This window comes from Aminobacter sp. UC22_36 (assembly GCF_044056035.1).
GTDB lineage: Bacteria > Pseudomonadota > Alphaproteobacteria > Rhizobiales > Rhizobiaceae > Aminobacter.
Map to the genome: position 1 here is coordinate 1,623,126 of NZ_CP171996.1, position 225,616 is coordinate 1,848,741.

Annotated in this window: 214 protein-coding genes, 1 tRNA gene, 7 pseudogenes and 2 riboswitches (1 of these 224 running past the window's edge); of the genes and pseudogenes, 91 read left to right on the forward strand and 131 right to left on the reverse strand. The window is 63.3% G+C overall.

The features are described 5' to 3' along the window. On the reverse strand, positions 1-456 hold the 5' portion of the coding sequence (locus ACHMW7_RS11105) for an amidase (protein ID WP_395450293.1). Its footprint begins 735 nt before the window's first position; 456 of the gene's 1,191 nt are visible here — the first part of the coding sequence; its start codon is at positions 454-456; its stop codon lies off the left edge, out of view. Between the two features lie 547 nt (positions 457-1,003). On the opposite strand from ACHMW7_RS11105, the gene odc2 reads away from it, so the two are divergent. The 3 genes from odc2 to ACHMW7_RS11120 all read left to right on the forward strand — a co-directional run bounded on the left by odc2 (position 1,004) and on the right by ACHMW7_RS11120 (position 3,144). Beyond that, the gene (gene odc2, locus ACHMW7_RS11110) at positions 1,004-2,137 is read left to right on the forward strand and encodes an ornithine/lysine decarboxylase (RefSeq protein ID WP_395450294.1); all 1,134 of its coding nucleotides are present in this window, start codon (positions 1,004-1,006) and stop codon (positions 2,135-2,137) included. Between the two features lie 154 nt (positions 2,138-2,291). Beyond that, entirely contained in the window at positions 2,292-2,858 is a 567-nt protein-coding gene (locus ACHMW7_RS11115; RefSeq protein WP_395450295.1) for a GNAT family N-acetyltransferase, read from the forward strand. Positions 2,859-2,952: 94 nt separating this feature from the next. Beyond that, a complete protein-coding gene (locus ACHMW7_RS11120) occupies positions 2,953-3,144 on the forward strand; it encodes a hypothetical protein (RefSeq protein ID WP_395450296.1) in 192 nt (63 codons plus the stop codon). A 965-nt stretch (positions 3,145-4,109) separates the two neighbouring features. Here the strand turns inward: ACHMW7_RS11120 and ACHMW7_RS11125 are convergent. From ACHMW7_RS11125 to ACHMW7_RS11320, 40 genes are all read right to left on the reverse strand, one after another. Further along, positions 4,110-4,391, reverse strand: coding sequence for an SCP2 sterol-binding domain-containing protein (locus ACHMW7_RS11125; RefSeq protein WP_214392633.1), 282 nt, complete (start codon positions 4,389-4,391; stop codon positions 4,110-4,112). 189 nt (positions 4,392-4,580) lie between these two features. Next, the gene (locus tag ACHMW7_RS11130; protein WP_395450297.1) at positions 4,581-5,120 is read right to left on the reverse strand and encodes a hypothetical protein; all 540 of its coding nucleotides are present in this window, start codon (positions 5,118-5,120) and stop codon (positions 4,581-4,583) included. Continuing rightward, a complete protein-coding gene (locus ACHMW7_RS11135; RefSeq protein WP_395450298.1) occupies positions 5,117-5,530 on the reverse strand; it encodes a hypothetical protein in 414 nt (137 codons plus the stop codon). Before ACHMW7_RS11135 ends, ACHMW7_RS11130 begins: the two co-directional genes overlap by 4 nt. A 10-nt stretch (positions 5,531-5,540) precedes the next feature. Continuing rightward, positions 5,541-6,095 carry a rod-binding protein gene (locus ACHMW7_RS11140; protein WP_395450299.1) on the reverse strand — a complete coding sequence of 185 codons (555 nt, stop codon included), beginning with the start codon at positions 6,093-6,095 and terminating at the stop codon, positions 5,541-5,543. 63 nt (positions 6,096-6,158) lie between these two features. After that, a complete protein-coding gene (locus ACHMW7_RS11145) occupies positions 6,159-6,545 on the reverse strand; it encodes a hypothetical protein (protein ID WP_395450300.1) in 387 nt (128 codons plus the stop codon). A 1-nt stretch (position 6,546) separates the two neighbouring features. Continuing rightward, positions 6,547-7,299 (reverse strand): flagellar biosynthetic protein FliR, encoded by a 753-nt coding sequence (gene fliR / locus ACHMW7_RS11150; protein WP_395450301.1) that lies wholly within the window; start codon positions 7,297-7,299, stop codon positions 6,547-6,549. Next, positions 7,296-9,386 carry a flagellar biosynthesis protein FlhA gene (gene flhA, locus ACHMW7_RS11155; protein ID WP_395450302.1) on the reverse strand — a complete coding sequence of 697 codons (2,091 nt, stop codon included), beginning with the start codon at positions 9,384-9,386 and terminating at the stop codon, positions 7,296-7,298. Before flhA ends, fliR begins: the two co-directional genes overlap by 4 nt. 182 nt (positions 9,387-9,568) lie before the next feature. Beyond that, positions 9,569-11,212, reverse strand: a complete 1,644-nt coding sequence (locus tag ACHMW7_RS11160) for an MFS transporter (RefSeq protein ID WP_395450303.1) — start codon at positions 11,210-11,212, stop codon at positions 9,569-9,571. 188 nt (positions 11,213-11,400) lie between these two features. Continuing rightward, positions 11,401-11,667 (reverse strand): flagellar biosynthesis protein FliQ, encoded by a 267-nt coding sequence (gene fliQ, locus ACHMW7_RS11165; RefSeq protein WP_184769661.1) that lies wholly within the window; start codon positions 11,665-11,667, stop codon positions 11,401-11,403. Continuing rightward, positions 11,664-12,077 carry a flagellar hook assembly protein FlgD gene (gene flgD / locus ACHMW7_RS11170; protein WP_395450304.1) on the reverse strand — a complete coding sequence of 138 codons (414 nt, stop codon included), beginning with the start codon at positions 12,075-12,077 and terminating at the stop codon, positions 11,664-11,666. Before flgD ends, fliQ begins: the two co-directional genes overlap by 4 nt. Further along, positions 12,077-12,517 carry a flagellar biosynthesis repressor FlbT gene (gene flbT, locus ACHMW7_RS11175; RefSeq protein WP_395450305.1) on the reverse strand — a complete coding sequence of 147 codons (441 nt, stop codon included), beginning with the start codon at positions 12,515-12,517 and terminating at the stop codon, positions 12,077-12,079. The genes flgD and flbT overlap by 1 nt, the downstream gene beginning before the upstream one ends. After that, positions 12,514-12,861, reverse strand: a complete 348-nt coding sequence (gene flaF / locus ACHMW7_RS11180; RefSeq protein WP_395450306.1) for a flagellar biosynthesis regulator FlaF — start codon at positions 12,859-12,861, stop codon at positions 12,514-12,516. The genes flbT and flaF overlap by 4 nt, the downstream gene beginning before the upstream one ends. Positions 12,862-12,887: 26 nt before the next feature. Beyond that, positions 12,888-13,931, reverse strand: coding sequence for a flagellar hook-associated family protein (locus ACHMW7_RS11185; protein ID WP_395450307.1), 1,044 nt, complete (start codon positions 13,929-13,931; stop codon positions 12,888-12,890). Between the two features lie 4 nt (positions 13,932-13,935). Next, complete coding sequence (gene flgK / locus ACHMW7_RS11190) at positions 13,936-15,390, reverse strand: flagellar hook-associated protein FlgK (protein ID WP_395450308.1); 1,455 nt, start codon at positions 15,388-15,390, stop codon at positions 13,936-13,938. 36 nt (positions 15,391-15,426) lie between these two features. After that, a complete protein-coding gene (locus ACHMW7_RS11195) occupies positions 15,427-16,686 on the reverse strand; it encodes a flagellar hook protein FlgE (protein WP_395450309.1) in 1,260 nt (419 codons plus the stop codon). Between the two features lie 65 nt (positions 16,687-16,751). After that, entirely contained in the window at positions 16,752-17,420 is a 669-nt protein-coding gene (locus ACHMW7_RS11200) for a winged helix-turn-helix domain-containing protein (protein ID WP_395450310.1), read from the reverse strand. Between the two features lie 213 nt (positions 17,421-17,633). Next, on the reverse strand, positions 17,634-18,224 hold the full coding sequence (locus ACHMW7_RS11205; protein ID WP_395450311.1) for a transglycosylase SLT domain-containing protein: 591 nt from the start codon (positions 18,222-18,224) through the stop codon (positions 17,634-17,636). After that, complete coding sequence (locus ACHMW7_RS11210) at positions 18,154-19,437, reverse strand: flagellar hook-length control protein FliK (RefSeq protein WP_395450312.1); 1,284 nt, start codon at positions 19,435-19,437, stop codon at positions 18,154-18,156. The genes ACHMW7_RS11205 and ACHMW7_RS11210 overlap by 71 nt, the downstream gene beginning before the upstream one ends. Beyond that, positions 19,434-20,798: a chemotaxis protein MotC gene (locus ACHMW7_RS11215; protein ID WP_395450313.1), complete on the reverse strand. Its 1,365-nt coding sequence runs from the start codon at positions 20,796-20,798 to the stop codon at positions 19,434-19,436. The genes ACHMW7_RS11210 and ACHMW7_RS11215 overlap by 4 nt, the downstream gene beginning before the upstream one ends. Continuing rightward, positions 20,795-22,147 (reverse strand): MotB family protein, encoded by a 1,353-nt coding sequence (locus tag ACHMW7_RS11220; protein ID WP_395450314.1) that lies wholly within the window; start codon positions 22,145-22,147, stop codon positions 20,795-20,797. The genes ACHMW7_RS11215 and ACHMW7_RS11220 overlap by 4 nt, the downstream gene beginning before the upstream one ends. Further along, the gene (locus ACHMW7_RS11225) at positions 22,144-22,764 is read right to left on the reverse strand and encodes a hypothetical protein (RefSeq protein ID WP_395450315.1); all 621 of its coding nucleotides are present in this window, start codon (positions 22,762-22,764) and stop codon (positions 22,144-22,146) included. The genes ACHMW7_RS11220 and ACHMW7_RS11225 overlap by 4 nt, the downstream gene beginning before the upstream one ends. Further along, on the reverse strand, positions 22,764-24,413 hold the full coding sequence (gene fliF / locus ACHMW7_RS11230) for a flagellar basal-body MS-ring/collar protein FliF (protein WP_395450316.1): 1,650 nt from the start codon (positions 24,411-24,413) through the stop codon (positions 22,764-22,766). Before fliF ends, ACHMW7_RS11225 begins: the two co-directional genes overlap by 1 nt. Positions 24,414-24,596: 183 nt before the next feature. Continuing rightward, positions 24,597-25,469, reverse strand: a complete 873-nt coding sequence (locus ACHMW7_RS11235) for a flagellin (protein WP_395450317.1) — start codon at positions 25,467-25,469, stop codon at positions 24,597-24,599. Between the two features lie 364 nt (positions 25,470-25,833). Further along, complete coding sequence (locus tag ACHMW7_RS11240; protein WP_395450318.1) at positions 25,834-26,619, reverse strand: flagellin; 786 nt, start codon at positions 26,617-26,619, stop codon at positions 25,834-25,836. Between the two features lie 385 nt (positions 26,620-27,004). Then, on the reverse strand, positions 27,005-27,790 hold the full coding sequence (locus ACHMW7_RS11245; RefSeq protein WP_395450319.1) for a flagellin: 786 nt from the start codon (positions 27,788-27,790) through the stop codon (positions 27,005-27,007). A gap of 375 nt (positions 27,791-28,165) precedes the next feature. Then, positions 28,166-28,948 carry a flagellin gene (locus tag ACHMW7_RS11250; protein ID WP_395450320.1) on the reverse strand — a complete coding sequence of 261 codons (783 nt, stop codon included), beginning with the start codon at positions 28,946-28,948 and terminating at the stop codon, positions 28,166-28,168. Between the two features lie 268 nt (positions 28,949-29,216). Continuing rightward, entirely contained in the window at positions 29,217-29,948 is a 732-nt protein-coding gene (gene fliP, locus ACHMW7_RS11255; RefSeq protein WP_395450321.1) for a flagellar type III secretion system pore protein FliP, read from the reverse strand. Further along, positions 29,945-30,451, reverse strand: coding sequence for a flagellar basal body-associated FliL family protein (locus tag ACHMW7_RS11260; protein ID WP_395450322.1), 507 nt, complete (start codon positions 30,449-30,451; stop codon positions 29,945-29,947). The genes fliP and ACHMW7_RS11260 overlap by 4 nt, the downstream gene beginning before the upstream one ends. Positions 30,452-30,460: 9 nt before the next feature. Beyond that, positions 30,461-31,165 (reverse strand): flagellar basal body L-ring protein FlgH, encoded by a 705-nt coding sequence (flgH, locus tag ACHMW7_RS11265; RefSeq protein WP_395450323.1) that lies wholly within the window; start codon positions 31,163-31,165, stop codon positions 30,461-30,463. Continuing rightward, positions 31,162-31,758, reverse strand: coding sequence for a MotE family protein (locus tag ACHMW7_RS11270; protein WP_395450324.1), 597 nt, complete (start codon positions 31,756-31,758; stop codon positions 31,162-31,164). The genes flgH and ACHMW7_RS11270 overlap by 4 nt, the downstream gene beginning before the upstream one ends. 3 nt (positions 31,759-31,761) lie before the next feature. Continuing rightward, positions 31,762-33,030 carry a flagellar basal body P-ring protein FlgI gene (locus ACHMW7_RS11275; protein WP_395450325.1) on the reverse strand — a complete coding sequence of 423 codons (1,269 nt, stop codon included), beginning with the start codon at positions 33,028-33,030 and terminating at the stop codon, positions 31,762-31,764. Next, complete coding sequence (flgA, locus tag ACHMW7_RS11280; RefSeq protein WP_395450326.1) at positions 33,027-33,500, reverse strand: flagellar basal body P-ring formation chaperone FlgA; 474 nt, start codon at positions 33,498-33,500, stop codon at positions 33,027-33,029. Before flgA ends, ACHMW7_RS11275 begins: the two co-directional genes overlap by 4 nt. A gap of 5 nt (positions 33,501-33,505) precedes the next feature. Further along, positions 33,506-34,294, reverse strand: coding sequence for a flagellar basal-body rod protein FlgG (flgG, locus tag ACHMW7_RS11285; RefSeq protein ID WP_395450327.1), 789 nt, complete (start codon positions 34,292-34,294; stop codon positions 33,506-33,508). Positions 34,295-34,305: 11 nt separating this feature from the next. Further along, complete coding sequence (locus ACHMW7_RS11290) at positions 34,306-34,620, reverse strand: flagellar hook-basal body complex protein FliE (RefSeq protein WP_395450328.1); 315 nt, start codon at positions 34,618-34,620, stop codon at positions 34,306-34,308. Then, positions 34,620-35,036, reverse strand: a complete 417-nt coding sequence (gene flgC / locus ACHMW7_RS11295) for a flagellar basal body rod protein FlgC (RefSeq protein WP_184769683.1) — start codon at positions 35,034-35,036, stop codon at positions 34,620-34,622. Before flgC ends, ACHMW7_RS11290 begins: the two co-directional genes overlap by 1 nt. A 5-nt stretch (positions 35,037-35,041) precedes the next feature. After that, a complete protein-coding gene (gene flgB, locus ACHMW7_RS11300; protein ID WP_395450329.1) occupies positions 35,042-35,422 on the reverse strand; it encodes a flagellar basal body rod protein FlgB in 381 nt (126 codons plus the stop codon). A gap of 150 nt (positions 35,423-35,572) precedes the next feature. Further along, positions 35,573-36,202, reverse strand: a complete 630-nt coding sequence (locus tag ACHMW7_RS11305) for a hypothetical protein (protein ID WP_395450330.1) — start codon at positions 36,200-36,202, stop codon at positions 35,573-35,575. Continuing rightward, on the reverse strand, positions 36,186-37,586 hold the full coding sequence (gene fliI / locus ACHMW7_RS11310; protein WP_395450331.1) for a flagellar protein export ATPase FliI: 1,401 nt from the start codon (positions 37,584-37,586) through the stop codon (positions 36,186-36,188). Before fliI ends, ACHMW7_RS11305 begins: the two co-directional genes overlap by 17 nt. Next, entirely contained in the window at positions 37,587-38,309 is a 723-nt protein-coding gene (gene flgF, locus ACHMW7_RS11315) for a flagellar basal-body rod protein FlgF (protein ID WP_395450332.1), read from the reverse strand. A gap of 6 nt (positions 38,310-38,315) precedes the next feature. Then, positions 38,316-39,437 (reverse strand): DUF1217 domain-containing protein, encoded by a 1,122-nt coding sequence (locus ACHMW7_RS11320; RefSeq protein ID WP_395450333.1) that lies wholly within the window; start codon positions 39,435-39,437, stop codon positions 38,316-38,318. Positions 39,438-39,589: 152 nt separating this feature from the next. Here ACHMW7_RS11320 and motA point away from each other — a divergent pair, with 152 nt between their 5' ends. Genes motA through ACHMW7_RS11350 form a run of 6 tightly spaced genes read left to right on the forward strand, consistent with a single transcriptional unit; the run spans position 39,590 to position 44,470 of the window. Continuing rightward, entirely contained in the window at positions 39,590-40,465 is an 876-nt protein-coding gene (gene motA, locus ACHMW7_RS11325; RefSeq protein WP_395450334.1) for a flagellar motor stator protein MotA, read from the forward strand. Between the two features lie 36 nt (positions 40,466-40,501). Then, complete coding sequence (locus ACHMW7_RS11330) at positions 40,502-41,434, forward strand: FliM/FliN family flagellar motor switch protein (protein WP_395450335.1); 933 nt, start codon at positions 40,502-40,504, stop codon at positions 41,432-41,434. Between the two features lie 52 nt (positions 41,435-41,486). After that, positions 41,487-41,885, forward strand: a complete 399-nt coding sequence (gene fliN / locus ACHMW7_RS11335; protein ID WP_395450336.1) for a flagellar motor switch protein FliN — start codon at positions 41,487-41,489, stop codon at positions 41,883-41,885. A 43-nt stretch (positions 41,886-41,928) separates the two neighbouring features. Continuing rightward, on the forward strand, positions 41,929-42,936 hold the full coding sequence (locus ACHMW7_RS11340) for a flagellar motor switch protein FliG (RefSeq protein WP_395450337.1): 1,008 nt from the start codon (positions 41,929-41,931) through the stop codon (positions 42,934-42,936). A 26-nt stretch (positions 42,937-42,962) separates the two neighbouring features. Further along, complete coding sequence (gene flhB, locus ACHMW7_RS11345) at positions 42,963-44,039, forward strand: flagellar biosynthesis protein FlhB (protein ID WP_395450338.1); 1,077 nt, start codon at positions 42,963-42,965, stop codon at positions 44,037-44,039. Continuing rightward, entirely contained in the window at positions 44,036-44,470 is a 435-nt protein-coding gene (locus ACHMW7_RS11350; protein WP_395450339.1) for a hypothetical protein, read from the forward strand. Before flhB ends, ACHMW7_RS11350 begins: the two co-directional genes overlap by 4 nt. Here ACHMW7_RS11350 and ACHMW7_RS11355 read toward each other — a convergent pair. Together ACHMW7_RS11355 and ACHMW7_RS11360 are read right to left on the reverse strand one after the other, a co-directional pair. Next, on the reverse strand, positions 44,467-45,228 hold the full coding sequence (locus ACHMW7_RS11355; RefSeq protein WP_395450340.1) for a LuxR C-terminal-related transcriptional regulator: 762 nt from the start codon (positions 45,226-45,228) through the stop codon (positions 44,467-44,469). The two genes, ACHMW7_RS11350 and ACHMW7_RS11355, sit on opposite strands and share 4 nt — an antisense overlap. Beyond that, entirely contained in the window at positions 45,225-45,926 is a 702-nt protein-coding gene (locus ACHMW7_RS11360; protein ID WP_395450341.1) for a LuxR C-terminal-related transcriptional regulator, read from the reverse strand. Before ACHMW7_RS11360 ends, ACHMW7_RS11355 begins: the two co-directional genes overlap by 4 nt. Positions 45,927-46,438: 512 nt before the next feature. Between ACHMW7_RS11360 and ACHMW7_RS11365 the strand changes: the two genes are divergently transcribed. Continuing rightward, the gene (locus tag ACHMW7_RS11365) at positions 46,439-47,626 is read left to right on the forward strand and encodes a TMEM43 family protein (RefSeq protein ID WP_395450342.1); all 1,188 of its coding nucleotides are present in this window, start codon (positions 46,439-46,441) and stop codon (positions 47,624-47,626) included. A 102-nt stretch (positions 47,627-47,728) separates the two neighbouring features. Here ACHMW7_RS11365 and ACHMW7_RS11370 read toward each other — a convergent pair whose 3' ends face one another. Next, positions 47,729-48,760 (reverse strand): histone deacetylase family protein, encoded by a 1,032-nt coding sequence (locus ACHMW7_RS11370; protein ID WP_395450343.1) that lies wholly within the window; start codon positions 48,758-48,760, stop codon positions 47,729-47,731. Between the two features lie 17 nt (positions 48,761-48,777). Next, a complete protein-coding gene (locus ACHMW7_RS11375; RefSeq protein WP_395450344.1) occupies positions 48,778-49,431 on the reverse strand; it encodes a TetR/AcrR family transcriptional regulator in 654 nt (217 codons plus the stop codon). A 258-nt stretch (positions 49,432-49,689) separates the two neighbouring features. Here ACHMW7_RS11375 and ACHMW7_RS11380 point away from each other — a divergent pair, with 258 nt between their 5' ends. The 8 genes from ACHMW7_RS11380 to ACHMW7_RS11415 all read left to right on the forward strand — a co-directional run bounded on the left by ACHMW7_RS11380 (position 49,690) and on the right by ACHMW7_RS11415 (position 59,041). Further along, positions 49,690-51,372, forward strand: coding sequence for an amidohydrolase (locus ACHMW7_RS11380; protein ID WP_395450345.1), 1,683 nt, complete (start codon positions 49,690-49,692; stop codon positions 51,370-51,372). 120 nt (positions 51,373-51,492) lie between these two features. Further along, positions 51,493-52,587 (forward strand): ABC transporter ATP-binding protein, encoded by a 1,095-nt coding sequence (locus ACHMW7_RS11385; RefSeq protein WP_395450346.1) that lies wholly within the window; start codon positions 51,493-51,495, stop codon positions 52,585-52,587. 3 nt (positions 52,588-52,590) lie between these two features. Beyond that, entirely contained in the window at positions 52,591-53,511 is a 921-nt protein-coding gene (locus ACHMW7_RS11390) for an ABC transporter permease (protein ID WP_395450347.1), read from the forward strand. After that, the gene (locus ACHMW7_RS11395) at positions 53,504-54,304 is read left to right on the forward strand and encodes an ABC transporter permease (RefSeq protein WP_395450348.1); all 801 of its coding nucleotides are present in this window, start codon (positions 53,504-53,506) and stop codon (positions 54,302-54,304) included. Before ACHMW7_RS11390 ends, ACHMW7_RS11395 begins: the two co-directional genes overlap by 8 nt. Positions 54,305-54,322: 18 nt before the next feature. Further along, positions 54,323-55,357, forward strand: coding sequence for an extracellular solute-binding protein (locus tag ACHMW7_RS11400; RefSeq protein ID WP_395450349.1), 1,035 nt, complete (start codon positions 54,323-54,325; stop codon positions 55,355-55,357). Between the two features lie 110 nt (positions 55,358-55,467). Further along, positions 55,468-56,502: an extracellular solute-binding protein gene (locus ACHMW7_RS11405; RefSeq protein WP_395450350.1), complete on the forward strand. Its 1,035-nt coding sequence runs from the start codon at positions 55,468-55,470 to the stop codon at positions 56,500-56,502. Positions 56,503-56,637: 135 nt separating this feature from the next. Then, positions 56,638-57,834: a serine hydrolase domain-containing protein gene (locus tag ACHMW7_RS11410; RefSeq protein ID WP_395450351.1), complete on the forward strand. Its 1,197-nt coding sequence runs from the start codon at positions 56,638-56,640 to the stop codon at positions 57,832-57,834. Between the two features lie 28 nt (positions 57,835-57,862). Then, the gene (locus ACHMW7_RS11415; protein ID WP_395450352.1) at positions 57,863-59,041 is read left to right on the forward strand and encodes a serine hydrolase domain-containing protein; all 1,179 of its coding nucleotides are present in this window, start codon (positions 57,863-57,865) and stop codon (positions 59,039-59,041) included. Between the two features lie 65 nt (positions 59,042-59,106). Here the strand turns inward: ACHMW7_RS11415 and ACHMW7_RS11420 are convergent, their stop codons facing one another. Continuing rightward, positions 59,107-60,093, reverse strand: coding sequence for a LysR family transcriptional regulator (locus ACHMW7_RS11420; RefSeq protein ID WP_395450353.1), 987 nt, complete (start codon positions 60,091-60,093; stop codon positions 59,107-59,109). A gap of 277 nt (positions 60,094-60,370) precedes the next feature. On the opposite strand from ACHMW7_RS11420, the gene chvE reads away from it, so the two are divergent. The 5 genes from chvE (at position 60,371) to ACHMW7_RS11445 (ending at position 66,414) form a co-directional block, all read left to right on the forward strand. Next, positions 60,371-61,438 carry a multiple monosaccharide ABC transporter substrate-binding protein gene (gene chvE, locus ACHMW7_RS11425; protein WP_395450354.1) on the forward strand — a complete coding sequence of 356 codons (1,068 nt, stop codon included), beginning with the start codon at positions 60,371-60,373 and terminating at the stop codon, positions 61,436-61,438. A 241-nt stretch (positions 61,439-61,679) separates the two neighbouring features. Next, entirely contained in the window at positions 61,680-63,221 is a 1,542-nt protein-coding gene (gene mmsA, locus ACHMW7_RS11430) for a multiple monosaccharide ABC transporter ATP-binding protein (RefSeq protein ID WP_395450355.1), read from the forward strand. Next, positions 63,218-64,474 (forward strand): multiple monosaccharide ABC transporter permease, encoded by a 1,257-nt coding sequence (gene mmsB / locus ACHMW7_RS11435; protein WP_395450356.1) that lies wholly within the window; start codon positions 63,218-63,220, stop codon positions 64,472-64,474. The genes mmsA and mmsB overlap by 4 nt, the downstream gene beginning before the upstream one ends. A gap of 162 nt (positions 64,475-64,636) precedes the next feature. After that, positions 64,637-65,632, forward strand: a complete 996-nt coding sequence (gene araD1, locus ACHMW7_RS11440) for an AraD1 family protein (protein ID WP_395450357.1) — start codon at positions 64,637-64,639, stop codon at positions 65,630-65,632. An 11-nt stretch (positions 65,633-65,643) separates the two neighbouring features. Further along, the gene (locus ACHMW7_RS11445) at positions 65,644-66,414 is read left to right on the forward strand and encodes an SDR family NAD(P)-dependent oxidoreductase (protein WP_395450358.1); all 771 of its coding nucleotides are present in this window, start codon (positions 65,644-65,646) and stop codon (positions 66,412-66,414) included. A 3-nt stretch (positions 66,415-66,417) separates the two neighbouring features. On the opposite strand, the gene ACHMW7_RS11450 is transcribed toward ACHMW7_RS11445, so the two are convergent. From ACHMW7_RS11450 to ACHMW7_RS11465, 4 genes are all read right to left on the reverse strand, one after another. After that, entirely contained in the window at positions 66,418-67,413 is a 996-nt protein-coding gene (locus ACHMW7_RS11450) for an aldose epimerase family protein (RefSeq protein ID WP_395450359.1), read from the reverse strand. Positions 67,414-67,512: 99 nt separating this feature from the next. Beyond that, positions 67,513-68,733 carry an NAD(P)/FAD-dependent oxidoreductase gene (locus ACHMW7_RS11455; protein WP_395450360.1) on the reverse strand — a complete coding sequence of 407 codons (1,221 nt, stop codon included), beginning with the start codon at positions 68,731-68,733 and terminating at the stop codon, positions 67,513-67,515. A 13-nt stretch (positions 68,734-68,746) separates the two neighbouring features. After that, complete coding sequence (locus tag ACHMW7_RS11460) at positions 68,747-69,064, reverse strand: MocE family 2Fe-2S type ferredoxin (protein ID WP_395450361.1); 318 nt, start codon at positions 69,062-69,064, stop codon at positions 68,747-68,749. Positions 69,065-69,133: 69 nt separating this feature from the next. Further along, a complete protein-coding gene (locus ACHMW7_RS11465) occupies positions 69,134-70,222 on the reverse strand; it encodes a fatty acid desaturase family protein (RefSeq protein ID WP_395450362.1) in 1,089 nt (362 codons plus the stop codon). Positions 70,223-70,383: 161 nt separating this feature from the next. Between ACHMW7_RS11465 and ACHMW7_RS11470 the strand changes: the two are divergent. The 12 genes and pseudogenes from ACHMW7_RS11470 to ACHMW7_RS11525 all read left to right on the forward strand — a co-directional run bounded on the left by ACHMW7_RS11470 (position 70,384) and on the right by ACHMW7_RS11525 (position 84,593). Next, positions 70,384-71,416: pseudogene (locus ACHMW7_RS11470) on the forward strand (LacI family DNA-binding transcriptional regulator). Between the two features lie 147 nt (positions 71,417-71,563). Further along, the gene (locus tag ACHMW7_RS11475) at positions 71,564-72,379 is read left to right on the forward strand and encodes a TIM barrel protein (protein ID WP_395450363.1); all 816 of its coding nucleotides are present in this window, start codon (positions 71,564-71,566) and stop codon (positions 72,377-72,379) included. 310 nt (positions 72,380-72,689) lie between these two features. Beyond that, positions 72,690-73,628, forward strand: coding sequence for a substrate-binding domain-containing protein (locus ACHMW7_RS11480; protein WP_395450364.1), 939 nt, complete (start codon positions 72,690-72,692; stop codon positions 73,626-73,628). Positions 73,629-73,724: 96 nt separating this feature from the next. Further along, entirely contained in the window at positions 73,725-75,263 is a 1,539-nt protein-coding gene (locus ACHMW7_RS11485) for a sugar ABC transporter ATP-binding protein (protein WP_395450365.1), read from the forward strand. Positions 75,264-75,294: 31 nt separating this feature from the next. Continuing rightward, positions 75,295-76,338: an ABC transporter permease gene (locus ACHMW7_RS11490; RefSeq protein WP_395450366.1), complete on the forward strand. Its 1,044-nt coding sequence runs from the start codon at positions 75,295-75,297 to the stop codon at positions 76,336-76,338. A 150-nt stretch (positions 76,339-76,488) separates the two neighbouring features. Next, entirely contained in the window at positions 76,489-77,484 is a 996-nt protein-coding gene (gene iolG / locus ACHMW7_RS11495) for an inositol 2-dehydrogenase (RefSeq protein ID WP_395450367.1), read from the forward strand. Positions 77,485-77,650: 166 nt separating this feature from the next. Beyond that, a complete protein-coding gene (gene iolC, locus ACHMW7_RS11500) occupies positions 77,651-79,585 on the forward strand; it encodes a 5-dehydro-2-deoxygluconokinase (RefSeq protein WP_395450368.1) in 1,935 nt (644 codons plus the stop codon). Between the two features lie 64 nt (positions 79,586-79,649). Beyond that, a complete protein-coding gene (iolD, locus tag ACHMW7_RS11505; protein WP_395450369.1) occupies positions 79,650-81,500 on the forward strand; it encodes a 3D-(3,5/4)-trihydroxycyclohexane-1,2-dione acylhydrolase (decyclizing) in 1,851 nt (616 codons plus the stop codon). Positions 81,501-81,643: 143 nt separating this feature from the next. Continuing rightward, positions 81,644-82,562, forward strand: a pseudogene (gene iolE, locus ACHMW7_RS11510) (myo-inosose-2 dehydratase). A gap of 157 nt (positions 82,563-82,719) precedes the next feature. Further along, positions 82,720-82,926, forward strand: coding sequence for a DUF3329 domain-containing protein (locus tag ACHMW7_RS11515; RefSeq protein ID WP_395450370.1), 207 nt, complete (start codon positions 82,720-82,722; stop codon positions 82,924-82,926). A 4-nt stretch (positions 82,927-82,930) separates the two neighbouring features. Further along, positions 82,931-83,743, forward strand: coding sequence for a 5-deoxy-glucuronate isomerase (iolB, locus tag ACHMW7_RS11520; RefSeq protein ID WP_395450371.1), 813 nt, complete (start codon positions 82,931-82,933; stop codon positions 83,741-83,743). A 43-nt stretch (positions 83,744-83,786) separates the two neighbouring features. After that, the gene (locus ACHMW7_RS11525) at positions 83,787-84,593 is read left to right on the forward strand and encodes a 3-methyl-2-oxobutanoate hydroxymethyltransferase (RefSeq protein ID WP_395450372.1); all 807 of its coding nucleotides are present in this window, start codon (positions 83,787-83,789) and stop codon (positions 84,591-84,593) included. Between the two features lie 37 nt (positions 84,594-84,630). Here ACHMW7_RS11525 and ACHMW7_RS11530 read toward each other — a convergent pair whose 3' ends face one another. From ACHMW7_RS11530 to ACHMW7_RS11550, 5 genes are all read right to left on the reverse strand, one after another. Continuing rightward, positions 84,631-86,274, reverse strand: coding sequence for a GNAT family N-acetyltransferase (locus ACHMW7_RS11530; protein ID WP_395450373.1), 1,644 nt, complete (start codon positions 86,272-86,274; stop codon positions 84,631-84,633). 14 nt (positions 86,275-86,288) lie between these two features. Next, positions 86,289-87,632, reverse strand: coding sequence for an HlyD family type I secretion periplasmic adaptor subunit (locus tag ACHMW7_RS11535; protein ID WP_395450374.1), 1,344 nt, complete (start codon positions 87,630-87,632; stop codon positions 86,289-86,291). A 12-nt stretch (positions 87,633-87,644) separates the two neighbouring features. Continuing rightward, positions 87,645-89,531, reverse strand: coding sequence for a type I secretion system permease/ATPase (locus tag ACHMW7_RS11540; protein ID WP_395450375.1), 1,887 nt, complete (start codon positions 89,529-89,531; stop codon positions 87,645-87,647). Positions 89,532-90,151: 620 nt separating this feature from the next. Then, positions 90,152-92,191, reverse strand: coding sequence for a type I secretion protein (locus ACHMW7_RS11545; RefSeq protein ID WP_395450376.1), 2,040 nt, complete (start codon positions 92,189-92,191; stop codon positions 90,152-90,154). A 130-nt stretch (positions 92,192-92,321) separates the two neighbouring features. Then, positions 92,322-94,133: a hypothetical protein gene (locus ACHMW7_RS11550; RefSeq protein ID WP_395450377.1), complete on the reverse strand. Its 1,812-nt coding sequence runs from the start codon at positions 94,131-94,133 to the stop codon at positions 92,322-92,324. Between the two features lie 668 nt (positions 94,134-94,801). Here ACHMW7_RS11550 and ACHMW7_RS11555 point away from each other — a divergent pair. Both ACHMW7_RS11555 and ACHMW7_RS11560 read left to right on the forward strand, forming a co-directional pair. Next, positions 94,802-95,668, forward strand: a complete 867-nt coding sequence (locus tag ACHMW7_RS11555; RefSeq protein ID WP_395450378.1) for a LuxR C-terminal-related transcriptional regulator — start codon at positions 94,802-94,804, stop codon at positions 95,666-95,668. A gap of 7 nt (positions 95,669-95,675) precedes the next feature. Continuing rightward, positions 95,676-96,158 carry a hypothetical protein gene (locus tag ACHMW7_RS11560; RefSeq protein ID WP_115731024.1) on the forward strand — a complete coding sequence of 161 codons (483 nt, stop codon included), beginning with the start codon at positions 95,676-95,678 and terminating at the stop codon, positions 96,156-96,158. A gap of 16 nt (positions 96,159-96,174) precedes the next feature. Here ACHMW7_RS11560 and ACHMW7_RS11565 read toward each other — a convergent pair whose 3' ends face one another. Next, positions 96,175-96,732: a transglutaminase-like cysteine peptidase gene (locus ACHMW7_RS11565; RefSeq protein WP_395450379.1), complete on the reverse strand. Its 558-nt coding sequence runs from the start codon at positions 96,730-96,732 to the stop codon at positions 96,175-96,177. A gap of 186 nt (positions 96,733-96,918) precedes the next feature. Between ACHMW7_RS11565 and ACHMW7_RS11570 the strand changes: the two genes are divergently transcribed. After that, entirely contained in the window at positions 96,919-97,554 is a 636-nt protein-coding gene (locus tag ACHMW7_RS11570) for a hypothetical protein (RefSeq protein ID WP_395450380.1), read from the forward strand. A gap of 106 nt (positions 97,555-97,660) precedes the next feature. On the opposite strand, the gene ACHMW7_RS11575 is transcribed toward ACHMW7_RS11570, so the two are convergent. Continuing rightward, positions 97,661-99,247 carry an ABC transporter substrate-binding protein gene (locus tag ACHMW7_RS11575; RefSeq protein ID WP_395450381.1) on the reverse strand — a complete coding sequence of 529 codons (1,587 nt, stop codon included), beginning with the start codon at positions 99,245-99,247 and terminating at the stop codon, positions 97,661-97,663. Between the two features lie 287 nt (positions 99,248-99,534). Here ACHMW7_RS11575 and ACHMW7_RS11580 point away from each other — a divergent pair, with 287 nt between their 5' ends. Further along, the gene (locus tag ACHMW7_RS11580; RefSeq protein ID WP_395450382.1) at positions 99,535-100,458 is read left to right on the forward strand and encodes a sulfurtransferase; all 924 of its coding nucleotides are present in this window, start codon (positions 99,535-99,537) and stop codon (positions 100,456-100,458) included. 104 nt (positions 100,459-100,562) lie between these two features. Next, on the forward strand, positions 100,563-101,774 hold the full coding sequence (locus ACHMW7_RS11585; protein WP_395450383.1) for a YeeE/YedE family protein: 1,212 nt from the start codon (positions 100,563-100,565) through the stop codon (positions 101,772-101,774). Here the strand turns inward: ACHMW7_RS11585 and ACHMW7_RS11590 are convergent. Next, positions 101,764-102,186, reverse strand: a complete 423-nt coding sequence (locus ACHMW7_RS11590) for a hypothetical protein (protein ID WP_395450384.1) — start codon at positions 102,184-102,186, stop codon at positions 101,764-101,766. The genes ACHMW7_RS11585 and ACHMW7_RS11590 overlap by 11 nt on opposite strands. A gap of 18 nt (positions 102,187-102,204) precedes the next feature. On the opposite strand from ACHMW7_RS11590, the gene ACHMW7_RS11595 reads away from it, so the two are divergent. Continuing rightward, the gene (locus ACHMW7_RS11595; RefSeq protein WP_395450385.1) at positions 102,205-102,816 is read left to right on the forward strand and encodes a DUF6969 family protein; all 612 of its coding nucleotides are present in this window, start codon (positions 102,205-102,207) and stop codon (positions 102,814-102,816) included. Between the two features lie 104 nt (positions 102,817-102,920). Here ACHMW7_RS11595 and ACHMW7_RS11600 read toward each other — a convergent pair whose 3' ends face one another. The 3 genes from ACHMW7_RS11600 to ACHMW7_RS11610 all read right to left on the reverse strand — a co-directional run bounded on the left by ACHMW7_RS11600 (position 102,921) and on the right by ACHMW7_RS11610 (position 106,887). Continuing rightward, complete coding sequence (locus ACHMW7_RS11600) at positions 102,921-104,024, reverse strand: serine hydrolase domain-containing protein (protein WP_395450386.1); 1,104 nt, start codon at positions 104,022-104,024, stop codon at positions 102,921-102,923. Between the two features lie 26 nt (positions 104,025-104,050). Continuing rightward, entirely contained in the window at positions 104,051-105,649 is a 1,599-nt protein-coding gene (locus tag ACHMW7_RS11605; protein WP_395450387.1) for an ABC transporter substrate-binding protein, read from the reverse strand. Between the two features lie 83 nt (positions 105,650-105,732). Next, positions 105,733-106,887: an NAD(P)/FAD-dependent oxidoreductase gene (locus ACHMW7_RS11610; protein WP_395450388.1), complete on the reverse strand. Its 1,155-nt coding sequence runs from the start codon at positions 106,885-106,887 to the stop codon at positions 105,733-105,735. Between the two features lie 110 nt (positions 106,888-106,997). Between ACHMW7_RS11610 and ACHMW7_RS11615 the strand changes: the two genes are divergently transcribed. Then, entirely contained in the window at positions 106,998-107,621 is a 624-nt protein-coding gene (locus ACHMW7_RS11615) for a helix-turn-helix domain-containing protein (RefSeq protein WP_395450389.1), read from the forward strand. Here the strand turns inward: ACHMW7_RS11615 and ACHMW7_RS11620 are convergent. The 6 genes from ACHMW7_RS11620 to phnC form a co-directional block, all read right to left on the reverse strand. Then, complete coding sequence (locus ACHMW7_RS11620; protein WP_395450390.1) at positions 107,618-108,754, reverse strand: alpha-D-ribose 1-methylphosphonate 5-triphosphate diphosphatase; 1,137 nt, start codon at positions 108,752-108,754, stop codon at positions 107,618-107,620. The genes ACHMW7_RS11615 and ACHMW7_RS11620 overlap by 4 nt on opposite strands. Before the next feature lies 1 nt (position 108,755). After that, complete coding sequence (locus ACHMW7_RS11625; protein WP_395450391.1) at positions 108,756-109,463, reverse strand: DUF1045 domain-containing protein; 708 nt, start codon at positions 109,461-109,463, stop codon at positions 108,756-108,758. A 99-nt stretch (positions 109,464-109,562) separates the two neighbouring features. Further along, positions 109,563-110,954 (reverse strand): phosphonate ABC transporter, permease protein PhnE, encoded by a 1,392-nt coding sequence (phnE, locus tag ACHMW7_RS11630; protein ID WP_395450392.1) that lies wholly within the window; start codon positions 110,952-110,954, stop codon positions 109,563-109,565. Between the two features lie 4 nt (positions 110,955-110,958). Continuing rightward, entirely contained in the window at positions 110,959-111,912 is a 954-nt protein-coding gene (gene phnE / locus ACHMW7_RS11635) for a phosphonate ABC transporter, permease protein PhnE (RefSeq protein ID WP_395450393.1), read from the reverse strand. Between the two features lie 76 nt (positions 111,913-111,988). After that, complete coding sequence (gene phnD, locus ACHMW7_RS11640; RefSeq protein WP_395450394.1) at positions 111,989-112,900, reverse strand: phosphonate ABC transporter substrate-binding protein; 912 nt, start codon at positions 112,898-112,900, stop codon at positions 111,989-111,991. A 91-nt stretch (positions 112,901-112,991) separates the two neighbouring features. After that, complete coding sequence (gene phnC, locus ACHMW7_RS11645; protein ID WP_395450395.1) at positions 112,992-113,834, reverse strand: phosphonate ABC transporter ATP-binding protein; 843 nt, start codon at positions 113,832-113,834, stop codon at positions 112,992-112,994. A gap of 298 nt (positions 113,835-114,132) precedes the next feature. Here phnC and ACHMW7_RS11650 point away from each other — a divergent pair, with 298 nt between their 5' ends. The 3 genes and pseudogenes from ACHMW7_RS11650 (at position 114,133) to gltS (ending at position 117,085) form a co-directional block, all read left to right on the forward strand. Further along, entirely contained in the window at positions 114,133-114,477 is a 345-nt protein-coding gene (locus ACHMW7_RS11650) for a GFA family protein (protein WP_395450396.1), read from the forward strand. Between the two features lie 171 nt (positions 114,478-114,648). Further along, a pseudogene (locus tag ACHMW7_RS11655) lies at positions 114,649-115,672 on the forward strand (Tim44 domain-containing protein). 201 nt (positions 115,673-115,873) lie between these two features. Next, positions 115,874-117,085, forward strand: a complete 1,212-nt coding sequence (gene gltS / locus ACHMW7_RS11660; protein ID WP_395450397.1) for a sodium/glutamate symporter — start codon at positions 115,874-115,876, stop codon at positions 117,083-117,085. A gap of 7 nt (positions 117,086-117,092) precedes the next feature. Here gltS and ACHMW7_RS11665 read toward each other — a convergent pair whose 3' ends face one another. The 7 genes from ACHMW7_RS11665 to phnG form a co-directional block, all read right to left on the reverse strand. Continuing rightward, positions 117,093-117,710 carry a DapH/DapD/GlmU-related protein gene (locus ACHMW7_RS11665; protein ID WP_395450398.1) on the reverse strand — a complete coding sequence of 206 codons (618 nt, stop codon included), beginning with the start codon at positions 117,708-117,710 and terminating at the stop codon, positions 117,093-117,095. After that, complete coding sequence (phnL, locus tag ACHMW7_RS11670; RefSeq protein WP_395450399.1) at positions 117,707-118,414, reverse strand: phosphonate C-P lyase system protein PhnL; 708 nt, start codon at positions 118,412-118,414, stop codon at positions 117,707-117,709. The genes ACHMW7_RS11665 and phnL overlap by 4 nt, the downstream gene beginning before the upstream one ends. Positions 118,415-118,481: 67 nt before the next feature. Then, the gene (phnK, locus tag ACHMW7_RS11675; RefSeq protein WP_184769756.1) at positions 118,482-119,258 is read right to left on the reverse strand and encodes a phosphonate C-P lyase system protein PhnK; all 777 of its coding nucleotides are present in this window, start codon (positions 119,256-119,258) and stop codon (positions 118,482-118,484) included. Further along, on the reverse strand, positions 119,255-120,148 hold the full coding sequence (locus ACHMW7_RS11680; RefSeq protein WP_395450400.1) for an alpha-D-ribose 1-methylphosphonate 5-phosphate C-P-lyase PhnJ: 894 nt from the start codon (positions 120,146-120,148) through the stop codon (positions 119,255-119,257). Before ACHMW7_RS11680 ends, phnK begins: the two co-directional genes overlap by 4 nt. Beyond that, a complete protein-coding gene (locus tag ACHMW7_RS11685) occupies positions 120,145-121,254 on the reverse strand; it encodes a carbon-phosphorus lyase complex subunit PhnI (RefSeq protein ID WP_395450401.1) in 1,110 nt (369 codons plus the stop codon). Before ACHMW7_RS11685 ends, ACHMW7_RS11680 begins: the two co-directional genes overlap by 4 nt. 1 nt (position 121,255) lies before the next feature. Further along, complete coding sequence (gene phnH / locus ACHMW7_RS11690; RefSeq protein ID WP_395450402.1) at positions 121,256-121,861, reverse strand: phosphonate C-P lyase system protein PhnH; 606 nt, start codon at positions 121,859-121,861, stop codon at positions 121,256-121,258. Continuing rightward, complete coding sequence (gene phnG / locus ACHMW7_RS11695; protein ID WP_395450403.1) at positions 121,861-122,331, reverse strand: phosphonate C-P lyase system protein PhnG; 471 nt, start codon at positions 122,329-122,331, stop codon at positions 121,861-121,863. Before phnG ends, phnH begins: the two co-directional genes overlap by 1 nt. Before the next feature lie 124 nt (positions 122,332-122,455). Between phnG and phnF the strand changes: the two genes are divergently transcribed. The 10 genes from phnF to ACHMW7_RS11745 all read left to right on the forward strand — a co-directional run bounded on the left by phnF (position 122,456) and on the right by ACHMW7_RS11745 (position 132,339). Beyond that, positions 122,456-123,181, forward strand: a complete 726-nt coding sequence (gene phnF / locus ACHMW7_RS11700) for a phosphonate metabolism transcriptional regulator PhnF (RefSeq protein WP_395450404.1) — start codon at positions 122,456-122,458, stop codon at positions 123,179-123,181. A 422-nt stretch (positions 123,182-123,603) separates the two neighbouring features. Then, complete coding sequence (locus tag ACHMW7_RS11705; protein WP_395450405.1) at positions 123,604-124,713, forward strand: extracellular solute-binding protein; 1,110 nt, start codon at positions 123,604-123,606, stop codon at positions 124,711-124,713. Positions 124,714-124,974: 261 nt separating this feature from the next. Next, positions 124,975-125,961 (forward strand): ABC transporter permease, encoded by a 987-nt coding sequence (locus tag ACHMW7_RS11710; protein WP_395450406.1) that lies wholly within the window; start codon positions 124,975-124,977, stop codon positions 125,959-125,961. Continuing rightward, a complete protein-coding gene (locus ACHMW7_RS11715) occupies positions 125,961-126,755 on the forward strand; it encodes an ABC transporter permease (protein WP_395450407.1) in 795 nt (264 codons plus the stop codon). The genes ACHMW7_RS11710 and ACHMW7_RS11715 overlap by 1 nt, the downstream gene beginning before the upstream one ends. After that, entirely contained in the window at positions 126,755-127,840 is a 1,086-nt protein-coding gene (locus tag ACHMW7_RS11720) for an ABC transporter ATP-binding protein (protein WP_395450408.1), read from the forward strand. The genes ACHMW7_RS11715 and ACHMW7_RS11720 overlap by 1 nt, the downstream gene beginning before the upstream one ends. A gap of 110 nt (positions 127,841-127,950) precedes the next feature. After that, the gene (locus ACHMW7_RS11725) at positions 127,951-129,450 is read left to right on the forward strand and encodes an NAD(P)-binding domain-containing protein (protein ID WP_395450409.1); all 1,500 of its coding nucleotides are present in this window, start codon (positions 127,951-127,953) and stop codon (positions 129,448-129,450) included. 9 nt (positions 129,451-129,459) lie between these two features. Next, the gene (locus ACHMW7_RS11730) at positions 129,460-129,960 is read left to right on the forward strand and encodes a CMD domain-containing protein (protein ID WP_395450410.1); all 501 of its coding nucleotides are present in this window, start codon (positions 129,460-129,462) and stop codon (positions 129,958-129,960) included. Further along, positions 129,957-130,532 carry a peroxidase-related enzyme gene (locus ACHMW7_RS11735; RefSeq protein WP_395450411.1) on the forward strand — a complete coding sequence of 192 codons (576 nt, stop codon included), beginning with the start codon at positions 129,957-129,959 and terminating at the stop codon, positions 130,530-130,532. Before ACHMW7_RS11730 ends, ACHMW7_RS11735 begins: the two co-directional genes overlap by 4 nt. Before the next feature lie 131 nt (positions 130,533-130,663). Beyond that, complete coding sequence (locus ACHMW7_RS11740; RefSeq protein ID WP_395450412.1) at positions 130,664-131,188, forward strand: helix-turn-helix domain-containing protein; 525 nt, start codon at positions 130,664-130,666, stop codon at positions 131,186-131,188. Between the two features lie 71 nt (positions 131,189-131,259). Continuing rightward, entirely contained in the window at positions 131,260-132,339 is a 1,080-nt protein-coding gene (locus ACHMW7_RS11745) for an NAD/NADP octopine/nopaline dehydrogenase family protein (RefSeq protein WP_395450413.1), read from the forward strand. A 100-nt stretch (positions 132,340-132,439) separates the two neighbouring features. Here ACHMW7_RS11745 and ACHMW7_RS11750 read toward each other — a convergent pair whose 3' ends face one another. Further along, complete coding sequence (locus ACHMW7_RS11750) at positions 132,440-133,321, reverse strand: LysR family transcriptional regulator (protein WP_395450414.1); 882 nt, start codon at positions 133,319-133,321, stop codon at positions 132,440-132,442. Positions 133,322-133,533: 212 nt separating this feature from the next. Here ACHMW7_RS11750 and ACHMW7_RS11755 point away from each other — a divergent pair, with 212 nt between their 5' ends. From ACHMW7_RS11755 to ACHMW7_RS11770, 4 genes are all read left to right on the forward strand, one after another. Continuing rightward, positions 133,534-135,981 (forward strand): penicillin-binding protein 1A, encoded by a 2,448-nt coding sequence (locus ACHMW7_RS11755; protein ID WP_395450415.1) that lies wholly within the window; start codon positions 133,534-133,536, stop codon positions 135,979-135,981. Between the two features lies 1 nt (position 135,982). Further along, positions 135,983-137,653 carry a peptidoglycan D,D-transpeptidase FtsI family protein gene (locus ACHMW7_RS11760; RefSeq protein ID WP_395450416.1) on the forward strand — a complete coding sequence of 557 codons (1,671 nt, stop codon included), beginning with the start codon at positions 135,983-135,985 and terminating at the stop codon, positions 137,651-137,653. A 145-nt stretch (positions 137,654-137,798) separates the two neighbouring features. Continuing rightward, positions 137,799-139,376 carry a pilus assembly protein TadG-related protein gene (locus ACHMW7_RS11765; protein WP_395450417.1) on the forward strand — a complete coding sequence of 526 codons (1,578 nt, stop codon included), beginning with the start codon at positions 137,799-137,801 and terminating at the stop codon, positions 139,374-139,376. Positions 139,377-139,693: 317 nt separating this feature from the next. Then, complete coding sequence (locus ACHMW7_RS11770; protein ID WP_395450418.1) at positions 139,694-140,620, forward strand: LysR family transcriptional regulator; 927 nt, start codon at positions 139,694-139,696, stop codon at positions 140,618-140,620. Between the two features lie 36 nt (positions 140,621-140,656). Here the strand turns inward: ACHMW7_RS11770 and ACHMW7_RS11775 are convergent. Next, positions 140,657-140,733, reverse strand: a tRNA-Met gene (locus ACHMW7_RS11775). A gap of 342 nt (positions 140,734-141,075) precedes the next feature. Here ACHMW7_RS11775 and ACHMW7_RS11780 point away from each other — a divergent pair. Next, entirely contained in the window at positions 141,076-142,029 is a 954-nt protein-coding gene (locus ACHMW7_RS11780; protein WP_395450419.1) for a Gfo/Idh/MocA family protein, read from the forward strand. Between the two features lie 65 nt (positions 142,030-142,094). On the opposite strand, the gene mnmA is transcribed toward ACHMW7_RS11780, so the two are convergent. Continuing rightward, the gene (gene mnmA / locus ACHMW7_RS11785; protein WP_395450420.1) at positions 142,095-143,285 is read right to left on the reverse strand and encodes a tRNA 2-thiouridine(34) synthase MnmA; all 1,191 of its coding nucleotides are present in this window, start codon (positions 143,283-143,285) and stop codon (positions 142,095-142,097) included. A 268-nt stretch (positions 143,286-143,553) separates the two neighbouring features. On the opposite strand from mnmA, the gene ACHMW7_RS11790 reads away from it, so the two are divergent. Further along, positions 143,554-143,829: a DUF1153 domain-containing protein gene (locus ACHMW7_RS11790; protein ID WP_013529904.1), complete on the forward strand. Its 276-nt coding sequence runs from the start codon at positions 143,554-143,556 to the stop codon at positions 143,827-143,829. An 81-nt stretch (positions 143,830-143,910) separates the two neighbouring features. Here ACHMW7_RS11790 and ACHMW7_RS11795 read toward each other — a convergent pair whose 3' ends face one another. Continuing rightward, complete coding sequence (locus ACHMW7_RS11795) at positions 143,911-144,837, reverse strand: NADP-dependent oxidoreductase (protein WP_395450421.1); 927 nt, start codon at positions 144,835-144,837, stop codon at positions 143,911-143,913. A gap of 156 nt (positions 144,838-144,993) precedes the next feature. Between ACHMW7_RS11795 and ACHMW7_RS11800 the strand changes: the two are divergent. Next, positions 144,994-145,343, forward strand: a pseudogene (locus ACHMW7_RS11800) (winged helix-turn-helix transcriptional regulator). An 88-nt stretch (positions 145,344-145,431) separates the two neighbouring features. Here the strand turns inward: ACHMW7_RS11800 and ACHMW7_RS11805 are convergent. Continuing rightward, complete coding sequence (locus tag ACHMW7_RS11805) at positions 145,432-145,809, reverse strand: flagellar export protein FliJ (protein ID WP_395450422.1); 378 nt, start codon at positions 145,807-145,809, stop codon at positions 145,432-145,434. Positions 145,810-146,262: 453 nt separating this feature from the next. Between ACHMW7_RS11805 and ctrA the strand changes: the two genes are divergently transcribed. After that, positions 146,263-146,958: a response regulator transcription factor CtrA gene (gene ctrA / locus ACHMW7_RS11810; protein WP_067959158.1), complete on the forward strand. Its 696-nt coding sequence runs from the start codon at positions 146,263-146,265 to the stop codon at positions 146,956-146,958. Between the two features lie 119 nt (positions 146,959-147,077). Here ctrA and ACHMW7_RS11815 read toward each other — a convergent pair whose 3' ends face one another. Together ACHMW7_RS11815 and chpT are read right to left on the reverse strand one after the other, a co-directional pair. Further along, entirely contained in the window at positions 147,078-147,446 is a 369-nt protein-coding gene (locus ACHMW7_RS11815) for a response regulator (RefSeq protein ID WP_395450423.1), read from the reverse strand. A 323-nt stretch (positions 147,447-147,769) separates the two neighbouring features. Next, positions 147,770-148,399, reverse strand: a complete 630-nt coding sequence (gene chpT, locus ACHMW7_RS11820; RefSeq protein WP_395450424.1) for a histidine phosphotransferase ChpT — start codon at positions 148,397-148,399, stop codon at positions 147,770-147,772. Positions 148,400-148,743: 344 nt separating this feature from the next. Here chpT and ACHMW7_RS11825 point away from each other — a divergent pair, with 344 nt between their 5' ends. Next, positions 148,744-149,325 (forward strand): DUF1134 domain-containing protein, encoded by a 582-nt coding sequence (locus tag ACHMW7_RS11825; RefSeq protein WP_067959164.1) that lies wholly within the window; start codon positions 148,744-148,746, stop codon positions 149,323-149,325. A 96-nt stretch (positions 149,326-149,421) separates the two neighbouring features. Further along, on the forward strand, positions 149,422-150,570 hold the full coding sequence (locus ACHMW7_RS11830; protein WP_395450425.1) for a hypothetical protein: 1,149 nt from the start codon (positions 149,422-149,424) through the stop codon (positions 150,568-150,570). Positions 150,571-150,572: 2 nt separating this feature from the next. Here ACHMW7_RS11830 and ACHMW7_RS11835 read toward each other — a convergent pair whose 3' ends face one another. From ACHMW7_RS11835 to ACHMW7_RS11855, 5 genes are all read right to left on the reverse strand, one after another. Continuing rightward, positions 150,573-151,376, reverse strand: a complete 804-nt coding sequence (locus tag ACHMW7_RS11835; RefSeq protein ID WP_395450426.1) for a TrmH family RNA methyltransferase — start codon at positions 151,374-151,376, stop codon at positions 150,573-150,575. Positions 151,377-151,441: 65 nt separating this feature from the next. Beyond that, complete coding sequence (locus tag ACHMW7_RS11840) at positions 151,442-151,738, reverse strand: helix-turn-helix transcriptional regulator (RefSeq protein ID WP_109575469.1); 297 nt, start codon at positions 151,736-151,738, stop codon at positions 151,442-151,444. 130 nt (positions 151,739-151,868) lie between these two features. Then, positions 151,869-152,633 carry a HugZ family protein gene (locus ACHMW7_RS11845; RefSeq protein WP_395450427.1) on the reverse strand — a complete coding sequence of 255 codons (765 nt, stop codon included), beginning with the start codon at positions 152,631-152,633 and terminating at the stop codon, positions 151,869-151,871. 146 nt (positions 152,634-152,779) lie between these two features. Then, positions 152,780-153,541, reverse strand: coding sequence for a 3-hydroxyacyl-CoA dehydrogenase (locus ACHMW7_RS11850; protein WP_310321833.1), 762 nt, complete (start codon positions 153,539-153,541; stop codon positions 152,780-152,782). Between the two features lie 66 nt (positions 153,542-153,607). Continuing rightward, positions 153,608-154,144 carry a GNAT family N-acetyltransferase gene (locus tag ACHMW7_RS11855; RefSeq protein ID WP_395450428.1) on the reverse strand — a complete coding sequence of 179 codons (537 nt, stop codon included), beginning with the start codon at positions 154,142-154,144 and terminating at the stop codon, positions 153,608-153,610. 272 nt (positions 154,145-154,416) lie between these two features. On the opposite strand from ACHMW7_RS11855, the gene ACHMW7_RS11860 reads away from it, so the two are divergent. Next, on the forward strand, positions 154,417-155,406 hold the full coding sequence (locus tag ACHMW7_RS11860) for a glutathione S-transferase family protein (protein WP_395450429.1): 990 nt from the start codon (positions 154,417-154,419) through the stop codon (positions 155,404-155,406). Between the two features lie 29 nt (positions 155,407-155,435). Here the strand turns inward: ACHMW7_RS11860 and ACHMW7_RS11865 are convergent, their stop codons facing one another. Then, on the reverse strand, positions 155,436-155,930 hold the full coding sequence (locus ACHMW7_RS11865) for an NUDIX domain-containing protein (RefSeq protein ID WP_395450430.1): 495 nt from the start codon (positions 155,928-155,930) through the stop codon (positions 155,436-155,438). A gap of 53 nt (positions 155,931-155,983) precedes the next feature. Here ACHMW7_RS11865 and ACHMW7_RS11870 point away from each other — a divergent pair, with 53 nt between their 5' ends. Further along, entirely contained in the window at positions 155,984-156,919 is a 936-nt protein-coding gene (locus ACHMW7_RS11870; RefSeq protein WP_395450431.1) for a metallophosphoesterase family protein, read from the forward strand. Here ACHMW7_RS11870 and ACHMW7_RS11875 read toward each other — a convergent pair. The 8 genes from ACHMW7_RS11875 to ACHMW7_RS11910 form a co-directional block, all read right to left on the reverse strand. Further along, on the reverse strand, positions 156,909-157,517 hold the full coding sequence (locus ACHMW7_RS11875) for a hypothetical protein (RefSeq protein ID WP_395450432.1): 609 nt from the start codon (positions 157,515-157,517) through the stop codon (positions 156,909-156,911). The two genes, ACHMW7_RS11870 and ACHMW7_RS11875, sit on opposite strands and share 11 nt — an antisense overlap. 153 nt (positions 157,518-157,670) lie before the next feature. Continuing rightward, positions 157,671-158,471: an alpha/beta fold hydrolase gene (locus tag ACHMW7_RS11880; protein WP_395450433.1), complete on the reverse strand. Its 801-nt coding sequence runs from the start codon at positions 158,469-158,471 to the stop codon at positions 157,671-157,673. Positions 158,472-158,603: 132 nt separating this feature from the next. Then, on the reverse strand, positions 158,604-160,373 hold the full coding sequence (locus ACHMW7_RS11885; RefSeq protein WP_395450434.1) for a tetratricopeptide repeat protein: 1,770 nt from the start codon (positions 160,371-160,373) through the stop codon (positions 158,604-158,606). 136 nt (positions 160,374-160,509) lie between these two features. Beyond that, entirely contained in the window at positions 160,510-162,177 is a 1,668-nt protein-coding gene (leuA, locus tag ACHMW7_RS11890; RefSeq protein WP_395451311.1) for a 2-isopropylmalate synthase, read from the reverse strand. 376 nt (positions 162,178-162,553) lie between these two features. After that, on the reverse strand, positions 162,554-162,766 hold the full coding sequence (locus ACHMW7_RS11895; protein ID WP_395450435.1) for a DUF6958 family protein: 213 nt from the start codon (positions 162,764-162,766) through the stop codon (positions 162,554-162,556). 154 nt (positions 162,767-162,920) lie between these two features. Next, the gene (locus tag ACHMW7_RS11900; protein ID WP_395450436.1) at positions 162,921-164,003 is read right to left on the reverse strand and encodes an AbrB family transcriptional regulator; all 1,083 of its coding nucleotides are present in this window, start codon (positions 164,001-164,003) and stop codon (positions 162,921-162,923) included. 54 nt (positions 164,004-164,057) lie between these two features. Then, positions 164,058-164,945 carry a hypothetical protein gene (locus tag ACHMW7_RS11905; protein WP_395450437.1) on the reverse strand — a complete coding sequence of 296 codons (888 nt, stop codon included), beginning with the start codon at positions 164,943-164,945 and terminating at the stop codon, positions 164,058-164,060. A gap of 58 nt (positions 164,946-165,003) precedes the next feature. Next, positions 165,004-165,129, reverse strand: a complete 126-nt coding sequence (locus tag ACHMW7_RS11910) for a hypothetical protein (protein ID WP_395450438.1) — start codon at positions 165,127-165,129, stop codon at positions 165,004-165,006. A 101-nt stretch (positions 165,130-165,230) separates the two neighbouring features. On the opposite strand from ACHMW7_RS11910, the gene ACHMW7_RS11915 reads away from it, so the two are divergent. The 4 genes from ACHMW7_RS11915 to ACHMW7_RS11930 all read left to right on the forward strand — a co-directional run bounded on the left by ACHMW7_RS11915 (position 165,231) and on the right by ACHMW7_RS11930 (position 169,869). Beyond that, entirely contained in the window at positions 165,231-165,950 is a 720-nt protein-coding gene (locus ACHMW7_RS11915) for a hypothetical protein (protein ID WP_395450439.1), read from the forward strand. 130 nt (positions 165,951-166,080) lie between these two features. Further along, on the forward strand, positions 166,081-167,067 hold the full coding sequence (locus tag ACHMW7_RS11920) for a Bug family tripartite tricarboxylate transporter substrate binding protein (RefSeq protein WP_395450440.1): 987 nt from the start codon (positions 166,081-166,083) through the stop codon (positions 167,065-167,067). Between the two features lie 466 nt (positions 167,068-167,533). Next, positions 167,534-168,667 (forward strand): multicopper oxidase domain-containing protein, encoded by a 1,134-nt coding sequence (locus ACHMW7_RS11925; protein WP_395451312.1) that lies wholly within the window; start codon positions 167,534-167,536, stop codon positions 168,665-168,667. Then, a complete protein-coding gene (locus tag ACHMW7_RS11930; protein ID WP_395450441.1) occupies positions 168,664-169,869 on the forward strand; it encodes a ZIP family metal transporter in 1,206 nt (401 codons plus the stop codon). Before ACHMW7_RS11925 ends, ACHMW7_RS11930 begins: the two co-directional genes overlap by 4 nt. Before the next feature lie 11 nt (positions 169,870-169,880). On the opposite strand, the gene ACHMW7_RS11935 is transcribed toward ACHMW7_RS11930, so the two are convergent. The 8 genes from ACHMW7_RS11935 to ACHMW7_RS11970 form a co-directional block, all read right to left on the reverse strand. After that, positions 169,881-170,180, reverse strand: coding sequence for a putative quinol monooxygenase (locus ACHMW7_RS11935; RefSeq protein ID WP_395450442.1), 300 nt, complete (start codon positions 170,178-170,180; stop codon positions 169,881-169,883). A 131-nt stretch (positions 170,181-170,311) separates the two neighbouring features. Beyond that, positions 170,312-171,268, reverse strand: a complete 957-nt coding sequence (locus ACHMW7_RS11940; protein WP_395450443.1) for a cation diffusion facilitator family transporter — start codon at positions 171,266-171,268, stop codon at positions 170,312-170,314. A 64-nt stretch (positions 171,269-171,332) separates the two neighbouring features. Then, positions 171,333-173,522: an anthranilate synthase gene (locus ACHMW7_RS11945; RefSeq protein ID WP_395450444.1), complete on the reverse strand. Its 2,190-nt coding sequence runs from the start codon at positions 173,520-173,522 to the stop codon at positions 171,333-171,335. 242 nt (positions 173,523-173,764) lie between these two features. After that, complete coding sequence (locus tag ACHMW7_RS11950) at positions 173,765-174,772, reverse strand: FecCD family ABC transporter permease (RefSeq protein WP_395451313.1); 1,008 nt, start codon at positions 174,770-174,772, stop codon at positions 173,765-173,767. Between the two features lie 53 nt (positions 174,773-174,825). Further along, entirely contained in the window at positions 174,826-175,644 is an 819-nt protein-coding gene (locus tag ACHMW7_RS11955; RefSeq protein ID WP_395450445.1) for an ABC transporter substrate-binding protein, read from the reverse strand. Then, positions 175,592-176,605 carry an ABC transporter ATP-binding protein gene (locus tag ACHMW7_RS11960; protein ID WP_395450446.1) on the reverse strand — a complete coding sequence of 338 codons (1,014 nt, stop codon included), beginning with the start codon at positions 176,603-176,605 and terminating at the stop codon, positions 175,592-175,594. The genes ACHMW7_RS11955 and ACHMW7_RS11960 overlap by 53 nt, the downstream gene beginning before the upstream one ends. Positions 176,606-176,712: 107 nt before the next feature. Then, a riboswitch (cobalamin riboswitch) is annotated at positions 176,713-176,923 on the reverse strand. A gap of 32 nt (positions 176,924-176,955) precedes the next feature. Then, complete coding sequence (locus ACHMW7_RS11965) at positions 176,956-178,122, reverse strand: MFS transporter (protein WP_395450447.1); 1,167 nt, start codon at positions 178,120-178,122, stop codon at positions 176,956-176,958. A 134-nt stretch (positions 178,123-178,256) separates the two neighbouring features. Further along, on the reverse strand, positions 178,257-179,114 hold the full coding sequence (locus ACHMW7_RS11970) for a LysR substrate-binding domain-containing protein (protein ID WP_395450448.1): 858 nt from the start codon (positions 179,112-179,114) through the stop codon (positions 178,257-178,259). Positions 179,115-179,210: 96 nt separating this feature from the next. Here ACHMW7_RS11970 and ACHMW7_RS11975 point away from each other — a divergent pair, with 96 nt between their 5' ends. Beyond that, on the forward strand, positions 179,211-180,116 hold the full coding sequence (locus tag ACHMW7_RS11975; protein ID WP_395450449.1) for a DMT family transporter: 906 nt from the start codon (positions 179,211-179,213) through the stop codon (positions 180,114-180,116). A 48-nt stretch (positions 180,117-180,164) separates the two neighbouring features. Here ACHMW7_RS11975 and ACHMW7_RS11980 read toward each other — a convergent pair whose 3' ends face one another. After that, positions 180,165-182,597 (reverse strand): membrane-bound PQQ-dependent dehydrogenase, glucose/quinate/shikimate family, encoded by a 2,433-nt coding sequence (locus ACHMW7_RS11980; RefSeq protein ID WP_395450450.1) that lies wholly within the window; start codon positions 182,595-182,597, stop codon positions 180,165-180,167. A gap of 230 nt (positions 182,598-182,827) precedes the next feature. Between ACHMW7_RS11980 and ACHMW7_RS11985 the strand changes: the two genes are divergently transcribed. After that, positions 182,828-183,232 carry a MarR family winged helix-turn-helix transcriptional regulator gene (locus ACHMW7_RS11985; protein ID WP_395450451.1) on the forward strand — a complete coding sequence of 135 codons (405 nt, stop codon included), beginning with the start codon at positions 182,828-182,830 and terminating at the stop codon, positions 183,230-183,232. Between the two features lie 254 nt (positions 183,233-183,486). Then, complete coding sequence (locus tag ACHMW7_RS11990) at positions 183,487-184,254, forward strand: isocitrate lyase/phosphoenolpyruvate mutase family protein (RefSeq protein WP_395450452.1); 768 nt, start codon at positions 183,487-183,489, stop codon at positions 184,252-184,254. 39 nt (positions 184,255-184,293) lie between these two features. Here ACHMW7_RS11990 and ACHMW7_RS11995 read toward each other — a convergent pair. After that, positions 184,294-185,677 (reverse strand): annotated as a pseudogene (locus ACHMW7_RS11995) (FAD-containing oxidoreductase). Next, positions 185,674-186,135 carry a DUF4126 domain-containing protein gene (locus ACHMW7_RS12000; RefSeq protein ID WP_395450453.1) on the reverse strand — a complete coding sequence of 154 codons (462 nt, stop codon included), beginning with the start codon at positions 186,133-186,135 and terminating at the stop codon, positions 185,674-185,676. The pseudogene ACHMW7_RS11995 and the gene ACHMW7_RS12000 overlap by 4 nt, the downstream one beginning before the upstream one ends. Positions 186,136-186,285: 150 nt before the next feature. On the opposite strand from ACHMW7_RS12000, the gene ACHMW7_RS12005 reads away from it, so the two are divergent. From ACHMW7_RS12005 to ACHMW7_RS12015, 3 genes are all read left to right on the forward strand, one after another. After that, entirely contained in the window at positions 186,286-186,840 is a 555-nt protein-coding gene (locus ACHMW7_RS12005) for a sugar O-acetyltransferase (protein ID WP_395450454.1), read from the forward strand. Between the two features lie 57 nt (positions 186,841-186,897). Continuing rightward, positions 186,898-187,044: riboswitch (FMN riboswitch) on the forward strand. Between the two features lie 76 nt (positions 187,045-187,120). Continuing rightward, complete coding sequence (locus ACHMW7_RS12010) at positions 187,121-187,594, forward strand: 6,7-dimethyl-8-ribityllumazine synthase (RefSeq protein WP_395450455.1); 474 nt, start codon at positions 187,121-187,123, stop codon at positions 187,592-187,594. A 144-nt stretch (positions 187,595-187,738) separates the two neighbouring features. Beyond that, a complete protein-coding gene (locus tag ACHMW7_RS12015; protein ID WP_395450456.1) occupies positions 187,739-188,209 on the forward strand; it encodes a GFA family protein in 471 nt (156 codons plus the stop codon). Here the strand turns inward: ACHMW7_RS12015 and ACHMW7_RS12020 are convergent. Beyond that, positions 188,206-188,898, reverse strand: a complete 693-nt coding sequence (locus tag ACHMW7_RS12020; protein WP_395450457.1) for a winged helix-turn-helix transcriptional regulator — start codon at positions 188,896-188,898, stop codon at positions 188,206-188,208. The genes ACHMW7_RS12015 and ACHMW7_RS12020 overlap by 4 nt on opposite strands. 167 nt (positions 188,899-189,065) lie before the next feature. Between ACHMW7_RS12020 and ACHMW7_RS12025 the strand changes: the two genes are divergently transcribed. The 4 genes from ACHMW7_RS12025 (at position 189,066) to ACHMW7_RS12040 (ending at position 192,928) form a co-directional block, all read left to right on the forward strand. Beyond that, complete coding sequence (locus tag ACHMW7_RS12025) at positions 189,066-190,238, forward strand: acyl-CoA dehydrogenase family protein (protein ID WP_395450458.1); 1,173 nt, start codon at positions 189,066-189,068, stop codon at positions 190,236-190,238. 175 nt (positions 190,239-190,413) lie between these two features. Continuing rightward, on the forward strand, positions 190,414-190,626 hold the full coding sequence (locus ACHMW7_RS12030; protein WP_395450459.1) for a hypothetical protein: 213 nt from the start codon (positions 190,414-190,416) through the stop codon (positions 190,624-190,626). A gap of 51 nt (positions 190,627-190,677) precedes the next feature. Beyond that, on the forward strand, positions 190,678-192,105 hold the full coding sequence (locus ACHMW7_RS12035) for a hypothetical protein (protein ID WP_395450460.1): 1,428 nt from the start codon (positions 190,678-190,680) through the stop codon (positions 192,103-192,105). A 67-nt stretch (positions 192,106-192,172) separates the two neighbouring features. Continuing rightward, positions 192,173-192,928, forward strand: a complete 756-nt coding sequence (locus ACHMW7_RS12040; RefSeq protein ID WP_395450461.1) for a MerR family transcriptional regulator — start codon at positions 192,173-192,175, stop codon at positions 192,926-192,928. A 63-nt stretch (positions 192,929-192,991) separates the two neighbouring features. On the opposite strand, the gene ACHMW7_RS12045 is transcribed toward ACHMW7_RS12040, so the two are convergent. The 7 genes from ACHMW7_RS12045 to ACHMW7_RS12075 all read right to left on the reverse strand — a co-directional run bounded on the left by ACHMW7_RS12045 (position 192,992) and on the right by ACHMW7_RS12075 (position 202,563). Then, a complete protein-coding gene (locus tag ACHMW7_RS12045; protein WP_395450462.1) occupies positions 192,992-194,671 on the reverse strand; it encodes a formate--tetrahydrofolate ligase in 1,680 nt (559 codons plus the stop codon). A 243-nt stretch (positions 194,672-194,914) separates the two neighbouring features. Beyond that, positions 194,915-196,039, reverse strand: a complete 1,125-nt coding sequence (locus ACHMW7_RS12050) for a DUF2333 family protein (protein WP_395450463.1) — start codon at positions 196,037-196,039, stop codon at positions 194,915-194,917. Positions 196,040-196,051: 12 nt separating this feature from the next. Next, complete coding sequence (locus tag ACHMW7_RS12055) at positions 196,052-197,338, reverse strand: DUF6638 family protein (RefSeq protein ID WP_395450464.1); 1,287 nt, start codon at positions 197,336-197,338, stop codon at positions 196,052-196,054. A gap of 96 nt (positions 197,339-197,434) precedes the next feature. Beyond that, positions 197,435-199,345 (reverse strand): AAA family ATPase, encoded by a 1,911-nt coding sequence (locus tag ACHMW7_RS12060; protein WP_395450465.1) that lies wholly within the window; start codon positions 199,343-199,345, stop codon positions 197,435-197,437. A gap of 35 nt (positions 199,346-199,380) precedes the next feature. Next, a complete protein-coding gene (locus ACHMW7_RS12065) occupies positions 199,381-200,529 on the reverse strand; it encodes a hypothetical protein (RefSeq protein WP_395450466.1) in 1,149 nt (382 codons plus the stop codon). Positions 200,530-200,754: 225 nt separating this feature from the next. Continuing rightward, positions 200,755-201,843, reverse strand: a complete 1,089-nt coding sequence (locus ACHMW7_RS12070; protein WP_395450467.1) for a hypothetical protein — start codon at positions 201,841-201,843, stop codon at positions 200,755-200,757. Between the two features lie 105 nt (positions 201,844-201,948). Further along, a complete protein-coding gene (locus tag ACHMW7_RS12075; RefSeq protein WP_395450468.1) occupies positions 201,949-202,563 on the reverse strand; it encodes a thymidine kinase in 615 nt (204 codons plus the stop codon). A gap of 214 nt (positions 202,564-202,777) precedes the next feature. On the opposite strand from ACHMW7_RS12075, the pseudogene choX reads away from it, so the two are divergent. From choX to choV, 3 genes and pseudogenes are all read left to right on the forward strand, one after another. After that, positions 202,778-203,711: pseudogene (gene choX, locus ACHMW7_RS12080) on the forward strand (choline ABC transporter substrate-binding protein). 115 nt (positions 203,712-203,826) lie between these two features. After that, positions 203,827-204,681: a choline ABC transporter permease subunit gene (gene choW / locus ACHMW7_RS12085; RefSeq protein WP_395450469.1), complete on the forward strand. Its 855-nt coding sequence runs from the start codon at positions 203,827-203,829 to the stop codon at positions 204,679-204,681. After that, entirely contained in the window at positions 204,678-205,859 is a 1,182-nt protein-coding gene (gene choV / locus ACHMW7_RS12090; RefSeq protein ID WP_395450470.1) for a choline ABC transporter ATP-binding protein, read from the forward strand. The genes choW and choV overlap by 4 nt, the downstream gene beginning before the upstream one ends. A gap of 203 nt (positions 205,860-206,062) precedes the next feature. Here the strand turns inward: choV and ACHMW7_RS12095 are convergent, their stop codons facing one another. The 4 genes from ACHMW7_RS12095 to ACHMW7_RS12110 all read right to left on the reverse strand — a co-directional run bounded on the left by ACHMW7_RS12095 (position 206,063) and on the right by ACHMW7_RS12110 (position 208,620). Then, positions 206,063-206,569 (reverse strand): hypothetical protein, encoded by a 507-nt coding sequence (locus ACHMW7_RS12095; RefSeq protein ID WP_395450471.1) that lies wholly within the window; start codon positions 206,567-206,569, stop codon positions 206,063-206,065. Next, entirely contained in the window at positions 206,566-206,919 is a 354-nt protein-coding gene (locus tag ACHMW7_RS12100) for a hypothetical protein (RefSeq protein ID WP_395450472.1), read from the reverse strand. Before ACHMW7_RS12100 ends, ACHMW7_RS12095 begins: the two co-directional genes overlap by 4 nt. A gap of 231 nt (positions 206,920-207,150) precedes the next feature. Continuing rightward, positions 207,151-208,104 (reverse strand): helix-turn-helix transcriptional regulator, encoded by a 954-nt coding sequence (locus ACHMW7_RS12105; protein ID WP_395450473.1) that lies wholly within the window; start codon positions 208,102-208,104, stop codon positions 207,151-207,153. A 162-nt stretch (positions 208,105-208,266) separates the two neighbouring features. Beyond that, positions 208,267-208,620 carry a DUF1428 domain-containing protein gene (locus ACHMW7_RS12110; RefSeq protein ID WP_395450474.1) on the reverse strand — a complete coding sequence of 118 codons (354 nt, stop codon included), beginning with the start codon at positions 208,618-208,620 and terminating at the stop codon, positions 208,267-208,269. Between the two features lie 190 nt (positions 208,621-208,810). Between ACHMW7_RS12110 and clpS the strand changes: the two genes are divergently transcribed. Then, the gene (gene clpS, locus ACHMW7_RS12115) at positions 208,811-209,116 is read left to right on the forward strand and encodes an ATP-dependent Clp protease adapter ClpS (protein ID WP_395450475.1); all 306 of its coding nucleotides are present in this window, start codon (positions 208,811-208,813) and stop codon (positions 209,114-209,116) included. A gap of 96 nt (positions 209,117-209,212) precedes the next feature. Here the strand turns inward: clpS and ACHMW7_RS12120 are convergent, their stop codons facing one another. The 5 genes from ACHMW7_RS12120 to ACHMW7_RS12140 form a co-directional block, all read right to left on the reverse strand. Further along, on the reverse strand, positions 209,213-209,440 hold the full coding sequence (locus ACHMW7_RS12120) for a hypothetical protein (RefSeq protein ID WP_395450476.1): 228 nt from the start codon (positions 209,438-209,440) through the stop codon (positions 209,213-209,215). A 29-nt stretch (positions 209,441-209,469) separates the two neighbouring features. After that, entirely contained in the window at positions 209,470-209,610 is a 141-nt protein-coding gene (locus ACHMW7_RS12125; RefSeq protein ID WP_214389915.1) for a hypothetical protein, read from the reverse strand. A gap of 30 nt (positions 209,611-209,640) precedes the next feature. After that, entirely contained in the window at positions 209,641-209,895 is a 255-nt protein-coding gene (locus tag ACHMW7_RS12130; protein WP_395450477.1) for a hypothetical protein, read from the reverse strand. Then, positions 209,892-210,158: a hypothetical protein gene (locus ACHMW7_RS12135; protein ID WP_395450478.1), complete on the reverse strand. Its 267-nt coding sequence runs from the start codon at positions 210,156-210,158 to the stop codon at positions 209,892-209,894. The genes ACHMW7_RS12130 and ACHMW7_RS12135 overlap by 4 nt, the downstream gene beginning before the upstream one ends. Positions 210,159-210,387: 229 nt before the next feature. Then, positions 210,388-210,594: a cold-shock protein gene (locus ACHMW7_RS12140; protein WP_067959320.1), complete on the reverse strand. Its 207-nt coding sequence runs from the start codon at positions 210,592-210,594 to the stop codon at positions 210,388-210,390. Positions 210,595-210,893: 299 nt separating this feature from the next. Here ACHMW7_RS12140 and ACHMW7_RS12145 point away from each other — a divergent pair, with 299 nt between their 5' ends. Next, complete coding sequence (locus ACHMW7_RS12145; protein WP_395450479.1) at positions 210,894-211,109, forward strand: hypothetical protein; 216 nt, start codon at positions 210,894-210,896, stop codon at positions 211,107-211,109. 16 nt (positions 211,110-211,125) lie between these two features. Here ACHMW7_RS12145 and ACHMW7_RS12150 read toward each other — a convergent pair whose 3' ends face one another. Genes ACHMW7_RS12150 through ACHMW7_RS12165 form a run of 4 tightly spaced genes read right to left on the reverse strand, consistent with a single transcriptional unit; the run spans position 211,126 to position 217,949 of the window. Further along, entirely contained in the window at positions 211,126-213,207 is a 2,082-nt protein-coding gene (locus ACHMW7_RS12150; RefSeq protein ID WP_395450480.1) for a hypothetical protein, read from the reverse strand. A 1-nt stretch (position 213,208) separates the two neighbouring features. Beyond that, the gene (locus ACHMW7_RS12155; protein WP_395450481.1) at positions 213,209-216,034 is read right to left on the reverse strand and encodes a DUF4159 domain-containing protein; all 2,826 of its coding nucleotides are present in this window, start codon (positions 216,032-216,034) and stop codon (positions 213,209-213,211) included. Next, complete coding sequence (locus ACHMW7_RS12160; protein ID WP_395450482.1) at positions 216,031-216,945, reverse strand: DUF58 domain-containing protein; 915 nt, start codon at positions 216,943-216,945, stop codon at positions 216,031-216,033. Before ACHMW7_RS12160 ends, ACHMW7_RS12155 begins: the two co-directional genes overlap by 4 nt. Beyond that, complete coding sequence (locus ACHMW7_RS12165) at positions 216,945-217,949, reverse strand: MoxR family ATPase (RefSeq protein ID WP_184766805.1); 1,005 nt, start codon at positions 217,947-217,949, stop codon at positions 216,945-216,947. The genes ACHMW7_RS12160 and ACHMW7_RS12165 overlap by 1 nt, the downstream gene beginning before the upstream one ends. A gap of 323 nt (positions 217,950-218,272) precedes the next feature. Here ACHMW7_RS12165 and ACHMW7_RS12170 point away from each other — a divergent pair, with 323 nt between their 5' ends. The 3 genes from ACHMW7_RS12170 to ACHMW7_RS12180 are packed head-to-tail and all read left to right on the forward strand — an operon-like array spanning position 218,273 to position 220,802. Then, complete coding sequence (locus tag ACHMW7_RS12170; protein ID WP_395450483.1) at positions 218,273-218,917, forward strand: DUF1285 domain-containing protein; 645 nt, start codon at positions 218,273-218,275, stop codon at positions 218,915-218,917. Continuing rightward, a complete protein-coding gene (locus ACHMW7_RS12175; protein ID WP_395451314.1) occupies positions 218,917-219,549 on the forward strand; it encodes a CoA pyrophosphatase in 633 nt (210 codons plus the stop codon). Before ACHMW7_RS12170 ends, ACHMW7_RS12175 begins: the two co-directional genes overlap by 1 nt. Continuing rightward, on the forward strand, positions 219,546-220,802 hold the full coding sequence (locus tag ACHMW7_RS12180) for a CCA tRNA nucleotidyltransferase (RefSeq protein WP_395450484.1): 1,257 nt from the start codon (positions 219,546-219,548) through the stop codon (positions 220,800-220,802). The genes ACHMW7_RS12175 and ACHMW7_RS12180 overlap by 4 nt, the downstream gene beginning before the upstream one ends. 1 nt (position 220,803) lies before the next feature. On the opposite strand, the gene ACHMW7_RS12185 is transcribed toward ACHMW7_RS12180, so the two are convergent. The 4 genes and pseudogenes from ACHMW7_RS12185 to hemF form a co-directional block, all read right to left on the reverse strand. Further along, positions 220,804-220,989, reverse strand: coding sequence for a DUF1059 domain-containing protein (locus tag ACHMW7_RS12185; protein WP_395450485.1), 186 nt, complete (start codon positions 220,987-220,989; stop codon positions 220,804-220,806). A 248-nt stretch (positions 220,990-221,237) separates the two neighbouring features. Next, the gene (locus tag ACHMW7_RS12190; RefSeq protein WP_395450486.1) at positions 221,238-221,498 is read right to left on the reverse strand and encodes a DUF1344 domain-containing protein; all 261 of its coding nucleotides are present in this window, start codon (positions 221,496-221,498) and stop codon (positions 221,238-221,240) included. 275 nt (positions 221,499-221,773) lie between these two features. Next, complete coding sequence (locus tag ACHMW7_RS12195) at positions 221,774-223,624, reverse strand: DEAD/DEAH box helicase (protein ID WP_395450487.1); 1,851 nt, start codon at positions 223,622-223,624, stop codon at positions 221,774-221,776. A gap of 122 nt (positions 223,625-223,746) precedes the next feature. Beyond that, positions 223,747-224,662: pseudogene (hemF, locus tag ACHMW7_RS12200) on the reverse strand (oxygen-dependent coproporphyrinogen oxidase). Positions 224,663-224,740: 78 nt separating this feature from the next. Between hemF and ACHMW7_RS12205 the strand changes: the two are divergent. Together ACHMW7_RS12205 and ACHMW7_RS12210 are read left to right on the forward strand one after the other, a co-directional pair. After that, positions 224,741-224,998 carry a hypothetical protein gene (locus ACHMW7_RS12205; RefSeq protein ID WP_395450488.1) on the forward strand — a complete coding sequence of 86 codons (258 nt, stop codon included), beginning with the start codon at positions 224,741-224,743 and terminating at the stop codon, positions 224,996-224,998. Between the two features lie 32 nt (positions 224,999-225,030). Beyond that, positions 225,031-225,615, forward strand: a complete 585-nt coding sequence (locus ACHMW7_RS12210) for a peroxidase-related enzyme (protein ID WP_395450489.1) — start codon at positions 225,031-225,033, stop codon at positions 225,613-225,615. The last annotated feature ends 1 nt before the right edge of the window (position 225,616 follow it).

The following is a 225,616-nucleotide window of genomic DNA, read 5'->3' on the forward strand; positions in this document are numbered from 1 at the left end:
GGTCGTGCGCAGGCCGATCAGGCCGCAAAAGCTCGCCGGCGCGCGGATCGAACCGCCGGTGTCGGAGCCTATCGCGATGTCGGCAAGCTTTCCAGCCACCGCTGCCGCCGAACCCGATGACGAGCCGCCAGTGACGCGGTCAGGTGCGGCGGGATTTATCGGGTGGGGAAAATGCGCGTTTTGCCCCATCAGCGAGAAAGCGAGTTCGTCGGTCTGGGTCTTGCCGACGAATCGCACGCCGGCATCGAGCAGGACTTGTATCGAGGTGGCTGTTTTGGCGGCCGGAAGGGCGCTGGCCGCCTTTTGCAGGTTGCCGCAGCCGGTGGGGTAGCCGGCGACATCGTAGATGTCCTTGACCGCCAGCCCAAGCCCCGCCAAGGGGCCGGTTTCCGCATTGAAAACAGGTATTTGCGGCAGGTCGAGAAATGCGTTGAAGGGGCCGGACGTGCCAGTCATCGTTCGAAACCTGTTACGATATCTCCAGCATTGTTCGACGTTTGAATTTTTTCAACCCGCTATGAGATTTTAATTGATTGTGACGGTCGCGAGCCATATATCCGCCCTTGCCCAAAGTCGCACGTGCCTGTGGGTGTCCGCCGATCCCTCGAATGGCGAGGAAATCGGTAAGGTAACTGGAGCTAACCCCTCCAGTCGATTTAGCGGCCAACCGCAAAATCGAGGACACCTTGAAGCAACGACGGTGCGGGCCTTTCTGGTTCTCTTCCGGCTGTCCAAAAGCCGGGGTTACTGAAGAGGCACACCTTCATTGCCGGCAGTGCGGAACGGGTCTTCCCATTTCCAAGCCAAGGCAGACAAAGCGAACCGAAGCCGGGCTGGCTTAGGTTCATCGCCGCGTGAAGCGCATTTATGGTTCCAGGGTCTCCACAGGCTGGTTCCATCAAATAGCGGTCATGTCTTTGTCCACCGCGGGATTCTGCGGCCGGGAACGGCCGTCCCGCAGCTTGATGATTTTGCGCGGCAGGACCGCGCGATGGAGAGACCTATGGCCACTCAGCGCATCCTCGACTTCCTCGCCACCCGACGTCCGTCCGGCCCTTGCCTCGTCGTCGACCTCGATGTCGTGCGCGACAATTTCCGCGCCTTCGAAAAGGCTCTGCCGGAGTCCAAGGTCTACTACGCCGTGAAGGCAAACCCGGCACCGGAGATCCTGCGCCTGCTTGCTGGCATGGGCTCGTCCTTCGACACCGCTTCGGTTGCCGAAATCGAGATGGCCATGGATGCCGGCGCGCCGGCCGAGCGCATCTCCTTCGGCAACACCATCAAGAAGGAGCGCGACATCGCGCGCGCCTTCGAACTCGGCATTCGCCTGTTTGCCGTCGACAGCGTCGAAGAGGTCGAGAAGGTCGCGCGTGCCGCCCCTGGCGCTCGCGTGTTCTGCCGTGTCCTGACCGATGGCGAAGGTGCCGAGTGGCCGCTGTCGCGCAAGTTCGGCTGCGTGCCTGACATGGCCGTCGACGTGCTGCGCCTGGCCAAGTCGCTTGGCCTCGACGCCTATGGCGTGTCGTTCCACGTCGGCTCGCAGCAGACCGATCTCACGGCCTGGGACCGCGCGCTGGCCGACGCCAAGAAGGTGTTCGCCAAGCTCGCCGAAGAAGGCATCACGCTTGGCATGGTCAACATGGGCGGTGGTTTCCCGACGCGCTACCTGCGTGACGTGCCGGCAGCCCAGGCCTATGGCCAGGCGATCTTCGACGCGCTGTCCAAGCACTTCGGCAACAACATCCCGGAGACGATCATCGAGCCGGGCCGGGGCATGGTCGGCAACGCCGGTGTCATCAAGTCGGAAGTCGTGCTGATCTCCAAGAAGGCCGACAACGACAATGTGCGCTGGGTGTTCCTCGACATCGGCAAGTTCGGCGGTCTCGCCGAGACGATGGACGAGGCGATCCGCTACCCGATCGTGACCGCGCGTGACGCAGACGAGAAGTCGCCTTGCGTGCTCGCCGGCCCGACCTGCGACTCGGCCGACGTCATGTACGAAAAGACGCCGTACCCGCTGCCCCTGTCGCTGACCATCGGCGACGAGGTGCTGATCGAGGGCACCGGCGCCTACACGACGACCTATTCTTCGGTCGCCTTCAACGGCTTTGAGCCTCTCCGATCCTACGTGATCTGACGGCGCTCATTTCGGCGCATTTTCGAACGGCGAACCGGTATCCACTTCGCCTGAAAATGCGCTGAGAGCCGATCAGATCATCCCGGCGCGGGCGCATCGGCGCCCGCACGGGCTCGCTTGTGGAACAGTTATCCGCTCGTGAAGGATCGCGGACATGCATATCGAAAAAGAAACCACCACCTCGCCCGACGTCATCATTGTGGCTGAAACTTTCGCCGACGCTGCGGCGCGCGAGATGCTGCTTGATCGTGCCATGGGGCCGAAGCGGCGCAAGAAGTCGTCGGAGAAGCTGCGGCGCGGCCGTCGCCCGTCCGAGGGCCTGGCGCTGATCGCGCGCGATGCCGAGGGCGCGGTCGTCGGCACCGTGCGGCTGTGGGATGTGCGCCTGGGGGAGGGCGGTCCGGCGGCATTGCTGCTCGGCCCGCTGGCCGTCGACCCATCGTTGAAGAGCGCAGGCATCGGCTCGGCGTTGATGCGCCAGGCAATCGCCGAGGCTGGCCGGCTCGGCCATCGCGTCGTGCTCCTTGTCGGCGATGCGCCCTATTACGCGCGGTTCGGCTTCTCGGCCGCGAAGACGGGTTCGCTGTCGATGCCCGGACCCTACGAGCGCGACCGTTTCCTTGCGCTTGAACTGGTGGCGGGTGCGCTTGACGGCGCCAAGGGCGTACTCAAGGCCGCGGGTCGCAGGCTTAGGACTGAGCGGGCCCGTCTGGCAGCCTGATCGGCTGCCAGAGGCGGTCCCCAACACCACTTATTTCCAAGCCGACATGCGGCTTGGAGCGGCCGGAAAACAGGTTGGTGATGGCGTCCGGTCCTTGACGCAAGCGATCGAGGGTTGCTGCGCCAGTGGCAACCTCGAAGGCCGCTGCTGTTCGGTGGCCTGCGAGGCATCCAATCCGAGCGTCGATACCAGCATGCCGCAGCCAGACAGCATGGCCGCGCAGGCGAATATCGTCACCGCTGCTGCGAGGCGGTTTCTTCTCACCTTCAACTCCACATTGGCCTGAGGGATTGCGACCTGAGGGATTGCCGCGAAGGCGCCATGCCCCTGAAGAGGCATGGCGCCTTCGATCACTGTCCGGTGCTGTAATATCTGTCCTCGCCATGACGTGGCCGCCGCCGGTCGTAACAATCGGGATGCCGCGGTCGGCCATAATCCTGGGTGCAGAAGACCGGTTCGGAAAAAGGCGGTCGCGGCGCACGGGGTGGACGCGGTGGCATGGGCGGCACCGGCGGACGCGGATGATAGCGCGGATAGTCCCCGCCATGGCGCGGTGGATAGCGTGTGTCGTCCCAACGCGGTGGGCCGTAACGATCATCCACGCAGCCGGCGAGGATGACCGCACACAGGGCCGCTGCCAAGGCAATCAGTCGATTTCGCTTCACATGACACTCCGGGTCGAATCATTGACCGGGACGATTTGGGCTCCAAATGTTGTGGCGGCATTACGCGGCAGAGGCCGACCCGCTGCGGCGGCCGGCGAAGCCGACATGAAAAAGGCCGGGTGAACCCGGCCTTCTCGTTCAGTCGTCGGCGAAGTGGCGTGGTCTCGGACGATCGATGCAATCGGGCGACGGCGTCGTTGCCGGTCCACCCCTGCAATCGAGCGGTTCGCCGCGCGGACGTGGCGGCGGACCATGGCGGGGATAGTCGCGCGGCCCATCCCAATTGCGTGGTCCGTTTCGCGGGCCATCCCAACTGCGCGGCCCATGCCTGGGACCATCCCATTCGCGAGGTCCATATCGGTCGTCGACGCAGCCGGCGAGGATGACCACGCACAGGGTCGCAGCCAAGGCGGCCAATCGGGTTCGGTTCATATGAAGCTCCACATCGCGAAACGTCCCTGTGGGGGATGTGGACCCCGACCATTGCCGCTGCATTGCGCTTTCAACCAAGGCGAGCAGAATTCGCATGCAAAAAGGCCCGGTTGTGACGCCGGGCCCTTCTTTTGGATGATTTTGCGTCGGGGGCTTAGAGCAGCTGGCTCAGGCTCATCGCCACCGACATGTCGCCCTCGACCTTGATCTTGCCGGTCATGAACGCCATCGTCGGGTTGAGGTCGCCGGCGATCAGCGACTCGAGATCGTCGAGCGACAGCTTGATGGTGCAGTCGGCCGGTCCGTCGGTGGTCGAAAGGGTTGCGCCGTCGATGACGATGACGCCGTCGCCGCCTGTGTCGAACTTGATCGAGCGGTCGAAGCCGGCGCTCTCCACCTTTGCCTTGATCTTGTCTGCGATTGCCTGAATGCTCATGGCTCTCTCCTGGTCTGTTCCTGAAAGGCGCTTTGCGCCCGGCCTCCCCGGACCAATCCGGTCGAGCCGGCCAATGTCACAGGACTGTATTGCCTATAACCGGCATCTTACGTTTACGTCAACGTTGAATTGGCGAGCGCTTGTCGCTTGAACTGGCGACCGAGGCAGCCGGGCTGGCTGGCTGCCGTCTCAGTGGGCCTTGGCCGGGGATGCTTCCGCTGGCTTTGCGGCTTCCGCCGCCGCTGCGGTGGCGGCCGATTCACGCTGGCGCACCGCGTTGTCACGGACGTCATCAGGGGTCAGGAAGTCGATCTGTTCGACCATCACTTCGTGGATCAGCTTCGAACCGACGCGGCCGTTGATGCTGTCGCGAATGCCGTTGCGAAAGCCGTCGAGATCGAGCTTCTCGTATTCGGTGAAGTCGATCTGCGGATTGCCGTAGAGATATGAATAGACCTGGTCGACGAGCAGGGAGTCCATCGGCACCGACATCTTGGCGACTTCCTTGGGCTCGACCGTGTAGACCAGGCGCACGAGGAAATAGCCGTGCACGCGCTCGCCCTTGAGCAGCGGCACCGAAATGACGTCGGTCTTGACGTAATCGAGACCGCCGAGCAGCGGCTTCTGCTCCTCGGATGCCGGCAGGTTGGCGGCGGCCTGGAATGAATAGAACACCGCGCCGAGGGTCACGGCGACAATCCACAGCGCCGCCGCGATGAACTTGATCACCGCGCCCACCCGAATTCGTTGGCCGAATATGTGCCGTCCGCCTCGGAGCGCTGGATGGCGTCCCTGAGCAAGGAGGCGACTTCGCTGACGGCGCTGAGATGGGCGAGGATCGCGCGCTCATTGGCGACGAGCTTGTCGCGCAGGCGTTCGACGCCGACCTTGAGCTCTGCGGGGAATTCGCCTTCGACCAACCCCTTGGTGGCGCGGGTCAGTTCATAGAGATAACGGCTCTTGCGCGCGTTCGACGCCTTGATGTCGAAATGGATGTCGGTGCGGATCGCGGCGGTTTCTTCTTCGACCGCGTCTTCGATGCGGCTGATGATGGCCGCGACGTTGCCCGGACGGGCCGCAGTGTCGATGAAATCGGCCGGCGCTGGAAGGTTCAGCCTGTATTCGGAGAGATCCGACATATCTTATCCTCTAGGATTTTGTGTCAGTGACGGAGGCGGCATCGTCACTTCCAAGCGACTTCACCATCTTCCGCTGCAATTCCTGGATGAGCGCAGTCGCCTGGCTCATTTGTTCGTCGAGTGCAGCCTTTTCGGGGCCGCCGGAGACGCCGCTTACCGGCACCGCCTTATCGTCCTTGATGTAGTGGTCGCGCATCACGGTCCTGGCGATGCCGATGCCGCCGGCTTCAGCCGTCTGGTTGGCGAGATGCTCGGCCATCATCGACTTCCACATGTCGCCGGCCATGCCCTTGCCGTACACGCTCTCAGTGTTCTTCGGCATCATGTTGCCGATGAAGGTCTGCAGCACCATCGCCTCGAACTTCTTCATCGAGGCGTCGGGTGCCGTCTTGTCGGGCTGGCGCGCGATGCCGCCGGTAACCTCGGCCTCGGTCAGGGAGAAGGCGCCTGCCGTACCTGTGTTGGCCGTCCGGTTGGCGAGTGCCGTGCGCGCAGCCTGGATACCGGCCGGCTCGACGGCCTTGGCAACGTCCAGAATGATGTCGCTGGGTGGGGAGATGGCCAAATCTGGCTCGCCTTTCCGGGGTTACGATACTGCTGATTGTGGCGGGTCAAGCTTGCGGCAACCTTACTTGTCGTCAGCCGACTTTCTTTCGATGATTTCGAGACGTTCGCGGTCGGCGCTGTCGCGCTCGTCCTGGCGGCGGACGTCGCGGTAGGCGCGCTCGACCATGTTGGTGCGGGCGGTGGCGGTGGCGATCTTGCCGACCTCGACATTGGCCAGCCCGAGATTGAGCTGCTTCTTGTCGATCGCCGCCTTGATGCGGCGATGGTAGAGTTCGGGGAACAGCTGCGAGATGCCGTCGTTGCTGTCGAAGCTGTCCGACAACTCTTGCGCCTCGGCTTCAGCGGCAATGGCATTGGCGACAAAGCCGGCATGGCGGGTTTCGTGCAGCGCCTTGAGCTGTTCCTGCACGACCACCAGTTTTTTCAGACGATCCCTGCGTGAAGCCATCTTATCTCCCCACGGTGATGTCGACGAAGCCGTCGGCGAACAGGCTGAGCATGGTGGCGATGCCGAAATAGATCAGGATCAGCCCGCCGGCGACGACGAAGGGCAGCGAGATGAAGTAGACCGGGATCTGCGGCGTCAGCTTGTTGACGAAGCCGATCGTCAGGTTGATCAGGATGGCATAGGCGACGAACGGACTGCCAAGCCTGAGCACGACCATGAAGCTCTCCGACAAGGTGTCGGTGACGTCGACAAGGGCCGCCTGCGGATTGAAGAACATGTTGACCGGCGCGACCTGGTAGGAGGCGACAAGAGCGCGGACGATCTCATGGTGAAAATTGAAGGTGAACAGCAAAATCAGCGCCGAGATCGAGATGATCGAAGCAAGGGCTGCCTGCGGCTCATTTTCTTCGATGGCATGGCCACCGACGCCGCCGAAGCCGATCAGCATGGCGATCGCCGAGCCCATGAACATCAACGCCAGAATGTAGAGCCTGGCCATCAGACCGATCAGGCCGCCAATCAAGAGTTCGGACGCGATCATCGGCATCAGCACACCGGGGCGGGCGTCGACGAAGGGAAAGATCTGGTCCCAGAGATGGACCAACAGGCCGCCGGTGGCGGCGACCGCGACGAACAGCCTGACATGCATGGGCACGCGCACGCTCGAGATGCCGGGCATCAGCATGAAGCAGCTGCCGATACGACAGAAGGCGAGGAACGCCGCAAGGACCATGCCTTGCGCGGCGGCATTCATGAGACGGTACCGAGCACGCGCAGTTCGACGCCCTTGGCGATCTCGACATGGCTGAGCACCGGCAGCGTCGGGAACAGCCTTTCGATGATCATGCGGACATAAGGCCGCGCGTCGGGCGCGGTGACGATGACGAAACGCTCGCCGGTTTCAAGATGGGTGCGGATCGCCTTCGAGGCGTCCTGGCCGAACTCCTCGAGCTGGCGCGGATCGATGTCGAACTCGCGCACTTCGCCCTTGGCGTCGCGCTTGAGGCTCTGGTGGAAGGCGAGGTCCCACCGATTGCCGAGACGCAGCACCTTGAGCACGCCGCCTTCGCTCAGATCGCCGCAAATCTGCTGCGCCATGCGGATGCGGACATGCTCGACGATCTGTTCGGTGCGGCGGACATGCGGCGAGATCTCGGCGATGGCCTCGATGATGAGGTGGAGATTGCGGATCGACACGCGCTCGGCGAGCAACAGCTTGAGCACCGCCTGCAGGCCAGGATAGGTGATGTGCGAGGTGCAGATCTCGTCGGCGAGCTTGCGGTATTCGGGATCCTGGCGTTCGAGCAGCGCCTTCATGTCCTTGTAGGACAAAAGCTGCGGCAGGTTGTTGCGGATCACTTCGGAGAGGTGGGTGAGCAGCACCGACATGTTGTCGGCGAAGGTGAATTGCTCGCGCTTCAGATCTTCGGCGAAGGAATCGAGCACCGAGAACGCGCGCATGCCGAAGGCCGGCTCGCGCACTTCCTCGCCCGGAATGTCGGGTAGCTCGCGCGCGCCGAGCAGCACCATGATCTCGCCGACGCGCATCTGGTATTCGGCGACGACGGTGCCGTGGACCTTGATCTGGTAGCTCTTGGGCGGGATCGAGAAGTCGTCGGTCATCCGCACTTCCGGCACGACGAAGCCGTACTGGGTGGCGAACTTCTTGCGCATCTTCGACATGCGGAAGGCGAGTTCCTGATGCGTGGCGAGCAGGCGCGTCGACAGCTGCTTGCCGATCAGCAGTTCGATCTCGGCGGTAGCGAGCGACGCCTTGACCGAGTTCTTCTCCTCTTCGACCTTGTCGGCTTCGGCCTGTTGCTTTTCGGCGTCGGCTTCGGCGACGCGGCGGTTGTGGCGCAAGGGGATGACATAACCCAGCGCTGCCATGGCAGCGGCAAGCGTGATGAACGGGAACATCGGCAGGCCGGGCAGCAACGAGAGCAGCAGCAGCAGGCCGGCCGCAACGTAGAGCGCACGTGGATAGGCGCCAAGCTGGCCGAACACCGCCTGGTTGGTCGAACCGCGGGTGCCGCCCTTGGAGACCAGCAAGCCGGCGGCGAGCGAGACGATAAGGGCGGGGATCTGGGTGACCAGGCCGTCGCCGACCGACAGCTTGATGAACACGTCGGCGGCTTCGCCCATGCCCATGTCGTGGCGGAAATAGCCGATGGCGATGCCGCCGATGATGTTGATGGCGGTGATGATGAGGCCGGCGATGGCGTCGCCGCGGACAAATTTCGAGGCACCGTCCATCGAGCCGAAGAAGGAGCTTTCCTCCTCCAGTTCGCGGCGGCGCAGTTGCGCGGTCTTGTCGTCGATCATGCCGGCCGACAGATCGGCGTCGATCGACATCTGCTTGCCGGGAATGGCGTCGAGGGCAAAACGCGCACCGACTTCGGCGATACGCGTCGCACCCTTGGTGATGACGATAAAATTGACCACGATCAGGATCAGGAACACGATCAGGCCGATGACGAAGTCGCCGGACATGACTAGGTTCGAGAAGCCGGAGATGACGTAGCCGGCGGCGTGGGTACCCTCGTTGCCATGCGACAGGATCATGCGCGTGGTGGCGATGTTGAGCGAAAGGCGCAGCATCGTGGCGATCAGCAGGATCGTCGGGAACGACGAGAAATCGAGCGGGCGCTGGATCCACAGCGCGACCATCAGGATCAGCACCGAAACGGCGATGGAGAAGGCGAGGCCGACGTCGATCAGGAAGGCCGGGATCGGCAGGAACAGCACCGCCAGGATGATGACGATGCCGATGGCAAAGAAGACGTCGCGTCCGCTGTTGTTCGCCGTGCCTTCGCCTGAAATGGTTTCGCTGATCGCCATTGATGCTTCCGATCGAATCCCGCCGCGAGCCTATGCCACGACGCGCCGACCCTATTGCGCCAAGCTTGCGCGAGGGTGGGAGGGAGCGCGACTGGGAAGGTTGGCGGATATGCGCACCCGTGGAAAACCTCTCCACGGCCAAAAGCACAAGTCCTACGGTTGCCGGCGTAAAGGCGCCGCCTTCAGTGCAGTTCGATGTGGCCCTTGTGGGTGCCAAGCGCTGCGGCGAGGCTGGTCGGGCGTTCGATCAGGCGATGGACGCGCGGCGGCTGGGCGCCGCTGTGCAGGGCGCGCAGCTTGTCGCCAATGACGGCGTCGGCATGGGTGGCGCGCTGGTTGTGGCGGATATATTCGAGCCAGGTCGGGGTGTGATAGGTCTCGACCCAGATTTCCGGGTTCTCGAGATCGCGCGCCAGCACCCAGTTGCGGGCGCCGTCGCGGCGGCGCACCCGGCGGCGTTCGGTCATGGCATCGAGGAAGGCCGGCACGTCTTCCTCGCGGATGATGAACTCGATCGAGATGACGATGGGGCCTGAGCGCGGCCTGACGTCGAGCGCCAGATGCGGCTCGCGAAAACGGTTGAGCGGGTCGAGGTTGAGCGCGGTGTGCTCGGGCAGCGGCAACAGCAGGCCGATGGCAGCGCCGACCAGCATGACGATGCCGGCGACGACAAGTGCTGTGGCGGGGCCGTTGCTTTCGGCGACAAGACCCCAGATCCAGCTGCCCAGCGCCATGCCGCCGAAGGTCGCCATCTGGTAGATCGACAACGCCCGGCCGACGACCCAGCGCGGCGTCGACATCTGCACCGTGATGTTGAAATGCGACAGCGCCAGCACCCAGCAGGCGCCGCCGATGAGCAGGCCGCCGCTGGTGAGCCAGGGGTTGGAACTCCAGGCAGCGATCCAACTGCACAGGGCGAAGCCGAAGAAGGCCGAGCGCACGATGGATTCGCTCGACATGCTGCTGCGGATGCGGCCGCTGATCAGAGCGCCGCCGACCGCGCCGATGCCGAAGGCGCCGAGCATGATGCCATAGGTGAGCGGGCCGCCAGCGACAAGATCGCGGGCGACCAGCGGCAGCAGCGCCTGGATGACGACGGCGGTGAAGCCGAAGGCGAAGCTGCGCAACAACACCTTGCCGATGTTGGGTGACATGGCGACATAGCGCAGGCCGGCCCCCATGGCCTGGCCGAGCGTTTCGCGCGGCAGCGGGTTTGCCGGATATTCGGGGCGCCAGCGGAACAGCACGAAGATGATGGCGAAGTAGCTCAGCGTGTTGACCGCGAATGCGGCCGCGGCACCAGCGGTGGCGACGATGATGCCGCCGATGGCCGGGCCGACGCTGCGCGTCATGTTGAAGCCCATGGAGTTGAGCGCGACGGCCGCCGGCATGACCGTGCGCGGCACCATGTCGCCGACCGAGGCCTGCCAGGACGGATTGTTGAGGGCGGTGCCGCAGCCGATGAGGAAGGTGAAGGCGAGCAACAACCACGGTGTGATCAGGCCGAGATAGGCAAACAGTGTCAGCATCGCCGACACCGCGAACATGAAACACTGAGCGGTCAGCATGACGCGGCGGCGGTCGTAGCTGTCGGCAAGCGCGCCCGAGGCAAGCGAAAACAGCATGATCGGCAGCGATATCGAGGCCTGGACCAGTGCCACCATATCCGACGAGGTGGCGATCGAGGTCATCAGCCAGGCAGCGCCGACCGACTGGATCAGGCTGCCGAAGTTCGATGCCAGGCTGGCGAACCAGACGGAACGGAAGATGCCGTGCTTGAATGGCGCGAGTGCCGAACCGTGCTCGTACTGGTGGTCGTCGTCCATGCGCCAAGCCGGCCGAGCCGGGTGCCCTTCGAGTGAATCGCTGTTTGCCGACTAGACCATGATCGCGCGGCGGGGTGAACCCATTTGTCTGGAACCGGCATGGTCCAGCGGCGGTTCGGCAGCAGTCCACAGACCGGGATTCAGGTGAAGCCCGGGTCGAGGTGGCAACAAGCTCGCCGCGCTGCCGGTCAGAAACCGTTTTCGATGCGCTGGAAGATGACGTTGGTGAAGCTGGAAATCTGGGCGCCGATGAATGGGGCGGTCAGAGCCACCACCAGGAAGATGGCGACGATCTTGGGAACGAAGGTAAGCGTGATTTCCTGGATCTGGGTCAGTGCCTGGATCAGGGCGATAACGACGCCGACCAGCATGGCTGCCGCCACCGCGGGTGCGGAGGCGGTCAGCACGGTCCAGATGGCATACTGGACCAGGTCGAGGGCATCGGCTTCGTTCACGCAGCCGCCTTGACCTTGACGCCGGCGACGACCGCGACCGTCTTGCCGTCGGCCAGCACAGCGGTGACGCCGTCCTTGGCGAGGCGGACCTCGGTGACGGTGCCCGAGGTCTTGCCGTCGGCCGAGGTGATGTTGCGCCCGATCAGCGCGTCGGCCTGGGCGAGCGCCGAGGACTGCAGGATCTGGTCGAGGCGCGCGTTCATCTGCACCGATTGCTCGACCTGCGAGAAGGTGGCGAGCTGGGCCACATACTCGGTCGATTCCATCGGCTTGGTCGGGTCCTGGTTCTTCATCTGCGCCATCAGCAGCTTGAGAAAGGACTGGTAGTCGACCTGGGTCTTGGAGCCGGTCGACTTGTTGGCGCCGGTATTGGCGCCGACCGGCGGGGTGGTGCTGAAATCGATGGGCATCAGAATTTGCCTCCGGCTGCGCGAGCGCGTTCGACGGGCTGGGAATCGTTGCCGGCGATGATGCGCTGCTCGAGTGGGTAGAGAGAACGAATCGTCTTCAATGCTTCGTAGACGTGGTCTTCGGCGACGAGGCGGTCGACATGCTTGAGGCTCGACAGGATTTCGGCATTGTCGAAGGTGGCGAGCAACAGCGGCAGCGAGCGGCGGAACATGTCGCGTGCCTCGACCGCGCCGATCGGGTCGACCAGCATCACCTGCAGGATGAAGTAGAGCTGGCGCAGTGGGGTCGAGGCCTGCTCGGGCTGCAGCACGTGGCTTTCGAGCAGGAACTGCACATCGTTGAGCAGTTCGAGCGAGACCTTGCGGTCGGCGCGCACAACGGCACCGTTGATGTAGATCTTCTCGTTGGCCTTCAGCGAGATCTTCAGCGTGTTTTTCATTGGATGCCGTCGCGAATGATCTGCGAGACCTCGATCATGCCTTCGAAGCTGTCGGTGCGGCCCTGGCGCAGGTCCTCGCCCTCGCGCAGGATCCACAAGCCGATCGAGATGAGGTTGGCGCGCAGTTCCTTGGGAAGCGCGTTCTCAGGGTTGCCGAGGTCGTCGAGCAGCGAGGTCCAGACCCGGTTGGTGAAGTTCAGTGCCGCGATTGCTTCACTGGAATTGGCTCCGGCTTCGCCAGCCTTGACCAGCATGTCGATCGATCGGCTGAGAAGCTGACGTTCGCGATCCCGCGCGTCGGCGACGGAGTCGGTCTGAATGTCGGCATAGGAGAATTGATACATATGCGTCCCGTTTGTTGCCGTTCACGTCAGAGGTAGTTCATCAGGCTGAGCTTCTGGATGCGTGCCGTCAGTGCGTATGATTTTTCGATCAGCGAGATGAGATCGGTGACACGGGTCGCCGCCTTCTCGGGGTTGACGCCCTCGGTGTTGATGATGTGGCGCTCGAACAGGTCCATCTGCATCTTGATGCGGTCGGTGGCGTTGGTCACACGCTGCTCGATGATGCCGGTCTGTGCTTCGAGCTGACCGATGTCGCTGATCGCCGCGCCGATGGTCGAGACTGCACGCGTCACCAGCGCGCCGCGCGCAGCCTGGCCGACATTCGAGGCGAGCAGGTCACTGATCACGGCGGCGGCCATGGCAACCTTGCGGAGGCCGATGTTGTTGGCACTGACAGAAGCTTCAGTGGTTTCGTTGAGTGTGATGCGGCTGGTGATGCCCTGGTCGGTAGCGTTCGAGAAATTGGCCTGCCAGCCGCCGCCGAGGAACATCGGCTCGACGACCGTGGTCATGAAGCCATCCATCTGGGCGGCAGTGATGGTCTGCGCGCCCGGATCGTTCTGGGTGAAGCCGAAATGTGTCTGGAAGGCGGCGTCGAAGGCCGCCTTGGCCGGCGAGCCGGCCTTGAATTCGTTGATCGGCTTGACGTCGGTGTTGGTGCCGGCAAACAGATATTCGCCGTTGAGGCTGGTGTTGAGCACCGAGGTCAAGGTGTCGAGCGTGCCGCGCGCGCTCTTCTGGGTCAGCGCGTAACCGGCGTCGCCTGAAGCGCTGCTGGTCAGACTGGCCAGGAAGGTCTGCGCGGCCTTTCCAACCTCGTTGAGTGACTTCTGCGTCGCCGCCAGGCGCGACGACACCAGGCCGTTGGAATCGACGATGCCGTCGAGGCGTTCATGATCGCGGTGGAGCGTCAACGACTGGGCCGTGCGGGCGCCAAGCGCGAGCCCGACATCGGCGGCGAAGCCTGAGGTGGCTTCCTTCTGCGCCTTGATCAGTTCGGACTGCTGGCGCAGCATCGAATAGCGTAGCGCGTTGGTAACAGCGGAAGAGGAGACGAAGGTCGCTTTCATCGCGCTACCTCACTGCTGCCAGAAGTGCGGCCAGCATGTCATCGACGGCCTTCATGAGCCGCGCCGACGCCTGGTAGGCATGCTCGAGGTCGAGCATCAGCGACATCTCGACATCGACATTGACCGCGGTTTCATTGGAAAGAGCTTCACCGGTGCGGACGGCCAGCGCTTCCTTGGTCTCGGCTGCTGCCGAAGCCTGCTTGCGCATGCCCTCGAACCAGCCGATCGAATTGGTGCTGAAGGTGCTGAGGCTCGAACTGGCGGCGATGCCGGCGGCCGGATCGAAGGCCATCGTCTGGTCTATGCGATTGCCGTAGGAGATCAGCAGGTCGGCATAAGAGGCGTTGCCGGCCGGGTTCTTGACGTAGGCCACGCCGTTGATGCCGCCGTCACGCAACAGCTTCGGGTTGCCGCCAACGTTCGGGTCGACCGCGGGATTGATCTTGATCGAGCGCGCAAGACCGTTGACCAGCACGCCGGCGGGCGGAACAGCCGGGCCGCCCGACCAGGTGAACAGGCCCGCCTGGTCGGCAAGCGCAGGCGCGGTTTCGGAGAAGGCGGTGATCAGACCGCGCGCCATCTCGTCGAGTTGCGCCTGCATCGTGGTGGTGACGCTGTCGCGCAGCTGGATCATGCCGGCCAGTTTGCCGCCGGCGTCGGTATTGGCGCCGGTGCCGGGCTGGAGCGGCACGCCGTCGATGAGGATTTTGTTGCCGGTCATGCCGGCCGAGTAGCCGGGCGAGGGGGTGAAGGTGACCGAGCGCGGGATCGTCTCGAACAAGGTCGTGCCATCACCCGTGGTGATGACCATGTCGTTGTCGCTGCGCTTGAAGGTCGAGATCGGCACGATCTCGGCAATCTTCTTCAGGATGGCATCGCGCTGGTCAAGGGAATCGTTGACGTCGCGCCCGGCGCGGGTGCCCTGGATGATCGCCTTGTTGGCCTGCTCGAAATCGGCCAGCAGCCTGTTGAGGTCGTCGACAGTGGTGGCGATCTCGCCGTCGGTTTCGGTCCGGATACGCTGGATGGCATCGCTGCCGTCGTTGAGCGAACGCACCACCTGGCGGGCGGCGTCGATCGCCGCCGTGCCGAGGTTCTGGTTGGAGGGCGCTGCCGCATAAAGCTGCAGCGCCTGCTGGAACTTGCCGAGATTGGTCGCGACCGAGCCCTTGTTCTCAGAGCCGTTGACGTCGAGCGACAGCTTCTGCAGGCCTTCGAGAAGGGTGTTCTGGCCGGTGAAGTCGGCCAGCGCAGACAGGTTCTGGCGGAACAGCAGCTCGTTTGTCGCCCGCTGGATTTCGACCACGCGCGCGCCGGGGCCGGTGCTGGCAAGCACCGCTGTGCGGCGCACGTAGTCAGGGTTTGATGCATCCGCGACGTTGCGGGAAACAGTGCTTGTCTGGCGCGAGGTGTTGCGAAGCGCAGATTGGGCGATGCTAATGGCGGACGACAGCGACATGCGTTGTTTTTCCAGCGGGCGATAAGCCCGTCAGTCCTATCTCTTCAGGTTGACGAGGATATCCATCAGGTCCGCTCCGGTTTGGAAGACCTTGGAATTGGCAGTGTAGTTGCGCTGGGACTCGATCATTGCGGTGAGTTCCTCGGCGATGTCGACATTCGAGTTCTCGAGAGCGCCCGAGATCATCTTGCCGCGCCCGCCTGAATCGGCGAAGCCGATCTGAACCGGACCGGAGTCAGCACTTTCGCGGAACACGTTGCCCGACAGGCTGTTCAGCCGATCCGGGCTCGCGACGTCGGCCAGCGGGATCTTGAACAGCGGCTTCATCGAGCCATCAGCGTACTGGGCGTACATGGTGCCGTCGGTGTCGATCTCGACACGCTCGATGGTGCTGGGGCCGTTGCCGTCAGCGACAGCCTTGGTCACCGTGTAGGGCGACGCAAGCTGGCTGAGCTTGGAGATATCCAGGTTCATCGACGCGCCATTGGGCACCGTGAAGGTGAGGCTGGTCGGGCTGGTGCCGGTGAGCTTGCCGGTTGTGCCGTCGAAGGTCAGGGTGGCGTTGCTGAGCAGACCGCCGGCAGCGTAGGGGAATGACGTTCCCGGAGCTGCCTTGGACTGGTCGAATACTGCGACGTCCCAGGTGTTGGCACCGGTCTTGGTGTAGTAGATGTCGACGATCTTCTTGCCGCCGAGATTGTCGTACACCACCATCGACGATTTCGAGGTGTAGGTCGCACCTGCGGCGTTGCCACTTGGTATCGCACCGGTCACCGCTGTCGCGTCGCTGGGCAGGTTGGCGGTGAAGGTGGCATTCTTGGTCGGAAGTGCGGTGAGTTCGGAGCTCGAAATCTGCACCGGCACCAGGCCGTCGAAACCGTTGGCGGTGGCTGCCGGCACGCCGTTGGCGTAGCTGTAGCCCATCAGCTGGTAACCGGCGGCGTTGATCAGGCGCCCCTGGCCATCAGGAACGAATGAGCCGGCGCGGGTGAGAAAGGGAGAGCCGGAGGCATCCTTGACGACGAAGAAGCCGTTGCCTTCGACCGCGAGATCGGTGCCCGAGGTGGTGTACTGAAGCGTGCCGTCCTTGGCGATGGCGTTCAGCACCTTGGTGGTGACGCCGCCGGAATTGTAGGCGCCGGGCGTGCTGGGCAGGACCAGCGACGAGAACTCGGTGTAGGCGCGCTTGTAGCCGGTCGTGCTCGAATTGGCGATGTTGTCGGCGACCGTCGACAGCCGGTTCGCCTGGGCGTTCATGCCCGAAACGCCGGTTCGCATCATTCCGTAAAGGCTCATCGGTGGTCTCCTCAAATCTCATGCCACGCTAGTGAAGTTACGTGGCATGTCTTGCGCGAGGCTGATCAGACGATCAGCCGGTAGCCGAGGAAACGCTTTGAATCGATGGGGTCGTGGCCAAGACGTTCGCGCAGCTTCTTGCGCAGCTTGGAGATGTGGCTTTCAACTACGTTTTCTTCGACTTCTTCATCGAAGACACCGTAGATTGCATTGAAGACCTGGGTCTTGGTGACACGGCGGCCGCTGTTGCTTGCCAAATATTCGAGGATGCGGCGTTCGCGGCGGGGCAATGGCATTGCCTCGCCGTCGATTTCGGGGTCGCGTCCATCCATGAAGATGCGCATCGCACCAATCTGGGTGAAGCCGGTGTCTTCCTGGGCACGGCGACGGATCGCCGAGATACGGGCGAGGATTTCACGGATGTGGACAGGCTTGCGAATGACGTCGTCGACGCCTGATTCAAAAAGCTTGAGCGTGTTTTCGAGATTGTTCTGTTCGCTGAGCGCGATGACGGGCGCCTTGGAGCGATCGCGCAGCTGGCGAGGCGAGATCGAACCCTCGTTGCAGTCGCCGATGAGGAAGGCGCGAACCGAGCGCAGATCCTCGTCAGGTGCACTGGTGACCCATTCGCCGAATTCGGTCGAACGGAAGCCCGCGCACGCCACACCTTCCCGGTCGAAGAGTGAATTATATCCGTTGGTGACGAGCTCTCGCTCGTCGACGATTACGATCATGATCCCGCCCCCGAATCAGTAAAAATGCCCTGTTAACCAATCGGTAATGGGTCGGGACCAAGGCGACCAATCGTGAATTCTTGCCGCTATTTTTTAGGGAGTCTGGAATCGCGTGGGTTGAACAGGTTGCACGACATGCGTGCATCCAGTTTCAAGCTTGCGATGAGGGGCGGGATAGCGGCCCGTATCCGATTCAATTCGGCGTAAAAACGCCTATGGGTTGCAGAAGGTCCGGGCGTTTTCGGTCCAGCGACCGAAGCCGGTGGCGACCATGTTGGCAATGACGCGACAGACGTAACGCTTCTGCGCGGGGTCGTTGTTGGGACCGGCATGATAGCGGGCAACGGCCATCGACCAGGACTCGTGACGGGAATGCAGGCTGACGAGGAAACGCGCGGCATAGTCGACATTAAGGCGGGGATCGAGCATGTCGCGCACGGAGCGGAACTCGGCGGCGTGGTAGCGGTGGTTGATCTGCATGCAGCCGAGATCGATCAGCGTCTTGCCTTCGCCACGGGCTGCCTCAAAGGCCGCGACTGCCTCGGCCTCACTCTTGGGAAAAACTGCTTTTCCTTCTATATTCAAAGCGTTGGGCTGCAAGCTGCCCTTCTTTCCGGTCTCTGTCAGGCCAACGGCATAGAGAATGCCGACCGGCACGCCGTAGCGATCGGCGGCGCGCAGGATCTCCGGCTCGCATGGGTTCGCAGCGGCGGCAGCCGCGGCGATGGTAGCACTAGATATAGCGGCTGCTGTCAGGGCGATCAGCGCGAGACGACGAGATGTTGCGTGCACTGCCTTCGTCATTTGCCGCTCTCCCACCTGGACGTCCATTGCCTGAATTGCCACCTTCGCTACCTGTCCCACCCGACTGGAAGGACGGTTGGTCACGGCCCCCCGAACCAGGGGCGGTGGCGCCGCCGTCGTTGCGTGGCTGCGCCGAATTCGCCTGCTGAGGCTGCAAGATGGTGACGCGGTCGACGTCGAAGCCGAGGCCGCGCAAGGCGGTGTTGATCGCCTCGCGGTCGGCTGAAAGCCTGACATAGGCCTCGGCGTTCTCAACTTCGATTTCAATCGAAAGTTGCTCTCCGGCCAGGCGCAGATTGGCGGTGACCATGCCCAGTTCGACGGGGCGCAACTGGATCTTGAGAACCTGCGTGCCCGGCGTGTTTGTGGTGCTGGCCTGGAGCTGCTGGACAGCAGTTGCGGCAGCGGTGTGGCGTGGCGCGGCCGAGGCGATATCGAGGGCGAGCGCACCTGCGGTGCTGTTGGCGCCGGAGCTTGCAGGGGCGGGGATCGCCTGCTCCGATATGATGGTGACGCTGTTGCCGGCGGAGGGCTGATCGCCCTGCCTGGCGAGCGTCGGGCGCACCGGCTTGTCGGCGCCAGCGTCGTTGGCGGCTGCCGTCTCCTTGGTGGCGGGCTGCGCCGCCGGCTGTGTCTGCGGCGTGGGCGCCATGCCGGGTGGCAAGGCGGTGCCGGCGGCAGCCGGACGGGGGGACTTGCCGCCCACCACGAGTGCCGAAAGTTCTGCTTCGTCGCCGGATATGTCGGGCTGTGCGTTCACATCGCTGGCTTCGACGTCGGGTGCGTCGACGGAAGCTGCATTCGCCGGCTGACCGCCCGCCTTGCGCAGCTCGCTCAAGGCCAGCAGCAGCGGCAATGGAGCCTCGTCTACCTGGTCGGGCTTGACTTCCTTGGCAGCCGCATCGGGCAGCAGTGGCTCGGATACGTCAAGCTGCTCGCCCTTCGAAGTCGGTTCGGTCTTGAGCGTGTCGCCCTCGGGTTCGGTGACGCGGGCATCACGTGCGGCAAGCCGCTCGGCGAGCTTGTGCAAGCCCTTCTTGCGAGGGGCGTCCGGGTCGGATGGCTGTCCCTTCGATTTCGGTTCGTCTTTCTGGGGCGAGGCCAATGCCTGACCAAAATCGGGCTGGTCGTCGTTGCCGACAAGGGCGCTGCGTTCGGTGGCCGATGGGTGGCGGGCGAGTGGGCTCACCAGCGCCGAAAGGGCGTCGGTCATTTGGGGGAGCCTCCTAGAAGTTCGTCAATGGATTCAAGCGTGCGGCGCGCTTCGATGATTTTTGGGTCTTCCGGTTCCGCCGGCGCAGGCTGTTGCTGGGTCAGCGGCACGACCCGCGGTGCAGCGGCGACCGTCGGCTGCTCAGCCGTCACCGCGGCGGGTTCCGCCGACTGGGCGGGAAGGGACGGGGCAGTGGCTGGAGCTTCGGCTGCGTCGGGAATCATCGGATCCGTCACGGGCGCAGTGATATCGAGCGGCGCAGGCGGCAGGTCCTCGATGTCGACAGGCTTCGGCTTGCTCGCGGGTGTTGCGGGCAGCGCCGATGTGAGCTCGGAGGCGACCGCCTCGACGGCGTCAAGCAAGGCGCGGTCGCCCTTGGACAGCTTGTCGCGATCGATGCCGCCAAGCTTGCCGAGCATGTCGGCGGCAGTGCCCGAGGTGACCGACGACAGGCCGGAATAGAGCTGAGCGCGCGGGTCGGCGCTGTCAGTGAGGCCGTCGCGGCCCTTTTCGGCCCTGGTGGAGGCGAAGGCGGAGAGTTCGGTCAGGCCGTCAATGGCGGCGCGGCGGGCAATGCGGAGATAGATGACCTTTTCCTGCTCGGCATCCATCATCGCGGTGATTTCGCCAAGCGTGTCGAGATTGATCGAGCTGTGCAGGGCAACGACACCGCCGACGAAGGCGTCGGCGAACTGGCTGGCATAGGGCGAGCGCAGGTAGCTGCGGACATACTGCGCCGAATTGCGCAGGAAACGGCCGCCGTCTTCAAGCCTGCTGGCAAGCGCCACGGAACGGCGCAAGGCCGCCTCCTCGACGAGCGTGCCGGGGCTGAGCAAGCGAGCCTGGTCCAGGAGCTTCATCGCCTGCTCGGGCTGTTCGGCGATGCTGACCGAACCCTTGACCAGTGCCAGGAAGGCACCCAGCTCGGAGATCTGCGTCAGCGGGTCGATCGAAGCGAGGGCCTCGACGGTGCCCTTGGGCTTGCCCCGGAGATAATCGATGATGCCTTGTGCCAGCTTGAGGTCGGCCTCCTCGAGGGTTAGCCGCGAAACGACCTGCTCGATGGTCAGCGGGTTGCCACCGCTCATCGCGTAGATCAGCAGGGCACGAAAATTCTTGGGTTCCTTGAACGCGGCGGGATCGGCGGTGCGCATGCGCTCGTCGGTCATTTCGAGCAGGCGGCGCTGCAGCGGCAGCGACGCCTGGTCGCCGGATGCGATGCGGTCCTGCAGCAGCTGGAGGCAACGCACGAGCTGATAGGGCTCGAGCGCCGGTGCTTCGCTGGCCGTGGCGCGTCCCGGCACGCCCGCGACCAGCAGGGCGATGAGGGCTGCGCCTGACAGGGTCGCTGCGAGCCTCATTCGGACCGCTCCAGCAGGATTTCGATGCGTCGGTTGGTGGCCGAGAATGGCTCCGCAGCGTCCTTCAGCTTGCGGTCGGCGAAACCCGCGACTTCGACGATACGCTTTTCGTCGAGGCCGGCGCGCGCCAGCATGTAGTAGGCCGAATGGGCACGTGCGGTGGACAGGCGCCAGTTGTCATAGCCGCCGCTGCGGAACGGACGAGCGTCGGTGTGGCCGTTGATCGAGACGTTGCCCTCATGAGCCGCGATGGTCTTGGCGATTTTTTCCATGGCCAGCACGAGTTGCTTGCGTGGCACAGCCGAGCCGATCTCGAACATGCCGAAGTCGAATTGCTCGGTGACGGAGATGACGACGCCCTTGTCGGTGGCAACGACCGAGAGACCGTCGGGCAGGGCGCCGCCCGACTTGATCGCCTCGGCGAGCTCGCGCCGGATGGCATCGGCATCGTTGATGGTTTCGCGCGTCGGCGCCTCATCCTTGGGTTTTGGCTTTTCGACCATCGCCTCGGCTTCGGTGGCTTCGCTCTTGGGCGCGTCGCCCGGCTTGGCGGCGGTTTCGCGTGCCACCGGGGTCGGAACGGGCTGTGTCGGAGGTGTCTGCTCGGCGAGCTCTGCCTGGGTTTCCGGGGCCTGGGCTTCCGGGGCCTGCGGTTCCTGCGCCTTCACCGGGTCGGATTTTTTGGAGCGCTCGGTCTTGTCGCCGGGCTTTGCCGGTTCGCCTTCGATCGCGGCGCGCTCGGCTGAGGCTTCGGCAGCCGGGGTGGCGACCTGCTCGGTCCAGAAATCAGGTGCGAATGGATCGCGATAAGCTTCACCGCCGGAAGCGCCGTTGGCCGGGCCGGCGTTCTGCGCACCACCTTCGCCGCGCTCCGAGACATTGGCCTTGGTGCCGGTGTCCTGGGCGATTTCGGCGAGCACGGCATAGGGGTCGGCAAACAGGTGTTCGTCGGAGCGGTTGACGGCTTCGCTGGCTTCGGCCGAGTTCTTCTCGGTCGACGGGCCGGCATTGCCGCGGCCGTCGGAGCCGGCCTTGGCGCTGGCTTCCTGCGGATTCTCGGCGGTCAGGCCAACCGAATTGGGGCCGTCGCCGAGCTCTTCGAGGCCCTTGCGGGAGGCGTTGCGGTCGACCAGCTTGACGGGGTTGAAATAACTCGCGACAGCCGCCTTGGTCTGCTCGTTGGCGGCGCTGATCAGCCACATGACGAGGAAGAAGCACATCATCGCCGTCATGAAGTCGGCGAAAGCGATCTTCCAGGCACCGCCATGGTGGCCCTCGTCGTGATCGGAATGGGCACGCCTGACAATGACGATCTCGTGGCGTGGCTCGGGGCCGTCAGGGCCGTTCATGGCAAGGTCTCGGAAAGTGCCGAAGACCATTCGCCGAGGCGGGTCTCGAACAGGTTGTCGTCGATCGAGACGCTGAGATCAAAGCCGACGGCTTCGACGAAGTCGACGTTGTCGATGCGTTTGCCGATGGCGGCTGCCAGCGCGTCGAACAGGAACTGCGGGCCACTGACCTTGATGCGCACCGCTTCGCGATCGGCGCAGGCAGCGAGGATGGCCGTGGACAGCGCGTCGATGGAACGCTTGCGGATGTCATCGCTGACCAGCGTTGCGACGACGCGGGCGGCGGCATCGGTGGTGAGGTGGACGACACGCGTTTCCATCTCGGCGATACGGGTTGCGATCGCCGCGCCGGCATCGGCGCCGAAGCGGGCACCAAGTTCGGCGATCTCCTTGGCATGACGCTGGCGCTCGGCCTCGAGTGCGGCTTCATGCTCTTCGGTCAGGCGAGCGGCCAAATCAGCCTCCGCCTGGGCGACGGCTTCAGCGACGATGGCTGGGATATCCGGATCGGGAACGGCCTTGGGATAGGTTGCGGCGGCCGGCGTTTCGGGCTCGATGCCGTGCGGGGCGAGTGGCGCGAAATCGGTCAGACGTTCGAAAAGCGCTGCGATCGACATCAGGCGGCGACCTCCTGGCCGGCCCATTTGCGCAGGATCAGCGCGGTGCGCTCTTCATTGATGTCGACCATGCGCGCCAGGCGGTCCTGCGGGGCGGGACGCAGCTTGTTGCGCAGATCGTCCATGGCGTGCGGTCGCTGGTCGGAAAGGGCGGCAGGCTCCTCTTCAAAGGAGGCCATTCCCTCCGCGTTCGGCAAGGCGCGCTGCATCTCTTCGAAGCTCGGGCCGGCGAAAGCGGGCAAGGAAGGCGTGGCAGACGAGCCCGACAGCGCCGCCGCCATCGGCCTCAGGCCGAAGAAGGCGACCAGGAAGACGACGACGATGAAGGCGGCGGCGTTGATCAGCGTCCCGGCATGCTGGCCAACCGAGGCAAGCAAGCCGGGGCTTTCGATGACTTCGCCATCGAGGCCGTCGATGAACTCGACCGCCGAGACATTGATCAGGTCGCCGCGCTTTTCGTCGAAGCCGGTGGCCGAGGTCACCATCTTCTGGATGTCGGCGACGCGGGCTGCAATGGCTTCGGGTGTTGCGTCCTTGCCGAGGATAGTGGCGAGGCGCTGCTGGTTGACGACGACGGCGATCGACATCTTGGTCACCGAATAGCCATTCGAGACAGTGGCGATGCGCTTGGAATTCATCTCGTAGTTGGTGATCTCCTCCTTGCGGTCGCTTTCCGAGGTCGACTGCGGGCCGTCGGTGGCGGTGGCTTCGGCATCGGGCAGGTTCTGCTCGACGGTGGCCGGCGTGGACGACTGCTTCTGGTTGGAATTCTCGTTGGCACGCACGACCTGGACGGAACGTTCGACGCGCGATTCCGGATCGAAGATCGTCTCTTCGGTCTGGCGCGAGTCAGTGTTGACGTCGGCCTTGACGCTGGCGCGGAAATTGTCGGGCCCGAGATAGGCGGCGAGCGCGCGACGGATGTTGTCCTCGATCTGGGTTTCGACTGTGCGCTCGACGCCGATGGAGCGGGCGGCACTCGAATTGTTGGGATCGTCGCCGGCGGCCAGCAGGTTGCCGCTCGAATCAAGCACCGTCACGCGTTCGGCATCGAGGCCAGGCACGGCGGCGGCGACGAGATGGCGGATCGACATCGCGCTCTTGTCGGCGTCCATGCCGGCGGCACGGATGACCACCGAAGCAGAAGGCTTCTGTTCGTCGCGGCGGAAATTGGCACGCTCGGACATGACGATGTGAACGCGGGCGGCCTTGATGCCTGATATCGACTGGATGGTACGGGCGATCTCGCCTTCCAGGGCGCGGACGCGGGTGACCTGCTGCATGAAGGAGGTGAGGCCGAGCGAACCGACATTGTCGAAAAGCTCGTAGCCGGCATTGGCGCTGGTCGGCAGGCCCTTTTCGGCGAGCAGCATGCGCGCTTGGGCAGTGCTGCCAGCGGGGACCAGCACAGTGGTGCCGTCGGAGGCGACGTCGAAGCCGATGCCGGCTTCGCCCAGCACCATGCCGATCTGGTTCACGTCGGAGCGTTCGAGCCCGACATAAAGCGTCTCGTAGGCCGGCCGGTTGAGATAGACGGAGGCCACGCCGACGATGGCGATCACCAGCGCTGCGATACCGCCCAACATGGCGAGACGGCGTGGGCCGAAACTCCTGAGATTGGCGACGATGCTCTGTAGCTGTTCGGGCACGTGCGTAGGTTCCCCGCAATACTTTCCGGGCAGACCCTAGACCGCGAAGCTTGTGCGAAAATGTTATGGGCCGCGCAAGATGCGCGGCCCATGGCATTTCGTCGGGATTAGTGGCTGCGGACGTGTCGCTTGGCCCCAGGCATCGTGCTTGCGAAAATCGAAATCGATTTTCGCGCCGAGGCGTCAGCTCTTGAACAACGCCAGGATCGATTGCGAGTTCGAATTGGCGATCGACAGTGCCTGGATGCCGAGCTGCTGCTGGACCTGGAGGGCCTGCAGACGCGTCGATTCCTTGTTCATGTCGGCATCGACGAGCTGGCCGACGCCACGGTCGATGGAGTCCATGAGCTTCGAGACGAAATCCTTCTGCAGGTCGATATGCGACTTGGCAGCGCCGAGTTCGGAAGCAGCCAGCGTGAAGCCGGTCAGCGCAGCTTCGATGTCGGTCAGGAAGCCATCGATATCTGCGTCGGTACCATTGGTCTCGACATTGATCGCCATGATATCGGCGGTGATCGGCTTGGCCGTGCCGTTGGCGGCGAACAACGTGACGTTTGCCAGGTCGATGGAGATCTTGCCCAAGGTCACGGTGCCGTTGGCGGCGCGATTGTAGGAGGAAACGATCTCGACGGGGCCGGCGTCGTCAGTGGCCAGCATGTTGGAACCGGCATAGCTGGCGCCAATGGCTGCGCTCCTGAGGTGAACCTGCAAAGTGGCAATTTCACCCTGGATCTGCTTGCGGGTGTCGAGACCCTGCCCGCGTGCGGTGATCAGCTTCTGCTTGATGTCGTCGACGACGCCGATGACGTCCTTGAGTGCCGTATAGGCAGTGTCGACCTTGCCGGCGCCAAGGCCGAGCGCATCCTGCACCGAAGAGTTAGCGCCATTGTCCGAACGCATCGTCGTGGCGATCGACCAGTATGCGGCGTTGTCGGAGGCTTCAGCGACGCGGTAGCCGGTCGAGATGCGCCCCTGCGCTACCTGAAGGGACTTGTTGGTAGCGCTCAGGCTCTGCAGCGCAGTCAAAGCCGCAGCGTTGGTCATGATGCTGGACATCGGATAGGTCCCCACTGTAATTCGCGCGACCCTGGATCGCGCTTTGCTGCGTTCGCCGCTGGTTAACCACTGCTAAACAAGTATGGTTAATGGCAGATTAATATTGCCCGGACAGGTGAACGGGCACGAACACAGCAACATGATCAGTGGCCAAGCTTGCGCGAGGCTCACCAGCTGTCGGCGGCAGGGCCGTTTGATACCAGAATAATGCCAGATCATTCAGCGGATTAGGCTGTTCGACCCGTCTAGGTAGAATGTCACGGCGATGCCGTCTTGCGCTTGCATTAGACAAAACGAAACTGGGCCGTACCTTGCGGTGCGGCCCAGCCTGCAATCCTGATGCCTGAGACGGCTCGGATCGATGCTAGTTGCGGAACAGCGTCAGGAGCGACTGCGAGCTCGAGTTGGCGATCGAGAGCGCCTGGATGCCGAGCTGCTGCTGGGTCTGCAGGGCGGCGAGACGAGCCGACTCCTTGTTCATGTCGGCGTCGACCAGCTGGCCGATACCGCGGTCGATCGAGTCAACCAGCTTGGAGGTGAACGACTTCTGCGAGTCGACGCGCGTCTTGGCCGCACCGATCGTGGCGGCGGTGGTCTTCATCGCGGTGAGCGCGGTGTTGACTGTGATGGTGTCGGTTGCAGCGGTCAGGGCAGCTTCGAGGTCGTAGGCGGCAACCGTCATCGTCGTCGGGGCAGCACCCGGCTGGTAGCCGGTCACGATGTTGGCCGCTGAACCGCCGGTGCTCTTGAGCATGTTGACGCCCTGGAAATCGGCGTTCTGGGCGATCGACACGACCTGGGCCTTGAGCTGGGTGATTTCAGCGTCGATGGCGGCGGTGTCGGTGCCGGGCGTTGCGCGGGCAACGTACTTCTTGACGATTTCTTCGGTCTTTTTGATGGCCTCTTCCAGCGCCGAAGAAGCGGTGTCGAGGATGGCGGCGCCGAGGCCGAGAGCATCCTGAACGGCGCCGAGGGCGCCCGACTGGGTGCGCATGCCGGTGGCGATCGACCAGTAAGCGGCGTTGTCGGAAGCGGTCGAGACGCGCTCGCCGGTGGCGATGCGGTTCTGGGTGACGGCCAGGTTCTTGTTGGTGCTCGACAGGGTCTGCAGAGCGGTCATTGCAGACGCGTTGGTGAGAAGGCTGGTCATAGCCCTGTTCCTTGTATTCGAATTTTTTGAGGAACATGCCGGCGACGGGCCGACTCAGGCGAAGCGGCATCATGCCTATGGCCAACTGTTTCGGGCCAACTCGCGCTGTACCGCGATCTAACCGGGAACACCCTGCCAAACGGCTAAGTTTTATGGTTAATGAAATATAAATACGTAAATTTTTACGAATTTTACTTGATGCGCTTTAGGAATTTCTGATGTTGAGGCCGGGTGTTTTGCATGTGTCGAGTTGAGTGGCGAGTGCGTGAAGTATTTTCGAAGCGAAACCGGGTCGTACCTTGCGGTACGACCCGGTTTGCAACCCGATGCCTGAGACGGCTCGGATCTGTTCGGGGCGCGGTGAACCGCGCCCCGTCCAACAGGGTTAGCCGCGGAACAGCGACAGCAGCGACTGCGAGCTCGAATTGGCGATCGAAAGCGCCTGGATGCCGAGCTGCTGCTGGGTCTGCAGGGCGGCGAGACGAGCCGACTCCTTGTTCATGTCGGCGTCGACCAGCTGGCCGATACCGCGGTCGATCGAGTCGACCAGCTTGGACGTGAACGACTTCTGCGAGTCGACACGGGTCTTGGCCGCGCCGATGGTGGCGGCTGCCGACTGCATCGCCTTGAGCGCGGTGTCCACCGCAACTGTCGTGGTAGCGCCAGTCAGAGCAGCTTCGAGATCGTAGGCGGCAACCGACATCGTCGTCGGGGCAGCACCCGGCTGGTAGCCGGTCACGATGTTGGCCGCTGAACCGCCGGTGCTCTTGAGCATGTTGACGCCCTGGAAATCGGCGTTTTGGGCGATCGACACGACCTGGGCCTTGAGCTGGGTGATTTCAGCGTCGATGGCGGCGGTGTCGGTGCCGGGCGTTGCACGGGCAACATACTTGTTGACGATTTCCTTGGTCTTGTTGATGGCCTCTTCCAGCGCCGAAGAAGCGGTGTCGAGGATGGCGGCGCCGAGGCCGAGAGCATCCTGAACGGCGCCGAGGGCGCCCGACTGGGTGCGCATGCTGGTGGCGATCGACCAGTAAGCGGCGTTGTCGGAAGCGGTCGAGACGCGTTCGCCGGTGGCGATACGGTTCTGGGTGACGCCGAGGTTCTTGTTGGTGCTCGACAGGGTCTGCAGAGCGGTCATTGCGGACGCGTTGGTGAGAAGGCTGGTCATAAGCCCTGTTCCTTGTATTCGAATTTTTTGAGGAACATGCCGGTGAACATTCCGGCTCAGGCGAAGCGGCATCATGCCTATGGCCAACTGTTTCGGGCCAACTCGCGCTGTACCGCGATCTAACCGGGAACACCCTGCCAAACGGCTAAGTAATGTGGTTAAGCAACGGTAAACTGTTGATTTTTATCTAACTTTCACTTGGCGACGCGGGCTCCAAGGCTAACTGCCATGCCGCTGCCTGGTCGAGACAAGAGCGGCAATCACCTTCAAAACGAAACCGGGCCGTACCTTGCGGTACGACCCGGTTTGCAACCCGATGCCTGAGACGGCTCGGATCTGTTCGGGGCGCGGTGAACCGCGCCCCGTCCAACAGGGTTAGCCGCGGAACAGCGACAGCAGCGACTGCGAGCTCGAATTGGCGATCGAAAGCGCCTGGATGCCGAGCTGCTGCTGGGTCTGCAGGGCGGCGAGACGAGCCGACTCCTTGTTCATGTCGGCGTCGACCAGCTGGCCGATACCGCGGTCGATCGAGTCGACCAGCTTGGAGGTGAACGACTTCTGCGAGTCGACGCGGGTCTTGGCCGCACCGATCGTGGCGGCTGCCGACTGCATCGCCTTGAGCGCGGTGTCTACCGCCGTTGCGTCGGCTGCAGCGCCGAGGGCAGCCTGGAGGTCGTAGGCGGCAACCGACATCGTCGTCGGGGCAGCACCTGGCTGGTAGCCGGTCACGATGGCAGCGGCCGTACCGCCGGTCTTGAGCATGTTGACGCCCTGGAAATCGGCGTTCGTGGCGATCGACACGACCTGGGCCTTGAGCTGGGTGATTTCAGCGTCGATGGCGGCGGTGTCGGTGCCGGGCGTTGCACGGGCAACATACTTGTTGACGATTTCCTTGGTCTTGTTGATGGCCTCTTCCAGCGCCGAAGAAGCGGTGTCGAGGATGGCGGCGCCGAGGCCGAGAGCATCCTGAACGGCGCCGAGGGCGCCCGACTGGGTGCGCATGCTGGTGGCGATCGACCAGTAAGCGGCGTTGTCGGAAGCGGTCGAGACGCGTTCGCCGGTGGCGATACGGTTCTGGGTGACGCCGAGGTTCTTGTTGGTGCTCGACAGGGTCTGCAGAGCGGTCATTGCGGACGCGTTGGTGAGAAGGCTGGTCATAAGCCCTGTTCCTTGTATTCGAATTTTTTGAGGAACATGCCGGCGAACATTCCGGCTCAGGCGAAGCGGCATCATGCCTATGGCCAACTGTTTCGGGCCAACTCGCGCTGTACCGCGATCTAACCGGGAACACCCTGCCAAACGGCTAAGCAATGTGGTTAATCAACTGTAAATAGCTGATTTTTCTTTGTTTTGTTGAAAAATGCGAAAAGCTCCCGGTGGTCAACCGAGAGCTTCTTTGGACGTCAGCCGTGCTCCAGAAGGCCCGCTAGGTGAATGATCGCACGAGCGAGCCGACAAGCAGGTTCCAGCCGTCGATGAGGACGAAGAACAATATCTTGAAGGGCAGCGACACGACTGTCGGCGGCAGCATCATCATGCCCATGGCCATGGTGATGGTGGCAACGATCAGGTCGATGACGAGGAAGGGCAGCACGATCAGGAAGCCGATCTCGAAGCCGCGGCGGATTTCGGAGATCATGAAGGCGGGAACCAGGATGCGCAGGTCGACCTTGTCTTCCGACACCGTCTGGCCGCGTTCGCGGGCGAGGTCGGCGAACAGGTTGAAATCCTTGTCGCGGACGTTGCGCATCATGAAGGTGCGGAACGGGTCGGAAATACGGTCGACGGCTTGCGCCTGGGTGATCTGGTTGTCCATCAGCGGCTTGACGCCGTTTTGCCAGGCCTGATCGAAGGTCGGTGACATGACGTAGAATGTCATGAACAAGGACAGCGAGATGAGGATCAGGTTGGCCGGCGTCGACTGCAGGCCGATACCGGTACGCAGGATCGAAAAGGCGATGACGAAGCGGGTGAAGCTCGTCACCATGATCAGCAGGCCAGGCGCCACCGAAAGCACGGTGAGCAGCCCGAACATCTGGATGATGTAGCCGATGGTAGCGCCGTCGGTGTTGCCGAGCGCGCTCAGGTCGAGCTGCTGCGCGCTCGCAGGCACGATAACGCCAGCGAGGATGGCTGCGGTGGCCAGGAACTTTTTCATTCGAAAAGCAACGTTCTGATCAGCACTTCCTTGACGTGGCCGTCGCTGCGGATCGCGGCGCGTTCGTCAAGGTCGGTCTTGAGATGACGGAAAGCGCTGGCGCCCTGGACCTGATGGATCCGGAGCGTGCGCACGAAGGCGAGCAGGTCCTGGTGGACACGCTCGGCGAGATCTGCGGATTGCGGCGCGTCGAGCACCAGCGAGACCTCGAGGCGGATCCACATGGTGTCGGGCGCCGCGAGATTGGCGGTGATGGCGGGAAGCTGGACCAGCGTACCGGCGGCTTCGGTCGCCGGACCATGTTCGGCGGCCGTCTCCTTGGCAGCATGCGGCTTGGGAGCTACGACAGCCGCCTGTTCGACCGGGGTGCTTTCACCCTTGAGGTAACTGCCCGACAGCCAGCCCATGCCGACGGCCGCCGAGGTCATCAGCAGCAGGATACCGAGCTGAACAACCAGCGAGGGGCCGGGCTTCTGGGGGAGGAATTGATCGATGTCTGACATGTCCCGGACCTAGAAGGGGAGGACCTGGTCGAGGAACTGCTGGCCGTAGGGCGGCTGCTGGACCTCGGTGATGCGGCCGCGGCCGCCATAAGAGATGCGGGCTTCGGCTATACGCTCGTAAGGAATGGTGTTTTCCGGACCGATGTCGGACGGCCGTACGATGCCGGCGATGGTCAGCACGCGCAACTCGGCATTGACGCGCACTTCCTGCGAGCCCCTGATCATCATGTTGCCGTTGGGCAGCACGTCGGTGACGACGGCGGCGAGCAGCAAATTGAGCTTTTCGGAACGCGTGGTGGCGCCGTCGCCGGAATAGATCGACTTGGAGCCGGCACTGCCGTCGCCCTTGCCGCCGGTCTTTGCACCATCCCATTCCACGTTGAGGCCGGCGGCGATGGTCCGGTTGGTGACACGATTGCGCTCGGACTCGTTCTGGAAGCGGGCCCTGTCATCGATCTCGATCTTGACCGTCAGGATGTCGCCCGGCTGCAGCGCGCGCGGGTCGGTGAACATGCGGCTCTGCTTGTCCTGCCACAGCGAAAAACGCTTGGGCGGGGCAGCAGGCGATTCAGGATAGCGGTACATCGACGAGCTGCCGTCCTCGATGCCGGAACCGACGGCCGACATCGTCGGCTCCTTGCCGATCTCCTTGAGGTTGGCGCCGCAACCGGCAAGGCTGGCAAGCGTGGCGGCAAAGAGGGCTTTTCTGATCATGTGGGGTCTTCCCGGCGTGCAGCGCTCGCGATGATGCGGGTCAGTTCCGCCGCCGCCTTGCTTTCCATTTCGTTCAGGATGACGCTGGACTTGCGCGCGTCGAGCTTCATCAGGATGGCGGCGGCAAGGTCGACATTCATCACCGCCAGACGCTCGGCGGCGGCATCGGGCTTCATGCGTGAATAGATCTGGACCACACCTTCTTCGGCGCGGGCCAGAAAGACCTCGCGGCGCTTCAGCCATGTCTCGTATTCGGTCTTGCGCTCCTCGAGCAGCGCGATGCGCTTGTCGACCTCGGCCTGCAGCTTCTTCAGCTCCTCGGCCTGCAACTGATAGCGACGGTCGCGGGCGGCATCTGCGATGTTGGAGCAGAAGCGCTCGACCTCGCTCTGCTCGACCGGAGGCGCAACTGGCGCGACCTCGGCGGGGGCAGCTGGAACCTCACGCTCGATGACCCGGGTCGGGGTGCCCTGAACCAGCGGTGTCTTCGGCGCGGCCTGCTCGGCATAAGCCGTACCGGCCAGCACCACGGCAAGCGCTGCCGTGGCAAGCGCCCGGAGGCGGAAGTGGGAACGCGCGGTGGTCATGGCCATGGCTTACTGGACCACCAGATCGGCTTGCAGTGCGCCTGCCGACTTGATGCCCTGGAGGATTGCGATGATGCCGTCCGGCTTGACGCCGAGGCGATTGAGCCCGGCGACCAGCGTCTGCAGGTCGGGGCCGTCGAGCATGGCGAGTTTGGAGTCCGCGCGCTCTGTCTCGATGACCGTGTAGTCCTCGACCGCGGTCTCGCCGCGCGAGAACGGTTCGGGCTGGACGACGCGCGGCTGCTCGGTGATGCGCACCGTCAGCGTGCCGTGACTGATGGCGACGCGCGAGATCTTGACCTCGTTGCCGATGACGATGGTGCCGGTGCGCTCGTCGACGACGACCCGTGCCGGGGTGTCCGACAAGATCATCAGGTTTTCGAGCTCGGCGTAGAAACGTGCCGTCGAAACGCCCTCGGGCTTGCGGATGACGACGACGCGCGAATCCTGCTCGCCAGCGACACGCTTGCCGAACCGATGGCGGGCATAGTCATTGATGGCGTCGGCGATGCGCACCGAGGTCGAGAAGTCGGGATTGAAGAGCTGCAGCGTCAGCACGTTCTCATCGGCAAAGCGCGCCTTGACCTCGCGCTCGACGATCGCGCCATTGGGCACGCGGCCAGAGGTGGGCACGCCTTGCGTGACCTGCTCGGCCTTGCCTTGCGCGCTGAAGCCGGAGACCAGCACCGACCCTTGGGCAACGGCGTAGATCTCGCCGTCGGGCGCCTTGAGCGGGGTCATCACCAGCGTGCCGCCGGCAAGCGACGAGGCATCGCCGAGCGACGAGACGTTGATGTCGATGCGGGCGCCGGCCTGGACGAAGGCCGGCAGGTTGGCGGTGACGATGACGGCGGCGACGTTGCGGACACGCGCCCGGCCGTCTTCGGACGCGATGCCGAGGTTTTCCAGCATGGCGCGAATCGACTGCTCGGTGAAAGGCGCGTTGCGCAGGCTGTCGCCCGAGCCGTTCAGGCCGATGACGAGGCCATAGCCGACAACCTGGTTGTCGCGCGCTTCCTGAAGCGAGGCGACATCCTTGATGCGGACATTGACCAGATTGGTGCCGGTGCCCGAATTGAGGGTCGTCTGGCGGCCGCCGTCGCCTGAGGTCGCAATGAAGTTGCCGTCGCCGCCACCGAGTTCAGCCACGGCGTTGCCGCCGGCAATGGCGTTGCCGCCGGCCTTCAACTGGCCGGCCGGAACGCCGTCAGGGCCGTCGGCGTAAGCGGTTTGCAGGCCGAATACGGCGATTGCGGCGAGCAACAGTCTGCGGATCATATGGCACCCACGCGGATCGAGCCGTCGGCCATCACCGTGCCGGTGAAGACCTTGCCGCTGTCGAGGTTGCGGACCTTGACGACGTCGCCGGCAGCGCCCGGTTCAAGCGTCACGGCCGCAGCCGAGATCATCAGCGGGCCGGCGGCGAAGACGACCTGGACGGAGGCGCCACGGTCGACCAGCCAGGCCTCGCGCAGCGCGGTGATTGGAACATAGCGGCCGGGCAGCAGCGTGCGCTTGGCGATGCGGCCGTCGAGCTCGTCGGCCAGAGTGGCGACGGCATCGGGCCGCACCTTGCCCGGCTTGAGGGTGATTTCCTTGAGCGAGGACAAGGCGATCGTCTCGCCGGGATAGATGACGCGGTTGGGAACGAGCACGACCTCCTGGTCGGCAGCCTGCGCTGCGCCACCAAGCATGGCGAACGCGAGGATCGCCGTGCGGATATGGAGGAGGGCGTTCCGTCGCCGCATGATCTTCACCTGATGTTCTTGGAGACGACGGCAGCCATTTCGTCGGCCGCCTGAATGACCTTGGAATTCATCTCGTAGGCGCGCTGCGCCGAGATCAGCTCGGTGATTTCCTTGACCGGATCGACGTTGGAGCTTTCGAGGTAGCCTTGGCGGACCGTGGCGTAACCGGGATCGCCGGGGATGCCGACATTGGCAGCACCGGAGGCTTCGGTTTCGGCGAAGAGATTGTCGCCGAGCGGCGCGAGGCCTGCCTCGTTGGCGAAGTTGGCGAGCGTCAGCTGACCGAGCGGCTGGAGCGCTGTCTGGTTGTCGAGCCGGGCGAAGACCTGGCCGGAATTGTTGATGATGACCTCGACGGCATCCTGCGGCACGGTGATCGCCGGGATGACGTTGAAGCCATCGACGGTGACCAGCTGGCCGGTGGCGTTCTTGTTGAAGGAGCCGGCGCGGGTATAGAGCGTCTGGCCGTCGGCGCCCTCGATCTGGAACCAGCCCTTGCCGGTCAGCGAGAGGTCGTATTCGTTGCCGGTGTTGGTGGGCACGCCCTGGATGTGGACGTTGCGCACGGCAGCCGTCTTGACGCCGAGACCGATGCTGACGCCTTCGGGCACGATCGCCGCGTTGGCCCGGTTGGGTACGCCCTGGGTGCGGTCGACCTGATAGAGCAGGTCGGAGAATTCGGCGCGGGCGCGCTTGTAGCCGGTGGTGTTGATGTTCGCGATGTTGTTCGCGATCACCTCGAGATTGGTCTGTTGGGCATTCATGCCCGTGGCGGCGATGGCAAGTGCTTTCATCGGGATGTTCCTCAGATGCCCATGCGGCTGACTTCGAGATAGGCCGTGACGATCTTGTCGCGGATGGCGACGGCGGCCTGCAGCGCCTGCTCGGCGCTCATCACCGCGTCGACGACTTCACGCGTGTCGGCCTTGCCCTGCAGGCCGGCAAGCGACAGCTGCTCGGCCTGGCGCAAGGTGGCCTGGGTCTGAGCGGCAGCGTCGGCAAGGGCAGCGGCGAATGACGAGGCGACCCCGCCGCCGGCAGCGGCCGCGCCTGCTTCCGGCACAATGCTCGTCGGCTTGGACAGTAGCTGCGTGCCGAGTGGGCTGATGCTGCCGATCATTACTGGTTCCTCATAAGATCAATGGTCATGGAAATAAGCTCGCGCGCCTGCTTGATGACCTGCAGGTTGGCTTCATAGGAACGGTTCGCCTCGGTCATGTCGGCCATTTCGATGATGACATTGACGTTGGGCATCTTGACGAAGCCAGCGGCGTCCGCAGCCTCGTTGCCGGGCTGGAATTCCAGCGGAAACGCGGTCTGGTCGTGGCCGATCGAGGCGATCTCGACTGTCGAGGCGCCGGTGGCGCGGTCGAGTTCGGCGGCAAAGCTGACGGTCTTGCGGCGATAGGGGTCGGCACCGGGCGTGTTGCCGGTCGACTGGGCGTTGGCGAGGTTTTCCGAAACGATGCGAAGGCGTTCGGACTGGGCTCCGAGACCGGAGCCGGCGACCTTGAGGGCGGCGACGAGCGGATCCATCCCGGTCAGGCCTTCGAGCCAAGCATGATCATGCGGTGGAAGGCCTTGACGATGGCCGTGTTGAGCTCGAACGAGCGCCGAACCTCGCCGGCTTTCATGAGCTCGTCTTCGACGGCCACCGTGTTGTCGGAGGGCAGGACCGCGTGCTTGGGTTCCTCGGCCTTGACGGCGTAGCCGGCTTCGGTGGCACCTCCAGAGAGGTGCCCCGCCTGGGTCGAGGTCATGGCGACCCGCGACCGGTCGAGCACCTTGTCGAACGGTTCGATGTCGTTGGTCCGGTAGCCGGGCGTGTTGGCGTTGGCGACGTTACCGGCGATGGCGCTTTGGCGCACTGAGAGCCAGCGTGCCTGCTGGGCGGCCAGATCGAACAGGTTGACGGGGTCCATGGAAATCTCCGAGCAGATTTCCAAACACTATTGCCTCAGTCTTGCGCGGGCCTTGCGCGGGGCCCTTCCAGCGCCGTGCACCGGAACGGACGCACCAGGATCCACGCATCGTGCTTTCCGAAAGTCGTTTCCGATTTTCGGACCGATGCGCTAGCGCGTGACCTGGAAGACTTCTTCACGCGAGGTGACGAGCACCCATTTGCCATCGCGCTGTTCGATCGATGCGACACGGCTGGAATCGGGCAGGACCGAACCGCGCTGGACGATCCAGACGCCGGCGTCGTCTTCGATCATGGCGCGGCCATTGGTGACATGGACGAGCTTGAACTCGATCTTGGGTCCGGGGAAGGGCTGTTCGGCGATACCGGCAACGCCAGCTTCGCTGTCGTTGTTGGGGCGCAGCGAGCCGGTGGCGAACAGGTCGAGCTTCATCGGCGGAATGTCTTCGACAGACATTGGCGCGCCGACGCGCTCGACCGGCTGGCCCATCACCAGCGGAACCGCCTGGTCGTTCTGGCCGCCGCCGGAGAATTTCATCGCGCGAATGCCGAACTTGTCCTGGTTGAAGAAGATGTACCAGGGAAACAGCGCGCAGGTGAGCCCAAGCGCGATGCCGAGGCCGGCGATGATGAAGTCGCTGCGGTGATTGCGCTTTTCGCGTCTTGGGGCGATGGTCAGCGGTGAGCGCTTCAGGCCAAGGCGCTGCAGAAGCGTGCGCGGCTTGTCCTTGGACCCGATCATCTCAAGGAACTCGCTTGCCGGGTCATTCCGCCTGAACATGGGCTCTATCCTTGGATTTCAGATGGCGTGCGAGATCGGAGAACGGATCGAGCGAAAGCCGGTCGACGGGCGACTGGCCCAGGGCTTCGTAGATCACCGGGACCTGGCGCACGGCGAGATCGAGGTCGGGATCGGCACCGGGCTGGTAGGCGCCGAGCAGGCGGATGTCGCGGGTGTCTTCGAAACGCGAAATCAGCGCCTTGAGCTTGCTGACGAGCTGGCGCTGCTCAGGTGTCCAGGCCTTGCCGGCGAGACGCGAGATCGAGGCCAGCGGATTGACCGGCGGATAGCGACCCTGCTCGGCGATCGAGCGGTCGAGCACGATATGGCCGTCAAGGATGCCGCGGACGGAATCGGCGACCGGATCGTTGTGGTCGTCGCCGTCGATGAGCACCGAGATGATCGCGGTGATCGAGCCGGTGCCCTCCATGCCGGGCCCGGCACGTTCGAGCAGCTTGGGCAGCTCGGTGAAGACGGATGCGGGGTAGCCGCGCGCCACTGGCGGTTCGCCGGCACCGATGGCGACCTCACGCAATGCGTGGGCAAAGCGGGTGATCGAATCGAGCACCAGCAGCACGCGGTCGCCCCGGTCGCGGAAATGCTCGGCGACGCGCATCGCGGTATCTGGGGCGCGGCGGCGCATCATCGCGCTCTCGTCGGAGGTGGCAACGACGGCGACGGTCTTGGCCATGGAGGCCACGCCGATGGTGTCTTCGAGGAATTCGCGCACTTCGCGGCCGCGTTCGCCGATCAAGGCGACGACAACGGTGTCGAAAGCATCGGCGCCGGCGAGCATGGCAAGCAGCGTCGACTTGCCGACGCCGGAGCCGGCGAAGATGCCCATGCGCTGGCCGAAGCAGAGCGGCGTGAAGATGTCGATGACGCGGACGCCGGTCATGAAACCGGTTTCGACGCGCTGGCGCGCCAGCGCTGCCGGCGGGACGGCTTCGGTGGCGTCCTGCTTGGCGCTGCGGATCAGGGGCGCTCCGGCGTCGATCGGCCTTCCAAGGGCGTCGATGGCACGACCGCGCCAGCTTGGATGCGGCGTGATGGCGATCGGCCCACGGGTGAAGACGGCGTCGCCGACGCCAACCTCGCCGCTGCTCTCATAAGGTGCGACCAGAACCTCATCTCGGCCGATCTGGACGATCTCGCCGCGGCGGTTGCGGCCATGGCCGCGATGCTCGACGATATCGCCAAGGCGGGCGCTCGAGGACAGGCCGCCGACCTTGTAATGGGTCGGTGCGATTTCCGTGACTTGTCCACCACGCCTGACCAGCAGGCGATCGTCGGCGAAGCGGTGCTGGATGCGTTCGAGCGCTTCAAGCCGGTTGTCGTGGACCGCCTGAGGCTCGGTGCGGATGCTGGTCAGCGACGTGCTCACTTACTTCGAGCCGAGGGTCTTGATGGCGTCGGAGAACGAGGCTTCGGTCTGGCGCATCAGGGCAGCGGTGTTTTCGAAGGCCCGCTGCACCATGATGAGCTTGGTCATCTCCTTGATCGGATTGACGTTGGAATCCTCGACAAAACCCTGGATGATGCCGGCGTCCATGCGGTCGACGACCGGTTCGGGTGCTGACGGCGGGATGACGCCCGAATTGCCATAGCGAACGAAATTGGTGCCCGGATTGAACTCATAGAGGCCAATTGCGCCGACCAGCTTGCCGTCCTGGCGCAGCGAGCCGTCGGTGCCTGCTGTCGGCGGGCCGGCACGCGGGTCGAGCTGCATCGGCGCGCCGCCGGCGTCGAGAACCGGGTGTCCCTCGACGGTGACCAGTTGGCCGTCGCTGGTCATGGAGAAGCGGCCGTCGCGCGTCATCACGACGCCGGCCGGCGTTTCGATGCCGAACCAGGCATCGCCGCGGACTGCGAAGTCGAACGGGTTACCGGTTTCGCGCATCGCGCCGTGCTGGGTCGAAAGGTAGGTGTTACCCGGCGAGGTGAAGGACACCGATTGTGGTCCAAGGCCGGAAACGACGTCCTCGAACTTCACGCCGGTGGCGCGGAAGCCGACCGTCGAGGCGTTGGCGACATTGTCGGCGATGGTGTTGAGACGCTTTTCGAGTGCGACCTGGGCGGAGAGGGCGACGTAGAGACCATTCTGCATGATGTCTCAGAACCTCATTTTATGCATGGCAAACAGCAGGTCGGCTGAAATGCCATAGGAAGGTGACTTGCCGAAGAGCACGCCGACCGACTGCTGTACCGGCGATGAAGGGTTGTTGATTTCCCAAAGGCTGGTGAAGCGCTTGAGGAAGTCGCCGAGCTTCTTGGGATTTGAAAAAGTCTCGATCTTGAGTTTGCTCTCGAACAGCTTGACCTGCTTGTCGATGTCGGCTTGGGCAAAGGCCTCGGGCAAGGCGAGCGCTGTGCGCACGACCTTGGACAGGGCGGGATCGGCAAGGATTTCGTAAAAGCTGGTGACTGTCTTGGCCTTGCGCTCGAAATAGAGGGCGAGGCGCACGCCCTCATTGCTCTTGCCGGCGTCTTCCTCGAGCGTCTGGCGCACATATTTGTCAACCGCGGGCCTCTGGGCCAGATTGTAGGTGGTCGCGCTCTCGCCGAAGGCCTCGAAGTTGTAGGTGCTGGCGAAAGCGGCGTAGCGCTTGTCCGTCATCTGGTTGGCGAAGCTTTTCGGATCGCGAACGCCGCCGGCCAGAACCTTCTCCATCATCTCCTTGTTGGGGATCGAAGCTTCGATGGCGAAGGCTTTCATCGCGAAGGTGTAGAGCCTGGTATCGGCCATCAGATCCTTGGCCGACTTCACCTTGACGATGTTGTCGAGGTAGTACTTCACCTCTTGCTGAACGGCGGGCGACTTGGGATCGACCCCACCCAGCTTGACCTGGGCGAGGTACTTGTCGACTGCGCCTTGCTGCGCCTTGTTGAAGACGGTGGCTTTGTCGCCGAGTTCGGCGAAGTTGAAGCTCTTGACGAATTCGGCGTATCGCTTGTCGCTCAGCTTGTTGGCGAAGCTGTCTTTGTTGGCCACGCCTTCCTTCAGGGCCTTGGCTATGAACGCCTTGGCGTAGGTCATGTTCTCCAGGCCATGGGCCTTCATGGCGTATCTGAACAGGCGCTCGTTCTTGACGAACTCGTCGACGCTTTTCACCTTGGTGATGTTCTTGAGGTAGTATTCGGTGTCGCGCTCGACAGTGGGTTGGTCCTCGACACGACCAAGAGCCTTGCCGAGATCCCGCGCGATCAGGTGGTAGCTTGTATAGGTATTGATCACGACAACAGCCCTTCCGCCGCAGCATAGACGGGGAAGGCTACGCTCAAATGCTTGCGCGAGGCTGAATCGGATCGCGACGGTCCTTCAAGCCTCACACAAGGCACGGCAGCTATCTGTGCCTGCATGTTGCTTTGAATGCGGAAGGACCTGCTGTGGGCATTCTGATTGGACTCGTCGTGACGCTGGGCTGTGTGCTCGGCGGTTTCATGGCGATGGGTGGACACCTAGAAGTCCTGATGCAGCCTTGGGAGCTCGTCATTATCGGCGGCGCCGCCCTCGGCACCTTCCTGGTCGCCAACCCGATGGCCACCGTGAAGGATACCGGCAAGGCGATTGTCGAAGCGCTCAAGCAGGCGGTGCCGAAAGAGCAGGATTATCTCGAAACACTCGGCGTGCTGCATTCGCTGATGCGCGAGCTGCGCACCAAGACGCGCTCCGAGGTTGAAGCCCACATCGACAACCCCGACGACTCGCCGATCTTCCAGGCCTACCCTTCGGTGCTGAAGAACTACGACCTGACGCATTTCATCTGCGACTATTGCCGCATCATCATCATCGGCAATGCCCGCTCGCACGAGATCGAAGCGCTGATGGACGAGGAAATCCAGACCATCCGCGCCGACAAGCTCAAGTCCTATCATGCATTGATCGCGGTTGGTGACGGCCTGCCGGCGCTCGGCATCGTCGCCGCCGTGCTCGGCGTGGTCAAGGCGATGGGCGCGCTCGATCAGTCGCCCGAGATCCTCGGCGGCCTGATCGGTGCCGCACTGGTCGGCACCTTCCTCGGTATCTTTTTGTCTTATGCGGTGGTCGGCCCGATCGCCACCAAGATCAAGACGGTGCGTGAGAAGAAGAACCGTCTCTACATCGTCGTCAAGCAGACGCTGCTGGCCTACATGAACGGTTCGCTGCCGCAGGTGGCGATCGAGTTCGGCCGCAAGACGATCTCGTCTTATGATCGCCCGTCGATCGACTCGGTGGAGCAGAGCACGCTGAACACGGCCATTATCGAGAAGAAGGCGGCCTGAGCCAATGCGGGACGCTGACAAAGGGCATCGCAAGTCATGAATACCACCGCAAGCCCGGCGGAATCGCGGGACGTCGTCATCGAGCGCTTGTTGGGCGATACGGGCGAACCGGAGAAAGTGCATGCCGCTGCGCGCCGTCTGGCGGAACGCGCGGCAACCGCAGTTGCCGAAGCCATCAACGATGTGCTGCCGTCGCCGGTGTTCATCGAGGTTGGCGAGGTCAAGCTTGGCCGCATGACCGATGCCAAGGCCGGCAAGAACAACCAGGCGATGACCGTCGCTCCGACCCGTGCGTCGCCTGATGGCCTGGTGATGACGTTCGATCCGCAGGCGATCGCCATCCTGGTCAACCTGATGTTCGGTGGCGAGCCGACGCGCGACGTCGCGCCGATCGATCGCGATCTTTCTTCGATCGAGCTCGGCGTTGTCTCGCTGCTGATCCAGGATGTGGCGCGTGCGATGAATGCCCAGGGCCCGGACGGTGGGCTCGGCGTCAAGTTGCCGGCGCCGGAAGCGATGACCGGCCAGACGATGAAGAAGCATGTCTTCCGCGATGGGCCTTCGGCGCGCATCGTGTTGACGATTTCGACGACCGCGTCGCGCGGGACGCTGACGCTGACGCTGCCGCAGCGCGTGCTGGTGACGGATCGCCGCCAGGTCGAGGCGGAGACAAATGCCGCGCCAACTACCGAATGGCGCTCGCGTTTCTCCGACGAGTTGATGCGCTCGACAGTGAAGCTCGAAGCCTCGATGCCGATCGGTCGCATGACGCTTGGCGAATTGACCGGGCTCGAGGTCGGCCAGGTCATCGAACTGGCCGAGAATACCCAGTCCAACGCGGTCATCGCCGCCCGCGGCAAGACGTTGTTTGCCTGCGAGTTCGGCAAGCTCGGCCAGAATTACACCGTACGCATCCGGCGTCCGTTCGACTCTACCGAAGAAACAATTGAAGGGATCGTCGCGGGTTGAAGCGCTGCCAAGCAGCGCCCGGCATAGCGAACGACAGAACTGGAGAACACCGATGAGCAAGGCGCAGTCCAAGCCCGAAGTCGAGAAGCCCGAAATCGAAGTCGAGGACGATCAGCTCAACCGTGCCATCGAGGAATTGCGCGGCGTTCTGAGCGAAGAGGAAAAACGCCCAAGCGCGGCGAACACCACCGCTGCAGGCAACAACAGCGTGATCTTCGGCATTCCGGTCGAAGTGCAGATCGTGCTCGGCAGCACCGAAATGCCGGTGTCCGAGCTGATGACGCTGCAGAAGGGCTCGACCGTGGCGCTCGACCGCCGCATCGGCGAACCGGTCGACGTGGTGGTCAACGGCCGTCGCATCGCGCGCGGCGAGATCACGGTACTTGAAAGCGACCCGTCGCGCTTCGGCATCCGCCTGACCGAAATCGTTGCGGCGACGAAGAGCGCCTGAGGACTTTGACCGTGCTTACCCATGCTTCTAGAAAGGCTTCCGCATGACGACGCTGGCGACGCTGACGCGGCCGCAGAAGGCGGCGGCCATACTGGTGGCGATGGGCAAGCCCTCGGCAAGCCGGCTGCTCAAGTTCTTCAAGCAGGATGAGCTCAAGGCGCTGATCGAAGGTGCGCGGCTTCTGCGCACCATCCCGCAGGCCGATCTTGAACGGATCGTCGCCGAATTCGAGGCCGAGTTCACCGAAGGTGCCGGCCTGCTCGACTCGGCCGACAAGATGGACACGATCCTCAACGAGTCGCTGTCGCCTGAAGAGATGAACGCCCTGATGGGCGGCGCGCCCTTGGCGATCAAGGACAACTTGCCGCCGGTGTGGCCGCAGGTCGAAAGGCTCGAAGCAGCCCAGATCGGTGCCTTCCTGGCCAATGAGCATCCGCAGACCGCGGCAATGATCCTGTCCAACCTCGCGCCGACCTACGCGGCAAGGGTGGTGCTGTCGCTGGAAAAGCCGGCGCGCAGCGAAATCATCAAGCGCATGATGGAACTGGCGAGCGTGCCGGAGGCCGCAACCAAGCTGGTCGAACAGCAGATCCGCAGCCGCGTCCTGACCGAAAGCGCCCAAAAGGACACTTCGGTTGGGCAGACGCGTGTCGCCAGCGTGCTCAACGAACTCGACAAGTCGCAACTCGAAGAAGTCATGAGCGACCTCAGGGAAGTCGGCATGGCCGATCTCGACGCCATTCGCGCCCGGCTGTTTTCCTTCGAAGACGTTTCTTCCATGTCGCAGAAGGCGCGTGTGGCGCTGTTCGACGGGCTGTCGAGCGAACTCATCACACTCGCCTTGCGCGGCACGGCACTGCCGCTTGCCGAAGCCGTGTTGTCGTCGATCGGCGCACGCACGCGCCGCATGATCGAATCCGAACTCAGCCAGGGATCGGAAGGCGTTCAGCCGGCTGATATCCTGCGCGCCCGCAAGACCATTGCCTCGACGGCATTGCGCATGGCGAACGAGGGTCTCCTCGAATTGCCATCGGCGCAGAACGCCGCCTGACGCCGTCGGCCGCGGTCTGCTGAGCGATGTCGGACGAGGATAAAGACTCCAAAACAGAAGAGCCGACAGAAAAGAAAATCCGCGACACGATGGAGAAAGGCAAGTTGCCTGTCTCCAAGGAAGTCGCGATCTTCACCTCGTTTCTGGCGATCATGGTCTACACCGTGTTCTTCGTCAGCACGGCGGTGGCCGATCTCGGCGTCTTCCTGGCGAACTTCCTCGAAAAACCGGAAGCATGGCCGCTTGGCACCGAGCGCGACGTCATCGAACTCTACCAGGCGGTGGCGGTTGAAGTCGGCCGCGCCGTCGCCAGCCTGTTCCTGATGCTGATCGTCGCCGGCGTCGGTTCCTCGCTGATCCAGAACGTGCCGCAATTCGTTGGCGAGCGGATCCGCCCGCAAGCCGAGCGCATCTCGCTGACCAAGGGATGGAAGCGGATGTTCGGGGCGCAGGGCCTCGTCGAGTTCCTGAAGTCGCTGGGCAAGCTCGGCTTCGTCATGATTGTGCTCTACTTCGTCCTGTCGGACGATCATCGCCGGCTGCTCGCCGGCATGATCACCAATCCGGTTGCCTTCGGCGATGTCATTCGCGGCATCACCGTCGACATCCTGGTGGCGATCGTCTTCGTCATGGGGGCGATCGGCGTCGCGGACATCTTGTGGTCGCGTTTCCACTGGTTCCAGGAACAGCGGATGACCAAGCAAGAGGTCAAGGACGAGATGAAGCAGTCGGAAGGCGATCCGATCATCAAGGCGCGCCTGCGTTCGATCGCGCGCGACCGTGCCCGCCAACGCATGCTGACGGCGGTGCCCAAGGCGACGCTGGTGATCGCCAACCCGACCCACTTCGCCATCGCGCTGCGTTATGTCCGCAACGAGGATGCAGCCCCTGTCGTGCTCGCCAAGGGGCAGGACCTGGTGGCGCTGAAGATCCGCGAGATCGCCGAGCAGAACGGCGTTCCAGTGTTCGAGGACGTTGCTCTCGCTCGCTCCATGTACAAGCAAGTTTCGGTGGATAGTGTCATTCCATCGCAGTTCTATCAGGCCGTCGCCGAACTGGTGCGGATCGTTTACGGAAACAGGGCTCAGCGCAATCCGTCATGAAAAATCAGCAGTACGCTTCGTCCCGTGAAGTACTTGTTGCAACGGCTATCCAGCCGGTGGTGCGCGAATTGCGCCTCGTCGACCTGGCCGACTACATAGCCTTCATCCGGCTCGAGCATTTCGCCAATGTCGCCGACCTCGTCGACTCTGCGGCGGAGCTGTATTTCATGCCGGGCGCACTGCGCATGGGGTTGGGCGGCGAAGCGCATGTCAGCTGGACCGGCAATCCGCGCATCGTGCTCGATCTCGAGCTCCGGCCGGAAGGTGCCGTGGTCTATTTCCAGCTTTCGATGACGGCCAACAATGCGTCGATCGAAGTTCACTACGTGTCGTTTGAAAAGCCCGATCCGGAACCCGAAAAGAACACCGAATATCTCGCGGCGGCCATCCAGCACGCGATGATCAGGCGGCCACAGGCCGAAGCTGCCTAGTCGATCAGGCCCAGGCGCAGCGCCTTGGCGACCGCATGCATGCGGTTGACGGCGTTGAGCTTCTGCGTCGTCTGGGTGAGGTATTGATTGGCAGTGTGGACCGAAAGCTTGAGCAGCTTGGCGATCTCTTCGCTGGTGTAGCCGCGCGAGGTCAGCTTCAGGCATTCGATCTCGCGGCGCGACATCGACGGCAGGGCGCGGGACTGGGTGGAAATGATGCGGGCCACCGCATCGAACAATGCAAAGCAGCGACCGTGCAGGTCGTGCAGCGATTGCGGATTGGGCGAAAGCTCGGGGCCGGCAAAGATGAAAAGGCCGACCTGGCCACGGTCGGTATAGACAGGGAAGGCGATGCCGCGGCCGCTCTGCGCGAGCGGTTCGATGCGGCTCGTCCAGGGAAGTGCCGCAAAGGCCTGCGCGGCATCGGCGTCGTCCGCCCACCAGCACGGTGCTGTCGACTGGCGCGCATGACGCATCAAATGTTCGCCGATGCCGCCGCCAAGCAGGCGCGCTGCGGACATGGTGCTGGGATAGTCGGAGTCAAAGCAAGGTGTCAGACGGCCGCTGTCGGCGGACGGGCCTGCCAGGCACAAGGCGAAGTCGCGTGCACCAAGATCGATCGAGATCCAGCGGCAACGCTTGGCGGCGTCGGCGAGGGTGACGGCGTGGAGGCCGATCGCCGCCGCGTGGCTGGGCAAGGCGACATCCTGCTCGCATTCGGACGCGCGGCTTAGCTGCTTTGCCTGGGCGTAGCTCAAATGATGCCGCTCCTGATTGCGGTTGCAATCGCCATGGCGCGATTGGAGGCCGACAGTTTCTGGATCGCGTGGGTGATGTAGCTGTTGACGGTGTTGGACGACACGCCAAGGATCAGCGCGACCTCGTCGGTGGTCTTGCCTTCGGACACCCAAAACAGGCATTCGCGCTCGCGATCCGACAGCGGGTCCTGCATTGTCGCGGCAGCCAGCACGCTCGGCGCCTGCGACAGCGCATAACAGCATTCGAGCTGGGTCCGCGGCATGACGTTCGGGTCGATGCGGCCGGCTTCGGCCGCGGAGAACAGGACGAACAGGCGCTGGCGGCCGACATGCAGGCGCAGCGCGAAGATTTCGGCGTGGCCGAGCACGTCGAGCAGGCGGGCGTCCTCGCCACCGAGGATGGCCGGTGCCTGGGAAGCAAGCAGGCTCTGCGGGCGTGCGCCCGGTGCGCTGGCGAAAGGCCCCTGGGCGAGGCCGGCGATCAGCGCATGGCCGGCGAGTTGGATGGCGTCGTAGATCCAGTTCGAGGCGATGATCTGGAGATTATCGCGCTCCTGATCCTGGGCGATGGCGACGAGCATGTAGCCGTCGGCGCCGATCTCGTCGGTCAGGTTCATGAAGAAAGCGGTAAGATCGCTCCTGGATGCGAGCCTTGCTGCGACGGTGGTCTGTTCGTTGCGGGCGGCGAGGGCGGTCATCTGAAAAACTTCTGCCGGAATCCATTATGGAACCAGATTTGGGCGGTGCCCGAACCGGTCGAAAAAACTCGTGACTTTGACGTTAAAAACGCGACGCGGACGCCTGGGCATCCATCGGCCGAATCCGTACTGGTCGCGCGAAACCTGACGCGCTCTCCACCGGGAAAATCCCCGGCATTTCAGAGAGTTGGTGGTTCGCCGCGCCCCCCGAGGACCGGCTGATTCGGGTGTAATCTAACCCCTCGCGAATCGCTCCGCAAACATAATTGACAAAAAGTTAATTCAGAGTCTTTCGACAGACTCAAGGCAGGGTAATGCGCGGCGGAAACCCTGGGGAAAGCTTGTGGAAGTCACCTCCATTTTCGAAAAGGATCATGCCGCGATTCAATGGGCTACGGCGTCCTTTGCCTGCCGGAAGGCGCGTGGCGCTGCGGCGGAAAGCTTCGCAGAATCGCCATTGATCGGCCGGCACAATCGGCTTAACGCTGCGTCCACTTGGGCAGGGGAATGCGATGAGCGACCAATTTCGCGAAGTGAGCAGTGTGTCGTGGTTCGGCCGCATCAAGCGATCGGTCGGCGGCGTGCTGGTCGGGCTGATCCTTGTCCTTGCCATGGTGGCGGTGCTGTTCTGGAACGAGGGTCGGGCGGTGACCACGGCGCGGTCGTTGGCCGAGGGCGCCGGCGCCGTCATATCGGTGCCTGTCGACAAGATAGATGCCGTCAATGAAGGCGAGCTGGTGCACACCACGGGCCCGCTGACCACGTCGGACGAGGTCAGCGATCCGGACTTCGCCATCGAGGCCAAGGGCGTGCGCCTGGTGCGCACTGCCGAGATGTTCCAGTGGGTGGAAAACTCCAAGTCGGAAACCAACACCAAGCTCGGCGGAGGCGAGGAAACTGTCACCACCTACAGTTATGCCAAGGAGTGGCAGGACCGTCCTATCGCCTCCTCGGAGTTCAAGCAGCAGGCCAATCATCAGAACCCGCCGATGGAGCTTGGCTCGCGCACGTTCCAGATCCATGAGGGCAAGCTCGGCGCGTTCACGCTCGACGAGCCGGTGTTCGACCGCATCGGCGACAGCAATCCGCTGACCATCACGCCAAGCCAGCTTCCCGATATCGCTGCGGCCTATCCCGGCACCGAACGCGTGAACGTTGTCGAAGGTCGCATCTATCTCGGTGCCAATCCGACCTCTCCGGCAATCGGCGACTATCGCATCGAATACCGGCTGGTGCCGCTGGGCGACATCAGTGTCATCGGGCGCCAGACCGGCGAAAGGTTTTCACCCTACCAGACGGTCGCCGGCGACGAATTGCTGCTGGTCGACAGCGGCAGGGTGCCGGCCGAAAAGATGTTCGCCGACGCGGTGAGCGCCAACACCATCATTACCTGGCTGGTGCGCGCCGGCTGCCTGCTGTTGCTGGCCATCGGCTTCGGTCTGCTGCTGGGGCCGCTCGGCGTGCTGGCCGACGTGATCCCGTTTGTCGGCAGCATCGTGCGCATGGGCACCGGGCTGATCGCCTTCGTGCTGGCGCTGCTGGTCGGCACCGCGACGATTGCCATCGCCTGGTTCTGGTACCGGCCGTTGCTGGCGATCGGCATTGCGGTTGGTGGGCTTGCGCTCGCTTATCTGCTGACGAGGTTCGGGCGCCGGAAAGCGGCCGCACCGGCGGCCGTGGGTCCCGTCTCGGCACAGTGACTTGAGAGTGGCTGGGCAGCCAGGCGCCGCCGCTCATCCGACCCTGAGTTTATCGGAGGGCCGGGACCTTCTCCCCGCCAGCGGGGAGAAGGAGCTTGACGACTACCGTCCCTCGAAGCCGGTGAGCACGCCGACGGCGTTGACGCCAATCTCGTCGACGGCGTAGCCGCCTTCCATGACAAACAGAGTGGGCAGACCAAGCTTGGCAATGCGGGCGCCGATCTTGGGATAGTCGGCGCTGGTCAGCTTGAAGTGGCTGATCGGATCCTTCTCGAAGGTGTCGACGCCGAGCGAGACGACGACGACATCGGGGGCATAAGCCGCTAGTTTCCGGCAGGCATCTTCCAGCGCTTCGTTCCACGTCTCCCAAGAGGTGCCGAACGGCATCGGATAGTTGAGGTTGAAGCCATCGCCCGCACCTGAACCGTGCTCGTCGGCATGGCCGAGGAAGAACGGATATTCGGTCATCGGATCGCCGTGCAGGTTGATGACCTGCACATCGGCGCGCGCATAGAAGATCTCTTGCGTGCCGTTGCCATGGTGGTAGTCGACGTCGAGCACGGCGACGCGCTTGGCGCCCTGGTCGCGAAACCATTGCGCGGCGACGGCGGCGTTGTTGATGAAGCAATAGCCGCCCATGAAGGCAGCACCGGCATGGTGGCCCGGCGGTCGGCAAAGCGCGAAAGCCGAACGTTCGCCCGCCTTGACCAACTGGGCCGCGGTCAGCGCCACGTCATAAGACGACTTGATCGCGTCCCAGGTGCCTTTGACGAAGCTCGCGCCGCCGTCGAAGGAATAGTAGCCGAGCAGCGCTTCGATGGTCTGGGGGCGGATGTCGCCGCGCAGGCCGCGCGTCGGCCAGGCGAAGGGAATGGCCGAGCCGGTCTTGCCGGCGGCTTCCCACTGCGGCCAGACGGTCGGCAGGAAGTCGACGTAGTCGGCGGTGTGCACACGCTTTGCGGCCGTCAGGTCGTGCACCCCGGGCGCCAGGATATCCCCCAGCTTTTGATTTTCGATCCGCGCCTTGATGATCTCGGCTCGCGAGGGTTTTTCGAAGCCGGGCACGATGGCGCCAGCGACAAGCTCCATCTGGCCGCTGTGACCAGCATGGAGAGGCGAAAAGACTGTTTTCATGAAAATCCTTCCTGACGTTAGCTGAGGTCGAGATAAGGTATGACCAGGGCGAGCCACATGGTCTTGACGTCGTCCTGGATGAGATCGAAGGCCCTGCGGTCCCTTTTGAGGCCGACGAGCCGGCAGACGTGGCCGACCTCCATCATCACGACGCCCAGCCGGCCGGCGACATCATCCTGAAGCGCCGGATTCACATGCTGCAGCCAGGCGGCATAGAGGGCGATGATCTGGTCGTCATATTCGTTCTGGATGGGCCTGAGGTCGGGGTTGCCGGTGATGGCCTCGATGACCGGCATCAGGTTGGCGTTGTCGAGATAAAGCCTTGAGGTGTCGACGAAGAGCCTGTCGACTTCCTGCTGAAACGCGTCGCGATCGATGGGGCGAGGGGCGCTGATGCGCTTCGAAATCACCTCGGGAAAGGCTGCGAGCCAGCGCCGGGCGAGGTCCAGCAGGATGGCTTCCTTGTTGGGGAAGTACTGATAGACCGAGCCGACGGACAAGCCGGCGCGCTGCGCGATGGCAAGCGTCGTCGGCGTCTTGGTTCCCTGTTCCCTGGTCAAGGTCAGGGCGGCGTCGAGGATCCTGTCGACCACCTTGCTCGACCGTTCCTGTCGCGGCTGCTTGCGCGGCTTGAGCGCTGTCTTGGTCTTCCAGTTGAGACTGCGATTCACGGAATGAACTTCTCGCTCCCTGCTTGCGCCCATCATACACGGGTGCGTCCTCCACAACGCATCCAACAAAACCCGCATTGACAAACGCGAATAATTAGTCGCATTTTTTCTCGAGGCTGTCTTTAGGGAAACTCAGGGGAATTCCTTGGACAGCGGACCGGCTTCAGTCTTCCTGCCTGGTTGCGTCACTCCGTCTAGATGGCGGGCAAGCGCTGCGAGCTTGAAACGGTCTCAGTCAGTCAAAAGCGCGGAGTCGCGATGTCTGTCACGGAAACGGTTCGCAATGCCGATCTGATCGTCATCGACGGCCGCGTGCTGACCATGGACACGGCACAGCCAAGTGCTGAAGCGGTGGCCATCAAGGATGGATTGATCGCCGCCGTCGGCGACACGGCAACTGTCGAAGCATGGCGCGGACCCGACACCAGAGTGATCGATGCACGCGGCGGATCGGTGGTGCCGGGCTTCATCGAAGCGCATATGCATCTGTTTTCAGGCGCCGCCGAACTCGCCCACCTGCAACTCGCCGGCGTTCACGGCTTCGAGGCTCTGCGCGATGCGGTGCAGGCCTATGCCAGGTCGCGGCCCGACATGGGCATGCTCGTCGCCCAGGGCGCCGACTACACCATCCTCGGCAGTGAGCGCGTCACGCGTCATCATCTCGACGTCATCCTGCCCGACCGGCCGTTCCTGATGGCAGCGCCCGACCATCACACGATGTGGGCCAACACCAAGGCTCTGGAGGCTGCCGGCATCCTGCATGGTCGCGTGTTGGGCGCGGGCAACGAGATCGTCATGGGCGCCGACGGCCTGGCCGAGGGCGAGCTGCGCGAGAACGAAGCGTTCAACCCGGTGCTCAAGCTTGCCGGCGAGGGCCGTGTGCGGCTTGGCCTGTCGACCGGTGGCGAGCCCGATCCGATGCCCAGCACTGAGGAACGCGCCGGCGACCGCGCCATCATGCGGCGTGGGCTCGACTGGTGCGCCCGGCACGGCATCACCTCGATCCAGAACATGGACGGCAACTACTACCAGCTCGAGCTTCTGTCGGAGGTCGAGGCAGAGGGCGACCTGATCTGCCGGGTAAAGGTGCCGTTCCACTACAAGAACTTCATGACGCTCGACATGCTCGACAAGGCGTCGGACATGGCCGAGCGCTATGACAGCGAGTGGCTGTCGTCGAGCATGGTCAAGCTGTTCTACGATGGCGTGCTCGATTCCTGGACGGCTGTCATGATCGAGCCTTACGCCGACCGGCTGGACTGGGTCGGCGAGCCGCTGTTTTCGCCCGAGGAGTTCAAGCGCATCGCCGTCGAGATCGACAGGCGCGGCCTACAGATCGCCGTGCATTCGATCGGCGACGGTGCCGTGCGCGCCGTGCTCGACGGCTATGAGGCGGCGCGCGATGCCAACGGCACGCGCGACAGCCGTCACCGCGTCGAGCATATCGAGCTGACCACTGCGACCGATATTCCGCGCTTCGTTGGTCTCGGCGTCATCGCCTCGATGCAGCCGCCGCATCCCCCGGGCGGCATGAGCTTTCCGCTGGAGCCGACGGTATCGCGCATCGGCCGGACGCGCTGGCCCTATGCCTACCCGACCCGCACGCTGATCGAGGCCGGTGCGCATGTCGTGTTCGCCTCGGACTGGCCGGTGGCGCCGATCGACCCGATCCTGGGCATGCAGGCGGCGATGCTGCGCAAGCCGTGGGCGGATGACATGCCCGACCAGAGTGTCACCTTGCAGCAGGCCCTGGCCGGCTACACCGTCGAGGGTGCTTATGCCGAGTTCATGGAAGACAAGAAGGGTCAGCTGAAAACAGGTTTCTTTGGCGACCTGGTGGTGCTGTCGGCCGATATCGAGGCTACTCCTTTGGAGGCACTGCATGAGGTTCGACCGGTGACGACCATCTGCGGCGGCAAGGTGACCTACCAGGCCCGATGATGGCGCGGCGTTGCCTGGCGATTTGTAATGCGAGCTGTTGTTGCCAAGCCTTTTGGCATGTGGTGACAATTGGACGGGGACAAGTACCGCCGCAAAGGCGGACACAACAATGGGGCGTGTGTGCCGGAAATGCCGGATAGCAATGCGATTGAAGTTCGCGGGGTTCGCAAAGTCTTCGGAACGGGTGAGGCGCAGGTAGCGGCGCTCGATACTGTTTCGGTTTCGATCAGGGAAAACGAGTTCTTCACGCTGCTTGGACCTTCCGGCTGCGGCAAGACCACGCTTTTGCGCCTGATCGCCGGCTTCGACTTCCCTTCGGAAGGTGAAATCCTGCTTTATGGCAGCGATATCGCCCCGCTGCCGCCGTTCAAGCGGCCGGTCAACACGGTGTTCCAGTCCTACGCGTTGTTTCCGCACATGACGGTGGCGCAGAATATCGGCTTCGGCCTTGAAATGCTGGGCAGGCCGCGCGCCGAGATCGATGCGCGGGTGGCCGAAATGCTGAAGCTGGTGCGCATGGAGAAGCTCGCCAAGCGCCGCACCAGCCAGATCTCCGGCGGCCAGCAGCAGCGCGTGGCGCTCGCCCGGGCGCTGGCGCCGCAGCCCAAGGTGCTGTTGCTCGACGAGCCGCTGTCGGCGCTCGACTACAAGCTGCGCAAGGAAATGCAGATCGAGCTCAAGCGGCTGCAGCACGAGACCGGCATCACCTTCATCTTCGTCACCCACGACCAGGAAGAAGCCCTGACCATGTCGGACCGCATCGCGGTGATGTCGTCGGGCAAGATCCTGCAAGTCGGCACCCCACATGATATCTATGACCGTCCGGCCGAGCGCTTCGTCGCCGACTTCATCGGCGAGACCAATTTCCTCGACGCCAGGATCGACAGCCTCGACGGTGGCAAGGCCAAGGTGACGCTGAAGTCGGGCGCCTCGATCTCGGCGACCGTCGCCGACGGTTTCAAGCCCGACGGCGACGCGACGGTGGTGATCCGCCCCGAGCACGCCAAAGCCGTCAAGGGGCAGGGCGATATTTCGGGCGTGGTCGAAAACGTCGTCTATTTCGGCACCGACACGCATGTGCACATCAAGCTCGACGACGGCGAGACCTTCACCGTGCGCCAGCAGAACGCGCGCGGCGCAGGAGCCACCTTCGAGCGTGGCGAGCGCGTCGGCGTCGTCATCGGCGACGACGCGGCCCAGATCCTGAAGGACTGAGCCATGGCCACTGCTGCGGAAGTCGAAAAACTCAATGAAAGCCGCGATGTGCGCAAGCGCTGGCTGCTGTCGGCGCCGGCGCTGGTCATCATCTTCCTGGCCGCCTCAGGGCCGCTCTTGATCGTGCTGTTGTACTCGTTCCTGACACCTGGGCCCTATGGCGACGTGGTGTGGAAATTCTCGACCGAAGGCTGGGTATCGGTTTTCCTCGAGCGCGACATCTTCGATGACACGCTGGCCTTTGCCAGCGCGCATCTGACCATCTTCTGGCGCTCGCTGAAGCTCGCCCTCATGGCGACCGTAGCGACGTTGATCTTTGGCTTTCCGACGGCCTATTTCATCGCAACCCGCTCGGAGCGGACCCGCGACGTCTGGCTGTTCTTGATCACCATTCCGTTCTGGACCAACCTGCTGATCCGGACCTTTGCCGTGCTGCAGGTCATCCGCAACGAAGGCATCATCAACACCGGCCTGATCAATCTCGGCATCATCGATCAGCCGATCCAGATGCTCTACACCGACTTCGCCATCATGGTCGGCATGGTCTATGTCTACCTGCCGCTGATGGTGCTGCCGCTTTATGCCAGCATGGAAAAGCTCGACTTCCGCTTGGTCGAGGCCGGCTACGATCTCTATGCCACGCGCTGGCAGGTGTTGCGCCGGATCATCTTCCCGATGGTCAGGCCGGGCGTCATTGCCGGTTCGATCCTGGTCTTCATCCCCGCCATCGGCGCCTATGTGACGCCGAGCGTTCTGGGCGGCGGCAAGAACATGATGTTCGCCAACCTGATCGAGCTGCAGTTCGGGCAAGGCCGCAACTGGCCACTGGGGGCGGCTCTTTCGATCACCGTCATGGCGATCGTCATGGTGGCGCTGCTGGTCTATGTCCGCAACACCTCGGGATCGGATGCGCGTCATGGCTAAGCGTTTCTCGATCCGTCAGCAGACCGGCTTCACGGCGATCGCCGCGGCCTGCTTCGTGCTGCTCTATCTGCCGATCGTCGTGCTGGTCGCCTACGCCTTCAACGAGTCGACCTCGGTGTCGGAGTGGGGCGGTTTTTCGCTGCGCTGGTTCGTCTCCGCCTGGAACAACGTCCAGGTAATCGACGCGTCGCTGCGTTCGCTGCAGATCGCTTCGTGTGCCGCCATCCTGGCAACGATCGCCGCCACCATGGCGGCACTGGCAACGACGCGGACGCAGGCCTATCGCGGGCTGACGTTCAAATACGCTTTCATCAACCAGCCGCTGATGGTGCCCGAGATCGTCACCGGTGTTGCGCTGTTGATCTTCTTTGCCCAGATCAAGGTCGCAACCGGCTATTCGGGGCTGGGTTATCTCATTGCCGCCCACACCGCGTTCTGCATCCCCTTCGCCTATCTGCCGATCCGGGCGCGGCTGGAGAACATGGACCTGACGCTCGAACGTGCCGCGGCCGACCTCTATGCGACGCCATGGAAGGCGTTCCGGCGGGTGACGCTGCCGTTGCTGTGGCCGGGCATCATCGCCGGCCTGATGCTCGCCTTCGTGATTTCGCTCGACGACGTGGTCATCACCGAATTCGTCAAGTCGGGCGGCCAGGATACCTTGCCGACCTACATGCTGGGGCAGATACGCCGTGGCATCACGCCGGAGGTCAATGCGATCTCGACCGTCTTCCTGCTCTTGTCGGTCGTCATCGTCACGCTGTTCTTCTTCTTGAGCAGGAAACGGGATTAGTTCAACGGGAGTGGAATGATGAACCTGAAATCCATGTCGATGGCCATTGGCCTGGCGCTGCTGGCTTCGACCAGTCTCGCCTCCGCCGAAGGCGCGCTGAACATCTACAACTGGGGCAACTACATCAGCCCTGACATGATCAAGAAGTTCGAAGCGCAGTACAGCGTCAAGGTCACCGTGACCGACTACGACTCCAACGATACTGCTCTGGCCAAGGTCCGCCAGGGCGGCCATGGCTTCGACATCGCGATGCCGTCGCAGACCTACGTGCCGATCTGGATCAGCGAAGGGCTGGTACTGGAGACCAATCCCGGCGGCATGGAGAATTTCAAGAACGTTGCGCCCGAATGGGCCAATCCGGCCTTCGATCCCGGCCGCAAATACACAGTGCCGTGGGCATGGGGTACCGTCGGCGTGGTCGTCAACACCGACGTCTACAAGGGCGACATCAACACCTGGAAGATCGTCTTCGACACGCCTGAGGAGCTGAAGGGCAAGGTCAATGTCGTTCCCGAGATGAACGACGTCATGCATGCCGCGATCAAATATGTCGGCGGCGAGCAGTGCACCGGCGACAAGGAAGTGCTGAAGAAGGTGCGCGACGTGCTCGTTGCGGCCAAGCCGAACTGGATCGCCATGGAATACAACACCATCGAAAAGATGGGCGCCGGCGATTTCAAGGCGACCAGCGACTGGAACGGCTCGGCGCTGCGCCAGCGGCTGAAGAACCCGGCGATCCATTACGGCTATCCGGTCGAGGGTTTCCAGTACTGGAGCGACAACGTCGTTGTGCTGAAGGACGCCAAGAACGTCGAGAACGCCAAGCTGTTCCAGAACTTCATGATGGATCCTGAGAACGCGGCGATGAACTCGGCCTTCCACCGCTATGCCAACGGCATCGCCGGCTCGGAGAAGTTCATGCCCGCCGACATGACTTCGGCTCCGGAAGTCGTGGTCCCGGAAGAGTTCAAGAAGAACGGCGAGATCCTGCAGACCTGCGCGCCCGAGGTGACGGCGCTTTACACCAAGATCTGGACCGAGCTGCAGAAGTAGGCTTTGCGCGGATATTGCAGCCGGGATCGACGAAAATCGCTCCCGGCTGTCACCAGCGTTTGATCTGCCGCTGGCAGAAAACATCACATGAAATGAAAAGGAGCACTGCCATGAACTCGAGATTTTCCGCGGCCACCGCGGCCCTGGCGCTGCTGGCTGCAACTGGTTTCGCCCGTGCCGAGGGCCAGCTCAACATCTACAACTGGGGCAACTACACCAATCCCGAGGTCATCAAGAAGTTCGAGGAGACCTACAAGGTCAAGGTGACGATCACCGACTACGACTCCAACGACACCGCCCTTGCCAAGGTGCGCCAGGGCGGCAGCGGCTTCGATATCGCCGTGCCCTCGCAGACGCATCTGCCGATCTGGATCAAGGAAGGCCTTCTGCTCGAGACCAATCCTGGCGGCATGGAGAATTTCAAGAACGTGGCGCCGGACTGGGCCAATCCCGAATTCGATCCCGGCCGCAAATATTCCGTGCCATGGGCCTGGGGCACCGTTGGCACCGTCGTCAATACCGGCACCTACAAGGGCGACATCAACACCTGGAAGATCATCTTCGAGACGCCTGATGAGCTGAAGGGCAAGGTCAATGTCGTTCCCGAAATGAAGGACGTGATGACCGCCGCGATCCGCTATGTCGGCGGCGAACAGTGCACGGCCGACAAGGAGGTGCTGAAGAAGGCGCGCGACCTGCTGGTGGCGGCGAAGCCGAACTGGGTCGCCATGGAGTATGGCGCCATCGACAAGATGAAGGCCGGCGACTTCCAGGCCTCCACCACCTGGAACGGGGCCGCGCTGCGCATCCGCCTGGCGCGTCCGGAAGTCAACTTCGGCTATCCAAAGGAGGGCTTCACCTACTGGAGCGACAACGTCGTGGTGCTGAAGGACGCCAAGAACGTCGACAACGCCAAGCTGTTCCAGAACTTCATCATGGACCCCGAGATCGCCGCCGGGCTTTCCGCCTATCACCGCTATGCCAACGGCATCGCCGGCTCGGAGAAGTTCATGCCCGCCGAGATGAAGGACGCACCCGAGATCGTCATTCCGGAAGCCAGCAAGGCGCATGGTACGATGGCCATGATGTGCCCGCCGGAGGTCGATGCGATCTACACCAAGATCTGGACCGAGCTTCAGAAGTGAGGGCTGTTTCTTCTCCCCGTTTACGGGGAGAAGGTGCCCCGAAGGGCGGGGCAGCACCAAACCTTGAAGAGTTCGCGCCGCCCTGCCTGCCGGCATCTTCTCCCGCAAGCGGGGAGAAGAGATAGGTTGAGAGATATGAGCTCCTATAGAAACAGCGAAAACGTGCCCCCCATCATGCAGGGCTCGCCGCCTGCAATGCCTGTGCCAAAGGCGAAATGGGACATGCCGCCATGGAACCGCTGGGCCTTCCAGCATGTGCGCGAGATCGTGCCGACGGCAGAGGTGTGGCGCGGCGAAGGACCGGTGCGCGCATTGCCGCGCGCGGAAACCGACCTGGACGGGCTGGCAGTCGTCGACAGCGAGGGCAAGCCGACAACGCTTTCGGGCCTGCTCGACGAGACCTATACCGACGGCTTCCTCGTGCTCAAGGACGGCAAGATCGCCTATGAGCGCTATTTCAACGGCATGACACAGCGCACGCCGCACCTGTCGCAATCGGTTGCAAAGTCGATAACAGGGGCGACGTTCGGCATTCTGGCTGGGCGCGGGGTCGTCGATCCAAAGAAGCTGGTGACCGATTATCTGCCTGAACTGGGCGCGACCGGCTGGAGCGGCGCTACTGTCCAGCAGGTGCTCGACATGACCACGGGTGTGCGCTTCAGCGAGGCCTACACAGACCCGTATTCGGATATCGGCCAGGTCGACGTCGCCTGCGGCTGGAAGCCGGTCCCCGCGGATACCGACCCCAACTTCCACTGGCCGCAGCATATGTTCGAGCTGATCCAGCGCCTGACCGAAACGACGCGGCCGCATGGCGCTGCCTTCGAATACCGCTCGATTGAAACAGACGTGCTCGCCTTCCTCATGGAGCGCGCCACCGGCAAGCGATTGCCGCAGCTGGTTTCGGAAGAGCTGTGGCAGAAGATCGGCGCAGAGGAGAGCGCCTGTTTCACCGTCGACAGTGCTGGCTACGCGGTGGCCGACGGCGGCTTCAACGCAACGCTGCGCGATTATGCCCGCTTCGGCCAGACGATCCTCGAGGACGGCGCCGGCATCGTGCCTGCCGACTGGATCGCGGAGACGCGCCGGGGCACGCACGGCCCGAACTTCAGCACGTCGATGCCTGAAGCCAGCTACCGCAACCAGTTCTGGATCGAGGACCCGCGCTCGCGGGCGCTGATGTGCCGCGGCGTCTTCGGGCAACTGATCCATATCGACTTCGAGGCCAGCATGGTGACGGTGAAACTGTCGACCTGGCCCGATTTCACCTCCGTGCCCTATTCGGTGGCGACCTTGAAGGCCGTGCACGCAATATCAGCCGCACTCGCCTGACGATGAAATTCAGCAGCAAGGAAAGATCATGACGTCATCCACCGCGTTCGAACGGACATTCGGTTTTGCGCGCAAGGATGTGACGCTCGGCAACTGGCGCGAACAGCCGTTCAACCGCTGGGCGTTCCAGAATGTCGGCGAGATGGTGCGCAGCGCGCGGATTGCTGCCGAAGAAGGCAAGGCCGAGGGCACGCCGGTCGAACTCGGCGGGCTTCTGGCGGAAACCGTCGCGATCAATGGCCGAAGCGAGACCGTGACCGGTTTCCTCGACCGCTCGTCGACGGACGCGCTTGCGGTGATGAAGAAGGGGCGCTTCGTCGGCGACTGGTTCGCACCGACGATGCAGCCAGAGGCGCGGCACATCATTTTCTCGATCTCAAAGTCGCTGACAGCGATCCTTGCCGGTGCGCTGGAGGGCGAGGGCAAGCTCGATCCGAACGCACCCGTGACGGCTTATGTGCCGGAGGTCGAGGGTTCGGTCTATGCCAATGCCACCGTGCGGCACGTACTCGATATGACCGTCAGCCTCGATTTCGAGGAAGCCTATCTCGATCCCGAAAGCGCGTTTGCCCGCTACCGCCGCGCCACCATGTGGAACCCGGGCGGCGGGTCGGAGACGCTGCGTGAGTTCCTCGTTTCGCTGCAGCAGCTGGACGAGCCGCACGGCCAGACCTTCCGCTACCGCTCGCCCAATTCCGACCTGCTCGGCATCATCGTCGAACGCGCCTCGGGTCTACGCTACGCCGAGCTGATGTCGGAGAAGCTGTGGCGGCCGCTGGGCGCTGTGCGCGACGGCTTCGTCAGCGTCGACGCGGAAGGCTCGGCGCGTGCCGCCGGGGGTGTTTCGGTGGCGGTGCGCGACCTTGCGCGTATCGGCGAGATGATGCGCCAGGGCGGTGTCGCCGAGGGTGGGCGGATCGCGCCGCAGGCTTGGGTCGAAGACACCATCCATGGCGGCGACGCCAAGGCGTGGCAGCGCGGCACGATGACCAACCTGTTTGCCCATGGGCGCTATCGCAACAAGTGGTACCAGAGCGCCAACCAAAGCGGTGCCTATTGCGGCATCGGCATCCACGGCCAGTGGCTCTATGTCGATCCCAAGGCCGAGGTGGTCATCTCCAAGATGTCGTCGCAGGCGCTGCCTGTCGACGATCCGCTCGACCTCGACAATGTCGCGTTTTTCGAGGCGATCTGCGCCAGGGTTTGAGCGCGTCGGATTGTCGATCCGGGTCCAGTTCGCACACCTGGCTTTGCCCGGCGGCAGTACTGTTGCTAAGCGATCTCGCGCAGGATGTGATCGTGCAGCAGCTGCGCTGTCGGTGACAATGTGCGACCGCGCACGCTGATCAGGCTGTAGGGCTGGACGTTGATGTCGAAGGCGATCGGCAGGATCTCGATCGCCCCGGCCAGCCCGCTTTTGCTGTTGACGAATTTGGCGACGTCGATGGCGATGGGGGCGATGGCATCGGACTGCGCCACCATCACCAGTGTCAGCAGCAGCGAACTGGTGTTGAGGATGCGGTCGGGCATGCGGACATTGCGGCTCATGAAGATGCCTTGCACGGTCTGACGCAGCAGCGAGCCGCCGGGCTGGAACACCCAGTCGAACTCGGCGAGGCGCTCCAGCGCGATCGTTCCGGAACCGGCCAGCGGATGGCCGCGGCGGACGATGAGGCAGGCTTTCTCGATGCCGATGATGCGGCTTTCAAACAGGCGCGGGTCGAGATCGTCGGGCACGCGGGCGATGATGAAATCATGCCGCGAGGCAAGCAGCTCGCGCGCCAGCACCGCACTGGTCTCGATCTGGACGCTGATTTCGATGCGGGGGTAGCGCTCGCGGATCTTGCGGATCGCCGGCACGGCGAGTTCGATGGCCGGCGCTGTCACCGCACCCATGGCGACCGAGCCGCCCTTGCCGGATTTGAGGTCCGATATCTCGCGGTCGACCTGTTGCATTTCGAGCAGGATGGCGCGGCCGCGGCGCGCAAGGGCGGCGCCATAAGGCGTCAGCCGGATGCCGCGCGGCAGCCTCTCGCAGATCTGAACGCCGAGGATATCTTCGATCTCGGAGATCATGCGCGAGGCGGCGGGCTGGGAGATGTTCATCACCTGGGCTGCCGCGCTGATCTGGCCGTGATCTTCGAGTGCCACCACCATGCGCATGTGGCGCAGCTTGAGGCTGCTGCGCAACAGGGTCTCGTTGTCGCTGATGCGCACACCGGATCCGGTCGCCCTGACGTCGTTCTGGATGTCGACCATGGCTGCGGCTCCTCCGTGCCAGCTCCCGCTCAGGTATATCGCAATTGGTATGCGATGCACCTGAATTTGCATTTGACTGTTATGGCTTGCTCCGAGAGGTTAGGGCCGTCGCGAGTTCGATGTCAGCCAGCCGGACGCTGGTGCATCGAGCGGAGGAAACGCAGGGCTCGCGGCCTTTTGGAGGAATACGCATAATCTGGCTTTGCCGCGCCGTTCATGGCGGGGCCACGCGCGAGCGCTTGCGTCCGCGCGCCGGCACTTCACAAGGGAGAAGAAGGTGAAGATCATCAAGACGTTCGTAGCCGCCCTCGCGGTTGGCCTATCTGCCATGACCTTTGCGGCCGAAGCCCAGGACAAGGGCCTGGTTGGCATCGCCATGCCGACCAAATCCTCGCTGCGCTGGATCGCCGATGGCGACGCGCTCAAGGCGGCACTGGAATCCAAGGGTTACACCGTCGACATGCAGTACGCAGAAGACGATATCCCCAACCAGCTCGCCCAGATCGAGAACATGGTGACCAAGGACGCCAAGGCGCTGATCGTTGCATCGATCGACGGAACGACGCTGTCGGCGGTGCTGAAGCAGGCTGCCGACAAGGGCGTCAAGGTCGTGGCCTATGACCGCCTGATCCGCGACAGCGGCAACGTCGATTATTACACCACCTTCGACAATTTCAAGGTTGGCGTGCTGCAGGCGGAATCGCTGCTCAAGGGCCTCGGCTATCCGGAAAAGCCCGGCCCGTTCAACATCGAGCTGTTCGGGGGCTCGCCTGACGACAACAACGCCTTCTTCTTCTACGACGGTGCGATGTCGGTGCTGCAGCCGCTGATCGACAAGGGTACGCTCGTCGTCAAGTCGGGTCAGATGGGCATGGAAAAGGTCGGCACACTGCGCTGGGACGCTGCCGTCGCGCAGGCCCGCATGGATAACATCCTCTCCGCCAACTATTCCGACGGCAGCCGTGTCGATGCGGTGCTGGCTCCGTATGACGGCCTGTCGCGTGGCATCATCTCGTCGCTGCGCGGCGTCGGCTACGGCACGGCCGAACAGCCATGGCCTGTGATCTCCGGCCAGGATGCCGAAGTGCCTTCGGTCAAGGCGATCATCGCCGGCGAGCAGTATTCGACGGTGTTCAAGGACACCCGCGAACTGGCCAAGGTGACGGCAAATCTCGTCGATGCCGTGCTTGCTGGCGGCAAGCCGGAGATCAACGACGAAAAGACCTACAACAACGGCGTCAAGGTCGTTCCGTCCTACCTTCTGGTCCCGGTCTCGGTCGACAAGTCCAACTACGAGCAGATCGTGGTCGGCTCGGGCTACATCAAGGCGGAGGACCTGAAATAGGCCCAAGCGCCCTTCTCGAACCTCTCCCTTCTCCCGCAACGGCGGGGGAAGGGCAGGCTCCAGGCACAGGCGTTTTCTTCTCTCCAGAAGTGCGGCAGACTGCGCTGTCTGTTGTATCAGAGCGCCGTGCGCCCGAACGACGCACAAGGTCGCTCTAGCACTTTGAATTTGCGCATTTTGCCAACGCCAGGTGACGTCACTTAGCTGCAAAATGCGTGGCCATGCTGGATCGAGAGCTCGAATGACGAACAGCACCATTCTGGAAATGCGCGGCATCACCAAGACGTTTCCTGGCGTCAAGGCGCTGGAGCAGGTCAATCTGCAGGTCCAGCGCGGCGACATCCATGCCATCTGCGGCGAGAACGGTGCCGGCAAGTCGACGCTGATGAAAGTGCTCTCCGGCGTCTATCCCTTCGGCAGCTACGAAGGCGAGGTCGAATACGAGGGCAAGCAGTGCCGCTTCAACGGCATTCACGACTCCGAAAAGCTCGGCATCGTCATCATCCACCAGGAACTGGCGCTGGTGCCGCTGTTGTCGATCGCCGAAAACATCTTCCTCGGCAACGAACAGGCGAGCCGCGGCATCATCAACTGGGACAAGGTCCAGCGCCGCGCCGGCGAGCTGCTGAAGAAGGTCGGCCTGAAAGAGGCCCCCGACACGCTGATCACCAACATCGGCACCGGCAAGCAGCAGCTGGTCGAAATCGCCAAGGCGCTGGCCAAGGACGTCAAGCTGCTCATTCTCGACGAGCCGACAGCCTCGCTGTCGGAAAAAGACAGCCATGCGCTGCTCGACCTCCTGGCCGAGTTCAAGACGCAAGGCATCACCTCGATCATGATCTCGCACAAGCTGAACGAGATCAAACGGATCGCCGACAAGATCACCGTCATTCGCGACGGCAAGTCGATCGAGACGATGGACAAGGCTGATATCACCGAGGACCGCATCGTCACCTCTATGGTCGGCCGCGCCCTGGAGAACCGCTACCCGTCGCGGACCCCGAAAATCGGCGATACCATCTTCGAGGTGAAGAACTGGTCGGTCTATCACCCGCTCAACCTCGAACGGCAGGTCATCAAGAACGTCAATCTGTCGGTGCGCAAAGGCGAGGTGGTTGGCATTGCCGGACTGATGGGGGCAGGGCGGACCGAACTGGCGATGAGTGTCTTTGGCCGCACCTATGGCGCCAAGATTTCCGGCGAGGTGTTCCTGCACGGCAAGCCTGCCGATACCAGCAATGTCGGCAAGGCGGTTGCCGCCGGGCTCGCCTACGCCACCGAGGACCGCAAGGTCTACGGCCTCAACCTCATCGACCACATCAAGCACAATGTGACGATCGCCAACCTGCCCGGGATCTCTTCAAACTCCGGCGTCATCGACGACAACAGTGAGGTCAGGGCGGCCAACGAGTATCGCAAGAAAACCAACATCCGTTCGTCGAGCATCTATCAGATCACCGGGAACCTTTCCGGCGGCAACCAGCAGAAGGTGGTGCTGTCGAAGTGGCTGTTTGCCAATCCCGACGTGCTGATCCTCGACGAGCCGACACGCGGCATCGATGTCGGGGCGAAATACGAAATCTACACGATCATCAACAAGTTGGCGGAGGAGGGCAAAGGCATCCTGGTGATCTCTTCGGAGATGCCTGAGCTGCTCGGCATCTGCGACCGCATCTACGTGCTGAACGAGGGTCGCATCGTCGGCGAGCTCTCAGGCGAGGAAGCATCACAGGAAAAGATCATGCGGGCGATCGTCCGCGGCGAAGAGAAGGTAGCGTCATGAGCACGGAAACCGCACCGCCCGTCGTCAACGCGGCCAAGGCCTCGATGCAGGGCGCGATGAAGGAAAACTTGCGCGAATACGGGCTCGTCCTGGCGCTCGTCATCATCATGGTCTTCTTCCAGGTGATGACCAACGGCATCCTGTTCCTGCCGGTGAACCTCACCAATGTCGTTCTCCAGAACTCCTACATCATCGTCATGGCGCTCGGCATGCTGCTGGTCATCGTGGCCGGCCACATCGATCTGTCAGTCGGCGCGGTGGCTGGCTTCATTGGCGCGGTCGCGGCATTGCTCATGGTCGACTACGGCGTCAATCCGCTGCTTGCCGGGCTGCTATGCATCGCATTGGGCGCCGCGATCGGCGGCGTGCAGGGCTATTTCATCGCCTACATGAAGATCCCGTCCTTCATCGTCACCCTGGCGGGCATGCTGGTGTTCAAGGGACTGTTGCTCAACGTTCTCAGTGGCCGTTCGGTCGGCCCGTTTCCGCCGGTGTTCCAGTTGCTCAGTGCCGGTTTCATTCCCGATTTCCTGGGACCGGTGACCCTTGTCGCGCCAACGCCCAACGCTGCCGGCGGACCGACGCCGGGAACGGGCATCGTGCTGCATTCGACAACGATGCTGATCGGTATCTTGATCGTTGCGGCGATGCTCTACTTCGCCTTGAAGAGCCGCCGAAACCGCGAAGAACATGGTTATGCCGCCGAACCGTTCTCGTTCTTTGTCGTCAAGAACCTCGTCCTGTCGGGGATCATCCTGTTCCTGATGTACAAGTTTGCCTCGTTCAAGGGCTTGCCCAACGTTCTTGTCGTCATGGGGATACTGATTGCCTTGTTCGTCTTCGTGACGAAGCGCATGACGTTTGGCCGGCGCATCTACGCTATGGGCGGCAACGAGAAAGCCGCCAAGCTGTCGGGCATCCAGACCGAAAGGCTGACATTCTACATCTTCGTTATCATGGGCATGCTGGCAGCACTTGCCGGCCTGATCTATTCCGCGCGCCTCAACATGGCGACGCCAAAGGCGGGTGCCGGGCTTGAACTCGACGTCATCGCCGCGGTGTTTGTTGGCGGTGCGTCCGCGCTCGGTGGTGTCGGCCAGGTTGCCGGCGCGGTCATCGGCGCCTTCATCATGGGCGTCATGAACAACGGCATGGGGGTGATGGGCATCAACATCGACTGGCAGCAGGTCATCAAGGGCCTGGTGCTGCTCGGCGCCGTCGCTTTCGATCTCTACAACAAGAAAAAGGCTTGAGCCGCGGCAAGCGGCTGAAAGGCGCTGCCACACGGCAGGGCCGCAATCTGCAAGACCAAGATTTTGGACACCAAGCGGCGATGGTCGCTTGGCGAAGGGAATGGATTTCGCCCATTGCCGGCAAGGAGGCCAGCGGCGCGGCGAAGGCAAAGGAGTACCGGAATGCTGATGTCCCAGATTGTCTCCGCCGACGGCAAGAGCCGGGTGGCGGTGCGCGAGGACGAGACCGCGCGGTTGGTCAACGATGCCAAGTCCGTCTATGCGCTCGCTTTGGAGGCGGTGCGCGCCGGGACCTCGCTTGCGACTGTTGTTGCCGACCGCGGCTTGGGCGAGACCGTCGATCTGGCTGCTGCCTGCAAGGCCGGCCAGCTGGTGTCGCCGGTCCGGCATCCCGACCCGGCGCATCTGTATCTCACCGGCACCGGGCTTACCCATCTCGGCTCGGCGGCGACACGCGACAGCATGCACAAGAAGCTCGACGCGGAGGGCGAGCAGGCGCTGACCGATTCCATGAAGATGTTCCGCATGGGCCTGGAAGGCGGCAAGCCGGGGCGCGGGCAGGCCGGTGTGCAGCCGGAATGGTTCTACAAGGGCAACGGCAACATGGTCGTCGATCCCGGTAAGGCGCTGGTGTCGCCGCATTTCGCGCTCGATGCCGGCGAGGAGCCGGAGATCGCCGGCATCTATCTTGTCGGCGATGACGGTACGCCCTACCGCATCGGTTTCGCGCTCGCCAACGAGTTCTCTGACCACGTCACCGAGCGCATCAACTATCTCTATCTCGCCCATTCGAAGCTGCGGAACGCCTCCTTCGGCCCGGAGATCCTGGTCGGCGACCTGCCTGCCGATATCAGGGGGGCGTCACGCATCATCCGCGCCGGCAAGACGATCTGGGAAAAGCCGTTCCTGTCGGGCGAGGCCAACATGTCCCACTCGATATCCAACCTCGAGCACCATCATTTCAAGTACGGTGTGTTCCGCCAGCCTGGCGACGTGCATGTGCATATGTTCGGCACCGCAACGCTGTCCTTCGCCGATGGCGTCAAGACCGAACCCGGCGACGTGTTCGAGATCGAAGCGGCGGCATTCGGACTGCCGTTGCGCAATCCGCTCAAGCTGGCGCGGGCAACCGCACCGGTCGCCGTGCGAACTCTTTAGGGGCCAAAACGATGCGTATCGAGGTCATGGGGCGTTACCCGAGCCTGGAAGGCCGGCCAGTGCTGATTTCAGGCGGGGCAACCGGGATTGGCGAAGCACTGGTACGGAATTTTGCGGCGCAGGGCGCCAAGGTCGGTTTTGTCGACCTCGCCGAAACCGAGGGCAAGGCGCTCGCCGACGAGCTTGAGGCGGCAGGCGCGACAGTGGCGTTCCGCTGCTGCGACATCACCGACATCGAGGCCTATCGCAAGGCGATATCCGGGATCGAGGCTCTGCATGGCCCGGCGCTGGCGCTGGTCAACAACGCCGCCAACGACACGCGTCACGGCTGGCGCGATGTCACGCCTGATTATTTCGACGCCCGCGTCGCGGTGAATCTGCGGCATTCGTTCTTCGCCATCCAGGCGGTGGCGCCTGGCATGATCGCCGCCGGCGGTGGCGCTATCGTCAATCTCGGTTCGATTGGCTGGATGAAGGCATCGGGTGGCTATCCCGTCTATGCCGCGTCGAAGGCCGCCGTGCACGGCATGACGCGCTCCTTCGCCCGCGATCTCGGCAAGCATGGCATCCGGGTCAACACGCTGGTGCCGGGCTGGGTGATGACCAAACGCCAATTGCAGCTTTGGGTCGACGAGGCGGCGAACGCCGAGATCGACAAGGGCCAGTGCCTGGCTGGGCGTGTGCTGCCGGACGATATAGCGCGCATGGCGCTGTTTCTTGCCGCCGACGATTCAAGGATGTGCACGGCGCAAAACTTCGTCGTCGATGGCGGCTGGGTTTAGCGCCTACTCCACCATCGAGAAACGATATTCGGTGACCTGCGCGTAGATTTCTTCGGGCCGCAGCACGGCACTTGGAAAGTGCGGGTGGTGGATTGCGTCGGGGAAGCGCTGTGGCTCGAGGCATAGCGCGCCATGGCGCAGCGGCTCGATGGCGCCGCGCAAGGGCGGAGCGACCGGCAGGAAAGCCCCATCGTAGAACTGCAGCCCGGGCTCCGTGGTCCACAGGTCGAGCCGGATGCCCGATTGCGGGCCTTCGAGCCGTGCCGCGTGCCACGGTTCGGGTGCCGGCTGCATGGCGAGCACCCAGTTGTGGTCATAGGCATTGTGCGCGCCGTCCGGGCCATTGCGGATGGGGCGAAGCTCGCGGAAATCGAAGATCGTGTCGTCGACGGCGGGCACCTCGCCGGTCGGGATGTTGTGATCGTCCACCGGCGTGTAGGCCTCGGCGGCGATCTTGAGGCGGTGGTCGAGGATCGAACCGCCGCCGTCGAGATTGAAATAGGCGTGGGCGGCGAGGCTGACCAGCGTCGGGGCATCGGTGCGGGCACCGAGCGCGATGCGCATGCCGCCAGCATCGAGTGAATAGCGGCAGGTGGCGATGACCTTGCCGGGATAACCCTGATCGCCGTCGGGCGAGATCAGGGCGAGCAGGACCGAACTGTCGTCAGCGTCGACGGCGATCCAGTTGCGGCGGAAAAACCCGTCGCCGCCGCCATGAAGATGGGTGTGGCCGGCCTCGTTGAGGTCGAGCTGGAAGTCCTGATCGTCGAGCGAAAAGCGGCCGCCGCCGATGCGGTTGGCACAACGCCCGGCAATGGCGCCGAAATAGCCGCCATGGGCGAGATAGCCGTCGAGATCGTCGAAGCCGAGGATGACCGAGCGCGGGCCGTTGGGCGTGGTGACGATCAGATCGGCAAGCGTTGCGCCGAAGGTCAGGACTTTTGCCTCGATACCGTCGGCGGCGATGGTGATCGCCTGCACCACGCTGTCATCGGGCATTCGACCGAATTCGCTGATCGGCATATTGGTTCGCTCCGCGCGGCCATCCGCCCGTCGCAGACTCCAGCAAACCGGCACGATTCTCAAGCCACTTTTGCCTCAGGCGGCAAGCAGGCTCTTCAACTTGATCGAGGGCGCGGCCAGCGCGTCGATGTCGGGCTGTGCTGATCTGGCGATCAGCATTTCGGCCAGGCGAATGTCGCGCGCAACGGCATTGCCGGGGCCAACGCCGCTGGCAGCGACCAGCCTTCCGTCCTGCTTGAGATGGAACAGGATGAAGGCGCCATCGTCCAGGTCGCGGCGGACGGTGTTTTCGCCCTCGTCGGGAAGGCCTGCGATCTGCAAGGTCAGCCCGTACTGGTCGGACCAGAACCAGGGCACGGATGCGTGGGCCTCGTCGGCGCCGAGCATGTTGCGCGCGGCGAGCGCACCGTGTTCCTGAGCACTGCGCCAGGCCTCCAGCCGCACCCGCCGTCCGTCATAGATGGCAAGCGGAAACGAGCAGCAGTCACCGGCGGCGAAGACATTTGGATCGCTGGTGCGCAGCTGCGCGTCGACGGCGATGCCGTTGTTGAGGGTGAGGCCAGCGGTTTCGGCCAGCGCCGTCACCGGCATGGCGCCGATGCCGATGATGACGAGGTCGACCGCAACAAGCCGGCCGCTTGAAAGGCCGATGCGGACGTTGGTGCCGTTGTCGTCGATGGCGGCGATGCCGTCGCCGCAGACGATATCGACGCCTTCGGCTGCGTGAGCCTCGAGGATGACGGTTGCGATTTCCTCGGGCACGCCGCGCATCAGGATGCGCGGCTGCGCTTCGACGACGGTGACCTCGGCGCCAAGCTTGCGGGCTGAGGCGGCGAGTTCGAGGCCGATGAAGCCGCCGCCGATGATGGCGACATGGCTGCCCTGGCGCAGATGGGCGCGGATGGCGAGGGCATCGTCGAAGGTGCGGAGATAGACGCAGCGCGCGCCCAGGCCGGGAAGCGGCAGCTTGCGCGGTACAGCACCTGTGGCGACCAGCAGCTTGTCGTAGTCGAGATCCAACCCATCGCTCAGGCGGATCGAACGGTTGGCGCGGTCGATCGAAGTGGCGGAAATCGCGCAGAGCAGGTCGATGCGATGTTCACTGAGGCGGGCTGCATCCGATATGGCCTTGATGGAAGGCGTGTCGGGGGCGACCATCGCGGCCTTGGACAGCGGCGGCCGTTCGTAGGGCAGGTGTGCTTCAGCGCCGACCAGCGTGACGGTGCCGTCATAGCCCATTTCTCGCAAGGCAAAGGCGGCGCGCGTGCCGCATTCGCCGGCTCCGATGATGACCATTCCTGCCGTCATATCAGTTGCCCAGCTGGATGAAGACTTTGCCGTCGTCGACCTTGACTGCATAGGTCTTGAGGTTGACGCAGACCGGCGCGCCGCGGGCAGCACCAGTCTTGTAGTTGAAGCGGCCATTGTGCTTGGGGCATTCGATGATGTCGCCCATGACCAGCCCCTGCGACAGGTGGATCTGCTCGTGGGTGCACAGGCCGTCGGTGGCGAAGAACTCGTCCTCCGGACTGCGGTAAATGGCGAAGCTGCGGCCCGCGTGGTCGAAGCGGATCACGTCTTCCTCGTCGATGTCGTCGGCCGCGCAGGCCTCGATCCAGTCGCTCATGTCTCTCTCTCCCTGGGGTGGTTCCGGTGAGGCGGCGAGGCAATCGCCGCCCGTTCAAGCCTTGGGAGGCTACTCGGCGGCGAGGGCTGTCTCGCGATGGAACTCCTCGCGATAGGGCCGCGCGGTCGGCGGCAGCTCGCGCTTGACGAAATAGTCCTCGTTGCGGAGCTGACGGACGAAGGCCGGCAGCATCTCGCGATAGCCGGCCCAGATCGACTGACACGGCGCGGGCAGGTCGTGCTTGATGATCTCGTGTAGCTTGGGCAGCGCGTGATAGGGCACCATCGGGAACATGTGGTGTTCGACGTGGTAGTTCATGTTCCAGTAGATGAAGCGGCTGACCGGGTTCATCAGCACGGTGCGGCTGTTGAGCCGGTGGTCGATGACGTTGTCGGCGAGGCCACCATGCTGCAGCAGGCCGGTCAGTACGTGATGCCAGGCGCCGTAGAGGCGGGGCAGGCCGACAAGCATCAGCGGCAGCCATGAGCCGAGATAGATGGCGAGGGCGATGGTCGCGGCGTAGATCGCCAGCCAGATGCGGGCGATGCGGATGGCCCTGGGCTGCTCACTCTCGGGAATGAAGGTTTTTTCCTCAGCGCCGATCACGCCTGATACGTTGCGGACCATGTCGACCATGGCGTGCCAGGCGTCGAGCAGGCCGAAGAAGTTCAGGACGACACGCAGCAGGTTCGGCGGGCGCATGACTGATATTTCGGGGTCGCGGCCGACGATGACTGTGTCGGTGTGATGGCGGGTATGGCTCCAGCGCCAGGTCACTGGGTTGCGCATGATCATGAAGCAGGCGATCTGGTAGACCGCGTCGTTCATCCAAGGCGTCTTGAAGGCGGTACCATGGCCGCATTCGTGCCAGCGCGAGTCGGTGGCCGAACCATAGAGCACGCCGTAGCAGAGGAAGAGCGGAACGCACCACCAGCTGCCCCATAGCGCTGCGCCAGCTGCGCCAAATGCAACGAGCAGGCCAAACCAGATCGCGGTGTCGCGGATGGCCGGGCCGTCGGAACGCTGCATCAGCTCCTTCATCTGCTTGCGCGGAATGTCGGAGTGGTACCACTCGGCGGCGGCGAGGCCGCTGTCGATCGCGCGGCGAGTGCTCTCTCCCACAAGGCTGTAGTCGCGCGCCGAAGGCGTCACGGTCATGGCTCTCTCCCTGGAAGTCGGAAACGGTTCCGCGATGGGCGCCGGAGATCGTTCACTGCAAGGATGGTAACCGATGATGCGCTTTTTTCAATCATGACATGATAGTTTCTATCATTTTCTATCATGAAGAGGTATGGTGGGCGCTTGCTGCAGGAGCGGACATGAGCAAGCGCCCGACCATCACCGATCTCGCCCACGCCTCGGGCGTCAGCGTCGCCACCGTCGACCGCGTGCTGAACGGGCGCCTGCCAGTGCGCGAGGAGACGCAGCGTCGCGTCTACGAGGCTGCGACATCAATCGGCTATCACGCCGCCGGGCTGATCGCGCAGCGCATGCGCAAGGAACTGCCGGTGCATCGGCTCGGTTTCCTGCTGCTGCGTCCGAAGGATGTGTTCTACCGTGCCTTCGCCAGCGAACTGGAAAGGGCGATCGCCCAGGCGTCCGGCTTTCGCGGCACGGCGGTGATCGAATTCGCCGATACGCTGGCGCCGGAAGAAATTCTGGAAAGGCTGCGGCGGCTGGCGGCGAACTGCGATGCGGTGGCGCTGGTCAGTCCTGACCATCCGACGGTGACGGCTGCCGTGGCCGAACTGAAGGAGCGCGGCATTCCCGTATTTTCGCTGCTGTCCGACTTCGCCACCGGCATTCGCGAGGGTTATGTCGGCATCGACAACCTCAAGGTCGGGCGCACGGCCGCCTGGATGATCTCGAAATGCGCGCGCAGGCCGGGCAAGGTCGCGCTGTTCGTCGGCAGTCATCGCTTCCATGGCCACGAACTGCGCGAGATCGGTTTTCGCGCCTTCTTTCGCGAGCATGCGCCCGAACTCACGCTGCTCGAGACGATCGTCAACCAGGAGTTCCCATGAGATTACGCAGGAGATCGTTGCCGGCCTGCTCAGGCAGCACGACGACCTTGTCGGCTGTTATGTCGCCGGTGGCGGCATCGAAGGCGCGATCTCGGCGCTGCGGCAGGCGAAGCCCGATCCGCTGCCGGTGCTGGTCTGCAACGAGATCACCAACGACACGCGCGCAGCGCTTGCCGACAATCTGGCGGTCATGGTGATCGCAACGCCGCTCGCGCCATTGTGCCGCGAACTTATCGGGCTGATGGCGCATGCGATCGAGGAGGGGGCGGCCAATGTCCCCGGGCAGACCTTCCTGCCGTTCGACATCTTCCTGCCGGAGAATATCTGAGCGGCGTCGCTGTGCTGCAGTCGGCTGTACGAATCTATCAGGGAATGATGGATTTCCGTCATTATTCGGATTGACTATTCCGTTTTGTCGGAAGATTGGAACGGAAATATCGCATCTTGTCGACCGCGATCGGAGGAGAAAATCGGCATGACCAGCAAGCTCACATTCGCGCTGAACCACATGGTGGCTCCCGGGCTGAAGCCGGCGGCGTTTTTCGTGCTGTGCCGGGAACTCGGCCTGAGCGACGTCGAAATCCGCAATGACCTTGCCGGCAACGCCATCATTGACGGCACGCCGGCGGCCGCCATCAAGGCGCAGGCCGCGGAAAATGGAATGTCCATAACAAGCATCAACGCGCTGCAGCGCTTCAACGAATGGAATGCCGTGCGCGAGGCCGAGGCGATCGCGCTTGCCGACTATGCCCGCGATGTGGGTGCGAAAGCGCTGGTGCTGGTGCCGGTCAATGACGGCACCGGGCAGGCTAACGGCGAGCGGCGGCGCAATCTCAGGACGGCGCTGACGGCATTGAAGACCATCCTCGACGACCGCGGCGTGCGCGGCCTTGTCGAACCGCTCGGTTTCGAGATCTGCTCGCTGCGCTCCAAGCGCGAAGCGGCGGAAGCGATCGCCGACGTCGATGGGGTGGATATTTTCCGCATGGTGCATGACACGTTCCACCATCATCTCGCCGGCGAGCCCGACATTTTCCCCGGGATGACCGGCCTGGTGCACATTTCCGGCGTTGACGATCCTGCGGTTTGCGTCGCCGACATGCGCGACCCGCACCGCATTCTGGTCGATGCCGGTGACCGGCTCGACAATGTCGGGCAGATCCGCGCGCTGATCGCCGGCGGTTATTCCGGGCTGCTGTCGTTCGAGCCGTTTTCGCCTGCCGTGCATGGGCTTGCCGATCCGCAGGTGGCCTTGGCCCAGAGTATCGCCTTCATCCGCTCGAGGGTCTGACTGCCTTCCAAACAACGGGTTAATCGAGGGCCGGCCACACCAGGCCGGCCTGCTTTTGCGTGCGCGCAAGATTGATTGCGCCGAAATGGAATATCGCTTGACGTTCGCATGGAATATGGAATAAACATTTCATATTATAAAAACACGGCCCGAACATTCTGAATTCAGGGCCGACACCATCGGGAGGCGGGCGGCACTTCTACATCGCAGAGGAGCGATGGTGGCGCCCGTGGATATGAGCCTTCGGCGCAGCTGCGGGCTTCCGGCACTGTGGGGTGCAGCCGGGCACCATTCGTGGAGGAGAGTAATCATGAAGAAGTATTTGCTCGGCGCTGCCATTTCCGCGCTGATGGCCGGCTCTGCGTTTGCCGGCGACGTCGGCGTCAGCATGGCCAATTCGGACACCTTCCTGACTGTCCTGCGCAAGGGCATCGAGAAGTCCGCGGCCGATGCCAGCCAGCCCGTCGTCATCGAAATCGCTGACGACGACGTCAACAAGCAGTTGTCGCAGGTCCAGAACTTCATCGCCGCCAAGGTCGATGCCATCATCGTCAACCCGGTCGATACCTCGGCCACCGGGCCGATGACCAAGCTCGCCAACGACGCCGGCATTCCGATCGTCTATGTCAATCGCGAGCCGATCGACGTCGGCGCGCTGGGCGCGAAGGGCGCTTTCGTCGGCTCGAACGAAGTCGATTCCGGTACGCTGGAAACCAAGGAAGTCTGCCGCATCCTCAAGGAAGCCGGCAAGACCGAGGCGGGCATCCTGATCATGGTCGGCGACCTTGCCAACCAGGCCGCCGTGATGCGCACCAAGGACATCCATGACGTGAATGCCGGCAGCGAATGCGGCGTCAAGCTGAACGTCATCGATGAGCAGACCGCCGGCTGGGATCCGGTCAAGGCACAGGACCTGATGACCAACTGGATCGCCGCCGGCCACAAGCCGGACGCCGTCATCTCGAACAACGACAACATGGCGATCGGCGCCATCAACGCCATGAAGGCGGCCGGTTGGGACATGAAGAGCGTGATCGTGGCTGGCGTTGACGCCACCCAGGAAGCGCTTGCCTACATGAAGGCCGGCGACCTCGACGTCACCGTGTTCCAGAACGCTGCGGCACAGGGCGGCGGTGCAGTCGACACGGCGATCAAGCTCGCAAAGGGTGAAGCGGTGACGTCGCCAGTGTGGGTGCCGTTCGAACTGGTGACCCCGGCGAATATGGACCAGTACACGGCCAAGAACTGATATGATCTGACCAATGCGCCGTCGGCCAACGGCGGCGCATTTCCCCACAAGGACCACGCCCGCACGAAAAGCCGGGCCGGCCTGGGAGGACCAATCATGCAAAACACTGGCACGATGGAAGCGGCGCCTGCGGGCGGGGCCGCGGTGGACGACGGCTATCTTCTCGAGGTCGAGAACGTCCGCAAGGAATTTCCGGGCGTGCTGGCCCTCGACAACGTCCAGCTTCGCCTCAAGCGCGGCAGCGTACATGCGCTGATGGGCGAGAACGGCGCCGGCAAGTCGACGCTGATGAAGATCGTGGCCGGCATCTACACGCCCGATTCCGGCAGCTTCAAGCTGCGCGGCGAGGATATCAGGCTGCGCGGCCCGCTCGATGCGCTCGAGCACGGCATCGCGATGATCCATCAGGAGCTGAACCTGATGGCGCCGATGACGGTGGCCGAAAACATCTGGATCCGGCGCGAGCCGACAAACCGGTTCGGCTTCGTCGACCATGGCGAGATGCGGCGCAAGACGGTCGCGCTGTTCAAGCGGCTCAACATCGACATCGACCCAGACATCCAGGTTGGCACGCTGAGCGTCGCCAACCGCCAGATGGTCGAGATCGCCAAGGCGGTGTCCTACGAATCCGACGTGCTGATCATGGACGAGCCGACATCGGCGCTGACCGAGCGCGAGGTCGATCACCTGTTCACCATCATCCGTGCCCTGCGCGAGCAGGGGAAGGGCATCATCTACATCACCCACAAGATGAACGAGCTGTTCGAGATCGCCGACGAGTGTTCGGTGTTCCGGGATGGCAAGTACATCGCCACCAAGGCGTCGACCGAGGTGACGCGCGACGACATCATCAGGATGATGGTCGGACGCGAGATCACCCAGATGTTCCCGAAAGAAGAAGTGCCAATCGGCGACGTCGTGCTGTCGGCCAAGGGGCTGACGCTCAAGGGCGTATTCTCGGACGTGTCGTTTGACGTGCGTGCCGGCGAAATCCTCGGCATCGCCGGCCTCGTCGGCTCGGGCCGGTCGAACATCGCCGAGACGATCTTTGGGGTTACGCCCGCCAGTTCCGGCACGATCGAGCTGTTCGGCAAGACCGTGCGTATCGACAGTCCGGCCACGGCGATGAAGCACGGCATGGCTTTCCTGACAGAGGACCGCAAGGAAACCGGCTGCTTCCTGTTGCTCGACATCCAGGAGAACACCCAGATGGCGGTGCTGCAGTCGGGCTACGTCAAGAACGGCTTCGTGCAACAGAAGCAGCTTGGCAAGGATTCGGTCGAGATCAGCCAGGCACTCAGGGTCAAGACGCCCGACATGGCCGAGCCGATCATCAATCTGTCCGGCGGCAACCAGCAGAAAGTGCTGATCGCGCGCTGGCTGTTGACCAAGCCGAAAATCCTCATCCTGGACGAGCCGACGCGCGGCATAGACGTTGGCGCCAAGGCCGAAATCCATCGCCTGATCTCGAAACTCGCAGGGCAGGGCGTGGGGGTCATCATGATCTCGTCCGAAATGCCCGAGGTTCTGGGCATGAGCGACCGCATCATGGTGGTGCATGAGGGCCGGGTCACCGGCTTCCTCGACCGTGCCGAGGCCAACCAGGTGAAAATCATGGAACTCGCGTCGCACTGACGACGCCAATCAGCTCAAGGGTGGAAGAACCATGTCGACGAACGAGATTGCGGGTTCCGCAAACGTCATCGGAAGCAAGAAGCGCCTGCCGCCTGAGGTGTCGATCCTGGCCGTGCTGATCGGCATTGCCATCGTCTTCGAGATTCTCGGCTGGATATTCGTTGGCGACAGCTTCCTTGCCAACAAGCAGCGCCTGTCGATCATCATCCTGCAGGTGTCGGTGATCGGCATCATCGCGGTCGGAGTGACGCAGGTGATCATCACCGCTGGCGTCGACCTGTCCTCGGGCTCGGTCGTCGGCCTGGCCGCCATGGTGGCGGCGAGCCTGGCACAGACATCGGCCAATCCGCGCGCTGTCTACCCCGCGCTGACCGACATGTCGCCGATATGGGCGATCCTGGCCGGTCTTGGCGTTGGCCTTCTCGCCGGCATTGTCAACGGATCGCTGATCGCCCGAACCAAGATACCGCCGTTCATTGCCACGCTCGGCATGATGGTGTCGGCGCGCGGCCTCGCCAAGTGGTACACGCTCGGCCAGCCGGTGGCGCTGCTCGACGACAGCTTCACCTGGTTCGGCAAGAGCTTCAACATCTTCGGCTTTCCGCTACCGCTGCCGGTGATCATCTTCCTGCTGGTCGCCGTCATTTTCCACATCGCGCTGGGCTACACCCGCTATGGCAAGTTCACCTATGCCATCGGCGCCAACCCGCAGGCGGCACGCGTCTCGGGCATCAACATCGGCAGTCATCTGATCAAGGTCTATGCCATTGCCGGTCTGCTTTCGGGTCTGGCAGGGGTGATGACCGCGGCCCGCGCCGCCTCCGGCCAGCCGGGCATGGGCGTCGCCTACGAACTCGACGCCATTGCGGCGGCGGTCATCGGCGGCACCTCGCTGTCGGGCGGCGTCGGGCGCATCACCGGCACGGTCATAGGCACGATCATCCTCGGCGTCCTGACTTCGGGCTTCACCTTCCTCAAGGTCGGCGCCTACTATCAGGAAATCATCAAGGGCATCATCATCGTGTCGGCCGTGATCATCGACCAGCACCGCCAGAACAAGCGCAAGAAGGCGTAATCGACGTTGCTTGGGACGTGATCTTGTCCGAAAACCTTTCGGGATCACGTCAGAATTCGGGCCGCCGGCATCCCGTCGGCGGGCGGCCCCATCCCTCCCAGATCAAGATGTGCAGGCCCGGACGGTGTGGGTCACGGAAATGAGGTTGTCATGACAGTTCGGTTTGGTGTCCTGGGCGCAGGCCGCATCGGCAAAGTCCACGCCAAGGCAGTGGCGTCCAACGCTTCGGCCAAGCTCGTTGCGGTGGCAGATGCCTTTGAAAAGGCGGCGAACGACCTGGCCGAGGCCTATGGCTGCGACGTACGCTCGATCGAGCAGATCGAGGAGGCGTCGGATATCGATGCGGTGGTGATCTGCACGCCGACCGACACTCATGCCGACCTGATCGAGCGCTTCGTGCTCGCCGGCAAGGCGGTGTTCTGCGAGAAGCCGATCGACCTCGATGCCAAGCGTGTCGAACAATGCCTTGCCGTGGTCGAGAAGGCCGGCGGCACGCTGATGGTTGGCTTCAACCGCCGCTTCGACCCGCATTTTGCCGCCGTCCGCAAGGCGATCGACGACGGTGCCGTCGGCAAGGTCGAGCAGGTGGTGATCACCTCGCGCGATCCCGGCCCGCCGCCGGCAGAATACATCACGCGTTCGGGCGGTATCTTCCGCGACATGACGATTCATGATTTCGACATGGCGCGTTTCCTGCTCGGCGCCGAGCCGGTGTCGGTGACGGCGACCGCGTCGGTGCTTGTCGACAAGAAGATCGGCGAGCTTGGCGATTTCGACAGCGTCAGCGTCATCCTGGAGACGGCGACCGGCCAGCAATGCGTCATCACCAATTCGCGCCGCGCCACCTATGGCTATGACCAGCGTATCGAGGTGCATGGTTCGGACGGCATGGTGGCGGCCGAGAACCAGCGTGCCGTGTCGATCGAGGTCGCCAATGGCAAGGGTTATACACGCCCGCCGCTGCACGACTTCTTCATGACCCGCTACACCGAGGCCTATGCCGCCGAGATCGCCGCCTTCGTCGCCTCGGTGACCAAGGGCGCCAAGGTTTCGCCAAGCGGCCGCGACGGGCTGATTGCGCTGCAGCTTGCCGATGCCGCGCTGAAATCTGCCAAGGAAGGCAAGACGGTTCGCCTCAAGGGCTGATCATACGGCACAGCCGCCCCTCGACCGCAACAGGCGAGGGGTGGCGAAGCACAATCCATCAAAGGAATGAACATTCCGATTGACTGATTTGTGGAATTGAAATTTCATTGGCCTGCGGCAAACCACGCAAGGCAGGCCGGCGCGGCGGAGCGACCGGGAGGAACACATGGCCGATCCCAACACCCAGCCTACAGCGCTGCTCGACGTCATCACCATCGGCCGCGCCTCGGTCGATCTTTACGGCCAGCAGACCGGTTCGCGGCTGGAGGATGTCGCGTCGTTCGCCAAGTCGGTCGGCGGCTGCCCGGCCAACATTGCCATTGGCACCGCCAGGCTTGGCCTGCGCTCGGCACTTCTGACACGCGTCGGCGACGAGCATATGGGCCGCTACATCCGCGAGCAGATGTTGCGCGAAGGCGTTTCCGTCGATGGGCTGGTGACCGACACGGAACGGCTGACGGCGCTTGTGCTGTTGTCGGTCGAGAACGACAAGACGTTCCCGCTGATCTTCTACCGCGAAAACTGCGCTGACATGGCGCTCGTCGAAGACGACATCGACCCTGATTTCATCCGTTCGGCCCGGGCAATCGTTGTCACCGGCACGCATTTTTCGCGCCCCTCCACTGACGCCGCCCAGCGCAAGGCGATGCGGCTGATCAAGGAGGCCGGCGGCAAGGTGGTGTTCGACATCGACTACCGCCCGAACCTCTGGGGGCTGGCCGGCCATGCGGCGGGCGAAAGCCGCTACATCGCCTCCGACGCCGTTTCCAACCATCTCAAGGGCGTGCTTGCCGATTGCGACCTGATCGTCGGCACCGAAGAAGAGGTGATGATCGCTTCCGGTGAAGGCGAGCTTCTGGACGCGCTGAGAACGATCCGGGCGCTGTCGAACGCGACAATCGTGCTCAAGCGCGGGCCTATGGGCTGCGTCGTCTATGACGGGCCGATATCACACGACCTCGAGGCCGGCATTGTCGGCAAGGGTTTTCCCATCGAAGTCTACAATGTGCTCGGCGCCGGCGACGCCTTCATGTCGGGCTTCCTGCGTGGCTGGCTCGGCGGCGAAAGCCTGGCCACCTCGGCGACCTGGGCCAATGCCTGCGGCGCGTTTGCCGTGTCGCGGCTGCTGTGCTCGCCAGAAATTCCGACCTTCGAGGAGTTGCAGTTCTTCCTCAGGAACGGCAGCAAGCAGCGCGCGCTGCGCAAGGACGAGGCGATCAACCACGTTCATTGGGCAACGACGCGGCGCAACGAGATCCCCTCGATGATGGCGCTTGCCTGCGACCATCGCAGCCAGCTCGAAGACGTTGCCGCGCGCGTCGGCGCCGACCCGGCACGCATCCGGGACTTCAAGGTGCTGGCGGTCAAGGCCGCGGCCCAGGTAGCCGGTGGCCGCGACGGCTACGGCATGCTGATCGACGAGAAGCATGGCCGCGAGGCAATGTTCGAATTCGCGCGGCATCCTTTCGGCTGGATGGGTCGGCCGGTGGAGCTGCCGGGTTCGCGGCCGCTGCGCTTCGAGTTCTCGCAGGACATCGGCTCGCAGCTTGTCGAATGGCCGCTCGACCACACCATCAAGTGCCTGTGCTTCTACCATCCCGACGACCCCGCCGAACTCAAGGCCGAACAGCAGCAGAAGCTGCGCACGCTGTTCGAGGCGGCGCGTAAGGTGGGCCGCGAGCTGTTGATCGAGATCATCGCCGGCAAGCACGGCAAGCTCGACGAGGACACCATTCCGCGCGCGCTCGAAGAGCTCTATGCACTCGGCATCAAGCCGGACTGGTGGAAGCTCGAGCCGCAGGCGACGGCTGGAGCGTGGGAGAAGATCGAGGCGGTCATCACCGGCAACGACGCCTATTGCCGTGGCGTCGTGCTGCTCGGGCTCGAGGCGCCGCTGGCCGAACTCGAGGTGGCCTTCGCGGCGACCGCCGACGCTTCGGTCGTCAAGGGTTTTGCCGTCGGGCGCAGCATCTTTGCCCATGCGGCGGAGCAGTGGCTGGGTGGCAAGATGAATGACCAAGCGGCGGTTGACGACATGGCCCAGCGTTTTGAACAGCTGACCAAGGCATGGCTTGCCGCACGGGACCGTCGGGCGGCATAAATCGAAAGACAGCTGAAGCGAGGCGGCATCCCCGAATGCACCGCGGCAGCGGGAGGAGAAGACGATGACCAAGACCATCCGCCTGACCATGGCGCAGGCGCTGACGCGCTATCTGACACGGCAGATGACCGTGATCGACGGCAAGATGGTGCCGCTGTTCGGTGGCGTGTGGGCGATCTTTGGCCACGGCAACGTTGCCGGCCTCGGCGAGGCGCTCTACCAGCTGCGCGAGGAGTTGCCGACCTATCGTGCCCACAATGAGCAGGCGATGGCGCATGCGGCGATTGCCTTTGCCAAGGCCAACTTCCGCCAGCGGATGATGGCGGCGACCAGCTCCATCGGACCCGGCGCGGTCAACATGGTGACGGCGGCGGCACTTGCCCATGTCAATCGGCTGCCGGTGCTGCTGCTGCCGGGCGATGTGTTCGCCAACCGGATGCCCGATCCGGTGCTGCAGCAGGTCGAGGATTTCGGCGACGGCACGGTCTCGGCCAATGACTGCTTCCGCCCGGTTTCACGCTATTTCGACCGCATCACCCGTCCCGAGCAGATCATCCCGGCGCTGGCGCGCGCCATGCAGGTGCTGACCGATCCGGCCGAGTGCGGACCGGTGACGCTGTCACTGTGCCAGGACGTACAGGCCGAGGCCTATGATTATCCCGAGAGCTTCTTTGCCGAGCGCGTGTGGACGCCGCGCCGGCCGCGTCCGGACCGTGACGAACTCGCGACCGCGGCCGAGGTGCTGAAGGCGGCGAAGAAGCCGCTGATCGTCGCCGGCGGCGGCGTGCTGTATTCAGGCGCTTCGGCGGAACTCGACCGCTTCATTGAGGCCACCGGCATTCCGGTCTGCGAGACGCAGGGCGGCAAGTCGGCGCTGACCGACGAGCATGCTCTTAATATGGCGGCTGTCGGCGTGACCGGCACGGCCGCCGCCAACCGGCTCGCCGAGGAAGCGGATGTGGTGCTGGCGGTCGGCACGCGATTGCAGGACTTCACCACCGGCTCGTGGTCGCTGTTCAAGAACACCGGCAAGACCATCATCGGGCTCAATGTGCAGCCCTTTGATGCGGGCAAGCACCGGGCGCTGCCGCTGGTGGCGGATGCGCGGGAAGGGCTCGCCGAACTCGGCGCCGCGATCGCCGGTTACAAGGCGCCTGCGGCGTGGACCGAAAATGCCAAGGCTGGCAAGGCCGAGTGGCGCAAGGCAGCCGCCAAGGTGACAGCTCCGACCAATGCAGCGCTGCCCTCCGACGCGCAGGTGATTGGTGCCGTGCAGCGTACGCTGGGCAGCGAGGTCATCGTGCTGCATGCAGCCGGCGGCCTGCCGGGCGAGATGCACAAGCTGTGGCAGGCGGGAAGCCCCGGCTCCTACCATTCCGAATACGGTTTTTCCTGCATGGGATACGAGATCGCCGGGGGCTTGGGTGCCAAGATGGCGCGGCCAGACAAGGAGGTCGTCATCATGATCGGCGACGGCTCCTACCTGATGCTGAACTCGGAGATCGCGACGTCTGTGATGCTTGGTCTCAAGCTCACCATCGTGCTGCTCGACAACCGCGGCTATGGCTGCATCAACCGGCTGCAGATGGCGACCGGCGGTGCCAATTTCAACAATCTCTTGCGCGACAGCCGTCATGAAGTGCTGCCCGACATCGACTTTGTCGCGCATGCGAAGAGCCTTGGGGCGAATGCGGAGAAGGCGGCATCGATCGCCGATTTCGAGGCAGCGCTCGACCGCGCCCGCAAGAGCGAGCGCACGACGGTTGTGCTGATCGACACCGATCCGCTGATCTCGACCGACGCGGGCGGTCATTGGTGGGACGTCGCCGTGCCAGAGGTGAGCGCCCGTCCCGAGGTGAATGCGGCGCGCAGGGGTTATGAGGAAAAGCTCAAGCTGCAGCGAGTGGGCGATTGAGGCGTTTACCCTCTCCTTTGTGGGGAGGGTCGGCGCGAAGCGACGGGGTGGGGTGCCCGGCGTCGTGCTCTTTCATCATTACCCCCAACCCGCGCCTGCGGCGCGACCTCCCCACAAGGGGGAGGTAAGAATGGAGAATTGAAGTGAAAGCCAAACTGGGCATGTCCCCCATCGCATGGTGGAACGACGATCTTGCGGAACTGAGCGATGACGTTTCGCTGGAGGAGTGCCTGCGCCAGTCCCGGTCGGCCGGGTTCACCGGCATGGAGCAGGGGCGCCGTTTCCCGAGCACGCCTGAGGAGATGCTGCCGATCCTCAAGAAGGCCGATGTGACTTTGTGCGGCGGCTGGTTTTCGGGCACGCTGGTCAATGAAGAACTGGCCGCGAACAAGGATCGCATCCAGCCGATGATCGACCTGTTCAAGGCGGTCGCCGCGCCGTGCATAGTTTATGGCGAGGTCGGCCGCTCGATCCAGGGCGATCGCGCGAAACCGCTTGCCGGCAAGACTGTGCTTTCCGACGACGAGATGAAGACTTACGCCCGCAAGCTGACCGCGTTCGGCGAATGGTGCGCCGAACAGGGCATGCCGCTGTCCTATCACCATCACATGGCCGCTGTGGTGCAGTTCGAGCATGAGCTCGATGCTTTCATGAAGCATTCGGGTGAGGGCATTCCGTTGCTGCTCGACGCTGGCCATCTCGCCTTTGCCGGCGGCGACGTGCTGCGCGCCATCGACAACCATCACAAGCGCATCAATCATGTGCATGTGAAAGACGTGCGCATGGACGTCATTCGGGGCGCTCGACTGGACGAAGCAGTCGTTCCTCGATGCGGTGGCGCTCGGGGCCTTCACCGTGCCCGGTGACGGCTCGCTCGACTTCGCCAATATCGTCCAGAAGTTCGCCGACTACGGCTATGAGGGTTGGTTCGTCGTCGAGGCCGAGCAGGATCCCAGGAAGAACCCGCCGCTGAAGATGGCTGAGGTCGGCCATGCCGAACTGATGCGGGTGATGACGGCCGCCGGCTATACGGTGGAGACGCAAGGCTATCCTGCCGCATGACCCCTGAGAGCGATATCGGTTTTCGCTGGGGACTATGCTTCAATTCAAGGCATTGCAGCGGTCTTCGCCCACATTGGTCTCGCGGCGCCGTAATGCTTGAGCGCGGTGCCGGGGCCAGCTACGATCCTGTCGGGATCACAGGCGAGGCATTGCGAAATTGACGAACGACCAGAACCATCCGTTCCTTCGCCCGCTGTGGCGGCGCATTGCGCTGGTCGCGTTCTGCGCTGCCTGGTCGCTCTTCGAGTTCGTCAGCGGTTCGCCGTTCTGGGGTACGCTGGCCGGCGGCATGGCGGCTGTTGGCGCCTATCAGTTCCTGATTGCCTACAAGCCCGACGCCGATAGCGAAGCCGGCAAGGAGTGAAACCATGTCGAAACTTCTGATCAAGCCCAAGCACGGCACCGGACGCGTCACCCACGTCACGCCCGAAAGTGCCGGCTGGACCTATGTCGGTTTCGATCTGCACAAGCTTGAACCCGGCGACACCTTTGGCGACTGGACGGCCGACCGCGAGACCTGCCTGGTGCTGGTTACGGGCAAGGCGCATGTGCGGGTCGGCGAAGACGACCTCGGCACGCTGGGCGAACGCATGTCACCGTTCGAAGGCAAGCCGTGGTCGGTCTATGTGCCTGCCGGCGGCGACTGGTCGGTGCGGGCCGAAACCAATGTCGAACTTGCCGTGTGCACGGCACCGGGCCTTGGCGGAAACCTGCCGGTGCGGGTGATCGGCCCCGACGACGTCAAGCAGGAGACGCGTGGCAAGGGCACCAACACGCGCTACGTCACCAACATCCTGCCTGAAGGCGAGCCGGCGGATTCGCTTCTCGTGGTCGAGGTCATCACACCAGGTGGCCATACCTCGAGCTATCCGCCGCACAAGCATGACGAAGACAATTTGCCAAACGAGTCGCTGCTGGAGGAAACCTATTATCACCGGCTCAACCCGCCACAGGGTTTTGCCTTCCAGCGCGTCTACACCGAGTTCAACGATGCCGGCCATCGCGATCTCGACGAGGCGATGGCGGTCGAAGACGGCGACGTGACGCTGGTGCCCAGGGGCTATCATCCGTGCGCGGCCTGCCACGGCTACGACCTCTATTATCTCAACGTCATGGCCGGGCCAAAGCGGACGTGGAAATTCCACAACGCCAAAGAGCATGAGTGGTTGCTGAAGGCATAAAGCCGGGCAGCTTTCGCATATTTTCAGAGCGAAGGAGAAAACGATGGCACGCCACCGGCCAACGGTCGCGGACTTGCGCGCGCTGAGAGGCAAGCGGCAGCTCTTGAAGCTGCGCGTGACGACGCTTGAGGAAGCCGAGGCCGCTGAGCGTGCCGGCATCGACCTGTTGTCGGTGACCTACGGGCTGATGCTCGACAAGCGCTTTCGCGATGCGGCGCCGACCTGCTTTGCCGTGCCGGGCGACGAGTATGGCATGATGGGCGCGACGACCAGCGAGATCCTGCGCACCGCCGTCAGGCTCAAGGCGGCGAGCGCGGATGCTGTCTATTGTTCGGCGAGCCTCAAGACGATCCGCAGGCTGCGCGAAGAGCACATTCCGGTGTGCGGCCACGTTGGGCTGATCCCGACCCATTCGACCTGGACCGGCGGCTTCAGGGCCGTCGGCAAGACCGCGGAAACGGCGGCGCTGGTGTGGAAGCAGGTCAAGGATCTCGAAGACGCCGGCGCGTTCGCTGCCGAGATCGAGGTGGTGCCGGCCGAGGTGGCGAGCGCGATCTCCAGGCGCACCTCGCTGGTGCTGATCTCGATGGGCGCGGGTGCCGGCTGCGACGCGCAGTATCTGTTTGCCGAGGATGTGCTCGGGCTCAATCGCGGCCATTACCCACGTCATGTCAAGGTCTATCGCAACCTCGCTGCGGAATATGATCGTCTCCAGCAGGAGCGGATCGCTGCGTTCAAGGAATATGCCGCCGACGTCGTCAGCGGCGCTTATCCGGCAAGCGGCCATCTCGTAGGCATCGACGCCGACGAGATGCGCAGGTTCGAGGATTTTCTGCGTGGGCAGGCCTAGGCCTGTCCGCTCCGGAATGCGGTTCGCATGCCAGCGCCTAAAGCGCGGTACTCAGAACTCGCGTCACCGCCTTCCGATCCGGATTGAGCATGATGTAGCTCGGCCGGTTGTCGAATTTGAGCTGCTTGAGCATCGACCTGGTCTTGACCAGCAGCATGTCGTCGCGCGATGCAGCCTCAAGCTTGTGCTGCAATCCTTCCAGCGTTTCGATTGCGTCGTCGCTGCGTCCGAGCGCCGCAAGGCTCTTGGCCAGCAAGAATTCGGCTCCAGCGAAATCGGGTGCGAGCGACAGCACCTTGCGGAACGCATCCGCTGCCTCGATGTGCCGGGACAGCGCCTGCAACTCCATTCCCACGCGCAGCCATGCCTTGGATGAAGTCGGCACCGATGTTGCCAGCGTCTGGAAATGAGCCAGCGCCTCGCTGTGATCGCCTCTGGCTGACAGCAACTGTCCGATGCCATAGAGCGTTCGCGGATGCTTGGAGTCGGTGGCGAGGATCTGGCGGTATCCGTTTTCCGCTCTTGCCAGTTGCCCCTGCTGATGGAGGCTTGTGACCTCGGCGAAGATGCCGTTGAGCGAACGGGGATCGAGACGGTCACCGTTATTGCGGCCGCTCTTGGTGTAGATCATCGCACAGTTGATCTTGCTCTCCGTCACGCCGAAGGCGAACTTGTAGGGCTCGTCGCCGCGCAGGAAATCATAGCTCGTGAGGCCGTTCTCGATGGCCAGCTTGATGCAGTGGCCATGCAATATCAGGCCGGCGGGGATGGAGGTCACGGTCTCGTCCCGACCGGCCATGAAGAACAGCAACGCCTTCTTGACCGGGTCGACGAAGATGGCGAGCGCGCCCAGCGGCCGGTCGCCCTGCCACAGGACCGGCAGGAACAGCGTGCCGTTGCGGAAACTTTCGCGCAGCACGCGACGATTGTTGTGCAAGATGGCGTCCAGCCGATCGCCCTTGCGGGCGCCCCATTTCACCCGCCAGAGCTCAAGCAGCGTGTCGATGTCGCGCTCGTAGGTGTCGCCGTCGGCACGGGTGATGCGCAGTTCACCCGCATCGACCTTGCGCAGGAAGCGCCGCAGCTTCTGCCTGGTGTTGGTGCTGAGCACATTGTCGAGATAGCCGTCAAAGCTGTCAGGCAACGCGGCCGCGAAACAGCGGCAGTTGTCGACATTGTCGGCCGCATTGACGCGGCTGAACTCACGCATCGCAAAGATGTCGCGCGAGAACTGGCCGATGAAGGCGAAGACGCGCTCGCGCGACATGCGCAGGTTTTCAAGGTTGAGCCGTGCCCAGCCCATCTGGGCGACGTGGCGGCCGAAGGCCTGCAGCGCCTTTTCGGCATGGGCGGGATCACAGATAGCGCCGGTGTAGTCGGCGGCATTGTTGCCGGCCATGCTGATCTCGTTGAAGAACAGGCCAGTCTTACCGTTCATGCGGGTGCGCATGCGCAGCGGCAACAGCGCCACATAGGGCGATCCGGCATTGCCAAGGCGCGCGGCGAGCACGAACCAGGCGCCCTTGTAGAAGCGCATATAGGGCACCAGCCAGTTCCACGATGTGAAGAACTGCGCCTCCGGATCGGCCTTGTACAGGCGCTCCCAGTCCTGTTGCAGCTTGGCCAGCGTTTCAAGATCGGTGATGACGTCGACTTGCATCTGTGTCCCCCTCATCGTCATGGCTTTCCCCTTGCTCAGCGCTCCATGAATGCGCGCGACATGCTGTCGGCGATCGGCTTGGTCAGGTACCTGAAGAAGGTCCGCTCCTCGGTCTGGACCAGCACTTCCGCCGGCATGCCGGGCGTCGGCGTGAAGCTGTGAACGCGGGAAATCTGGTCTGCCGAAAGGCTGACGCGAGCGACATAGACTTCGCGCGCCACCGGACCTGATGTGTCGGGCAGGGCGTCGGCGGAGACATAGATCACCTGGCCGTCGAGCACCGGCGTGGTGCGCCGGTTGAGGGCGGTGAGCCGCACCGTCGCAAGCTGGCCGACCCGCACATTGTCGATGTCGGTACGGGAAATCAGCGTCTCGATGACCAGCGGCACGTCGGAGGGGAGGATCTCGACGATCGGCTTGCCGCTTTCGATGACGCCGCCTGATGTGTGGTAGTACATGCGCACGATGGTGCCGGCGACCGGCGCGTTGATGGTGACGCGATTGAGCACGCTCTTGGCCTGGCGAAGCTGTTCGCGGATGGTGTCGAGATCGCCCTCGAGGTTCTGCAACTGCTCGAGCGCTGCCTGCTTATAGGCTTCCTTGGCCTGAGTGATCTGCTGGTCGAGCTTGATGATCTCGGAACCGATCTCGGAGACCTCGGCGGCAAGACGGCCGATCTGTCCCTCGGCGTCGGCCATGGCGCGCTGGATTGCCTTGATTTCAGTCGCCCGCAGCAGGCCCTTGTCGAGCAGGGACTTCTTGCCGGAATATTCTTCCTTCATCAAAGCCAACTGCCGTTGCACGGCATCGTGCTGTTGCTGATAGCCGTCGGCGCGGTAGCGGTAGGCAGCGATGTTTTGCTGCAGCAGGCCGATCTCGCTTTGAAGCTTGCCGCGCGCGGCGGTGAAATTCAGCTGCTGACCGTCGACGATCGGCTTGATCTCCGGATCGTTGATGTTGTCGCTGACATTGCTGGGGAAGGAGATTTCAGCCGCGCCGCTGATCTCGGCATTCAGCCGGGCGGCGATGGCATCAAGGCGTACCTGGCGCAAGAAGAGCTGCCGCTCGGTTGCCTGGGCCGCCGTTTCGTCGAGCCGTACCAGCGGCTGGTCGTAGTGGACATGGTCGCCCTCGCTGACCAGCAGCTCCTTGATGATGCCGCCTTCCAGATGCTGGACGATCTTGTTCTGTCCGGCAGCGACAAACGAACCCTGGGCAATGATGGCCGCGGCAAGGGGGGCGGTGAAGGCCCAGGTACCGAAGCCGCCGAAGGTGAGCGCTATCAGCAGAAGGCCGATCTTGGTCTGTTTGCCGATCGAGCGCGGCACATCGGCGTACCATTCGAGGTCGTGGACCTTTACGATTGCCGTGTCGCTCATGACATTGTCCCCTTACGGAATCTGATGGCCGAACGAGCCGCCCTCGATGCTCAGCCCACGTTGGGCAAGCGCCTGGAGGACGTCCTGACGCTGGCCGAACAAGGCCACCGTGCCGTTGACCAGCAGCAGGATCTTGTCGACGCTGTGCAACAGCGCCGGGCGCTGGGTGATGGTGATGACGGTGATCTTGTTTTCCTTGGCGTGCTGGAGCGCGCGGGCAAGCGCCACGTCGCCGGCGGCGTCGAGGTTGGAGTTCGGCTCGTCCAGCACCACCATGCGGGGATTGCCAAAGAACGCGCGGGCGAGCGCGATGCGCTGCTTCTGGCCACCGGAAAGAGGCGCGCCATCGGCAGCGACGAATGTCTCGTAGCCATGCGGCAAGGTCGCGATCATCTCATGGACGTCGGCGAGCATGGCCGCCTGATAGATCTCAGCGTCGCTGACGTCTTCGCGCATGCGCGCGATGTTGGCCTTGATCGAGGCCGGGAACAGCTGCACGTCCTGGGGCAGATAACCGATGTTTTCACCGAACTGGCGCTGGTCCCAATTGCGCAGGTCCATCAGGTCGAGGCGCACATTGCCCGACGTCGGCAGGATTGAGCCGACCAGCATCTTGCCGAGCGTCGTCTTGCCGGCGCCGGAGTTGCCGATGACGGCGAGCGAGTCGCCAGGAGCCAACGCGAAGGTGATGCCGTTGAGCACGACGCGCTTGGTGCCTTGCGGCACGAACAGCAGGCGCTCGACATCGAGCCGGCCTTCCGGACGTGGCAGGTTCAGCCGTTCGAAATTGAGCGGCGACGTTTGCAGCAGGCTGGCGATGCGGCCATAGGCGGCGCGCGACTGGATGACCTGGTTCCAGCCTTCGATGGCGCCTTCGATCGGGCCGAGCGCGCGGCTGGCGATGATCGACGCGGCGATCACCATGCCGCCGCTGAGATGGCCGTCGAGCGCGAGATGGGCACCCCAGCCGAGCATCGTCACCTGGGTGAGCAGGCGTGTCGCCTTCGACATGGCGGCAAAGGCGATGTTGCGGTCCTGCGCGATGACCTGCGCCCGCAGCGAACTCGCCGTGTCCTTGCCCCAGATACGCACGGCTTCCGGGATCATGGCGAGCGCGTTGATGATCTGCGAGTTGCGCGACATCGAGTCGAGATGCAGGTTGGCCTTGCTCTGGTGCGTGTTGGCCTCGCTGAAGGGAGCGGCCGTCGAACGCTGGTTCAAGATGGTGATGACCAGCAGGATCAGCGAGGTCGTCACGACGATGAAGCCGAGATGTGGATGCACCAGGAATACGGCGAGCACGAACAGCGGTGCCAGCGGCGCATCGAGCAGCGTCAGGAGCGTGCCTGAAACCAGGAACGAGCGGAGCTGCTGCAGATCGCCCAGGGTCTGGTATTCGCGGCCGTTGCTGTGCAGTGCGGCGCGAGCTGCGGCACTGAGGATCGGTGCGCCCAACTGAGCCGCGACTTCGACGGCTGTACGCATCAGGATGACCCGGCGGATGGCGTCGAAAATCGTCTGCAAGACCACTGCGCCGACAATGACGATCGTCAGCATGACGAGCGTGTCGATCGAGCGGCTGGTCAGCACGCGGTCGGATATCTGGAAGAGATAGAGCGGAATCGCCAGCACCAGCACGTTGCTGGCCAGCGTGAACAGCATGACGATCAGCAGGTTGCGCTTGACGATCTTGAGGCCGGTCTTGAGCGAGGCCGAGAAGTCGATTGGTCCGAGGCGCTTGTGGAAGACACCACCGCCACCGCCGCCGCCGCCGCCACCACCACCGCCATCGATATCGCCGCCGTTCGGACCCTTGGCGTCCGGCAGTTTTTCCTTCGGCTTGATCGGGCCGTTGTCGGCGTCGATCACCTTGCCGACCGGCATCGACGTGTCCTTCATTTCAGTCTTGGTCGGGCCTTGCGGTTCGTTGACCCGCATGTCCGGGCGAGGAGGTGCGGACGCTGCCGGGGCGGCAGGTGGCGCCTCGGTCGGCGCTAGCCCGGCCTGAGTTGCGCCCTCGGCTTGGGGCGCGGCAATGGGTGCCTCCGGAGTCGCACGTGCGGCCGGTTGAGGCCGCGTGCCCGGTGCTGCTGCGGCGGGGGCAGACGCTTGGGGGCGTTGAGCCGTAGCGTTCCGCTCCGGAGGTATGATCGAAGGCTCAGTCGGCCTTCCCGATGGCTGTTGCGTGTGTGCCGGCTTGGCACTCGCCTGTGGAGACTGCGGCGCGGCTGCCTTGGCCTCTGGCGACGCACTCTCTGCTGGGGCGGCTGGCGCAGCCGGCTTGTCGCCGGCGGCGTCGTGCAACTCACCCACCACGTTGTCGATGTATCGCTCCAGCTTGTCGAGTGCCTGTTCCTGGGGAGCTACGGCATTCGACAATGTCGTTTGCGCTACAGGCTTGGGTTCCGATGCCCGCGGACGCGCTTGCTGGCTGTCCTGACTGTCGTCGTCGTCCGGCAAATTATGAAAACCACTCCAGCCTTCACGGTCGTCGGTCATTTTATGCCCCTCTTGGTCGACTAGCCCAGCATGTGCTGCATGACGTCAGCCGACGCGGAATCTGCAGGTTGCGGTGCAATCGGATTGGAATGGGAGGCGTCGCCGCCCGTGTCGTCGCTGCCGTCACCGAGAAACGCGACGGCTTCGGTGACGAGGATGTCGGGGTTCTGCGCACCCAGATCCGGATCGCTGGAGACCAGGTTCGCCTGGATCAGTATTTCGTCTGAATAGCTGTCGCCGCCGACATAAACCTTGGAGTAGCCGTCGACGTCGACGATGGTCGCGGAGTTGACCAGCTGGTTGCCGCCGGTGGTGATCGTCCATTCGGTGTCGGGGTTGGCGGTCACCTGGTTCATTGCCAGCGCGACCTGGTCGCTGTCGCCCATCACGGTCGTCTGCTTGATGTACTGCAGATTGTAGATGTCGCCCGAGATGTAGAGCACGCGCAGTATGCCGATGCCGTCGAATGCGGCATCCTGCAGGATGGAATTCGGCAGTTCGTGGTTGCCGGACGCAAGGTTGCTTGCGGCGGTGTTGTAGCCGTCGGGCAGCGGCTCGCAGGTGCCATTGCCGACATTGATGATGCTGGCCTGGTTCCACAAAAGGTTGCCGTCGGTCGAGACCGAGCCTTCGCCTGACGTCGAGAACCCACTGACCGCGCCGATCGTGTCGTTGTCGATCAGCAGGTTGAGCTGGTGGATGATGCTGGCGTCATAGACGTTGCCGCCGATGATGATCAGATCGTAGTAGTTGCCCAGTTCGTTCAGGCTGACGCCGTTGAAGGCGGTGTTTTCGCCGGTCGACACCATCGACTGCACGCCGGAAGAAGATGCGATGCAGACATCGTTGTCGGTGATGAATGCGTATTGGTTGATCCAGTTCATCATGATCAGGTCGCCCGAAATCTCGGTGACCACGTAATAGGACGGGAAAGCCGGCGGTGCCTCGGGGGCTGCATTGGCTTCGCCCGCCGAAGGATCGATGTGCTTGAACATAGCGATGTTGAAGCTCTGGTCCTGGCCGCCGGGGTCGAAGGGCCAGCCACCAACTGCCGCGCCGACGCTGTCGACGTCGCAGGAGGCGTTGATCTGGACAATCGCGTTGATCGAGAAATGGTCGCCCATGACGGCCATGACTTCTGCCGAGACCCAATCGTTGACGACCACGCAATCGTTGATGACGGTGTTGCCGCCCATGCTGATCGTAACGCTCGGATTGGCCGTGCCGTCGCCCCAGCCGTCCATGAAATCGCTGGAATCGGGGGCATGGCTCGTGTCGAGCGGCGCGTCAGGTCCCTTGGCGTCCTCGTCATGTTCCTTCAGGAAATTGACGTAGTCTTCCATCTTCGGCACGTCGGCCTCGTCGACCAACTGACCGTTGATGTAGGTGCCTTCGATGGTCTCGCCCTTGGTGGTGAAGACGTCGGCGTTGCCATGGTCGTCGGCATCGAAGCCGTCGAGACGGGCGATGGCCGTGGTGACGAAACTCGCCATCTCTTCGGTGGTGCCGGGGAGTGTCAGGTCGTCGATCGGCGACAGGTCGGTTGCGGCCTGGTGCAACTCGACCATCGGGGTGTCGTCGACCACCGGAGGCGTGAATGTCAGCCCGCTGCCGCCAAAGCTGACATAGTCGTTGTCGGAAAGCCGGATCTCCTGGTTGATGATGGCGGCCAAATCGCCGGGTGGGCTGATCTGCGGCAGGACGATACCGCCCGAGCCGACCGTCATGCCTTCTGGAGAATGAGCGAAATTGTGCAGAAATGGTCCGTGCGGGACATGAATGTCCGGCGGGGTGAAGTGAACCTTCGACCAGACTGTGAGCTGCTCGATTTCGGGCCTTACGCCCAGATACGGAACGTTGGGATCAAAATCCTCCAGCGAATGAGACGCGTCGACCTTGATTCCAACGGTTTGATGGTCCGGCAACAGCTCGTCGGCCTTCTGCAAGGCCTTGAATTCATTGTAGGCTTGCTTGAGGCGGGCTTCTTCACTCGCCGTTTCGAACAGACCTATGAAATGAGCGATCGCGTCGCTGACCTTATCGAGATATGCGGCATACATCACAGTGCCTCCGCCCGGAGTTCAGGCGCGGTGAGGCTGCACATGCTCCACCGGCCAAGATGGACTGCGCGGGGATACCCGCGCAGTCCGGCTCATTGGTTCCGCAAGCGCGGAGCCTTCATGCCGATGGTTAGAGCGTGCTGTGGTCGGTGGAGTCTTCGCCGGTCAGAGTATGATGGTATTCGCCGCCCACCACGGTCATGTTAACCGTATTGCCTTGCAGGTTGGCACCCATCACGATCTGCTGGTTGAAGGCACTGGTGTCGATCGCGGCGTCGGCATGCGCCGAGCTGCTTCCGGTGACATAACCGTCGTCACCATTCTGCGAACCCCACATACCACCGTCGCCGCCGGCGCCACCGGCACCAGCCCAAGCGTCACCAGCCGTTCCGCCGCCGCCGCCGCCGCCAGCCCAAGCGCCGCCGCCAGTGGCGTTGCCGCCCGTGCCGTCAGCCCAGGCGCCGCTCAATGCGTGGCCGCCGTCGCCGTCGTTCAGAGCCCAGGCGCCACCAGATGTGCTTGCGCCACCGGTTGCAGCACCTGCGGTCGCCGAACCACCGGTGCCTGCACCGCCGCCGCCGCCGCCGCCACCATTGCCTTCGCCTTCGCCTTCGCCGCTGCCGTAACCGACGCCGGCGCCGAGGCCGAAGCCGAGAGCGTCGCCGGTATCGCCATTGGCATCGCCAGCGTTCGCCTTGGCGTCGCCGCTGTCGGCGTCTGCGTTGCCGGAATCGGCATTGCCGCCGCGTCCGCTGTCGGAATCGGCGTTGCCGCCGTCGCCCTTGGCATCGCCACCTTCACCGAAGTTCAGGATGGGAAGGATGGGCACGAATGCATCGATGCCGTCACCGCCGTCGCCCTTGGCGTCGCCGCCTTCGGTATCGCCGATGTCGCCGCCGTTGCCGGCGTCTGCCTTGCCGGAATCGGCATCGGCGTTGCCGCTGTCGGCCTTGGCGTTGCCGCCGTCGCCCTTGGCGTCGCCCGAGTCACCTTCGCCCGCGCCGAGACCAAGTCCGGCGCCAAGGCCGAGGCCGAGGCCGAGGCCGAGACCGGTACCGCCGTCGCCACCCCTGCCGCCGTCGCCCTTGCCACCGTCAGCGTCGGTGTCGGCGCTGCCGCCCTTGCTGTCGCCGCTTTCAGCCTTGGTGTCGCCCTTGGCGTCGCCACCCAGGGCTGTGCTCAGTGCCAGGCCGCCTTCGCCCTTGCCACCGTCGGCTTCGCCACCCTTGGCGTTGCCGCCGTTGCCGCCGTCGGCTTCGCCGCCCTTGGCCTCGCCGCCTTCCGCGCCGCCGCCGCCGGCATTGATGCCGTCACCAGCTTCTGCGTGGCCGGCCTTCTGGTCGAACTCCTGCTTGAAGTCGCCGTCGTTCTTGACGGTTGCGCCATCGAGCTTGTCGTTGTCGACCATATGGGCGGTTTGGTTGATGACGAAGCCGTTGCTGTTGGCACCGGTCAGCGAGTTGTTCAGGACGTCCTTGAAGCTGACGTCGTCGCCTGGATCGTAAGTGACGTTGCCGTCCTTGCTGAACAGGATGTCGCCCTTGATGTCGCCGCCGGCCTTGATGTCGGCGAAATCATTGTCTTCCTTATAGTCGCCGAGTTGGCCGTCGAGATTGAGATCGACATTGACATCGACATCGACCTTGGTCTCGGTCTTGTTTTCGTTGGTATTCTCGTTCTTGGACTCGTTCTTGTTTTCGTTTTCGTTCTCAGACTTGGACTCGTTCTTGTTTTCGTTCTTGTTTTCGGATTCGTTCTTATTTTCCGACTCGTTCTTGTTTTCGTTCTTGTTTTCGGATTCGTTCTTATTCTCGGACTCGTTCTTGTTTTCGTTCTTGTTTTCGTTCTTGTTTTCGTTCTCGCTGTCGCCGCCCAGCTCAATATCGTTGCCGATGAACTGCAGGCCAAACGCGTTGAGGTTGTTGCTGTTACGATCAGACATCGTCTTGTCCTTGGTTGGGACCGCGATCGCTGGACCGTTCTCATCTTTCACACGGTCTTGGGGTCACGCGGGCTGTTGTCTATTTTCCACTGTTTCAGATGGAGTTGAGCGGATCGTCAGGCCGAGGGGACTGGTGGCCATTGATCCCGCATCGTTATTGGCTGGCCGATACCTCCCTTGTTGTGTGTGGGGCGGTGCTCGGAGTCTTCACAATGACGTGAACGAAATGCCGTTTTTGCACGGCATTGAATGTTCAATTCTGAAGCCCCGGATACGCCATGCCCATGGTGGCGGAACCAACAAAGTCTGTGGCCGAGACCGGGAAATTGTAAGCTGACAGTTCGCGCTAGGCTGTTTGGGTCAGCACGCCAAGAAGTCGCAGCGGTGATCTAGATATTGCAGCCGATAATCGGTCAGAAATATTGACCTCTTGCCACAAGTGTACAATTGAGAGTCATTTGCGGCAGAATTGCCCAGGTTCCGGCTGCTTGCATCGCATCAAATATCGACGCCGATGATCGCTCGGTGGGCCAGTCGAAATAGGCCGAAAGGCTAGCTCGCTCGATCGCTCAATTGTCCGGAAGGGCTACATCGGGTCTTCCTGTAGCTCATCTTGCATATACCGAACCGTTAACAAGCGGTATATGGTGTCTAAATAATGCTCCCCAATGGCGGCAACTGGGGGAAAAAAGACGCGCATTTGTGAACATTGGGTGGGTGACCAAATGTACCGAGTGGCAATTCCCAGCGCACGCCGCGCTAACGGAGCGGACGGCTCCGCACAGAAAACCTGCAAGACGTTGCTGATCGTTGCTCCGGCCGATTTCGTGTCGGAGAGCCTGATCTTTGCGATCGAACGCGAGTTTCACTGGATCACTGTCGATCAGGTGCCGACACTTGCCGACGCCTGTGTCGGCTTTGATGCCCCTGTATCGCTGATCCTGGTGGAGGCCAAGCAACTGCCTGAGGTCGCAGCTCAGTCCGAACGGTTGGCGCTTCTGCATCCTTCGGCGCAGATCATGCTGATCCAGGAAGACGGTCGGCAGGAGGTTTCGATCCGCGACGTGGTCACTGCGCGCAATGTGCGTGGCGTTCTGCCGATGAACCTGAAGCTTGACGTCTGGCTGTCGGTGGTCCGCCTGGTTTTGCGCGGCGGCGAATATTTCCCGCTGTCACTGTTCGAGCCGATCATCGAGCGGCGGCGCGCCGGCGCTACCGGACCTGCCATCAGTTTCGACGCCCCACCGAAGGCACAAGTCCCGCAAGACAACGAGGTGGACGATTTCGACGATCTGACAGAACGGGAATTGCAGATTCTGGCCATGGTCGCCCGCGGATTGCAGAACAAGCTGATCGCCGCTGCACTCGGGCTTTCCGAGCACACGGTGAAGATCCACCTGCACAATATCATCACCAAGCTCGGTGCCCACAACCGCACCGAAGCGGCGGCGGTTTATCACAAGCGGCGGGATAGCGGCGGCGAACGACGCGTCGGCGATGTCGCCGTGCTTCATGCGCAGCAAACGTTGTCATGAGTGCGAGATGCCGCGTTTCCAGGACGTGCTGCTTACCGTTGGCCAGCTCAATTACACCTGGACCAACACCGAAAGCCTGCTCATCTATCTGATCGCCGGTCTTGCCAAGGTTGACAAGGAAACGGCGATCATCATCTTCCTGACGCTGAATACGACACGCGCGCGCCTCGATCTCGTCGAGCGGCTCGCCAAGATGGCGAAGACTCCGCAGGCCTGCCGCGACGCCGTGCTTTCGGTCGCCGACCAACTGACGCACCAGGGCAAGCTGCGCAACAAATACAGCCATTGCATCTATTCGTTCGACGAGACAGGTACGCGGGCCAGCACCCAGCTGATGCGCATCTTCGACAGCAAGGATAGCGTTCGCTACGGCAAGAACGAAGAACTCGACGACAACGAGATGCACCGCATCTCGGCCTCGATAGAGGCGATCAGGGACATCAACCGGCAGATTTGGAAGATCGTCGAGGACAATGCGTTTCCGCATTGAACGAAGCCGAGCTGGTTCAGGCGCCGATGCGCATCCACTTGCCGTTTCCGGATTGCGACTGCCGTGCAAAGTAGCGATAGGGCGTGCTCTTCCAGTTCCTGATGGCGCCGGTGCGGTTATCCAAAATGAGATCGCCGCTGTCGGTGCGAACCGTCAGCACCGTGTGTCCTGCGCCGCCATATGTGGCGACGGTCAACAGCAGGGTCGAGGCCGGCCAGCCGAGCTTGCGCAACTCATTCTTCTTGAGGATGGCGATGTCTTCGCAATCCCCCACCGATGTCGGCAGTCGCCAGTCGTCATTGCGTCCGGTGGTGGCGATGTCCTCGCGTTGGCTGATGCGCTGGTTGACCGCGGAATTGACCTTCTTGAGGTCGCTCAAGCGCGCCTCGTTAAGCGCCATCACCTTGGTCTTGCCGGCGGTGCTGCATAGTCCGGGTTGTCTAGCGCAAAAGGTGTTTGCCGCCGGCGGGGCAAAAGCATAGCCGACTGTGCTCATGCTTGATCCTGAGGTGGCAGACTGGCTGCAGCCAGCGGAAATCAAGGCGATCGCAACGAGCGCCGCGAACTTTTGCATGTGCTGTTCCCCCTCTCAACGGGTACTAGCAGACAGCATATTAGAGCTAGATAAATCAACCCATGAGAGCGATCTTTGCACCGATTTCAAAAGGTTGTATGATTAACAAAGTGTTTCCGATGATCGGAACACGTGATCATAGCGCCAGTTTGGGGACGGGCGCGTTTTTTCCCTTAGGAGGAAGAAATGACGACGTACCCAACCTGCGTGCGCAGGATCCAGACGATTCTGCTGGTTTCCTCGGCTCTTGCGGCAGTCAGCTTCGCTTTCCCCGCATCTGCCCAGAGCAACATCCGGCCGCGCATGACGGCCGCGCAATGCCAACCCCTCACCCAAGGCAACTATGAAATGTGCTGCATTGCGATCAATCGCAGCAGCGTCATGTCGTCCGATCAGTTGGCCCAGTGCCCACCGCTGACAACGTCGCTGATTGCGGCCGTACTGGCCGGCGGCGAGAACGATGACGGTGGCACCGCTGATGACGGTGACAATGGCACCCCTGGAGGCCCTGGCGGCAACCCAGGCGGAAACCCAGGCGGAAACCCAGGCGGTAACCCTGACGACGGCGGTAACCCTGGCGGCGGTGGCGGCGGCGGCGGTGGCGGCGGCGGCGATGATGGTGGCGACGACGGTGGTTCCGGCGACGACGGTGATTCCGGCGGCGGTGGCGGCGGCGGTGGCGGCGGCGGTGGCGGCGGCGGCGGTGGCGGCGGCGGTGGCGGCGGCGGTGGCGGCGGCGGCGGCGGTGGCGGCGGCGGCGGCGGTGGCGGCGGCGGCGGTGGCGGCGGCGGCGGCGGTGGCGGCGGCGGTAGTGACGACTGAGCCTAGCCGAACCTGATCTGGCAACACGCTAAAACAGCCGGGCGGCAACTTGCCGCCCGGTTCTTTTGTTGATGGGCGTCTGGAGACTGGCTTTGTGCCGGAGCGACTACTTGGACACGGCCCAATAGCGGTCGTCGGCGAAGGTCGTGCCCATCATCAGGCCTTTGATCCGCGCGCTGACGCCAAGCTTGCGCACTTCCTGGAACATCATGATGAAAGGGGAGGTGTCTGTGTGCACCTTCTGGATCGCCTCATACATGGCCTTGCGCTTGGCCGTGTCCTGTTCGCGCACGGCGGCCATGGCATCGGGTGAAAGCGCGCCGGCGTTCCAGCCGAAGCGGTCGGCCAGACTGTCGGAGCCGTCGGGCGCGTCCTGCTTGTTGACGGCGAACGCCTTGGCGTTGGAGTGCGGATCGGGGTAGTCGGGCCCCCACAGGCCAAGCCAGATGTCGAGGTCGTGGTTGCGGTAGCGGTCGAGCCATTCGCGGCCGCCGACTACCTGCAGGTTGAGCTGCACGCCCGCCTGCGCCATGGTCGCCTGGATCGCCTTGGCGAAATCGGTGAAAGGCTGCGTGTCCCATACCACCATGTCGAGGGAGAACTCGCCGCTGACCCCGCCTTCAGCCAGAAGCGCCTTCGCCTTTTCGAGGTCAAAGCTGAACGGCTTGTAGGCAATGGCGCCGAGGAACCCGTTCGGCACCAGCGTCTGATGCACTTCCATGGTGCCGCGCGAAATGGTGTCGACGATGCCCTGGTAGTCGACGAGATACTTCATCGCCTCGACCACCTTGGGATTGGCGAGATACTGGTTCCGGACGTTGAGGCCCATGTAATAGATGTTGCCCGAGCGGCCGTGGACGATGGCCAGTTTCGGGTTGTTGGTGAGGGTATCGAAATCGCTCGGCCCGAGCCGGTTGGCGATGTCGATCTCGTCGCTTTCGAGCAACCAGCGCTGGGCCGAGCTTTCGGCGACATGGCGGATCAGGACGTGCTCGACTTTGGCCGGCGTGCCCCAGTAGTTGTCGTTGCGCGTGAGCAGGATCGACTCCCTGGGCTGCCATTTGCTGAGCACAAACGGACCTGATCCGGCTGAGTTCTGCGCCTTGAGCCAGCCATTGCCGGAGTCGCCATCGACTTCGTGCGCCTTGACGGTTTTGCTGTCGACGATGGCGCCCATGTAGGACGACAGGCAGTAAAACAGGAAGCTCGGCGAATAGGTGTCGGCGATCGTGATGACCAGGGTCTGGTCGTCGAGCGCCTTGATACGGTCGTCGACATTGTCAGGCGAGAAACCGAACTGGCCGATGATGAAGGCCGAGCGCGACTTGAGGTGAATGACCCGCCTGAGCGAGAATTCGGCGTCCCATGCCGTCACCGGATTGCCCGAGGCAAAACGGGCTTTCGGGTTCATCTTGAAGGTGAAGGTCTTGCCGTCGGGTGAAATCGTCCAGCTTTCGGCGAGCAAGCCGACGATCCTGGTGGGGTCGTTGACGTCAAAGCTGACCAGCGACTGATAGATCTGGCTGCTGGTGAGCACGCCGCCAACTTCGCCGACTTCGCCCGGGTCGAGCGTGACTACGTCGTCAATGGCATCGGCAACGACCAGCGTATCGTCTGGCGTATGGGCAAACGCAACCGAGACGGCGAGAGCTGTCCCGAATATCGCTGCAACCATGGCCTTGAGCAAACGCATGCCTCTGTCCCCTCATGAGCCTTTGCTGCGGCCCAAATCATCGGCTCGGCGGCGTTGATCAGAAAGTCGTCGTAATAGACCAATTTGTGAAGGGGTTATATTCTTTATTCTGCATATGAACATGCAAGTTGAGACGAGGAATGTTTTTCCTTCTCTGTGGCCTTATTGCGTATTGCGTTTCGACGGAAGCGCCAATTTGGGACTGTGATGCCGTGTTTGCGGGGCGATACCGGATTATAAATGTAGCCAACGCTCGTTTTTAAAATCTTTTTCCCTGGAGTTGTCCGATGCGCTTTTCTCTGTTTGCCGCCGTCGTTACTGCCGGCCTGGCTTTCGCCACCGGCGCACTGGCCGAGCGCCTGACCGACAAGCCGCTTGTCGACGCCGCCTGGCTCAAAGCCAACCTCGGCCACAAGAGCCTCGTCGTGATCGACGTGCGCGACGCTGCCAAGGACGGCAACAGCCCCTATGCCAAGGGCCACGTGCCAGGTGCCGTCAGCGCGCCTTATGCGACGGCAGGCTGGCGCGCCGAGGTGAACGGCGTTCCCGGCATGCTGCCGCCGCTGGAGACCATCACCAAGACCATCGGCGACCTCGGCGTGAGCAATGACAGCCATGTCGTGATCGTGCCGAACGGTACCGACTCCTCAGAATTCGGCGGCGCCACCCGCGTCTACTGGACCTTCAAGGTCCTGGGCCATGACGCGGTGTCGATCCTCGACGGCGGCGCACGCGCCTGGGAGGCAGCCGGCGGCGAAGTCTCCACCGAAGTTGCCAAGCCTGTGGCAGTTGCTTTTGATGGCGAGCTCAAGACCGAGCTTCTGGCCACCACCGCCGATGTCGAGAAGGCACGCGCCGAAGGCATCAAGCTGATCGACGGCCGCCCGGCCGCGCAGTTCAAGGGCGAGGCGAAGAGCCCGGTCGTCCGCGTTGCCGGCACCATCCCCGGCTCGAAGAACCTCGAAAACAGCAAGCTCTATGATGCCGACAAGGCTTCGTTCGCCTCGAAGGAAACCGTGGGCAGCCTTTCGCAGTCCGTCGGCCTTGCCAAGGACGAGCAGAACATCGCCTTCTGCAACACCGGCCACTGGGCGTCGGTTGTCTGGTTCGGCCTGAGCGAGATCGAAGGCAACAAGAACACCAAGATGTATGACGGCTCGATGGCCGAGTGGGCCGCCGATCCGGCCCGCCCGGTGCAGCCCGGCAACTGATTGCCACAAGCGCAGGCCGCCATGACGATGTCCAGGAGCGATCCTGGACATCGTCATCTGCAGAGGCCATGCGTAGACTTCGACTTTTCCCGGACTGAATTGAAATGACTGAGATAAATGCCACCGCGCCGGCCCCTGTCGCAGGCGTCAACCTCGACAAGGGGCCTGTCGTCTTCGTCGGGCTTGCCTTGATCCTTGGCGCTGTTGCCATCGGCCAGGCGATCGACGCGCGCCAGGCGGTGCTGTTTGTCATCGGCGGCCTGCTCGGCCTGACGCTGTACCACGCCTCCTTCGGCTTCACCGGCGGCTGGCGGCGTTTTGTCGTCGAGCGGCGCGGCAATGCGATCCGCGCCCAGATGCTGATGATCGCGGCTGCCGCCATTGTCTTCATTCCGCTTCTGGCGCTCGGCAGCTTCAACGGCCAGGCGCTTGTCGGCGCCTTCGCGCCGGTTGGCGTGTCGGTGCTGGTCGGCGCCGCGATGTTCGGCCTCGGCATGCAACTCGGCGGTGGCTGCGGCTCGGGCACGCTGTTCACCGTCGGTGGCGGCAGCTCACGCATGCTGGTGACGCTGATCTTCTTCATCGTCGGGGCGGTCATCGGCACCGCGCATCTGCCGTGGTGGCTGGCGCTGCCGTCGCTGCCGGAGATCAGCCTGGGCAAGATGCTTGGCGTGCCGGGCGGGGTGATCGTCACGCTCGTTGGTCTTGCCACCGTCGCTGGCCTCACCGTGCTGGTCGAGCGCCGCGCCCATGGCAGCATTGAAAAGGTGAAGCCTGCGCCGCGCCAGGGCGTTGCCCGTCTGTTGCATGGCCCGTGGCCACTGATCGGGGCAGGGCTTGTGCTCGCCGGACTGAACATCGCAACGCTCGTCACAGCCGGCCACCCCTGGTCGGTGACCTTCGGCTTCGGCCTATGGGGCGCCAAGGTGGCGCAGGCGGTCGGCGTGCCCGTCGAGACCTGGGCGTTCTGGAACTGGCCTGGGCCGGCCAAGGCGCTGGGCTCGAGCGTGCTCGCCGACGTCACCTCGGTGATGAATTTCGGCATCATTCTAGGTGCTGCACTGGCCGCCGGGCTTGCCGGCAAGTTCGCCCCCAAGGTGCATGTGCCGTTCGCCTCGTTCCTTGCTGCGGCCATCGGCGGTGTGTTGATGGGCTATGGCGCGCGCCTTTCCTTCGGCTGCAATGTCGGCGCGTTGTTCTCGGGCATCGCCTCGGGCAGCGTGCATGGCTGGCTGTGGTTTGCCTCGGCCTTTGTCGGCAGCCACGGCGGTGTCGCGCTGCGTCCGCTGTTCGGGCTCGATGGGTTCAAGAAATGAGCGCGCGCAACACCCTCCTGTTCGGCACGGCCTTCCTCGCCGCCACCTCGGCGGTCGCTGTCGACCACACCCGCTTTGCCGCACCCAAGCCAGCACCCGCTGCCACCGCACCGGCGACGCCTTGCGCTGCCGGAAATCCGTGCGCCGCAGGTTCGCCTTGTGCCGCAGCCTCGCCGTGCTCGGCCGCTTCGCCATGTTCTGCTGCGGCTCCCTGTGCTGCGGCATCTCCTTGCGCGGCAGCGTCTCCGTGTTCGGCAGCTTCGCCGTGCTCGGCTGCACCTGCTCCGGCGGCCGCAGCGCCATGTGCTGCTGCCTCCCCATGCGCGGCGGTTCCGGCGCCTTGCGCTGCAGCAGCACCTTGTGCCGCCGCACCCACCGCTTCGCCTTGCGCGGCCCAGCCGCAATAGGCCAAGCTGCTGCCCGGAGGCCGGTGATGGACGAAGCAAGGTCAGAAGCGGCGCGGCAGGCGTTGTTCTGCGAACAGGTGCTGGCGAAATCGGGCAGCAACGTGCTGCTCGAGACGCTGCGCGAGGCAAAGTCGGTCGCTGCGTGGGAGCATTTTCCCCCGGGCGACGTGTTCGATCCCGCGACCGGGGCGCAGTGGTATTACCATAGCCACCCGCCGCAGCAGGGGCAGGCCGAGCACGGCCATTTCCATTGTTTCGTGCGGCCGGAAGGCGCGAAAGGGCCGATCCACCACATCGTGGCGGTCGGCGTCGATGCTTATGGTCGGCTGCTGCGCCTGTTCACCGTCAACCAATGGGTCGTCGGTGACAACTGGCTGGAAGCGGAGGCGACGATTGCGCTGCTGCCACGCTTCGACCTGCATTTCGCCCGGCCATCCTATCTGGTCAATCGCTGGCTGAGTGCAGTGGTCGATCTCTATTCGGAAGAGATCAAGACCCTGATCCGCGAGCGCGACCGCGTGCTGGCTGCGCATCATCAGGTGAATGATGCTCCAGCGCGCGACGACCGCGCGCTGGAGGTGACGTCCGAACTCGGCGTTGACCTTCGCCAGATGGCCGCCGGCCTGGGCGTCTGAACTCTGGGGCGCCGTGCGTCCGAATGGACGCAAAATGACACTCCGACTGTTGAAGCTGCGCATCGTGCTTTGCGAAAATCGGTCCCGGTTTCCGGGCCGATGCACTAGCCGCGCAGGATCACCCTGATTGCCTGGTCGAACACCGGGTGCATGCTGCTGGCGTAATAGGACAGGCGGTTGCCCGAGCCGGCATTGCAGGTCATGGCGACCGTCAAGCCCGACCTCGGCTCGTGCTGCATGACGGTGACGTAGCCCGGAATGCCGCCCTGATGGCCGTAGAACAGGCGATCGGCGTAGCTGCTCTGGAACAGGCCGGCACCTGTCTCACGCATGCGGGTTCCCGGGAAGCTGACCTCGGCGCGGTTTTCGCTCATCTCGCGGAACAGCGATGCCGGCAACAGCCGACCGCTAAACAGTGCGCGCATGAAAACGACCATGTCGCGCGGCGTCGATACCATGTCGCCGCAGCCATAGGCGCCGGAGAAGGGAAAGCTGTCGGAGGAATCCTGCAACTCGTCGGAGTAGGGCAGCACGCCATCCATGCGCCACATCTCGCCGCCCTCGGCGATGCCAGTTGCCGCGTCGGATGCAGGTTTTGGGCGGTGGTAGTAGCCGCGCACCATGCGCCCGGTCGGGAAATTTTCGGTCGCCGGCGACCAGGTGTCCTTGAGGCCGAGCGGGTCGAGCACTTTTCCGCGCACATACGCGCCCAGCGAAAGTCCTGATACCGCCTCGATCAGCATGCCGGCCAGCACATAGCCGGTGTTGTTGTAGACGGCAGGCCCGCCCGGGGCTTTCTGGGCACCGACGCTGAAGGCGAGATCGACCAGCTGCGACGGCGTCCAGGACCTGCTCGGGTCCATCGGGATGTCATATTCGAATTCGGGCAGGCCGCCGCGATGGTTGATCAGCTGACGCACCGAGACCTCGTCGGGGCGGGGCAGATCAGGGAACCATTTCGAAATCGGTTCGCCGAGATCGACCTTGCCCTCCTCGGCGAGCTTCATCAGTGCTGCGGCGACGAAGGTCTTGGTGCAGCTGCCGATCTTGAACAGATGGTCGGGCGTGACCGGAACGTTGCGCGGGCGGTCGGCCAGGCCTGATGTGACGGCCACGAGATCGCCATCGCCGAGTGCGAAGGCAAACGAGGCGCCTACCGCGCCCTCGGCGCGGTAGGTTTCGAGCAGACAGTTCAATTCTTCGAGCATGACGGTCTGCCCTTCTTCGTCGTGGCCTATTCGGCGATGTCGACGGCGGCAAAATTCTGCCGGCCGAACGGGTCCATCACATAGTTGAGCACGCTCTTGCGCACCGGGATCGAGACCACCGAGTGGGCGATCGGCGCCTCCGGCACCTCGGCTTTCAGGATCGCCTGAGCCTGGCGGTAGATCTCGGCGCGCTTCTCCGGATCGGCGGTGACGCGACCTGCCTCGAGCAGCTTGTCGAATGCCTCGTTGCACCAGCGCGACCGGTTCGAACCGCCCTTCACGCCGTCGCAGGCAAAGGAGAAGGAGAGCATGTTGTCGGGATCGCCATTGTCGCTCGAGCCGCCGAGCAGATAGGCGTCGTGTTCGCCCTTGCCGGTGCGGGTCAGATACTCGCCCCATTCGAAGGTGACGACCTCAGACTTGACGCCGACAGCGGCCCAGTCGGCCTGGATCATCTCGGCCATGCGGCGGGCGTTGGGGTTGTAGGGGCGCGACACCGGCATCGCCCACAGCTTGATGTTGGTGCCGGCATCCAGGCCCGCTTCCTGAAGCAGCTTCTTGGCACCTTCGGGGTCGTAGTCGATGGCAGCGTCGGTGACTGCGCCCAGCTGCATTGGTGGCACGACGCTACCGGCAAGGCTGCCGGCGCCCTGATAGACCGCCTCGACGATCGCCTGGCGGTTGATCGCCTTGGCAAGTGCTATGCGCACGCGCACGTCGCCCAGCGGCTTGTGCTCGGTGTTGAAGCCGACGGAGCCGATGTTCTGGCCCGGCTGGCTGAGGATGTCGACGTCCGGGTTGTCCTTGAGCTCGGCAAGGGCGGCAGCCGGGGGCGGGGCGGCGACCTGGCATTCGTTGGCCTTGACGCGGGTGACGCGAACCACCGGCTCAGGCGTGATGGCGAAGATCAGCGTGTCGATCTTGGGCGCGCCGTTCCAGTAGTCCTTGTTGGCGGCGTAGCGAATCTGCGCGTCCTGCTGGTAGGCCTGGAGCACGAAGGGTCCGGTGCCGACAGGCCGCTGGTCGATGACCTCAGGCGTTCCGGCAGCGACCATCTTTTCGGTCTGCTCGAGCGACAGGATCGAGAGATAGTCGAGTGCTATGCCAGGCAGGAAGGTGACGTTCGCCGTCGGCAGGGTGAAGCGCACGGTGTAGTCGTCGACCTTCTCGATGTTTGTGATCATCGAGCCCATGCCGAGCGCGTTGAAATACTCGTACGAGGCGTTGGCCAGCTTGTAGTACGGGTTGGTGGCGTCGCGCTGGCGATTGAAGGTGTAGAGCACGTCGTCGGCGTTGAACTCGCGCGACGGCGTGAACGTCTCGTTGGAGTGGAACTTGACGCCCTTGCGGAGATGGAAGGTGTAGACCTTGCCGTCTTCGGAAACGTCCCACTTCTCGGCGAGAGCGGGCCCGACTTCGGTGGTACCAGGCTTGAACTCGACGAGGCGGTTGAAGATCGTCTTGGCGGCCGCATCCATGGTGGAGTCGGCGACTGTCAGCATCGGATTGAAGGTCTCGGGGCTGGCCTCCGAGCAGTAGACAAGCGTCTTGGCGTAGGCTTGGCCGCCGAACAGCATGGTCGAGGCGACAAGCGCCGTACGCAGAATCGCGCCTGAAGATGTCATTGTTATCGCTCCCTTTTTTGATTGCTGCTGCCGCGCGGCGGTTCTCCTCCCCTCCGCACGCCAACATTCGTTTGGACTGAGGTCTAAGTGCTCACGGCGTGCTCGGCGTCCGGCTGCACGAAACGATCCGGCGCGAGCGCGCCGTAAGTCACGCCGAGTTCGACGAGATCATCTGGCAGCGGCTCACCGCGCATCAGCGCCGAGCCGAGGCGTGCCAGCGTCAGCGATACCTGGAAGCCGTAGCCGCCCTGGCCGCCGAGCCAGAAGAAACCGGGCAGGCGCGGGTCGAAGCCGACGACCGGCGTGCGGTCGGGCGCAAAGGTGCGCAGCCCGGCCCATGGCGTCGACGGCCTGCCGACATCAAGGCCGGTGACTTCTTCGATGTTGTAGGCGGCGGTGGCGACGTCGATGTCTTCCGGATAGGCGTCGCAAGGCTCGGTGTCCGCCTCGTCGGCAAGCGAGCCTATCAGGCGACTTGCATCCGGCTTGAAATAGAAGCGCTCGTGCAGGTCAACGACGAGCGGCCAGCTGCGGACGTCGATGCCGGCGGGCGGATCGAACAGGAAGGCGGTGCGCCGCTTGGGGGCGAAGCCGAGGCCGGACAGGCCGGCGCGACCGGCGATGACGTCGACCCAGGCGCCAGCGGCGTTGACGACGATGTCGCCCTCATGGATGCCGGTCGAGGTGACGACACGGAAGCCTTGCGGCGTGCGCTTGATTTCAAGCACGTCGGCGCCGGTGACGATGCTGCCGCCGGCGGCCTTCAGCGCCGACGCCTGGGCCTGGACCATCTTGCCGGTGTCGATGTCGACGGCGCCGGGTTCGTAGACCGCACCGCAGGTTCGCTCGGCAGCGATGGCTGGAACCATGGCCGCGACCTCGCCCGGCGACAGGCGCCGCACGCTCGGCACCAGGGCCTGGTATTCCGCCGCCAGCTTGTCGATGGCGTCGTCGTCGTCGGGTCCGCCAAAATGCAAGGCGCCGCGCTTATGCTCGACGAAGCCGCCGTCGATGATCGCCTGCCGGCTCGCCACCGAAAGCGCGCGCACCAGGGCATTGCCATAGGTCTCGGTGAACAGGGCGGCGGAGCGTCCGCTGGCATGATAGCCAAGCTGGGATTCGCGCTCGATGACCGTGACCTGCGCCCATTGCTGGACGGCGGCTGCGATCGAAAGGCCGGCAATGCCGCCACCAATGACGATTACTTTTTGGGCGTGGGACTTGGAATGCATGGCCATTCGTAAAATCATTTTCTGATGCAGTCAATAATTAGCGTATAGGAAAAATATGGGTGAATCTTGCCGAGTGAAGTTGGAATAGCTAACACAGGCGGGTGATGGAGATGACCATGTCGGAACAGCCGAATCTTGGCGACTGCCTGCGCAACCTGAGACGGCAGCATGGCTGGACGCTTCAGGACGTCAGCCATCTCACTGGCGTGGCGGTGTCGACGCTGTCGAAGGTCGAGAACGACCAGATGTCGTTGACCTACGACAAGCTGCTGCAGATCTGTGGCGGGCTCGGCATCCATGTCACCGAACTGCTCAGCGGCGACTCCAAGCAGCCTTCGGCGCGCACCCGCCGCTCGGTGACGTCAAAGACGACGACGCTGCGCCAGCTGACACGCAACTACGACTATTTCTATCTCGCCACCGATCTGGTGCGGAAGCGCATGGTGCCGATCCTGGCCAATGCCCGCGCCCGCACGCTCGAGCAATTCGGCCCGCTGACCAGCCACGCCGGCGAGGAATTCCTGATCGTGCTGAAAGGCGAGATCGAGGTCCACACCGAGCAATATGCGCCAGTGCGGCTCAAGGAAGGCGAAAGCGTCTATATCGACTCGACCATGGGCCACGCCTACCTCTCGGTGGGCGAGGGCGATGCCGAGATGCTGTGTGTCTGTTCCGGCGATGAGCCCGACATGGAGCAGACGCTGATCGGCCTCAACGACGAAGAGAAGATCGAGGGTTAGGCGACCCGGCGGCCTTCGCGCCAGACGGTGCGCACGACCGGCACATGCTCGTCGACCCGCACCCGCACCAGGTCGCCACGACGGCCGGCCTCGATGACGCCGCGGTCGGTGAGACCGACGGCGTCGGCAGGGTTCTTCGACACCATCGCCATCGCCTGCGGCAGCGAGATGCCGTCGACGACTTCGCCGAGGAAGAAGGCCGACTGGATCAGGCTGAAGGGGATGTAGTCGGACGACAGGATGTCGAGCAGGCCGTGCTCGGCAAGCGCGCGCGCCGAGACGTTGCCGGAATGAGAGGCGCCGCGCATGACGTTGGGCGCGCCCATCAAGACGCCGAGGCCGGCACCCTTGGAGGCGTTGGCGGCCTCAAGCGTGGTCGGGAATTCGGCGACGCGGATGCCCTGGGCGATCGCTTCGTCGACATGGGCTGATGTGGCGTCGTCATGGCTTGCCAGAACGATGCCGCGGGCGTGGCACGCAGCCGAAATGACATCGCGATTCGGCCTGGAGTTGCGGGCGGAGTCGTCCATGCGCTTGTTGCAGAAAGCCTGGAACTCGACGTCGTTCAGCTTCAGCTTGCGCTGGTAGTAATAGGCATAGGTCTCAAGGTCGACGAACTGGCGCTGGCCCGGCGCGTGATCCATCAGCGACGCCAGCTTGACCCGGTCGTCGCCGTCGAAGACGGCAAAGCTGTCCTGGCAGTCGCTGGCCGAGACTTCGCAGCGCAGATGGATGAAGTGATCGGCGCGGACGCGATCGGCGCGCACGCTGTCTTCGATCGCATTGGCGAGCAGGCGCATGTCGGCGGAGGTCATATCGGCGTCTTCGTCGATGCCGACACGCAGCGCGTCGAAGACGGTGGTGATGCCGGCGGACGCTACTTGGGCATCGTGTGCGAGCACGGCGGCGATCGGGTTCCAGCGCACGCGCGGGCGCGGCGCATAGTGGCCTTCGAGATGGTCGGTGTGGAGCTCGACCAGGCCCGGGATGACGAAGTCGCCGCCCATGTCCTCGCCGATGGCGCTGCGGCCGGTCGAAATCTCTGCGATCTTGCCGTCGCGCACGACGATCGAACCGTCGATCACCTCGTCGGCAAGGACGATACGGGCATTCTTCAAGACAAGGTCGGTCATCTCAGGCGGTCTTTCTTTCGGCTTGCTTGCCCAGCACATGATGGCTTCGGACTTCGAATGGCGCGCCGGCGGCCGGCTCGACAAAGAGCGCAAGCCCGTCGATGGGCACCGGCTTGTCGAGCACATCGCCCAGGCATTCTTCGATTGCGGCGCGGACGCGCGATGTTTCCTCGGCCGCGATGCGGCCAGTCAGTGTCATGTGGAAGCGGAAGGTGTCGAATACGTAGGGATAGCCCCACTGGCTGAGGTTGCGGCATTCGCGCGGCGACAGCGCATCGGGATTGCGGCGGGCGATCTCGGCGTCGCTCAACGGTGCGCGGAACGGTTCGAACACCGTCACGACGTCGCCGGCGAAACGGTCGAGTTCAGGCAAAGGCGCTGTGGGAACGAGCGCGAAGAAGCCGTCGATCTGGGCGAGCGTCAGGCGCGGTATGTCGAACGGCACTGCATCGGAAGCATAGGTCTCGACCGCGTCGATCAGGGCAGGCTCGGTCTTGCCGTCGGCAAGGCGGAATGGCGCCTTGAGCGTGGCATGGAATCCATAGCGCCTGGCCGCCGCCGTATGGAACGCCACCTCGGCAGCCGACAGGTCGCCGAACGCTTTGGCCGGGGTGACAGCGCCGCCAAATGCATCGCGCCCGAGCCAGCCGGCCGCGATGCGGCACAGCGGGTCGTCATGCTCGGGCGTGAAATAGATGGCGTAGCGCATGGAAGGTTCCTTGGAAGGCCGTGCGATAGATGATTTGCGTGACAGTTTGACGAAGTAGTGGCCGACTTCTCATGATTTGCAATGGCCGGCCACAGATGTTCAGTCGCTGGCCTTCTTGCCGATCAGTCGCTGGCGCAATGCGGTTGAAATATTGTCGAAGATGAACACCACGATCAGGATCAGCAGCACCATATAGGCGACGTTTTCCCAGTCGGAATTGGTGCGCATCGCTTCCCACAGCTTCAGGCCGATGCCGCCGGCCCCGACCGCGCCGATGATGGTCGCCGAGCGCGTGTTCGATTCCCAGAAATAGAGCGACTGGCTGATCAGCACCGGCAGGACCTGCGGCACCACGCCGTAACGCTGGACTGAAACAGGCGAAGCGCCGACCGAGCGCATGCCTTCGCGCTGCTTGTCATCGATGTTTTCCAGCGCCTCGGAGTAGAGCTTGCCGAAGGTGCCGGTGTCGGTGAAGAAGATCGCCGAGATGCCGGCGATCGGCCCGGGACCGAAGGCGCGGGTGAAAAACAGTGCCCAGATCAGCATGTCGACCGAGCGCAGGAAGTCGAAGAAGCGCTTGGCGACCTGGTTGACCAGGCGGTTCTGGGTGATGTTGCGGGCTGCCAGAAATGCCAGCGGGAAGGCGAGCAGGCTGGCGAACAACGTGCCGACAAAGGCCATGACGATGGTCTGCAGCAGCTTGATCCAGACGTCGCCATGCTGCCATTCGGAGTTGTTGACGATGTTGTCCCAGGCAAGTGCTGCGTTCGACATCTTCGGATCGATGCGTTCGCCTGACAAGAGCAGCGACAGGACCTCGCCGGTCGACTTGCCCCAATAGGGCGAGTGGCCATCGAAGAAGAAGTTTTCCCAGCCGAGGAAGCGGTGGCGGATGTTGACGTCGTCGGCATCGATCTGGGCGCTGCCGGCAAAACCGAAATCGACAGTGATCTTTTCGCCTGGCTTTTTCTGGGTCGCCCAGGACGGCAGTTCGCCGCTAACGGTGATGCTCTTTTCCGGCATGACTGAAATATCGAGCGTCTCTCCGCCGTTTGTCACGACGACGCTGGTCGGGGTGACCTCGATGCGGTCGCTGCCGTCGATCTCGACGGTCACGCGGCTGGCCGACGCCTTGTTGGCCGAAGCGGCGGAGGCGGTTGCCGACGGCTGTTCGAAGCTCAGCCATTGCGGGTGCCGGTCGGCGCGGTAAGCCGAGAACCGGGGGTAGCTGATGTCGAGGCGGTCGCCCTTGAAATCGATCTGCGGACGCACCTCGTAGGAAACCCAGTCGGCGAGATAGGTGCCGGCGATACCCCAGTTGCCGCCGGCAAGCACGGCACCGACTGCGAAAAACCACCAGGCGAAGGCGAGATAGGCGACAAGGCCGATACCGACGGCCCAGCCGGTCAAGGTCTTGCGCCAGGAACCGGCAAAGACGTCGGGATGGCGCTCGGCGATCGCCTGCATGTCGGTGAGGGAAAGCGTGGTCATGATCTTAGTCCCCACGGCCGAAGGCAAAGGCCTGTTCGCCGACCAGTCTCTTGCGCAGCCAGGCAGAGAACTGGTCGACCGCGACGATGGTGCAAAACAGGAGGATGATGATGGCGATGGTCTTGGCCTCGTGGTTGCGGCTGATCGACAGGCGCAGCGCCTCGCCGATGCCACCACCGCCGACAGCGCCGATGATGGTCGAGGCGCGGACATTGATCTCGAGGCGCAGCAGGCCGTAGCTCAGGAAATTGGGCATCACCTGCGGCACGATGCCGAACCAGACACGCTCGGGCCAGTTGCCGCCGACGGCGCGCAGGCCTTCGTCGGCCTTCATGTCGGCGTTCTCGACGACCTCGAAGAACATCTTTCCGAGCGCGCCGATGGTGTGCAGCGACACCGCGATGATCGCCGGTATCGCGCCCATCGACAGGATGGCGAGGAAGAAGCCGGCGATGACGATCTCGGGGAAGGCGCGCAGGATTTCGAGGAAACGACGGACGAAAAAGCGCAGCCAGCGCTGGGTGACGAGGTTGGATGCGGCGAGGAAGCAGAGCAGGAAGCCGAAGGCGAAACCGATCAGCGTCGAGACGAGCGCGATGTTGATCGTCTCCAGCATCTTGTAGACGTATTCGGGCAAATAGAACGAGCCGAACAGATACATCCGACCTTCGGGATAATCGAACTTCAGGCTGCCGTCGGCATAGGGCGAGGGCAGGTCGAACATGGCGCGCCAGACCTCGAAGCCGTCGCGCGGGATCAGCTGGTCGACGAAGTCGAAGAAATGCGGCAGCCGGTCGAAGAACTTGCCGGCATTGCTGTCATTGGCAAACCAGAGCGATCCGGACAGCGCGATGAAGAGGAAGAACAGGCTAGCCGCCGTATAGAGGCGGCGGCGGCTGGCGAGCTCACGCCAGTGCTGCTCGACCGCGAGGCCGGCTTCCGAGAGGGGCATTGTCATTGGGGTTCCGTCCGATCCCGGATAAAAAGGGACGCGCCGCGATTGCTGCGCGGCGCGTCCGAGGTGCCTTCGGGGCTTAGCTGCCGATCTGCGCCTTACGGGCGTCGATCACAGGCTGGTAGAACTCAGGGGTGACTTCGGTGAAGCCTTTGAAATCGCCGCCCTGGATGGCCGAGAAGCAGGCCGGATCGGTCTGCGGCAGCTTCATCATGTAGTCCTTGAACTTGGTCTTGATGTCGGCGTCGAGCGAGGTGCGAACGACGATCGGGCCGTTCGGGATCAGCGGCGACTTCCAGACTTCGACCAGGTCGTCCATGTCGAGGATGCCCTTGTCGACCATCTTCTTGAGGTTGCCCGAGGTGTAGCCGTCCTTGAACTCGCCGACGCCCGAACCGAAGGTCGTGCCGGCGTCGAAGGTGCCCTTGAGCACTTCGAGGACGAGGTTCTCATGACCGCCGCCGAAGCCGGTCTCGGCAAAGTAGTCCTTGACGGCGACACCGCCGAGATCCTTCGGCAGCGAGGTGACCGGGATCAGGTAGCCCGAGGTCGAGTCCGGATCGGCGAAGCCGAGCTTCTTGCCCTTGAGGTCTTCGAGCTTGGTGACGCCCGAGTCCTTCTTGGCGACCATGATCGAGTAGTAGCCGGTGGCGCCGTCGGTCTGGACGGTGGTCAGGATCGGCTCGACCGCGTCCTTGCTCTGCAGGTAGATCTTGGCGTAGCCCGAAGCGCCGAGCTCGGCGTAGTCGAGCGTGCCGCCGAGCAGGCCCTGGATGGTGCCGTCATAGTCGGCGGCCGGGAACAGCGACACCTTCTCGACGCCGATGGCCTTGGGCAGCTGGTCGACGAGGCACTGGAAGTTGCGCAGGCGGTCGGCTTCGTTTTCGCCGCCGATCAGGCCGATGCGGAATTCCTTGAGGTCGGCGGCATTGGCCGAACCGATCGCCAGCACGGCGAGCGAAGCGGCACCCAGGAGTGCTTTCTTGAACATCACAGTTCTCCAGTTTGGCCCGGCGGCATGCCGGGTCATTGCAGTTGATGATTGCCGGCCCTTGACGCGGGCGAGACGAACGCGAGCAGGCTCAGACCGGGGCGTAGGCCGGTTCGAGCGGTGCGGCGGATAGGGGCACCCTGACCTTGACCTGGCGGATGCTGGTCGAGGTGATGGCTTCGGAAATTTCAGAGCCGTCGGCGTCGGCACCGTAGACGAGGCGGACGGCCTCGATGGTGAGGTCTTCGGGCGCGCCGTCGAACACCACCGCGCCGCCCTGCATGCCGATAATGCGGTTGCAGTAGGTGCGGGCGGTGTCGAGCGTGTGCAGATTGGTGATGACAGTGATGCCGTCGCGCAGGTTGATGTCGCGCAGAGCGTCCATCACCACCTTGGCGTTGAGCGGGTCGAGCGAAGCGATCGGCTCGTCGGCGAGGATCAGCTTCGGCTCCTGCATCAGGGCACGCGCAATGGCGACACGCTGCTGCTGGCCGCCCGACAGGGTTCCGGCCGGCTGGAGTGCCGTGCGGGCGATGTCGAGGCGTTCGAGCGCGGCGATCGCCCGGATGCGCTCTTCACGCGAGAAGATCGAAAGCAGGTTGAGCGTGGTCGAACGGTGGTTGAGACGACCGAGCAGCACGTTGGTCAGCACGTCGAGGCGCGGCACCAGGTTGAATTGCTGGAAGATCATGGCGCAGTCGCGCTGCCAGCGCCGCAGTGCCGGACCGCGCAGCGACGACACTTCGGTGCCGTCGAAGACGATCGAGCCCTGGCTCGGGTCGATCAGGCGGTTGATTGTCTTGAGCAGCGTCGACTTGCCGGCACCGGAGCGGCCGATGATGCCGACCATCTGGCCCTGCTGGATCTGAAGATTGACGCCATTGACGGCGACGTTCTTGCCAAAGCGGCGCGTCACGTTGCGGATTTCGAGCATCTTGGCTTCCCTGTCCCGGCGGGCTTTTTCGCCCTTGTCTGCGACCGGCCTAGACCCGGGACGTGAAGCTGCAATGTCGGGACCATGTCAGTTTTGTTACGATGCACAGGCCGGACGGCGAAAAACGCGGCTTATGTCGCTAAAAATCACTGTTTTGGGATTTCCAACGCACATTGGGCGTGGTGCCGAGCCGCGGTTGCGGCCGTTTCCGGAGGCAGCCGTTTCCGGATGCGATTGTCAGGCCAAGGGACGGGCGCTAAGCCTTGCGCGCAAAACAAACACGAGGAGGAGAGGGCTCATGGCCAAGGGAAGCTGCCACTGCGGAAACGTCTCGTTCGAGGTCGAGGGCGAGCCAGCCAGTGCCATCGAATGCAACTGCTCGCATTGCAGCCGCAAGGGCTACCTGTTGTGGTTCGTGCCGCGCGACAAGCTGACGGTCACCACGCCGCCGGAGCGTCTGGCGACCTACAAGTTCAACAAGCACGTCATCGACCACATGTTCTGCCCGAACTGCGGCTGCGCGCCGTTCGGCATGGGTGTCAGCCCGAGCGGCGAGAAGACCGCGGCGATCAATGTACGCTGCATCGAAGAGATCGATCTGACGACGCTCAAGCGCATCCCATTCGACGGCCGCAGCCGCTGAACCTCCCAGCAGAGCCACAAATGATGGCCTAAGCTGCGACTAAAACCGTTATAAATCAATGTTTTGGCGGATTTCGGCAAGAATCTGCCAAAACTTGACGCTCAAACCCTGACACTACAGTTGTTAGTCATTATATGAGGGTCGACATTACCGCTCTACGAGGAACTGCCGATGACGATGTCCAGAACGACCCGCTTTGCCACACTGTTCGCAGGGTTGTTCCTTGCATTCTCCATGGTCGCCGTCGACCAGGCCGATGCGCGTCGCGGCGGCAGCTTCGGCAGCAGGGGAGCGCGCACCTTCCAGTCGGCACCGCCGACCCGCACCGCGCCGCAGCCAGCCGCGCCGGTCGAACGCTCGATGACACCGAACACCGGCCAGGCGACCAACCCGGCCACCAATGCGGCGCGTCCCGGTGCTGCCGCGCAGCAGCGTCCCGGCTTCATGGGCGGCTTCGGCGGCGCGATGATCGGCGGCCTGTTGATGGGCGGCCTGCTCGGCATGATGATGGGCCAGGGCTTTGGCGGTCTCGCCGGCATGTTCGGCATGCTGATGCAATTGCTGCTGATCGGCGGCGCCATCTGGCTCGCCTTGCGCTTCTTCCGCTCGCGACAGGTGCAAAATTCCGGCCCGGCGATGGCCGGTGCCGGTGCCGGTGGCGGCAATTTCAACTACCGCAATGCTGCACCTGAACAACCCGGCAAGGCCAATGGCGGCAGCCGCTCGTTCAGCATCCCGAGTATCGGCGGCAGCCGCACTGAAGCAGCACCTAAGCAGCCGGTGAGCAAGGACATCACAGTATCTGGCGAAGATCTCGACACCTTCCAGCGCATGCTGAGCGAGGTACAGGAAGCCTTCGGCCGCGAAGACCACAAGGCGCTGCGCCGTCTGGTGACGCCGGAAATGGTGTCGTATCTCTCCGAGGAATTGGCCGACAACGCCCAGAATGGCGTGCGCAATGACGTGACCGACGTCCAGCTTTTGCAGGCCGACATTGCCGAAAGCTGGAGCGAAGGCGACCGCGACTACGCCACGGCGGCGATGAATTATTCGTCGATCGACGTGACCCGCAACCGCACGACCGGCGAAGTGGTGGACGGCGACGAAAAAAGAGCCGACCGAGACGACTGAGCTGTGGACCTTCGTGCGCCAGAACGGCGGCGACTGGCAGCTCTCGGCGATCCAGCAAGCCTGAGCCCTAACAAGCTGATTGCCACGCCCGCGGTTTTCCCCTGCAAAAGGGGCGGCCGCGGGCGTTTCTGTTTCGGACCATCGACGCAAGGGTCGAGCTGCAATTCCGATTGCTCTCCAAATTATTCCAGGCAAGGTTGAGAGCTAGGGGAGATCGGGATCGTCCGATCCGGCACCTTCGTTTGGGTGTCCACGCGAAGCTCGGATGGCCATGGCCGACAATGTTCTCGTTTCGCCTGATTTCCTGACGCTCACGCTCGGCATCATCGTCTATTTCGTCGGCGTGCTGCTCAACCGTCACATTGCATTCCTGCGCAATTACAACATTCCCGAACCGGTCACTGGCGGGTTTCTCGCGGCCGTGGCCGTTTGGGCGTTCTATCAATTGTCGGGCACGGAGATTGTCTTCGAGATGACCACGCGCGACCGGCTGCTGGTCATCTTCTTTGCCACCGTCGGCGTGAATGCGCGGCTGGCCGACTTGCTGGTCGGTGGGCGGGCGCTGGCGGTGTTGTGCGTGCTGACGGTACTTTTCGTCTTCCTGCAGAATGGCGTCGGCACGCTTGGAGCCTGGCTGTTCGGCCTGCCCTCTGCTGCAGGCGTCATCATGGGGTCGATCGCCTTTGTCGGCGGCCATGGCACGACGATTGCCTGGGCGCCGGCGATCGCGGCCGAGCACGGTTTTCCGGCCGCCCTTGAAGTCGGCACCGCTGCGGCGACGCTCGGGCTGATCGTCGCCAGCGTCCTCGGCGGGCCGGTGGCGAAGTTCCTCATCGAGCGCGGCGAGCTTAACACCAATGGCACCAGCTCCGACGGTGAAGCGGCTGTCCAACGGGCGGATGCCGCATCGATCGACAAGTCGAATTTCATGCAGGCGCTTCTGCTGGTCAACGTCGCCGTGGTGCTCGGCTATGCGGTTCACGGTCCGGTCACGGCGATGGGCGTCAAGCTGCCGCTGTTCGTGCCTTGCCTGATCATGGGGGTCGTCCTGTCGAACACGATCCCCTACATCTTTCCGCGCCTGCCATGGCCGGCGCGCTCGCCGGCAATGTCGCTGATCTCTGACTATTCGCTCTCGGCCTTCCTCGCCATGTCGCTGATGAGCATGCAACTCTGGACGCTTGCCGGGGTTGCCGGCCCGCTGCTGGTCGTCGTCGCCATGCAGGCGCTGCTCGCGGTGACCTTCATCCTGATCGTGCTGTTCCCGCTTTTGGGCAGGGACTATCAGGCGGCGGTGCTGAGCGCCGGTTTCACCGGTCTTTCGCTGGGTGCCACCCCCACTGCGATTGCGTCGATGACGGCCGTGACCAAGCACTATGGCCCGTCACCGAACGCCTTCATCATCCTGCCGCTGGTTTCGGCGTTTTTCGTCGACTTGGTCAACATGATCGCGATCCAGTTTTTCCTGGCAGGGTGAGGGCTCCTCAGCCCCCGTGCTTTTCCAGGAACTCTTCCGCCGAGAGGTTGCGGAAATCGTCGAGGGCGACGCGCAGCCTGGCGTGGTCCCAGTCCCACCAGGCCAGCGCCTGGAAGCGATCCGCCGTCTTGCGGTCAAAGCGCTCACGCAGCGGCTTGGCCGGCACGCCGGCGACGATGGTGTAGGGCGCGACATCCTTGGTGACGACCGCGCCCGAGCCGACCGCGGCGCCGTCGCCGACGGTGACGCCCGGCAGCACCGTCGAGCCGTGGCCGAGCCAGGTGTCGTGGCCGATGGTGACGGCATTGGAGCGACGCCACTCGAAGAACTCGGTTTCGTGCGTGGCGTCGTCCCAATAGTCCGAGGCGCGGTAGGTGAAGTGGTGCAGCGTCGGCCGCCAGGTCGGGTGGTTGGTGGCGTTGGCGCGTACGCTTGCTGCGATGTTGGAGAACTTGCCGACCGTCGTGCACCACAGGCTGCAATCCTGCATGACGTAGGAATAGTCGCCCAGGGTGCTCTCGCTGATACGGCTGCGGTCAGCCACCTCGGTCCAGCGGCCGAGGGTCGATTGCGTCACCTCGGCGGTCGGGTGGACCCAGGGCTGCTCCGAAAGCTTGCGGCTCATGCGGCGACCTTTCCAGCGGCAAATGTGGTGACGTCGACGATGCGGTCGGCGACCGCCTCGCGCACGTCGGCGTCGTGGAAGATGCCGAGCAGGGCCACACCCTTCAGCTTCTTTTCCTCGATCAGGCCGATCACAACCTCGCGGTTGGTGGCGTCGAGCGAGGCCGTCGGCTCGTCCAGCAGCAGCACCGGATGGTCGGTGATGAAGCCGCGGGCGATGTTGACGCGCTGCTGCTCGCCGCCGGAGAAGGTGGCGGGCGGCAGGCTCCACAGCCGTTCCGGCAGGTTGAGCCGGCCGAGCAGCTCCGAGGCGCGGGCATGCGCCTCGTCGCGGCCGATGCCGCGGGCGACAAGCGGCTCGGCGACGACGTCGAGCGCCGAGACGCGCGGTACCGTGCGCAGGAACTGGCTGACATAACCGATGGTGTCGCGGCGCACCGCCAGCACCGTGCGCGGATTGGCGGTAGCGAGGTCAACCAGCTGGCCGTGGTGATCGACAATGATCTGACCCTGGTCGACGCCGTAATTGCCGTAGACCATCTTCAGGATCGAACTTTTGCCGGCGCCCGAGGGGCCGCCGAGCACGGCGCATTCGCCTGCCCGGATCGAAAATGACACGTTGGCGACCACCGGCAGGCGGATGCCACCGCGCAGGTGCATGGTGAAGGCCTTGGCGACCTCGGAGACGATGAGAGGAGTAGCCATGTTTACAGCCCTTTCCTTGTGAGCATGATCTTGTCCGAAAACCGGGAACCACTTTTCGGGATCATGCTCAGACCTGCAGGATGGAGGAGACGAGGAGCTGGGTGTAGGGCGCGCGCGGATCGTCGAGCACCCGGTCGGTGAGACCGGCCTCCACGACATGACCGTCCTTCATCACCATCATGCGCTGCGACAACAGCCGCGCCACGGCGAGGTCGTGGGTGACGACGATGGCAGCGAGCCCGAGGTCGGTCACCAGCCCGCGCAAAAGGTCGAGCAGGCGCGCCTGGACCGACACGTCGAGGCCGCCGGTCGGCTCGTCCATGAACACCAGCCGTGGGCCGGTGACGAGGTTGCGGGCGATCTGCAGGCGCTGGCGCATGCCGCCGGAGAAGGCGCGCGGTTCGTCGTCGATGCGCTCCTCGTCGATCTCGACGCGGCCGAGCCAGTCGACGGCCGTCGAACGGATGTTGCCGTAGTGGCGGTCGCCGATGGCCATCAGCCGCTCGCCGACATTGGCGCCCGCCGATACCGTCATGCGCAGGCCGTCGGCCGGGTTCTGGTGGACGAAACCCCAGTCGGTGCGCATCAGGAAGCGGCGCTCGGCCTCGCTCATCCGGTAGAGGTCGCGCCACTGGTTGTCGCGCATGCGGTAGCTGGCGGTGCCCGATGTCGGCAGCAGGCGGGTTGCCAGGCAGTTGAGCAATGTCGTCTTGCCCGAGCCTGATTCACCGACGACGGCCAGCACTTCGCCGGGCCAGAGATCGAAGGAGATGTCCTCGCAGCCGATGCGCGAGCCGTAATATTTGGACAGTGCTGTGACGCGCAGAAGCGGTTCGTCGGTCATTGGGCTGGCTCCAGCGCTTCAGGGGCGAGATGGCCGCGATGGCCGCAGGCCTGGCGCTTCTCGCAATGGTCGGTGTCGGAACAGACGAACATGTGTCCGCCCTTGTCATCGAGGATGACCTCGTCGAGATAGACCTGCTCGGCGCCGCACAGCGCGCAGGGCTGGTCGAAAGTCTGGATCTCGAAGGGATGGTCCTCGAAGTCGAGGCTGACCACACTGGTGAAGGGCGGCACGGCATAGATGCGCTTCTCGCGGCCGGCACCAAACAGCTGGAGCGCCGGCGACATGTGCATCTTCGGATTGTCGAATTTTGGTGTCGGCGAGGGGTCCATCACATAACGGCCCTCGACCTTGACCGGATATGCGTAGGTCGTGGCGATGCGGCCATGGCGGGCAATGTCTTCATAGAGCTTCACATGCATCAGCCCGTATTCCTCGAGCGCGTGCATTTTGCGCGTTTCGGTCTCGCGCGGTTCGAGGAAACGCAGCGGTTCGGGGATCGGCACCTGATAGACCAGTGTCTGGCCCGCTGTCAGCGGATGCTCGGGGATGCGGTGACGCGTCTGGATGATCGTCGCCTTGGCCGTTTCGGTGGTGACGGCGACGTCGGCGACTTTCTGGAAGAAGGCGCGGATCGACACCGCATTGGTGGTGTCGTCGGCGCCCTGGTCGATGACCTTGAGCACATCGTCGGGACCGATGATCGCAGCGGTGACCTGCACGCCGCCGGTGCCCCAGCCATAAGGCATCGGCATTTCGCGTGAGGCGAACGGCACCTGGTAGCCGGGAATGGCGATGCCCTTGAGGATCGCCCGGCGGATCATCCGCTTGGTCTGCTCGTCGAGATAAGCGAAGTTGTAGGTTGCGATCTCTGGTGCTGTGGTGGTCATTCTGCCGCCTCGCGCTGGTCGTTTTCGTTGATCTGGTTGCGCTTTTCGTGCTCGCCGCGCATGCGGCGGACGAGGTCGAGCTCGGCCTGGAAGTCGACATAGTGTGGCAGCTTCAGGTGCTCGACGAAGCCGGTGGCCTGGACGTTGTCGGAGTGCGAGATGACGAACTCCTCGTCCTGGGCGGGGGCAGTGATGTCCTCGCCCAGTTCGCCGGCCCGCAGCGCCCGGTCGCACAGAGACATCGCCATCGCCTTGCGTTCGGACTGGCCGAAGACGAGCCCATAGCCACGGGTGAACTGCGGCGGCGCCTTGGCCGAACCCTTGAACTGGTTGACCATCTGGCATTCGGTGACGCGGATGCGGCCGAGGGTTATGGGGAAGGGCAGTTCCGGCACGTCGAGCTCAAGCTCGACCTCGCCGATACGAACCTCACCGACGAAGGGATGGCTGCGGCCATAGCCGCGCTGGGTCGAATAACCGAGCGCCAGCAGAAAGCCTTCGTCGCCACGCGACAGTGCCTGCAAGCGGCTGTCGCGAGCCAGCGGGAATTCCAGCGGCTCGCGGGTGATGTCACCGGTGAGGTGATCCTCCGGCAATTCGCCGTCGGCCTCGATCAGGCCTTCATGGGCGAGGATTTCCGACACGCGCGTCATGCGCTGGCCGTCGGCCTCGCGCTGTTCCGGCTTGGCGACCTCGGGATCGCCGGCCAGTTGCGGATCGAGCAGGCGGTGGGTGTAGTCGAAGGTCGCCCCGAGCAGCTGGCCGCCGGGCAGATCCTTGTAGGTCGCCGAAACGCGGCGCTCGACCTGCATGGCGGCGGTGTCGATCGGCTTGGTGTAGCCGAAGCGCGGCAAGGTCGTGCGATAGGCGCGGACGAGGAAGATCGCCTCGATCAGGTCGCCACGCGACTGCACGACGGCAAGGGCGGCAAGCTCACGGTCATAGAGCGAGCCTTCGGCCATGACGCGGTCGATGCCGAGCGCCAGCTGCTCGACGATCTGGTCGATGCGCAGCGCCGGCACCGAGCGGTCGCCACGGCGGCGGTCGGCAAGCAAGCGATGGGCGTTGGCGATGGCGGCTTCGCCGCCTTTGACTGCCACATACATGTCAGGCCTCCGTCGTCTTGATGCGGGTAGTGCGGGGCAGGCAGGCGACGCCGTTGGGGGCGGCCAGGATCAGGTCGACGCCGCGCGGGAACCGGGCGCCGTTCTGCTTCCATTGCTCGACGAAGTGGCGCGGCAGGGAGGTCAGCGCGATGGTGGCCGATGTCTCGATGCCGGGGCCCTCAAGGCGAAGTGGCGTGCCTTCCGTCAGGCTCTCGACCTGCAGGATCAGCGTTGTCGAACGGTCGGGGTATTCTTGCGTGCCTTGGGCGAAGTTCTCGAGCGAGATCAGGTTGGCCGGATTGGCGACAAGGGCGAAATGCGCGTCGGCCGGCGTGGCTGCAGATGGTGCGCCGGTGTGGAAGGCGAGCCAGGATCTTGCCGCCGAAACCTGAAGCCCGGCATCGAGCCAGAGCGGGGTGTCATGGTCGCACAAGGTCAGCGCCACGGCACCCGCGGTTGCCGCAAGCGGTGCGGGCGGCTGTGCCAGTTCAGCCAGCTGTTGAACTGTGCCCGGCCGTGCCATCGCGTCCATGACGGCACGGAAAACCGTCTGGGCGTTGAAAACTGGGGCGGAAAAGCCGCCGTCGATCACATCCATCTGGTCCATCAGTCCTCTCCGCGCACCATGGTGAAGAAGTCGACCTTGGTCGCCGCCGTCTCGGCGCGGCTGGTCGCATCGGCTTCGGCTTGTGCGGCACGCAACGGTGCGATGATCTTCTGTTCGATATCGGCGCGACGTTCCGGGTTCTGCCACAGCGCGTCGGCGATGGCCGAAAGGCGGGCCTTTTCCTTGTCGCGGCCGAGCGCATAGGCATGGCCGATCTCGCCACCTGGCAAACGCACGGTGGCGCGGGTTACCGTCGCCTCGCCGAAATTGAACGGCGCGCCGCCGCCGCCGATGCGGCCGCGAACCGACACCAGCCCGGTCTCGGGGCCGCGCAGCAATTCGGCATCGTCGCTCACGCCTGCCGCCGCGCACAGCCGCTTCAACTCGTCGCCCGGGGCCATGGCCAATGCCGCCATCGCGACTTTGCGCTGTGCCTCGGTTTCTCTTTCCTGCCGTCGATCCATCTTCATCGCCGCTCCGTTCGCTTTATTTGTCTATTGTTCTATACAAACGAACAACATACAATGAGCTTGTAGAGAGGCTCCATGACGGGCGCATGACAGGGGCAGTGGATTGAACGAACGAGAGCCAGCGGTGACGCGCAAGAGCGGGGTGGCGCTGTGGCGCCAGATCGCCGACCAGATACGTCAGGCAATCAGCGCCGGTACGTTGGGTGCCGATGGCCGGCTGCCGACCGAAATGGCGCTGTCTGAACGCTTCGGCGTCAACCGCCATACGCTGCGCAGCGCCATTGCAGCACTTGTCCAAGAAGGCATGCTCAGGGCCGAGCAAGGGCGCGGCACATTCGTAGAGAGCCGCCAGAAGCTGTCCTATCCGATTTCGGCGCGGACGCGCTTTTCCACGGGGCTGCGCGAGCAGACCCGTGAGCGCCGGAGCACGCTTCTGGCGCATGCGCTCGAGCCGGCGAGCGCTCGAGTAGCCGAGGCATTGCGCCTCGCCCTGGAAGCGCCGGTGATCCGCCTGGAAACATTGAGCGAGGCCGATGGCCGGCCGGTGTCGCGGGCGACAAGCTGGTTCGACGCGACGCGTTTCCCAGGCTTTGAGAGGGTCTATGCCGAAACCGGCTCGATCACGTTCAGTTTCCAGCATTTTGGAATTGACGACTATTTCCGCAAGTCGACGCTGGTGTCGGCGCGGCATGCCGACACCGCCGATCTGGCCGACCTCAGACTGTCGGCCGGCGCCATCGTGCTGGTCGCGAGGGCCGTCAATATCGATGCCGAAGGCGTGCCGGTCCAATTCGCCGACACCCGGTTTGTCGCGGACAGGGTCGAGCTCAGCGTCTCGACCGAGGCGTAGGGTGCTCAAACGCTCTGCATGGGCCGTCGACGCACCATGTCTCTGATTTTGGTGTATCGAGCGTTAGCAGTGATCGGATTCGATTTTCGTGCTGTTGCTCAGCCGGTTTCTTGCCGCAAGCCTATGCGGGGCCTGCTGTCTGCATATGTTGGTGGCAAACAAGATTCTTACTAACAATGCTTGACATTTGTCCGGTTTAGAGAAAAATTCCAGTTTAGTGGAATTTGCGGACGGAATGTCGGAATTCAGGACTGGCTTGGTGGAGGACTTTGTGCCAGTTCATTAGTTGTCTGTAAAATACCGCTGAGAATACATCTTTGCCGGCTTGTCGGTCACGCAGTCCACTCGGCTGCGTGATGGTGGGTTTTTATTGCGCAGCGAAAGCTGCGCGTGTGATCGATATTATCCAAATGGGGAACATAATGAACAATACTCTGGTGCCGAATCGCCGTACCGCGCTGAAGATGCTTGGTGGTGGCGCCGCCGCTCTTGCCATGCCCGCCGTCATCCGTCCGACCCCGGGCTGGGCCGCGAGCGGCGTGCTGAACATCACCACCTACGACAAGTTCCTGCCGCAGGAATTCCTCGACAAGTTCCAGAAGGACACTGGAATTCAGGTCAACATCCGGCTGACCGACGACCAGGGCAAGCAGTACAATTTGCTCACCGCCGAGGGCGCCAATCCCTCGACCGACATCGTCACCGTTGCCGGCCACCGTTATTCGCAGTTCATCGCCTCGAAGCTGCTGCAGCCGCTCGACACCGGCAAGATCTCCAACTGGAAGAACCTCAACCCGGCTTACCAGGACGCTGCCTGGGCGCGTGTCGACAACAATCTCTGGGGCCTGCCGATCCTCGCCGGCTACGAGGGTCTCGCCCGCAACGTCGACTATGTGAAGGATGCGCCGAGCTGGGAGATCATGTTCGACCCGCAGTACAAGGGCCAGACCTCCTACATCGTCAGCGATTTCATGACCATCGTCATGCAGTATCTCGGCCATGACGGCGACTTCGTCAGCTACGCCGGCAAGCCGGAGGTTGCCCAGAAGGCGACCAACGAAGCACGTGACTTCCTGATCAAGCAGAAGGACATGGTGCGCAAGTACTATGAAGCCGGCTCGGAAGTGCAGCAGATGTTCATCAACGAGGACATCTATCTGGCGCATTCGTGGTCGGGTCCGGCTGCCAAGCTGATCATGGATGGCCATCCGATCCAGCTGTCGGTGCCGAAGGAAGGCACGTTCGGCTTCTGCTACACGCTCAACGTCGTCAACAACGCGCCCAACGCCGAGAACGCCTACAAACTTCTCGACGCCGTGCTGGCGAGCCCGGAAGTGGGTGCGGCGATGACCCGCCAGTCGGGCTACAGCTCGACCATCAATGGCGTTGCCGACCTGCTCAACGATCGCGAAAAGCTCGCCTCGACACTGCCGCAGGAAGAGCTCGAGCGCATCGTCTTCTTCTCGTCGGTCAACCGCGACATGAAGAACGAGATGATCGACCGCGCGACCGCAGAGGTCAAAGCGGCCTGACGAGGCGAAAGCCTCGCATGGCCTGTAGCCTGTCCCGGAGCGCTGCGACGATCTCCGGGACAGGCAGCCGGCCTGTCATGTGCATGACCCCCGAAAATCGGGCTCGATTTTCGAATAGGCTCATGCACCGGTTCAGAGAGTTGCAGCGTCCTGAGCGCGTCCTGGAGGACGGCGCGGCGCTGTAATCCCACAACGCGCGATGACTGACCTGCCGGCAGTGCCTGGCGGAACAAGTTGGGCTGCGCCAACCGAGATTGTTTGATGGTGAGTAGCAACACGACAGCCGGCTATGCGGGAGGACGCGATACGTCCGTGCCCAAATACTCGACCGGCTTCGCCAAGGTGGTCAACTCCGCGCTTTACCGGCACACGCTGGGCGCTGCTGTGGAGTCGCGTCTCGGCCGGATCATCCTTCTGGCCGGCGTGCCGCTGATCTGGCTGATCATGCTGCATGTCGGGCCGATCTATCAGATGCTGAAGATCAGCCTGTTGTCCCACTACCCGGTCCAACCCGGCGTGGAGTCGCGTTTCACCCTCGACAACTATGCGATCTTCTTCCGGGAATCGCTCTACTTCACGCCGCTGATCAAGAGCTTCATCTTTGCGACAGCAGCGACTGCGGTCACGCTGGTGGTGGTCTATCCGGTTGCCTATTACGTCGCCAAGATCGTCAAGCCGGAGGGCCGCTCGAAGGCGCTACTGTTGTTGCTGGTGCCGTTCTGGGCCGGTGAGCTGATCCGCACCTTCTCGGTCATCATGCTTCTCGCCAATCGCGGCGCGGTCAACGTGCTGCTGCGCGAGATCGGATTGATCGATCGGCCGATCCCGATGCTCTACACCTCGTTTTCGCTCGGCTTCGGCCTTGTCTACCTGATCTGCCTGTACATGCTGCTGCCGCTCTATTCGGCGATCGAGAAGATCCCGTCCCAGTATCTGGACGCTGCCGCCGACCTCGGCGCCGGTCCGTTCACCCGCTTCCGCAAGATCATCCTGCCGCTGTCCAAGGACGGCATCGTGTCGGGCTGTTCGCTGGTGTTTTTGACCTGCATCGGTGTTTTCGCCACGCCGATGCTGCTCGGTGGCCCGACCACCGTGCTGTTTCCTGAAACGATCAGCGGCTTCTTCCATGGCGCCAGCGACAAGTGGCCAGTCGGTGCAGCTTTCGCACTGATCATGCTGGTCACGGCACTGATCACGGCTGGCATCTTCATGCGCCTCGTCGGCGGCAAGAAAAGGAGTGCATTCTGATGCGCAACATGTTTTCCGACGCTCCGCGCACGACGCTGACCGCGTTCTACTGGGCCTTCCTGCTCTATCTGCTGTTGCCGCTCACGCTGATGATGGCGATGAGCTTCAAGGACGCCAATTTCGTCGCTTTCCCGATCGGCGACTGGACGCTCGACTGGTACGCCAAGGTGATGGCAGACAAGCAGTTCCTGGAAGCCTGCCTGTATTCGGTGATGATCGCCGCCGCCTCGACGCTGGCCGCAACGACGCTAGGCACATGGATTGCCATGCTGATCGTCGCCGAAGGCATCAAGGGCCAGGTCGTCATCTTCGCGCTGGCCTGCCTGCCGGCGGTTGTGCCCGGCATGATCTCGGCGATCTCGCTTCGCATCTTCATCTCGACCATCGACATGCCGACGGGAACCGCCGCCATCATCCTCGGCCACACGGTGCATGCCGTGCCGTTCGTGGTGGTGATGGCGCTGACCCGGCTGCGCTCGATGCCCGGCAATCTTGTCGACGCCGCGCGCGATCTCGGGGCCGACAGCGTCGTTGCCTTCTTCCGCGTCACGCTGCCTTATCTCGGGCCGGCGCTGGTCGGCGGCATGATCTTCTGCGTGCTGTTGTCGATCGACGACTTCGTCCGCACCTTCTTCCTGGGCGGTTATCGCCCGACCCTTCCCATGCTGATCTTCGCCAAGGTGCAGGGCGGCATGTCTCCCGAAATCAACGCAATGGCGACACTTGTCCTGGTGGTTACCGCCGCCGTCGGACTTTACGCCGAATACCTGACCCGCCGCGCGAGGACCCGCTGATGCAACCCGTCGTCCAGTTCGACAACGTCACCAAGAGCTACGGCAAGCATGTTGCCGTCGAAAACCTGAACCTCAGCATCGAGGCGGGCAAGTTCGTCACACTGCTCGGTCCGTCCGGCTGCGGCAAGTCGACTTCGCTGCGCATGCTCGGCGGTTTCGAGACGCCGAATTCCGGCCGCATCCTGCTCGGCGGCAAGGACGTGACCCGCGTTCCGCCCAACAAGCGAAACGTCAACATCGTGTTCCAGGACTATGCGCTGTTCCCGCATATGAGCGTCGCCAAGAACATCGCCTTCGGCCTTGAGCTCAAGGGTCTCGATAACCAGAAAATCCACCGCCGGGTGAACGAGCTGCTCGAACTCGTCCAGCTTCAGGACTACGCCAAGCGGCTGCCGTCGGAGCTGTCCGGCGGCCAGCGCCAGCGCGTGGCGCTGATGCGTGCTTTGGCACCGGATCCGGAAGTGTTGCTGCTTGACGAGCCGCTGTCGGCGCTCGACGCCAAGCTGCGCCAGCAGATGCAGATCGAACTCAAGTCGATCCAGGAAAAGACCGGCAAGACCTTCATGTTCGTGACCCACGATCAGGAAGAGGCACTGACCATGTCCGACACGATCGTGGTCATGAACAAGGGCAAGATCGAGCAGATGGGCGATCCGAACACGCTCTATGGCCGTCCCGGCTCGGTGTTCGTTGCCAACTTCATCGGTGAGACCAACCTTCTGCGCAGCACCGTTGTCGGTACCGAAGGCGATACGACCGCGCTGAATTGGAACGGCGTCACCATCAAGGCAGCGCAGGGCGGGCTCGCGCCCAAGACCGGCGATCACCTTTATGTCGTGCTGCGCCCCGAGGCGATCCATTGCTCTGCGGCGGAGCCGACAACCGGCAACCGCATCAAGGGCAAGATCCGCCAGCGCGTGTTCAAGGGCAACCACACCTCGCTTTCGGTCGAGGTCGCGGACGGCGCCATGCTCAACGCGCTGGTCCACCCGGCCGATGTTGCCCAGCTCAACGGCGAAGACATCTGGGTCGGCTGGAAGCCCGAGACGACGACGGTCATCCCCGACCGCCACGCGCACAACTGAGACGAAAAATAGGCGACAAGGGCGGCCCGCGTCGAGAACCGATGCGGGCCGACAGCAGGCAGGGCAGGACATGCGAAATGACGAATTCGACCGGACATCAGGGGCGAGCCATGGCGTTTGACGTACAAGCGCCACTGCAATCGGCCGCCACCGGCCTGTCCGAACTCGAGCAACGCGTTCGCGATGATCTCGCCTGCCTGTGCTACCCACCGGCGAACTGGGTTGTGCCGACCGCTCCCGACAGTGAAGAGCAGATCCACGACGTCGTCGTCATCGGCGGCGGCATGTGCGGCCTTGTCGCCAGCTTTGCGCTGATCGGCGCCGGCATCCAGAACATCCGCATCTTCGACCGCAGCCCGACGGGCTTCGAAGGTCCGTGGCTGACCTATGCGCGCATGGAGACGTTGCGTTCGCCCAAGCAATTGACTGGCCCGGCCTATGGCATGGCGTCGCTGACCTTCCGCGCCTGGTATGTTGCCCAGTTCGGTAACAAGACCTGGGCCGAGCTCGACAAGATCCCACGGCCGATGTGGATGGAGTATCTCAGGTGGTACCGCAAGGTGCTCGACCTGCCGGTCGAAAACGGCGTCGAGGTCAAGACGATCGTGCCGGAAGGCGAGCTGATGCGGCTGACGCTCTCAGGCGAGGGCGCGCGCCAAAAATCGGTGCTGGCCCGCAAGGTGGTGATGGCGACCGGCCGCGACGGCATGGGCCATCCGAGCATTCCCGCTTTCGTCGACAATTTGTCGCGGAAGTACTGGGCGCATTCCTCTGACGACATCGACTTCGCTGCCCTGCGCGGCAAGCGCGTGGTGGTTGTCGGTGTCGGCGCTTCGGCTGTCGACAATGCCGCCGAGGCGCTGGAAGCTGGGGCGGCGGAAGTTCGCCATCTCATCCGCCGCAAAGAGATGCCTTGCATCAACAAGCTGATGGGCATCGGCTCGTTCGGTTTCACAGCAGCTTACCCGCAGCTGGGCGATGCCAGGCGCTGGCAGATCATGAACTACTCGCTGCGCACCCAGACACCGGCGCCGCGCGGCTCGACGATGCGGGTCAGCCGCCATCCGAACGCCTATTTCCACTTCGATGCGGCCGTTGAGAAGACCGAGCTCGACGGTGACGAGATCGTCATTGCGACATCGCAGGGCAAGGCGGTTCGCTGCGACTTCCTGATCCTAGGCACCGGCTTTGGCGTCGATCCGCTGGCGCGCAAGGAACTCGACGGCTACGCCGACAAGATCCTTTTGTGGCAGGACCGGTTCACGCCGCCCGAGGGCGAGGAAAACGCCGAGCTCGGCAACTACCCCTATCTAGCCAGCGATTTCACCTTCCTCGAGCGCGAGCCGGGGCAAGCGCCGTGGCTCGCCAACATTCACAGCTTCAACTCGGGTGCGGCCGCGAGCCTCGGCAAGATGAGCGGCGACATACCGGGTATCAGCGAAGGTGCGGCGTTACTGGCACGCGAGATCGCCGCCAGGCTCTACACCGAAAATTTCGACCAGTACTGGCAGCGGCTGCTCGACTACGACACGCCCGAACTGCGCGGCGACGAGTGGACGGCATCGCCCTTGCCGGACGATGCGCCGGCTGCCGCTCGCAAGCAGGCATAGGAGGACGGCATGGCCGAGACCAAGGACGTGATTGCCGCGATCGTCGGCATCGAACCCGGCAGCGAACTGGCGGCAGTGGTCGCGGGCCGTGCCGACATCATGGCGCTGACCCAGCAGACCCACGATGCCGCGCTCATGCCTGCCGAGCCCGGTGGGCTATCGCATGCCGAGCGCGCAGCACTTGCTTGCCGCATCGCCAAGATCAATGACGCCAGGGATTTCGAAGAGCATTTCGAAACCTTGCTCGACAATTCTTGCGCCTCCGGTGACACCGCGCGCATCGCCGACATCTGGTTCGACGGCGGCGGCGATAACAGGCTCAAGGCGCTGATCAGGCATGTCGACCTTGTGGCGCATGCGCCCAAGGACGCGACGCGGCGCGACATCGAACTGCTGCAGGCAGCCGGCCTGACCGATGCCGACATCGTTCGGCTGTCGGAACTCGTCGCTTTCGTCAGCTATCAGATCAGGGTTGCCGCCGGGCTGCGGCTGATGCGGGGGCTGGCATGAGCAAGGTCGTTCACGAATTCACCACAGCGATCCCCGAGTGGAAGCCATATGTCAGGCCGCTCGATCTCGCCGAAGCAAGTGCCGCGCAGCTCGAGGCGCTGAAGATCACGCCGTCCAACACCAAGGTATCGGACTATGTGCTGGTGCTGGCCCATGACGTCGAGACGCTGACGCACCGTTCGCCGCTGTTCAACGGGGTGATGTACAACAAGGGTGGCCTGTCGCGGGCCGAGCGCGAGATCGGCGCTGTCGGTGCCTCGATCGTCAACCGCTGCATCTATTGCGCCGCCGTGCATGCCAGCCGCTACAACCAGCTCGCCAAGGACGAGACGGTCATTGCGGCGATCTTCGCCGATGGTGCCGACGCCGAGATCGCGCCCCGGCTCAAGGCGATCCTCGATTTTTCGGTCAAGCTGTCGAAATGCCCCTCCGACGCCGATGTCTCGGACATGCAGGCGCTTGTCGATGCCGGTCTCGGCAAAGACGAGATCCTCGATCTCATCTTGTCGTCGTCGCTGTTTGGCTGGGCCAACCGGCTGATGCACACGCTCGGAGAGCCGATCGCCGAATAACTGCCCAAGGCGTCGGAAGGGAGCATCGGAATGAACATGCATTCGGTCAATCCGCCGGAAATCGGGCCGCGCCTGCAGGCGTACCGGAAAGCGCAGAAGCTGACGCTTGCCGATCTGGCGACGAAGTCGGCGTGTCGCGCTCGATGCTGTCGGAGATCGAACGCGGCAACGCCAACCCGACCTACGGCACGCTGTGGCACCTCACCCGGGCGCTCGACATCGATCTCAATAGCCTGATCAGCGGCGCCAGCGAAGAGCGCGGCGACCGCATCGACCTGCAGCCGGAGAACCTGACGCCGACAATCCGCAGCGCCGACGGCAGCTGCACCCTGCAGATCCTGTCGCCGGCCGGCATGGTGCCATTGATCGAATGGTACCTGCTGAGCTTCGAGCCTCAGGGCAAGCTGATCAGCGACCCGCATGGTGCTGGTACCATCGAGCACCTGCACTGCATCGAAGGCGAGATCGTCGTGCGCAGCGCCGGCAACGAAATGAGGGTCCGTGCCGGCGAGACCGCGCGTTACGCCGGCGACGTGCCGCACTCTCTTACCAGTGTGGGGACCGGTGCTGGTCCTGTCGGGGCGAGGGCGTTCCTGGTGGTGGCCTCGGGCGAGGTCGGCAGTAGCACGACACGGGCATTGATACGCCCAAAGTGAACGACCCCGGCGGCGCCTCATTGGGTGACCGCCGGACCTGAAATGAATTTGATCCAAAAGGGAATGTTGGAATGCAGGTAGGTATTGTCGGCGCGGGTTCGATCGCCTTTGGAACGGCGGTGTTCCTCGAACAGCAGGGACACCACGCGACGCTGTGGTCGCCGTCGGGCGAGCGCACCAAGGCGCTGGCCAAGGGCGAGGCGCTGGTCGCCCAGGGCGCTGTCGAAGGCACCTTCCATCCGGCTGCAGCTGCGAGCGCTGAAGCGCTGGTCGCCGGCGCCGAGGCGATCGTCATCGCGCTGCCGGCCTATGGCCACAAGACGGTGCTCGACGCCATCGCGCCTTACATCAGGGCCGACCAGACCATCATCATCAGTTCGCACGCTTCGTTCGGCGCGCTTTACCTGTCGCGCCTGCTCGCTGCGCGTGGCGTTGTCGTGCCGGTCGTCGGTTGGGGCACGACAGTTGTGTCCGGCCGCCAGCTCAGCCCGACGCTGGTCAATGTCAACACCGTGCGCAAGAAGGTCGATCTCGCCACCGTGCCGGCTTCGCGCAGCGCCGATGGTTTCGCCGTCTGCCAGACTTTGTTCGGCGACCGTTTCGTCGACCGTGGCAGCCTGATGGCGATCGCGCTGTCCAACCTCAATCCGCAGAACCATATGGGCATCGCACTCGGCAACATGACACGCATGGAGCGTGGCGAGACCTGGAGCCAGGGTCAGAACGTCACGCCGAATGTCGGCCGCCTGCTCGAGCAGCTCGATGACGAGCGCATCGCGATTGCCACCAAGCTTGGCCTTGAAGTGCGCAACATCTTCCAGCACTTCCATTTGTCGTTCCACGTGCCGATGAGCTCGATCTCGCAGATGAACCAGGAGATGCACGACGCCGGCAATGGCGGGCAGGGCCCGACCACAGCCGACAGCCGCTATGTCACCGAGGATGTGCCGTTTGGCCTGGTGATGACCGCCAAGATCGGCCGTCTCGCCGGCTACCCCGCCGAGCTGCACGAAGCCGGCGTGCGCATCTTCTCGGCCATGTATGGCCGCGATTTCACTGCCGAGAACGATCTGCTGACCGCGCTCGACCTCGACGCGATGTCGCTGGAGCAGCTCAACGGCCTGTGCCGTGACGGATATGCGGTAGCTTAAGGTCTGGGTACCGCAGGCGCGGCGCTCCTGGCGGGCCGCCGCGCCGCCTTTTTTCGTCTACCCCTGCACCGGCCTCTGCGCTTTGCTGCCGCCGCGCTGGTCAGACCTCAGCAGGCGGGACGAATTGCTGCAGCAGCCAGTTCTCGAATGCCTGCATGCCTGCTGTCACCGGATGAGATTTCAGCCGGGTGAGCCAGTAATCGCCGGTTGAAACCGTGGTCTCGAATGGCTGGACGAGACGTCCGTCGTCGAGATTGCGCTCGAACATGTTGATCGGCACCAGGGCAACGCCGACACCGCGGGCCGCCGCCTCGGCAAGCGCCAGCGACGAATCGAACATCATGCCGCGCAGCACCGGCTTTGGCGTGCCTGCCGCCTCGAACCAACGCATCCATTCGTCGGCGCGGTAGGAGCGCAGCAGTTCGACACGCGCGAGATCCGCTGGTTGCGTCAGCTTCGTCGCCATCATCGGCGAGCATACCGGCGACAATGGCGAAGCGATCAGGTGCATCGCCTCCGTTCCGCGCCACGACCCGTCGCCAAAGCGGATCGCCAGGTCGAGCCCGTCGCCAGCCAGATCGACGCGGTTGTTGTTGGTCATGATCCTGAGGTCGAGATAGGGGTGGGCCTGGTGGAATGCCGGCAGGCGCTCCATCAGCCAGCCGACGGCGAAAGTCGCGACCACGCCAACCGTCACCACTTCATGGAAGTGTCCTTCCTCGAACCGGCTCATCGTTGCCGTCACCCGGCGGAAGGCATCCGTCAGCACCGGGGCAAGTGCCGCGCCCTCGTCTGTCAGCGCCAGCCCCCTGGGCAGACGGCGGAAGAGCTTCACCCCGAGCAGGTCCTCCAGCGACTTCACGTGATGGCTGACCGCGGTCTGCGACACGAACAGTTCCATGCCGGCCCGGGTGAAGCTGCAATGGCGCGCCGAAGCCTCGAAGGCCCGCAGCGCGTTCAGCGGCAGTTGCGATGTTTCCACGCGATTTTGATCCTATGCCCATCTTTTTCTCATGGGTAACCAAAATATTGAGCGTTTGTCGAGGCCGTGCGATTTTGCCAGTTTGGAGCTGATATCGAACAAAACCTGCAGGTTATGACCTGTTCGCGGGCCTGGGTGGAGCCCTGCGAGCAGCAGTCGTTTGCCCATTTTTTTCGGGACCTGCCTCAAACCGACAAGCTGCCCGCACCATCATGAAGTTCATCAGCCATTTGTTTTCGTTCCTCGTCCTGACCGGCCTTGCAGGCGCTTGCGGCGTGGCATTGCTCGTCGCCGACATCACCGGGGACTTACCCGACTATCGCGAACTGGCGGATTGGGAGCCGGCGGTCATGACCCGGGTCTACGCCTATAACGGCGCGCTGCTCGCCGAATATGCACGCGAGCGGCGGCTTTTTCTGCCGATCGAAGCCGTACCCGACCGCGTCAGGCATGCGTTCCTGTCGGCGGAAGACAAAGGCTTCTACAGCCATTCGGGCATCGAACTTTCAGGGCTCGCCAGCGCCGTCTGGGCTAATATGGCCAACTTCGGCTCGGGTCAGCGCATGATCGGTGGCTCGACGATCACCCAGCAGGTTGCCAAGAATCTGCTGCTCTCCTCCGATCGCACGCTGGCGCGCAAGATCCGCGAGGCGGTGCTGTCGGTGCGCATCGAACGCGCCTTCTCCAAGGACGAGATCCTCGAACTCTACTTCAACGACGTCTATTTCGGGCTCGGTGCCTATGGCATCGCCGAAGCGGCGTTGACCTATTTCGACAAACCGGTCGGCGAACTTTCGGTTGCCGAGGCCGCCTATCTTGCCGCGCTGCCCAAGGGGCCGAACAACTACAATCCTGATCTCAATGCCAAGCGGGCCATCGAACGGCGCAACTGGGTGATCGGCCAGATGCTGCGCAACGGATTTCTCGATGGCGGCGAGGCGCGTGCGGCGGCGGCCATGCCGCTCGGCACAAAGAAGCGCCCGCCGAACCTGCTGGTGGCCGATGCCAACTACTTCACCGAGGCGGTACGCAGGCAGGTATCAGAACAATATGGCGAAGCCGCACTCTACACTGCCGGCCTCGCCGTTCGCACGACGCTCGATCCGGCGCTGCAGGCGGCAGCCGTCAAGGCGCTGCGCCGCGGGCTCGTCAATTATGACCAGGGCAGGGGTTTTCGCGGCGCGGTGACGCGCATCGCGGCCGATGGTGATTGGCGGCAGGCACTTGATAGCATCGTGCCGTTGGCTGATGTGCCTGAATGGCGCCTGGCGGTGGTGCTCGGCACAACCGAGCATGTCGTCGAGATCGGACTTCGCCAGGGCCCCGGCAACCGGCCAGAGCGAGAGATCGCCCACATCAGCGGCAAGTCGATGCGCTGGGCGCTGAAGCGAGCCGGCAGTGCCAAGACGGGCAAGGCACTGGCTGGCGTGGTTGCGCCCGGCGATGTCATCTATGTCGAGAAGCAGGATGACGGCTATGTGCTGCGGCAAGTGCCTGAAGTGCAGGGCGCGCTCGTCTCGATGGATGCGCATACTGGCCGGGTGCTGGCGAGCGTCGGCGGTTTTTCCTTTGCCCAGTCGGAGTTCAACCGCGCCACGCAGGCCTACCGCCAGCCGGGATCCGCATTCAAGCCGTTCGTCTATGCCGCCGCCCTCGACACCGGCTACACGCCGGCCGCGCTGGTGATGGACGAACCGATAGCGCTGCCGGATGGTGCTGGACGGATCTGGAAGCCGAAGAACTATGACGGGCGCTTCAGCGGTCCCTCGACCTTGCGCACCGGGCTCGAAAAGAGCCGCAACCTGATGACGGTGCGCCTCGCGCGGCATGTCGGCATGGACGTGGTGGCGCAGTACGGCCAGAGTTTCGGCATTTACGACAAGCTCAAGCCCTATCTGCCGATGTCGCTCGGCGCTGGCGAAACCACGCTGATGCGGCTGGTTTCGGCCTATGCCGTCATCGCCAATGGCGGCAAGTCGGTGCAGCCGTCGATGATCGACCGGGTCCAGGATCGCCACGGTAAAACCATCTTCCGCCACGATGGGCGCGACTGCGACGCCTGCAATGCCGAGGAGTGGCGGGACCAGCCGGAACCTGTGCTGGAGGATGATCGCGAATACGTGCTCGATCCCATGACCGCCTATCAGGTCACCTCGATGATGCGCGGGGTTGTCGAGCGCGGCACCGCAACCAGCGTGTCTGCGCTCGGTGTTCCGGTTGCCGGCAAGACCGGCACCACCAATGACGAGAAGGACGTCTGGTTCGTCGGCTTCACACCCAACATCGTGACCGGCGTGTTCCTGGGCTACGACACGCCGAAACCCATGGGATATGGCGAATCCGGCGGCGGGCTGGCGGCACCTGTCTTCATCGACTTCATGAAAATTGCCCTCAAGGGCAAGCCGGTTGCCGAATTTCCGGTGCCGGAGGGGATGACGTTCGAGAGCGTCGACCGGCGCACGGGAAGGCGTGTCGCCGCTGGCAGTCCGGGTTCGGTCCGGGAGGCCTTCAAGCCGGGCACGTCGCCTTGCGTTGCCGACTGTCCGGTCATCGACGGTTTCGAGACGTCGGACATTGTCACGTCCACCATCCCGGCCGTTGGCGGCATTTCGCCTGTGCTGCGCGACAAGCTTCTCGACAGCACCGGTGGGCTCTACTGAGATGAAGAGGGCTAGCGCAAGAAGCGCCGGGGTTCGTATCCGGCTTGTCATGACGGTGTTTGCCGTTTTGTTCGCCGCCATCGGTGCGCGGCTGGTGCAGCTTGGCCTGACCGACAGCGAGCGTCCGGCTTACGCCTTCAGGGAGGTGGCCAACGCAAGACCGCAGATCCTGGACCGCAATGGCGTCCTGCTGGCAACCGATCTGCCGAGTGCATCGGTCTATGCCGAGCCGCGCTATGTGCCCGACGTCGACGAGACGGTCGAGAAGCTGGTCGCCATCTTTCCGGACCTCGACGCGCGCCAACTGCATCAGCGGCTGAAAAGCGATGCCGCATTCGCCTGGCTCAAGCGCCAGGTTACCCCGTTGCAGAAGCAGGCGCTGTGGAACGCCGGGCTTCCGGCCATCGGGCTCCGTTCGGAAAGGCGCCGCATCTATCCCAACGGTCCGCTGGCCGCCCATGTGCTCGGCGCTGTCGATCTCGACAATGTTGGCATCTCGGGCATCGAGAAGTGGATCGACGGGCAGGGCCTGCGTGATCTCAATCTCGCCGGCATGACCGGTGATTTCAGGCAATTGCAGCCGGTAACGCTGTCGATCGATGTCCGCGTCCAGCACGCCCTTGCCGACGAAACCCTCAAGGCGATGGCACGCTTCAAAGCCAAGGCTGGCGCCGGCCTGGTGCTCGACGTCGACAATGGCGAAGTGCTCGCGCTGGCCTCGTTTCCCGATTTCGACCCCAACGTACCTGTGGATGCGCTGCGGCCCGAGCGGCTCAACCGCATCAGCGCCGGTGCCTTCGAAATGGGCTCTACCTTCAAGGCGCTGACCACAGCCATGGCGCTCGATTCCGGACAATTCACGCTGAAATCCGTCATCGACGCGCGCAAGCCGTTGCAGTTCGGACGGCAGCTGATCCGAGACTATCGCGGCAAGTACCGCATGCTGACCATCCCGGAGGTTTTCATCTACTCGTCGAACATCTCGACAGCCAAGATAGCGATGACCTTGGGTGGCGAGGCGCAGCGGGCCTATCTGACACGCTTTGGCCTGATGTCGCGACTGCGCACCGAATTGCCGGAAAGTGCCGCGCCTATCCTTCCGCGAAGCTGGGGGCAGGTGACGACGGCGACCGTCTCATTCGGCCACGGCATTGCGGTGACGCCGTTGCAGGCGAGCACGGGCATCGCTGCGCTCATCAATGGCGGCCGCCTGATCACGCCGACCTTCATCAAGGGCGCACCAGTGGCCGGCCGCATCGTCGGCTCCGGGCTTGTTTCGCCAGGGACGGCGGATGCGATGCGCTATCTCCTGCGCTACAACGCGGAAGCCGGCTCGGCCAGGAACGGAGCCGTCGCGGGCTATCTCGTCGGCGGCAAGACCGGCACGGCGGAGAAGGTCGTCAACGGACGCTATGCCGATGATCTGGTGATGACCTCCTTCATGGCCGTCGTCCCCGCCGACAAGCCGAGATACCTGTTGCTGACAATCCTTGACGAACCCAAGGGCCTGCCGGAGACACACGGGTTCAGGACTTCCGGCTGGAATGCCGTCCCCCTTGGCAGCGCCATCCTGCGGCGCGTCCTGCCGATGCTGGGCCTGCAACCACAGTTTGTCCGAACTGGTATCGCCTACCGCGAGGGCGCGGAAACTGACGCGGCGGGAGAGCTTTGAAGGCCGATCCAGCTCATCTTGTGATTGTATGAACCGTGCTAAACTCAATTTAAATTGTTTGCATGCAAATAGCCTCTTCAGGATTTCGGGGGAGGCTGTGGTGCTTAAACGCTTCTGGCTATCGAAGAGCGGCAATTTCGCAATCATGTTCGCGATCTTACTGCCTGTGCTGCTGGCCGCTGTCGGCTTCGCGCTCGACGTCGCCAATCTGATGAAAGCCAGATCCGACCTGCAGAACGCGCTCGACTCGGCAGTGCTGGCGGCATCGCGGCTGAGCGACAAGACCGGGACCCGCAACGATACCTTCAACGCGTTTTTTACCACCAACGTTGCCAACCGGCCGTCACTGGTCAATGCCAAGGCCAAGCTCGTCGTCGAGCAAAGTGTCAATCACATCAGGACCACCGCCACCGCTGACGCTGACGTCGCATTGAACTTTGCCTTCATCTTCGGCCAGAGCGCGCGCGTCGCCGCTGCCGCCAATGCCTTTGAATCGAATGCCAAGCTCGAGGTCGCACTGGTGCTCGACAACACCGGTTCGATGGGGGCTGCCAACATGGCGGCGCTGATCGAAGGCTCCAAGGAGATCATCAAGGCCTTGCAGAAGGTCAAGGACGACCGACCGGAGCGCCAGATCCGCGCTGCATTGGTGCCGTTGGTCACCGCCGTGAACATCAAGAGCGCCGAGGGGTTCGATCAGTCCTGGGTTGATACGCGGGACGACGTACCGTTGGACGACAAGTCATGGAACGGCAAGAATTTCGAGACCATGAAGGATGCGAGAGGCAATGAGTTCCGCATCGGCCATTGGAAGCTTTTCAAGGGCCTGAAGGAAAACTGGAAAACCGGGCCTACTGGGGAATGGAAAGGCTGTGTCGAAGCGCGCCGCGATCTGTATGCACTGGATGACACTGCCCCTGACATCACCAAGCCAGACACCTTGTTCGTACCCTACTTCGCGCCGGATGAGCCGGGGGGGGCGGCCAAATCACCCAATAGCGGTACCAGCTACAACAACAGCTACCTGATCGATGTCGTTGGCGGCACTGATCGCGAGAAGCAGAAGTCGACGGGCAAATATTCAAGCTCGACCGCGCGAGCTAGCTCCATGCTGAAGGAGACACCCAACGACACCACCGGCCCGAATTATGGCTGCGCCACGCCCGTGGTCCCTCTTACCGAGGACCTGGTCAAGCTCGGCGGAGATCCCGTCAAGAAGATCAAGGGCGAACTCGACAACATGAACTTCTGGTACGGTTCGGGAACCAACGTCTCGGAGGGCCTTGCCTGGGGCTATCGCGTCCTGTCGCCGGGGGCGCCGTTCACCCAGGGCGATGCTTTCAAGGCGCCGGATACGTCAAAGGTTGTCGTCGTCTTCACCGACGGCGAAAACAACGTCTTCGGCGCATCCAGCTCGCCGATCAACAAGTCGGACTACGGCGCCTACAGCTACCTTGATACCGGGCGAATGGGGGCGACCGACCGCAATGGTGCGCTCAAGAAGGTCAACGCTGCGACGCAGACCGTCTGCACAAATCTGAAGGCGCAGGACGTCATCATCTACACCGTCGTCCTCGGTGCCGATACCCAGGCCAACCGCGATCTCTACAGCACCTGCGCCACCGGCCCGGCCTATTATTTCCCGACCAAGAACATCGCCGAGCTGAAGGCGGCGTTCCAGACCATCGCCAACTCGATCTCGCCACTGCTGATCACGCATTGAGGGCTGTGCGGGCGGCTGGCGCCGAGAGCAGGGCAGGCGTTCCTCCGCCCCTTTCGGGCGGCGCTTGCGGTTTCAAAGAAAGTCCGTCCAGTGGCGGGGCCGATCGGCGCTGCGGCCCAGGCCGACATCATGGCGAAGGTAGCTTGGCGGCGCCTGTGGAGACCGGCGACGGCCGCGCCACCGCAATGCGCGGCCGATTGTTTCAGAGATTTTCTTCATGGAAATTCTCAGCAGTGATCTCATGATTTTCCACGAGTTGCATGCTGTGCTGCATGACGTACAATGAAGTGTGCTCATTCATGGCATGAGAGATTTTCATGCAACCAGGCTCCCGGCTTCCACCCCTGCAGACCCTGCGCGCCATGGCAGCGGTGGCGCGCACGCGCAGCTTCACCCGGGCAGGGGAGGAACTGGGTCTAACCCAGACAGCGATCAGCCATCAGATCGCGCAGCTCGAAGCCTGGCTGGGCACGTCGCTGTTTGTGCGCAGCAGGAAGGGCGTCGAGCTGACCGTGCTGGCCGAGCAGGCGATACCTGGCATCGTCGAGGCGCTGTCTGCGCTGGAGGCGGTGCTCGACAACGCGCGTCCCGGCATGAAGAGCGAGCAGCTCAGCATCTCAACCACGCCGGAGTTTGCCAGCCAGTGGCTGCAGCCACGTCTCGGCAGCTTCTGCGCTGCGCATCCCGAGATCGACGTCAGCGTCACCATCGAGTACCGGCGTGCCCGCCTCGACATCGACAAGATCGGCATTGCCATCTGGTTGGCCGGAACCTTGCCTGGCACGGACGCCTACCGCCTGACCGACGATTATGAGTTTGCCGTCTCTTCACCGGCGGTCGCACGCGCGCTCCCCAAGCGGCAGGCGCTGCGCGCAGCGCCGCTGCTGCGCTATGAGGGCGCCCGCCACACGGTGCTGGATTGGGAGCGCTGGCATGGGCAGATATATGACCGCAAGGAGAGACTACCCGCTGTCGATGGCTCGGACGAGCCCTTCGATTTCCAGGCCGGGCCGAGCTTTCCGGCCTTCTCCGACATGATCGCTGCGTGCCGGCAAGGTGCTGGACTGGCGCTGGTGCGGTCGTCGCTCGTTGCCGATGATCTGGCCGCAGGGCGCCTGGTCAAATGTTTTGATGAGACGATGCCGTCGGACCTTCAGTACCATCTCGTGATCGCACCCGGGCAGCGGCGCGGTGCCGGCGTGATGGCCTTCAGGCAGTGGATCATTGAGCAAATGTCGAGATAGAGATCTCGACTGCAGCATGCGAAATGTTCGGAAGGGTGGTAGCGGGAAGTGGACTCGAACCACCGACCCCAGGATTATGATTCCCGTGCTCTAACCAACTGAGCTATCCCGCCAGGGTGGAGAAGGCTCGAAAAACTGTCTCGGAAGAGGCAGGCGTCGAAGCGTTTCGCCAAGGTCGGGCGGATATAATGTCTGGATGGCAAGCCTGTCAAGCAGTGACATCAGGCAATTCCGGATATTTGCCGAAGCACGCCGGATGGCTGTCAAATAGCTTGCTGCGGCAGGGTTTTTGCACAGCCCCTGAACCCACAAAGGCGATGTTTGACCCTGACAATGGCGTGGTCTCGGCGTTCCAGCGCACATACTCCAGGTGATTTTGGCGCAGGGCGCGGGGTTGAGTTAATAGGGCGCGGGCACTATGTCTGCCGGCATAATTCCCCCTTGGAAAGAGCCTGATGACACCGCGTATTGCAGTCCTTGGATGCGGCTATTGGGGCGGCAACCACATCCGCACCCTGAAGTCGCTTGGTGCCCTCCACGCCGTCTCCGACGTCGATCCGGCGCGCGCCGAGCGTTTTGCCGCCGAGCAGGGCTGTCTGGCGCTCACGCCGGACGAATTGTTTGCCCGCGCTGATGTCGATGCGATCGTCATGGCGCTGCCGCCGCAGTTCCATGCCGACTTTGCCGTTCGCGCTGTCGAAGCGGGCAAGGACGTGCTGGTTGAAAAGCCGATCGCGCTGACGGTGCCCGACGCCGAGCGTGCGGTGAAGGCGGCGCGCGACAACGGCCGCGTCTTCATGACCGGCCATGTGCTGCGTTTCCACCCGGCGTTCGAGGGGCTCAAGGCGCTTGTCGACAAGGGCGAACTCGGCGAGGTCGGCTACATCCATTCGCATCGCCTCGGTCTCGGCAAGTTCCACGCCGAAAACGACGCGCTGTGGGATCTGGCCCCGCATGATCTGTCGATGATCCTGGCGATCACCGGCACGGCCCCCATCGAGGTGCGCGGCGAAGGTGCCGCGGTGCTCAACCACCTCAGCGATTTCGCTCACCTGCACATGCGTTTCCCCAACGGCCTGCGCGGGCACCTTTTTGCTTCGCGGCTCAACCCTTACCGCGAGCGCCGGCTGACCGTCGTTGGCACCAAGGGCATGGCGGTGTTTGACGATGTCGAGCCCCAGGAGCGCAAGCTTGCGCTGTATCGTCATGCGGTCTGGCAGGACGAGGGGCAGTGGACGTCGACGATGAACGAACCGACCTACATCGAGCTCGAAAACGCCATGCCGCTGACGCGCGAGCTCGAGCATTTCATCCACTGCATCCAGACGCGGGAAGAGCCGCGCACCGGCGCTGAAGAAGCGCTGGGGGTGCTCAGGATTCTGACGGCTGGTACCGTCACCCACGATTGAGATGAATGGGAGTAGGGCAGCAAGGGAGTAGGGCAGTTGCTCGAAGCCTACTGCTGCCCCATGCCTTATTCCGCGGCTATCGACCCTGGCGTTGCCGCCAGCCGTGACAGCATCGCTTCCGCGTCGGCGTGGCGCTCGGAGCGCTCGATAAAGCCGCCGCCAAAGACACGTGCTTCGTTGCCGTCGTCGGAATAGAGTACGCAGGCCTGTCCCGGAGCGATGCCCGACTCGCCGTCGACAAGTTCGACCCAGGTGGCGCCATCGCGGTGCTGCAAAACGACAGGACGCGGCGGGCGCGACGAGCGCACCTTGGCGTAGAGCTCGAGGCCTGAGGCCGGGACGCTCGACAGCGCATCATCGCCGAGCCAGTTCATGCCACGCAAGAAGATCTTGTGCGTCTCCAGCGCCTCGCGCGGACCCACCACGACACGTGCACGCTCGGCGTCGATATGGACGACATAAAGCGGCTCGCCCGAGGCGATGCCGATGCCGCGGCGCTGGCCGATGGTGTAGCGCAGGATGCCTTCATGGCGGCCGAGCACGCGGCCGTCGATATGGACGATGTCGCCGGGATTGGCGGCCGATGGCCGCAGCTTGGCAATGATGTCGGAATATTTGCCCTGCGGCACAAAGCAGATGTCCTGGCTGTCCTGCTTGGCGGCGACAGTCAGCCCCATACGTTCGGCGGCTGCGCGAACGTCGGGCTTGGACATGCCGCCGAGCGGGAAGCGCAGATAGTCGATCTGCTCCTGCGTTGTCGCAAATAGGAAATAGCTCTGGTCGCGATCGGCGTCGACGGGGCGGTACAGCGCGCGGTGGGCGCCGTTCTGCTTCGAGCGGATATAGTGGCCGGTGGCGAGCGCATCGGCGCCCAGCTCGCGCGCGGTGGCGAGCAGGTCGGCGAACTTGACCGTCTGGTTGCACGAAACGCAGGGGATCGGCGTCTCGCCGGCGACGTAGCTTTCGGCGAACGGGTCGATGACCGCCTTGCGGAAGCGCTCTTCATAGTCGAGCACATAATGCGGAATGCCGAGCGTTTCGGAGACGCGGCGGGCGTCGGCGATGTCCTGGCCGGCACAGCACGAGCCGGCGCGATGGGTCGCGGCCCCATGATCGTAGAGCTGCAGCGTGACGCCGACGACGTCATAACCTTCCTGTTTGAGCAGTCCGGCCACGACGGAAGAATCGACACCGCCCGACATGGCTACAACCACGCGGGTGTCTTCAGGGCGTCCGGGCAGGTCCAGGCTGTTCATCGGGATTGCGTTCCGCTGTCTTTGGGTCGGCTGCATGCCAATGGCTGCAATATAGGTCAAGCCTCTTCGCAGTGCCACCCGAAGCGCGCTGGCCCACCTTTTTCGGCGGGAAACCAGCCAACTGGGCAGGTGGTTAAATTGCGGATTGAGAGTCTAACGTTCTGTTCACGTTCGTTACTTAGCTCTTAGTATACGCTTAGGCAATTTTTAAAGCTGTGGCGCTAGTGTGGCAGGTGATTGGGTCTTTGAGTTTTTAGTAGAGAGTACGATGACCGATCTGGTTAGACCGCGTGTCAAATATGTTATCGGGCCGGACGGCAGCCCGCTTACGATTGCCGATCTGCCCCCGACCAACACGCGCCGGTGGGTTATCCGCCGAAAAGCGGAGGTGGTCGCTGCGGTCAGGGGAGGGCTGCTCAGTCTCGACGAAGCGTGCCAACGCTACAAGTTGACGACCGAGGAGTTCCTGTCCTGGCAGGCCTCCATTGACGAATACGGCCTTGCTGGCCTGCGCACCACGCGCATCCAGCAATACCGTCATTGACACCGGCCGTTGCGGCCAACCAATAAGAAAGGGTGCGGCTTGCCGCACCCTTTTTCGTTTGAGCAGTGATTTCCTGGCGACCTAGACCGTCAGCACCACCTTGCCCTTGGGCTTGGTGGCGAGGAAGGCATGCGCCGCGCCGGCCTCGGCGAGCGGGAAGCTCCTGGCGACATGAACCTTGAGCTTGCCGGCGGCCACCAGTTTTGCCAGTTCTTCCAGTCCCTTACGATCGGGTACGACCGAGATGCGTTCCAGGCGGATGCCGTTCGCCTTGGCGTCCGACTTTGCCTTTTCGCTGGTTTCGAGCAGGGCAATCAGCACGCCGCCCGTGCGCAGCACCTTCAGCGACTTCTCCGCATGGTCACCGCCAAGCGGCTCGAACACCATGTCGACCTGGCCGGTCTTGGCGATGAAATCGTCCCTGGTGTAGTCGATCACCTCGTCGGCGCCCAAGGCGCGGACGAAATCGACCTTGCTCGGGCTCGCTGTTGCAATGACATAAGCGCCGAGCGCCTTGGCGATCTGCACCGCGAGATGGCCGACACCGCCGGCGGCACCATGGATCAGGACGCGGTCGCCCGCCTTGAGCTTTCCAACCGTCACCAGGCCTTGCCAGGCGGTCAGGCCGGCAAGCGGCAGGGCGGCTGCCGCCGCGTGATCGAGCGCCTGCGGCTTGTGCGCCAACTCGCTTGCCGGAGCTGCGGCAAGCTCGGCATAGGTTGCGGCCTGTGCCGGAAAATTGGGCATGCCGAAGACCTCATCGCCGGGCGCAAAGCCGTTGGCACCGGCACCAACTGCCTCGACGGTTCCCGACAGATCCCAGCCGAGAACGAAGGGTGGTTCGCCCAAAAGCGGGTAAAAACCGCCGCGTACGGCGGCGTCGACGGGGTTTACGCCGGCCGCCTTGACGCGGATCAGCACGTCGCCGGCCTTGATCTGTGGGCTGGGCCGCTCGGCGATCTCAAGCACTTCCGGGCCGCCAACTGTGTTCTGGGTAATGGCACGCATAGGAATGTCCTCCTTGGGGTGAATGCATGTGCCACTATCATTTGGATAGTATCATTCGCTTGTCTAGAATGTACCTCAATGATATATAGGTACCCCATGGATAGTGAATGCGCTCCCGACACGCCTTTCGGCTATGACGCCTTCCGGCGCGAATGCATGTCGCACACCGTGCTCGAGATGCTGGCGAGCAAGTGGGTGTATCTGGTCGTCGGCGCTTTGAAGCCGGGCAGGCGGCGTTATGGCGAGCTGCAACGCAAGGTCGAAGGCATCACGCCCAAGATGCTGACGCAGACGCTTCGTATTCTGGAGCGTGACGGGTTGGTGCGGCGCGAGATTTTTCCGGTCATTCCGCCGCGGGTCGAGTACGAGCTGACCGATCTGGGCCGCAATCTGTCCGATCTGCTCAATCAGATCAGGGTCTGGGCGGAACGTCATGCGCCGAGATTCGTGATTCGCGTGCCCAGTCACTGGCCGGCGACAACGAGCCGGCTGAGTTCAGGGCGTAGGGCGCCGCGCATTGCAGCGCAGGCCTTGGACTTTGGATCTGCGCAGCGTCGTCAGCGCAAAGCTAAATTGCTGAAAACTATGGGTTTTCTACCCGATCATGGCGCTGCGGCCGGTATTGTCGGCGTCGCGGGTGGTGCGGTCGCGCGATTCCAGCATCTCTGCCTTGGACAGCTCCGCTTCAGCTTCGCCGAGTAAGGATTCGGCAGCGGCGCGCTGTTGCGCCAGATCATGCTGGGAGTTTTTCAGATTGTCACGTCGTTGCCGCGCGGCCTTGGCGAAGGTCGGATAGGCGAAATGATTGAGATCGGTGATCCCCGCCTTCTTTTCCTCGGCGACGATCTGCAGTTCGAGCTCGCTGGCCATGCGGTCGAATTCGGCGATCATCGAATCAAGCTGCATCAGCTGCCGGCGCTTTTCGTTCACCTGAAACTGCTTGAGCCTGACCAGGTTCTCACGTGATTTCATGACCCGACACTCCCGAACACCGAAAAACGCACTTCTACTCGCCTACTGTGGCCCACAGGGACCGTGCCGCACCAGAACCGGTTCTGAACACCCGACTATGGAAAACAAACTTTTAAAGTTTTTCTCCGCCGGTAACCATTCGTTTACGGGCATCGTTAATCATACCCATCGAGACTTAAGGCCCGGTAAAGATTCTGGTTTTCGCTGCGAATGTGATTGGGCCGTCTCCGGAGTCGCTTAGTCAGCCTTGTTAATGCGTCGCGTTAAGATGTTGACCGTGTGATTCATGATTGGATTCAAGAGGGTGTATGCGCCGGTTAAAATTTCTGATATGGTCTTCCATACGAAATTAGGTTTTGTTAACCATTCGATGGCAGCCTCCGATTCAGGTAAGCACTGGGCCGGCAAGGTTTGGACCGCGAAGACGTTCCGGCAGCAGAAAAGGGGATTTGAATGCGCGTTCTGCTGATAGAAGACGACAGTGCAACCGCACAGAGCATCGAACTGATGCTCAAATCGGAAAGCTTCAACGTCTATACGACCGATCTCGGCGAAGAAGGTGTCGATCTCGGCAAGCTATATGACTATGATATCATCCTTCTCGACCTGAACCTGCCCGACATGTCGGGCTACGAGGTTCTGCGCACTTTGCGCCTGTCCAAGGTCAAGACGCCTATCCTGATCCTCTCCGGCATGGCCGGCATCGAGGACAAGGTGCGCGGCCTGGGCTTCGGCGCCGACGACTACATGACCAAGCCGTTCCACAAGGACGAGCTGGTGGCGCGCATTCACGCCATCGTCCGCCGTTCGAAGGGCCACGCCCAGTCGGTCATCATCACCGGCGACCTGATCGTCAATCTCGACGCCAAGACGGTCGAGGTCGGTGGCCAGCGCGTGCACCTGACCGGCAAGGAATACCAGATGCTGGAGCTGCTCTCGCTGCGCAAGGGCACGACGCTGACCAAGGAAATGTTCCTCAACCACCTCTATGGCGGCATGGACGAGCCAGAGCTGAAGATCATCGACGTCTTCATCTGCAAGCTGCGCAAGAAACTTGACGCTGCATCTGGCGGCCAGAACTTCATCGAAACTGTCTGGGGCCGCGGCTATGTGCTGCGCGAGCCGGAAGAGCTTCGCGAAATCGCCTGATTTCTTCTGATTACTTCAGTCAAAACCCGGCCTTCGTGCCGGGTTTTCTTTGTTTTGCGCATGGATAAGCGCTAGGCGCGGCCGCAAACCGTCGGTCTGGGGCGATCCAGCAGGCCGAATCAGGCAGCGACGTCGAAGGCGCGAAAACGGTCGAGCAGTTGCGGCCTGGTGAACGGCTTGAGCAGATAGCCCTGCGCGCCGGCACGCTTGGCGCGCATGATGGCACCAATGTCGACTTCGGTCAGGCAGATCGCGATCTGCGGCTTGACCCGGCCATCCAGCGCGCGGACGCGGCGGATGAAGTCGGCGGTGCCCATATCCTCGAGCGCCCCATCGACGACAATGATGTCGGGCATGTCGTAGGCGCACATATCCAGGCCCTCGGCACCGGTCGCGGCCTCGACGACCACCATTTCCGGGCTGTTGAGGATGCGTTTGGCGACTTTGCGAATGACGCTCGAATCATCGACGAACAGGCAGCGCTTCATATCCCGGTCCTTGTTGCGGGAGCCGAACGCGTCAGTCGCGCCGGATGTTGGCCAGACCTTAGCCTCGTTGCGTAAAGAAGCCGAAAACCCGAATGGTAAAATTCTTGGAAACGTCTGCCAGAGCGGCTGTTTTCATCCGCGGGCCAGCGCGTTCGCTGGCTGGTTCCAAATCTTCGAGGCCACAGCGTAAATCCGGCGAAAGACGGTGCTGATTGTCGGACCTACAATCAGGCCGACAACCTGCCAGTCGCGCGTAATCGCCAAGGCATTGCCGGGCAGGCAGTGACAATAGTGCTTTGGCTATATTGAAAAAGTTGCGCCGATCACTCTGCGGTCAGCAGGATCTCTTCGGGCGTGGCATGAATCGAAATGGTCATGCCGGCTTCGCGCGCCAGAAGCAGCGTGTAGTAGGGCTGCACCGAATGAGCGTCGATCGGCTCCTCTGGCTTCTGGCCGGAGTGCAGTTCGAGGAATTTCGGCGGCACGCGCAGCATCGGACCTGAGGCCGACAGGGTGAATTTCGGCGCGGTGTCGACGTTTTCGAGCGTCACGCTGAGCTTGCCGCCGCGCGGGATCGCGGCATGGGCGACGAGCAGCAGGTTGAGTAGCAACTTGACCTTGTTCTTCGGCAGAAGCGCGCGGCCGCCGCTCCAGGTCAGTTCCGGCTTTTCGTTCTTGAGGAACGCGGTGGCAACCGATTCGGCATCGCCGGTGTCGATCAGCATGCCAGCCGAACCTGCCGCGCCAAAGGCGATGCGGGCGAACTGCAGCCGAGCCGAGGCGTTGCGGGCGCTGGTGCGGATGAGACGCATCGCGTCCTCGTCGGCGCCGCCTTCGTCGAGCAGTTCGAGACCGTTGTTGATGGCGCCGACCGGCGAGATGATGTCGTGGCAAACCCGGCTGCACAGCAGCGCTGCGAGGTCAGGGGCGGAAAGCATCAACAACTCGGCCATGAACGGCATCCCTCGGGCAAATGGCTTGAACCACGGTAATGCGGCCAAGGAACCCGGCAGTGCGAATCAGGGCTGGCCTTATAGTACTCTTGGTTACACAGCGCCGCCTCATGCGGCAAGAAACAGCAGGTGACGGTTGCGCGAAATGGTGGCTTTTCTGCGCAAATCCGGGGCGTTTCGACAGCTTTTCGTGCCTTCGAACCGCCATCTTCGTGGGTCAGTTTAATGGTTGAAAAAGGATTACGGCATAGTTTGCCGGAGTTGGACCAGCCAGCCGCCAATCAAGAGCAGCAGCGGGTCCGGGGCGTCGGAGAAAGTGTGCTCCCTGACGGAGATTTGGAAGCATGATTTCCCGATTCTATGGCCGGACGTTTGCCCGGCTTGTTGCCGCGATGTTCGTCCTTGTCGGCGTTCTGGCATTTTCGACATCTGCGTCTCGCGCGCAGCAATATACCTCGCAGGAGATCCTTGATTCCGGCCATCGCTTCTTCGGCTCGACGTCTGGCGGTCTTGCCAGCGTGGTCGAGAAGGTTTTCGCGTCCTATGGCCTGCCGAACGGCTATGTGCTCGGCGAGGAGGGATCGGGTGCCTTTGTCGGTGGCCTGACCTATGGCGAAGGCACGCTCTACACCAAGAATGCCGGCGACCATAAGGTGTTCTGGCAGGGCCCGTCGCTTGGCTGGGATTTCGGCGGGCAGGGCTCGCGCACGATGATCCTGGTCTACAACCTGGATGACGTGAACAATCTCTATGACCGTTATGGCGGCGTTGCGGGCTCGGCCTATGTCGTCGCCGGCGTCGGCTTCAACGTTCTCAAGCGTGGCAACATCCTGCTGGTGCCGGTGCGCACCGGTGTTGGCGCGCGACTGGGTGTCAATCTCGGCTACCTGAAGTTGACGCAGCAGCCAACCTGGAATCCGTTCTGATTGTGTGAAGAACGGATCGACTGGCTTTACAGCGGTGCTGGATTCCTGCCATGGGAACATGGCAAACTCGCGCCTGTCCGTAACGGGTAAAGTGCCTTGGTCCAGTCGATCCTGTTTTTCGTTCTTGGCTTCCTGACCGCCGGGTTTGTGGTGCTGCTGATCGCGCCGTCGGTGTGGCGGCGTGCCGTTTCGGTCACCCGCCAGCGGGTCGAGGCCAAGCTTCCGCTGACGCTCGACGAGATCCGCGCCGACAAGGACAGCTTGCGCGCCGAGCACGCCATGGCGTTGCGCAAGGTCGAGGTCCAGCTCAAGGCATCGCAGGAAAAGCTCCTGACACAAGCCGTCGAGCTCAGCCGCAGCCGCGAGGCGCAAAAGGCGGTCGCCGACGATCATGCCAGCAAGGACCGGGTCGTCAGCGAGCTCGAAGCCAAGCGTGGCAGTTTGAGCGAGGAGATCTCCAGGCGCGACGAGCAGATCAAGGCGCTCGCCAGCCAGCTCGTCGAGGCGGAACGCGTGCTCGAAAAGCGTGCCCAGGAGATCGAGAAAATCGGCCGGCTGTACGACGAGGCCAGCCTGTCCTCGAGCAACCGCCAGATCGAACTGGTGAGCCGCGAAAGCCAGATGGGCAAGCTGTCGGACGACATGTCGGCGCTGCGTCAGCAAAGCAAGGGCAATGACCTTCGCCTGAGCGAACTCGAGGCCGACAACAAGGCCGTGCGCGAGGCGCTGAAGGCCGAGACCAGGCGCGCCGGCGAACTCGACAAGAAATTGCAGCAGATGGTGTCGTCGCTGAGTGACCGCGACGACAAGCTGGAGCGGCGCGAGGCCGAACTCGGCCGGTTGCGCGAAAGCGAACTTGACCGCGTGCGCGAGCAACTGAAAAGCCCGCAAGGCACGCAGGAGGCCGTCATGATCAACGGAACCGCACAGGCGGTTGAACGAGAGCGCCTGGAAGGGCGGCTGACCACGCTGACGCGTGAGAACAAGCGGCTGAAAGGCGAGCTGGCAAAGGCCGGGCGAACCGTATCCGCTCCCGGCCAGGATTCGCTGCTGCGCGAGCAAATGCACGAACTGGCGGCCGAGGTGGTGGCGCTCACGGCGCGGCTCGAAGGCCCGGAGTCGCCGATCGCCAAGGTCCTTGCCAATTCAGGCGACACTCGCGCGCCGGTCAATGGCGATACGTCGGCAGTGGTCAGTCTTGCCGACAGGGTCAGGGCGCTGCAGAAGTCGCTGCCGGCCGAATAGGCCTAATTCGCAGCATCGGTGAAATGATGCAGCGCGATCGCCGAGGCGGCCGCGACGTTGAGGCTGTCGAACCCGGGCGCCATCTTGATCCTAGCCGTTGTCAGGCGCCTCAGCAGCTGCTCGGGCAGACCTTCGCCTTCGGTGCCGAGATAGAGCGCCAGCCGCCTGGGGCGTCGAATGTCGCTGATGTCGGCCTTGCCCGCGGGCGATAGCGCCAGTTGCTCGAAGCCGTGGCGAGCAAGCGCATCGGCAAGCTCGCTGGCTGTTCCGCCAACGGCGAATGGCACCTTGAGGGCTGCGCCGACCGACACCCTGATTGCCTTGCGGTAGAGCGGATCGCAGCAGGTCTCGTCGAGCAGTACCGCATCGGCGCCGAAGGCTGCGGCGTTGCGGAAGATCGAGCCGACATTGTCGTGGTTGGAGATGCCGACAGGCACCGCCACCAGTGCGCGCTCGGGAAGGGCGGCAAGCATGTCGTCGACAGAAGGCGCCACGCCCTTGCGGCCGATGGCCAGGATGCCGCGATGCATGTGAAAGCCTGATATGGCGTCCATGACGGTGCTCGATGCGACATAGACCGGCATGGTCTCGGGTGCGAGACCGAGCGTCTCGGCCATGCCGGCGAGCCGGTTTTCGAGAACCAGCACCGATTCCGCTTCAAAGCGGCGGGCGCCAAACAGCACGTTGAGAACGACCTTGCCCTCGGCGATGAAGCGGCCTTCGCGGCCGACAAGATCGCGCTCGCGTATGTCGAGATAGGACGCGACGCGCGGGTCGGCGGGATCGTCGATACGGATGATGTTCATCGCTGCTTCATAGCGGAGAGCAGCCCGCTATGGGAGCCTGGAAAGGCTTTGCCCGAGCTTGAAAATCAGGCGTCTTCGAAAATGCCTTCCAGCGTGCCGAGCAGCTTGCGCACGGCTTCGGATTTGCAGGTGTAATAGATCATCTGCCGGTCGCGGCGCGTTTCGACCAGTTCTTCGTTGCGCAGGCGCGCGAGGTGCTGCGACAGAGCCGATTGGCTCAGCGACACCTTTTCGGCGATCGCGCCCACCGACATCTCGGTATCGAGAAGGTGGCTCATGATCATCAGCCGTTTTTCATTGCCCATAAGCGTGAGCAAGGAAGCAGCAGCCTCCGCGTTGGCCGTCAGTTTTTTCGGTTTCATGGGTACCCCGTGTATCCGTCATGCTTTCCGGCGTCATGGGGGCAACAACGCCGAATTACCAAACCAGATCGTCAATGGAATCAGTAGCGGATCTGGCTAATATATGACAAATCAGCTTTCATTCAAAAAATCAAGACTTTGCTGCGCGGCCTTCTTTTGCCATTTCGACAAGGCTTCGCCTGAGATCAGCGGCTTCGACAAGCATTTTCGGGAAAAGCACCCGTCCGGTCTCGTCGCCGGCGGCCAAATCCATGCCTTCCGGATCAAAGCCGCTGAGCACCCAGGTCTTGTCGTCGAGGCGGCCGAAATAACTGGCGTAGATGCCGGTCGCTTCGGTGTGATCCGAATTCATGTGGTCGAGCGCCGACTGCTCGGCCGCGGCAATGGCGTCCACGGAAGGGCCTTGAAGAAGCAGGTCGTTGCGGCTCAGCAGATAGGCTTTGCCGAAACCGCCATTGAGGTTGGCACGCTCCAGTTCAAGCCGGAAGACGGTGAAGTCGGTGAGGCCGATATAGAGCTTGGCCTTGGGATTGCGGTTGACATAGCGCCGCTCGGCGCGGGCATATTCTTCCGTGCCCCGCTCCAGCCTTCGCGCCCGGCAGAAGAGCGTGATGCGCGGATGGGCGAGGGGGTCGCCCTTGCCGACCTCACCGACCAGAAGCGAACAGGCGGGATTGGCGACGATGCCCTTGGTGTGGGCGGAGAGCCCGGAGATCAGGATCAGCGGCGTGCCGTCGACGTCGGTTGCCGTGCCGACCCGGCTGGCGAGCGGCGAGCCGGTTTCAGGCTCGATAACGGCCAGCGCGCCATATCGGGCCTTGCGCATCAGCGAACGCGCCAGCGCAGTCGCCTCTGCGGTGGTCTCCAGAAAGACGTCCTTCTTGCGCTCTTCCACTGCTTCACCGTCAAATATGACTAATTCAATCTACTTATCTAATGCAGCCGGGCTTTGGCAAGGGTTTCGTTTCGCCACAAGCAAAATAGCCCCGGAAGCTTGCGCTGCCGGGGCTGCAGGATAGCCGATCCTGGGGTGTCTGGCGCCTATTTCGGTGCCATGCGGATGGCGCCGTCGAGGCGGATTGTCTCGCCGTTGATCATCTGGTTCTCGACGATGTGCAATGCCAGCGCGCCATATTCCGACGGTTCGCCGAGGCGTGGCGGGAACGGCACGGCGGCACCCAGCGAATCCTGCACTTCCTGCGGCATTGCCGCCATCATCGGCGTCTTGAAGATGCCGGGCGCGATGGTGGCGACACGGATGCCCGAACGCGAGAGATCGCGCGCGATCGGCAGGGTCATGCCGACGACGCCGCCCTTGGAGGCGGAGTAGGCGGCCTGGCCGATCTGGCCGTCATAGGCGGCGACGGAGGCGGTGTTGATGATGACGCCACGCTCGCCCCCGGCCAGTGGCTCGAGCTTGGCGGCCGCATCGGCAAACAGCCGGATCATGTTGAAGGAGCCGATCAGATTGACCTCGATCACCTGGCGGAAGACGCTGAGCGGATGCGGGCCGTCCTTGCCGACGGTCTTTACGCCGACGGCAATGCCGGCGCAGTTGACCAGGATACGAGCCGTGCCGAGCTTGGCTTCCACCTCGGCAAATGCGGCGACAGCGCTTTCTTCATTGCTGACATCGCAACGCACGGCGACGCCGCCGATGTCGGCGGCAACTTTCTCGGCACGTTCGAGGCTGAGGTCGAAGATCGCGACCTTGGCGCCCTTGGCTGCGAGTGCGCGCGCGGTGGCTTCGCCAAGGCCGGAGCCGGCGCCGGTGACCACTGCAATCTGCCCGTTTGGATTCATGTCAGCCTGTCCTCTTTTGCTGTTATTGAATTAGCAAGATGGGCGGCACGGGCAAGTCATCGGCGGCTAGGCCGGCTCGGTCGTGCGTTGCGGTGTCGTGGCCAGGTTGGCGTGGCAGACCTCGCCCGTCAATTCGGCAACCGCTCCCGGCACGATCTCGTGCGCCAGCAGGCGGTTAAGGTCGACCGGCCGCGGCATCTCGATCTGGCCGCGCGGAATGCGGGCGAAGCCGAGCGGGCCGTAATAGGGCTCGTCGCCGACCAGGATCACCGCAGGCTCGTTTGCCTTGGTGGCGGCGGCGAGCGCCATGGCGACCAGCTTGCGGCCGATGCCCATGTTCTTGAAGTCGGGGCGGACGGCGAGCGGCCCGAGCATCTGTGCCCGGCCGGCGCCGGCGGCGATCGGCGTCATCCTGACCGAGGCGATGACCTGGCCGCCATCCATGGCGACAAAGGACAGCGAGCGGTCGTGCGGGCCGCCTTCGCGGATCTTGTAGGCAGCGCGGGTGAAGCGGCCCGGCCCAAAGGCCTCGGCGTTGATTTCGTCGATTTCGAGGTCATGCGCCGGAGCTTCCGGCATGTAGGTGACGTCGGCGAGGGTCATGTTCTTTGCAATCCGGTACCGTGGGATGAGGTGCCGCGGGGCATGCCGCAGCAGTCGCAAGTCAGCGCTTCACGCGCGTGCGCTCATTCGTCGTCGGTCGATCCGGATCTGTGCAAAGGTCTGCGACATAGAATGCCCGCTACCATCATTTTTAGCGTCCGTCCATCGTGCATTTGGCCGATGTGTGCGTGGCGTTGACGATCCGTTCAACGCGTTGCCCTTCGGTTCGCGCTTCCGCGGTCCTACATCGTGGCAAACGAAAGGATTTCACCATGGGATTGCTGGTTGAAGGCAAATGGCAGGACCGCTGGTATGACACCAAGTCGACAGGCGGTAAATTCGTGCGCTCGCATTCGCAATGGCGTGATTTCGTCACGGTCGACGGCAAGCCGGCGGAAGGCCGCACGCGCGGCTTCAAGGCCGAGCCTGGGCGCTATCACCTCTACGTTTCGCTCGCTTGTCCGTGGGCGCACCGCACGCTGATCTTCCGGGCACTGAAGAAACTCGAAGACATCATCTCGGTTTCCGTTGTCCATCACCACATGGGCGAGAACGGCTGGACCTTCCTGGCCGACGATGGCGCCACCGGCGATACGCTCTACGGGCTCGACTTCCTGCACCAGATCTACACCAAGGCCGACCCGAGCTATTCGGGCCGCGTCACTGTGCCGGTGCTGTGGGACAAGAAGGAAAAGACGATCGTTTCCAACGAGTCATCCGAGATCATCCGCATGCTGAACTCGGCCTTCGACGAATGGGGCGATGCCTCGCTCGACTTCTACCCCGAAGCATTGCGTGGCGAGATCGATGCGGTCAACGATCTGGTCTATCCGTCGATCAACAATGGTGTTTATCGCGCCGGGTTTGCCACCACCCAGGCTGCCTATCAGGAGGCCTTCGATGAGCTGTTTGCCGCACTCGATACGCTGGAAGACCGGCTGTCACACCAGCGCTATCTCGTCGGCAACAGGCTGACCGAAGCCGATTGGCGGCTGTTTACGACGCTGGTGCGCTTCGACCCGGTCTATGTCGGGCACTTCAAGACCAATCTGCGCCGGATCGCCGACTACCCAAACCTGTCGAACTACCTGCGCGAGCTTTACCAGATGCCCGGTGTCGCCGAGACGGTGAACCTGCATCACATCAAGGCGCATTATTACGGTAGCCACACCGGCATCAACCCGACCGGCATCGTGCCGGTGGGACCTGAGGTCGACTTTTCGGCTCCGCATAACCGCGGCAAATTGCTGAAGGCTGCTTGAGCAACGCAGGCAGCGCGCCTCGCCTCGTCCTACCAGTAGGGCGAGGCCGGCTCGCCGCCGAACACTTCGGCAATCCGCCGCCGCGTTGCCGCCGTCGTGCCTTCGGGCAGCGCATCAAGCCGGAAGAATCCCGCTTCGGCGATCTCGTGATCGGGCAGCTTCGGGCCGTCCTGCCGGAAAGCTTCGATCAGATAGAAGCCGACATGATCGCGCTTCGTCGCCTGCTTGTTGAGGTGGATAGATTGCAGCACCGGTGCTGCCAGAACCGTGATGTTGCCTTCTTCCTCCAGTTCGCGCGCCAGCGACTCGACAAACGTCTCGCCGATTTCCACCCCACCGCCCGGCAGTTGCCAGCCCGGTACGTAGGTGTGGCGGATCAGGAAGACGGAGTTTGTCGCGGTATCGTGGACGAGGCCGCGCACGCCGAGCGTCATCGGCCGCCGCAGCAGGAAATAAAGGTGGAACAGGCGTCCGCGCAGTCGCGCCCATGGGCGCTGGCGAAGCGGATTGGGGGCACTGCTCATCGGGCATGCCGCCATGGCTGGAAAGCTGCGGACGCGTGACCTAAAAGGGAGCAATGTTCAGGCTTGCGCATATTTCCGACGTCCATCTGGGTCCGCTTCCGGATGTAACCTATCGCGACCTCGCCTCCAAGCGCATGGTCGGCTACGTCAACTGGCAACGAAACCGTCGCCGCCATCACCATGACGGCATCGTCGACGCGATCGTTGCCGATCTCAAGGCACAGGCGCCTGATCATCTGGCTGTTACCGGCGACCTGGTCAATCTCGCGCTCGACGGCGAAATCGCGCTGGCGCGGCTGTGGCTGGAGACGCTGGGCGCACCCGGCGAGGTCTCCGTCGTGCCGGGCAATCATGATGCCTATGTGCCCGGCGCTTTCGACAAGGCGTGCCACGCCTGGACGCCATGGATGCATGGCGACGGCGCTCATGGTGCGATCAATTCCACCAGCTTTCCCTATCTGCGCGTGCGCGAGAACGTGGCATTGATCGGCGTGTCGACGGCGCGCGCGACGGCTCCCTTCATGGCCAGCGGCTTTTTTCGCGAGGGCCAGGCGGAACGGCTGGCCAGGATTCTCGAGGAAACGGGTAAGCGCGGGCTCTTCCGCGTCATCATGATCCATCACCCGCCGGTGCGCGGTGCGGTCGGCCAGCACAAACGCCTGTTTGGCATCGGCAAGTTCCAGAAGCTGGTGCGACAGCATGGCGCTGAGCTGGTACTGCACGGCCATTCGCATTTGTCGACGCTGCACTGGATCGATGGGCGCAATGAAGCGGTACCGGTGGTGGGGGTTGCCGCGGCCGGCCAGGCGCCGGGCGGTCACAAGCCGGCGGCGCAGTTCAATCTGCTCGACATCTCGGGCCAGCCGGGAAGCTGGAACGTGCAACTGACCCGCCGTGGCCTGTCGGGACCGGCCATGCCGTCGGCGCAAATTGCGACGCTCGATCTGAGCGCAGCAGCGCCGCGCTCGCCTGTTTTGGTCAAGGAATGACGCCGGTGGCTGCCAGACGCAGCCAGTAGAGCGCCGCCATGACGGCGATGCCGACAGCCGCGCCGGCAACCAGCAAGCCAAAGCTGGCCAAGAATCCCGGCACGACCGGCCGGGCATTGCGCTGCAGCGGTGCCTCGGCCTCTGCCACCGCCTCGCGGCCGAAACCGGCCAGTGCGGGTTCGGCACCACCTTCCATCATCAGTTGCCGCTCGACGATGCGCTCGGCGATGTAGCGCGTCACCTGGTCGGCGATGCGCTTGGCGTCGGTGGACTCGGCGAGCACGACGCGGCCGATGCGGGTGTCGCGGACAAAGCGGAAGGTCCGGCGGTCACGGCCAAGGCCGACATGGCTCACCGCGTCGATCCACAGCCTGGGCTGGAGGCCGGAGGAGATGGCGAAGTCGAAATTGTCGATGTCCTTGGGCACATCGGCGAAAACCGGTTCGAGCTCTGCCGCGAGCAATTCGAGCCGCATGCGGTGTGCGTCGCGCAGGTCGACGACCACGTCGGTTCGATCAGCTGTGGCGTTCTTGACGTCGCGAATGGCATCCGACAGCGGGCGCGCCGGCTTCATCGCGGTCACCTTGTCGTCGCTCATGGCCTCTTGCCTCGGATCTCGGTTAAGCAAGGGTTAACATAGTCACGATCGCGGCGGAATTGTATCCTGCGCAAACTCGATTTCGCCATCGGCTGAAGACAGAAAGAGATTTTTGTGCAGGCGCTTAGCGGCCGCTGGTGATCAATTGATTCATCAGGTGTCGCTCGTGGCAAGGGCCGGCTGGCGGCGCTGGCGCCGGCGGCTCATGCGGCTGATGACGTCGGCGACGAGTGCGGGCGTCTCTTCCGGCAGCATGTGACCGATCTCCAGAACATGGTGGATGAGGAAGCCTGAGGGCAGGGCGTCGGCATGGCTATAGGGCAGTACGGCATCGTCCGTGCCCCAGACGACCATCACCGGCATGGTCAGCGTCGCCAGACTGTCGCGCGGGATCACGCCTTGCTTGTCGTCGGCGGTCATCGCTGCAGCAAAGGCGATCAGTTTTTCCGTCTGGCCGGGGCGGTTGCGCATCTCGGTCAGGTCGTGGACGACCGTGTCGGGCACCGTGCTGTCGGGGCTCGACATTTCGGCGAGGCAGGAACGGATCTCGTCGGCACAGGCCGCAGCTGCGTAACGCCTGAGCAGCGGGCCATTGATCTCCGGGCCGTAGCCGCCTGGCGCCAGCAGCGTCAGCGATGCGACGCGTTGAGGATCGAACAGGGCGGCCAGCGTTGCCACTGCGCCGCCCATCGAGTGACCGACGAAATGCGCGCGGGTTATGCCACGCGCGGCGAGGTCGGCAAGAACCGCGTTCGCGGCTACCTTGGCCGAACCAGCCTTGGGGTAGTCGAGCGAAAGCCCATGCCCCGGCAGATCGTAGGCGATCGTGGTGAAGGCACCGTCCAGGCAATCGACAACGTCTCCCCAGACGCCGCCATATCCCCCGAAGCCGTGCAGCAGAACCACCACGTTCTTGCCGCTCCCCCGAACGGCGGCATGGATGGAGTAATTCATCGTGCTCAAATGACCTGAAATCGAATTCACGAAAAGTTGTAGATTTAAAGTAGAAAAATGTAAAACAATGTTAGAGCGCCAAAGGCGCAAATTTAGTTATGCAAAAAAAGGCGCTGAAAAAAGCCCCTTAGGTCAGGTCTGGTGCCCGAGACCGGCGGCGCGCAGCGCCTTTATCAGCGATTTTGTCAGTTCCGCCGGGTATTTGCCCTTGGTGAAGGTGGCTGCCGGGTCGTTGGCGAAAGCCGGATAGCGCGTCGCGATCTCCTTGGACAGTTCCGAAGCAAGCTTGGTATCGCCGACGAAATTTGCCGCGATCAGGCGTGCGGCCACATAATGCGGCTTCTTGTTTGTCGTGAGCGCGCTGGCGGCGCGGGCCGCGGCATAACGGTTGCCGAGCATGAACTCGCCCAGGAACAAGCCGTAGTCCCACCAGCCAGGATGGGCGCTGGCGCTTTCGACGGCACGCTTCATGATCGGCACGCCATCGCTGTAGCTGCCGCCAAGAATGAGCGCGTAGCCGTAGGATGCAGCCATGGTCAGGTCGTAGGTGTTGAGTTCATAGGCCTTGCGTATCCACCTTATGGCCTCGGTGCGATCGCCCGCACGCGACTGCAGATAGCCGAATGCGCGATGGGCGTATGGGCTGGTCGACCCCATCTGTATGGCGCTATGGGCCAGCGCATAAGCACCCTCGGTCGTTGCATTGGCCGGGTAGGGATAGTTGTCGGTCACCGCTTCCAGCTGCAGCGAGGCCAGTTCGGCGTAGACCACCGGCGATTTGGCGCTGCGCTTGGAGAGATCCTCCATGCATTGATAGGCGGCACGGTGCTTGGTGGCGTTCTGATCCATGTAGTAATCGCCGCTGAGCAGCAGGCACGCCGTCAGTCCGCGCTGCAGCCCGCTCTGCTCGATGAAGCTGTAGATCATGCCAGAGGCGGGAATGGTCGAAGAAACGATGTCGGCGATGCGATCATCGATGACGTCGGGGCTGATCTCTTGTGGCGACAGAACGCGAGATAGAAGGATCCGGCCGCTGGTCATGTGCTGAAGCTCGACCAGCACCGACCCAGCGCTCGGGCCGGCATTGACGGTGAAGTCAAAGTCGGTGGCATCGGGGCGCCTGGCAGCATCCGAGCGGTCGCGGGCTATGAGATCGATGGTGTCGAAACCCGACAGCGCTGTCCGCAGCACCGTCGCCACACGTGCTGTCTGCCCGCCTTCGGAACTGGAATGGATATGCACGGCGGGCAATTGGTCGACGGTATCGTTGATGCTCGACGTAGCGCTGCGGGAATTGCCCAGTCCGGCGACCTCGAACCCGATCGGGCCGCCGATGTTGCGGAACACCAGGATGCCAAGCATGACGATGACAAGTGCCATCGCCGCCCAGAAGTAGCGAAGCTGTCGCTTGAAGCTGGTGCCGGAGTAAGCCGCATCGGCTTGAACCTCCTCGCCATGAGGCTGTTCTTGCTCGGCCTGGCTCGCCTCGGCCTGGGTCAGGACCGCGACGGAACCGTTGTGTTGTGTCTCGGTGTGGCGGGGGATTTCGGGCGGAAATTCGGCCATCACCTCATAGGTCGGCACATAGCTGCCGCGCGGAATGCCGATACGGATCGGGTCGTTGCTGCCCTCCGCGGCATAATAGTGGGCAAGAAGTTCGCGCAGACGCCCGGCCTGGACGCGGACAACGGCATCGGTTGCCGAATCGAACTCGGCGTCCTTGCCGAAAACGTCGACGGCGATGGCAAAACCCTTCAGCCGCTCGGCTTCGCCGGCGAGTTCGCGTTCGACAATATAGCGCAGCAGCTTGCGTGCCCGGTCGGACCGGCCAAAGGTCTCGCTGGCAACAAGCCGCTCAAGCGCTTCGCGCACTGCGGGGGCAGCAGGCGTGGAGGCAACCAAGTGTCGACCCTTTTCCAACCGGTACGAACGGCCTGATCATAGTCGGCTGGCGTCAGTGTACAAGCGCGCTCAGCAACGATGCACAAATGCCCCGCCCGTTATCCACGGGCGAGGCGTGTTCGAACTCAACTTAACCTTACCGCGACACGATGCGGTTGGCCGCGGAAACCACAGCTTCAAGTGAAGCGGCGACGATATTGGTGTTGATGCCGGCGCCGAACAGACGTCCAGCTGGATGTTCGACTTCCATGTAGCAGATCGCCGAGGCGTTCGACCCGCGCTGGATCGAATGCTCGGAATAATCGAGCACCGACAGATCGATGCCGATATGGCGGGAAAGTGCGTCGACGAAGCCGTCGATGGGGCCGTTGCCGGTGCCCTTGATGACGATCTCCTTGCCGTTGTCGAGGATGGTCGCCTCGACAACGCGGCGGCCTTTCACCTCGGTGTCGGGGAAGGTCTGGTGATCGACGAACTTGAGGCGTGCACCGGGCTGGTCGACGTAACGTTCGAGGAAGCGCTCATGGATACGCTTGGGCGAGACTTCCTTGCCCTCGGTGTCGGTGATCTGCTGGATGTCCTGGCTGAACTCGACCTGCAGTGAACGCGGCAGGTTGAGGCCGTAGTCGGCCTGCAGCACATAGGCGATGCCGCCCTTGCCCGATTGCGAGTTGATGCGGATGATCGCTTCGTAGCTGCGGCCGACGTCCTGCGGGTCGATCGGCAGGTAAGGCACTTCCCACAATGGCTTGTTGGCGACCTTGATCGCCTTCATGCCCTTGTTGATGGCGTCCTGGTGCGAGCCGGAGAAAGCCGTGTAGACCAGTTCGCCAACATAAGGATGGCGCTCCGGAATGACCATCTGGTTCGAGTATTCGTAGACCTGCTTGATCCGCTCGATGTCCGAGCAGTCGAGCATGGGATCAACGCCTTGGGTGAACATGTTGAGCGCCAGCGTCACCACGTCGACGTTGCCGGTGCGCTCGCCATTGCCGAACAGCGTGCCTTCGACGCGGTCGGCACCGGCCATCAGGCCGAGCTCGGTGGCGGCGATACCGGTGCCGCGGTCATTGTGCGGGTGCAGCGAAATGATCAGGTTCTCGCGGTTGTCGAGGTTGCGGCACATCCACTCGATCTGGTCGGCATAGATGTTGGGCGTCGCCATCTCGACGGTCGAGGGCAGGTTGATGATCAGCTTGTTGTCGGCCGTCGGCTTGATGATCTCGGTGACGGCATTGCAGATCTCCAGGGCGACCTCGAGTTCGGTGCCGGTGAAGCTTTCAGGCGAATACTGGAAACGGTAGCCGCCGCCGGCCTTGGCGGCCATGTCGGTGATCATCTTGGCGGCATCGGTGGCGATCTGCTTGATGCCGGCGACGTCCTTGGCGAACACCACGCGGCGCTGCAATTCGCTGGTCGAGTTGTAGAAATGCACGATCGGCTTGTGTGCGCCCTGCAGCGCCTCGAAGGTTCGGGTGATCAGTTCCGGGCGGCACTGCACGAGAACCTGCAGTGACACATCGTCGGCGACATTGCCCTCTTCGATGCACCAGCGGGCGAAATCGAAGTCGGTCTGCGAGGCCGAGGGAAAACCGATCTCGATTTCCTTGAAACCCATGTCGAGCAGCAACTGGAACATGCGCGCCTTGCGGTCGTGGCCCATCGGATCGACGAGCGACTGGTTGCCGTCGCGCAGATCGACCGAGCACCAGATCGGCGCCGTGTCGATGGTCCTGGACGGCCAGGTCCGGTCGGGCAGGTCGATCTTGTGATAGGCTTGGTACTTGACTGCGGCGGTCGGCATGCCAGTGCTTCGGCCGGAAGCGGGGGTCGTCTTGCTCATTGTCGGTCTCGTTCTCTTGGCCGCCATGCACGACACAGCGCGCATGCTTCAGCGGTCTTAAATCAGAATTTCGGATCTGTTGTGAAGAGTAAAGGAGCAGGTGCCTCGGCGGCAAATTCGACCGCCGGACGCTCCTTAACGAGCCCGGCGATCGCCGATAAGGCTGAGAAGAAGGAGAGCCGAAGAAAGGGCGCGCAGCGTCTCGCCCGCAAAAGCGGCCGGACGGGAGATTTCGATGATCTTGCGCGACGACATGGCGCTCTCATACAGGAGGCACATGGGCCGCGCAAGGGCAGCGCATGTCAAGCGCACTGCCCGCCATGCTGCGACGCCTGGTCTACAGCTTGTGCAGGCGCAGCGGGCTTACCTTTTCGCGGGCAATGATGCCTTTTGCCTCGAGGTCGAGCTGTACCGCCTTGGTCCACCAGCCGGCCTTGGCGCCGCCGGGATAGAGGTTCTCGGGCAGGTGGCCGCGCACATCTTCCTGCATCTGCGCCACGGTAATGCCTGGCGATTTCGCTGGCAGGATCGTCAGGATTGCGCGCTTCATCGCTGGTACATGGCGGCATCGGCCGGCTTGGCCTGGCCCGGGTGGTTGATGTTCTCGATTTCAACCTTGGTGGACATGTCATGCGCCATTTTTTGCTCTCCCTTTCCCTGGTTCAGTGACCAAAGGACGAAGGCAGGATGCGTTGCGGCCGACCTCAATCCTTGATCGCGCGCGCCACCAGCCGCGCCAGTGCCGGACCGAACAACAGCACGATCAGGAAACGCAGCATCTGCAGTGTCAGCACGAAGGACAGGTCGACGTCCTTCGAGGCCGCCGCGATGATGGCGATGGAATCCATGCCGCCAGGGCTGGTCGCCAGATAGGCGGTCAGCGGATCGACGCCGAGGATGATGTGCAGCCCAAAGGCCAGCGCGCCGCAAAAGGCCATCAGTGCAGCGATCGAGCCGACCACTTGCGGCAAGGCACGCGCTGCATGGCGCAGGATCGGCCGGGTGAAGTCGAGCCCGATCGACCAGCCGATCAGGGTGTAGCCGATGGCCAGCAGCCATTCCGGCAGCTGCAGCTCGATACCGAGGCCGAGGTGGACGACGGCGCCGACAATCATTGCGCCGACGAAATAGGGCGAGGGGATGCGCAGGAGGTAGCCGAGCGTACCGCCGACGACCGCGACGGCAATCATCGCAGCAAAAGCCGGCCAGACGATCGATGGGAACCATTCGATGCCAGGCGCTTCGACGCCCGAGGTGTCGACCCAAAGCCGGGCGATGACCGCGGCGGCGATCGAAACCATGATGACGCGCAGATATTGCATGAAGGCGACGAGCCGTGCGTCGGCGCCGAAGGCGTCAGCCATCAGCACCATGGCGGTCGCAGCCCCCGGTGCCGAACCCCAGACGGCGGTGGTGCCGGGCAGCACCTTGAGCCGCGAGATGAACCAGCCAAGGAAGCTGCTGGCGGCGACCGTGGCCAAAGCCGCGCCGAGAAACAGCGGCCATTCGGAGGCAAAGGTGGTGAAGATGCCTGTCGAAATCGAACTCGCGACGAGGCAGCCGATCAGCGCCTGCGCCGACACGAAAAGCGGCTTGGGCACACGCACCGTGGCGCCGCTGCTGCCGAGCGCGATGGCGACAAGCATCGGGCCGACAAGCAAGGCTGCGGGCAGGTGCACCAGTTCGAACAGTCCGGCAAGCAGAACCGAACAGACAAGCAGCAAGAGCCATTGCGTCAAGGGATTTGTGTTGGTGAGTGGGGCTGCAGGCTGCGGGTCAGGCTTCATGGCGTCGTCTTAGACCCATTCGGGCTGATGTGTCAGCCCTGTGGCCAGCACTGTCTAGCGACCTGCTTGGCCTTGCGTCGCTTTCCGCCCGAAGATTCTCTGTAGTACGAGCCTACGGGCTCGCGTGAGCAAACGACCACGCTGGCGTCTTCTTGCAATGAGTCCAAGCTCGATAGCAACCTCCCGCCATTTTCGTTCCGCTGAGGTGACCGCAAGTTCTTCAACCCAATACGCCGTCGCAGCGGCGATCTTGTCGGGTGATGGGCTTGGCGCTTCGATAGCTCGTTGGTAGGCAGCGAGATGCTGCTGGACATAGCGGTCGGCGGTTGCGGATTGTCGCAATTCGTCTGTGACCAGTTTTGCGTCGGCGGCGTCATATTGTCTTACTGCTTGTCCCAGCCGCTCGCTTGTCACTGGAAGCGTGAGCAGGCCGATTCCGAAATTCATGGGACGCCAGGATCTGAGGTTGTGGCTGGTCAGCATGCCTGCGAAGCCGCGGGCGTCACAGACGACAACTGCGCAGCCGACAGCCGCAGCTTCGAGGGCCATGCGCGCGGTGGCAAAAACCAGATCGTAGTTGCCGAGAACAGCCTCAAGGTTGGGTATTACCCGGCCGGCTCCAGGCCCGAGCTCGTCGAGCAAGAGCCCGGCCTTTTTGCAGGCGGTACGCACTGAGCGACGATGTCCCTTGTTCTTTGTCAGGAGAAGGGCCTTTGTCGGTGCATCAGGCAAGGGAGCGCGACGCTTGAAGCGTTCCATGTCAACCGCGTTCAGGATGACGGACAACTTGTCAGCGGGAACGCCGCGCTGAAGGCATCTGGCCGCGCAACTCTCGTCGACCGCGACAACTTCACGGATTTGAGGGTGGGGCAGCGGAGTTTCAATTTCCAGCGTCGAACTGTGGCAGGCATACACGACTGGCACGTCGGGGAACCGGGCCATAGCTGCAAGACATGGTGTCAAATGTTGTCCGTGGATGACATCTGGCTTCTCTGCAACATCAGAAAACGCGATCCACCACGGTGAAACCGCGCTGTCTCATCCGGTCAGCTTGATCGCCGACAACAGTTGCGAGAATGGTCGGTTGATGGCCCGCGCGTTGCAACCCTTCGGCCAGCAGCTGCACGACGTTCTCCGACCCCGAGTAGCCCTTGACATAAAGATTGGTTATGAGCACACGCACATTAGTTCCTCGGAATATTCCAGCGCCCGGTCGACAAACCACTGATGAAGACGATTCTAATCCTAGCTCATCCCGGGCATGAACTGCGCATCTTTCACTGGATGGAGCAGGTACGACCGGTCGTCCACATTCTGACGGACGGGTCTGGCGGAAATCAAACGTCGAGGATGGCCTACTCCCAACAGGCACTTGCGGCCGCAGGGGCAAGATGTGGCACGGTCTTCGGTCACATGCCGGACCGGCGTTGGTACGAGGCAATCCTTGCCGGCGATGCCGTGCCGTTCGTGGATGCTGCGAACCGGGTATTTGATGCCGTTAGAGGGGCATCGGCGGTGACCATCGTGGCCGACGCGGTGGACTGCTACAATCCTGTCCACGATCTGACCGCGGCGATCGGTGCGGCAGTCGCGGCGCGGCTTGCGGCGGCTGGTGCAGCAGTTACCCGCCTAGTTTCGGCTGCTGTTCCGGGAGTTGCCGGAAGCGAGCATATGGAGGTGGTGCTCGACGCCGAGGCGCGCGAACGCAAGATGGCTGCGGTTCGCGCCTATGCGCCACTTGCGGAAGAGGCGCGGCGGATATTCGAGGAGGCACCTGAATCGTTCGGGCGCGAGGTGCTCATGCGACAGGACTTCGATTGGCCGGAAGACTTCGAGCCGCATTGGGAGAAGTTCGCCAAAGAGCGTGTTGCAGCTGGCCGCTACGCCAATCCGATCACCTACCGGGATCACGTGCGGCCCATCGCACGGGCAATCCTGGGACGGTAGGCGGCCGCAGCGCTGGCGCCGAACGTCACCATCCCCCAACGTCGCATTGACAGCGTAGGTAAAGTTCATACGCTCGCCGCTCCACGCGGTCGGCAACGAGGTGCCGCCGCCAACCGGGAGGTGCGTACTGATGATGAAATTCACCCGCCGCATGACATTGGCGCTTGGGCTTTCGGCCGCTTCGCTGCTGGTGCTAGCGCCCCAGGCAGTCGCTCAGCAATTCCCCGACCGGACGGTGACGTTGGTGGTACCCTTTGCCGCCGGTGGCTCGACCGACGTCGTCGCCCGCATCATCGCACAAAAGATGTCGGACGATCTCGGCCAGCAGGTCATCGTCGAGAATGTCGCCGGTGCCGGCGGCAACATCGGCGCCGATCGTGTCGCCCGCGCCGAACCCGACGGCTACACCATCTTGATGGGCACGGTTGCCACGCACGCACTCAACCCGCTCATACTCAAGACCAAGCCCTATGACCCGGAGAAGGATTTCACGCCGGTTTCGCTGCTGGTCATCGTGCCCAACGTGCTCGTCGTCAATCCGCAGCTGCCAGTCAACAACGTGCAGGAGCTGATCGCCTTGCTGAAGGCCGAGCCCGACAAATATGCCTATGCCTCGTCGGGCAATGGCACGCCGCTGCACCTGTCGGGCGAGCTGTTCAAGGCGATGGCCGGCGTCAACATCCAGCACATTCCCTACAAGGGCGCCGGCCCCGCGCTGAACGACGTGGTCGGCAACCAGGTGCCGATCATGTTCGACAATCTGCCGTCCTCGTCGTCGCACATCAAGGGCGGCACGCTCAAGGCGCTGGGTGTTACCACGGCCGAGCGGGCACCGTCCTTCCCCGATGTGCCGACGATCGCCGAGTCGGGTGTGCCGGGCTATGAGACCTATACCTGGAACGCGCTGTTTGCGCCGGCCGGTACTCCGAAGGCGGCCGTCGACCGGCTGAACGCATCGGCCAACAAGGCGATGACCGACCCGACCGTCATCGAGAAGATGAACGGCTTCAGCGCCAAGATCGTCGGCTCGACGCCAGACGAGCTCGCCGCCCACGTCAAGGCCGAGCTGGCCAAATGGGGCCCGGTGGTCAAGGACGCCAAGATCCAGATCGACTGATCTCGCGCTGGGCGGTGCGTCGTTTCCGCGCTGCGCCGCCCGATGCTTTTGCCTCAGGATTGTTGAGCAGACGCGACGATCCGCACGCAATGGATCGCCGCAGCGTCTGCCATGACGCGGCTTGCGCATCGCCGCGGAGCGAATATCTGCAGCGGATTATGCAGTCTTTACAATGGACTGCGCTGCCATTCTGCGACAATGATTCATTGCAGCGTGCAATCTTCAGATGCCACCGTGCATCGACCGCGCTACGCGCCAAGATTTCCGGTTTCGCTCGCCTGTCCCTTCACGTCGCTTTGCCAGCGCGCGCGCCGCGCCTTGACCCATCGCCGGATTTTCCACTCAAGGGCGCGCAGTTGAGTCCTTTAGCTCTTACTGAGATTCAGCTTGTGCATGGGCATTTGCAAGTGCATGATGCAAATCATTCGCATTTGCAAATGAATTTGGGATGGTTGAAGTGCCGACAATATTTGGGGAGCGGCTCAGCCGCAGGCTGGTGCTGGCCGGCGGTATCTGCACGGCGGGTGCCACGGCGGTGGGCGTCAACGCGGCGGTAGGGCAGGCAACGCATGGCGGCCATGCTGCCGGCGCTGCGACAGCGCCAACCACCGCCGATGCCTATCAGGCGCCGTCACCAGGCCACAGTGGCGCGCATGGCGCGATGGTCACCGTTGGCGAGGTCGACAGCGCCCGCAATGGCTTCGATCCAGCCAAGATGCTCACCGACTGGGATGTCGGAACAATTTCGGCCTTGCCCGACGGGCGCACACTTCGAACCTTCGAGGTTGTCGCCGAAGACAAGGAAATCGAGATCGCGCCGGGCGTCATGTTCCCGGCCTGGACCTATAACGGCCGCGTTCCCGGTCCGGCCCTGCGCGCCACCGAAGGCGAGCGCTTACGTATCGTTTTCAGGAATTACGGCTCGCATCCGCATTCGATGCATTTCCACGGCATCCATGCCGCGCGGATGGATGGTTTACCGGGTGCCGGCCTGGTCAATCCCGGCGAGGAGTTCGTCTACGAGTTCGACGCCAAGCCCTTCGGCTGCCACCTCTATCATTGCCACGCCCTGCCGCTGAAGCGGCACATCCACAAGGGCATGTACGGCGCCTTCGTCATCGACCCGGATCCCGCCCGCCATCCTGAGCAGGTCGATGTCGCCCGGTCGCGGTTGCTCGGCACGCCGGAGAATGCGCAGTGGCAGGAATTCGTCATGGTGATGAACGCCTTCGATACCAATTTCGACGGCGAAAATGAGTTCTACGCCGTCAACACGGTGGCGCACACCTACATGAACACGCCGATCCGGATCGCCAAGAACAGGCCGGTGCGAATCTATCTCATCAATGTCGTCGAGTTCGACCCGATCAACTCGTTTCACCTGCATGCCAACTTCTTCGACTATTTCGACCAGGGCACGACGCTGACACCGACGCTGAAGACGGTCGACCTGATCACCCAGTGCCAGGCCCAGCGCGGCATCATCGAGTTCACTTTCGCCGAGCATGAAGCCGGCCTCTACATGTTCCACCCGCATCAGTCGGAGTTCACCGAACTGGGCTGGGTCGGCATGTTCGACGTCGTGGAGGACGTAGCATGAGGGGCGCTCCGATCTCCGAGACCGAAGCCGAATTGCCCGGCACGACGGTGCCGCGGCGCGCGCTCTGGTGGGTCATCCTGCCGCTGCTCGCCTTCGCCGCGGCGATTGCGGTGCTGATATCAACCAATCCGCTGGCGCGCTTCAACAACGGCACTCCGCCGGTCGAAGACATCGCTTTCGAGCGTGTCATACTTGCCGGCGACGGCATTCGCGTCTTGGTTCGCGCCGGTGGCTCCGCGCCGATGACCATCGCCCAGGTCCAGGTCGATGATGCCTACTGGCAGTTCACGCAGGATCCGCCGGGTCCGCTGACGCGTGGCACGTCCGCCTGGATCCACGTGCCTTTCCCCTGGGTGCTCGGTGAGGCGCATGCGGTCAATCTGGTGACCAACACCGGCGCCACATTCGCCCACGACATCCCGGTCGCGGTGGCAACGCCTGTCGCCGACAGCTCCAGCCTGCTGTCGCAGGCGATCCTCGGCATCTTCGTCGGCATCGTGCCGGTGGCGGTCGGACTGATGTTCTATCCGGCGCTGCGCGGTGTCGGCCGCGACGGCATGAGCTTCCTTTTGGCGCTGACTGTCGGCCTGCTTGCCTTCCTGATGGTCGATGCCATCGGTGACGCCTTCGAGCTGGCCGCGGAATCCGCGGCGATCTTCCAGGGCAACGCGATGGTGGTGCTGGCGGCAGCCGCGAGCTTCCTGATCCTGATGGGCATCGGTCGCCGCAACGGCGCGCCCAAGGGCCTCGCGCTCGCCACCTACATCGCGATCGGCATCGGCCTGCACAATTTCGGCGAGGGGCTGGCGATCGGTGCGGCTTTCGCCGCCGGGGCCGCCGGGCTCGGCACCTTCCTGGTGATCGGCTTCACGCTGCACAATGTCACCGAAGGCATCGGCATCGCCGCGCCCATCCTGCGCGAGCGCATCGCGCTGTGGACCTTCGCCGGCCTGGCGCTGCTGGCCGGCGGGCCGGCGGTGCTGGGCTTGTGGATCGGCAGCCTGGCGTTCGCGCCGCAATGGTCGGCGCTGGCGCTCGCCATCGGTGCCGGGGCGATCCTCCAGGTCATCGTCGAGGTCACCGCCCTGATACGCCGTGGCGAGGGTCCGCAGGGCGGGGGGCTGTTCAGCCCCGCAGCCATGGCCGGTCTCGCTGCCGGTGCCGGCTTCATGTACCTCACCGCGATGCTGGTGAAAATCTAGGCCGCAGGCGTTCAGCCGGCCGGCAGCCCGAAGCCGCCGACCGGCTCGGTCTCGGTACTGGAGTCGAAGCCGGCGATGATCGGCATCGCGCGGCTGATCGCCGCCTGGACCTCGGGCAGTTGCAGCGACGCCTTGTGGCTTGCGCTGTTGTCCCACACCTCGGTGATCCAGATCGCGTCGGCGTCGGCCGGGTCCCTGGCGATGACATAGCTCAGGCAGCCCGGCATGGCGCCGGTGCTGCCAAGAAGGATATCAAGCAGTTCGCCACGCTTGCCGGCATGCGCCCGCATCTTGCCTATCAACCCATACATGTCAGACCTCGCATCTCCTCGCCCGCTGGCTGGATAGAGCTTGCGCCGGTGGCGGATGTCCAGAGGCCGGCCTCTGTTTTCGGCACCGAAGCCGACATCATCCTGACAACGGGGAAAGGCTGGTCGCCGCTTCAGGCGAAGGGCACAGCCACCGTGCCCTTGGGCAGCTTGGCTTCGTCATCGGGCTCGACATGGATGATGACGCGGACGGAGGGAATTTCCTCCCGCAGCGCATCTTCGATGCGGTCGCAGATGACATGGCTTTCGCCGACGCTCATGTCGGCATCGACGACGAGATGGAACTCGATGAAGGTGGCGCGGCCGGCGATGCGGGTCTTGAGGTCGTGAACCTCGATCGCCCCCTTGGAATTGGCCGAGATGATGTCGCGAATGCGCATGTGCTCGTCGAGTTCGACGGCGCGGTCCATCAGCCCGTTCATCGACGAACTCATGACGTGCCAGCCCTGCCACAGGATGTTGAGCGCCACGATCACGGCGAGCACCGGATCGAGAATCGACCAGCCGGTGAGGATGGCGCCGACGAGGCCAACCAGCACGCCGGCGGAGGTCACCACGTCGGTCATGATGTGGTGACCGTCAGCGACCATGGCGGGCGAGCGTTCGGCGCGGCCGACGCGGATCAGCATGCTGGCCCAGAAAGCGTTGATGACGGCGGCAAAACCGTTGATGCCGAGGCCGAGCCATGGCTCGTCGGCATTCATAGGCACGCCCCAGCTGCGCCAGACCTCGAACAGGATCAACAGCGCGGCAACAATGATCAGCACGCCTTCGAGCACCGCCGAGAAATACTCGGCCTTGTGGTGGCCGTGCTGGTGGTCGAGGTCGGCCGGCTTGTGGCTGATCTTGATCGCCCAGAAGGCGGCCATGGCGGCGACGACGTTGACGATCGATTCCAGCGCGTCGGAATACAGCGCCACCGAGCCGGTTAGCCACCAGGCGACGAACTTCAGACCCATCACCGCGGCACCGATGATGATCGACCAGAAAGCGAGCCTGGCGACGCGCTGTTTGCTCGAGGTCGGCTTGCCAGTGGGGACGGACGATCTCTGCGTTTCGGTCTGGGTCATGATCTCGCTTGGATAGCTGCTTTGCCCCGCGGCATGGCCGCGAGGCGAAATGTCGGAATTCGGGCTAGGCCGCCTTGTCCTTGGCCTTGCGTGGCATATGCGCAACCACGTTCTCGATCATGCGCATGCCGGCGTCGTGGCCGAGCGTCATGATCGATTCGGGATGGAATTGCACCGCCGCGATCGGTTCTTTCTTGTGCTCAAACGCCATGATGACACCGTCCTCGGTCTCGGCGGTGACGACGAAGTCGCTGGGCAGGCGCACCGGGTCGGCGAAGATCGAGTGGTAGCGCCCGACCGTCACTTCCTTGGGCAGGCCGGAGAAGATGATGCCTGGCTTGGAGATACGGATGCGCGACGGTTTGCCGTGCATCGGTACCGCCAGCTGGCGCAGTTCGCCGCCATAAGCTTCGGCCAACGCCTGCAGGCCCAGGCACACGCCGAAGATCGGCAGGTCGCGCGCCCGCGCCTTCTTGATGGTTGCGGCGGTGTCGAAGTCTTTTGGCGTGCCGGGGCCGGGCGACAGCACGACGAGGTCGGGCTTGACCCGGTCGAAGATTTCCTCGGGCACTGGCGAGCGGACCGTCGAGACATCGGCGCCGGTCTGGCGGAAGTAGTTGGCCAGCGTGTGGACGAAGGAGTCCTCGTGGTCGACGAGCAGGATCTTGACCCCTTCGCCGACGCGGGCGGTGGCGCGTTCGGTGCCGGGAGCGTTGCCGGTCTTGGCGTCGCGGATGGCGGAAAGCATGGCTGAGGCCTTCAGTTCGGTTTCGGCTTCTTCTTCTTCGGGAACGGAATCGTAGAGCAAGGTGGCGCCGGCGCGCACTTCGCCGATGCCGTCCTGGATGCGGATGGTGCGCAGCGTCATGCCGGTGTTCAGGTCGCCGTTGAAATGCACCATGCCGATCGCCCCGCCATACCAGGCGCGCGGGCTCTTCTCGTTCTGCTCGATGAAACGCATGGCCCACAATTTGGGCGCGCCAGTGACGGTCACCGCCCAGGCGTGGCTGAGGAAGGCGTCGAAGGCATCCATGCCCTCGCGCAGGCGGCCCTCGATGTGGTCGACGGTGTGGATCAGCCGCGAATACATCTCGATCTGGCGACGGCCGATGACACGCACGGTGCCCGGCTCGCAGACGCGGGATTTGTCGTTGCGGTCGACGTCCGAGCACATCGTCAGCTCCGACTCGTCCTTCTTCGAATTGAGCAGTTTCAGGATCTGCTCGCTGTCGGAAATAGCGTCGTCGCCGCGCTTGATGGTGCCGGAGATCGGGCAGGTCTCGACGCGGCGGCCGTTGACGCGCACGAACATCTCGGGCGACGCCCCGATCAGATATTCGCCCTCGCCGAGATTGATGAAGAACGAATAGGGCGAGGGATTGATCGCTTTCAGCCGGCGCGAAATCTCTGACGGTGCCGTCTCGCAGCGCTCGTAAAACATCTGGCCAGGCACGACCTCGAACAAGTCGCCGCGCTTGAAGCTGTCCATCGCCCGGCGCACCAGCTGGGCATATTCGCCCGGCTCGTGGTCGGCGCGCGGCGGAATGCGGTCGGACGGCTTGAACGGTTCGGAGACGCTGTCGCGGGCGAAGCCTTCAGTCGAAAAGCCTTCACCTGCATAGTCGTAGCGGTCATGCCAGGCCTTGGCCGAGTAGTGGTCGACGACCAGGATCTCGTCGGGCAAAAACAGCACCAGGTCGCGCTGGCTCTGCTTGCGCTCGAGCTTGTGCTCGACCGGGTCGAACTGGAAGGCAAGGTCGTAGCCGAAGGCGCCGTAAAGGCCGAGATTGCTGTCCTCGTCCGATTTGAACAGGGCGGTGATGGCGCGCAGAACGGTGAACACCGAAGGCACGCGCGAGCGCTCTTCTTCGGTGAAGATGCGGCCGGGCGTCGCCACTTCGAGCGCGATCAGGCGCTTGGTCGTCTCGCCGATCGAAAGTTCTTCAAGCGGTGCCAACGCCGCATGGATGACCGGCAGCAGCACTTCGCCGCGGGCGTTCAGCGCCTCGATCTTCATCGAGCGGCCGCGCGCCGAGATGACCACCGGCGGGTCGATGATAGCGGTGTCCCAGCGCGTGTAGCGGCCGGGATACTCGTAGTTGGAGGAAAACACCGCGCCGCGCCGGCTGTTCAGCCCGTCGAGATAGGTCTCGATCGCACCCGCATAGGCGGTTTCGTGGCGTTGCCGGGTGACGGCGACGCCCCCTGAAGTCACGTAACGCTCGGCACCGTTTTCAAGCAATTCCAACGTCATTCCCGTCTCCATCTCTTGCAGTGGGAGCGTTCCGGAGCCTGGTTCGAAAAAGCAAATGGCCGCCCGGAAATCCCGTTGCGGCCATCACAATTTTCACGCGCACGCGCTTCAAGAGGCCGCTGTCAGCTGGCCCGCCACCAAATATTCTGGAGCGAAGTCGTGTTCATGGCAAATCCATAGCTAGGAAAAACTGGGGGTGCAACTGGATTTGCGTCGTCTTGCATTGCATTACCAACTGACCGTCAATTTGTTGCGCGGCGGCGCATCAGCACCACGAAGGCCACGCCGCCGATCAGTCCGGTGACGATGCCGAGCGGCATGTCCTGCGGCGGCATTACCGTGCGGGCGACCATGTCGGCGGCAATCAGGAAAATCGCTCCGACCAGCGCCGACAGTGGCAGCACGCGGCGATAGTCGCCACCGACAAAGAAGCGCACGATGTGCGGGATCATCAGACCGACAAAGGCGATGACGCCGGAATAGGCAACGGCGCAGCCGGTCAGCAGCGCGCAGACAACGAAGACCTTGATCCGGAAGCGTCGCGCCGGGATTCCGAGTGCGGTGGCGCTTTCGTCGCCGAGCGTCATGGCATTGAGGTTGCGGGTCTGGGTCATCAGCCACATGCCGCCGACAACAAGTGCTACCAGCGGGTAGGGCAGGTGGCTCCACTGCGCCAATCCCAGCCCGCCGAGCATCCAGAAGATCGCGACATGGGCTGCCTTCGGGTCGCCGATGAAGATCAGGAGATTGCCGGCGGCGGAGATGATGAAGCTCACCGCGACGCCGGCGAGGATCAGCTGGCCGGCCGACTGGGCTCGTGTCAGGTTCGAGATCGCCAGCACCATCGCCGTCGCCGCCAGCGCGCCGGCAAAGGCGAAGGCCGGCACGGTGATGGCGCCGAACACCATGCCGGCGTGGATCAGCGCCATGATGGCGCCGAAGGCGGCACCGGATGAGACGCCGAGCAGGTGCGGATCGGCGAGCGGATTGCGTGTCACCGATTGCAGCCCCGCCCCCACCAGCGCCAGCGAAGCGCCGACAGCGGCCCCCAGGATGACGCGCGGCGCGCGCACATCCCAGACGATGTTCTCGCGGCCGCTCGACCAGGCCACCTCGACGCTTCCCGGCATCAGCTTGTTGGCAATCACACCCCACACGGTCTCGAGCGGGATCGCCACCGGGCCGACGCCAACGGCGATGACCATGCTGATGACGAGCACCAAGGCCAGCCCCGGGATCAGGGCCGGCATGGCGTGGATCAGGACGTGCCGTGGCCCGGCGACGAGGTGTCGGTGCGACACGGTCAGTCAGCCCGCATTGCGGCGGCCAGCCGCTTGATCGCGGCAATGTTGCGCGGTCCCGGCGTCGCCTCGTTGTATTCGAGCACGAAGAAGCGATTGTTCTTCACGGCGGCGATGTCCTTGAAGGCCGGGTTGCTGCGCATGAACTCGATCTTCTGCTCGGCTGTCACCTCGCCGTAATTGACGATCACCACCATGTCCGGGTTGCGCTCGATGACCGGCTCCCAGCCGATCTCGACCCAGCTCGACTCGACGTCGTCGGAGATGTTCCGGCCGCCGGCTGCCTCGATGATCGCCGTCGGCATAGCGTAGCGGCCGGCGGTGAACGGCTTCTGCTCGCCGGAATCGTAGAGGAACACGTTGATTGGCTTGTCGAGCTTGGGCAGCGACGCCTGGAAGTCGGCAAGCTCCTTCTCGTAACCTGCCACCAGCGCTTCCGCCTTCTCGCGCACGCCGAAGATCGCGCCGAGATTGGTGAGGTCGGCATACATGTCCTGAAGCGAGGACTTGTCCTTCTTCATGATGTGGATGCAGCTCTCGGTCAGCTCATAGACCGCGATGTTGAACGGGGCGAGCGTGTCGGGGGTGACGTCGCCGCCGACCTTCATGCCGTAGTTCCAGCCGGCGAAGAACAGGTCGGTGTCGACGCCGAGCAGCACTTCCTTGGTGACATATTTCGGCGCGAGCTCGGGCAATTCGCCGACGCCCTTGCGCAGGTTTTCGTCCAGCGTCTTCCAGCCGGAGATGCCGGAATAGCCGACCATATGGTCAGCGAGGCCGAGCACCAGCATCATCTCGGTCAGGTTGACGTCGTGGGACACCGCCCGCTTGGGCGCGGCCTCGAAGGTGACGTCGCGGTTGCAGCTCTTGACGGTGACGGGGAAGCCGCTGGCCGCCGCTGAGGCGCAAGTGGCAAGCAGGGCGGCGGCAATGATCGGCAGGCGCATGGAGGCTCCTTGGGTTGTTGTCAGCGTTCGAGGTGGAAGGAAAACGCGGGCGGCCGGTGACCGGATGGTCGTCGAGGATGGCGCCCACGGAAAAGCTCTGGCGGATGCGCTCGGGCGTCAGGATGTCGGCCGGCTTGCCGCAGGCGATCGCGCGGCCGGCGTCCATCACCAGCACGCGATGGGCGTGCGCCGAGGCCAGCGCCAGGTCGTGTAGGGAAACGATGACGGTGCAGCCGAGATTGCCGAGCAGTTCCAGCACTTCGAGCTGGTGGCGGATGTCGAGATGATTGGTCGGCTCGTCGAGGATCAGAAGATCCGGCCGCTGCACCAGCGCACGGGCGATCATCACGCGCTGCTTTTCGCCGCCCGAAAGCGAGCCGAAGTCGCGCGCGGCAAAAGCGGTCAAGCCGAGCAGGCCGAGTGCGGACTCGACCTTGATGTAGTCGTCGTCGCTGGTGCCGAAGCTCGTGACATGCGGGGTCAGGCCAAGCTCGACGATCTCGGCAACCGTCAGGCCGAAGTCGGAGGCGCTTTCCTGCAGTACCGTGGCGATGCGGCGGGCGCAGTCGCGCGGCTTCATCTTCCAGATGTCGGTGCCGTCGAGGCGAACCGTGCCTGCGGTGGGCCGGTGATAGCGGTAGAGGCAGCGCAGCAGGCTCGACTTGCCGGCGCCGTTGGGGCCGACGATGGCGAGCATCTCGCCAGGTGCAACCGCAAGGCTTACCGGCTCGAGGATCGGCCGGGAGGCGCGCGGCCCCCAGCTGACGCCGTCGAGTTCGAGCAGTGCCGGAGTCGTGCCTACGAGGCGACTAGCGGCGTGGACGCGATCGAGCATGCCATGTCTCCGCGATTGGGCGGAGCAGGCGAAACGATCCGGTGAGCGCGCCGGTACCAAATAGGGCAGTCGCAACCATCATCATCTCCACGGCACACCCCGGCCGGTTGAGTTAATCGGATGATGGCAGGTCTCCTGGCTTGCGGGTGATCGCGTCTCGGAGCCTTCCCAGCCGAACGGCCAGTGGCATGTTTCCGATTTGCTATCCGCTCACAGTTGCGGGGGCAGCCACGGTTTCGCGTCGAGGACGTCTCACCGTGTTCCCATTTAACCTGCTGCCCGAACCGGATAGCAGGAACCATCGCTGTCGTGGCTACAACAGCGACGGGTTGCTGACAATCGCTAAAGCGTCATGCCGCCTGCTGAATTGCATCACGCCGGTCGAGTGTGAAGGAAATGAGCGCGACGACGAAGGCGGAGAGCGCGATGGCCGCGCCGACAAGCGGCAAGTCGGCATAGCTGACGCCCATCGAGATAGCGGCGCCACCAGCCCAGGCGCCGGCGGCGTTGCCGGCGTTGAAGGCGCCCTGGTTCAAGGTTGCGGCGAGGTTCGGCGCTTCCGAGGCGGTCTCGACGACGCGCATCTGCATCGGCGGCACGATGACGAAGGTGATGACGCCCCACAGGAAGACGAGCAGGATCGCCGCCGGCGCCGAATAGCTGAGCTGGGCGAAGGCGACATGGATCGCTGCCATCACCATCAGCGCGCCGATGGCCGTCGGCATCAGTTTCCAGTCGGCCAGCTTGCCGCCGATGATGTTGCCGATGGTCATGCCGCCGCCGAAGAGCAGCAGGATCCAGGTGACCGAATCGACCGACACGCCGGTGACGTCGGTCAGGATCGGCTTGATGTAGGTGAAGACGGCAAACAGGCTGCCCGAGGCGAGTGCCGAGATGATCATGGCGAGCCATACTTGCAGCTTGCCGAGCACCTTGACCTCGCCAGCCACGCCGCCCTTGCCGGGAGGGGCGACGCCGGCCGGCACCAAAAAGGCAATGGCTGCGACCGAGAGCAGGCCGATGACGACGACGGCGAAGAAGGTGGCGCGCCAGCCATAGGCTTCGCCAAGGGCGGTGCCGCCCGGCACGCCCAAGATGTTGGCGAGCGTCAGGCCGGCGAACATCAGGGCAATCGCGCTGGCCCGCTTGTTGGCCGGCACCAGGCTTGCCGCCACCACCGAGCCGATGCCGAAAAAGGCACCGTGGCCGAAGGCGGTGATGACGCGTGCGATCATCAGCGTCCAGTAGGTCGGCGCGACGGCGCAGAGCAGGTTGCCGAGCACGAACATCATGGCGAGGCCGATCAGCACCGGCTTGCGCGGCAGCCTGGCCGTGCCGACGGCGATGATCGGGGCGCCGATGACCACGCCGAGCGCGTAGCCGGTGACAAGCAGGCCGGCGGCGGGGATCGAGACGCCGAGGTCGGCTGCGACCTCAGGCAGCAGGCCCATGATCACAAATTCGGTGGTGCCGATGCAAAAGGATGCGACGGCCAGAGCGAGGATCGGCAAGGGCATGAGCGGACTCGGGGGGAGCTGAAACGATTTAGATCTACATTTTCCTCATGTCGGGCGCGGGACAAGGCATGTTGGTGCATTGCAGCAATGCATTGGATGCATGGCAGGCATACGGCAGGCGCAGCCTCGAGGTGTTACGCCTGTTGCGCCAGGTCGCGGCGCAGGAAGTCGTAGAGCCGCTCGACCGCCGAGTTGCCGGTCTGCGGATTACGCAGGATGCCGATTTCCATGTCGGGCAGGGGCGGCAGGCCCTCGTTTTCGCCGATGATGCGCAGGCCCGGCGGCACGCTGCGCTGGGCGAGGCCGGCGACTGCGAGGCCCGCCTGGACCACGGCGATCAGGCCGAGCAGGCTGGCGCTGGAATAGGTGCAGCGAAACGACCGGTCGGCAGCGCCCAGCACCTCAAGTACGCTTTTGCGCGCAACACAGCCGGGTTCGAACAGCGCGACCGGCAATGGATCGATCTCCCAGGCGACATGGTTGGGCGAGGCGACCCAGACCAGGCGCTCGCGCTGCAGCACTTCGATCGATTGCTCGGGTCCACGCGTGACGATGGCGAGATCGAGCCGGCCGTCGGCGAAGGTCTTCACCAGCGACGTCGACTGCTCGCAGATCAATTCGACCGTCACCAGCGGATGCGCGGCGGCAAAACGCGACAGCACCGACGGCAACAGGAACGCCGCGTAATCGTCCGGCACGCCGAGGCGCACGCTGCCGGCTTCCTCGGGTCGGGTGACCGACGCCCAGGCCTCGTCGGACAGCTTCAGCAGCCGCCTGGCATAGACCAGCAGCTCCTCGCCGATGGCGTTGGGCGTCACCGCGCGCGGACTGCGGACCAAAAGCTTCCTGCCGATGGTCTGTTCCAGCCGCTGCATCTGCATGCTCACCGCCGACTGGCTGCGGCCGACCCGCGAGGCGGCATAAGAAAAGCTGCCGCTGTCGGCAACGGCGACGAAAGTCCTGAGCAGGTCGAGGTCGAGCGGCATCGCCATGGCGGTATCAGCTTTTCGAATAGAGTTTGCCAAATCTATTCGTTTGAATGAAATCGTCAATCAGGGCTTGCTTGGCCGTCGCCAAGGAAGACCAGCATGACCAACGCTTCCCGCTTTCCCGCCCTCAACCTGGCGGTCGCCATGGCGATTGCCGGCACCGTCGGCGCTTTCGTCACCGAGGCCGGCGTCGATCCTGTCACGACGGTGTTCTGGCGCTGCCTGTTCGGCGCGTTGTTTCTCGGCATCTGGTGCCTGCTGCGCGGCTATCTGCCCGACCGCTCGTTGTCGTGGGAGCGCCTCGCCCGCGCGGGTCTCTGCGGCTTCTGCATGGTGCTGAGCTGGACGGCGTTCTTCGCCGGATTCGCCAAGACCTCGATCGCGGTGATGACGATCCTCTATCACATCCAGCCGTTTTTCGTCGTGCTGATCGGCGTTCTGTTCCTCAAAGAGCGCATCACCGCCGACCAGATCGCCTGGATGGCCGCGGCCTTCCTGGGCGTCGTGCTGGCCAGCGGCCTCGTGGTGTCAGGCAATCCGGTCACGACGTCCTGGATGGTGGGCGTTGCCATGGCGCTCGGCGGCGCGTTGCTCTACGCGGTGGTGACGATCCTCGCCAAGGGGCTCGGCGAGCAGCGGCCGGAGATCACGGTGCTGTGCCAGACGGTCGTTGGCGTGGTGATGCTGGCGCCCTTCGCCAATTTTTCCGGCGATATCGCACTCGCATCCTGGGGTTGGCTGGTCGGCATCGGCGTGCTGCATACGGGCATCGCCTATGTTATGATGTTCTCCGCCTATCCCTGGCTGACGACGCCTGTCATCGGCGTGCTCACTTTCATCTATCCCGTCGTCGCGATCATCATCGACTGGGCGATCTACGGCCATCCGATCGGCATCGCGCAAGGCGTGGGCATGGCGCTGATCGCCGTCGCAACGCTCGGTGTCCGGCTTGGCTGGCGCCTGCCGATGCGCCGCGCCGCATCAGGCTTCGCCAGCCAGAAATAAGAAGGGGCGACGTTGGGGCACCCCTTTCCGAGTTCGAAACGGCCAAACTCAGTTCTGCTTCGACAGCCTGTAGGCGACGATGTAGTCGCCGCGGTCGGGCGACTGGCGCGCGCCGCCGGCGGAAATCACCACATACTGGGCTCCGCTTTCCGGCGACACGAATGTCATCGGGGTGGCTTGGGCGCCGACGGGCAGGCGCCCCTTCCACAGCTCCGCGCCGGTCTCCACGTCAAGTGCGCGCAGATAGTAATCCTGCGTGCCGGCGTAGAAGACGACGCCGCCGGAGGTCGCGATCGGGCCGCCCAGCGTCGGCATGCCGATCGGGATCTCAAGGCCGGTCTTCATGCCGAGCGGGCCGGTATCCTCGAGCGTGCCGGCCGGAACCTGCCAGACGATCTGGCGGGTCTTCAGGTCGATGCCGGTGAAAGTGCCGTAGGGCGGCTGGTGGCAGGGAACGCCGAGCGGCGACATGAAGCCGTTCTTCATGGCGCCATAAGGCGTGCCCTTCTGCTGCGACAGGCCGTCATGGGCTGCCGAGCCGCCATAGTTGTCGGTCAGCTCGCGCGGCATCAACTGCGCGAACTGCGGCATGCGGATATCGTTGACGATCAGAAGGCCACGAGCCTCGTCGATCGCCGCACTGCCCCAGTTCATGCCGCCGTAATAACCGGGATAGATGATCGAGCGGGTCAGGCCGGGAGGCGTGAATTCGCCCTCGTAGCGCATCTTCTTGAACTCGATGCGGCAGTAGAGCTGGTCGTAGGGCGTCGCACCCCACATTTTGGCCTCGGTGAAGGGCTCTGCACCGATCGCCGGCATGCCGACCGTATAGGGCTGCGTCGGCGACAGGAAGTCCTCCGGCACGCCGCCGGTCTGCGGCACCGGACGCTCCTCGACCTCGGCGATCGGCTTGCCGTCGCGGCGGTCGAGCATGAAAACCTGCCCGCGCTTGGTGATCTGGATCAGCGCCGGAACGGTGCCGCCCTTGCCATCAGGCACGTCGTAGAGTGCTGGCTGGGCGGGAACGTCGTAGTCCCAGATGTCGTGATGCACGGTCTGGAACTTCCAGCGCTCGCGCCCGGTTGATATGTCGAGGGCAACGACTGATGCCGTGTAGTCCTCGGCCGCCTTGGAGCGATGCGCGCCGAAGAAATCCGGCGTGGCGTTGCCGGTTGGCAGGTAGACCAGGCCAAGTGCCTCGTCATAGGCCGGCGTCGACCAGACGTTGGGCGTGCCGCGCGTGTAGCTTTCGCCTTCCGGCGGCAGCTTGGTGATCGCCGGATTGCCGAGATCCCAGGCCCAGACCAGTTCGCCCGTGCGCGCCGAAAACGCGCGCACGGCGCCCGAAGGCTCGCCTGTCTCGACATTGTCCCACACCCAGCCGCCGACCATGATCAGGTCGCGCATGACGGTGGGCGCCGAGGTCTGGAAGTAGAAGCCGTCCTTGATCTCGCCCATGCCGGCCTTGAGATCGACGATGCCGCCATTGCCAAAATCCTGACACAGCTCGCCGGTCTTGGCGTCGAGCTGGATCAGGCGCGCGTCGATGGTGGTCATGACGATGCGCGCGGCGCAGGCGTTGGGGGCGGCGGCTGGCATGTCGGGCGTCGCGGCAATGACGCTCGCCGGCGCCAGCGGGTCGGCGGGGGCTGCACTGGCCTCGGCCGGCGCCGCAGCCGGCTCGTAGTAGCTGACGCCGCGGCAGCGCTGCCACAGCGGCGACTTGGCCTTGGGGTCGAACTTCCACTTCACTTCGCCCGTGTCCGGGTTAAGCGCATGGACGATGTTGTTGGGCGAGCAGGTGTAGAGCGTGTCGTTGACGAAAAGCGGCGTGCTCTGGTCCTGTGCGGTCCCTGCGGGGACATCGCCCGATTGGAAGGTCCAGGCGACCTCGAGCTTGTCGACGTTGTCGCGGTTGATCTGGTCGATCGGCGCGTAGCGCGTGCCTGCCGGCGTGCGGCCATAGTGGCGCCAGTCGGTGGCGCTTGCGGCAGCCGGAGGTACAGTTGGCGCGGGCTCGGCCGAAGCCAGCGCGTTGCGGGTCACGCCATGCGGGGTGAAGCCATAAAAGGCGGTGGCGGCAAGTGCCGCGACCAGCAGGCCGGCAAGCGCGAAGGGGCCCCGTTTGCCGGAGCTTGTCGGGAAGAGGGGGGCGAGCAACAGCGCCGGGATGGCGATCACGGCAGGTGCTACGAGGCGTGGCACCAGCGGCCAGAATTCGAGGCCGGATTCCCACAGCGCCCAGGCGACGGTCGCCAGGAACACGAAGCCGTAGAGCCACAGCCCGGCCTTGCGGCGCATGATGTAGAGGATGCCGGAGGCGATGACGCCGAGACCGGCGAGCGTGTAGTACCAGGATCCGCCCAGGCCGATCAACTGGACGCCGCCATAGACGAGCGGTGCCCCGATGATGACCATGAGCAGGCCGAAAAGAACCAGAAGCCAACCGCCGCTGCCCCTGGATGTCTGTTGTTCTGCCATGTCGATGTCTCGCGAAGATTGAATCGAAAACCAGCCGCCCGGGCGGGCGGCGTCGGACGCAATCGTCATGCCGGCGCTCTGCGGAGATCTCCTCGCCTCTACCTCCGCACAGACGTCGCGGCCGTGCTCCGGCCGAGAATCTGATCGCATCCTAATAGATAATATGTTATCTTTCTCGAATGTCCAATGACGCTTCCGACCGTGCCGGTTTCGGCAGGAGCCTGCTCTCAGTGGCCCGGCTCTGGCGCCATGCCGCGGACCGCGCGCTCGACGATTGTGGGCTGTCGCACGCCACCGCCATGCCGCTGGTGACGCTGTCGCGGCTGGGCGACAACATCCGCCAGGGGGTTATCGCCGATCATCTCGGCTTCGAAGGCCCATCGCTGGTGCGCATTGTCGATCTTCTGGCCGCCGATGGCCTGATCATCCGAAGCGGCGATCCGGGCGACCGCCGCGCTAAGATCCTGTCGCTGACGGATGCCGGCCGTAGCAGGGTCGAGGAGATCGAGCGTATCCTCGAAGCCCTGCGCACTGGGCTCCTGGCCGACGAGGACGCCGCCGAACTGAAGACCGCGCTTGGCCTGCTCACACGTCTCGAACAGCGCCTGCTCGCCGCTGGTCCCGAGGCTGGCTGAGGGGGCTGTGATCTATCGATCTGGATCGCAACGGCAGTTTCAACATCACGGCATGGAGCCCTGGGGATCCACGCCGTGACCTAACAGTTGCTGCAATGGTCTGGACCAGAGCCGCGGTTCGCGCTCACCGCTGAGCCGGATGCTGGCTGAAGGTGTCCCTGGCCTGCGTGAAGTCATCCTCTGCGCCATGGTGCTGTCGCGCGGCGCTGCTAGGTTCGTCTCCTCCAGAATCAGCCACTTCGAGGACAGCGCTCATGACCAGTCAGATCGACAAGGCAAAGGCCTTCCATGCCTTGCATGTGAAGGGCAATCCGGTGGTGCTCTACAATGCCTGGGATCCCGGCAGCGCCGCGATCATCGCCAAGGCCGGCGCCAAGGCCATCGCCACCGGAAGCTGGCCGGTGGCTGCGGCCTTCGGCTTCGCGGATGGCGAAAAGATCCCGCTCGACCTCGCCCTCGACAACATCCGCCGCATCGTTGCCGCCGTCGAGCTTCCGGTGACAATGGACCTTGAAAGCGGCTATGGCGTCGAACCGGCAAAGGTGGCGATGACCGTCAGCCGCGCCCTGGAAGCAGGCGCCATTGGCTTCAATTTCGAGGATCAAGTCGTTGGCGGAACCGGACTGCACGAACTGGCCTTCCAGGCGGAGCGCATTGCCGCTGCGGCGGAAGCGGTCAAAACTTCGGGCATTCCTGCCTTCATCAACACGCGCACCGACATTTTCCTCAAGGCCAAGCCGGATGAACACAATGACGGGCATCTCGATGATGCCGTCGAGCGCGCTCGGGCCTACGCCAAGGCTGGCGCGCATGGCTTCTTCGCGCCGGGTGTCGGCGACGAAAAGCTGATCGGCCGGCTCTGCCGCGAGGTCGAACTGCCGGTCAACATCATGGCGTTCGCCTATGTGCCACCAAAGGCGAAGCTCGCCGAACTCGGCGTTGGCCGCGTCAGCTACGGTCCCGTGCCGTACCGTCAGATGGCCGAATGGCTGGAGGCCAAGGCAAGGGCGGCTTTCGCGTAAGGCGAACAACCAGGGCCCATCCGGCTACCAGGATGGGCTCTAGTCCAGCGGTTTCAGCTCGATGGCGATGGTCGGCAGAAGCTCCGACACCGTCGGATGGATGTGCACCGCGCGCTGCAGCGTCTCGATCGGCGCCTTGGCGTACATCAGGTCGAGCACGGCGTGGATCGCCTCGTCGCCGCCGGTGCCGAGCACTGCAGCACCGAGGATCTCCCTGGTATCGGCGTCGACAAGGATCTTCATGAAGCCCTGCGTCTCGCCCTTTTCGACGGCGCGGCCGACGCGCGTCATCGGCCGTTGCCCGGCTAGCACCTTGCGGCCGGACTTGCGCGCCACCGTCTCGGTCATGCCGGCGCGGCCGAGCGGCGGGTCGATGTAGAGTGCATAGGCCTCGATGCGGTCGGAAACGTTGCGCGCGTCATTGTCGAGCAGGTTCGCCGCGACGATTTCGAAGTCGTTGTAGGCTGTGTGGGTGAAGGCGCCCTTGCCGTTGCAGTCGCCCATCGCCCAGATGTGCGGCACGTTGGTCCTGAGCTGGTCGTCGACCTCGATGTTGCCGCGCTTGTCGGTCGCGACGCCCGCCTTGTCGAGGCCGAGATCGTCGGTGTTGGGCTTGCGGCCGATGGCCAGTAGCACATGCGAAACCAATCACGGCGCGGTCGCCGCTGGTGCAGTCGACACCGACCTGCACGCCGTCGGCGTGGCGCGCGAAGCTGATGCATTCGGCGTTGAGCCGAAGCGCGATGCCCTCGCGTTCGAGAATGCCCTTCACCGCCTCGGACACGTCCTCGTCCTCGCGCGACACCAGCCTCGGGCCTTTTTCGACCACGGTCACTTGTGCGCCGAAGCGGCGGAACATCTGGGCGAACTCCAGCCCGATATAGCTGCCGCCGACGACGACAAGGTGTTTCGGCAGGAAGTCCACCTCCATCATCGAGGTGTTGGTCAGATACTCGATGTCGTTGACGCCGGGCATGTCGGGGATGTTGGCGCGGCCGCCGACATTGATGAAGATACGTTCGCCGTAGAGCAGGTCGTTGCCGACGCGCACCTCGTGGGGCCCTTCGAAATGGGCATGGCCGCGGAACAGCGTGCAGCCCTTCATACCGGCGATCCAGTCTTCCAGACCGGTGCGGGAATCGACGGTCACCTTGTCCTTGCGCGCCTTCACGACCTTCATGTCGACCAAGACTTCGCCGGTCGAAACGCCATAGTCGGCGCCGGTGCGCGCCAGATGGGCGGCATAGGCGCTCGCCACCATCGTCTTGGTCGGCTTGCAGCCGGTGTTGACGCAGGTGCCGCCGACAAGCTTGCGCTCGATCAACGCCACCGTTTGGCCCGCCGCCGTCAGCCGCCCGGCCAGCGGTGGCCCGGCCTGGCCGCAGCCGATGATGATGGCATCGAATTTTTGTGCCGCGCTCATGCGACCATGCTCACGATCCAGAGCGCTGCGATGATCGCCACCGCATCCTCGATCAACCCCGCCGGCAGGTCCTTGCCGAAAGCGGCTGCCAGCCGGCCCCGCACTTCGGCGCCGCCGAGCGTGCCGAGGATCGCGCCAATGATCCCCGCTGCCAGTCCGCCAATCACCACGCCGCCCGCGGTGCCGATGACTGCGCCCGACAGGGCACCCATGATGATGCGGGTGGCGAATTGCACCGGCACCTTGCGGCTCGGCGTCGATGGCAGCTGGTCGGAGACCAGTTCGACGACGGCCAGAACGGTGAAGATCGCAACCGCAATCCAGTGGCCCATGAAGCCGACCCAGGTGCCGGCCAGCGGCAGCCAGCCGAGCCATGCGCCCCAGGCGACCGCGGCCGGTGCGGTCATGGCTCTCAAACCAGCAACAAGTCCGATGAGAAGCGCGAGCAGGTAGATCATCCTTCTTCCCCCGTGGATGTGTCTGGTCTGGAAGTGCACTTTGTCAGGAGGCTAGCACAGCCATCCGGTTTCGCCAGAGCCGGGCGGCTTCAACCTTTGCAGCATGGCCGGTTCTGTGGTTTGGCTGGACGAGCAGGAAGGGACACTGAAATGGCTCAGAGCGAACGCGAAAAGATGGTGGCCGGCGCGTGGTACAACTGCGTCGACGCCGAGCTCGACGTACTGCGTGCGCTGGCGGCCGAGGCCGTGTTCGAGCACCGCTCGATGTCGCCGGCCGAACGCGGCGACATCGCGCCCAAACTGCGAGCGTTGCTCGGTTCGGCAGGCGAGGGCACTCGCATCGAAGCGCCGTTCCACTGCGCCTACGGTTTCAACATCCATCTCGGCGCGGGCGTGTTCCTCAATGCCGGCTGCACCATCCTCGACACCGCCCCGGTGCGCATCGGCGCAGGCACGATGTTCGGCCCCGGCGTGCAGGTCTATTGCCCCGAGCACCACAAGGATCCTGTCCTGCGCCGTGCCGGGCTGGAGATCGGCCGGCCGGTCATCATCGGCCGCAATGTCTGGATCGGCGGCAGCGCCATCCTGCTCGGCGGCATCGAGATCGGCGACGACGCCATCGTCGGCGCGGGCTCGGTTGTGACCAAAAGCGTTGCGGCCGGCGCCACCGTCGTGGGCAATCCGGCACGATCGATCGCTGGATAGAGAAACTATTATTCCTGTCATTGACAGCGCCGTTCCGCGCCGCCATATCGGAGGCGTTAATGTTCTCAGGGCGGGGTGAAAGTCCCTACCGGCGGTAAGGGTTTTCGAACCCGAGCCCGCGAGCGCTTCCCGGCAACGGGAGGGTCAGCAGATCCGGTGTGATTCCGGAGCCGACGGTCACAGTCCGGATGGAAGAGAACGAACGGGAAAGCGGTGGCGCAGGCTACCGGGATTCCGTCTCGTGCGTCCTGATTCTGGTTCGAAACGGAAGGATGGACCCATGAATCAGCAATCCCCGAAAGACTTCGATACGACCCGAGTCGCAGTAATCCGCGCGCGCTGGCATGCCGACATCGTCGATGAATGCGTCAAGGCCTTCAGCGCCGAGATCGAGAAGCTGTCAGACGGCCGCATCGCCGTCGATGTCTATGACGTGCCCGGCGCCTACGAAATCCCGCTGTTTGCCAAGACACTGGCCGAGACCGGTCGTTATGCCGCGATCCTCGGCACCGCCTTCGTCGTCAATGGTGGCATCTACCGTCACGACTTCGTCGCGCATGCCGTGCTTGAAGGCATGATGAACGTGCAGCTTCAGACCGGCGTGCCGGTGCTGTCGGCGGTGCTCACCCCGCACAACTACCATGACAGCGCCGAGCATCACCGCTTCTTCTTCGACCACTTCAAGGTCAAGGGCAAGGAAGCCGCCAACGCCTGTGTCGAGATCCTCAAGGCGCGCGCGCTGATCGCCGCCTGACACGATCGCACCGATCCGGCTCTCCACTCAGGGGGAGAGCCGACGGCCCCTGCGATGGCACGTCGCACCAAAAGCAAGAAGCTGGCCCTATGCTTTGGAACGCTGGGGTTGCAGGATGCGCGAAGCATCATGCAAGGGGCTGCCATGTCGTCCATTCCACTGCCGCTCAAGGGTTCCTGCCGTTGTGGCCGCGTCCAGATCGAGGTGTCCAAGGCACCGATCTGCACCGCCGCCTGCCATTGCCCTGGCTGCCAGAAGATGTCGTCTTCGGCCTATTCGCTGACGGCGATGGTCCCGGCCGATGGCTTTGCCGTCACCAAGGGCGAAACCGTCGTCGGCGGTCTGCATGGAACCGACCTGCATCACCAGTTCTGCGACCATTGCAAGACGTGGATGTTCACCCGTGTCGCCGGGGTTGACTGGTTCGTCAATGTGCGGCCGACCATGCTGGACGACACCGCGTGGTTCCGCCCGTTCATGGAAACCTTTACCAAGACCCGAATGCCCTTCGCCGCAACGGGTGCGGTCAGGAGCTTCGACGAATTCCCCGAAATGGAGGAACTTGAGCCGTTGATGCACGAGTACCTGGCCTGGGCGGAAGCGGGCGAGAGCTAAGGTACCCGGCGTGCCAGCGGCGCGAAGCTGCTCAGGCCGAGCCAGGCCTGCATGGCGCGGGCGATCTTGTCGTCGCCATCAAGCTCCAACCGGCCGGAATCGAGTTCCTGGTTGAGCTTGGACAGGCCCATCCACACCGATGTCATGCTGCGCAGGGATCCCCTGACCTCGAGGTCGATATCGAAGCCGGGGTCGGAGTTGCAAAGGTCGACCGCCCCGTCGGCGACTACCAGCCACCAATTCTGCAGTGCTTTCGCCACTTCGGGGTACAGAAAGTGAATCGTGCAGCGTTTTGGCGGCAGGGGCTGCGGGTTGAGGTTGCGGCGCATGTCCCACATCAAGAGCGAAGGGTCGAGATTTCTGAGGGTTAGCTGCGATTCCACCCAGCGATGGCCCCAGTCGCCAAGGCCGAGGATGATCGGCCGCAAATCCTCTCCGGCCTCGGTCAGCCGGTATTCGACGCTGCCCGCGCCGCCACGCTCGGTCTGGATCACGCCAGCGCGCTCAAGTTCCTTCAGTCGCTTGGAGAGCAGCGCCGGCGACATGCGCGGCACGCCGCGGCGCAAATCGTTGAAACGGCTCGATCCCATCAGCATTTCGCGCACGACCAGCGTCGTCCAGCGCGTGCACAGCACTTCCGACGCCATCGAAACCGGGCAAAACTGGCCGTAACCGCCGCGATCGCTCATCTTGCACCATTCGCAGGAGGACCGCGCCTTATAGCGCAAAAGCCACCGCCTTTCACCTAGCCCATAGGGATGACCGCCTTGTGCACCGGTATAGTTCCTGAACTGGACCCGCCTGGCCGATGGGGCGATCCTTGCGCCTGGCCTGCCGGCCAACAGGAGATGACTTGATGAGAAGTCTTGAAAACGCTGCGCTGGCGACTGCCGGCGTGACAGGTGCCGTGCCAATCGACGTTATTGCCGTGGCTCACGATCTGGTGCCGGCCCTTGCCGATCGTGCCCGCCAGGTCGACGAAGCCGATCTGTTCGTTGCCGAAAACTATGCCTTGCTGAAAAAGGCCGGGCTCGTCAGTGCCGGTGTTCCGCTCGAACTGGGCGGGGGCGGCGCCGAAATTGCCGACCTCTGCGAAATGCTGCGCATCATGGCACATGCCTGTGGTTCGACCGCACTGGCCTTTGCCATGCACACGCATCAGGTGGCGATCCCGGCCTGGCGCTGGCGCCATCAGAAAGTCACCGCCGTCGAGCCCTTGCTCAAGCGCATCGCTGGCGAAAACCTGATCCTGCTTTCGAGCGGCGGGTCGGACTGGATCGGCGGCTCGGGCAAGGCCGAAAAGGTCGAGGGCGGCTATCGCGTCAGCGCGCGCAAGGTCTTCACCTCGGGTGCTGCCGCCGGCGACATCCTGATGACCGGGGCGATCACTTGTGCCGAGGACGGCAGCGAAAAGGTCATCCATTTCGGCGTGCCGATGCGGGCGCCTGAGGTCAGCGTCACCGACAATTGGCGCACGCTAGGCATGCGTGGCACCGGTTCCAACGATGTCGTCATCGACGGGCTGTTCGTGCCGGACGCCTCGGTCGGCTTTTCGCGCACGGCGGGCCACTGGCACCCGGTGTTCCAGATCATCGCCACCGTCGCCTTCCCGTTGATCTATGCGGTCTATCTCGGCGTCGCCGAAAGCGCGCGCGACATCGCTGTGGAGATCGCAAGGAAGAAGCCGAGGAGCGAGACCGTGCTCGGCCTTGCCGGACGCATGGACACGTCCTTGCACGCGGCCCGGCTTGCCCATCGTTCGATGGTCGAGACTGTGGAACGCAACGCACCGTCGGCGGAAAGCGTCAACGAGGTGATGTTCGGCCGTTCACTGGTTGCGCGCCACGGCCTCGAGGTCGTGGAGCTTGCGATGGAACTCGCCGGAGGGGCCTCCTTCTACCGCGAGAAGGGGCTGGAACGCCGCTTCCGCGACATGCAGGGCGCGCGCTTCCACCCGCTCCAGGCCGGCCCGCAGGCGCAATATGCCGGGGCCATGGCGCTCGGCCTGCCGGTCGACACGATCTTCTGAGCCAACTCCTCCCAGGACAGCTGGCCGCCGCGAGATATCGCGGCGGCCGTTTCCTTGGCCAGAACGCGATTTCAGGCAGACCCGTCTTTTGATTTGGCGATTGCATGTTGCTATGCCTGGTTGTATTCTTGAAGTGCTGCAATCTTTGGTTTCGCGTGTCGCTGGGGGGCGATCGATGCGCTCGCTCAAGTTCAGATTCGCCATCCTGCTGGTCTGCTCGGTCTTGGCCGCGCTGACGCGTTCAGCGCTTGCTCAAGTGCCGCCGCACCAACCGGGCACCATCTGCTTCACGCCCACTTTCTGGTGCTGGGCCAACCCGCCCGGCCCGCCAGGATTTCCCTGCGGCTGTCCCGGGCCATACGGTTTCGTTGCCGGCGTGCTGGGCTAGGGGGATCAGGGGATGTGGTGGCATCGTCTCATCTTTTGGAAACAGCCGGCCGTGCCTCCAACCACGTCTGCCGTCGATGAGTTGATCGACCAGGCTGAACTGGTCTCGACATACGCGGTTCTTGCCGGGTTGCTGGCCAGTGGCGATTTCTTCCGCAAGTTTGCAATGGCAAAGGCCCTGCAGGACGTCGACCGCATCTTCACCAACGCTGCCGTGATCGAGCTTCAGGCGGCTTTGGCGGCGTCCCGGGCCGCAATTCCCGCGGCAACGGTCAGCGCGCTTCAAAGCGGGTGGCGGCCAAACAAGGAGCGGCTGCGCGACAAGCTGAAGAACCTGGGTTTTGTACTGGCTGCTCTGCTGCTGATGTTCGCTGCCGGCAATCTCACGCTTACCTACAAGAGCGGTGCGACGCTCCATGAGGAGCTTTCGCTGCTCACCAGCAAGAACCCGGGACTGCATTACAGCAGGCTGGAGCGGCAACTTTTGATTGCGGAACATCAACTGCCGGTGAACGTTCTGGATGGCCAGGCATCGGCATCAGCAACGGATGTCAAAGCGCGCCCCGGTTCGTCGGATGCGCCGGTGCCAGCACCTGTGGTCGTCGCTTCGCAGCTTGGCACCACGGATGCCATCGCTGCCGTTCAGCGCAATCTCATCGCTCAGGATGCGTCGTTCCAGTATGTCCACGAGCTGACCATGCTCGACAAGGAACTGAAGCTGGTCAAGGAGAAGAGCGATGCCTTCCTGGCTGCTGCCGATGGGCAACTGGCGGTGCTGAGCCGGCTTCAAAATGCCGTCTGCTGGGCAGTTGCCTTGCTGAAGCTGGGATGCCAGGCAACGGTCACGACGGCAGCCGGAAGCACGCCCCAGCAAGTAAGCGACAATATCACCAAGCAGTTTGAGGAGCAGTATACGTCGTTCGACGTCAGCTCGCTGCAGAATTTCTGCCAGCATCTTGGCGAAATAGAACGTGCCAAATCCGAGCAGGCGGGATCATCGCCTTTTATCACCGAGGTGAATTACCTCTTTGATGACGCGCTCGGCATCAACACTGTCGATCTGATGCGCCAGAATTGTCGTATGAACCTCAACTATTACTCGCAATCGATCCCCAATCTCATCGACATCCAGAACAAGATATCGGGGCGGTTGGCGACCTATTCCTATCTGGCGCTGCCCGCGCTCTACGGTGCGCTCGGCTCGCTGATATATTTCTTGCGGCGCATTCTCGACCCGCTGCTGCCAAACCCGTCGCTGCTGCCCATGATCTACCGTGTCGCTCTGGGGGCCTTGGCCGGCATGGTGCTGGCGTGGTTCTGGGATGGGACTTTCAACAACAATGAAGCGTTCCAGTCCATCGGCTTCGGCCTGTTCACGCTTGCCTTCGTCTTTGGCTTTGCCATCGATGTGTTCTTCACCTTGCTCGACCGCTTTGTCAGCCTGTCGACGGCGGCAGTGAGCAGGATCGGCGGGCCGTAAGAGGTCATGGCTTGACCCTCACGCGGCGTGAGGGACTACTCATCCGGTCCTGCGGAGGCATGGTCGGATGAAGGCATATACTGTGGGTCAACTGGCGCGGCTTGCTGGCGTGACGGTCCGGACGCTGCACCACTATCACGACATCGGTCTGCTCAAGCCCGCTCATGTCGGCGCAAACGGCTATCGCAGCTATGGCGAAGACGAGTTGCTGCGCCTGCAGCAGGTCCTCATTCACCGTGAACTCGGCATTCCGCTCGGCGAGATCGCTGCTATCCTCGATGCACCTGGCTTCGACCGCCTCAAGGCATTGCGACAGCAACGCCGGCGGCTCGAGGCAGAGGCGAACCGCTACCGCCAGCTTGTCAGGACGATCGACCGCACGATCGCCAAACTCGAAGGAGATCGCGCGATGAAGCATGCTGACCTGTACACGGGCTTTTCCGAAAAACAGGGAGAATATGAGGATTGGCTGGTCGAGCGTTACGGTGAGCCGATGCGCAGGACCATCGGCCGCGCGCCAAGGCTGAATGAAGCGCAAAGCAAGGCCGCGCTGGCCGAGCTGCGCGACATCGAGCAGTCCCTGGCCTCGGCAATGCAGAATGGGATCGTGCCGGAGGCGCGCGAACTCGACATGCTGGTCGAGCGCCACCACCGCTGGGTCAGCCGCATGTGGCCGCAGCCCTGCACGATGGATGCCTATGCCGGCCTGGCCGACATCTACGACCACCCCGACTTCGCCAGGCGCTACGAAACGCTAGCACCGGGTTTCGCCCGCTGGCTGCCCACGGCGATGAAGGCCTGGGCACGCAGGCAGGCAGCCTGAAATGGAAAGGGCAAGGCCTGCAGGCCTTGCCCTTTTTTGGTCGCCGTTAGCTCTATTCTGAGCTCAGAACAGTCCTTCGATCTGGCCTTGTTCGTTGAGGAAGATCTTTTCCGACGACGGTGCCTTGGGCAGGCCGGGCATGGTCATGATCTCACCGCAGATGGCGACGATGAAGCCGGCACCGGCGGCAAGCCTGACCTCGCGCACCGGCACGACATGGTCGACAGGAGCGCCACGCAGGTTGGGGTCGGTCGAGAACGAATACTGCGTCTTGGCCATGCATACCGGCAAATGGCCGTAGCCGGCGGCTTCCCAGGCATGCAGCTGGTCGCGCACCGACTTGTCGGCGATCGCCTCCGAGCCGCGGTAGATGCGCTTGACGATGGTGTCGATCTTGTCGAACAGCTTCATCTCGTCGGGGTAAAGCGGCGAGAACTGCGAAGCACCACTCTCAGCGAGCTGCACCACCTTGTGGGCGAGCTCCTCGATGCCGGCCGAACCCTTGGCCCAGTGCTTGCACAGGATCGCCTCGGCACCCATCGAAGCGACATAGTCCTTCATCGCCGAGATCTCGGCGTCGGTATCGGAGACGAAGTGGTTCATCGCCACCACCACCGGCACGCCGAACTGCTTCACATTCTCGATGTGGCGGCCAAGATTGGCGCAGCCCTTCTTCACCGCATCGACATTTTCCTTGCCGAGCTCTTCCTTCTTGATGCCGCCATTCATCTTCATCGCGCGCACCGTCGCAACGATGACCGCAGCGGCAGGCTTGAGGCCAGCCTTGCGGCACTTGATGTCGAAGAACTTCTCGGCACCCAGGTCAGCGCCGAAGCCGGCTTCGGTGACGACATAGTCGGCGAGCTTGAGGGCGGTGGTGGTCGCGACCACCGAGTTGCAGCCATGGGCGATGTTGGCGAACGGGCCGCCATGGACGAAGGCGGGGTTGTTTTCCAGCGTCTGCACCAGGTTCGGCTGGACCGCATCCTTGAGCAGCACCGCCATCGCGCCGTCGGCCTTGAGGTCACGGGCATAGACCGCCGTCTTGTCGCGGCGATAGGCAACGATGATGTCGCCCAGACGCTTTTCCAGGTCCTTCAGGTCGGTCGCCAGGCACAGGATCGCCATGACTTCGGACGCCACCGTGATGTCGAAGCCGGCCTCGCGCGGAAAGCCGTTGGCAACACCGCCGAGCGAGCAGTTGATCTCGCGCAGCGCCCGGTCGTTCATGTCCATCACCCGGCGCCAGACGACACGGCGGGTGTCGATGCCAAGCTCGTTGCCCCAGTAGATGTGGTTGTCGATCAGCGCCGACAGAAGGTTATGCGCGGTGGTGATGGCGTGGAAGTCGCCGGTGAAGTGGAGGTTCATGTCCTCCATCGGCACGACCTGGGCATAACCGCCACCGGCAGCACCGCCCTTGACGCCGAAGTTCGGCCCGAGCGAGGCTTCGCGGATACACACGATCGCCTTCTTGCCGATGCGGTTGAGGCCGTCACCCAGGCCCACCGTGGTCGTGGTCTTGCCTTCGCCGGCTGGCGTCGGGTTGATCGCGGTGACCAGGATCAGCTTGCCGTCCTTGTTCTTGCGCGCATTGGCGATGAACTCGGCCGAGATCTTCGCCTTGTCGTGGCCATAAGGCAGCAGATGCTCGCTCGGAATGCCGATCTTGGCACCGACCTCCTGGATCTGCTTCTTCTTCGCCGCACGCGCGATCTCGATGTCGGTCTTGAATTCGGCCATGACGGCTCCTCCGGAGTGTTTGGGCTAATGGCGTCGCCGCCTTCGCTGTCGCGGCCATACAAGCGCGACATCGGTGTCGCTTGCCGTCTCAAAACAGCCGCCCAATGCACGGATTGCGACAGGGCGAGGGAGCGAATAGGGAGTAGGGAATAGCGAGTAGTAGCGCCTGGGTTATGGCAGGACACACCAGAACGAGTCGACGTCAGCTCAATCTCTACTCGCTACGCCCTGTTCGCTGCTCACTCACCTGCTCAGCACGTTGCTGATCTCGACCAGGTTCGAGCGCACGCGCAGGATGTAGAAGCCCATGGTGATCAGGTGCGAGGGCATGAACCAGCCATCCTCGGCGCCGTTGGAGACGATGAAGGGCTGGATGTTGAGCGCCGAGCGCGTCTGCTGCTCCATCGTGTCCCACAGATTGTCGAGGTTGCGGGTGCGCAGCACGTCTTCGAAGTCGGCGTGGGTCGCCTTGAGCAGGCCGTAATAGCCGTAGAGCTGACCGTAGGCGAACCAGAAGCGGTCGTCGGCGCGCGGATCGAACCAGCCGTTGTTGAAGTGCTCGGCGCGGTCCTTGAGGATTGCCGAGGTGGCACCGATGTCGTTGGAGATACGGTCGATGAACTGGATCAGATTGTCGGCGCGGGCGTCGAACACCGCTTCGCATTTCTCGAGGCGACCGTTGAAATTGTTCAGGCTCTTGATCGCCGAACGATAGTAGCTCGGCGTCGGCGTCTTCGGACCGAACGGGGTCAGGCCGAAATACCAGGTGTACTCGTCGAACTGCATGTTGCCGCGTGCGTCCTGCAGGTCGGAATCGACCTGGCTGGTGCCGCGCACGCGGCCGAGATTGTCGGCCAGTTCGGTCGTCGTGCGCCGGATCGCCTGGTTGATGCCGCGCTGGAACGAGGCCTTGTTGTCGAGGAACGGCGTATGATCCCACGACAATCCGAACAGGCCGGTCTTGTAGAGGATCATCGACGAGATCCAGGCGTTCTCGTTGACGTTGAAGTTGGTCAGTTCCGCCGAGATGTCGGCGATCGCCGAGCGGCCGCAGGTCTTTGCGGTGTCGGTGCCGGCGCCGGCAACGATCTGCTCACCGGCCGAAACGTTGCGGTTCTCGAAATTATGCCTTGCGACATAGTCGGGATCGAAATTCGTCCAGGCCTGGGTGTTCCAGACGAAATAGCCGTAAAGCGCCACCAGGCCGGCGACGGCCGCGCCCATCACGGTCTTCAGAATCCAGCCGCGCTGGAGATACCAGCGGCCGAGCCACATGAACGGCCATAGCAGGATGCCGACGACGAAGCCGAGGCCCCGGCCGATCAGCTGGAATACCCGTGTGAAGAAACTCACGATCGGATCAAGCATGGATGTATCCCCTCAGTCGGTCAGGCCGTAGAGCTGTGTGCGGAACGCCGTCTTGTCTTTCAGATATGAGGTTTTCAACGTATCGACAACATTGGATCGCCAGGTCTCGTTGAGCTCTTCATAGTCCTTGTAGAAGCCTTGCTTGTTGAAGACATAGCGCGACACGAAATCCGACGGCACGAATTCGGAAATCAGCCGATTGGTCAGCCAGGCGTCGGGATGGTCAGGCTTGGCGCGCACCACCAGGAAGCGGTGCAACGGGAATACGTCTTCGAGCCTCAACTGGCCGAGCTGGGCGATCTCGCGCTTGGCGCCATTGAGGAAGGGGAAGGTACCGTCGCTGTTGATGACATCGGCATGGCTGTGGATCCAGGTCTGCAGCCAGACCTTGTCGACCTTGCTGATGTCGCGCTTGGGTTCGGCTTTCTGGATCAACGCGCGCACGGCCATTTCGGCGCGGTGTTCGAGATAGCCGGAATTCTCGATCCACGAGGCGCGCGGCAGGTCGAGCCGGCCGGTCGAGGCCAGGAACTTGAACACCTTGTCGGCGTCCTTGATCGAGAGATAGCTCACCTGCCATGGCCGCGAGCGGCGGAAGCCGGGTGCTGCCGGGTCGGAAATGACTGTTGTCACGTCAGGGTCGACAAAGACGTAGAGGCCGCCGAAATGGCTGGTCCAGAACGCGTTGTGGCGGAAGATCACCTGGTCCGGCACCAGCGCGTTTTCGCGGATGTCGCCACAGACCTTGGCAAGCTCGACCATGCGCTCAAGCATGGCGTCGTCGCGCCAGGCCTCGGGCTCCTGCTTGAGCTTGTCGACAAGCTTGCCGAGTTCGGCCGCCTTGCCGAGCACGTCCTCGGCCGAAAGCACGCGGAACTCGACCTGGTTGATCGACAGCAGGTCCTCGATGTCCTCGACCTTGGACACGGAGTCCTCGATCTCGCCGTAGATCACGTCCTTGATCGTCAGCGCGTCGATGGCGCGCTGGTTCTTCGACATGAACTCGAAAACCAACTGCGAGGTGTTGGAAAACGCCGTGTGCACGACAGGCAGGTCGATCTGCGACGGCGTCAAGATGATGAAGCGGCGGTTGACCTCGTTGGGGTCGAGATACTGGTAGTCGCCCAACTCCTCGGCGATCTCGGGCGAAAAGCCAGTGCGGTCGATCTCAAAGCTCTTCAGTTTCGTCGGTTCGAGCCCGAACGCCTTCAGCGCCTTGTTGTAGCGGTCGATCAGATGCGGTTCGTCGACCGGCAACAGCCGGCCGTAGATCAGTTCGTTGTCGCGCAGGAGGTCCATCAGAATCGCCCCTCACCCTTACCCTCTCCCCGTGAAGAACGGGGAGAGGTGGCGTCAGGGTTGCGCACCGACTCCGTGAACGGGGAGAAGGAAAGATTACGCATTCCACAGCCCCTTGGCCTTCAGCTCTTCCATCTCCTTCGCCGCGCGTTCGCGCAGCCTTGCATCGCGGAGCAGCTTCGATACCGCCGCGTCGTCCGACTTGTCGGAGTAACGGAATTCGCTGTCGGCGTAGCGGTTGATCTCCTGCATCACCATGTCCATCGAGAACGGCCCGCGCAGCTCCTCGATCATCGCCTTCTTCTCATCGTAGCCCTTGTGCATGAAGGCTTCGGGCTTTTCGAACCACTCATCCGGCAGCTCGATGTCCATGGCGCGCATCTTGATCGCGTCGGTGACGTTCTTGATGGCGCGGCCGGTGAAGCGCGGCTCGGCCTCCTTGATCATGTGCAGATAAGTGCCGATATCGGCCAGCGTCTTGGGCGCGCCATTGTCGTTCATGAAGCGCTCAAAGACCTTTTCCAACCCATCTTCCTGCGGCTTCGCATGTTCTTCATAGGCTTCGGTCACGGCGCGCTGGATCTCCTGCGCGGCGTAAAGCTCGTGCTCGCCGAGCGGGATCTTGTGGTTCTTGCCGGCGAGCAGGACGAAGATGTCGATATAGTCGTCGCGGGTCTGCGGCCCGTCGACCAGCCAACGCGCGCCGGCGCGCTGGCGCAGCGCGTCGTCGACATTCTCGGGATAGTTGGAGAACATGCCAAACGAGCAGTTGCCGCGCACCACGGTGCCGGCGCCAGCGAAGGCGTCCATCAAGACACCGGTGATTTCCTGCTGGCCGGCGGAGGCGCGGTCGTCGGAGCGTTTCGCCGCCACCTGGTCGATGTCGTCGATGGTGCCGAAGCCGATAGCACGCGGGTTCAGCACATTGTTGATGAACTGGCGGCAGTTCTGGCCCGACTTGCCCTGATAAGACGAGATCTGGTCGACGCCGAAATTCTCGTAGGCGAAGGGATAACCGGCGACCTGGCAGTAGCCGTTGACCAGGCCGGCGATCATCTGGATCAGCGTCGTCTTGCCGGTGCCGGGCGCGCCGTCGCCGATGAAGGTGAACAGGAAGCCGCCCAGCTCGACGAACGGATTCAGCTCACGCTCGAAATCATAGGCCATCAGCATCTTGGCGAGCCGGACCGACTGGAACTTGGCGATGTGGTTGCCGACGACCTCTTGTGGCTTCTTGAAGGTCATCACCAGCGGCTTCGACTTCTTGCCAGGGGCAACATCGAAGCCGTCAAGCGTGAAGTCGTCAGCGTCGATGCGGATATGGGCATTCTCGAAAGCGCCGAGCCCGTCGAAGCGGCCCTTGCGCTGGAGCAAGCCCTCGATCGCGACACGCGCGAAGGCGCGGCCGCGCGTTAACAGGTCGGCGTCGTCCTTGGCGCCCGAAAGTGCTTGGCCGAGGCCCGAGACGATCGACTTCACCGCGTCCTGCGGCGTGTCGAACAGGAAGTCGGGTTCGGTGACGTCATTGGGCGCTTCGCCGTCGCTGTCGATCAGCTGGGCGAGATAGGAGGCGAGCGTGAAGGCCGCGACATAGGCCGAGGCTGACAGCAGCTTCTTGAAGTGGCTGGCCTCGTCGCCTTCGAGCGGGGCTCGCGCATTCTTCGCCTGCAGCGCTTCAAGGTCGGTCGAGCGCGAGAAGATGTCGGAGACGGCAAGCGCGACCGCAATGCCGCGCCGGGCGCGGAACAAAAGCGTGTGCTGCGGGATCGACATCAACTGGTCGTCGGGGCGGATGGCCGTGACGGTCTTTTGCAGCTCGACTTCGCGCGTCTTGCGGATCGAACCGGTCGACACCGTCGAGACGAAGCGGCGGTTGGTGCCGGCAAGGGCCGTGCCCGACTGGCCGGAAGAATCCTCCAGAACGACGATGCGGGTGATGAAGCTCTGCGCAGTGGCGCGGTGCTTTTCGATGTCGGCTTCGGAGATCGTGGTCAAACCGGTGTCCATTGAACCCTCACTTCGTCCGCTTGGGACAATGCCTGTCACACATCCGAGATCACCTGTCCCTTTGACAGGATGTGCACCTTGTAGCCCGCAAAGATCTTTTCGGCTTCGCCGGCGGCATACAGCGCCTGGTAGGCCTCGTGCGGGATCAGCGCGTGCTTCTCATAGCTCGACACGCCCTGGCGAGCGGCTTCGAGATCGTCGGTGTTGATGAAGAATTCCTCGCTTGCCGGTTCGCTCGACCACAGGCCCTTGCGGCCCGGCTTCTCGGCCTTGGAATAAACCTCCTGGATGGTCCAGGTCAAAAGCCAGGCGTTTTCCGCCTTGCGCACTTTGGACAGCACCTCGCTGACCGTCGAATTGTGCTCGGTGATGCCAGCCGAATAGAACGGCCCAAGCACCATGCGCCGGAGCTGCTTGGGGTGCAGCTCGGGGAAATCCTTGTCGAGATTGGTCGCGACCGTCAGCGGCGACAGCGAATAGGCCGAGTTCTTCTCGGTGAAATCGTCGAAGCGATGGGCAAGATCGGGATTGAGCAAGCCATCGACGGGCAGGGGGATGTCGATCTTTTCGTTCAGCTTTCCGGTTTCGCTGTCGACCAGTTGCTCGACCATCGCCTCCGACGAATCCTCGACGGTTGCCATGTAGATCAGTGGCAGGTTGGCGGTGCCGTCGAAGCTGCCCCAGTGGACAAGGTAATAGGGCCGCATCGACTTCGGATTGACTGACACCTTGGCCGTCTGCGCCAGGATGAACGGGCTGAAGGTCACGCCGTCCTTGACGTCCTCGAGATAGAGCCGCTCGGCCATCGAGCGCTGCAGCGCTTCGGGGAACTCCTTGTGGCGCAGGATGAAGTCGGCCATCTCTTCGCGCAACTCGCCCGACGGCGGAATGCTGGCAAGGCGCTGCGCCGCAGTCTTGCGGTCGTTTTCCAGTTCGAGCACGTTCTGAAACACCGGAAAGCCGCTTTCGGCGCGCGAAATCTTGAACGTCTCCATGAAGCCGAGCCGGTTGCGCCAGCAGGCGAAAGAGCGTTCCAGCCGCGAGATGTAGGCCGCCGCCACCTTGGCCACGATGCCGTGCCGGTAGAGCGGCGAGCGGTCGTCGCGCATGAAGATTTCGAGCCCGCTCAGCGCCGCCGCTATGGCGTCGAAATAGCGAACGGCGGGATCATCGGTGGGGGTCATGGGCGAAATCTCAAATGCATGGGCTCGACGTTGGCCCCCTCTGTCCTGCCGGACATCTCCCCCACGCGGGGGGAGATTAGCTTCCGTGTCTGCTGCCACCCAAATTTCAACGCCGAAGATTGGCGAAGCCCAAGCCACTGCCTGATCTCCCCCCTTGTGGGGGAGATGGCCGGCAGGCCAGAGGCGGGCGCGACAGGGCGCAACACTTGCAATCAGCTGGTCAGGTTACGACTGCACGTAATCCGAAGCGTTGTGCTTCTTCAGCACGTCGTCGAAGCGGCGGGCGAAGGCGTCGTCGGCCAGCTTCTTGCGGCGCTGGATGTCGGCGGTCGCCACCATGTTTTTCTCGTGCAGTTCGAGCAGGTCGCCGATGTGCTTCTGCGCGGCAGCACCAATGCCGGCCATGGTCTCTTCGGCGGTGTTGTCGACCTTCGAGCCCAGCGTGTTGATCTTGTGGGCAACGTCCTGCTGGGCCGCAGTCTTCAGCGAGTCTTCCAGCGCCTTGTAGAGCACGATGCGCTGCTCGGTATCGATGGTCAGCTTGTTGATCAGCGTGTTCTGCGCCGCAATCTGGTTGTTGAGCGAATCGACGAAGGTCTGGAACATCGAGGTGTAGCGTTCGAGTGTCTGGCTCTCGGCCAGAATCTCCTGCTCCTTGGCCTGCTTCTCATTGTATTCGGTAGCCAGCTTGGAACGCTCGGATTCGAGTTCCGTGCGTTCCTTCTGGCTGGTCGACGCCGCGATCCTGTTTTCGATGTCGAGCAGCAGCGGGTTCAGTTCCTCGATGCGCTTCTGGGTCGCTTCGAGGTTGGCCATCGTTGTCTTGCGGCGCTCGATGACCTGGGAAAGGCTGGTCTCGGAGGTCTTGTAGCGCTCGTCGAGCACCTGCTTCTGTGCCTTCAAGATGCCGACGATGGTGTCGGACTTGACCAGCAGTTCCTGCAAATTGCCGGCCAGCGACATGTTGCGGACGCGGTCGGTGCGCATGCGCTGCTTGCTGGAAGCCGAGAAGATGCCGACGAAGGTTTCCCATCCGGTGAAGCTCTTCATGCTCTCGAACTCGGAGCCGAAGACGTTGGTGGCGTCCTCGAGCCCGATGATCAGGTCGGCGATGTTGCCTTCCATCACCTTCTGCTGCTTCAGCACATCCTGGATGCGCGCGTTTTCGATATCGAAGTCGGAGGCGCCGATCTTGGTGTCGGTGGTGGCGATCTTGTCGAGCACGGTGCCCGATTGTTCGATCTTGCTCCGCATGTCTTCCACGACCTGCTTGGTCTTGGCGATTTCGGCATCGAAATTCTGCAGCGTTGCCATACGTTCCTCCGGTGTCGAATGCGGGACAGTGGCGCCGAATATATGTGGCGCATCTTGCGATTGAAAGACGCAAGCGCTTGGCGAAAAGATTTAAGGCGAAGCTACTTAGCTGCGTGTGGCAAATCCGATGAAGTCGTTGGGCTGGGCGCGGCCCATCTCTTCTTCCCAGTGGCGCCGGCACAACGAGACGTAGACGTCCTTGCCGATCGCCACCTGTTCGCCCTGGCGGGCGACCTTGCCGTCGGCGCCGAGCCGCACGACCATGGTCGCCTTGCGGCCGCAGCTGCAGATGGTGCGCACCTCGCGCAGGTCATCGGCGATGGCGAGCAGCGCGCGCGAACCTGAGAACAGGTTGCCCTGGAAGTCGGTGCGCAGGCCGTAGCACATCACGGGTATGCCAAGCCGGTCGGCGACGCGCGCCAGCTGCCAGGCCTGCTCTTCTTCCAGGAACTGCGCCTCGTCGACGAAAACGCAGTGAACGTTTGTGTGCCGGTAATGCTCGGCGATGCGGGCAAACAGGTCGTCGCCGCTGCGGAACATCTCGGCCTCGGCTTCGAGCCCGATGCGCGAGGAGATGTAGCCCTTGTCGCCCTTGGCGTAATGGCCAGCGATGAACAGCATCGTCGCCATGCCGCGCTCGCGATAGTTGTACGATGCCTGCAACAGCATGGTCGTCTTGCCGGCATTCATCGTGGCGTAATGGAAGTAGAGCTTGGCCATGGTCTCCTTTAAGCCCAAGCCGCCCATGGCGGGGAGGGGGGAGCGTCGCCATCCACCGCAAAAAACCTCCGCCATGTCGCTGATGGATCATCCGGCGGCGTCGGTCGTTGCGTCATGTCACTTGAATCCAAAGGAAAATGGTGTTTGGCTCGCGACAAAGACGTACAACAACAATACCGCGTTGCCGTCAAAAATACGAATGGGAGAAATCTATATGTCGCGCATGAAAACACTCGCCGTCGCAATCGGCGTGTCGACGTTTCTTTCGACCGCTGCTGCCTTCGCGGCGGAAGCGGAAAGCTGCAAGGTTGTACGGCTCTCCGACGTCGGCTGGACCGACATCCAGGCGACCACCGGCGTTGCCTCCGTTCTCTTGACGGCACTCGGCTACGAACCGCAGGTCATCCAGCTCTCGGTTCCGGTCACCTATGCGTCGCTGAAGAACAAGGATCTCGACGTCTTCCTCGGCAACTGGATGCCGTCGATGACCAACGACATCAAGGACTACACCGCCGACGGCTCGGTCGAGACCATTGGCGAAAACCTGTCCGGCGCCGGTTACGGCATCGTCGTGCCGTCCTATGTCGCGGAAGCCGGCGTCAAGACGCTGACCGATCTCGGCAAGTTCAAGGACAAGTTCGCCGGCAAGATCTACGGCATCGAAGCCGGCAATGACGGCAATCGCATCATCCTCGACATGATCAAGAACCCGGCCGACAATCTCGAAGGCTTCGAACTTGTCGAATCTTCCGAGGCGGGCATGTTGACCCAGGCCGAGCAGGCGATGAAGGCCAATGAATGGATCGCCTTCCTTGGCTGGACGCCGCACCCTGTCATGGGGGCGATGAAGATCACCTATCTCGATGGCATGGGCGACTTCGGGCTTTGGTGCCGCCACCGTTAGCACCAATGTGCGCAAAGGCTACGTCGCCGAATGCCCGAATGTCGGCAAGTTCCTCGGCAATCTGAAATTCAATCTGGAGATGGAAGGCACCATGATGGATGCCATCCTCAAGGGTGGCAACGCCAACGACGTTGCCAAGGACTGGCTCAAGGCCAACCCGGACGCAGCAACGCCCTGGCTCGCCGGCGTGACCACCTTCGACGGTGGCGACGCTGCCGCAGCCGTCAAGGCGGCTTTGCAGTAAGCCGCTTCGGCGGATGAAATAAGGGCGGCCGGAAGCGTCTTTCGGCTGCCCTTTGTGTTTGGCCATGCGATAACAAGCTCGGAACGAGCGAGGGCTTTCGGCGAGAGGGGACGACATGGATCCGATTTCGAAATTTCTTGCAGCCTACAAGATTCCCATCGGCGCCTGGGGCAAGGCGTTCTTCACCTTCCTCACCGACAACTTCAACACTGTCTTCCGCGGCTTTTCCAACGGCCTCAACTTCCTGCTCAACGGGCTGGTCGACGGGCTGTTGTTCCTGCCGCCGGTCGTCGCGGTCGCGCTGATCGCGGCTCTTGCCTGGTACCTGCAGCGCTCGCGCGCACTGGCCATCGGCGTCGCGCTCGGTCTCCTGTTCATCATCAACCAGGGCCTGTGGAAGCAGACGGTCGAAACGCTGGTGCTTGTCGTTGCCGCTGCTGCTGCCTCGATGGCGATCGGCGTGCCGCTCGGCATTTGGGCCGCGCACAAACCCAAGGTCTACCGCTTCATGCTGCCGGTGCTCGACCTGATGCAGACGCTGCCGACCTTCGTCTACCTGATCCCGGTGCTCACGCTGTTTGGCCTCGGCAATGCGCCCGGCCTCATCGTCACCATCATCTTCGTCATCCCGACCGCCGTGCGCCTGACCCATCTCGGCGTCGTCTCGGTACCGACTGCGATCATCGAGGCCGGCCAGGCCTTTGGCGCCACCAAGCGCCAGTTGCTGTGGAAGGTCGAACTGCCGGCGGCCTTGCCTACCATCATGGCGGGGCTGACCCAGTGCATCATGCTGTCGCTGTCGATGGTCGTCTTCGCCGCCCTGATCGGCGCTGGCGGCCTTGGCACCGAAATCAACCGTGCGCTCGGTTCGCGCAAGATCGACCTCGGACTTGAAGCGGGCCTTGCCATTGTCGTGCTGGCCATCGTGCTCGACCGCATGACGCGTATCGGCGTGGGAGGCAAGAAATGAACGTTGCCGTTGATTTCAAGAACGTCGACATCGTCTTCGGTGCCGACACCAGCGGCTCGCTCGCTATGCTTGACAAGGGCGCAACCCGCGCCGAGATCCTCGAAAAGACCGGCAATGTGCTGGGCTGCGCGGGTGCCAATCTCACCGTCAACGAGGGTGAGATCTCCGTCCTCATGGGCCTGTCCGGATCGGGCAAGTCGACGCTGTTGCGGGCCGTCAATCGCCTCAACATCGTTTCGCGCGGCCAGGTCATGGTCAAGGACGGCGACAAGATGGTCGACGTCGTCTCGTGTGACGAGGCGACCTTGCGGCGCTTGCGCCAGCATCAGGTCGCGATGGTGTTCCAGCAGTTCGGATTGCTGCCCTGGCGCACTGTCGAGGAAAATGTCGGCCTTGGCCTCGAACTCGCCGGCATGCCGGACGTCGAGCGCAAGCAGAAGGTGGGCAAGCAGCTTGACCTCGTCAACCTGACGCCCTGGGCCAAGAAATACGCCCATGAACTGTCTGGCGGCATGCAGCAGCGGGTCGGCCTGGCGCGCGCCTTCGCCACCGAAGCGCCGATCCTTTTGATGGACGAACCGTTCTCCGCACTTGATCCGCTGATCCGCACCAAGCTGCAGGACGAACTGCTGCAGCTGCAGAAGACGCTGAAGAAGACCATCATCTTTGTCAGCCACGATCTCGAAGAAGCGCTCAAGATCGGCAACACCATCACCATCATGGAGGGCGGGCGTATCGTCCAGTCCGGCCCACCTGAAGACATCGTGCTGCGTCCGGCCAATGACTATGTCCGCGACTTCATCGCCAATGTGAACCCGCTGTCGGTGCTGACGGCATGGAACGTCATGCGCGACCGCCGCGATCTCGAAGATGCCGGTGAGGGCTGGGTCTGGCTCGATCGGCGCAAGACGACACGCTTCAAGATCGACGAGCACGGCCTTGTCGCCGCCGCCGAGCGCAGCGGTCAGCCGGCCGTCTGGGTGTCGGTCGACGAGATCGAGAAGTCGAACGACGAGGCCTCGCACGTCTTCTGGGCCAAGCCCGGAACCTCGCTCAAGCTGGTGATGCTCGCCATGCATCGTTCGCAGACATCGCCAGTGGCGCTGTTCGACGACCAGTCGCGTTTCGTCGGCGCCATCGGCATCCGCGACGTGCTGAGTGCGGTACTCAGGCGGTAGCGTTTGTTCTCCCGTATACGGGGAGGTGAGATGAATTCCGCGTAGCGGACGAAAAGCCAACTGCTTGGCTTTTCGATCGTCGAACGCCGGCAGGCAGATGGGGCGGAGCCAGCCTCACAGATGAACGCGCTGCCCCTTATCCGGCCCTTCGGGCCACCTTCTCCCCGTGAACGGGGAGAAGGAACCACGCCATCGACGCCGCCTCACTCGTTCCCATCACCCAGCAATTCGTTCAGCCTGGTCGCATAAGGCTGAACGGCGTCGACATAGCGCTCGCCTTCGGCGCGCATTGCCCGCGTCTCGGCGATCTTGGTCGCGACGAAGCTGCGCATCTCTGCCTTCTGCTCGGCATTCAGGTCACTGGTTTCAACCTTTTCCGTCAGGCCCGAGAACGTCGCTTCGAAGCGTTCGGCGGCGATTGTCGCGAGATAGCCCCGAAAGGTGGCGCCCAGCGCCTCCTTCCAGCTTTCCCTGTCGAAGCCGGCCTTGGCGATGCGGCCTTCAAGTCCGGCATCGTCGTCGAACCACTGGTCGGCTTCTTCGTCGTCATAGGCGAGGCGACCGAGCTCCGGTTCCAGTTCGCCGAGCAGCTGTACCACCTTGCCAACCTCGTCCACGGTCAATGCCCGAGCCGGCAGCACCAATGCGCCGAGCGCCAGGCTGGCCGCCAGCAGGCCACCGGCAAGGTGGCGGTTGAGAAAGAAGCTCATCCGATGCACTCCGTATCGAGTGCCTTGTCGGCGTCGGTCTGCGCTTTTGCCTGCATCAGCGAGCCGCCGACCGACGCCGCCTGCGCCGCAATCGCGCCGCCGCGGCCAAAACCGCCGAAGCCGCCGACCATCGACAGCGCGCCGCCGAGCATGGCGGCATTGGTCTGCGCCTGGGTCGCCTTGCGCATCGCTTCCTCGCAACGCTGTGCCGTTGTCAGTTTCTTGCCCTTGGGTGCTGCCTGGGCCGCTGCCTTGGGCGCACCGGCTGTTTTCATCGTGCTGGTTGTCGACGTCGTCTGGCTGCAGGCGGCGAGCACGCCGCACAGGATCAATGCAATCGCTCTTTTCATGGATCTCTCGATTTCGCTGGAGATGGCGCGAACTCCGTGGAGACGGCCCATGCGCGGACCGCCGACTCTGCCCAGTCGACGGTCCGGCGATGGCCGGCCACACATGCGTTCGAAGAGCGCCCCCGCCCGTCGGATGCGTCGGTCCGCCACGACGCTGCTTTACGACAGCCAAAACCCCGCAGTCTTGGCGCGGAGCGAACAGATACGGACTGGAGCGAACTGAGTCTTGGGCTACTGACAGCGGCGAAGCGCTGCCGCCTTGATCTCGGACGGCGTTGCGCCGAAGCGCTGGCGGAAGACGCGGTTGAAATGCGACAGGTCGTTGAAGCCGGCATCGAAGGCGATTGCCGACACCGTTGCCGCTTTCGCCATGTCGAGCGACTTGCGGGCGAGATCGAGCCGCGCGTCGCGCAGGAATTCGGAGAAGGTCAGCCCTTCCTGCTCGAACAGGCGCTGGATGTAGCGTGGCGTGATGCCCTGGCGCCGGGCGATGGCAGCCACGCTCAGTTCCGGGTCGGTCAGTTGGCGCAAGATCTCGGCCTTGACCAGTTCGAGCCGCGCCGCGCCCAGGCTCGGCCGTACCTGCTCAGCCGCGTCGGCGCTGCCGCCCTGAATTACCAGGGCGGCAAGATCGTAGAGGTGGCTGGTGGCCAAGCTGCGCCCGACCTCGCCGTCGGGGGCCGCCGCCCGCAGCAGGTCGGTATAGCCCGACAGCAGGCTCGCGCCCGTCGCGCTCGCCGGTATGTGGTGGAGCGCGTGCATCCGCACGCGCGGCGCAAGGGCAGCCAGCCGCGCCTCTTCGAGCGACACCACCTTGAGCAGCGTCGCGGGCAGGGCAAAGGCCATGGCGGAGCCCTCGTTGACGAGGGTAATGTCGCCGGCCTTGATGACGAGCGGGCTCTTGCCTTCCATGGCCACCTCGTAGTCGGAGGTGTGGATGGTCATCAGGTAATCCTGCCGGCCGTCGGCCGCCAAAAGGTCCCTGGGGCGTTCGCCTAATACCGCCGAGTAGCAGGCGGTGCCGACCGTTGTGCGACCGTCGAGAAAATAGGCGGATAGGTCGAAGACGAAGCTGTCGGCGTCTTCAGGCCGGAAGCGCAGGCCGGCGACATGGCGGGCGACGAAATCGTGCAGGTAAGCTAGGCGGTCGCGCGGTGATACGTCGTAGGTCGACAGGCGCTGCATCGAACGATTCCGTCTCAAAATGCACCCGCCGGCTACCTATGCGGGAAGTGGGTTGCATGTTCAGCCTATGCGGGTTGTTGCATCCTTATTCACGGAACGGTTGTCGTGGTCAAGCCGGCGGTTGCCGGTAGCTGCCGGCAACCGCCATTGCTGCAGTCGTGATCAGCTTTCAATGAACGGCCTGAAGCCGCCATAGATCATGCGCTTGCCGTCGAACGGCCATTCCGCCGGATCGCCATTCAACCGCGGGTCGGCCATTACTTTCTTCATGATCTCGTCGCGTTCCTCGCGCGAGCGGTAGACGACCCAGGAAAAGATGACGACTTCGTCGTCCTTGGCCTGCACGGCGCGCGGAAACGACGTGACTTCGCCATAAGGCACGTCGTCGGCGATGCACTCGACATAGGCGATTGCGCCGTGATCCTTCCACACTTCGCTTCCGGTTCGCGCCATGTCCTTGTAGGCCTCGATTTTGCTTTTCGGCACGGCAAGCAGGAAACCATCAACGTAAGACATGCTCGTTCTCCTCGTGTTGTGACGATGCAAGGACGATTGGCCAGCGCCCGATCCGACAATGTTTTCGTATTTTTTCGCGACCGGGCAGCTCCTTGCACAATGGGCGGCAGGGGAACTGGTTCCGAACATCGTTGCGGAGCATTCCGATCGACCCCATACTGCCCAGACGTGAGCATGAGGCGCGATTGCCATGCCCGAAACCACCGCGGTTCCACGCACCAAACTCCGCCCCAAGACCGAGCGGCCGAAGCTGCACAAGGTCATTCTCGTCAATGATGATTTCACGCCGCGCGACTTCGTCGTCGCGGTGCTCAAGGGCGAGTTCCACATGTCGGAGGATCAGGCCTACAGGGTGATGATCACCGCCCACCGGCGCGGTGTCTGTGTGGTCGCGGTGTTCACCCGGGATGTCGCCGAGACCAAGGCCAGCCGCGCCACCGAGGCCGGAAAGGCCAAGGGCTATCCGTTGCAGTTCACGACGGAACCGGAAGAGTGAGGAGCGGTCCGCTTGGCGGACGAAAAGCCACCGGCTTTTAGAGCGACTAACGCCCGGAGCCAAAGCGGAGGGCAGGCTGCAGTCAGGCTTGCGCCCCTACGGTGTTGCCTCTGTGCCCGAGGCCGGGCCGGCATAAAGTTCACGTCCCGCCCTGTCGCAGACGCGGACCTGGTCCGGTATCTGCGGCATGGCGAGCGTGTGGAAAAGCGATCCGGCGACCTCGACGGCCGCCCCGAGATCCAGCGCTTCGAGCGAAACACGGTCGAGCGTGGCGTGGGCGCCGTCTTCTTCGCGCAGGCGATAGAATTCGATGACGAAGTTCACATCCGCCTCCAGCCGCCTTCGCGGGTAGCTTAGCCTTTCGGCTTGCCCTTGTAGGAAGTAGTCTCGGCCTGCTTGACCTGCGAGCCGAAGGCGGCTGTGGCTTTCACCTCGACCTTCTCCTTCTTGGGCTTCCTGGTTTCGCGGTTGCTGCGTTGCTGGCCCTTGGCCATGGTCGTGTCCTTCCTGTTGCGAAGCGGGGCCTATTCGGCTGCCGTTTCGACCCCCTCGAGATTGTCTTCCGTGGTGACCCGTTCGTGGCTCTCGCGATCACTGCGGATGCGGTATTGCGGCGAGCCGTCCTTGGCCGGTAGCGTCGCCTTGACGTGGAAGGTTTCCACGTCTTTCACGGCCATGCCGATCCGGCTTTTGATCCGCACCATCTGGCCGATGGCGAAGCGATGCGACGGCTTTTCGGTGCGTGGGGCCGTGGCTGGTCCTTTTGTGAACCTGATCATGCAAGCTGTTCCTGGTCCTGCCGCAGCGCGGCTTCGAGTTCGGCGTAGTCGATGGCGAGAACCTGGCTGGTCAGCAGGTTGGACGAACGTGCCGGCAGATGGATGTAGGTGGCGACGCGGCGATAGGCGATCCACGATATGCCGTCGATCATTTCTTCGTCCTGGTCGATGTCGTAGTCGCCCGCAGGCTGGACCTCTTCAATCCCACGCAAGGCAAACGGCCTGTCGAAATGGACAGTTGAGTGCTTGGTGCGCCCGGTCATGACAAGACCTCCACGACAGCGCCGCATCCACCTGGATGCGTTGTAGACGACGCTGCACCTTCAATTTGTGCATGTCCCGAGGAGCGGTTGCGATTTCCGGGGGGCATGCGCTTATGGACAAAAAGCGGAGCATTGCCCCGCTTTCCTCACTTCAGTCGTGCTCGAAACAGACCGGGTCGACGCTGCCAGTACATCCGTGGTCAGCGTCCGACGATCCGATCAAATGAAATCAGAGCAGCTGAAGATTGGTGGCCGACTCGCGGCCCTTGTTGTCGCGTTCGAGTTCGAAATTCAGCTTCTGGCCTTCGGCGAGGCCGGAGAAGCCTGCACGCTCAAGCGCGCTGACGTGGACGAATACGTCCTTGCCGCCGCCGGCCTGCTCGATGAAGCCAAAACCCTTCTGGCCGTTGTAGAACTTTACGGTTCCAGTGTTCATGTGAGTGTCTTTCGAATGAGAAAAGTCGTCGCGCGGGCAAGTATTGCCGCACATCTACAGATCGACGATTTGGAATGAGTTTGACGGGTCGAGAACCTCTGACGCCGCGATAGCCAAGCTTGGCCCAAAAAACGATACGTTGCTTATAGCCGTTAATTGCGGTTTATGTAAGGTGTTTTTTCAAGCGCCGGTTTTATTTGCGAATTTATTTCGAACCGTGTCCGTATAGCCTCGGTGGTGGATTGGTGATACGGTTTCAGCACTAGCAGACATTGGCAGTTGCTTTCCCGGAGGACCGTTTGGTCCTGCGCGGCGGACTGCATTTTCCATGCGAGGACAAAGCCATGATTTTCACGAGACGGCCAACGCCACCCGTTGCCAAATCGCCTGTGCAAACCATCAAGCCGGTCAAGCTGACCGCGCGCAAGGACGAGACCGCACGCTTGCGGCTTGCCGATAGTGACGGGACGCGACGTCGCGTGCTGCAAATGATGGAAGATAACCGTCTGCGTTGACGGGCGGCGAGGGGCTCTAGCGCCCCTCGCGATACCACATCGCGCCAAGGGCCAGCAGCAACAGGCCAAGCCCGAGGAAGCCGCCGAACAGCGGTACGCGCGACACCGATTTCAACACACTGTCGTCCGTCGTGCGGAAGCCGAGCCAGTCGCGGCCCGAGGCCTGGGCGCTGCCGCGTACCGGCACGACGCTTGGCAGCGAGATGTCGCCTGACAGGGCCGATACACCAGTCGCGGCAAGGCGACGGACGTCGCCGCCGGTTGCTTCCGCTGCTGGGCGCAGCACGTTTTCGGTCGACACCACATCTGCGAACTCCGGCGCGTTGACCGGCCCGACATGGGCAAGGGCGGTCAAATCGCCATTGCCGACTTGGTAAAGGCCTATTTCGCTTGTTTCGACGCTGCCGGTGAAGATGCCGGGCTCGCTCTTGTTGAGCTGTACGTCCAGTGTCTTGCCTGATGGCGTGATGATGCGGGCCGGGCCGGCTTCGTCACGCATTGTCTGGCGGCGGATGTCGAGCACCATGCCGCGACCTTCGGCGGTCAGCCGTTCTTCCTCGAGCTCTGGCTCCTTCATCAGCCAATGCGCGATGCGGCGATAGAGCGACACATGCGGGCCGCCGCCTTCGAAGCCGCGTGCCCACAGCCAGCCTTGGTCAGACAGGAACATGCCGACGCGGCCTTCGCCCTTGCGGTCGAGCAAAAGCAGCGGCCGGTCGTCGGCACCCTTCATCACCACTTCGCCTTCCGGCTGTTCGATACCGATCTGGCGGAACCAGCGGCTCCAGCGCGGTGGCTCCTGGCCTGAGCCTTCGAGGCCACGCGTCACCGGATGGCGCTGGCCGAGTTCGGTCAGGCGCGGGTAGAATGCCTTTTCGATGACGTCGCCATTGGGCATGGCGGGCAGTGCGGAGATCAGCGGGGTGTTGGCGATCGACTGCTCGCCGGCATATTCCGGCCCGGCTGCGATCAGCAGCGCGCCGCCCTTTTCGACATATTCGGCGATGTAGTCGTAATAGAGGATCGGCAGCACGTCGCGGTGCTGGTAGCGGTCGAAGATGATCAGGTCGAAGTCGTTGATACGCTCGACAAACAGCTCGCGCGTCGGAAACGCGATCAGCGAAAGCTCGTTGATCGGCGTGCCATCCTGCTTTTCCGGCGGTCGTAGAATGGTGAAATGCACCAGGTCGACCGAGGCGTCCGACTTGAGCAGGTTGCGCCAAGTGCGCTCGCCGGCATGCGGTTCGCCCGACACCAGCAGCACGCGCAGGTTTTCGCGGATGCCATCGACAAGCGCGATGGCGCGGTTGTTGGTGTCGGTCAGTTCGCCCGGAACGCGGTCGATCGACAGCTCGACGATGTTGCGCCCGGCACTCGGAATGGTGATCTGCAGCGGCATTTCCTGGCCGACAAAGGCGCGCTGCACCGAAACCTGGTTGCCGTTGATCGATACGCGCACATCGACAGAACCGGCCTCGCCACCAGTGTCGATCACCCGGTAGGTCATGTCGAGCGGCTTGCCGACGATGCCGAAGCGCGGCGCGCTTTCGAAGCGGATGCGGCGGTCGCGTTCACCTTCTTCGCCGGTGATCAGGGCGTGCAGCGGGCCGTTGATCGCCGGCGCGCCGGGCACGTCATGGACCTGACCGTCGGTGACCATCACGGCACCGCCGATGCGCGAGGGCGGCACGTCGCGGAATGCACTTTCAAGTGCCGCAAAAAGCCGCGTCTCGGTGCGGTCGTCGGCGGCATCGGCACGGCCGGCCTCGACGACACGCACTTCGAATTGCCTGAAGCGCGCCAGCCGCTCCTTCAGGCCCTCAACTGCAGCATCCGTCTGGGCCGTCCGTTCGCCGATGTCCTGGCTCTGGCTGCGGTCGACGATTATGGCGACGACGCTCGTCAGCGGCTCGCGTTCCTCGTCGAGGATGACGGGGTTGGTCAGCGCCAGCCCGAGCGCGCCAAGCGCCACCAGCCGGAGCCACGCGCCACGCTGGCGAAACCAGACACCGATGAATGCGAGTAAAGCCAGCGGCACCAGCAAAGCGGCCAGCACCGGCCACGACAGCAAAGGTTCGAAGGCGATGGACCAGTTCATGCTATTGCCCCAGCCGTTCGAGCAGCACGGGCACGTGCACCTGGTCGGATTTGTAGTTGCCGGTCAGCATGTACATCATGATGTTGACGCCAGCGCGCAGTGCGTAGACCCGCTGCATCGGGTCGGAAGGCACTGTCGGCAGCATCGGGTCGCCATTCTCGTCGATCGCCCAGGCGCCGGCGAAATCGTTGGCGGTAATCATGATCGGGGTCACGCCGTCGCCCGTGCGCACCGGCCGGCCCTCGGCGTTCGATGCTTCCAGCGATGCCTCGACCCATAGTGGGCTGCCGTTGAAGCGCCCCGGAAACTCCGGAAGGATGAAGAACGCCTTGGTCAGCACGTGGTCGGCGGGCACCGGCTCCAGCGGCGGTACGTTGAGATTGGCCAGGATGTCGCGCAGCCGCTCGGTGGCGGGGCTCGCCGAATCCGCGCCGATGCCATTGGCGAACTGGTCGCGGGTGTCGAACAGCACCGTGCCACCCTGCTTCATATAGGCGTCGACGCGGGCAATCGCCGCCTCGCTCGGCATCGCGGCTGCCGGATCGATCGGCCAGTAGATCAGCGGGTAGAAAGCGAGTTCGTCCTTGGCGATGTCGACACCGGCCGGCTCGCCCGGTTCGAGCGCTGTCTTTTCGACCAGGAACTTGGTCAGCCCGGTAATACCGGCGCGGCTGATCGCGTCGACCGAGGCTTCACCAGTCAGCACATAGGCAACCCGGGTGCGCGAGATCGCTTCTACCGCCTCGAGATCGCCGGGCTTGGTGTCGTCGGCGCGCGCCAGCTCGGGCTGTGCAAGCAAGGCACCGAGGCAAAGCAGGACCGCCGCTGTGGTGCCTGTCATGCGGGCAGCTCTGCCGCCGCGACGCGAGAACATGCCGCCCATCCACAGCACGGCGAGTGTGTCGAGCGCCATCAATGCCAGTGCTGCTGCCACGAGCGGGCCTTTCAGATCGCGCGATTCATCGAAAGCGTAGCGTATTTCGGTAACCGGCGCAGAAACCTGCGGCCGCACAAGCGGCGTAAGCGCGCTGTCGGTGTTCAGCAGGTTGTGGGCGAGCACGCCCTCCTCGCTGCCATAGAGGCCGGGTGGGTTTTCGAGCGTGACGGGCAGGGCGCCGGCACTGGCGAGCAGTGGCCGGGCATCCGGCGACGGCGGCACGATGCGTCCGTCCGCCGATATCATTCGGAAGGGTGCCAGCGATGCCGGCTTGCCTTCGGCGCCGGCCGCCGCCGTGCCCTGGTTGCGCGACAGCTGCACGATGCGGCGCAGCATCTCGACGAAGCTGCCCGAGATTGGCAGGTTCGACCATGTTGCCTGCGGTGCGATGTGGAACAACACCAGCGTGCCCTTGCCGCGCCGTGCGCCAGTCACCAATGGCGTGCCGTCGGCGAGATTGGCCCAGGTGCTGGCTGCAAGATCGGGCGTTGGCTCGGCCAGCACCTGGCGGCTCACGGTAACCTCGTTCGGCGGAGACAGGTCGGCGAATGGACCGGTGCTGGGAAAATCGCTGACCGGCTGTGGCGCCGTCCACGACAGCGCACCGCCAAGCGAGCGCTCGCCGAGCCTTAGCCGCACCGGCAGAAGCTCCTCGTCATTGCCGGCGGCGGCCAGCCGCGAACCGGCAAAACGGACAAGCGTGCCGCCGTCGTTCAGCCATTTCACCAGCTTTTCGCGTGCCTGCGGCGGAATGGTACCGACATCGGCGAGCACGATCATCGCCGGCTTCTGGTCAAGCAGCTCCGGGATTGCCTCGGCAAGGTCCGAACTCGCCGGTTCGCTCAGGTCGGCGAAGGGCTCGAGCGCGCGACGGATGTAATAGAGCGGCGCCAGAAGCGGCTGCGAGTCGTCGGCATCAGATTGCGACAGCAGGCCGACGCGGCGGCGCTTGGAGCTGTCGTCGAGCACCCGTACAGCGCCTGCCTGGCCCTGGCCGTCGAGCGCGATCGAGGCAAAATCGTTGCGCAGTTCGAAAGGCACGGTCATCGTGCCGGTCGCCACTGTCTCGCCCGGCGCGAAGGTCAGCGTGGCGTCGGCGATGCGGCGGCCCTTGTCGTCGAAGGCGCCCGCGGTCACGGCACCGGGGGCAGGATCGCCCGGCGCGCGGATCGCTGTCAGCGCAAAGCCGTCCATCTCGTTTTCGGCGGCTGTCAGGCCCTTGCCGTCGAGCCGCTCGGGCGAAGCCCACAGCACATTGGCCGGGTTTTGTCCCAGCAGCGTTGAAAACGCCTGCTCGTCGCCGGCGCCCGCCAATCCGTCGTCGAGAACGGCTATGCTCGTGCCGGGCAGCGTTGCCAAAACTGTGGCGACGCGGGCGTAGACGGGTCCCCTGTCAGTCGGCACCGGGCGCGGTTCGGCGGCACGCAGCCGGTCGAGTGCGGCTTGCGCATCGAACGGACCGATCTCGGCATTCGGCTTCTCGGCGGTGAATGCCAGCACCACCGGCTGTCCGGCTGCACCGGCGTCGGCGATCAGCCGTTCGGCGGTGGCAACGCGCCGCTTCCAGTCCGGCGCACTCGCCCAGCCATTGTCGACGACGAGCGCAAGGGCTGCGCCGCCGGTCGGCAGCTTCTCGCGCGGATTGAAGATCGGTTCGGCCAGCGCCAGCACCACCAGTGCCGCCATCGCTAGCCTGAGCAGCGTCAGCCACCACGGGCTTTGATGCGGCGTTTCTTCCTTCTTGAACACCCGCGCCAGGATCTTCAGCGGCGGAAAAATCTCGGCCTGCGGCTTGGGCGGGGTCAGCCTGAGCAGCCACCAGATGACCGGCAGCGCCAAAAGGCCCCACAGCACAACAGGAAATCCGAACGAAAGCGGCAGCCAGTTCATCGGCGCCCTCCCGGTCCGTGGCCTTCGGCGGTCAAGGCCATGTGCACATGCACCAGCGCGTCCGAGGCAAGGCGGTCGGTGTGGTTGACCGTGTAGCTCCAGCCCAGCCGCTTGCACCAGGCGGCCAGTTCCTCGCGCCGCGCGGCATAGAGGTTGCGATAGGCGTCCGACAATTGTTCGGCGCGGCCGGCGGTCAGCTTTTCGCCGGTTTCAGGGTCGGTGAACTCGGTGCGGCCGGCATAGGGAAAACTTTCCTCGGCAGGGTCAGCGACCTCGATCAGATGGGCGCGCGCGCCATGGCGGGCGAGCGTATCGAGCCAGGCCATCGTGTCTTCGATCGGGTCGAGGAAGTCGCCGATGATGACGATGTCGGAGAAGCGGCGGATGGCGGAAAGATCCGGTTTCGCCGGCAGGGAAACAGCTTGCGCCAGATGCGAGGCCAGGCGCTCGGCGCCGTTGCGGGCGCTGAACGGATCGGTCAGTCCCGGCCAGGCGATGCGCTCGCCGCTGCGCGACAGAAGTTCCGCCAGCGCGAATGTCAGCACCAGCGCGCGCGATTCCTTCGACACGGACGCCGTCTTCGACTTGTAGAGCATCGACGGCGACAGGTCGGCCCACAGCCAGACGGTGTGCGCCGCTTCCCATTCGCGGTCGCGGACGTAAGTGTGGTCGTCGCGGGCCGAGCGGCGCCAGTCGATGCGCGCCATCGCCTCGCCCTGCACATAGGGCCTGAACTGCCAGAAATTCTCGCCGATGCCGCGCTTCTTGCGGCCATGCCAGCCGGCAATCACCGTGCTGACGATGCGGCGGGCCTCGACCAGCAGGTCAGGCACCAGCGACGCACGCAACCTGCCGCGGGCAAGCGCATCGCTGGTCGCAACCGGTGCCGATGCCTCGCCGATGCGCGCCATCAGATGTCCTTGACCAGCCGCGCCACCACGTCGCGGACCGTCATGCCTTCGGCGCGGGCGGCGAAGGTCAGCGCCATGCGATGCTGCAGCACCGGTTCTGCCAGCGCGCGGATGTCGTCGATCGACGGCGCAAGCCGCCCGTCATAGAGCGCGCGTGCCCTGGCGCAGAGCGTCAGCGCCTGGCTGGCGCGCGGGCCGGGGCCCCATGAGACGTGCTTGTCGGTCTCGGCATTGCCTTGGCCAGGCCGCGCCGAGCGCACCAGCTTGAGGATCGCCTCGACAACGGTTTCGGGCACCGGCATGCGCCGGATCAGGTGCTGGATGTCCTTCAGCCGTTCCGGATCGAGCACGTTCTGCGCCTTGGCATCCTCGATGCCGGTGGTTTCCAGCAGGATGCGCCGCTCGGCCTCGAGCTCGGGATAGAGGATGTCGACCTGCATCAGGAAGCGGTCGAGCTGGGCTTCCGGCAGCGGATAGGTGCCTTCCTGCTCGAGCGGGTTCTGGGTTGCCAGCACATGGAAAGGGGCGGGCAGGTCGTGGCGTTCGCCGGCGACGGTGACGTGATACTCCTGCATCGCCTGCAGAAGCGCCGACTGGGTGCGCGGGCTTGCGCGGTTGATCTCGTCGGCCATCAGCAATTGCGCGAAGATCGGTCCCGAGATGAAGCGGAAGGAGCGCTTGCCTTGGTCGTCCTGCTCCATCACCTCGGAGCCGAGGATGTCTGACGGCATCAGGTCGGGAGTGAACTGGATGCGGCGCGAGTCGAGGCCGAGCACGATGCCCAGCGTCTCGACCAGCTTGGTCTTGGCAAGTCCAGGCACGCCGACGAGCAGCGCATGGCCGCCGGCCAAAAGTGCCACCAGCGTGCGCTCGACGACGCTTTCCTGGCCGAAGATGACGCGGCCGACGCCGGCGCGGATCTTGGCGATGTCGGCAAGCGCACGCTCGGCTGCGGCGATCATCTCGCTCTCGCTCATCGCCGTTTCCTTGATCATCACGCTCATACGGGCCGGGTCCTTCTTCTGGCGCCTGTGCCTTTGAGATCGTAACCGATTCTCTTGCCACCGATGCGCAAACTCAAAATGCTACAGCGGGCTTCTCGCGTCCATCCGAACGCGCCGCCGCTTCGTATATCTACCCTGGACTTTTCTGCCTCTCGGTCTGGTGCGCCGTCCATCTGGACACGGCGCCTGCCGCCCAATCCCCTGAGGTCGAAACGATCCCGGGCGTCGCGATCTCTATGCCCGCACCTTAGCGAGGTCTTGGTATTGAACTTAAATCACTTGCCTATGCTGACAAGCGCAACAACAGTGACTATTTCGTGACCATGACTGGCGACCTGGACCATAGCCGCGAGGCGACAACAGACAGTGGATTGGCCCGCGCCGGCGACACGGCTGGCCTCGAGGCGTTGATTTCGCGCGCTGCCCGTGCCGGCAAGGGCCTGCCGCCGGTCGAGCGCTGGAACCCGGATTTCTGCGGCGATCTCGACATGGAAATCCGGCCCGACGGCACCTGGTTCTATCTCGGCACGCCGATCGGCCGCATGCCGCTGGTGCAGCTGTTCTCCACGGTCCTGCGCAAGGACGAAGACGGCAAGACCTACCTCGTCACGCCGGTCGAAAGGGTCGGCATCCGCGTCGTCGACGCGCATTTCGTCGCCGTCGAGATGAACGTCACGGGTTTGGGCGCCGAACAGGTGCTGACCTTCCGCACCAATGTCGGCGATGTCGTCGAAGCCGGACCCGAGCATCCCATGCGTTTCGTCGACGAGCCCGAGACGGGCGGCCTCAAGCCTTACCTGCTCGTGCGCGGGCGGCTCGAGGCGCTGGTGGCGCGGCCGGTGATGTACGAGCTGGTCGAATATGGTGAACGCATCGAGATCGATGGCAACGACATGTTTGCCGTGCGCTCCAAAGGCGAGGTCTACCCTATCATGCCCTGGGACAGGCTGGAGCGGCTGAGCGCGTGATGGTTCATTCAAGGGCAGCGCATTACTCGGCGCAGGATTTCCGCCAGCGCGCGGCACAGGAGCATCTCAACGATGCGGTTGCCGACTATGGCGACCACGTGCTCAATCCCGACATGCGCAAGGTGATCGTCCATGACCACTTGCGCGACGCCGCCGTGCTGATCCCCGTGGTCGACCATGGCGACGCCTCGACCGTCATCCTGACCAAGCGGGCGGAAAAGCTGAAAAGCCACTCCGGCCAGATCGCCTTTCCCGGCGGTCGCATCGATCCCACCGACGTTTCGCCTGAAGCCGCGGCTTTGCGCGAGACGGTCGAAGAGATCGGGCTAACCCAGGATTATATCGACGTGATTGGGCGGCTGCCCGACTATGTCACCGGCAGCGGTTATCGCATTGCCCCGGTGCTTGGCGTCGTCCGGCCCGGTTTTCAGCTCTCGCTCAACGCGGGCGAAGTCGACGATGTCTTCGAAGTGCCGCTCGGTTTTCTGATGGACCCGGCCAACCACGACCGCGCCAGCCGCACCTGGCAGGACAAGGAGCGCTTCTTCTACGCCATGCCCTATGAAGAGCGCTACATCTGGGGTGTCACCGCCGGCATCATCCGCGCGCTCTATGAAAGGCTCTACACATGAGCGCAACGATATCAGGAGCCTACTGGCTGAACGACCCGCAGCTGCAGCAGCTGCTCGCTGCCCTCAAAGCCGATGGCGAGGAAGCGCGCATCGCCGGTGGGGCCGTGCGCAATGCGTTGCTCGACGAGCCTGTCGCCGATGTCGACATCGCCACCACCAATCTGCCTGGCGAGACCGTCCGCCGGGCCGAGGCGGCCGGCTTCAAGACCGTGCCCACCGGCGCCGAGCATGGCACCATCACCGTCATATCAGGTGGCAAGCCGTTCGAGGTCACGACCTTGCGCGCCGATGTCGAGACCGATGGTCGCCGCGCCAAGGTCATCTTCGGCCGCGACTGGAAGCTGGACGCCGAACGGCGCGACTTCACCATCAATGCGCTTTACGCAAATGCCGATGGCAGCGTCGTCGACCTTGTCGGTGGGATCGCCGATCTTGAAAGCCGCACCTTGCGTTTCATCGGCGATGCCGAAACCCGCATTCGCGAGGACTATCTGCGCATCCTGCGCTTCTTCCGCTTCTTCGCCTGGTACGGCAAGGGGCGTCCGGATGCCGACGGGCTCAAGGCCTGCGCCCGCCTGAAGACAGGCCTCGACAAGCTCTCCGCTGAACGTGTCTGGTCGGAGTTGAAGCGGCTGCTTGACGCGCCCGATCCGTCGCGGGCGCTGTTGTGGATGCGCCAGGCAGGCGTGCTCACGGCGGCACTGCCGGAAAGCGAAAAATGGGGCATCGACGCCATCCATGCACTGGTTCAGGCGGAGCGCGACCTCGGTTGGCCAGTTGATCCGCTGTTGCGGCTTGAATCGATCGTGCCGCCGGATGCGGCGCGCATGAAGACCCTGGGCGAGCGGCTCAGACTGTCCAACGCCGAGACCGAAAGGCTGGTCCAGTGGGCGGCAACCGCCAAGATCGAACCTGTTGTCACCGAGGGTGAGCTGGCCAAGCGGCTCTACCGCGGCAACGTCGAGGGCGCCAAGGATCGCCTCCGTCTCGACCTTGCGTCGGCGCGGGGCAGGGCCGAGCAGGACGACAAGGCCCTGATCGAGGCCGGCGGATATTTCCGCCTGCTGGGTTTCGCCGGGAAATGGCAGAAGCCCGAGTTCCCGTTGCGTGGCGGCGATCTTTCGCCGCTCGGCGTTGAGGGTGCCGCGCTCGGTTCCTTGCTCAAGGGCCTGGAGGGGGAGTGGGTCGACAGCGGCTTTTCGCTGCAACGCGACGCGCTGCTCAAGCGCGCCGCTGAAAGGCTCAAAGCCTGATTCAGGCCGCGTCGCGGACCTTTTCGATGCGCGAGCGAATCGCTTCGATCATCGTTTCGCGGATGACAGTTTCGCCGTGCGTTTCACGCATATGCTCGGCCACGCGGCGAATGATTTCTGCTTCGTCCTCATGGCGGGTATGCCACTGGCAGCCGGGGACAAGCGACCCGCATTGAAATTCCTTCATCGGATGTCTCCTTTCCTCGTCCATTTCGGGGGTGAACTATAACACGCAATCTGGCGATTGGTTGCGCTGCGGCTTAGGCCAGAATGAAATTCGGTGCGAGGCGAAAATCGGCCTCCGCAAAACAAATGCAGTTTCCACGCCTTAGGCAAATTCCCTGCGAAATTGATTCCGGCTGGGTGGCGCATCGCTGCAGGCGAAAAAGGGCGGAACCTTGCGTTCCGCCCTTTGGAGATTGGCCGCAAAAGCCGCTACTTCATGATCTTCACCGATTCCGCGACCTTGTCCTTGCCGCTCATGTCCCACATGACCGAGACCTTTTCGCCTGCCTTGAGGCCGGGATCCTTGAACTTCTTGGGAAGGACGAAGGCGGTGCCGTCGGCCAGGGTCAGGCTCGACGTCTTCATGTCGACGGTCTTGATCGTGCCGTCCGTATGCTGGGCGGCGGCGAAGGCTATGGCAGAGGTTGCGAGAACGGCAGCGGCGGCTGCCGGAACAAGAAGCTTGCGCATGGCATGCTCTCCGACGAATGCGGGTGCTGCACAGGCAGAACCCGCCTTGGTGAGGGGCCGTCCGGTTACGTCGGGTCGCGGTGCTCGAAAGCAACCGCCGGCGTTTCCCGGCCCCGGCGATAGAAATAGCCACGCTTTGCCAGGGGCATATTAGACGAAAAACATATTTCCAAACGGCGACTTAGCCACATTCGACGCCAGATTTTCTCTTTGTGGCGTCGATTGTGGCAAGGCCGAACCTTACGAAAAAGTAACAACCAATCAGTGGCTTGCGGCTACTCGCCGAATTTCTTCTTCGGCTTGTACTTCTTGGCGGCGCCAGTACCCGCTGGCTTGTCATAGGCGGGCTTGTCGTAAGCGGGTTTGTCGCCTGCGCGGTTTTCGTACGGCTTCTTTTCGTACGGCTTTTTCTCATAAGGCTTCTTCTCGAAAGCCTTCTTCTTGAAGGGCGGCTTGTCGGAAGGATCGTACTGACCCTTGCGGTGCTGCTTCTTCGGCTTGCCGGCGCTGTCGCCGCCGCCAGGTGCCCCTGCGAGCCGCTTGATGTCGACGCCCTTTTCGCCAGAGCCGTTCTGTTCGACGGTCCGGGCGTAGTTGTCGGCGCGGTTGGAGACCACCTCGAAATGCGATTCGGTGTCGAAGATGCGGATCGAGCCGATCTCGTTCTTTGTCACATGGCCCGCCTTGCACAACAGCGGCAGCAGCCAGCGCGGCTCGGCGCGCTGCTTGCGGCCGACTGAGACGGAGAACCACACACCGTCGGTGAAGCGGTTGTCGGGACGCTCGGCCTTGGCGGCATCGAAGGCCGGGATCGGGCGGTCGGAAAGCTCTTCAGCCGCCGGCCGCGACGCCATCTGCTGGCGCAGCCAGGCGAGAGCGAGTTTCTCGGGCGAATGTGCTGCCAGGACCTCGGCGACGATCGCCGCCTCGTCCTCACCAGCCGCCTCGATGTCGTTGAGTTCGGCCAGCATGCGCTCGCGATTGCGGGCGTCGATCTCGGCCGGTCCGGGTGCGGACTGCGTCGTTGCCTCGAGCTTCGCCAGCTTGAGCAGGCGGGTCGCGCTGCCGCGACGATGGAACGGCACGATCAGCACGCACACGCCCTTGCGTCCGGCGCGGCCAGTACGGCCCGAGCGGTGCAGCAGCGTATCCGGGTTTGTCGGCAGGTCGGCATGGATGACGAGGTCGAGATTGGGCAGGTCGATGCCGCGGGCGGCAACGTCGGTGGCAACGCAAACGCGTGCGCGGCCATCGCGCATCGCCTGCAGCGCGTTGTTGCGCTCGGCCTGGCTCAACTCGCCCGACAGCGCCACCACGGCAAAGCCGCGATTGGCGAGCCGCGCCGAGAAGTGCTTGACCGCCTCGCGCGTCGCGCAGAACACCATCGTGCTTTGCGCATCGAAGTAGAGCAGTGTGTTGATGATGGCGTTCTCGCGCTCCGGCGGCGCGACAAGAACCATGCGGTATTCGATATCGTCGTGCTGGCGGCTTTCGCCGGCGGCGGTGATGCGCAGGGCGTTGCGCTGGAAGCGCTTGGCCATCTGGGCGATCTGCGGCGGCACGGTTGCCGAAAACAGCAATGTGCGGCGCTCTTGCGGCGCTGCGGCCAGGATGAATTCGAGATCTTCGCGGAAGCCGAGGTCGAGCATCTCGTCGGCCTCGTCGAGCACGACGGCGCGCAGGCCCGAAATGTCGAGCGAGCCACGGGTGATGTGGTCGCGCAGGCGGCCCGGCGTACCGACAACGATGTCGGCGCCTTCATTGAGCGTGCGGCGTTCCTTGCTCATGTCCATGCCGCCAACGCAGGAGGCGATGCGCGCACCGGTTCCGGCATAGAGCCATTCGAACTCGCGGCGCACCTGGATGGCGAGCTCGCGGGTGGGTGCAATGATGACGGCACTGGGCGCGCCGGCGCGGTCGAAGCGTTCGCGACCATCAAGCAGCGTCGGCGCAATCGCGATGCCGAAGGCCACTGTCTTGCCCGAGCCGGTCTGGGCCGAGACCAAAAGGTCGACGCCGTCGGCCTCCGGTGCCAGCACCGAGGACTGCACGGGGGTGAGCGTTTCGTAGCCACGCGCGGCGAGCGCCCCGGCCAGCGCCGGAACCATGTTGTCGAAAATCGTCACGAAAATCTTCCAATGAGAGCAAGGCCCGCCACTACAGGACGAGGGCCAAGGAAAGCGGGCTCTCTAAAGGTTTGCTGCCCACACGTCAATGCGATGGCGGGCAGGGCAGCCATGCGTCGAGCTCAGGGCCACCTGACCTCGGGCGGCATGCTCGACAGGATCGAGGGCGATGTTGCCGCCGGTCTTCAGCCCGAAGATCGTACCGCGATCGTAAAGCAGGTTGAACTCGACGTAACGGCCGCGGCGCACCAGCTGTTCGTCGCGGTCGCCGTCGGTCCAGTTGGTGTTGAAGTTCTGCCGCACCAGATGCTGGTAGGTAACCAGGAAGGCACGGCCGACATCCTGGACGAACCGGAAGTCGGCGTCCCAGCCGCCCTTTTCTTCCGGCGAGTGCTGCCAGTCGAAGAAGATGCCGCCGGTGCCGCGCGGCTCGTTGCGGTGCGGCAGGAAGAAATACTCGTCGCACCAGTCCTTGTATTTCTGGTGGTCGGCAACGCCTGCATGCTTGGAGCAGGCAAACTGCATCGCCTTGTGGAAGGCGACCGTATCGGCGTCTTCCTGGCTACGCCGGCGGTCGAGCACGGGCGTCAGGTCAGCGCCGCCGCCAAACCACCAGCGCGAGGTCGCCACCATGCGGGTGTTCATGTGCACCGCCGGCACGTTCGGGTTCTGCGGATGGGCGATCAATGAAATGCCGGAAGCCCAGAAGCGCGGGTCTTCCTCGGCGCCGGGCATCTGCTTGCGGAACTCGGGCGAGAATTCGCCATGTACAGTCGAGGTGTGCACGCCGACCTTCTCGAAAACCCGGCCATGCATCATCGACATGATGCCGCCGCCGCCCGTGCCGTCGTCGCGCTGCCACGGCGTGCGCTCGAAACGGCCCGGCGCCCATGACGCCAGCGGCCCCTCGACCTGGTCCTCCAGCGCCTCGAAGGCGAGGCAGATGCGGTCGCGCAGTTCCTCGAACCAGGCGCGGGCGCGCATCTTCCTGTCTTCGATGTCTGCCGGCAGTCCTGCCGGAATTTCGGGACGCTGCAATTTAGGCTCCGCACAAATGACTCGTAATTGTCCGGCGCGATCCCTAATCTCCTTCTCGTATGGGTCAAGGAGTTCTTTATGGGCACCCCGACCAGACCGCCGCTGGATGACCTCGCAAAACGGCTCCAGCGCAGCCGGGCCGAACGTGAACGCATGCCGCGCGACGGGTTCCTGCGCGAGACCTTCGTGTTGCCGCGCAACGATGCGCGGCTCAAGGCGCAGGAGTGGTTCTCGCGCTGGCCCAAGCAGGCCTATTGGACCGAGATCGAGAGCTGGTTCGAGCGCCCCGGCGATGTCATCGAGTTCACCATCCGCCGCCTGCCGACCTCGGACTAGATTCTTGCTGTTGCGCATTGCGTGGGGGAAGCATGTTCCTGAAGACGATCGCCGAGCACGAGGCCACGGGCCGTGTCGCCGAGATTTATGACAAGGCCCGCTCGCAGCTTGGCTTCGTCATGGAAGCGACCAAGTGCTTCACCGCGCGGCCCGACTTGCTGCCTGTTTACACCGACTTCAACGACCAGATGCGCGCCGGCTTTTCGCTTGGCATGCGCGAATGGCGGCTGATCACGCTCGTTGCCGCCAAGCAGATCCCGTCGACCTACTGCTCTTACGTCTATGGCAAGCAACTGATCGCCGATCTCGGCTCGAAGGACGCGGTGCTCGCGCTCCAGCACGATTTCCGCAATGCCGGCCTTTCGGCGCGCGACGTCGAGATGCTCTCTTATGCCGAGCAGATCGCCATCGATGCCTCGCAGGTGACGCAAGCCGACATCGACCGGCTGCGTGCGGTCGGCTTCAGCGACCAGCAGATCTGCGACATCGCGCTTTGTGCTGCCTTCCGCTGCTTCGTCAGCCGCTTCTTCGACGCCGTCGGTGCAGGCCCGGAGGCGATCTTCATCGACAGCGATGAGGCGTTCCGCTCGGCGATGACTGTTGGCCGCAGCCACTGAC

Bases quoted from the DNA above. Each gene is read 5' to 3' on its own strand.
- odc2 (WP_395450294.1), top strand. From the start codon at position 1,004: ATGGCCACTCAGCGCATCCTCGACTTCCTCGCCACCCGACGTCCGTCC.
- ACHMW7_RS11115 (WP_395450295.1), top strand. From the start codon at position 2,292: ATGCATATCGAAAAAGAAACCACCACCTCGCCCGACGTCATCATTGTG.
- ACHMW7_RS11125 (WP_214392633.1), bottom strand. From the start codon at position 4,391: ATGAGCATTCAGGCAATCGCAGACAAGATCAAGGCAAAGGTGGAGAGC.
- ACHMW7_RS11135 (WP_395450298.1), bottom strand. From the start codon at position 5,530: ATGTCGGATCTCTCCGAATACAGGCTGAACCTTCCAGCGCCGGCCGAT.
- ACHMW7_RS11145 (WP_395450300.1), bottom strand. From the start codon at position 6,545: ATGGCTTCACGCAGGGATCGTCTGAAAAAACTGGTGGTCGTGCAGGAA.
- fliR (WP_395450301.1), bottom strand. From the start codon at position 7,299: ATGAATGCCGCCGCGCAAGGCATGGTCCTTGCGGCGTTCCTCGCCTTC.
- flhA (WP_395450302.1), bottom strand. From the start codon at position 9,386: ATGGCGATCAGCGAAACCATTTCAGGCGAAGGCACGGCGAACAACAGC.
- ACHMW7_RS11160 (WP_395450303.1), bottom strand. From the start codon at position 11,212: ATGGACGACGACCACCAGTACGAGCACGGTTCGGCACTCGCGCCATTC.
- flgD (WP_395450304.1), bottom strand. From the start codon at position 12,077: ATGCCCATCGATTTCAGCACCACCCCGCCGGTCGGCGCCAATACCGGC.
- flbT (WP_395450305.1), bottom strand. From the start codon at position 12,517: ATGAAAAACACGCTGAAGATCTCGCTGAAGGCCAACGAGAAGATCTAC.
- flaF (WP_395450306.1), bottom strand. From the start codon at position 12,861: ATGTATCAATTCTCCTATGCCGACATTCAGACCGACTCCGTCGCCGAC.
- ACHMW7_RS11185 (WP_395450307.1), bottom strand. From the start codon at position 13,931: ATGAAAGCGACCTTCGTCTCCTCTTCCGCTGTTACCAACGCGCTACGC.
- flgK (WP_395450308.1), bottom strand. From the start codon at position 15,390: ATGTCGCTGTCGTCCGCCATTAGCATCGCCCAATCTGCGCTTCGCAAC.
- ACHMW7_RS11195 (WP_395450309.1), bottom strand. From the start codon at position 16,686: ATGAGCCTTTACGGAATGATGCGAACCGGCGTTTCGGGCATGAACGCC.
- ACHMW7_RS11200 (WP_395450310.1), bottom strand. From the start codon at position 17,420: ATGATCGTAATCGTCGACGAGCGAGAGCTCGTCACCAACGGATATAAT.
- ACHMW7_RS11205 (WP_395450311.1), bottom strand. From the start codon at position 18,224: ATGACGAAGGCAGTGCACGCAACATCTCGTCGTCTCGCGCTGATCGCC.
- ACHMW7_RS11210 (WP_395450312.1), bottom strand. From the start codon at position 19,437: ATGACCGACGCCCTTTCGGCGCTGGTGAGCCCACTCGCCCGCCACCCA.
- ACHMW7_RS11215 (WP_395450313.1), bottom strand. From the start codon at position 20,798: ATGAGGCTCGCAGCGACCCTGTCAGGCGCAGCCCTCATCGCCCTGCTG.
- ACHMW7_RS11220 (WP_395450314.1), bottom strand. From the start codon at position 22,147: ATGAACGGCCCTGACGGCCCCGAGCCACGCCACGAGATCGTCATTGTC.
- ACHMW7_RS11225 (WP_395450315.1), bottom strand. From the start codon at position 22,764: ATGTCGATCGCAGCGCTTTTCGAACGTCTGACCGATTTCGCGCCACTC.
- ACHMW7_RS11235 (WP_395450317.1), bottom strand. From the start codon at position 25,469: ATGTCCAGCATCATGACCAACGCTGCGGCTTTGACTGCGCTGCAGAGC.
- ACHMW7_RS11240 (WP_395450318.1), bottom strand. From the start codon at position 26,619: ATGACCAGCCTTCTCACCAACGCGTCTGCAATGACCGCTCTGCAGACC.
- ACHMW7_RS11245 (WP_395450319.1), bottom strand. From the start codon at position 27,790: ATGACCAGCCTTCTCACCAACGCGTCCGCAATGACCGCTCTGCAGACC.
- ACHMW7_RS11250 (WP_395450320.1), bottom strand. From the start codon at position 28,948: ATGACCAGCCTTCTCACCAACGCGTCCGCAATGACCGCTCTGCAGACC.
- fliP (WP_395450321.1), bottom strand. From the start codon at position 29,948: ATGAAAAAGTTCCTGGCCACCGCAGCCATCCTCGCTGGCGTTATCGTG.
- ACHMW7_RS11260 (WP_395450322.1), bottom strand. From the start codon at position 30,451: ATGTCAGACATCGATCAATTCCTCCCCCAGAAGCCCGGCCCCTCGCTG.
- flgH (WP_395450323.1), bottom strand. From the start codon at position 31,165: ATGATCAGAAAAGCCCTCTTTGCCGCCACGCTTGCCAGCCTTGCCGGT.
- ACHMW7_RS11270 (WP_395450324.1), bottom strand. From the start codon at position 31,758: ATGGCCATGACCACCGCGCGTTCCCACTTCCGCCTCCGGGCGCTTGCC.
- ACHMW7_RS11275 (WP_395450325.1), bottom strand. From the start codon at position 33,030: ATGATCCGCAGACTGTTGCTCGCCGCAATCGCCGTATTCGGCCTGCAA.
- flgA (WP_395450326.1), bottom strand. From the start codon at position 33,500: ATGCGGCGACGGAACGCCCTCCTCCATATCCGCACGGCGATCCTCGCG.
- flgG (WP_395450327.1), bottom strand. From the start codon at position 34,294: ATGAAAGCACTTGCCATCGCCGCCACGGGCATGAATGCCCAACAGACC.
- ACHMW7_RS11290 (WP_395450328.1), bottom strand. From the start codon at position 34,620: ATGATCGGCAGCATCAGCCCACTCGGCACGCAGCTACTGTCCAAGCCG.
- flgC (WP_184769683.1), bottom strand. From the start codon at position 35,036: ATGGATCCGCTCGTCGCCGCCCTCAAGGTCGCCGGCTCCGGTCTCGGA.
- flgB (WP_395450329.1), bottom strand. From the start codon at position 35,422: ATGGACCCCGTCAACCTGTTCGATCTGGCCGCCCAGCAGGCACGCTGG.
- ACHMW7_RS11305 (WP_395450330.1), bottom strand. From the start codon at position 36,202: ATGTTCAGGCGGAATGACCCGGCAAGCGAGTTCCTTGAGATGATCGGG.
- flgF (WP_395450332.1), bottom strand. From the start codon at position 38,309: ATGCAGAATGGTCTCTACGTCGCCCTCTCCGCCCAGGTCGCACTCGAA.
- ACHMW7_RS11330 (WP_395450335.1), top strand. From the start codon at position 40,502: ATGAATACCACCGCAAGCCCGGCGGAATCGCGGGACGTCGTCATCGAG.
- fliN (WP_395450336.1), top strand. From the start codon at position 41,487: ATGAGCAAGGCGCAGTCCAAGCCCGAAGTCGAGAAGCCCGAAATCGAA.
- ACHMW7_RS11340 (WP_395450337.1), top strand. From the start codon at position 41,929: ATGACGACGCTGGCGACGCTGACGCGGCCGCAGAAGGCGGCGGCCATA.
- flhB (WP_395450338.1), top strand. From the start codon at position 42,963: ATGTCGGACGAGGATAAAGACTCCAAAACAGAAGAGCCGACAGAAAAG.
- ACHMW7_RS11350 (WP_395450339.1), top strand. From the start codon at position 44,036: ATGAAAAATCAGCAGTACGCTTCGTCCCGTGAAGTACTTGTTGCAACG.
- ACHMW7_RS11360 (WP_395450341.1), bottom strand. From the start codon at position 45,926: ATGACCGCCCTCGCCGCCCGCAACGAACAGACCACCGTCGCAGCAAGG.
- ACHMW7_RS11365 (WP_395450342.1), top strand. From the start codon at position 46,439: ATGAGCGACCAATTTCGCGAAGTGAGCAGTGTGTCGTGGTTCGGCCGC.
- ACHMW7_RS11370 (WP_395450343.1), bottom strand. From the start codon at position 48,760: ATGAAAACAGTCTTTTCGCCTCTCCATGCTGGTCACAGCGGCCAGATG.
- ACHMW7_RS11380 (WP_395450345.1), top strand. From the start codon at position 49,690: ATGTCTGTCACGGAAACGGTTCGCAATGCCGATCTGATCGTCATCGAC.
- ACHMW7_RS11390 (WP_395450347.1), top strand. From the start codon at position 52,591: ATGGCCACTGCTGCGGAAGTCGAAAAACTCAATGAAAGCCGCGATGTG.
- ACHMW7_RS11395 (WP_395450348.1), top strand. From the start codon at position 53,504: ATGGCTAAGCGTTTCTCGATCCGTCAGCAGACCGGCTTCACGGCGATC.
- ACHMW7_RS11400 (WP_395450349.1), top strand. From the start codon at position 54,323: ATGAACCTGAAATCCATGTCGATGGCCATTGGCCTGGCGCTGCTGGCT.
- ACHMW7_RS11405 (WP_395450350.1), top strand. From the start codon at position 55,468: ATGAACTCGAGATTTTCCGCGGCCACCGCGGCCCTGGCGCTGCTGGCT.
- ACHMW7_RS11410 (WP_395450351.1), top strand. From the start codon at position 56,638: ATGAGCTCCTATAGAAACAGCGAAAACGTGCCCCCCATCATGCAGGGC.
- ACHMW7_RS11415 (WP_395450352.1), top strand. From the start codon at position 57,863: ATGACGTCATCCACCGCGTTCGAACGGACATTCGGTTTTGCGCGCAAG.
- ACHMW7_RS11420 (WP_395450353.1), bottom strand. From the start codon at position 60,093: ATGGTCGACATCCAGAACGACGTCAGGGCGACCGGATCCGGTGTGCGC.
- mmsA (WP_395450355.1), top strand. From the start codon at position 61,680: ATGACGAACAGCACCATTCTGGAAATGCGCGGCATCACCAAGACGTTT.
- mmsB (WP_395450356.1), top strand. From the start codon at position 63,218: ATGAGCACGGAAACCGCACCGCCCGTCGTCAACGCGGCCAAGGCCTCG.
- araD1 (WP_395450357.1), top strand. From the start codon at position 64,637: ATGCTGATGTCCCAGATTGTCTCCGCCGACGGCAAGAGCCGGGTGGCG.
- ACHMW7_RS11445 (WP_395450358.1), top strand. From the start codon at position 65,644: ATGCGTATCGAGGTCATGGGGCGTTACCCGAGCCTGGAAGGCCGGCCA.
- ACHMW7_RS11450 (WP_395450359.1), bottom strand. From the start codon at position 67,413: ATGCCCGATGACAGCGTGGTGCAGGCGATCACCATCGCCGCCGACGGT.
- ACHMW7_RS11455 (WP_395450360.1), bottom strand. From the start codon at position 68,733: ATGGTCATCATCGGAGCCGGCGAATGCGGCACGCGCGCCGCCTTTGCC.
- ACHMW7_RS11460 (WP_395450361.1), bottom strand. From the start codon at position 69,064: ATGAGCGACTGGATCGAGGCCTGCGCGGCCGACGACATCGACGAGGAA.
- ACHMW7_RS11465 (WP_395450362.1), bottom strand. From the start codon at position 70,222: ATGACCGTGACGCCTTCGGCGCGCGACTACAGCCTTGTGGGAGAGAGC.
- ACHMW7_RS11475 (WP_395450363.1), top strand. From the start codon at position 71,564: ATGACCAGCAAGCTCACATTCGCGCTGAACCACATGGTGGCTCCCGGG.
- ACHMW7_RS11480 (WP_395450364.1), top strand. From the start codon at position 72,690: ATGAAGAAGTATTTGCTCGGCGCTGCCATTTCCGCGCTGATGGCCGGC.
- ACHMW7_RS11485 (WP_395450365.1), top strand. From the start codon at position 73,725: ATGCAAAACACTGGCACGATGGAAGCGGCGCCTGCGGGCGGGGCCGCG.
- ACHMW7_RS11490 (WP_395450366.1), top strand. From the start codon at position 75,295: ATGTCGACGAACGAGATTGCGGGTTCCGCAAACGTCATCGGAAGCAAG.
- iolG (WP_395450367.1), top strand. From the start codon at position 76,489: ATGACAGTTCGGTTTGGTGTCCTGGGCGCAGGCCGCATCGGCAAAGTC.
- iolC (WP_395450368.1), top strand. From the start codon at position 77,651: ATGGCCGATCCCAACACCCAGCCTACAGCGCTGCTCGACGTCATCACC.
- iolD (WP_395450369.1), top strand. From the start codon at position 79,650: ATGACCAAGACCATCCGCCTGACCATGGCGCAGGCGCTGACGCGCTAT.
- iolB (WP_395450371.1), top strand. From the start codon at position 82,931: ATGTCGAAACTTCTGATCAAGCCCAAGCACGGCACCGGACGCGTCACC.
- ACHMW7_RS11525 (WP_395450372.1), top strand. From the start codon at position 83,787: ATGGCACGCCACCGGCCAACGGTCGCGGACTTGCGCGCGCTGAGAGGC.
- ACHMW7_RS11530 (WP_395450373.1), bottom strand. From the start codon at position 86,274: ATGACGATGAGGGGGACACAGATGCAAGTCGACGTCATCACCGATCTT.
- ACHMW7_RS11535 (WP_395450374.1), bottom strand. From the start codon at position 87,632: ATGAGCGACACGGCAATCGTAAAGGTCCACGACCTCGAATGGTACGCC.
- ACHMW7_RS11540 (WP_395450375.1), bottom strand. From the start codon at position 89,531: ATGAAGGACACGTCGATGCCGGTCGGCAAGGTGATCGACGCCGACAAC.
- ACHMW7_RS11545 (WP_395450376.1), bottom strand. From the start codon at position 92,191: ATGTATGCCGCATATCTCGATAAGGTCAGCGACGCGATCGCTCATTTC.
- ACHMW7_RS11550 (WP_395450377.1), bottom strand. From the start codon at position 94,133: ATGTCTGATCGTAACAGCAACAACCTCAACGCGTTTGGCCTGCAGTTC.
- ACHMW7_RS11555 (WP_395450378.1), top strand. From the start codon at position 94,802: ATGGCGGCAACTGGGGGAAAAAAGACGCGCATTTGTGAACATTGGGTG.
- ACHMW7_RS11560 (WP_115731024.1), top strand. From the start codon at position 95,676: ATGCCGCGTTTCCAGGACGTGCTGCTTACCGTTGGCCAGCTCAATTAC.
- ACHMW7_RS11565 (WP_395450379.1), bottom strand. From the start codon at position 96,732: ATGCAAAAGTTCGCGGCGCTCGTTGCGATCGCCTTGATTTCCGCTGGC.
- ACHMW7_RS11570 (WP_395450380.1), top strand. From the start codon at position 96,919: ATGACGACGTACCCAACCTGCGTGCGCAGGATCCAGACGATTCTGCTG.
- ACHMW7_RS11575 (WP_395450381.1), bottom strand. From the start codon at position 99,247: ATGCGTTTGCTCAAGGCCATGGTTGCAGCGATATTCGGGACAGCTCTC.
- ACHMW7_RS11580 (WP_395450382.1), top strand. From the start codon at position 99,535: ATGCGCTTTTCTCTGTTTGCCGCCGTCGTTACTGCCGGCCTGGCTTTC.
- ACHMW7_RS11585 (WP_395450383.1), top strand. From the start codon at position 100,563: ATGACTGAGATAAATGCCACCGCGCCGGCCCCTGTCGCAGGCGTCAAC.
- ACHMW7_RS11600 (WP_395450386.1), bottom strand. From the start codon at position 104,024: ATGCTCGAAGAATTGAACTGTCTGCTCGAAACCTACCGCGCCGAGGGC.
- ACHMW7_RS11605 (WP_395450387.1), bottom strand. From the start codon at position 105,649: ATGACATCTTCAGGCGCGATTCTGCGTACGGCGCTTGTCGCCTCGACC.
- ACHMW7_RS11610 (WP_395450388.1), bottom strand. From the start codon at position 106,887: ATGGCCATGCATTCCAAGTCCCACGCCCAAAAAGTAATCGTCATTGGT.
- ACHMW7_RS11615 (WP_395450389.1), top strand. From the start codon at position 106,998: ATGTCGGAACAGCCGAATCTTGGCGACTGCCTGCGCAACCTGAGACGG.
- ACHMW7_RS11620 (WP_395450390.1), bottom strand. From the start codon at position 108,754: ATGACCGACCTTGTCTTGAAGAATGCCCGTATCGTCCTTGCCGACGAG.
- ACHMW7_RS11625 (WP_395450391.1), bottom strand. From the start codon at position 109,463: ATGCGCTACGCCATCTATTTCACGCCCGAGCATGACGACCCGCTGTGC.
- phnE (WP_395450392.1), bottom strand. From the start codon at position 110,954: ATGACCACGCTTTCCCTCACCGACATGCAGGCGATCGCCGAGCGCCAT.
- phnE (WP_395450393.1), bottom strand. From the start codon at position 111,912: ATGACAATGCCCCTCTCGGAAGCCGGCCTCGCGGTCGAGCAGCACTGG.
- phnD (WP_395450394.1), bottom strand. From the start codon at position 112,900: ATGTTCAAGAAAGCACTCCTGGGTGCCGCTTCGCTCGCCGTGCTGGCG.
- phnC (WP_395450395.1), bottom strand. From the start codon at position 113,834: ATGCTCGAAATCCGCAACGTGACGCGCCGCTTTGGCAAGAACGTCGCC.
- ACHMW7_RS11650 (WP_395450396.1), top strand. From the start codon at position 114,133: ATGGCCAAGGGAAGCTGCCACTGCGGAAACGTCTCGTTCGAGGTCGAG.
- gltS (WP_395450397.1), top strand. From the start codon at position 115,874: ATGGCCATGGCCGACAATGTTCTCGTTTCGCCTGATTTCCTGACGCTC.
- ACHMW7_RS11665 (WP_395450398.1), bottom strand. From the start codon at position 117,710: ATGAGCCGCAAGCTTTCGGAGCAGCCCTGGGTCCACCCGACCGCCGAG.
- phnL (WP_395450399.1), bottom strand. From the start codon at position 118,414: ATGGCTACTCCTCTCATCGTCTCCGAGGTCGCCAAGGCCTTCACCATG.
- phnK (WP_184769756.1), bottom strand. From the start codon at position 119,258: ATGACCGACGAACCGCTTCTGCGCGTCACAGCACTGTCCAAATATTAC.
- ACHMW7_RS11680 (WP_395450400.1), bottom strand. From the start codon at position 120,148: ATGACCACCACAGCACCAGAGATCGCAACCTACAACTTCGCTTATCTC.
- ACHMW7_RS11685 (WP_395450401.1), bottom strand. From the start codon at position 121,254: ATGTATGTGGCAGTCAAAGGCGGCGAAGCCGCCATCGCCAACGCCCAT.
- phnH (WP_395450402.1), bottom strand. From the start codon at position 121,861: ATGGACCAGATGGATGTGATCGACGGCGGCTTTTCCGCCCCAGTTTTC.
- phnG (WP_395450403.1), bottom strand. From the start codon at position 122,331: ATGAAGATGGATCGACGGCAGGAAAGAGAAACCGAGGCACAGCGCAAA.
- ACHMW7_RS11705 (WP_395450405.1), top strand. From the start codon at position 123,604: ATGAACAATACTCTGGTGCCGAATCGCCGTACCGCGCTGAAGATGCTT.
- ACHMW7_RS11710 (WP_395450406.1), top strand. From the start codon at position 124,975: ATGGTGAGTAGCAACACGACAGCCGGCTATGCGGGAGGACGCGATACG.
- ACHMW7_RS11715 (WP_395450407.1), top strand. From the start codon at position 125,961: ATGCGCAACATGTTTTCCGACGCTCCGCGCACGACGCTGACCGCGTTC.
- ACHMW7_RS11720 (WP_395450408.1), top strand. From the start codon at position 126,755: ATGCAACCCGTCGTCCAGTTCGACAACGTCACCAAGAGCTACGGCAAG.
- ACHMW7_RS11725 (WP_395450409.1), top strand. From the start codon at position 127,951: ATGGCGTTTGACGTACAAGCGCCACTGCAATCGGCCGCCACCGGCCTG.
- ACHMW7_RS11730 (WP_395450410.1), top strand. From the start codon at position 129,460: ATGGCCGAGACCAAGGACGTGATTGCCGCGATCGTCGGCATCGAACCC.
- ACHMW7_RS11735 (WP_395450411.1), top strand. From the start codon at position 129,957: ATGAGCAAGGTCGTTCACGAATTCACCACAGCGATCCCCGAGTGGAAG.
- ACHMW7_RS11745 (WP_395450413.1), top strand. From the start codon at position 131,260: ATGCAGGTAGGTATTGTCGGCGCGGGTTCGATCGCCTTTGGAACGGCG.
- ACHMW7_RS11755 (WP_395450415.1), top strand. From the start codon at position 133,534: ATGAAGTTCATCAGCCATTTGTTTTCGTTCCTCGTCCTGACCGGCCTT.
- ACHMW7_RS11760 (WP_395450416.1), top strand. From the start codon at position 135,983: ATGAAGAGGGCTAGCGCAAGAAGCGCCGGGGTTCGTATCCGGCTTGTC.
- ACHMW7_RS11765 (WP_395450417.1), top strand. From the start codon at position 137,799: ATGTTCGCGATCTTACTGCCTGTGCTGCTGGCCGCTGTCGGCTTCGCG.
- ACHMW7_RS11770 (WP_395450418.1), top strand. From the start codon at position 139,694: ATGCAACCAGGCTCCCGGCTTCCACCCCTGCAGACCCTGCGCGCCATG.
- ACHMW7_RS11780 (WP_395450419.1), top strand. From the start codon at position 141,076: ATGACACCGCGTATTGCAGTCCTTGGATGCGGCTATTGGGGCGGCAAC.
- mnmA (WP_395450420.1), bottom strand. From the start codon at position 143,285: ATGAACAGCCTGGACCTGCCCGGACGCCCTGAAGACACCCGCGTGGTT.
- ACHMW7_RS11790 (WP_013529904.1), top strand. From the start codon at position 143,554: ATGACCGATCTGGTTAGACCGCGTGTCAAATATGTTATCGGGCCGGAC.
- ACHMW7_RS11795 (WP_395450421.1), bottom strand. From the start codon at position 144,837: ATGCGTGCCATTACCCAGAACACAGTTGGCGGCCCGGAAGTGCTTGAG.
- ACHMW7_RS11805 (WP_395450422.1), bottom strand. From the start codon at position 145,809: ATGAAATCACGTGAGAACCTGGTCAGGCTCAAGCAGTTTCAGGTGAAC.
- ctrA (WP_067959158.1), top strand. From the start codon at position 146,263: ATGCGCGTTCTGCTGATAGAAGACGACAGTGCAACCGCACAGAGCATC.
- ACHMW7_RS11815 (WP_395450423.1), bottom strand. From the start codon at position 147,446: ATGAAGCGCTGCCTGTTCGTCGATGATTCGAGCGTCATTCGCAAAGTC.
- chpT (WP_395450424.1), bottom strand. From the start codon at position 148,399: ATGGCCGAGTTGTTGATGCTTTCCGCCCCTGACCTCGCAGCGCTGCTG.
- ACHMW7_RS11825 (WP_067959164.1), top strand. From the start codon at position 148,744: ATGATTTCCCGATTCTATGGCCGGACGTTTGCCCGGCTTGTTGCCGCG.
- ACHMW7_RS11835 (WP_395450426.1), bottom strand. From the start codon at position 151,376: ATGAACATCATCCGTATCGACGATCCCGCCGACCCGCGCGTCGCGTCC.
- ACHMW7_RS11840 (WP_109575469.1), bottom strand. From the start codon at position 151,738: ATGAAACCGAAAAAACTGACGGCCAACGCGGAGGCTGCTGCTTCCTTG.
- ACHMW7_RS11850 (WP_310321833.1), bottom strand. From the start codon at position 153,541: ATGAATCCAAACGGGCAGATTGCAGTGGTCACCGGCGCCGGCTCCGGC.
- ACHMW7_RS11855 (WP_395450428.1), bottom strand. From the start codon at position 154,144: ATGACCCTCGCCGACGTCACCTACATGCCGGAAGCTCCGGCGCATGAC.
- ACHMW7_RS11860 (WP_395450429.1), top strand. From the start codon at position 154,417: ATGGGATTGCTGGTTGAAGGCAAATGGCAGGACCGCTGGTATGACACC.
- ACHMW7_RS11865 (WP_395450430.1), bottom strand. From the start codon at position 155,930: ATGAGCAGTGCCCCCAATCCGCTTCGCCAGCGCCCATGGGCGCGACTG.
- ACHMW7_RS11870 (WP_395450431.1), top strand. From the start codon at position 155,984: ATGTTCAGGCTTGCGCATATTTCCGACGTCCATCTGGGTCCGCTTCCG.
- ACHMW7_RS11875 (WP_395450432.1), bottom strand. From the start codon at position 157,517: ATGAGCGACGACAAGGTGACCGCGATGAAGCCGGCGCGCCCGCTGTCG.
- ACHMW7_RS11880 (WP_395450433.1), bottom strand. From the start codon at position 158,471: ATGAATTACTCCATCCATGCCGCCGTTCGGGGGAGCGGCAAGAACGTG.
- leuA (WP_395451311.1), bottom strand. From the start codon at position 162,177: ATGCCGACCGCCGCAGTCAAGTACCAAGCCTATCACAAGATCGACCTG.
- ACHMW7_RS11895 (WP_395450435.1), bottom strand. From the start codon at position 162,766: ATGAAGCGCGCAATCCTGACGATCCTGCCAGCGAAATCGCCAGGCATT.
- ACHMW7_RS11900 (WP_395450436.1), bottom strand. From the start codon at position 164,003: ATGAAGCCTGACCCGCAGCCTGCAGCCCCACTCACCAACACAAATCCC.
- ACHMW7_RS11905 (WP_395450437.1), bottom strand. From the start codon at position 164,945: ATGGCCCGGTTCCCCGACGTGCCAGTCGTGTATGCCTGCCACAGTTCG.
- ACHMW7_RS11915 (WP_395450439.1), top strand. From the start codon at position 165,231: ATGAAGACGATTCTAATCCTAGCTCATCCCGGGCATGAACTGCGCATC.
- ACHMW7_RS11920 (WP_395450440.1), top strand. From the start codon at position 166,081: ATGATGAAATTCACCCGCCGCATGACATTGGCGCTTGGGCTTTCGGCC.
- ACHMW7_RS11930 (WP_395450441.1), top strand. From the start codon at position 168,664: ATGAGGGGCGCTCCGATCTCCGAGACCGAAGCCGAATTGCCCGGCACG.
- ACHMW7_RS11935 (WP_395450442.1), bottom strand. From the start codon at position 170,180: ATGTATGGGTTGATAGGCAAGATGCGGGCGCATGCCGGCAAGCGTGGC.
- ACHMW7_RS11940 (WP_395450443.1), bottom strand. From the start codon at position 171,268: ATGACCCAGACCGAAACGCAGAGATCGTCCGTCCCCACTGGCAAGCCG.
- ACHMW7_RS11945 (WP_395450444.1), bottom strand. From the start codon at position 173,522: ATGACGTTGGAATTGCTTGAAAACGGTGCCGAGCGTTACGTGACTTCA.
- ACHMW7_RS11950 (WP_395451313.1), bottom strand. From the start codon at position 174,772: ATGCCGGCCCTGATCCCGGGGCTGGCCTTGGTGCTCGTCATCAGCATG.
- ACHMW7_RS11960 (WP_395450446.1), bottom strand. From the start codon at position 176,605: ATGCTCGATCGCGTCCACGCCGCTAGTCGCCTCGTAGGCACGACTCCG.
- ACHMW7_RS11965 (WP_395450447.1), bottom strand. From the start codon at position 178,122: ATGCCCTTGCCGATCCTCGCTCTGGCCGTCGCATCCTTTTGCATCGGC.
- ACHMW7_RS11970 (WP_395450448.1), bottom strand. From the start codon at position 179,114: ATGGCGATGCCGCTCGACCTCGACCTGCTCAGGACTTTCGTCGCCGTT.
- ACHMW7_RS11975 (WP_395450449.1), top strand. From the start codon at position 179,211: ATGACCAACGCTTCCCGCTTTCCCGCCCTCAACCTGGCGGTCGCCATG.
- ACHMW7_RS11980 (WP_395450450.1), bottom strand. From the start codon at position 182,597: ATGGCAGAACAACAGACATCCAGGGGCAGCGGCGGTTGGCTTCTGGTT.
- ACHMW7_RS11990 (WP_395450452.1), top strand. From the start codon at position 183,487: ATGACCAGTCAGATCGACAAGGCAAAGGCCTTCCATGCCTTGCATGTG.
- ACHMW7_RS12000 (WP_395450453.1), bottom strand. From the start codon at position 186,135: ATGATCTACCTGCTCGCGCTTCTCATCGGACTTGTTGCTGGTTTGAGA.
- ACHMW7_RS12005 (WP_395450454.1), top strand. From the start codon at position 186,286: ATGGCTCAGAGCGAACGCGAAAAGATGGTGGCCGGCGCGTGGTACAAC.
- ACHMW7_RS12010 (WP_395450455.1), top strand. From the start codon at position 187,121: ATGAATCAGCAATCCCCGAAAGACTTCGATACGACCCGAGTCGCAGTA.
- ACHMW7_RS12015 (WP_395450456.1), top strand. From the start codon at position 187,739: ATGTCGTCCATTCCACTGCCGCTCAAGGGTTCCTGCCGTTGTGGCCGC.
- ACHMW7_RS12020 (WP_395450457.1), bottom strand. From the start codon at position 188,898: ATGAGCGATCGCGGCGGTTACGGCCAGTTTTGCCCGGTTTCGATGGCG.
- ACHMW7_RS12025 (WP_395450458.1), top strand. From the start codon at position 189,066: ATGAGAAGTCTTGAAAACGCTGCGCTGGCGACTGCCGGCGTGACAGGT.
- ACHMW7_RS12030 (WP_395450459.1), top strand. From the start codon at position 190,414: ATGCGCTCGCTCAAGTTCAGATTCGCCATCCTGCTGGTCTGCTCGGTC.
- ACHMW7_RS12040 (WP_395450461.1), top strand. From the start codon at position 192,173: ATGAAGGCATATACTGTGGGTCAACTGGCGCGGCTTGCTGGCGTGACG.
- ACHMW7_RS12045 (WP_395450462.1), bottom strand. From the start codon at position 194,671: ATGGCCGAATTCAAGACCGACATCGAGATCGCGCGTGCGGCGAAGAAG.
- ACHMW7_RS12050 (WP_395450463.1), bottom strand. From the start codon at position 196,039: ATGCTTGATCCGATCGTGAGTTTCTTCACACGGGTATTCCAGCTGATC.
- ACHMW7_RS12055 (WP_395450464.1), bottom strand. From the start codon at position 197,338: ATGGACCTCCTGCGCGACAACGAACTGATCTACGGCCGGCTGTTGCCG.
- ACHMW7_RS12060 (WP_395450465.1), bottom strand. From the start codon at position 199,345: ATGGACACCGGTTTGACCACGATCTCCGAAGCCGACATCGAAAAGCAC.
- ACHMW7_RS12065 (WP_395450466.1), bottom strand. From the start codon at position 200,529: ATGACCCCCACCGATGATCCCGCCGTTCGCTATTTCGACGCCATAGCG.
- ACHMW7_RS12070 (WP_395450467.1), bottom strand. From the start codon at position 201,843: ATGGCAACGCTGCAGAATTTCGATGCCGAAATCGCCAAGACCAAGCAG.
- ACHMW7_RS12075 (WP_395450468.1), bottom strand. From the start codon at position 202,563: ATGGCCAAGCTCTACTTCCATTACGCCACGATGAATGCCGGCAAGACG.
- choW (WP_395450469.1), top strand. From the start codon at position 203,827: ATGGATCCGATTTCGAAATTTCTTGCAGCCTACAAGATTCCCATCGGC.
- choV (WP_395450470.1), top strand. From the start codon at position 204,678: ATGAACGTTGCCGTTGATTTCAAGAACGTCGACATCGTCTTCGGTGCC.
- ACHMW7_RS12095 (WP_395450471.1), bottom strand. From the start codon at position 206,569: ATGAGCTTCTTTCTCAACCGCCACCTTGCCGGTGGCCTGCTGGCGGCC.
- ACHMW7_RS12100 (WP_395450472.1), bottom strand. From the start codon at position 206,919: ATGAAAAGAGCGATTGCATTGATCCTGTGCGGCGTGCTCGCCGCCTGC.
- ACHMW7_RS12105 (WP_395450473.1), bottom strand. From the start codon at position 208,104: ATGCAGCGCCTGTCGACCTACGACGTATCACCGCGCGACCGCCTAGCT.
- ACHMW7_RS12110 (WP_395450474.1), bottom strand. From the start codon at position 208,620: ATGTCTTACGTTGATGGTTTCCTGCTTGCCGTGCCGAAAAGCAAAATC.
- clpS (WP_395450475.1), top strand. From the start codon at position 208,811: ATGCCCGAAACCACCGCGGTTCCACGCACCAAACTCCGCCCCAAGACC.
- ACHMW7_RS12125 (WP_214389915.1), bottom strand. From the start codon at position 209,610: ATGGCCAAGGGCCAGCAACGCAGCAACCGCGAAACCAGGAAGCCCAAG.
- ACHMW7_RS12130 (WP_395450477.1), bottom strand. From the start codon at position 209,895: ATGATCAGGTTCACAAAAGGACCAGCCACGGCCCCACGCACCGAAAAG.
- ACHMW7_RS12135 (WP_395450478.1), bottom strand. From the start codon at position 210,158: ATGACCGGGCGCACCAAGCACTCAACTGTCCATTTCGACAGGCCGTTT.
- ACHMW7_RS12140 (WP_067959320.1), bottom strand. From the start codon at position 210,594: ATGAACACTGGAACCGTAAAGTTCTACAACGGCCAGAAGGGTTTTGGC.
- ACHMW7_RS12150 (WP_395450480.1), bottom strand. From the start codon at position 213,207: ATGAACTGGTCCATCGCCTTCGAACCTTTGCTGTCGTGGCCGGTGCTG.
- ACHMW7_RS12155 (WP_395450481.1), bottom strand. From the start codon at position 216,034: ATGAACTGGCTGCCGCTTTCGTTCGGATTTCCTGTTGTGCTGTGGGGC.
- ACHMW7_RS12160 (WP_395450482.1), bottom strand. From the start codon at position 216,945: ATGGCGCGCATCGGCGAGGCATCGGCACCGGTTGCGACCAGCGATGCG.
- ACHMW7_RS12165 (WP_184766805.1), bottom strand. From the start codon at position 217,949: ATGAGCGTGATGATCAAGGAAACGGCGATGAGCGAGAGCGAGATGATC.
- ACHMW7_RS12170 (WP_395450483.1), top strand. From the start codon at position 218,273: ATGACTGGCGACCTGGACCATAGCCGCGAGGCGACAACAGACAGTGGA.
- ACHMW7_RS12175 (WP_395451314.1), top strand. From the start codon at position 218,917: ATGGTTCATTCAAGGGCAGCGCATTACTCGGCGCAGGATTTCCGCCAG.
- ACHMW7_RS12180 (WP_395450484.1), top strand. From the start codon at position 219,546: ATGAGCGCAACGATATCAGGAGCCTACTGGCTGAACGACCCGCAGCTG.
- ACHMW7_RS12185 (WP_395450485.1), bottom strand. From the start codon at position 220,989: ATGAAGGAATTTCAATGCGGGTCGCTTGTCCCCGGCTGCCAGTGGCAT.
- ACHMW7_RS12190 (WP_395450486.1), bottom strand. From the start codon at position 221,498: ATGCGCAAGCTTCTTGTTCCGGCAGCCGCCGCTGCCGTTCTCGCAACC.
- ACHMW7_RS12205 (WP_395450488.1), top strand. From the start codon at position 224,741: ATGGGCACCCCGACCAGACCGCCGCTGGATGACCTCGCAAAACGGCTC.
- ACHMW7_RS12210 (WP_395450489.1), top strand. From the start codon at position 225,031: ATGTTCCTGAAGACGATCGCCGAGCACGAGGCCACGGGCCGTGTCGCC.